The 230,686-nt window shown below is 50.9% G+C and carries 208 protein-coding genes and 1 tRNA gene (1 of these 209 cut by a window edge); 113 read left to right on the top strand and 96 right to left on the bottom strand.

What is annotated here, in order from left to right; all coding sequences use genetic code 11:
• From ACO0LK_RS13440 to rmuC, 6 genes are all read left to right on the top strand, one after another.
• Nucleotides 1–430: the end of an alpha/beta fold hydrolase gene (locus tag ACO0LK_RS13440; protein ID WP_422975829.1), read on the top strand. It extends 467 nt beyond the left edge of the window; the window shows 430 of its 897 coding nt (coding positions 468–897); its start codon lies beyond the left edge, outside the window; its stop codon occupies nt 428–430.
• 100 nt (nt 431–530) lie between these two features.
• Nucleotides 531–1,772 carry a cystathionine gamma-synthase family protein gene (locus ACO0LK_RS13435; RefSeq protein ID WP_422975827.1) on the top strand — a complete coding sequence of 414 codons (1,242 nt, stop codon included), beginning with the start codon at nt 531–533 and terminating at the stop codon, nt 1,770–1,772.
• A 204-nt stretch (nt 1,773–1,976) separates the two neighbouring features.
• The gene (locus ACO0LK_RS13430; RefSeq protein WP_422975825.1) at nt 1,977–4,499 is read left to right on the top strand and encodes an ABC transporter permease; all 2,523 of its coding nucleotides are present in this window, start codon (nt 1,977–1,979) and stop codon (nt 4,497–4,499) included.
• A 74-nt stretch (nt 4,500–4,573) separates the two neighbouring features.
• Nucleotides 4,574–5,212, top strand: a complete 639-nt coding sequence (gene yfcF, locus ACO0LK_RS13425; protein ID WP_422975823.1) for a glutathione transferase — start codon at nt 4,574–4,576, stop codon at nt 5,210–5,212.
• A gap of 43 nt (nt 5,213–5,255) precedes the next feature.
• A complete protein-coding gene (locus ACO0LK_RS13420; RefSeq protein ID WP_422975821.1) occupies nt 5,256–5,669 on the top strand; it encodes a group II truncated hemoglobin in 414 nt (137 codons plus the stop codon).
• A gap of 42 nt (nt 5,670–5,711) precedes the next feature.
• On the top strand, nt 5,712–7,181 hold the full coding sequence (rmuC, locus tag ACO0LK_RS13415) for a DNA recombination protein RmuC (protein ID WP_422975819.1): 1,470 nt from the start codon (nt 5,712–5,714) through the stop codon (nt 7,179–7,181).
• Between the two features lie 10 nt (nt 7,182–7,191).
• Here the strand turns inward: rmuC and soxR are convergent, their stop codons facing one another.
• Nucleotides 7,192–7,671, bottom strand: coding sequence for a redox-sensitive transcriptional activator SoxR (gene soxR / locus ACO0LK_RS13410; protein ID WP_422975817.1), 480 nt, complete (start codon nt 7,669–7,671; stop codon nt 7,192–7,194).
• An 84-nt stretch (nt 7,672–7,755) separates the two neighbouring features.
• Between soxR and ACO0LK_RS13405 the strand changes: the two genes are divergently transcribed.
• On the top strand, nt 7,756–8,805 hold the full coding sequence (locus tag ACO0LK_RS13405) for a questin oxidase family protein (protein ID WP_422975815.1): 1,050 nt from the start codon (nt 7,756–7,758) through the stop codon (nt 8,803–8,805).
• Here the strand turns inward: ACO0LK_RS13405 and ACO0LK_RS13400 are convergent.
• The 9 genes from ACO0LK_RS13400 to ACO0LK_RS13360 form a co-directional block, all read right to left on the bottom strand.
• Nucleotides 8,798–10,444, bottom strand: a complete 1,647-nt coding sequence (locus ACO0LK_RS13400; RefSeq protein WP_422975813.1) for a diguanylate cyclase domain-containing protein — start codon at nt 10,442–10,444, stop codon at nt 8,798–8,800. The two genes, ACO0LK_RS13405 and ACO0LK_RS13400, sit on opposite strands and share 8 nt — an antisense overlap.
• A 7-nt stretch (nt 10,445–10,451) precedes the next feature.
• The gene (locus tag ACO0LK_RS13395; RefSeq protein ID WP_422975811.1) at nt 10,452–10,886 is read right to left on the bottom strand and encodes a hypothetical protein; all 435 of its coding nucleotides are present in this window, start codon (nt 10,884–10,886) and stop codon (nt 10,452–10,454) included.
• A gap of 9 nt (nt 10,887–10,895) precedes the next feature.
• On the bottom strand, nt 10,896–12,143 hold the full coding sequence (locus tag ACO0LK_RS13390; RefSeq protein ID WP_422975809.1) for a hypothetical protein: 1,248 nt from the start codon (nt 12,141–12,143) through the stop codon (nt 10,896–10,898).
• Between the two features lie 154 nt (nt 12,144–12,297).
• Nucleotides 12,298–12,648, bottom strand: a complete 351-nt coding sequence (locus ACO0LK_RS13385) for a ComEA family DNA-binding protein (RefSeq protein ID WP_422975807.1) — start codon at nt 12,646–12,648, stop codon at nt 12,298–12,300.
• A 90-nt stretch (nt 12,649–12,738) separates the two neighbouring features.
• Nucleotides 12,739–13,290 carry a peptidylprolyl isomerase gene (locus tag ACO0LK_RS13380; protein ID WP_422975888.1) on the bottom strand — a complete coding sequence of 184 codons (552 nt, stop codon included), beginning with the start codon at nt 13,288–13,290 and terminating at the stop codon, nt 12,739–12,741.
• A 485-nt stretch (nt 13,291–13,775) separates the two neighbouring features.
• Entirely contained in the window at nt 13,776–15,077 is a 1,302-nt protein-coding gene (gene glp / locus ACO0LK_RS13375) for a gephyrin-like molybdotransferase Glp (protein ID WP_422975805.1), read from the bottom strand.
• 1 nt (nt 15,078) lies between these two features.
• Nucleotides 15,079–15,699 (bottom strand): molybdenum cofactor guanylyltransferase MobA, encoded by a 621-nt coding sequence (gene mobA / locus ACO0LK_RS13370; protein WP_422975803.1) that lies wholly within the window; start codon nt 15,697–15,699, stop codon nt 15,079–15,081.
• 143 nt (nt 15,700–15,842) lie between these two features.
• Nucleotides 15,843–16,991 carry a GTP 3',8-cyclase MoaA gene (gene moaA / locus ACO0LK_RS13365; protein WP_422975801.1) on the bottom strand — a complete coding sequence of 383 codons (1,149 nt, stop codon included), beginning with the start codon at nt 16,989–16,991 and terminating at the stop codon, nt 15,843–15,845.
• A gap of 181 nt (nt 16,992–17,172) precedes the next feature.
• Nucleotides 17,173–20,208 (bottom strand): Rne/Rng family ribonuclease, encoded by a 3,036-nt coding sequence (locus ACO0LK_RS13360; protein ID WP_422975800.1) that lies wholly within the window; start codon nt 20,206–20,208, stop codon nt 17,173–17,175.
• 628 nt (nt 20,209–20,836) lie between these two features.
• On the opposite strand from ACO0LK_RS13360, the gene ACO0LK_RS13355 reads away from it, so the two are divergent.
• The 7 genes from ACO0LK_RS13355 (at nt 20,837) to ccoS (ending at nt 27,092) form a co-directional block, all read left to right on the top strand.
• Nucleotides 20,837–21,850, top strand: a complete 1,014-nt coding sequence (locus tag ACO0LK_RS13355; protein WP_422975798.1) for an RluA family pseudouridine synthase — start codon at nt 20,837–20,839, stop codon at nt 21,848–21,850.
• A gap of 88 nt (nt 21,851–21,938) precedes the next feature.
• Nucleotides 21,939–22,598, top strand: a complete 660-nt coding sequence (locus ACO0LK_RS13350) for an HAD-IA family hydrolase (protein WP_422975796.1) — start codon at nt 21,939–21,941, stop codon at nt 22,596–22,598.
• 16 nt (nt 22,599–22,614) lie between these two features.
• Nucleotides 22,615–22,980 carry a Rieske (2Fe-2S) protein gene (locus tag ACO0LK_RS13345; protein ID WP_186945522.1) on the top strand — a complete coding sequence of 122 codons (366 nt, stop codon included), beginning with the start codon at nt 22,615–22,617 and terminating at the stop codon, nt 22,978–22,980.
• A 14-nt stretch (nt 22,981–22,994) separates the two neighbouring features.
• Complete coding sequence (locus ACO0LK_RS13340; protein ID WP_422975794.1) at nt 22,995–23,978, top strand: S49 family peptidase; 984 nt, start codon at nt 22,995–22,997, stop codon at nt 23,976–23,978.
• A 440-nt stretch (nt 23,979–24,418) separates the two neighbouring features.
• Nucleotides 24,419–24,661, top strand: a complete 243-nt coding sequence (locus ACO0LK_RS13335) for a heavy metal translocating P-type ATPase metal-binding domain-containing protein (protein WP_422975792.1) — start codon at nt 24,419–24,421, stop codon at nt 24,659–24,661.
• A 4-nt stretch (nt 24,662–24,665) separates the two neighbouring features.
• On the top strand, nt 24,666–26,945 hold the full coding sequence (locus ACO0LK_RS13330) for a heavy metal translocating P-type ATPase (protein WP_422975790.1): 2,280 nt from the start codon (nt 24,666–24,668) through the stop codon (nt 26,943–26,945).
• Between the two features lie 3 nt (nt 26,946–26,948).
• The gene (gene ccoS, locus ACO0LK_RS13325; protein WP_422975788.1) at nt 26,949–27,092 is read left to right on the top strand and encodes a cbb3-type cytochrome oxidase assembly protein CcoS; all 144 of its coding nucleotides are present in this window, start codon (nt 26,949–26,951) and stop codon (nt 27,090–27,092) included.
• Between the two features lie 207 nt (nt 27,093–27,299).
• Here ccoS and mnmH read toward each other — a convergent pair whose 3' ends face one another.
• Both mnmH and ACO0LK_RS13315 read right to left on the bottom strand, forming a co-directional pair.
• Nucleotides 27,300–28,364 carry a tRNA 2-selenouridine(34) synthase MnmH gene (mnmH, locus tag ACO0LK_RS13320; protein WP_422975786.1) on the bottom strand — a complete coding sequence of 355 codons (1,065 nt, stop codon included), beginning with the start codon at nt 28,362–28,364 and terminating at the stop codon, nt 27,300–27,302.
• A gap of 3 nt (nt 28,365–28,367) precedes the next feature.
• Nucleotides 28,368–28,964 (bottom strand): arylesterase, encoded by a 597-nt coding sequence (locus ACO0LK_RS13315; RefSeq protein ID WP_422975784.1) that lies wholly within the window; start codon nt 28,962–28,964, stop codon nt 28,368–28,370.
• A gap of 71 nt (nt 28,965–29,035) precedes the next feature.
• Between ACO0LK_RS13315 and ACO0LK_RS13310 the strand changes: the two genes are divergently transcribed.
• Nucleotides 29,036–29,728: an ABC transporter ATP-binding protein gene (locus ACO0LK_RS13310; RefSeq protein WP_422975782.1), complete on the top strand. Its 693-nt coding sequence runs from the start codon at nt 29,036–29,038 to the stop codon at nt 29,726–29,728.
• Here ACO0LK_RS13310 and ACO0LK_RS13305 read toward each other — a convergent pair.
• From ACO0LK_RS13305 to ACO0LK_RS13285, 5 genes are all read right to left on the bottom strand, one after another.
• Nucleotides 29,718–30,524 carry a UDP-2,3-diacylglucosamine diphosphatase gene (locus ACO0LK_RS13305; protein WP_422975780.1) on the bottom strand — a complete coding sequence of 269 codons (807 nt, stop codon included), beginning with the start codon at nt 30,522–30,524 and terminating at the stop codon, nt 29,718–29,720. The genes ACO0LK_RS13310 and ACO0LK_RS13305 overlap by 11 nt on opposite strands.
• A gap of 27 nt (nt 30,525–30,551) precedes the next feature.
• The gene (locus ACO0LK_RS13300; RefSeq protein ID WP_422975778.1) at nt 30,552–31,040 is read right to left on the bottom strand and encodes a peptidylprolyl isomerase; all 489 of its coding nucleotides are present in this window, start codon (nt 31,038–31,040) and stop codon (nt 30,552–30,554) included.
• 257 nt (nt 31,041–31,297) lie between these two features.
• On the bottom strand, nt 31,298–31,909 hold the full coding sequence (locus ACO0LK_RS13295) for a peptidylprolyl isomerase (RefSeq protein ID WP_422975776.1): 612 nt from the start codon (nt 31,907–31,909) through the stop codon (nt 31,298–31,300).
• 153 nt (nt 31,910–32,062) lie between these two features.
• On the bottom strand, nt 32,063–33,217 hold the full coding sequence (locus ACO0LK_RS13290; RefSeq protein ID WP_422975774.1) for a L,D-transpeptidase family protein: 1,155 nt from the start codon (nt 33,215–33,217) through the stop codon (nt 32,063–32,065).
• A 113-nt stretch (nt 33,218–33,330) separates the two neighbouring features.
• Nucleotides 33,331–34,344, bottom strand: coding sequence for a L,D-transpeptidase Cds6 family protein (locus ACO0LK_RS13285; RefSeq protein WP_422975772.1), 1,014 nt, complete (start codon nt 34,342–34,344; stop codon nt 33,331–33,333).
• A 547-nt stretch (nt 34,345–34,891) separates the two neighbouring features.
• Between ACO0LK_RS13285 and ACO0LK_RS13280 the strand changes: the two genes are divergently transcribed.
• The 22 genes from ACO0LK_RS13280 to ACO0LK_RS13175 all read left to right on the top strand — a co-directional run bounded on the left by ACO0LK_RS13280 (nt 34,892) and on the right by ACO0LK_RS13175 (nt 60,328).
• Nucleotides 34,892–35,866, top strand: a complete 975-nt coding sequence (locus ACO0LK_RS13280) for an acetyl-CoA carboxylase carboxyltransferase subunit alpha (RefSeq protein WP_186945510.1) — start codon at nt 34,892–34,894, stop codon at nt 35,864–35,866.
• Nucleotides 35,863–37,263 carry a tRNA lysidine(34) synthetase TilS gene (gene tilS / locus ACO0LK_RS13275; RefSeq protein ID WP_422975770.1) on the top strand — a complete coding sequence of 467 codons (1,401 nt, stop codon included), beginning with the start codon at nt 35,863–35,865 and terminating at the stop codon, nt 37,261–37,263. The genes ACO0LK_RS13280 and tilS overlap by 4 nt, the downstream gene beginning before the upstream one ends.
• 394 nt (nt 37,264–37,657) lie before the next feature.
• Nucleotides 37,658–38,365, top strand: a complete 708-nt coding sequence (gene dnaQ / locus ACO0LK_RS13270; RefSeq protein ID WP_422975768.1) for a DNA polymerase III subunit epsilon — start codon at nt 37,658–37,660, stop codon at nt 38,363–38,365.
• 546 nt (nt 38,366–38,911) lie between these two features.
• Complete coding sequence (gene flhD, locus ACO0LK_RS13265; protein WP_186945507.1) at nt 38,912–39,229, top strand: flagellar transcriptional regulator FlhD; 318 nt, start codon at nt 38,912–38,914, stop codon at nt 39,227–39,229.
• Nucleotides 39,230–39,269: 40 nt separating this feature from the next.
• Entirely contained in the window at nt 39,270–39,824 is a 555-nt protein-coding gene (gene flhC / locus ACO0LK_RS13260) for a flagellar transcriptional regulator FlhC (RefSeq protein ID WP_422975766.1), read from the top strand.
• Nucleotides 39,825–40,052: 228 nt separating this feature from the next.
• Complete coding sequence (locus ACO0LK_RS13255; protein WP_422975764.1) at nt 40,053–40,646, top strand: class I SAM-dependent methyltransferase; 594 nt, start codon at nt 40,053–40,055, stop codon at nt 40,644–40,646.
• Nucleotides 40,647–40,763: 117 nt separating this feature from the next.
• Nucleotides 40,764–41,624, top strand: coding sequence for a flagellar motor stator protein MotA (motA, locus tag ACO0LK_RS13250; RefSeq protein ID WP_422975762.1), 861 nt, complete (start codon nt 40,764–40,766; stop codon nt 41,622–41,624).
• A 17-nt stretch (nt 41,625–41,641) separates the two neighbouring features.
• Nucleotides 41,642–42,565, top strand: a complete 924-nt coding sequence (gene motB, locus ACO0LK_RS13245) for a flagellar motor protein MotB (RefSeq protein WP_422975760.1) — start codon at nt 41,642–41,644, stop codon at nt 42,563–42,565.
• 54 nt (nt 42,566–42,619) lie between these two features.
• Nucleotides 42,620–43,168, top strand: a complete 549-nt coding sequence (locus ACO0LK_RS13240; RefSeq protein ID WP_422975758.1) for a chemotaxis protein — start codon at nt 42,620–42,622, stop codon at nt 43,166–43,168.
• Nucleotides 43,169–43,219: 51 nt separating this feature from the next.
• Nucleotides 43,220–43,585: a response regulator gene (locus tag ACO0LK_RS13235; RefSeq protein ID WP_422975756.1), complete on the top strand. Its 366-nt coding sequence runs from the start codon at nt 43,220–43,222 to the stop codon at nt 43,583–43,585.
• A gap of 51 nt (nt 43,586–43,636) precedes the next feature.
• A complete protein-coding gene (gene cheA, locus ACO0LK_RS13230) occupies nt 43,637–45,691 on the top strand; it encodes a chemotaxis protein CheA (protein ID WP_422975754.1) in 2,055 nt (684 codons plus the stop codon).
• A gap of 35 nt (nt 45,692–45,726) precedes the next feature.
• Nucleotides 45,727–46,245, top strand: coding sequence for a chemotaxis protein CheW (locus tag ACO0LK_RS13225; RefSeq protein WP_422975752.1), 519 nt, complete (start codon nt 45,727–45,729; stop codon nt 46,243–46,245).
• Nucleotides 46,246–46,327: 82 nt separating this feature from the next.
• A complete protein-coding gene (locus ACO0LK_RS13220) occupies nt 46,328–48,058 on the top strand; it encodes a methyl-accepting chemotaxis protein (RefSeq protein ID WP_422975750.1) in 1,731 nt (576 codons plus the stop codon).
• A 200-nt stretch (nt 48,059–48,258) separates the two neighbouring features.
• The gene (locus ACO0LK_RS13215) at nt 48,259–49,158 is read left to right on the top strand and encodes a CheR family methyltransferase (RefSeq protein ID WP_422975748.1); all 900 of its coding nucleotides are present in this window, start codon (nt 48,259–48,261) and stop codon (nt 49,156–49,158) included.
• Complete coding sequence (gene cheD, locus ACO0LK_RS13210) at nt 49,155–49,763, top strand: chemoreceptor glutamine deamidase CheD (protein ID WP_422975746.1); 609 nt, start codon at nt 49,155–49,157, stop codon at nt 49,761–49,763. The genes ACO0LK_RS13215 and cheD overlap by 4 nt, the downstream gene beginning before the upstream one ends.
• A 58-nt stretch (nt 49,764–49,821) precedes the next feature.
• Entirely contained in the window at nt 49,822–50,898 is a 1,077-nt protein-coding gene (locus ACO0LK_RS13205; RefSeq protein WP_422975744.1) for a protein-glutamate methylesterase/protein-glutamine glutaminase, read from the top strand.
• Nucleotides 50,899–51,003: 105 nt separating this feature from the next.
• A complete protein-coding gene (gene cheY / locus ACO0LK_RS13200; protein ID WP_110253727.1) occupies nt 51,004–51,393 on the top strand; it encodes a chemotaxis response regulator CheY in 390 nt (129 codons plus the stop codon).
• Nucleotides 51,394–51,423: 30 nt separating this feature from the next.
• Nucleotides 51,424–52,056: a protein phosphatase CheZ gene (gene cheZ, locus ACO0LK_RS13195; protein WP_422975741.1), complete on the top strand. Its 633-nt coding sequence runs from the start codon at nt 51,424–51,426 to the stop codon at nt 52,054–52,056.
• 40 nt (nt 52,057–52,096) lie between these two features.
• Nucleotides 52,097–53,314, top strand: coding sequence for an EAL and HDOD domain-containing protein (locus ACO0LK_RS13190; protein ID WP_422975739.1), 1,218 nt, complete (start codon nt 52,097–52,099; stop codon nt 53,312–53,314).
• 149 nt (nt 53,315–53,463) lie between these two features.
• Nucleotides 53,464–55,149: an ArnT family glycosyltransferase gene (locus ACO0LK_RS13185; RefSeq protein WP_422975737.1), complete on the top strand. Its 1,686-nt coding sequence runs from the start codon at nt 53,464–53,466 to the stop codon at nt 55,147–55,149.
• Nucleotides 55,150–55,298: 149 nt separating this feature from the next.
• Entirely contained in the window at nt 55,299–59,294 is a 3,996-nt protein-coding gene (gene purL, locus ACO0LK_RS13180; protein ID WP_422975735.1) for a phosphoribosylformylglycinamidine synthase, read from the top strand.
• Nucleotides 59,295–59,587: 293 nt separating this feature from the next.
• Nucleotides 59,588–60,328 carry a substrate-binding periplasmic protein gene (locus ACO0LK_RS13175; protein WP_422975733.1) on the top strand — a complete coding sequence of 247 codons (741 nt, stop codon included), beginning with the start codon at nt 59,588–59,590 and terminating at the stop codon, nt 60,326–60,328.
• Between the two features lie 109 nt (nt 60,329–60,437).
• Here ACO0LK_RS13175 and ACO0LK_RS13170 read toward each other — a convergent pair whose 3' ends face one another.
• The 8 genes from ACO0LK_RS13170 to ACO0LK_RS13135 all read right to left on the bottom strand — a co-directional run bounded on the left by ACO0LK_RS13170 (nt 60,438) and on the right by ACO0LK_RS13135 (nt 67,578).
• Nucleotides 60,438–61,211, bottom strand: coding sequence for a peptidyl-prolyl cis-trans isomerase (locus ACO0LK_RS13170; protein WP_422975731.1), 774 nt, complete (start codon nt 61,209–61,211; stop codon nt 60,438–60,440).
• A gap of 51 nt (nt 61,212–61,262) precedes the next feature.
• Complete coding sequence (locus ACO0LK_RS13165) at nt 61,263–61,535, bottom strand: BolA family protein (protein ID WP_422975729.1); 273 nt, start codon at nt 61,533–61,535, stop codon at nt 61,263–61,265.
• Nucleotides 61,532–62,155: a septation protein A gene (locus ACO0LK_RS13160; protein WP_422975727.1), complete on the bottom strand. Its 624-nt coding sequence runs from the start codon at nt 62,153–62,155 to the stop codon at nt 61,532–61,534. Before ACO0LK_RS13160 ends, ACO0LK_RS13165 begins: the two co-directional genes overlap by 4 nt.
• Before the next feature lie 11 nt (nt 62,156–62,166).
• On the bottom strand, nt 62,167–62,565 hold the full coding sequence (gene msrB, locus ACO0LK_RS13155; protein ID WP_422975886.1) for a peptide-methionine (R)-S-oxide reductase MsrB: 399 nt from the start codon (nt 62,563–62,565) through the stop codon (nt 62,167–62,169).
• A gap of 12 nt (nt 62,566–62,577) precedes the next feature.
• Complete coding sequence (locus ACO0LK_RS13150; protein ID WP_422975725.1) at nt 62,578–64,062, bottom strand: protein adenylyltransferase SelO; 1,485 nt, start codon at nt 64,060–64,062, stop codon at nt 62,578–62,580.
• 152 nt (nt 64,063–64,214) lie between these two features.
• Complete coding sequence (locus ACO0LK_RS13145) at nt 64,215–66,059, bottom strand: chemotaxis protein CheA (protein WP_422975724.1); 1,845 nt, start codon at nt 66,057–66,059, stop codon at nt 64,215–64,217.
• Entirely contained in the window at nt 66,059–66,823 is a 765-nt protein-coding gene (locus tag ACO0LK_RS13140; RefSeq protein WP_422975722.1) for a protein phosphatase CheZ, read from the bottom strand. The genes ACO0LK_RS13145 and ACO0LK_RS13140 overlap by 1 nt, the downstream gene beginning before the upstream one ends.
• Nucleotides 66,824–67,095: 272 nt before the next feature.
• The gene (locus ACO0LK_RS13135) at nt 67,096–67,578 is read right to left on the bottom strand and encodes a putative toxin-antitoxin system toxin component, PIN family (protein ID WP_422975720.1); all 483 of its coding nucleotides are present in this window, start codon (nt 67,576–67,578) and stop codon (nt 67,096–67,098) included.
• A 21-nt stretch (nt 67,579–67,599) separates the two neighbouring features.
• Here ACO0LK_RS13135 and yaaA point away from each other — a divergent pair, with 21 nt between their 5' ends.
• Entirely contained in the window at nt 67,600–68,376 is a 777-nt protein-coding gene (gene yaaA / locus ACO0LK_RS13130; protein WP_422975718.1) for a peroxide stress protein YaaA, read from the top strand.
• A 134-nt stretch (nt 68,377–68,510) separates the two neighbouring features.
• Here yaaA and ACO0LK_RS13125 read toward each other — a convergent pair whose 3' ends face one another.
• Nucleotides 68,511–69,314, bottom strand: coding sequence for an outer membrane protein assembly factor BamD (locus ACO0LK_RS13125; RefSeq protein WP_422975716.1), 804 nt, complete (start codon nt 69,312–69,314; stop codon nt 68,511–68,513).
• A gap of 43 nt (nt 69,315–69,357) precedes the next feature.
• Here ACO0LK_RS13125 and ACO0LK_RS13120 point away from each other — a divergent pair, with 43 nt between their 5' ends.
• Together ACO0LK_RS13120 and pgeF are read left to right on the top strand one after the other, a co-directional pair.
• Complete coding sequence (locus ACO0LK_RS13120) at nt 69,358–70,398, top strand: RluA family pseudouridine synthase (protein WP_422975714.1); 1,041 nt, start codon at nt 69,358–69,360, stop codon at nt 70,396–70,398.
• Complete coding sequence (pgeF, locus tag ACO0LK_RS13115; protein WP_422975712.1) at nt 70,395–71,213, top strand: peptidoglycan editing factor PgeF; 819 nt, start codon at nt 70,395–70,397, stop codon at nt 71,211–71,213. Before ACO0LK_RS13120 ends, pgeF begins: the two co-directional genes overlap by 4 nt.
• 5 nt (nt 71,214–71,218) lie before the next feature.
• Here pgeF and ACO0LK_RS13110 read toward each other — a convergent pair whose 3' ends face one another.
• Complete coding sequence (locus ACO0LK_RS13110) at nt 71,219–71,560, bottom strand: hypothetical protein (protein ID WP_422975710.1); 342 nt, start codon at nt 71,558–71,560, stop codon at nt 71,219–71,221.
• An 82-nt stretch (nt 71,561–71,642) separates the two neighbouring features.
• On the opposite strand from ACO0LK_RS13110, the gene phaC reads away from it, so the two are divergent.
• From phaC to ACO0LK_RS13085, 5 genes are all read left to right on the top strand, one after another.
• The gene (phaC, locus tag ACO0LK_RS13105) at nt 71,643–73,367 is read left to right on the top strand and encodes a class I poly(R)-hydroxyalkanoic acid synthase (RefSeq protein ID WP_422975708.1); all 1,725 of its coding nucleotides are present in this window, start codon (nt 71,643–71,645) and stop codon (nt 73,365–73,367) included.
• 45 nt (nt 73,368–73,412) lie between these two features.
• On the top strand, nt 73,413–74,153 hold the full coding sequence (locus ACO0LK_RS13100; protein ID WP_186945477.1) for a 3-ketoacyl-ACP reductase: 741 nt from the start codon (nt 73,413–73,415) through the stop codon (nt 74,151–74,153).
• Between the two features lie 314 nt (nt 74,154–74,467).
• Complete coding sequence (gene phaR / locus ACO0LK_RS13095; RefSeq protein ID WP_186945476.1) at nt 74,468–75,025, top strand: polyhydroxyalkanoate synthesis repressor PhaR; 558 nt, start codon at nt 74,468–74,470, stop codon at nt 75,023–75,025.
• Nucleotides 75,026–75,180: 155 nt separating this feature from the next.
• Nucleotides 75,181–76,563 (top strand): 30S ribosomal protein S12 methylthiotransferase RimO, encoded by a 1,383-nt coding sequence (gene rimO, locus ACO0LK_RS13090; protein WP_422975705.1) that lies wholly within the window; start codon nt 75,181–75,183, stop codon nt 76,561–76,563.
• Entirely contained in the window at nt 76,563–77,033 is a 471-nt protein-coding gene (locus ACO0LK_RS13085; RefSeq protein WP_422975703.1) for a hypothetical protein, read from the top strand. Before rimO ends, ACO0LK_RS13085 begins: the two co-directional genes overlap by 1 nt.
• 54 nt (nt 77,034–77,087) lie before the next feature.
• On the opposite strand, the gene ACO0LK_RS13080 is transcribed toward ACO0LK_RS13085, so the two are convergent.
• On the bottom strand, nt 77,088–77,813 hold the full coding sequence (locus ACO0LK_RS13080) for a carbon-nitrogen hydrolase family protein (protein ID WP_422975701.1): 726 nt from the start codon (nt 77,811–77,813) through the stop codon (nt 77,088–77,090).
• A gap of 53 nt (nt 77,814–77,866) precedes the next feature.
• Nucleotides 77,867–78,751: a hypothetical protein gene (locus ACO0LK_RS13075; protein WP_422975699.1), complete on the bottom strand. Its 885-nt coding sequence runs from the start codon at nt 78,749–78,751 to the stop codon at nt 77,867–77,869.
• A gap of 485 nt (nt 78,752–79,236) precedes the next feature.
• Here ACO0LK_RS13075 and ACO0LK_RS13070 point away from each other — a divergent pair, with 485 nt between their 5' ends.
• Nucleotides 79,237–80,418, top strand: a complete 1,182-nt coding sequence (locus tag ACO0LK_RS13070; RefSeq protein WP_422975697.1) for a cystathionine beta-lyase — start codon at nt 79,237–79,239, stop codon at nt 80,416–80,418.
• Between the two features lie 102 nt (nt 80,419–80,520).
• Here ACO0LK_RS13070 and ACO0LK_RS13065 read toward each other — a convergent pair whose 3' ends face one another.
• The 5 genes from ACO0LK_RS13065 to ACO0LK_RS13045 form a co-directional block, all read right to left on the bottom strand.
• Nucleotides 80,521–80,781, bottom strand: a complete 261-nt coding sequence (locus ACO0LK_RS13065; RefSeq protein WP_422975695.1) for a hypothetical protein — start codon at nt 80,779–80,781, stop codon at nt 80,521–80,523.
• A gap of 193 nt (nt 80,782–80,974) precedes the next feature.
• A complete protein-coding gene (gene acnA, locus ACO0LK_RS13060; RefSeq protein WP_422975693.1) occupies nt 80,975–83,710 on the bottom strand; it encodes an aconitate hydratase AcnA in 2,736 nt (911 codons plus the stop codon).
• Nucleotides 83,711–83,807: 97 nt separating this feature from the next.
• Nucleotides 83,808–84,287, bottom strand: a complete 480-nt coding sequence (locus ACO0LK_RS13055; RefSeq protein ID WP_422975691.1) for a hypothetical protein — start codon at nt 84,285–84,287, stop codon at nt 83,808–83,810.
• 10 nt (nt 84,288–84,297) lie between these two features.
• A complete protein-coding gene (locus ACO0LK_RS13050) occupies nt 84,298–85,269 on the bottom strand; it encodes an HpcH/HpaI aldolase/citrate lyase family protein (protein ID WP_422975884.1) in 972 nt (323 codons plus the stop codon).
• 63 nt (nt 85,270–85,332) lie between these two features.
• Nucleotides 85,333–86,322 carry a malate dehydrogenase gene (locus tag ACO0LK_RS13045; RefSeq protein WP_422975689.1) on the bottom strand — a complete coding sequence of 330 codons (990 nt, stop codon included), beginning with the start codon at nt 86,320–86,322 and terminating at the stop codon, nt 85,333–85,335.
• Between the two features lie 355 nt (nt 86,323–86,677).
• Here ACO0LK_RS13045 and ACO0LK_RS13040 point away from each other — a divergent pair, with 355 nt between their 5' ends.
• From ACO0LK_RS13040 to ACO0LK_RS12970, 15 genes are all read left to right on the top strand, one after another.
• The gene (locus ACO0LK_RS13040) at nt 86,678–87,481 is read left to right on the top strand and encodes a GntR family transcriptional regulator (RefSeq protein WP_422975688.1); all 804 of its coding nucleotides are present in this window, start codon (nt 86,678–86,680) and stop codon (nt 87,479–87,481) included.
• A gap of 212 nt (nt 87,482–87,693) precedes the next feature.
• On the top strand, nt 87,694–88,101 hold the full coding sequence (gene sdhC / locus ACO0LK_RS13035; protein WP_422975686.1) for a succinate dehydrogenase, cytochrome b556 subunit: 408 nt from the start codon (nt 87,694–87,696) through the stop codon (nt 88,099–88,101).
• Nucleotides 88,102–88,470, top strand: coding sequence for a succinate dehydrogenase, hydrophobic membrane anchor protein (sdhD, locus tag ACO0LK_RS13030; protein WP_422975684.1), 369 nt, complete (start codon nt 88,102–88,104; stop codon nt 88,468–88,470). It begins immediately after the preceding gene.
• A gap of 2 nt (nt 88,471–88,472) precedes the next feature.
• Nucleotides 88,473–90,248 (top strand): succinate dehydrogenase flavoprotein subunit, encoded by a 1,776-nt coding sequence (gene sdhA, locus ACO0LK_RS13025; protein ID WP_422975682.1) that lies wholly within the window; start codon nt 88,473–88,475, stop codon nt 90,246–90,248.
• Nucleotides 90,249–90,260: 12 nt separating this feature from the next.
• Entirely contained in the window at nt 90,261–90,971 is a 711-nt protein-coding gene (locus ACO0LK_RS13020; protein ID WP_186945462.1) for a succinate dehydrogenase iron-sulfur subunit, read from the top strand.
• Nucleotides 90,972–91,078: 107 nt separating this feature from the next.
• Nucleotides 91,079–91,360: a succinate dehydrogenase assembly factor 2 gene (locus ACO0LK_RS13015; RefSeq protein WP_422975680.1), complete on the top strand. Its 282-nt coding sequence runs from the start codon at nt 91,079–91,081 to the stop codon at nt 91,358–91,360.
• A gap of 60 nt (nt 91,361–91,420) precedes the next feature.
• On the top strand, nt 91,421–92,725 hold the full coding sequence (gltA, locus tag ACO0LK_RS13010) for a citrate synthase (RefSeq protein ID WP_422975678.1): 1,305 nt from the start codon (nt 91,421–91,423) through the stop codon (nt 92,723–92,725).
• Between the two features lie 295 nt (nt 92,726–93,020).
• Complete coding sequence (locus ACO0LK_RS13005) at nt 93,021–95,876, top strand: 2-oxoglutarate dehydrogenase E1 component (protein WP_422975676.1); 2,856 nt, start codon at nt 93,021–93,023, stop codon at nt 95,874–95,876.
• Between the two features lie 61 nt (nt 95,877–95,937).
• Nucleotides 95,938–97,200 carry a 2-oxoglutarate dehydrogenase complex dihydrolipoyllysine-residue succinyltransferase gene (odhB, locus tag ACO0LK_RS13000; RefSeq protein WP_422975674.1) on the top strand — a complete coding sequence of 421 codons (1,263 nt, stop codon included), beginning with the start codon at nt 95,938–95,940 and terminating at the stop codon, nt 97,198–97,200.
• Nucleotides 97,201–97,231: 31 nt separating this feature from the next.
• Nucleotides 97,232–97,564: a PspC domain-containing protein gene (locus ACO0LK_RS12995; RefSeq protein WP_422975672.1), complete on the top strand. Its 333-nt coding sequence runs from the start codon at nt 97,232–97,234 to the stop codon at nt 97,562–97,564.
• Nucleotides 97,565–97,634: 70 nt separating this feature from the next.
• Nucleotides 97,635–99,062 carry a dihydrolipoyl dehydrogenase gene (gene lpdA / locus ACO0LK_RS12990; RefSeq protein ID WP_422975670.1) on the top strand — a complete coding sequence of 476 codons (1,428 nt, stop codon included), beginning with the start codon at nt 97,635–97,637 and terminating at the stop codon, nt 99,060–99,062.
• A 151-nt stretch (nt 99,063–99,213) separates the two neighbouring features.
• A complete protein-coding gene (gene zapE / locus ACO0LK_RS12985) occupies nt 99,214–100,311 on the top strand; it encodes a cell division protein ZapE (protein WP_422975668.1) in 1,098 nt (365 codons plus the stop codon).
• Nucleotides 100,308–100,715: a hypothetical protein gene (locus ACO0LK_RS12980; RefSeq protein ID WP_422975666.1), complete on the top strand. Its 408-nt coding sequence runs from the start codon at nt 100,308–100,310 to the stop codon at nt 100,713–100,715. Before zapE ends, ACO0LK_RS12980 begins: the two co-directional genes overlap by 4 nt.
• Before the next feature lie 379 nt (nt 100,716–101,094).
• Complete coding sequence (locus ACO0LK_RS12975; RefSeq protein ID WP_422975664.1) at nt 101,095–105,117, top strand: DUF2339 domain-containing protein; 4,023 nt, start codon at nt 101,095–101,097, stop codon at nt 105,115–105,117.
• A 14-nt stretch (nt 105,118–105,131) separates the two neighbouring features.
• Entirely contained in the window at nt 105,132–106,619 is a 1,488-nt protein-coding gene (locus ACO0LK_RS12970; protein WP_422975662.1) for a DUF3999 family protein, read from the top strand.
• A 237-nt stretch (nt 106,620–106,856) separates the two neighbouring features.
• On the opposite strand, the gene ACO0LK_RS12965 is transcribed toward ACO0LK_RS12970, so the two are convergent.
• Together ACO0LK_RS12965 and upp are read right to left on the bottom strand one after the other, a co-directional pair.
• Nucleotides 106,857–108,023, bottom strand: coding sequence for a pyridoxal phosphate-dependent aminotransferase (locus ACO0LK_RS12965; protein ID WP_422975660.1), 1,167 nt, complete (start codon nt 108,021–108,023; stop codon nt 106,857–106,859).
• Nucleotides 108,024–108,055: 32 nt separating this feature from the next.
• The gene (gene upp / locus ACO0LK_RS12960) at nt 108,056–108,688 is read right to left on the bottom strand and encodes a uracil phosphoribosyltransferase (RefSeq protein ID WP_186945450.1); all 633 of its coding nucleotides are present in this window, start codon (nt 108,686–108,688) and stop codon (nt 108,056–108,058) included.
• A 203-nt stretch (nt 108,689–108,891) separates the two neighbouring features.
• On the opposite strand from upp, the gene ACO0LK_RS12955 reads away from it, so the two are divergent.
• Nucleotides 108,892–114,492 (top strand): hypothetical protein, encoded by a 5,601-nt coding sequence (locus tag ACO0LK_RS12955; protein WP_422975658.1) that lies wholly within the window; start codon nt 108,892–108,894, stop codon nt 114,490–114,492.
• Nucleotides 114,493–114,778: 286 nt separating this feature from the next.
• Nucleotides 114,779–115,213 carry a hypothetical protein gene (locus ACO0LK_RS12950; RefSeq protein WP_422975656.1) on the top strand — a complete coding sequence of 145 codons (435 nt, stop codon included), beginning with the start codon at nt 114,779–114,781 and terminating at the stop codon, nt 115,211–115,213.
• Nucleotides 115,214–115,321: 108 nt separating this feature from the next.
• Here the strand turns inward: ACO0LK_RS12950 and ACO0LK_RS12945 are convergent, their stop codons facing one another.
• Together ACO0LK_RS12945 and ompR are read right to left on the bottom strand one after the other, a co-directional pair.
• A complete protein-coding gene (locus ACO0LK_RS12945; protein ID WP_422975654.1) occupies nt 115,322–116,620 on the bottom strand; it encodes an ATP-binding protein in 1,299 nt (432 codons plus the stop codon).
• Between the two features lie 118 nt (nt 116,621–116,738).
• Nucleotides 116,739–117,506, bottom strand: coding sequence for a two-component system response regulator OmpR (gene ompR / locus ACO0LK_RS12940; RefSeq protein ID WP_422975652.1), 768 nt, complete (start codon nt 117,504–117,506; stop codon nt 116,739–116,741).
• 270 nt (nt 117,507–117,776) lie between these two features.
• On the opposite strand from ompR, the gene ACO0LK_RS12935 reads away from it, so the two are divergent.
• Entirely contained in the window at nt 117,777–118,151 is a 375-nt protein-coding gene (locus ACO0LK_RS12935) for a hypothetical protein (RefSeq protein ID WP_422975650.1), read from the top strand.
• Between the two features lie 72 nt (nt 118,152–118,223).
• Here ACO0LK_RS12935 and smpB read toward each other — a convergent pair whose 3' ends face one another.
• Nucleotides 118,224–118,673: an SsrA-binding protein SmpB gene (smpB, locus tag ACO0LK_RS12930; RefSeq protein ID WP_422975648.1), complete on the bottom strand. Its 450-nt coding sequence runs from the start codon at nt 118,671–118,673 to the stop codon at nt 118,224–118,226.
• Between the two features lie 111 nt (nt 118,674–118,784).
• Here smpB and ACO0LK_RS12925 point away from each other — a divergent pair, with 111 nt between their 5' ends.
• The gene (locus ACO0LK_RS12925) at nt 118,785–119,216 is read left to right on the top strand and encodes a type II toxin-antitoxin system RatA family toxin (protein WP_422975882.1); all 432 of its coding nucleotides are present in this window, start codon (nt 118,785–118,787) and stop codon (nt 119,214–119,216) included.
• Nucleotides 119,209–119,505: an RnfH family protein gene (locus ACO0LK_RS12920; protein ID WP_422975646.1), complete on the top strand. Its 297-nt coding sequence runs from the start codon at nt 119,209–119,211 to the stop codon at nt 119,503–119,505. Before ACO0LK_RS12925 ends, ACO0LK_RS12920 begins: the two co-directional genes overlap by 8 nt.
• Before the next feature lie 31 nt (nt 119,506–119,536).
• Here the strand turns inward: ACO0LK_RS12920 and ACO0LK_RS12915 are convergent, their stop codons facing one another.
• Nucleotides 119,537–120,037: a DUF4124 domain-containing protein gene (locus ACO0LK_RS12915; RefSeq protein WP_422975644.1), complete on the bottom strand. Its 501-nt coding sequence runs from the start codon at nt 120,035–120,037 to the stop codon at nt 119,537–119,539.
• A 105-nt stretch (nt 120,038–120,142) separates the two neighbouring features.
• Here ACO0LK_RS12915 and guaB point away from each other — a divergent pair, with 105 nt between their 5' ends.
• From guaB to ACO0LK_RS12860, 11 genes are all read left to right on the top strand, one after another.
• A complete protein-coding gene (gene guaB / locus ACO0LK_RS12910) occupies nt 120,143–121,603 on the top strand; it encodes an IMP dehydrogenase (protein WP_422975642.1) in 1,461 nt (486 codons plus the stop codon).
• Nucleotides 121,604–121,640: 37 nt separating this feature from the next.
• Nucleotides 121,641–122,690, top strand: a complete 1,050-nt coding sequence (locus tag ACO0LK_RS12905; protein ID WP_422975640.1) for a GGDEF domain-containing protein — start codon at nt 121,641–121,643, stop codon at nt 122,688–122,690.
• Between the two features lie 3 nt (nt 122,691–122,693).
• Complete coding sequence (guaA, locus tag ACO0LK_RS12900; protein ID WP_422975638.1) at nt 122,694–124,286, top strand: glutamine-hydrolyzing GMP synthase; 1,593 nt, start codon at nt 122,694–122,696, stop codon at nt 124,284–124,286.
• 480 nt (nt 124,287–124,766) lie between these two features.
• Nucleotides 124,767–125,363: a hypothetical protein gene (locus ACO0LK_RS12895; protein WP_422975636.1), complete on the top strand. Its 597-nt coding sequence runs from the start codon at nt 124,767–124,769 to the stop codon at nt 125,361–125,363.
• 633 nt (nt 125,364–125,996) lie between these two features.
• Nucleotides 125,997–128,573, top strand: a complete 2,577-nt coding sequence (locus ACO0LK_RS12890; RefSeq protein ID WP_422975635.1) for a hypothetical protein — start codon at nt 125,997–125,999, stop codon at nt 128,571–128,573.
• 121 nt (nt 128,574–128,694) lie between these two features.
• Nucleotides 128,695–129,723, top strand: a complete 1,029-nt coding sequence (locus tag ACO0LK_RS12885) for a hypothetical protein (protein WP_422975633.1) — start codon at nt 128,695–128,697, stop codon at nt 129,721–129,723.
• 11 nt (nt 129,724–129,734) lie between these two features.
• A complete protein-coding gene (locus tag ACO0LK_RS12880) occupies nt 129,735–131,300 on the top strand; it encodes a hypothetical protein (protein WP_422975631.1) in 1,566 nt (521 codons plus the stop codon).
• A gap of 321 nt (nt 131,301–131,621) precedes the next feature.
• Entirely contained in the window at nt 131,622–132,257 is a 636-nt protein-coding gene (gene queE, locus ACO0LK_RS12875) for a 7-carboxy-7-deazaguanine synthase (protein WP_422975629.1), read from the top strand.
• A gap of 6 nt (nt 132,258–132,263) precedes the next feature.
• Entirely contained in the window at nt 132,264–132,707 is a 444-nt protein-coding gene (gene queD / locus ACO0LK_RS12870) for a 6-carboxytetrahydropterin synthase QueD (RefSeq protein ID WP_186945430.1), read from the top strand.
• Nucleotides 132,707–133,240: a tRNA adenosine(34) deaminase TadA gene (gene tadA, locus ACO0LK_RS12865; protein ID WP_422975627.1), complete on the top strand. Its 534-nt coding sequence runs from the start codon at nt 132,707–132,709 to the stop codon at nt 133,238–133,240. The genes queD and tadA overlap by 1 nt, the downstream gene beginning before the upstream one ends.
• 94 nt (nt 133,241–133,334) lie before the next feature.
• The gene (locus ACO0LK_RS12860; RefSeq protein ID WP_422975625.1) at nt 133,335–134,237 is read left to right on the top strand and encodes an LD-carboxypeptidase; all 903 of its coding nucleotides are present in this window, start codon (nt 133,335–133,337) and stop codon (nt 134,235–134,237) included.
• 93 nt (nt 134,238–134,330) lie between these two features.
• On the opposite strand, the gene ACO0LK_RS12855 is transcribed toward ACO0LK_RS12860, so the two are convergent.
• Nucleotides 134,331–135,995, bottom strand: coding sequence for an MFS transporter (locus tag ACO0LK_RS12855; RefSeq protein ID WP_422975623.1), 1,665 nt, complete (start codon nt 135,993–135,995; stop codon nt 134,331–134,333).
• Between the two features lie 447 nt (nt 135,996–136,442).
• Here ACO0LK_RS12855 and ACO0LK_RS12850 point away from each other — a divergent pair, with 447 nt between their 5' ends.
• From ACO0LK_RS12850 to ACO0LK_RS12800, 11 genes are all read left to right on the top strand, one after another.
• Nucleotides 136,443–137,621, top strand: a complete 1,179-nt coding sequence (locus ACO0LK_RS12850; protein WP_422975621.1) for an acetyl-CoA C-acyltransferase — start codon at nt 136,443–136,445, stop codon at nt 137,619–137,621.
• Between the two features lie 92 nt (nt 137,622–137,713).
• Nucleotides 137,714–139,531 carry an acyl-CoA dehydrogenase gene (locus ACO0LK_RS12845; protein ID WP_422975619.1) on the top strand — a complete coding sequence of 606 codons (1,818 nt, stop codon included), beginning with the start codon at nt 137,714–137,716 and terminating at the stop codon, nt 139,529–139,531.
• Nucleotides 139,532–139,659: 128 nt separating this feature from the next.
• Complete coding sequence (locus ACO0LK_RS12840) at nt 139,660–140,454, top strand: SDR family oxidoreductase (RefSeq protein WP_186945424.1); 795 nt, start codon at nt 139,660–139,662, stop codon at nt 140,452–140,454.
• A gap of 11 nt (nt 140,455–140,465) precedes the next feature.
• The gene (locus tag ACO0LK_RS12835; protein WP_422975617.1) at nt 140,466–140,939 is read left to right on the top strand and encodes a PaaI family thioesterase; all 474 of its coding nucleotides are present in this window, start codon (nt 140,466–140,468) and stop codon (nt 140,937–140,939) included.
• 114 nt (nt 140,940–141,053) lie between these two features.
• A complete protein-coding gene (locus tag ACO0LK_RS12830) occupies nt 141,054–142,313 on the top strand; it encodes a serine hydrolase domain-containing protein (protein WP_422975615.1) in 1,260 nt (419 codons plus the stop codon).
• A gap of 7 nt (nt 142,314–142,320) precedes the next feature.
• Nucleotides 142,321–143,331, top strand: coding sequence for an NADP-dependent oxidoreductase (locus ACO0LK_RS12825; protein WP_422975613.1), 1,011 nt, complete (start codon nt 142,321–142,323; stop codon nt 143,329–143,331).
• A 34-nt stretch (nt 143,332–143,365) separates the two neighbouring features.
• Nucleotides 143,366–144,298, top strand: coding sequence for a glutathione S-transferase family protein (locus ACO0LK_RS12820; protein WP_422975611.1), 933 nt, complete (start codon nt 143,366–143,368; stop codon nt 144,296–144,298).
• 57 nt (nt 144,299–144,355) lie between these two features.
• The gene (locus tag ACO0LK_RS12815) at nt 144,356–145,255 is read left to right on the top strand and encodes an SDR family oxidoreductase (protein ID WP_422975609.1); all 900 of its coding nucleotides are present in this window, start codon (nt 144,356–144,358) and stop codon (nt 145,253–145,255) included.
• A 33-nt stretch (nt 145,256–145,288) separates the two neighbouring features.
• On the top strand, nt 145,289–146,185 hold the full coding sequence (locus ACO0LK_RS12810) for an alpha/beta fold hydrolase (protein ID WP_186945418.1): 897 nt from the start codon (nt 145,289–145,291) through the stop codon (nt 146,183–146,185).
• Nucleotides 146,186–146,190: 5 nt separating this feature from the next.
• Nucleotides 146,191–146,634 carry an acyl-CoA thioesterase gene (locus ACO0LK_RS12805; protein ID WP_422975607.1) on the top strand — a complete coding sequence of 148 codons (444 nt, stop codon included), beginning with the start codon at nt 146,191–146,193 and terminating at the stop codon, nt 146,632–146,634.
• The gene (locus ACO0LK_RS12800; protein WP_422975605.1) at nt 146,631–147,065 is read left to right on the top strand and encodes a GNAT family N-acetyltransferase; all 435 of its coding nucleotides are present in this window, start codon (nt 146,631–146,633) and stop codon (nt 147,063–147,065) included. Before ACO0LK_RS12805 ends, ACO0LK_RS12800 begins: the two co-directional genes overlap by 4 nt.
• 71 nt (nt 147,066–147,136) lie before the next feature.
• Here ACO0LK_RS12800 and ACO0LK_RS12795 read toward each other — a convergent pair whose 3' ends face one another.
• Nucleotides 147,137–147,469 (bottom strand): Mpo1-like protein, encoded by a 333-nt coding sequence (locus ACO0LK_RS12795; RefSeq protein WP_422975603.1) that lies wholly within the window; start codon nt 147,467–147,469, stop codon nt 147,137–147,139.
• Between the two features lie 475 nt (nt 147,470–147,944).
• Here ACO0LK_RS12795 and ACO0LK_RS12790 point away from each other — a divergent pair, with 475 nt between their 5' ends.
• From ACO0LK_RS12790 to ACO0LK_RS12775, 4 genes are all read left to right on the top strand, one after another.
• The gene (locus ACO0LK_RS12790; protein ID WP_422975601.1) at nt 147,945–149,696 is read left to right on the top strand and encodes a methyl-accepting chemotaxis protein; all 1,752 of its coding nucleotides are present in this window, start codon (nt 147,945–147,947) and stop codon (nt 149,694–149,696) included.
• Between the two features lie 178 nt (nt 149,697–149,874).
• Nucleotides 149,875–150,429 carry an adenylyl-sulfate kinase gene (gene cysC / locus ACO0LK_RS12785; RefSeq protein WP_422975880.1) on the top strand — a complete coding sequence of 185 codons (555 nt, stop codon included), beginning with the start codon at nt 149,875–149,877 and terminating at the stop codon, nt 150,427–150,429.
• Nucleotides 150,430–150,440: 11 nt separating this feature from the next.
• Nucleotides 150,441–151,451 carry a hypothetical protein gene (locus tag ACO0LK_RS12780; RefSeq protein WP_422975599.1) on the top strand — a complete coding sequence of 337 codons (1,011 nt, stop codon included), beginning with the start codon at nt 150,441–150,443 and terminating at the stop codon, nt 151,449–151,451.
• A 59-nt stretch (nt 151,452–151,510) separates the two neighbouring features.
• Nucleotides 151,511–152,581, top strand: coding sequence for a sulfotransferase family protein (locus ACO0LK_RS12775; RefSeq protein ID WP_422975597.1), 1,071 nt, complete (start codon nt 151,511–151,513; stop codon nt 152,579–152,581).
• Nucleotides 152,582–152,600: 19 nt separating this feature from the next.
• Here the strand turns inward: ACO0LK_RS12775 and ACO0LK_RS12770 are convergent, their stop codons facing one another.
• Genes ACO0LK_RS12770 through ACO0LK_RS12760 form a run of 3 tightly spaced genes read right to left on the bottom strand, consistent with a single transcriptional unit; the run spans nt 152,601 to nt 155,354 of the window.
• Nucleotides 152,601–153,218 (bottom strand): LysE family translocator, encoded by a 618-nt coding sequence (locus tag ACO0LK_RS12770; protein WP_422975595.1) that lies wholly within the window; start codon nt 153,216–153,218, stop codon nt 152,601–152,603.
• A gap of 17 nt (nt 153,219–153,235) precedes the next feature.
• Nucleotides 153,236–154,042 carry an alpha/beta fold hydrolase gene (locus tag ACO0LK_RS12765; RefSeq protein WP_422975593.1) on the bottom strand — a complete coding sequence of 269 codons (807 nt, stop codon included), beginning with the start codon at nt 154,040–154,042 and terminating at the stop codon, nt 153,236–153,238.
• Between the two features lies 1 nt (nt 154,043).
• A complete protein-coding gene (locus tag ACO0LK_RS12760) occupies nt 154,044–155,354 on the bottom strand; it encodes an O-acetylhomoserine aminocarboxypropyltransferase (protein ID WP_422975591.1) in 1,311 nt (436 codons plus the stop codon).
• A 164-nt stretch (nt 155,355–155,518) separates the two neighbouring features.
• Between ACO0LK_RS12760 and ACO0LK_RS12755 the strand changes: the two genes are divergently transcribed.
• Together ACO0LK_RS12755 and ACO0LK_RS12750 are read left to right on the top strand one after the other, a co-directional pair.
• Nucleotides 155,519–155,968, top strand: coding sequence for a CBS domain-containing protein (locus ACO0LK_RS12755; protein ID WP_422975589.1), 450 nt, complete (start codon nt 155,519–155,521; stop codon nt 155,966–155,968).
• An 85-nt stretch (nt 155,969–156,053) separates the two neighbouring features.
• Nucleotides 156,054–157,055 carry an NAD(P)/FAD-dependent oxidoreductase gene (locus ACO0LK_RS12750; protein WP_422975587.1) on the top strand — a complete coding sequence of 334 codons (1,002 nt, stop codon included), beginning with the start codon at nt 156,054–156,056 and terminating at the stop codon, nt 157,053–157,055.
• A gap of 97 nt (nt 157,056–157,152) precedes the next feature.
• Here the strand turns inward: ACO0LK_RS12750 and ACO0LK_RS12745 are convergent, their stop codons facing one another.
• The 6 genes from ACO0LK_RS12745 to ACO0LK_RS12720 form a co-directional block, all read right to left on the bottom strand.
• Nucleotides 157,153–157,626 carry a cupin domain-containing protein gene (locus tag ACO0LK_RS12745; RefSeq protein ID WP_422975585.1) on the bottom strand — a complete coding sequence of 158 codons (474 nt, stop codon included), beginning with the start codon at nt 157,624–157,626 and terminating at the stop codon, nt 157,153–157,155.
• A 115-nt stretch (nt 157,627–157,741) separates the two neighbouring features.
• Nucleotides 157,742–159,529: an ABC transporter ATP-binding protein gene (locus ACO0LK_RS12740; protein WP_422975583.1), complete on the bottom strand. Its 1,788-nt coding sequence runs from the start codon at nt 159,527–159,529 to the stop codon at nt 157,742–157,744.
• A gap of 94 nt (nt 159,530–159,623) precedes the next feature.
• Nucleotides 159,624–161,162 carry a lysine--tRNA ligase gene (gene lysS / locus ACO0LK_RS12735; protein WP_422975581.1) on the bottom strand — a complete coding sequence of 513 codons (1,539 nt, stop codon included), beginning with the start codon at nt 161,160–161,162 and terminating at the stop codon, nt 159,624–159,626.
• A 92-nt stretch (nt 161,163–161,254) separates the two neighbouring features.
• Nucleotides 161,255–162,359, bottom strand: a protein-coding gene (prfB, locus tag ACO0LK_RS12730; protein ID WP_186945403.1) for a peptide chain release factor 2 whose coding sequence is annotated in 2 segments (ribosomal slippage) — nt 161,255–162,277 and nt 162,279–162,359 — 1,104 coding nt in all. Because the reading frame shifts where the segments join, the coding sequence is not laid out codon by codon here.
• A 235-nt stretch (nt 162,360–162,594) separates the two neighbouring features.
• On the bottom strand, nt 162,595–162,885 hold the full coding sequence (locus tag ACO0LK_RS12725; protein ID WP_422975579.1) for a hypothetical protein: 291 nt from the start codon (nt 162,883–162,885) through the stop codon (nt 162,595–162,597).
• A 159-nt stretch (nt 162,886–163,044) separates the two neighbouring features.
• Entirely contained in the window at nt 163,045–165,423 is a 2,379-nt protein-coding gene (locus tag ACO0LK_RS12720) for a YgiQ family radical SAM protein (RefSeq protein ID WP_422975577.1), read from the bottom strand.
• A gap of 357 nt (nt 165,424–165,780) precedes the next feature.
• Here ACO0LK_RS12720 and dcd point away from each other — a divergent pair, with 357 nt between their 5' ends.
• Nucleotides 165,781–166,347, top strand: coding sequence for a dCTP deaminase (dcd, locus tag ACO0LK_RS12715; protein WP_186945400.1), 567 nt, complete (start codon nt 165,781–165,783; stop codon nt 166,345–166,347).
• Nucleotides 166,347–167,267, top strand: coding sequence for a glutaminase (locus tag ACO0LK_RS12710; protein ID WP_422975575.1), 921 nt, complete (start codon nt 166,347–166,349; stop codon nt 167,265–167,267). Before dcd ends, ACO0LK_RS12710 begins: the two co-directional genes overlap by 1 nt.
• 104 nt (nt 167,268–167,371) lie before the next feature.
• Here the strand turns inward: ACO0LK_RS12710 and ACO0LK_RS12705 are convergent, their stop codons facing one another.
• From ACO0LK_RS12705 to ACO0LK_RS12610, 20 genes are all read right to left on the bottom strand, one after another.
• Nucleotides 167,372–168,823 (bottom strand): DUF1501 domain-containing protein, encoded by a 1,452-nt coding sequence (locus ACO0LK_RS12705; RefSeq protein WP_422975573.1) that lies wholly within the window; start codon nt 168,821–168,823, stop codon nt 167,372–167,374.
• 12 nt (nt 168,824–168,835) lie between these two features.
• Nucleotides 168,836–171,328 carry a DUF1800 family protein gene (locus ACO0LK_RS12700; RefSeq protein ID WP_422975571.1) on the bottom strand — a complete coding sequence of 831 codons (2,493 nt, stop codon included), beginning with the start codon at nt 171,326–171,328 and terminating at the stop codon, nt 168,836–168,838.
• Nucleotides 171,329–171,684: 356 nt separating this feature from the next.
• Complete coding sequence (locus ACO0LK_RS12695; protein ID WP_422975569.1) at nt 171,685–172,614, bottom strand: flagellar brake protein; 930 nt, start codon at nt 172,612–172,614, stop codon at nt 171,685–171,687.
• A gap of 161 nt (nt 172,615–172,775) precedes the next feature.
• Nucleotides 172,776–175,046 carry an Orn/Lys/Arg decarboxylase N-terminal domain-containing protein gene (locus tag ACO0LK_RS12690; protein WP_422975567.1) on the bottom strand — a complete coding sequence of 757 codons (2,271 nt, stop codon included), beginning with the start codon at nt 175,044–175,046 and terminating at the stop codon, nt 172,776–172,778.
• A gap of 363 nt (nt 175,047–175,409) precedes the next feature.
• Nucleotides 175,410–176,198: a MipA/OmpV family protein gene (locus tag ACO0LK_RS12685; RefSeq protein WP_422975565.1), complete on the bottom strand. Its 789-nt coding sequence runs from the start codon at nt 176,196–176,198 to the stop codon at nt 175,410–175,412.
• Between the two features lie 16 nt (nt 176,199–176,214).
• A complete protein-coding gene (locus ACO0LK_RS12680; protein WP_422975563.1) occupies nt 176,215–176,784 on the bottom strand; it encodes a DUF4337 domain-containing protein in 570 nt (189 codons plus the stop codon).
• A gap of 7 nt (nt 176,785–176,791) precedes the next feature.
• Nucleotides 176,792–177,274 carry a dihydrofolate reductase gene (locus ACO0LK_RS12675; protein WP_422975561.1) on the bottom strand — a complete coding sequence of 161 codons (483 nt, stop codon included), beginning with the start codon at nt 177,272–177,274 and terminating at the stop codon, nt 176,792–176,794.
• Nucleotides 177,275–177,316: 42 nt separating this feature from the next.
• A complete protein-coding gene (locus ACO0LK_RS12670; protein ID WP_422975559.1) occupies nt 177,317–178,111 on the bottom strand; it encodes a thymidylate synthase in 795 nt (264 codons plus the stop codon).
• 150 nt (nt 178,112–178,261) lie between these two features.
• Nucleotides 178,262–179,794, bottom strand: coding sequence for a sensor histidine kinase (locus ACO0LK_RS12665; RefSeq protein WP_422975557.1), 1,533 nt, complete (start codon nt 179,792–179,794; stop codon nt 178,262–178,264).
• Between the two features lie 420 nt (nt 179,795–180,214).
• Nucleotides 180,215–180,406: a Fe-S cluster assembly protein IscX gene (gene iscX, locus ACO0LK_RS12660; protein WP_422975555.1), complete on the bottom strand. Its 192-nt coding sequence runs from the start codon at nt 180,404–180,406 to the stop codon at nt 180,215–180,217.
• A gap of 86 nt (nt 180,407–180,492) precedes the next feature.
• On the bottom strand, nt 180,493–180,831 hold the full coding sequence (gene fdx, locus ACO0LK_RS12655; protein WP_422952628.1) for an ISC system 2Fe-2S type ferredoxin: 339 nt from the start codon (nt 180,829–180,831) through the stop codon (nt 180,493–180,495).
• A 48-nt stretch (nt 180,832–180,879) separates the two neighbouring features.
• A complete protein-coding gene (hscA, locus tag ACO0LK_RS12650; RefSeq protein ID WP_422975553.1) occupies nt 180,880–182,745 on the bottom strand; it encodes a Fe-S protein assembly chaperone HscA in 1,866 nt (621 codons plus the stop codon).
• A gap of 73 nt (nt 182,746–182,818) precedes the next feature.
• A complete protein-coding gene (gene hscB, locus ACO0LK_RS12645; protein ID WP_422975551.1) occupies nt 182,819–183,322 on the bottom strand; it encodes a Fe-S protein assembly co-chaperone HscB in 504 nt (167 codons plus the stop codon).
• A gap of 11 nt (nt 183,323–183,333) precedes the next feature.
• On the bottom strand, nt 183,334–183,657 hold the full coding sequence (gene iscA, locus ACO0LK_RS12640) for an iron-sulfur cluster assembly protein IscA (RefSeq protein ID WP_186945385.1): 324 nt from the start codon (nt 183,655–183,657) through the stop codon (nt 183,334–183,336).
• Between the two features lie 61 nt (nt 183,658–183,718).
• On the bottom strand, nt 183,719–184,120 hold the full coding sequence (iscU, locus tag ACO0LK_RS12635; RefSeq protein ID WP_422975549.1) for a Fe-S cluster assembly scaffold IscU: 402 nt from the start codon (nt 184,118–184,120) through the stop codon (nt 183,719–183,721).
• Nucleotides 184,121–184,205: 85 nt separating this feature from the next.
• Complete coding sequence (locus ACO0LK_RS12630; protein ID WP_422975547.1) at nt 184,206–185,459, bottom strand: IscS subfamily cysteine desulfurase; 1,254 nt, start codon at nt 185,457–185,459, stop codon at nt 184,206–184,208.
• Between the two features lie 16 nt (nt 185,460–185,475).
• On the bottom strand, nt 185,476–185,958 hold the full coding sequence (gene iscR / locus ACO0LK_RS12625) for a Fe-S cluster assembly transcriptional regulator IscR (RefSeq protein ID WP_186945382.1): 483 nt from the start codon (nt 185,956–185,958) through the stop codon (nt 185,476–185,478).
• Between the two features lie 103 nt (nt 185,959–186,061).
• Entirely contained in the window at nt 186,062–186,358 is a 297-nt protein-coding gene (locus ACO0LK_RS12620) for a helix-hairpin-helix domain-containing protein (protein ID WP_422975545.1), read from the bottom strand.
• 133 nt (nt 186,359–186,491) lie between these two features.
• A complete protein-coding gene (locus ACO0LK_RS12615) occupies nt 186,492–188,003 on the bottom strand; it encodes an aldehyde dehydrogenase family protein (protein ID WP_422975543.1) in 1,512 nt (503 codons plus the stop codon).
• 137 nt (nt 188,004–188,140) lie between these two features.
• Nucleotides 188,141–189,232 (bottom strand): saccharopine dehydrogenase family protein, encoded by a 1,092-nt coding sequence (locus tag ACO0LK_RS12610; protein WP_186945379.1) that lies wholly within the window; start codon nt 189,230–189,232, stop codon nt 188,141–188,143.
• Between the two features lie 170 nt (nt 189,233–189,402).
• Between ACO0LK_RS12610 and ACO0LK_RS12605 the strand changes: the two genes are divergently transcribed.
• Nucleotides 189,403–189,849, top strand: a complete 447-nt coding sequence (locus tag ACO0LK_RS12605) for an Lrp/AsnC family transcriptional regulator (protein WP_422975541.1) — start codon at nt 189,403–189,405, stop codon at nt 189,847–189,849.
• Between the two features lie 108 nt (nt 189,850–189,957).
• Here ACO0LK_RS12605 and ACO0LK_RS12600 read toward each other — a convergent pair whose 3' ends face one another.
• Entirely contained in the window at nt 189,958–190,305 is a 348-nt protein-coding gene (locus ACO0LK_RS12600) for a hypothetical protein (protein WP_422975539.1), read from the bottom strand.
• A 78-nt stretch (nt 190,306–190,383) separates the two neighbouring features.
• Nucleotides 190,384–190,698, bottom strand: a complete 315-nt coding sequence (locus ACO0LK_RS12595) for a hypothetical protein (RefSeq protein ID WP_422975537.1) — start codon at nt 190,696–190,698, stop codon at nt 190,384–190,386.
• A 214-nt stretch (nt 190,699–190,912) separates the two neighbouring features.
• On the opposite strand from ACO0LK_RS12595, the gene ACO0LK_RS12590 reads away from it, so the two are divergent.
• Nucleotides 190,913–193,021: a hypothetical protein gene (locus ACO0LK_RS12590; protein ID WP_422975535.1), complete on the top strand. Its 2,109-nt coding sequence runs from the start codon at nt 190,913–190,915 to the stop codon at nt 193,019–193,021.
• A gap of 116 nt (nt 193,022–193,137) precedes the next feature.
• Here ACO0LK_RS12590 and ACO0LK_RS12585 read toward each other — a convergent pair whose 3' ends face one another.
• The 3 genes from ACO0LK_RS12585 to kbl are packed head-to-tail and all read right to left on the bottom strand — an operon-like array spanning nt 193,138 to nt 196,754.
• The gene (locus ACO0LK_RS12585; protein ID WP_186945375.1) at nt 193,138–194,520 is read right to left on the bottom strand and encodes an L-serine ammonia-lyase; all 1,383 of its coding nucleotides are present in this window, start codon (nt 194,518–194,520) and stop codon (nt 193,138–193,140) included.
• A 36-nt stretch (nt 194,521–194,556) separates the two neighbouring features.
• Nucleotides 194,557–195,540 carry an NAD-dependent epimerase/dehydratase family protein gene (locus tag ACO0LK_RS12580; protein ID WP_422975532.1) on the bottom strand — a complete coding sequence of 328 codons (984 nt, stop codon included), beginning with the start codon at nt 195,538–195,540 and terminating at the stop codon, nt 194,557–194,559.
• A gap of 8 nt (nt 195,541–195,548) precedes the next feature.
• Nucleotides 195,549–196,754 carry a glycine C-acetyltransferase gene (gene kbl, locus ACO0LK_RS12575; RefSeq protein WP_422975530.1) on the bottom strand — a complete coding sequence of 402 codons (1,206 nt, stop codon included), beginning with the start codon at nt 196,752–196,754 and terminating at the stop codon, nt 195,549–195,551.
• A 172-nt stretch (nt 196,755–196,926) separates the two neighbouring features.
• On the opposite strand from kbl, the gene ACO0LK_RS12570 reads away from it, so the two are divergent.
• The 5 genes from ACO0LK_RS12570 to thrC all read left to right on the top strand — a co-directional run bounded on the left by ACO0LK_RS12570 (nt 196,927) and on the right by thrC (nt 202,764).
• Nucleotides 196,927–197,499 (top strand): helix-turn-helix domain-containing protein, encoded by a 573-nt coding sequence (locus ACO0LK_RS12570; RefSeq protein ID WP_186945372.1) that lies wholly within the window; start codon nt 196,927–196,929, stop codon nt 197,497–197,499.
• A 171-nt stretch (nt 197,500–197,670) separates the two neighbouring features.
• Entirely contained in the window at nt 197,671–200,001 is a 2,331-nt protein-coding gene (locus ACO0LK_RS12565) for an FdhF/YdeP family oxidoreductase (protein WP_422975528.1), read from the top strand.
• The gene (locus tag ACO0LK_RS12560) at nt 199,994–200,341 is read left to right on the top strand and encodes a hypothetical protein (RefSeq protein WP_422975526.1); all 348 of its coding nucleotides are present in this window, start codon (nt 199,994–199,996) and stop codon (nt 200,339–200,341) included. The genes ACO0LK_RS12565 and ACO0LK_RS12560 overlap by 8 nt, the downstream gene beginning before the upstream one ends.
• Complete coding sequence (fdhD, locus tag ACO0LK_RS12555) at nt 200,328–201,194, top strand: formate dehydrogenase accessory sulfurtransferase FdhD (RefSeq protein ID WP_422975524.1); 867 nt, start codon at nt 200,328–200,330, stop codon at nt 201,192–201,194. The genes ACO0LK_RS12560 and fdhD overlap by 14 nt, the downstream gene beginning before the upstream one ends.
• Nucleotides 201,195–201,303: 109 nt before the next feature.
• Nucleotides 201,304–202,764, top strand: a complete 1,461-nt coding sequence (gene thrC, locus ACO0LK_RS12550) for a threonine synthase (RefSeq protein WP_422975522.1) — start codon at nt 201,304–201,306, stop codon at nt 202,762–202,764.
• A gap of 104 nt (nt 202,765–202,868) precedes the next feature.
• On the opposite strand, the gene ACO0LK_RS12545 is transcribed toward thrC, so the two are convergent.
• From ACO0LK_RS12545 to ACO0LK_RS12525, 5 genes are all read right to left on the bottom strand, one after another.
• A complete protein-coding gene (locus ACO0LK_RS12545; RefSeq protein ID WP_422975520.1) occupies nt 202,869–203,372 on the bottom strand; it encodes a DUF6265 family protein in 504 nt (167 codons plus the stop codon).
• Nucleotides 203,373–203,398: 26 nt separating this feature from the next.
• The gene (locus ACO0LK_RS12540) at nt 203,399–203,944 is read right to left on the bottom strand and encodes a glutaredoxin family protein (protein WP_422975518.1); all 546 of its coding nucleotides are present in this window, start codon (nt 203,942–203,944) and stop codon (nt 203,399–203,401) included.
• A gap of 105 nt (nt 203,945–204,049) precedes the next feature.
• On the bottom strand, nt 204,050–205,009 hold the full coding sequence (locus ACO0LK_RS12535; protein WP_422975516.1) for a GlxA family transcriptional regulator: 960 nt from the start codon (nt 205,007–205,009) through the stop codon (nt 204,050–204,052).
• A gap of 14 nt (nt 205,010–205,023) precedes the next feature.
• The gene (locus ACO0LK_RS12530) at nt 205,024–205,935 is read right to left on the bottom strand and encodes an EamA family transporter (protein ID WP_422975514.1); all 912 of its coding nucleotides are present in this window, start codon (nt 205,933–205,935) and stop codon (nt 205,024–205,026) included.
• A gap of 78 nt (nt 205,936–206,013) precedes the next feature.
• Nucleotides 206,014–206,241: a DUF1272 domain-containing protein gene (locus tag ACO0LK_RS12525; RefSeq protein WP_422975512.1), complete on the bottom strand. Its 228-nt coding sequence runs from the start codon at nt 206,239–206,241 to the stop codon at nt 206,014–206,016.
• Between the two features lie 235 nt (nt 206,242–206,476).
• Here ACO0LK_RS12525 and ACO0LK_RS12520 point away from each other — a divergent pair, with 235 nt between their 5' ends.
• From ACO0LK_RS12520 to ACO0LK_RS12510, 3 genes are read left to right on the top strand one after another with little or no spacing between them, the layout of a single operon-like run.
• A complete protein-coding gene (locus tag ACO0LK_RS12520; protein ID WP_422975510.1) occupies nt 206,477–207,154 on the top strand; it encodes a ribonuclease HI family protein in 678 nt (225 codons plus the stop codon).
• 55 nt (nt 207,155–207,209) lie between these two features.
• A complete protein-coding gene (locus tag ACO0LK_RS12515) occupies nt 207,210–207,623 on the top strand; it encodes a VOC family protein (protein ID WP_422975508.1) in 414 nt (137 codons plus the stop codon).
• Complete coding sequence (locus ACO0LK_RS12510; RefSeq protein WP_422975506.1) at nt 207,620–208,597, top strand: 2-hydroxyacid dehydrogenase; 978 nt, start codon at nt 207,620–207,622, stop codon at nt 208,595–208,597. Before ACO0LK_RS12515 ends, ACO0LK_RS12510 begins: the two co-directional genes overlap by 4 nt.
• A 101-nt stretch (nt 208,598–208,698) precedes the next feature.
• Here the strand turns inward: ACO0LK_RS12510 and ACO0LK_RS12505 are convergent, their stop codons facing one another.
• The 4 genes from ACO0LK_RS12505 to ACO0LK_RS12490 form a co-directional block, all read right to left on the bottom strand.
• On the bottom strand, nt 208,699–210,090 hold the full coding sequence (locus tag ACO0LK_RS12505) for a hypothetical protein (protein ID WP_422975504.1): 1,392 nt from the start codon (nt 210,088–210,090) through the stop codon (nt 208,699–208,701).
• 196 nt (nt 210,091–210,286) lie between these two features.
• A complete protein-coding gene (locus ACO0LK_RS12500) occupies nt 210,287–212,170 on the bottom strand; it encodes a DUF4253 domain-containing protein (RefSeq protein ID WP_422975502.1) in 1,884 nt (627 codons plus the stop codon).
• 161 nt (nt 212,171–212,331) lie between these two features.
• The gene (locus ACO0LK_RS12495; RefSeq protein WP_422975500.1) at nt 212,332–213,012 is read right to left on the bottom strand and encodes a hypothetical protein; all 681 of its coding nucleotides are present in this window, start codon (nt 213,010–213,012) and stop codon (nt 212,332–212,334) included.
• Between the two features lie 118 nt (nt 213,013–213,130).
• Nucleotides 213,131–213,592 carry a cupin domain-containing protein gene (locus ACO0LK_RS12490; protein ID WP_422975498.1) on the bottom strand — a complete coding sequence of 154 codons (462 nt, stop codon included), beginning with the start codon at nt 213,590–213,592 and terminating at the stop codon, nt 213,131–213,133.
• A 165-nt stretch (nt 213,593–213,757) separates the two neighbouring features.
• Between ACO0LK_RS12490 and ACO0LK_RS12485 the strand changes: the two genes are divergently transcribed.
• A complete protein-coding gene (locus tag ACO0LK_RS12485; RefSeq protein WP_422975496.1) occupies nt 213,758–214,459 on the top strand; it encodes a hypothetical protein in 702 nt (233 codons plus the stop codon).
• 61 nt (nt 214,460–214,520) lie between these two features.
• On the opposite strand, the gene ACO0LK_RS12480 is transcribed toward ACO0LK_RS12485, so the two are convergent.
• Together ACO0LK_RS12480 and ACO0LK_RS12475 are read right to left on the bottom strand one after the other, a co-directional pair.
• On the bottom strand, nt 214,521–215,222 hold the full coding sequence (locus ACO0LK_RS12480) for a hypothetical protein (protein WP_422975494.1): 702 nt from the start codon (nt 215,220–215,222) through the stop codon (nt 214,521–214,523).
• Nucleotides 215,223–215,312: 90 nt separating this feature from the next.
• Nucleotides 215,313–215,389 (bottom strand) — tRNA-Pro (locus ACO0LK_RS12475).
• A 212-nt stretch (nt 215,390–215,601) separates the two neighbouring features.
• Here ACO0LK_RS12475 and ACO0LK_RS12470 point away from each other — a divergent pair.
• The 5 genes from ACO0LK_RS12470 to ACO0LK_RS12450 all read left to right on the top strand — a co-directional run bounded on the left by ACO0LK_RS12470 (nt 215,602) and on the right by ACO0LK_RS12450 (nt 220,701).
• The gene (locus ACO0LK_RS12470) at nt 215,602–216,726 is read left to right on the top strand and encodes a M14 family metallopeptidase (RefSeq protein ID WP_422975493.1); all 1,125 of its coding nucleotides are present in this window, start codon (nt 215,602–215,604) and stop codon (nt 216,724–216,726) included.
• Between the two features lie 27 nt (nt 216,727–216,753).
• A complete protein-coding gene (locus ACO0LK_RS12465; protein ID WP_422975491.1) occupies nt 216,754–217,230 on the top strand; it encodes a CYTH domain-containing protein in 477 nt (158 codons plus the stop codon).
• A complete protein-coding gene (locus tag ACO0LK_RS12460) occupies nt 217,181–217,492 on the top strand; it encodes a MoaD/ThiS family protein (protein WP_422975489.1) in 312 nt (103 codons plus the stop codon). Before ACO0LK_RS12465 ends, ACO0LK_RS12460 begins: the two co-directional genes overlap by 50 nt.
• A gap of 2 nt (nt 217,493–217,494) precedes the next feature.
• Nucleotides 217,495–218,577 carry a WD40/YVTN/BNR-like repeat-containing protein gene (locus ACO0LK_RS12455; protein WP_422975487.1) on the top strand — a complete coding sequence of 361 codons (1,083 nt, stop codon included), beginning with the start codon at nt 217,495–217,497 and terminating at the stop codon, nt 218,575–218,577.
• A gap of 210 nt (nt 218,578–218,787) precedes the next feature.
• A complete protein-coding gene (locus ACO0LK_RS12450) occupies nt 218,788–220,701 on the top strand; it encodes an ABC transporter substrate-binding protein (RefSeq protein WP_422975485.1) in 1,914 nt (637 codons plus the stop codon).
• A gap of 14 nt (nt 220,702–220,715) precedes the next feature.
• On the opposite strand, the gene ACO0LK_RS12445 is transcribed toward ACO0LK_RS12450, so the two are convergent.
• The 9 genes from ACO0LK_RS12445 to ACO0LK_RS12405 all read right to left on the bottom strand — a co-directional run bounded on the left by ACO0LK_RS12445 (nt 220,716) and on the right by ACO0LK_RS12405 (nt 229,350).
• Nucleotides 220,716–221,087 (bottom strand): nuclear transport factor 2 family protein, encoded by a 372-nt coding sequence (locus tag ACO0LK_RS12445; RefSeq protein WP_422975483.1) that lies wholly within the window; start codon nt 221,085–221,087, stop codon nt 220,716–220,718.
• Nucleotides 221,088–221,144: 57 nt separating this feature from the next.
• Nucleotides 221,145–221,597 carry a MaoC family dehydratase gene (locus ACO0LK_RS12440; RefSeq protein WP_422975481.1) on the bottom strand — a complete coding sequence of 151 codons (453 nt, stop codon included), beginning with the start codon at nt 221,595–221,597 and terminating at the stop codon, nt 221,145–221,147.
• Nucleotides 221,598–221,634: 37 nt separating this feature from the next.
• Nucleotides 221,635–222,096 (bottom strand): MaoC family dehydratase, encoded by a 462-nt coding sequence (locus tag ACO0LK_RS12435; RefSeq protein ID WP_186945346.1) that lies wholly within the window; start codon nt 222,094–222,096, stop codon nt 221,635–221,637.
• Between the two features lie 102 nt (nt 222,097–222,198).
• Nucleotides 222,199–223,338, bottom strand: a complete 1,140-nt coding sequence (locus ACO0LK_RS12430) for an acyl-CoA dehydrogenase family protein (protein ID WP_422975479.1) — start codon at nt 223,336–223,338, stop codon at nt 222,199–222,201.
• A 10-nt stretch (nt 223,339–223,348) separates the two neighbouring features.
• The gene (locus ACO0LK_RS12425; RefSeq protein ID WP_186945344.1) at nt 223,349–224,539 is read right to left on the bottom strand and encodes an acyl-CoA dehydrogenase family protein; all 1,191 of its coding nucleotides are present in this window, start codon (nt 224,537–224,539) and stop codon (nt 223,349–223,351) included.
• 278 nt (nt 224,540–224,817) lie between these two features.
• Nucleotides 224,818–226,671 (bottom strand): DUF3857 domain-containing transglutaminase family protein, encoded by a 1,854-nt coding sequence (locus tag ACO0LK_RS12420; protein ID WP_422975476.1) that lies wholly within the window; start codon nt 226,669–226,671, stop codon nt 224,818–224,820.
• Between the two features lie 123 nt (nt 226,672–226,794).
• On the bottom strand, nt 226,795–227,319 hold the full coding sequence (locus ACO0LK_RS12415; RefSeq protein WP_422975474.1) for a GNAT family N-acetyltransferase: 525 nt from the start codon (nt 227,317–227,319) through the stop codon (nt 226,795–226,797).
• Between the two features lie 44 nt (nt 227,320–227,363).
• Nucleotides 227,364–228,590 carry a DUF2863 family protein gene (locus ACO0LK_RS12410; RefSeq protein ID WP_422975473.1) on the bottom strand — a complete coding sequence of 409 codons (1,227 nt, stop codon included), beginning with the start codon at nt 228,588–228,590 and terminating at the stop codon, nt 227,364–227,366.
• Nucleotides 228,591–228,657: 67 nt separating this feature from the next.
• Nucleotides 228,658–229,350 carry a glutathione binding-like protein gene (locus ACO0LK_RS12405; protein ID WP_422975471.1) on the bottom strand — a complete coding sequence of 231 codons (693 nt, stop codon included), beginning with the start codon at nt 229,348–229,350 and terminating at the stop codon, nt 228,658–228,660.
• 221 nt (nt 229,351–229,571) lie between these two features.
• On the opposite strand from ACO0LK_RS12405, the gene ACO0LK_RS12400 reads away from it, so the two are divergent.
• Nucleotides 229,572–230,429, top strand: a complete 858-nt coding sequence (locus tag ACO0LK_RS12400; protein ID WP_422975469.1) for a DMT family transporter — start codon at nt 229,572–229,574, stop codon at nt 230,427–230,429.
• Nucleotides 230,430–230,686 lie beyond the last annotated feature (257 nt).

The following is a 230,686-nucleotide window of genomic DNA, read 5'->3' as shown; positions in this document are numbered from 1 at the left end:
GGATCAACCACAATTACGCACTTATGCATCCCAGGCGGAAGTAGCGGCCCGTTTGCAGAAAACCAACCCCCGGCTGTCGGATGAGCGGGCGGCCTTCCTGTCCGGTCACTGGGCACAGGAAACCAGTGCCGGTTGCTGGGAAATACTGGGTGACCCGGCGCATAAACAAACCAGCCCGCTGTTGTATCGGGTAGAGGAGGTGATGGCATGCTGGCAAAAGATAACTGCGCCGGTATTATGGATGGAGGCGGATGACACCAATGTCTGGCACTGGATGGGCCCGAAAGAAGAGGCGCGCATAGAAATCGACCGCCGCCTTGCACACATTCCGCATTTACAAAAAGAAATGATCTTCGATGCTGGGCATATGTTGCATCACGATCAGCCGGAGAAACTGGCTGAACTGATAGAGGCATTTTTAGCCGGATAGCCACCATTTTTTTGCAGATTGCAGGGCTGGAGAGTGAAAAGCGGGCTTATGGGTTACACTCTGGGAACCCGATTTACTTTCCTACTTTCAGTCCAGCATCATGAGCGAATTAGCGACCTACGGCTTTACCACCACCATCCTGCACAGTGATCGTCAAAAAGAAATAGAGCATGGCTCTGTCCATAAGCCCATCCATAGTTCCGTCATGTACGGTTACAAGGATGCGCGTGATCTTGCAGCCGTATTCCAGAACAAGCAATCCGGCTATCGTTATGGCCGCCAGGGCAACCCTACGGTGTCTGCACTGGAAGAAAAAATCACCGGTATGGAAGGTGGTTACGCCAGTATCGCATTTGCCACCGGCATGGCGGCTATAGGCGCGGTGTTTCAGGCTTTATTGCGTCAGGGCGATCACCTGGTTTCTTCATCTTTTTTATTTGGCAATACCAATAGCCTGTGGCAAACCATTGATGCCCAAGGCGTTGACGTCGCCATGGTGGATGCTACCAGTGTAGAACATATCGCAGTCGCACTGACGCCGACAACCCGCATGGTGTTTGTTGAAACCATCGCCAATCCGCGTACCCAGATTGCCGATCTGAAGCGTATCGGTGATCTGTGTCGTGAAAAGGGTATTTTGTTTGTGGTCGATAACACCATGACATCACCTTACCTGTTCCAGCCTAAAGCTGTCGGTGCCGGCCTGGTCATCAATTCCCTGACAAAATCCATTGCTGGTCATGGCAATGTACTGGGGGGGGCGCTGACGGACACAGGCCTGTTTGATTGGGCTGCTTATCCGAATATTGCGGTTAATTTCCGCAAGCAGGCAGCAAAGATGCAGGGCATGTCACAGGTCAGGGCCAAGGCTTTGCGTGATTTTGGCGCTTCACTGTCACCCGATGCGGCACATCAGATTGCCGTGGGCGCAGAAACGATTGCCTTGCGCATGGATAGAGAATGCGCGAATGCCATGGCGCTGGCCAGCATGCTGGAAGCGGATCCCCGGGTGGCTGCGGTACATTACCCTGGTTTGCCTTCTCATCCCCAGCATCAATTGGCGACGGATTTGTTTCGTGCCTATGGTGCCTTGTTCAGTTTTGAACTGAAGCCCGAGATTGACTGTTTCGATTACCTGAATCGCCTGAAGCTGGCCATCAATGCCACGCACCTGGGTGATACACGTACTTTGGTGATTCCGGTTGCGCATACCATTTTCTTTGAAATGGGTGCGGAACGTCGTGCCGGCATGGGTATCGCTGATTCGCTGATCCGGGTTTCTGTTGGTATCGAAGATACCCAGGACTTGCTGACTGATTTTGCACAGGCGCTGATAGCCTGATCGACCATATTCGTTCATATCATGGACAAGTCGCTGGCAGCACCTTGTGTTTGGGCACCCGCATCACCACTTTTGAACTTAAATGCTTACCCGTGGCCTGATGGTCAGGTTATCTGGAAATTAAATCAGTCTGTCGGTTTTTAAAAAACTGTGGTTTTGTGCGTGATACAGGGTAAGACTACAGGATAAGACTACAAGGTAAATATGTTCCGACTTTCTTTCAGTATGACGATGCGCGACTGGCGTGCCGGTGAATTGCGCTTTTTGCTGATAGCGCTGATGGTTGCCGTTGGTTCTCTGGCTTCGGTCGGGTTTTTTACTGATCGCATGCGCAGCGGACTGAACCGTGATGCGCATCAGTTGCTGGGGGCGGATTTGCTGGTGGGGGCAGATCAGCCTATCAATCCCGAATGGCGCGTCGAGGCAGAAAAGCGCGGTTTCAAGATTGCTGAAACCCTGGTTTTCCCCAGCATGGCGCTGGCAGGCAAAGGCGACGATGCCATATCCAAGCTGGTGTCCCTGAAAGCGGTCAGCAACGATTACCCCTTGCGCGGCAATTTGAAACTGAATAAGGGTGAGGCAGAAGTTGCCACCAGCGAGGTGCCGCAATCCGGCACGGCATGGGTGGATCCCGCCTTGATGTCGGCATTGAATCTCAAGCTGGGTGACAAAATCAAACTGGGTGAGTTGCAATTGACGGTTACCCAGACGATAGCGTCGGAACCCGATCGCGGTGCCGGCTTTATGAATTTTGCGCCACGTGCCATGATATCGCTGAAAGATATTCCGGCCAGCAACCTGATACAGAATGGCTCGCGCGTTACTTACCGCTTGTTGATCGCGGGTGAATCCAAAGCCATCGCCAGCTACCAGAAAGAATTGCAAGGCCGTATAGAAACCGAAAAACTGAAAGGCGTGCGTCTGGAGTCGCTGGAATCAGGGCGGCCGGAAATGCGTGCCACCCTGGACAGGGCAGATCAGTTTTTGTCGCTGGTGAGCCTGTTGTCAGCCATGCTGGCGGCGGTTGCCATTGCCATGGCGGCACGGCGTTTCATGCTGCGGCACCTGGATGCCTGTGCCATGTTGCGTTGCCTGGGGCTGACGCAAAACCAGGTTACCAGCATGTATCTGATAGAGTTTTTCATGCTGGGTCTGCTGGGTAGCGCCGCCGGTGTCGCGCTGGGCTTTGCCGGACACTATGTATTGCTTGAATGGCTGGGTAAACTGGTGGCCAAGGATTTGCCACCGGCTAACTTTTTGCCAGCTTTCCAGGGCATTGCCACCGGCTTGCTGCTATTGGTAGGTTTTGCCTTGCCCCCCATACTGCAACTGCGCAATGTGCCGCATAACCGCGTCATACGGCGCGAGCAGGATGCGCCCAAGGCCATGACCTTGGTCAGCTATGTACTGGGTTTAAGCATGTTCATCGGTTTGCTGCTGTGGCAGACAGCAGATGTCAAACTGGGCTTGATGACAGCCGCCGGGTTCTTGACAGGCCTGCTGGTTTTTGCCCTGGTTGCCTGGCTGGGCATGTCGTCGCTGAAGCGCCTGCGTCCCGTGTTCAACCATTCTGCCTGGCGTTTTGCCATTACGGCCCTGCAAAGACGGCCAGGCACCAGTATCATACAGGTAGTGTCACTGGCACTGGGCCTGATGGCCCTGCTATTACTCACCGTAGTGCGGGCTGATTTGATCACTGCATGGAAAAAAGCGACACCGGCGGATGCTCCCAACCAGTTCGTCATCAATATCCAGCCTGATCAGAAAAACGAGATCAATGCCAGACTGCAAAACTTTGGCAAGCCACTCATGTACCCCATGATACGTGGTCGCCTGATACAGGTGAACGACCGCGCCATCGGTGGCAACAGCTACGCCGAAGATCAGGCCAAACGCATGGTGGAACGTGAATTCAATCTGTCTACCATGAATGAATTGCCGGCCCTGAACAAGATCACGGCGGGTGCCTGGTTTGATGAGAACAAGAATGATGGCAAGGGCGATGCAAATGCCGTTCAGGCAGAAGCCTCGGTTGAGGAGGGCATAGCCAAAACCCTGAAGTTGAAATTGGGTGACAAGCTTGTATTTGACGTCGCCGGACAAAAAGTAAGCGCCGCCGTTACCAGTTTGCGCAAGCTGGACTGGGGTTCCATGCGGGTGAATTTCTTCGTCATCATCAACCCCAGGGCGATGGCGGATACGCCGCAGACCTGGATCACGGCTTTCCGCCTGCCGGAATCCGACAAGACTTTTGTCAATCGCCTCATGCTGGATTTTCCCAATCTTACGGTGGTGGATGTCGGGAGCATGATCAAGCAATTGCAGGATGTACTGGATCAGGTAATTACAGCGGTTGAATTTTTGTTCCTGTTCACGCTGGCATCGGGTGTGCTGGTCTTGTACGCAGCCCTGGCCGGCTCGCAGGATGTACGCATGCGTGAGGCAGCTTTGCTGCGTGCACTGGGGGCCACGCGCAAGCAATTGTCGCAGGCGCAGTGGATAGAATTCTTGCTGATAGGGGGCTTGTCCGGTGCGCTGGCGGCTTCTGGCGCTTCTGCCATCGGGTGGGCGCTGGCACGTTTCAGCTTCAATTTTGAATGGACTTTCTCGCCCGTCGTCTGGCTGGCCGGTTTGTTGATAGGTGCAGCCTGTGCCGCGATAGGTGGCTGGCTGGGCTTGCGCAATGTACTGAATCAACCACCATTGCTTAGCTTGCGTGAGAGCTGATTGATGTTGGAGGGTGTTGGAGGATGCTGGATGGTACTGAATGGCGCAATTAAAATAAAATTTTAGGATTTGCAATGGAAAAACAAGCTTTGCAGCTATACGTGGATGCACAATTTACCAGCCCTTATGCCATGTCGGTTTTTGTGACTCTGCATGAAAAAGGACTGGAATTTGATGTGCACACCGTAGACTTGGATGCCAACGCACAGCATGCCGGTGAGTATGCTGCGAAATCCCTGACGCAGCGTGTACCCACCCTGGTGCACAATGGCTTTGCCTTGTCCGAGTCATCCGCCATTACCGAATATCTGGATGATGTTTTTCCCGGTATTTCGGTGTACCCCAAGGACGTCAGGGACAGGGCAAGAGCGAGGCAAATACAGGCCTGGTTACGCAGCGCACTGATGCCAATACGGGTTGAACGCAATACCCAGGTCATTTTTTATGGCAGTCGTCTGGCACCCTTGTCAGATGCTGCTAAAGAGGCAGCTCAGCAATTATTCCTGGTTGGTGAATCGCTGTTGCAAGACGGCGCAGAAAATCTGTTTGGCACATGGTGTATTGCCGATCTTGACCTGGCATTGATGATCAACAGGCTGGCCATGCATGGCGACGATGTACCAGAAAAGCTGGGCAATTTTGCGCATAAGCAATGGCAAAGGCCAGCCGTGCAATTGTGGATGCAGCAGCAAAGACCCGCCTTGCAGGCATGATTGGCATGATTGGCAGGAATAGCAGGAATAGCAGGAAGTGTTAATGAGTACTGATACTGAAAATAATGAAGAAGCACAGGTCAATTTATATAAATTGATTGGCGGGGCCGATAAGCTGCGGGCACTGGTTGACCGTTTTTATGACTTGATGGAACTGGAGCCAGAATTTGCTGGCATACGGGCTCTGCATCCGTCACCGATGGATGGTTCACGCGATAAGCTGTATTGGTTTTTGTCGGGATGGATGGGGGGCCCCAATCTGTATATTGAACAGTTCGGTCATCCGCGTTTGCGCGCCCGTCATTTGCCGTATGCGATTGCCAGCAGTGAGCGCGATCAATGGTTGCGTTGCATGGCCTGGGCCATGGAAGATCAGGGCGTGGACGAAGACTTGAAACTGCATTTGATGCAGTCGTTTTACCAGACCGCAGACTGGATGCGAAATCATCCAGGCTAGCCATTTCATCTTTACTATCTTTTTCCCGGCACGAAAATTTTTATGAGCATGTTTGAAACAATTATTCTCCTTGCACTGTTAGTGTTGATGGTGCTGGTCATCCTGTTGTTGACGCGCAGCAAAGCTGGTAATGATGCCGCTGGGCTGAAAACCATTTTCGACCAGTTGCAGCAAACGCAGCAGCAGGCACAGTTGACGCAAGAACGGAGCGAACGTTCCTTGCGGGAGCAGATGCAACTGACTGCACAGACCAGCCGTCAGGAACTGGGCAGTAACTTCACCCAGTTACAGCAGGGTTTGGCTGCACAGCTGACCAGTGTTGCTACCTTGCAGAACAATCAGATCGATGCTTTTTCTCAGCAATTGGTAAAGCTTAACGAAACCAATGCATTGCAGCTGGAACAGATACGACATGCCTTTACCTTGCAGGGGCAGGCTGGACGGGAAGAGCAGGCGCAAAGCCTGAAACGCTTTGGTGACAGCCTGAACCAGGCTTTGCTGAACCTGACGGAATCCAATGCGCAACGCCTGAATGAAATCCGTACCACGCTGGAACAAAAAATACAGCAACTACAGGCAGACAATGCAGGCAAGCTCGAAGAGATGCGCAAGACCGTGGATGAAAAACTGCATGCCACACTGGAGCAACGTCTGGGCGAATCATTCAAGCTGGTATCTGATCGCCTGGACAAGGTACATCAGGGCCTGGGTGAGATGCAGCAACTGGCTATTGGTGTCGGTGACCTCAAGCGGGTGCTGACGAATGTCAAAACCCGTGGTACCTGGGGTGAAGTGCAACTGGAAATGGTGCTGGAACAGATGCTGACGCCAGACCAGTATGCAAAAAATGTGGAAACCGTGCCAGGCACAGGGGAGAGAGTGGAGTTCGCCATCAAGCTGCCCGGCAAGGAAGATAACAAGGCACCGGTATGGCTGCCGATTGATGCCAAGTTCCCCAAAGAACAGTATGAGCGTCTGCTGGATGCTGCTGAACGGGCAGATGCAGAAGGGGTAGCTCAGTTTGGCAAGGAACTGGAACGTGCCATACGCAGCGAAGCCAAAACGATTGCTGAAAAATATCTGTCACCACCATTGACGACAGATTTTGCCATCCTGTTCCTACCCACCGAAGGCCTGTATGCCGAAGTCATGCGTCGGCCTGGGCTGGCAGATGATCTGCAGCGTACCTGTCGCGTATCGATTTCCGGGCCGTCGACCTTGTCGGCCTTGCTGAACAGCCTGCAAATGGGCTTCCGCAGCCTGGTGCTGGAACAGCGCTCATCCGAAGTCTGGCAAGTGCTGGGGGCAGTCAAAACAGAATTCGGCAAATTTGCAGATGTATTGACCGCGACCAAGATGGCATTGGAAAAAGCTGCCAGGAATATCGACCAGGCAGAAGTCAGAACCCGCCAGATGACACGTAAATTGAAAAGTGTGGAAGCCTTGCCGTCCGATACTGCGCAAAGCCTGCTGGGTACCAGTACGGATATGGCGGACACTGATACGGAGTAAAAGCCGGAATTTATTTCGGATTTTTCTGCTTGCCCGGTTTGTCACCCAGCAGATAACGGGCGCCATTACCTCTGGTTTTGGCGATGTCTTCAGGGTTGTACAGCGCGCAGGACTTCAGTGACAGACAACCGCAGCCTATGCAGGATGTCAACTGATCGCGCAAGGCGGTCAGATCATCTATGCGCTTCTGTATCAAATCCTGCCATGAACGTGAGAGCTTTTCCCAATCCTGTTTGGTCGGTGTTCTTTGATCCGGCAGGCTGGCGAGGGTGTTCTCTATTTCTTCCAGTGTCAGCCCGGCTGTTTGTGCTGCCTTGATGAAGGCGACGCGGCGCAGTACTTCCCGGGCGAAATGACGGCGCTGACTGCCGTTGCGTACACTGCTGATCAGGCCACGCGATTCGTAAAAGCGCAAGGCGCTGGCAGCCATGCCGGAGCGTATCGCCAACTCACCTATGCTGATCAGATTGTTATTTTCCTTGATAGTCATTTTTTCTTCAGAAGAAACTTCTTGACTTAAAGTTTACTTTAACTTGCATACTGTTTTCACACAATCATTTTATGGTGACCCTGTATGAAAACTTTAGCGACCTATCCTGTACTGCGCCACCTTCTTGATGAAAACCGTCAATTTGCCCTGGGCGGACGGGGAACCACCAATCATTGCCCCATGGCCCTGACGGCATTGGCTGCCATGGGCGCCAGTGCGGAACGGCTGGAGGAATTTTTTGACCATTGGCACACGCATTATTCGCTGCCTGCGGAGGTGTCGCCACATGAAGTCAACTATGCCGATTTTGCATCTTGTCTGGGGGAACGCCCCATGTATGCGGGTTTGCAAAACTGTTTTCAGCAAAGAATTATGGAGCGTGGCAGTAGTGAAGTAGTGCGGGAAGTGCTTGCGACTATCCCGGTGGCACCGGCAACTTCGGCATTTCATGCGCTGATACGCCTGTCATATGGCCTGCAGTCCGGGCATGACGCTGAAATTGCTGCCGGGCTGGCGGCATTGGTGGTCGCCAATTTTGCCATTGACATACCAACGTTTGCAATATCTGATCGCTTGCCTGCAAGCTCAGTTGCAGATGGTTTCAGACAGATTGCCGATGGCATGGGTGGCAAGAAATTTGAAGGACGCATGATTACCGAAAAAATGGCAGCCGTCATCAGGGATCGCCGCTTTATACAGGTGTTGCCTGCGATGCCTGTTACTTCGCAACTGCTGGATGAACTGGCGCGCTGGGCAATCGCTGCCTACTGGCAAACCGGTGATTTTACGATTTTGCATATGGTGACCGGTGTGCATGCGATCAGGCAGTTGATTCCTTATCTGCACCCTTTGCGCAGGCAGGCTTTATGTAGCGATGCATGGCTGGCGCTGTGTGTGGCTTATGCTTCAGTCGGCGCACCTGCGCTACTCCCGGAACAGGAATGTCTGGATAGTCTGAAGCAGGCCAACTTCAGGGCGCCGTCATGGGACTACTTGTTCAACCAAGCGATTTTGAACAATGATGATCATGCCATCAAATTTACCTATACCTGTTCCCGTGAATATGGTTTGCATGCTCACCCTTTTCATTCTTTGTATCAGGCTGCGGCCATGCGCATGCTGGACATTAAATAATATGTCTGGTGGTATCAATTCCATCCAGGCTTACTACCCGGTAGGCATTGCGACCACTGCGTTTGACGTCATACATGGCGGTATCGGCCCGGCGTAGCAATTCATTGGGGTCAAAAGCCTGTGGGCCGGTATAACTGATACCTATACTGGCACCTATCTGTACCGAAACACCATCGGTAATCACGATGTTCTGACTGGTCTGGTGAATGATTTTTTGCGCGATTTCTTCTGCCTTGCCTTGATGCGTCAGGTTTTGCAGCAGGATAATGAATTCGTCCCCGCCCAACCTGGCAACAAAATCAGATTTCCTGACCGTGCTGGTGACGATATGGGCGAAATGGTACAATACCTGATCACCTATGGTATGCCCGTACGTATCATTCACTTGCTTGAATTTATCCAGGTCGATCATGAGCAGGAAGAAGCCTTGTGCATAACCGTTTTCATGTTCCGTGGACAGGCGGGCAATTTCTTTTTCAAATCCCAGTCGATTGTTAACCCCTGTCAGGTGGTCGGTGACGGCAAGCTGATTGGCGTTTTCTTCTTTCAGCTTGCGTTCAGTAATATCATTCGCCAGCCCCTGCAATATGCCATCCTCAGCAGGACTGATGACGAGGTTGATCCATTTCTTTTGCGAGCTGCTGCCAAGCTGTATATAGAAGTCATCAGACATGACTTTGCCCTCATTGATTGCAGCATCTATCATCAGGTGCAGGCGTAATTCCTGCCCCTCCAGCATCAAGGTCAGTACCTGGGACAGATTGCCACGCTGATGCGCACCGGTGAGGTTGAACATGCGCAGGAAGGCCGGGTTGTAAGATAATAATTCAGCAGAAAAATTCAGCTGAAAAATGCCGGTTTCTGCGTTTTCAAAGATCGTCTGGAATTTATTTTCGCCTATGGCATGCCGTATGCGCAGAGACCTTTCTTCATTCAGTGTTTTTAGCAAATTGGCGATGAGCATATTGACATCACGTACCAGTTGCCCGATTTCGTCTTTTTCATTGCCGTCTGGCAGGCTCAGTTTGTCACCGGATTCAGGCGACAGGGTATGCAGTCTGTCAGAGATGTTTTTGATAGGACGGGTGATCATGGTTAGTACGACATACACAACTGCAGATGCCATGACCAGGGCTTGCATCAGCAACAGGTAGACGATGAACCGTGCTTTAGATGAGCTTTGTTCACGAATGAAATCCATGTTTGGATCAAGCCTGATATTGCATACTTTTTCTTTGGCATTGAAGGGGGAGAATATTTCCTGCTCCAGTTGATTGGCAGCCTTGATGTCGGGCGGTATCGTGAGAGGGGTATTGGCCGGATTTTGCGCTGCTTGTTTGGATGCGTCTGCCAGGATATTGTCGCCAGAAAAAATCAGTACGCGGCTGATGTCGCCATTCTTCAGCAAACCACGCGCCAGTTCTGAAGCCAGATTCTGGTCCAGCAAAAAACAGGCGATGCTCGCTGTGTTTTCAACTGTGCTCAGCGATGCTTTCATGCGCTGGTTGGCTTGTTCCTGCTCGGATTGCGCCGAAAACTGATAACTGAACAAGGCAAAAAAACTACCTACGAGCAGCGCTATACCCAGCACAATGAATGCGCTGCGGTAGACGATGCTGGTGCGTAGCAATCTGAACATTCCTGTATTAATTATTTATGTTGGGGTCATAAATCAACTTCACCCGTTTATCGAGTTTTTTTCTTTCTATGTAACCTATGGCTCCCTTGTTGCTGCTGACTATATCCATGACCTCATCTGCGGTATCGGCCTGGTGTGGTGGCGTACCCTGTCCGGAAAACATCAGTCTGGCCCAATAGGAATTAATTTCAGGCAAATTCTTGTTGACCAGCATGGAGTAAAACCTGGCTTTTTCTACATTCGGAGTTGCCAAATCCACTGGCAAGGCATTGATGCCGGAAGCCAGTTTACGATTTCTGCCCATGTACAGATTGATGACTTCATCCTTGCTCAATTTTTCTATCCCGCTTTGCGGATTGGCAATCACTACCAGATCGGCAATGGCATTCCCGTGGCATATCGCCAGCACAATACAGACAGTCAGGTAATGGACTATTTTCATCGCTCGCCTTTAAAAGATAAAATTGAAGGCGAGGCTGAACAGTCTGGCTTTGCCATTCCATCCCGGCTGATTGTTACGGACTAAAAAAAGCTCATCGGCCTTTATCTGGTCGAATTGCAGTTTCAGGTTGGATTTTTCTGTCAGGTCATACCGTACGCCCAGAGATAGCGTCGTCTGGTGATTGAACTGATTATTGATGGACTGGTTAAATCCCGCGACCAGCATGTCTATGCCTGGGCTGATGCCGGTTGGCAGGCTGGCAGGTATTTTGCGATTCTCTGGTCTGGCGGCTGATACCGTTACATAGGGTGTCCAGCGATCAATGCGATAACCCAGTGTAAGGTAAGCGGCATGGTTGGCTGGAAACAGTAAAGATTCTGAACTCAGCCGGTTCACCATCAATTGCGCCTGCAAAGGGCCGTCATCGTAAGCGATGCCGGCAGACAGGTATTTGAATCTCTTGTTTTCCATGGACAGCGCATTGCCTACACCGGCAGCATAAGGGAGCAGGGCGTTCAATGCCGGTGAGCGAAAGCCATCTAGCAAGCCCTGTAAGGGTGGAAATTCATTCTTGAATTTCAATTCTGAATAACCGGCCCGATACAGCCAGTTTTGCGATTGGTATTCTATGTAGCCACCGGCCAGGCGTGAACCATTCAGGGACAGGTAATCATCCATACTGCCGGTGGATGTTTTTTCTCTTGCCAGGCCAGCAAAAAATTTGGCGCGGACTATGCCATCGCCCACGGGTTTAGATAGGATCAGATCGGCACCGTCGAAATACGAAATGATCAGGCCACCAAAGAAATCGATGGGTGGACGCACCCATTGGTAGGAATATGCAACATTGCGCGAATCGGCCAACAGATAGACATCAAAACCCAGGCGTCCTGCGCGCAACTGGACGGTATCGTTCGGAAGGTAGCGTCCGTATGCCCAGGTCAGTTGCGGTTGATAGCCTTCGGAAGAACGGTGGCTGACAAATTGCAGTGCCGTATCAAAACTGTCATTGGCGCGGTAATTGATTTGCAGGCCAAGATTGGAATCAAGGCCGAAATCTGTCTGGCGGGTATACCCAACGCCGTATGGTTGGGTCAGGTCGCGGACGATATCAACATCTCTGGTATTGCTGTGCGCAACACCGAGGGTGCCAAAGCCGCTGATGGAATAGGATTTGTCCTCTTCTGCCGCGTGTACAAACGCCACGTATGCCAGAAAACCGGCGAGCAGACTGATGCGTGAAAACCTGCTTGACATAGAACCTCACTGTCATTGCAAAGCGCTACACAATCAAAACAAGCCAAGCTAATTTGCCCGGCATCGGTGACTGGCTTACCAGCATGCCACCGGGTGCCGGGCGGGTAATCCGGTATTGCGCGGGTATTACGAGAGTATTACGGCGGTATTGCGATTATTTCTTTACTGCTGGTTTTTGTTTGGCGATGACCAGATCCTTGATGCCGTTATACACATCTTCGGGGATGATTTTTTTCGTTAGCAGCTCGTCCTTGCCTTTGTAAGGACGTCCCTTGATGATGGCGTCAGAGCGCACATCGCCAATCTTGGGCAGGCTGGACAGCTCTTTCTTGCTGGCGCTGTTCAGATCCATTAATTCTGCTTTGGTGGAAGCAGATGCCGCAGCAGAAGCGCTGGACGAGGCAGAAGCGGATGCTTTTTTTGCATCATCCTTGGCGTACGCCCCGGACTGTGTCAAAAATACCAGTGTTGTCGCCAACAATATTGATTGCCACTGCTTTTTCATTTTTACCTCGTCTGTAAAAGTAAAACAGGAGCGCAAACGGCTCCTGTTTTATACAACATTCATGAGAGCTGCTTTATGCAGCATAGCATGTTATTGTGTTTGTACCACTGAATTAATCAGCACAGGTGTGACTGGCACGTCAGACATGCCTGACACAGTGGTCGTTGCCACGGCTTTGATTTTATCCATCACATCCAGACCGGTAACGACTTTGCCGAATACAGCATAACCGTTACCCGCGACCAGACCGTCAAGGCCAGTGTTGTCCACGACGTTGATAAAGAATTGCGAGGTTGCAGAATCAGCCGCACTGGTGCGGGCCATCGCGATGGTACCGCGCAGATTGCTGAGGCCATTTGGTGTTTCCAGCTTGATCGCAGCCAGAGTTGTCGGCTGTTGCAGATCAGTTGTGAAGCCACCACCCTGAATCACGAAATTGCTGATGACGCGGTGGAAAATCTTGTTCACGTAAAAACCGTTTTCCACGTACTGGAGGAAATTATCAACTGTAATCGGGGCTTTGGCCGGATTCAGCTCAATCACCATCGTTCCCAGGCTGGTCACCATGGTGACTTGTGGTTGCAGAGCCAGTGGCACTGTCAGAGAACCGGTATACAGGGAAGAGCCATCGGCTGCCGTGATGGAAACGTTGAATGCGCCTGCGGCGATGATCTTGCACGACAAAACTTTTTGAGTCGATGTGCTGCCAGCCAGTTCTGTCGGTTTGAGGCAACCACCGATGGTTGCATTGATGCCTTTGTCCAGATTTTGTCCGGTAATCGTAAAATTGGTGATTTTGCGATATACCAATTGGTCGGTGCTGACTTTACTGACGCTGACGGCAGTCGTTGTAGGAGTTGTCGTAGTGGGAGTTGTCGTTGTGGGAGTAGTTGTCGTGCTGGAAGAGCCGCCACCGCCGCAACCCGCAAGCAATGCGAGGGATGCGCATGCACCCGTGATCCATGTTAAAGCTTTCAAACCGTTCTCCAGTAATGTTTAAATCAATAATTGTACTTTGCTGGCGAGTAATGTCACCAGAATGTAAGCGTCTGTTACTTTTTTATACTTGGTATTTACATCTTCCGGCGCTGGACTCGTGTAATACAAGCCCAAACCGCTTAACTTGTCTAAAGAAGCCCGTCAAATAACAAGACTTGGACTTTTTCGCCAGATAAAACTGTGTTTTGATCGTGTCGCAATACAATTATGCAATTGGCTTCTGACATGGAGCGCAATATACCTGAACCTTGCGAGCCAGTCACGCTGACACGCAGTTCACCATTGTCTGTGTTGGTCAGGATGCCGCGCTGGAATTCTGTGCGGCCGGGACGCTTGCGTATTGTTTCTACTGTAGTAGCTGGTATCAGTGGCAGGGACGGCGCTTCTGCCCCCATCAGTTGATACAGCGCCTTGCGGGCAAAAAAGTAAAAACTCACCATAACAGCGACAGGATTGCCGGGCAGGCCAAACAGAAAGGCGCTTTTGTTATTTGATGCAATCTGCCCAAATGCCAGAGGACGGCCCGGTCGCATGGCAACGCTCCAGAACGCCACTTGCCCTAGTTTTGACATGATTTCCTTGGTGTAATCAGCCGCGCCGACAGATACACCACCAGAAGTGATGATGGCATCTGCATTTTCACAAGCCTGGCACAGAGCTGCTTCCAGCGCATCTGGATTGTCTTTTACCACGCCCATGTCGATTGCTTCGCAACCCAGTCTGGTCAGCATCCCATACAAGGTATAGCGGTTACTGTCATACACGCAGCCTTCATCCAGCGGTTCACCGAGCGAGCGTAATTCATCGCCTGTAGAAAAGAAGGCGACCCGCAGGCGTCTTTGGACTGATGCTTCGGCAATGCCCAGTGACGCCAGCAAGCCAAGATCAGCCGGTTGCAGTATTTTGCCTTTTCTGATTACCGTTTTGCCTGCGGCCAGGTCTTCCCCTGTCAGGCGACGGTTGTCGCCTGCCCGCAGTTTGCCAGCAGGGATAGTGATATGGGTGTCGCTGCTGGCAACAACCAGCTCTTGTGGGATGACCGTATCACAATCGGCAGGCATGACGGCGCCAGTAGTTATGCGTATGCATTCATCCCTGGCAGTCTGACCCGGATAGGCACGGCCAGCAAGGGCGGTGCCGACTATGCGCAGTTGTTTGTCTTGTATCGCAGGTAAATCGTCGCCGCGAAAGGCAAAACCATCCATGGCAGAATTGTCATGGGCCGGTACATTCATGGCTGAGACGATATCTTCAGCCAGTACCCGCCCCAGGCTTTGGCGCAAGGGTAGTTGTTCGGTGATATGCAGGGGCTGGATAAATTGCCCGATGATGTCTTGCGCCTGTTCTACGCTGACTGCATGTGGGTCATATCCCGGCATGGCAGTAAAGATGTCTTGCAGCCTTGAATGTATGGGTTTGGTAGAAGACATGTCAGCGTTCCAATTCCTGTAATTCTTTGAGTGTATTGATGTTACGGAAGGCCACATTGTCCTCAAACAATACTTCACTCCTGTTCAAACTGCCGTGCCATGCATTGACACGGCGGCCGCCACCTTGCATGTAAGCTGTCAGTTGTACCGATACGTCGGTTTTCATCAGGGCAAAAACAGGATGGATCTGCTTGACTGGCTTGCCGTCCATATTTTCCATTGTGAACGCTACTGCAACATCGCTGCACTCAGCAAGGAGCGCCCTGGCAAGGCGGTTAACCAGGTCAGCAGGTAGCAGTGGGGAGTCGCAGGGGGTGCAAACGAGATAAGGGGTGGTGCATGCCTGTAGGCCAGCCTGCAAACCGGCCAGCGGCCCGGGAAAGCCTGTCAGCAGGTCAGATGCCACTGGCATGCCAAAGCGCTGATACACATCCAGATTCTGATTGGCATTGATGATGACCCTGTCGGTTTGTGCCGACAGGGTGCTTAATACGTGCTGTATCAGTGGCTGCCCGCGAAAATCCTGTAAGCCCTTGTCTACCGTCCCCATGCGCGTGCCGCGGCCACCGGCAAGTATCAGTCCGGTAATCAGGCTTTTATCGATGCTTGTCATTTCGGGCATGGCAAAACGAGTATGGCAAAGTCTTCATGCCAATATTATCCACCATCATCCACCATCATCCACCATCAGGAGATGCTTTTAGCCGGCTATTTCAGTTGCTTGCGATTTTGGAAGACTCTGGATGATTTCAGAGATGCAGTATTTCAGCCACCAATATAGGACATCTCTATCTTCTTGCGCGCTATGTTGCCAGTTCCGGTGCCAGTTCCGGTATCAGCGCCGGTTTGCTGACTGCGCAGTTCCGAGTAACGGTCGTCGCGCTTGTGCCAGATGCTGGCGATGACATTCGCAATGGCCAGGTCGGAATGTTGATCTGATGCGCGCAGCAGGGCTCGCAGATCATGTCCCCGTGTCGCGAACAGACAGGTGTAAAGCTTGCCTTCGGTCGACAGTCTGGCGCGTGTGCAATCTCTGCAAAATGCCTGGGTGACGCTGGAAATCAAACCGAGTTCAGCGCCGCCATCGGCGTGACGCCAGCGCTTTGCAGTTTCGCTTTTGTAATTGGCTTCTATCGGGGTAAGTGGCATGCCGGCAGCCTGGATGCGCCTGATGATTTCGGCAGAAGGAATGACTTCATCCATTTGCCAGCCGTTCGAAGCGCCCACATCCATGTATTCGATGAAACGCAAAATTTGCCCGCTGCGCTGGAAATAGCGGGCCATGGGTACAATTTCCTGATCATTCACACCGGCTTTGACCACCATATTCACTTTGACCGGACCCAGCCCCACTTTTTCTGCAACGCTGATACCTTCCAGTACTTCTGAAACAGAAAAATCCACGTCATTCATGTGTTTGAAAACACCATCATCCAGCGCATCCAGCGACACGCTGACCCTGGTCAGACCGGCATCTTTCAGGCTCTGGGCCTTGCGCGCCAGTAAAGAACCATTGGTGGTCAGGGTCAGGTCAAGCTGCTTGCCATCGGGTGTGCGCAAGCCTGCCAGCAAGGCAATGAGTTTTTCTATATTTTTGCGCAGTAGCGGTTCACCGCCTGTCAGACGGATTTTGTTGACGCCATGGGCGACAAAAATGCTGGCGATGCGATGAATTTCTTCAAAACTCAGCAAGTCCTGATGTGGCAGGTACTGATAATCCTTGTCAAATACCGCTTTGGGCATGCAATACACGCAACGGAAATTGCAACGGTCTGTTACAGAAATACGCAAATCACGCAGGGGACGGGCAAGCGTATCCTGCAACTGACCATCGGGGGCCTGCAATTGATCGGGTATCGCGAGACTGGATGTAAATTGCCTGAAATCTGTCAGCGGAATGAATTTTTCCGTCATGGTGGTGTTATCTGGTGAGTGTTGCGAGCATAAACGAGTGTAGCACTCAACAATAACACGACTGGCAAAGTCTTGCGTTTTGCTGCTGATGGCAAGGGGAAAGCGGTGACTTAATCCCGGACACAATAAAAAAACCGGCAATGCAGATGCATTGCCGGTTTTTTCAGTCTCTTGCTATGGTCTAGTGACGTGTTTCCACCATGACCAGTGGCTCATCATTGCTGACTGGCAGAGGCTTGCGTTCACGTGGAACACGTGGGGTCTGCACCAGCTTCTGTGCACTTTCCTGGGCCGCCTTCAGCTTGACCGGGTCGGTACTTGCCAGTTCCAGTCCGGCGTCTTTCAGCATGGAATGCAAGCTTTCCAAAGGCATGGTTGCGGCGACTGGTGCCTTGCTGGAATAGCTGGCCGGCGCTGGCGCTTCATCGGCAACAACTGGTGCAGCGATAGGCGCAACTGGAGTTGCCACAGTCGTTACTAAGGCATCAGCAGGTTGCACATTGACAGCGACCGGTGCAGCTTCGACAACTTCCACTGCGGCTACTGGTGCTGCCGGTGCTGGTTCTGCAACGGGGGCAGTTACTACTGCCGGAGTCGCATCCAGAGTGTCATTGCTGACGCCGGAACCAACTACGGTTGCAGCAGTGGCAACTACCTCAGCGATGACCACAGGTTCTGGTGTGCTGACTACCTGAACTGTCTGAACTGCCTGAGCCGGGATGGTGGCTGCCGGGGCGGGTGCAGGGGTTTCAATGGTAGCAGCAACAGCGGTAACTGGCGCAATGTCTGCAACTACTGGAGCAGTTGTGGCGACAATGGCTGGGGCATGAACCTCAGTGTGTACGGGAGTTGCAACGGGAGCTGCATAGGGAGTCGCCACTGCTTCCACTACCAGAGCAGGTTCAACTGCTTTAGCTGGCTGCGCATCGTCCAGTTGTGTGGATTCTGCTGCTTCACCTGTTGCATCAATCGGCAATTCGCCTTGCTCATTGACTTGCTCATTACCATCACGGTCGCGGCGATTGCGGTTGCGGCCACCACGACGACGACGGCGACGGCGTTCTTCACCTTGCTCGCTGGTTTCATTTTCAGCGCCTGATTCCAGGGCTTCCAGCTGCGCATTGGCAGGCATGACTTCGACAGGAATCGGGTCAGCATGTTTCTGGATGGCTTCTTCGGCCTTGGCTTCCTGTGGCTGGCTTTCTTTGCGTTCGTCGCGCTGACGTTGCTGGCGTTCACGGCGGCTTTCTTGCGGTTCACGTTCTTCACGTGGTGGCTTGGCTGCTTTAGGTGGACGCGCATTTTCAACTGCGGCCGGTTTGGCTGCCTCCTGCTCAGGCTTTTCAGCACGTGCAGGGCGGTCTTCGCGCTCTTCACGATCGCGGTTGCGGCGGCTATTGCGATTACGCGGGTTATTGCGCGGATTGCGGGCATTGCGGTCGCGGCTGTTGGTTTTGTCTTCCGCCTGCTCTGGCGCTTCTACAACGGCAGGTGCTTCGGATTTGCCAAACAGGAAGCCAAACAGTTTGCTGAAGAAACCAGGTGCCGCGGGTGCGCTGACCGGTGCTGCAAGTACAGGGGCTGGCACTTCCTTGCGTTCGACGGTAGGCGCTGTGTCAGGAGTGATACTCTTGACCATGGCTTCCTGGCGTGGCTTGACATCTTCTTTCTGACGTTTGCTGTAGCCGATATCGGTATCAGCCTGCTCTGCCATGGCATAGCTGGCGTGGTGGTCTTCAAGGCGTGGATCGTCATTTTTCAGGCGATCAAGCTTGTAATGCGGGGTTTCCAGATGCTTGTTAGGGATCAGAATGACAGTCACGCGATGGCGCGTTTCTATCTTCAGGATTTCACCCCGTTTTTCATTCAGCAGGAAAGCAGCAACATCGACAGGTACCTGGACGTGGATCGCTGCCGAGTTTTCCTTCATTGCTTCTTCCTGGATGATGCGCAGGACTTGCAGGGCAGAAGATTCAGTATCACGGATGTGACCAGTGCCGTTACAGCGCGGGCAAGTCACATGGCTGCCTTCGGACAGGGAAGGGCGCAGGCGCTGGCGTGACAATTCCATCAGGCCAAAGCGGGAAATTTTGCCCATTTGCACACGTGCGCGGTCATAGCGCAGTGCATCTTTCAGGCGGGTTTCTACTTCGCGCTGATTCTTGGCGTTTTCCATGTCGATAAAATCGATCACGATCAAACCACCCAAGTCACGCAGACGCAATTGACGGGCTACTTCTTCAGCTGCTTCCAGATTGGTATTGAATGCCGTCGTTTCGATATCGCCACCACGGGTTGAGCGCGCCGAGTTAACGTCCACCGACACCAGAGCTTCAGTGTGATCGATAACGATCGCGCCGCCGGAAGGCAATGGTACGGTACGGGAATAGGCAGTTTCGATCTGGTGTTCGATCTGGAAACGTGAGAACAGCGGTACATCATCGCTATAACGTTTGACACGATGCACCATGTCGGGCATTACATGGCTCATGAACTGCTGAGCCTGTTCGTAAATTTCATCGGTATCGATGAGTATTTCACCGATGTCAGGCTGGAAATAATCGCGGATGGCGCGGATCACCAGCGAAGATTCCTGATAAATCAGGAAAGCGCCTGGAGAGGATTTGCCTGCGCCTTCAATTGCACGCCAGAGTTGCATCAGGTAATTCAAATCCCATTGCAATTCGTCAACGTTGCGGCCTATACCTGCTGTGCGGGCAATCACGGACATGCCACCGGGCAAGTCCAGTTTGTCCATGGTTTCACGCAATTCCTGACGGTCTTCACCTTCGACGCGGCGGGAAACACCACCACCACGCGGGTTGTTAGGCATCAAAACCAGATAGCGGCCAGCCAGGGAGATGAACGAGGTCAGGGCTGCGCCCTTGTTGCCACGTTCTTCTTTTTCGACCTGAACCATGATTTCCTGGCCTTCGCGCAGTGCTTCTTTAATGGAAGCATTGCGTACGTCCACACCTTCTTTAAAATAGGTGCGGGCAACTTCTTTGAAGGGGAGGAAGCCGTGACGTTCTTCGCCGTAGTTGACGAAACAGGCTTCAAGGGAAGGCTCGATACGAGTGATCACGCCTTTGTAGATATTGGACTTGCGCAGTTCGCGACCGGCAGTCTCGATATCAATGTCGATGAGCTTTTGCCCATTGACAATGGCAACGCGCAACTCTTCTTGCTGCGTCGCATTGAACAGCATACGTTTCATGTTTTACTCCGTGACCTGGTGGTCATCTTGTGCTGTCATCTTTTAAAGATGACAGCTGTGCTGATACGGGATGTACGCGGGAACGGAGTGTCTGAGGGGGCGGGAAATGCCTGAGGCAAAGCAGGGCGGAACCAGCGACGGCAAGATTATTGCCATGCTGAATAAAACCGGGCATCTGTTTTGCGCTGGGCGCGGACAGTCAGGGTAAAGCAGCACGAGTGCACATGTCCCCCGCGTTGTATGACTTGGTCGCTGTGTACAGCAACCAGTGACAACGCCAGGCGATGAGCAACTTTGATGTCAGACCATCTTATTTTGTTGTGTCTGACGGAATCGCCCCGATTACCATCACTGTCAACTGGCAAGCATGCTGTTTCATAATTAAACCAGCATCTCTTGTCAGACTTATCCTTACAATTCAAACTCTCTGATCCAACCTCGTTGGTCCATGCCCGATAACAACAATTGGCTGTTACCCTGACAGTCAAACGACGCTGCATACACATCTTTTCCATCAAATTTGCAAACAGGCGAGGCCGATGGACATGCCCCTGTGTAAAATAGTCGTTTATTCCTCTTACACTGCTAAAAGCATAAATGCTTAAGCGAAAACAATTATATATTCAAAATGAAGGACTTAGCGACAATTAATAGGGGAGCACATCAAATTCAGATGGAAAAGCCTTCCCCTCAGCAGCCTTCGGCGTCTCAACCCAAAGTACAACTGCTTACGATCTCTGAAGAAGAGGCGGGGCAACGCATTGATAATTTCTTATTGCGCATCTGTAAAGGCGTGCCAAAAAGTCATGTTTATCGTGTATTGCGGTCAGGTGAAGTGCGTGTCAACAAAGGGCGTATCGACCAGCTCTACCGTCTGGTGGAGGGGGATGTTGTCCGTATTCCGCCTATACGCATGGCAGAAGCCACCGAGCAGACCGCCCCCAAACATGAATTCCCCATCCTGTTTGAAGATAATTTTTTGCTCATTATCGACAAACCTGCCGGTGTGGCCGTGCATGGTGGCTCGGGCGTCAGCTATGGCGTGATTGAGCAATTGCGTGCTTCCAGGCCTGATGCCAAATTCCTGGAGCTGGTCCATAGGCTGGACAGAGAAACCTCGGGCATACTCCTGCTGGCAAAAAAACGCACGGCATTAACAAATTTGCATGAGCAAATGCGTGATGGTGTTACTGACAAGCGTTATCTGACCCTGGTCAGTGGCGACTGGAAGAATGCGCGTCAGCATGTCAAACTGGCATTGCACAAGTATACGACTGCTGATGGTGAGCGTCGCGTGCGGGTGCAGGCCGATGGTATGCCTTCACACACGGTGTTTTCCCTGCAAAAGAAATACCGCGATTTTGCATTGCTGGAAGCCGAACTGAAGACCGGGCGCACCCATCAGATTCGTGTGCATCTGTCTGCCAGTGGCTTTGCCATTGCTGGGGATGATAAATACGGTGATTTTGCCCTCAATCGTGCCTTGCTCAAGGCTGGAGAGGGGCGGGGTGTCTTGAAAAGGATGTTCCTGCATGCGCATCAGATCAGTTTTGTCCATCCGGAGTCGGGAAAGACCCAGACGGTGAATGCGCCTTTGCCTCCTGAATGTCTTAATTTTCTGAAAACACTGGCACTGGCTTGAAAAGTCTTAATGGTTTAATAATGGTAATATGCCGTTATTGATGAGAAACATGTTACGGATTCAGCAATGAATTCGTTTTATTGAAAATATGGCAAAAAAGCAATTCGATTTAATTGTATTTGACTGGGACGGTACCTTGATGGACAGCACTGCCGTCATCGTCAAATGCATACAGGCAGCAGCACGTGATTTAGGATTGCCGATACCCAAGGAAGATGTCGCATCATTTGTGATTGGCCTGGCTTTGCCGCAGGCCATACAGGTTGCCATGCCGGATGTAGATCCGAAATTCTATCCACGGGCGGTGGAACGCTTCCGTTACCACTTCCTGGCCAAAGACCATGAACTGCCCTTGTTTGATGGTGTCAGGGAAATGCTGGCCGAACTTTCGCAGGATGGCTATTTTCTGGCGGTGGCTACCGGTGCCAGTCGGGTCGGCTTGAGCCGCGCTCTGCACACGGCGAAGTTAACATCCGTATTTGATGCCACACGTTGTTCCGACGAGACATTTTCCAAGCCCCATCCTGCCATGCTACAAGAATTGACACGTGAACTGGGGCAGGATATGCGCCGCACTGTCATGATAGGTGATACCACGCATGATTTGCAGATGGCCAGCAATGCTGGCGCAGCAGCGATTGCCGTCGAGTACGGTGCCCATGATCCAGCCGCTTTACTGGACATGAATCCGCTGTTCTCGGCGAAAAATGTGACGCAATTGCGTGACTGGTTACGCGACAATGCATGAGTGAGGTAAAAGTCAGATGACAGCAATATCTATATGTGTATCTGGTGATTTGATCGAAGGCGGCAAAGGCGTGCGCTTTCCCCTGACTGCGGGTAGTGATGATGCAGTCGGTTTTGTCATTCGCTATGGCGGTACGGTACATGCTTACCTGAACCGATGCGCCCATGTGCCGGTAGAGCTGGACTGGAATCCGGGTGAATTCCTGGAATCGAGCGGCCTTTACATCATGTGTGCCACCCACGGCGCAATTTATCAGCCGGATACCGGTTATTGTACCGGCGGCCCCTGTCGCGGAGGACGTCTGCGAAAAATCCATGTCACTGAAGTGGATGGGCAAATCTATTGGCATCCGGATGACTATATTCAGCCTGTCATTGCCTGAAACTGGAAATACATATGAATGATCAAATATTGAACCCACCCAGCGCCGAGGCTGACAAGAAAAACCCAAACTGGGAGCGGGAATTGCTGGAAAAACTGGCGACAGATGCCTTGCGTGAACAGAGACTGCGCCGGCGCTGGGGCATTTTCTTCAAATTCGTGCTGCTGTTTGTGGTGATGTTCGGTTTTTATTATTTCAGTGATTATGCGACCGGGGAAATGGAAAACCTCGGCCATCATACTGCCCTGATAGAAATTGATGGCAGCATAGAGTCAGAGGGTAGCGGCAGCGCCCAGACCGTCATTCCGGCATTGAATAGGGCCTTTGCTGACCCTGGTTCGGTGGCAGTGGTGGTGCGTATCAATAGCCCTGGCGGCAGTCCGGTACAGGCTGGCATGATCAATGATGAAATGGGCCGTTTGCGTAAAGAGTACCCTGAGAAGAAGTTGTATGTCGTGGTCGACGAAATCTGTGCATCCGGTGGTTATTACATCGCTGTGGCCGCAGATAAAATCTACGTAAACAAAGCCAGTATTGTTGGTTCTATCGGTGTGTTGATGGATGGTTTTGGTTTTACCGGCATCATGGATAAACTGGGTGTGGAACGTCGCCTGATGACAGCTGGTGAAAACAAGGGTTTCATGGATCCGTTTTCACCGCAGACAGAAAAACAGAAAGCCTTTTCCCAGGGGATGCTGAATGAAATCCATCAACAGTTTATTGATGCCGTGCGTACTGGTCGTGGTCAGCGTCTGAAAGAAACGCCAGAGATGTTTTCTGGTTTGTTCTGGATCGGTACCAAGGCGGTGCAAATGGGCCTGGCAGATGATTTTGGATCTGTGGATTCAGTTGCGCGGGATGTGATCAAGGTCGAAAATATCGTTGATTACACGCAAAAAGAAGGTTTGCCTGAACGTGTGCTGAAGAAATTTGGTGCTTCGATCGGCGCTAGCGCTGCAACGACGATTCTGAAGGGAAATGTTCCCAATATACGCTAATGGCCGGGTGAAATCAGCTATTTAGTTTGGTTGATTTCTTTAATCTCTGACGCTGCTTGCATAGTTATTTTTTTCTTCCTCTTGTTTCCAGCTTGGCCTATAGTAGGGGCGTAACTGGTTCAAAAGAAGGAGGTCGATATACAAAAATCTTTTTTGTATCCTAGGCGGATTAAATTTGAGCTCCGGTAATGTCTTGTGTGCCGGTTATTAATGAAGTGGAATGACATACAATTTGTGCAGGACACATCCGTGTAGTTGACGGACCAGAGGTTTCTCAGACTCCTCGCTATGTAGCATCCATGATGTAAAAAGGACGGCAGTGCAACGCTGCCGTTTTTTTTCGCCCTCGTTTTTGCGAAGGTGTTTCTTGAAATAGATCAAGCTCGCAGTTTTTTTTTCTTATAGAATCTCAACTATTCTGTCCCATTTTTCGGGGAATCATGGCATTTGCTTTCTTATCGCTGCTAGAGACTGGCTTTTTGCCCTTCAGGTTGGGGGGCAAGCTGAGCTGTTTTCATTGCGGTGAAAAAATGCGTGAACGTAATGCTTTATCAGTCAACTTCAATGGTGCCACGCAACAAGTGTGTTGCCACGGATGTCTGGCGGTATTGCGGACCATAGAGCAAAACCACCTGGTTGATGAGTACATCAAAAATAAAGCCGGCCTGATCGGTGCAGAATAGCCCCATGAACACTTTGGGAAATGCTGCGACCACCGCAAGTGTCAGTGAGGCGAAACTTGCAATTGAGAATGAGAAATTACATTTGTCTGGCATGCGCTGTGCCGCCTGTGTGCAATTGATCGAATTTCGCGTGCGTCAGCTGCCCGGAGTTTCTTCCTTCAAAATCAATTCGGCCAGCCATAGAGCAGACGTTTCCTGGAATCCTGGTCTGATTTCCCTGAAACGTATTTTGTCAGCCATTATGGATCTCGGTTACGGGGCCTTGCCTGCGAGCCAGTCACCCGATGCATTTGAGAAAAAAGAAAACCGGCTGGCATTGTGGCGGCTGTTTGTCGCCGGTTTTGCCATGATGCAAGTAATGATGTATGCCTTTCCGGCTTACCTGGTACCGGTACCGCAGATAGATGGTGATTTGACGCCCGATCTGGATCGTCTGTTGAAGATAGCCAGCATGATCATCACCATACCGGTGATAGGTTTTTCTGCCATGCCCTTCTTTCGTTCAGCCTGGCGTGACCTGAGAAACCGGCATATAGGCATGGATGTCCCGGTGTCGCTGGGGATCTTGTGTACTTTCCTGGCCAGCGTATGGGCGACATTTGCTGGTGGCGCCGTGTATTTTGATTCTGCGATCATGTTTGTGTTTCTGTTGCTGGGTGCGCGTTTGATCGAGGCTAAAGTGCAGAAAAAAACCAGTGCCGCGCTGCGTATACTGACGCAGTTGACGCCTGGTATGGCACAGCGTTTTATCGATTATCCGCGACAGTCGCAAACAGAGCAGGTCGATATCAGTGCTTTGCATGTTGACGATTTGGTGCTGGTGGCTGCCGGCGAGCATATTCCTGCCGACGGCATCGTGATTGCAGGTGACAGTGCTTGCGACGAAGCCCTGATGACGGGCGAATCATTGCCAGTACCCAAAACCGCGGGCAGCAAGCTGATCGCCGGTGCCATCAATATCAGTGGCGCCCTGGTCATGCAGACGCAAGAGGTGGGGGGCGCAACACAGTTGTCCCAACTGATTGCGATGATGGAAGCTGCCGCATCGGAAAAACCACCGCTGGTGTTGCTGGCAGACAAACATGCCAGCCGTTTCCTGGTGATCATTTTGCTGCTGTCAGTCATCAGCGGGATAGTCTGGTGGCAAATTGACAGTGCTCGCGCGCTCTGGATTGCCATCAGCATTATTGTCGTCACCTGTCCCTGTGCCTTGTCGCTGGCGACACCGGGTGTCATGTCAGCGGCTATCGGCATACTGGCAAAAAATGGCGTGCTGCTGACCAAGTCGCGCGCAATACAGGCAATGGCATCGGCCACGCATATCGTATTTGATAAAACCGGAACCTTGACCCTGGGTAAATTACAGGTTGACCAGATGCTGGCGCTGCAACAGCCGGACGCGCGTAAACATGATCCTCAAGTTGCCAGGCAGATTGCCTTCGCACTTGCATCCCGTTCCACTCATCCAGTATCCCGTGCGATAGCTGATTATCTGGCACCACGCGCGGCGGACAAGGCATCTGCGATGCAGCCTGATCTAGCTGGTCTGCATGAAGTGCCTGGGGCTGGACTGGAGGCTGTGGTGGACGGTGTACGCTACCGGCTGGGCAATCCTGATTTTGCGCTTGATGGTATGCATCTGGATATTCCTGAAGCGCTGAGGCAGCAAACACTGGCAGTGCTGGCGATGGAGCAGGGGGCGCTGTTCTTGTTTGCTCTTGATGATGTCTTGCGTGACGACACCATCGCCGCCATTCGTCAATTAAAAAACAAGGAAAAAAAGATTCTGCTATTGTCTGGTGACAGAGCAGAAGTCGTCGCCCGGGTCGCTGCCCAATGTGATATACAGGATGCGCGTGCCGGCCTGAGTCCATCGGGGAAGTATGAGGCAGTGCGACAACTACAGGCGGCTGGTCATACCGTTGTCATGGTCGGGGATGGCATGAATGATGGCCCGGTGCTGGGGTTGGCGAATGTTTCGGTTGCCATGGGGCAGGGTGCAGCCATTTCACAATCCCGCAGTGATATGTTGTTGATGTCGAATCGTTTGCTGGATCTTGATTTTGGACTGACACTTGCTAGCAAAGCCTATGCACTGATACGTGAAAACCTGGCGTGGGCGGTATTTTATAATCTGATTGCGATTCCCGCCGCAGTCAGTGGTTTGCTGGAACCCTGGCACGCTGCTCTGGGCATGTCCTTGAGTTCCCTGGTCGTGGTATTGAACGCCTTGCGGCTGTACCGTGTACCGCAACCCCAACATATATTGCAGGAGCAGGCTTAATTTATGGATATTTTGTATTTGCTGGTTCCGCTCAGCCTGATACTTGTCTTTGCGATAGGGGCCGTGTTCTGGTGGGCAATCAGCCACAATCAGTTTGATGAACTTGATCAGGAAGGTCAGCGTATCGTCGATGATGTGGACGGCTGATATATGGCAACACATGTTTACCAGGACTTGCGCAAAACTGTCCCGGCAAGGCTATCGCTTTTAGGAAACCTCCCTTGCAGGGGAGGTTCGTTTCGTCGGCAGGTAACATGTTGCCTGAAACCCCAACTTCACCGTAGCGACGAAGACAGTACTAACAGTACGGTTAGGAGCTACAACGCAGCTGGGGCGGTTTTGCGTAAGTCCTATTTACGCAATGCCATGCAGTATCTGTCGAGCAGAGCGGCTGAAATCCGATTCTGCAATATTGTCCTGCTGTATCACCGTCGCCGTGGCAGCACCGGCAAAGTTGCGGTTGACTGATTTTGTATACGCCGGATCATAATGCTGTTCCAGTAGGTTTTTTACCAGCAAACCAAGCTCGCCGGTATTGGCTAATTGACGCCAGGCAGCGATTTTTTCCTTGCCGTACAGGCTGGTCAGGAAATCCAGCTGTTGATTCAGGCTGGTGGGTGACAGAATGAAATGGGCATATTCCTGCATCAGCAAATCCACCCGTTTTTCCATTGGCATGTGTACAGCGATACATGGCGCTTTGCGTATGGTGTCCATTAATACTTCTGGTACCCTGATGTTGCCGATTTTTTTACTTTCAGCTTCCACATAAATCACTTGCTCGTGATTGAAACCTTGCAGTTGCCAGAAAATCCGGCTTTCAAACTGCTTTTGCGCAGGTTGCGGACAATCGGGGATGCTGCCCAGCACAGAGCCACGATGGGCTGCCATATCTTCCAGGTCCAGCACCTGTGCGCCGGCTGCCGCCAGGCTGCGCAACAGGTGGCTTTTTCCGCTACCTGTGGGGCCGCACAAGACGCGCCACTGGAAATGTGCAATCTCGTTCATCAGGCTGTGGTTGACATACTGCCGATAGGCTTTATAACCGCCATTCAATTGTGCTACCGGCCAGCCTATTCTGGCAAAGATATGCGCCATGGCACCACTACGATTACCACCACGCCAGCAATAAATCAGGGGTTTCCAGTCACGCGGTTTATCAAGAAAATGTGTCTCTATGTGCTGCGCAATATTCTTGGCTACCAGCGCAGCACCCAGGCGCTTGGCTTCAAATGAGCCGGTTTGCTTGTACATGGTACCGACGACGATGCGTTGCTGGTTATCCAGTACCGGGCAATTGATGGCACCTGCAATATGGTCTTCTGCAAATTCTGCTTCGCTGCGCACATCAATGATGGCATCGAATTCGGCGCGACGCTGAAGGACATCTGTAAATTCCACTATCTCAGGATATTTCATGCGTCATTTACCCAGCAAAGGCAGCAGATGTGGCCAGACATTGTTCAATATCTGCGGGTGCGCTTCAGCTACCGGATGGATTCTGTCGGCCTGAAATAATTCAATCTTTTCAGCTACCCCTTCGAGCAGGAAAGGAACGAGGGCCAGCTTCATGCTTTTCGCCAATTTGGCATACAGTGAAAAGAAGCGTTCGGAATAATCTGGTCCGTAATTGGGAGGGATACGCATGCCTACCAGCAGGACTTTTGTGTGTTTGGCTGTGGCCATTTCTATCATGGACTTGAAATTTGCTTCAGAGGCATTAAGTGATAAACCACGCAGGGCATCATTACCGCCTAGTTCTATGATGACGATGTCGGGATGGTATTTGTCCAGCAATTGCCCCAGTCTGGCCTTGCCGCCGCTGGTGGTGTCACCGCTGATACTGGCATTGATGACGGTGGCTGTTATATTTTTTTGCTGTAATCTTTGCTCCAGCAGGGCAACCCAGCCCTTGCCGCGTGTCAGTCCATACTCTGCGGACAGGCTGTCACCGAGCACAACAATTGTTTTTGATGCAGAATAAGCAGGCAAGGCCGAAACTGCAAAAGCCAGGAGCACAATGACTCGTTGTACATGTCTTGTCGCATGACGTAATAAAAACCGTAAAAGTAGCATACAAAGAAAACCTTATGGAATCAAATAAAGCGGCAATCGAAGTGAAGCATTTAGTGAAGCGCGTAGCTGATGCAACGGGCGAACTAAGCATACTCAATGGTATTGATTTTACCGCGCAAGCTGGACAAACGCTTGCAATTGTTGGCGCTTCGGGTTCTGGTAAATCGACGCTGCTGGGTATACTGGCCGGCCTGGATACGCCTACGGAAGGTAGTGTCGTGCTTGATGGCGTGGATATTTTTGCTTTGGATGAAGACGGCAGGGCACAGTTTCGCAAGGAAAAACTGGGTTTTGTTTTCCAGTCATTTCAATTGCTGATGCATCTCACCGCTTTGGAAAATGTCATGCTGCCGCTGGAATTGCGGGGCGAAAAACAGGCGCGTGCCAAGGCAGAAGAAATGCTGGAGCAGGTCGGCCTGGCATCACGCCTGCGACATTATCCCAAGTTTTTATCCGGTGGTGAGCAGCAAAGGGTGGCGCTGGCCAGGGCATTTGTGACAGAACCGCCGCTGCTGTTTGCAGATGAGCCAACCGGCAGTCTGGATGCGGCCACCGGTGATGCCATCATCAATCTGATGTTTAAATTGAATCGTGAACGTGGTTCAACCCTGGTGCTGGTAACACATGATTTGTCGATTGCGGCACGTTGTGGCCGGGTGTTGACGATCAGTGCCGGCCATTTACGCGGGGATGAAATCAATCATTGATGGCGGTTTCGGTGACGGGCTTGCCATCATGATGGTAAGCCTGGATGCTGGCATCGCTGTATAGTGCCAGCCAGCCACCACGGGTGGGCGTGGTATCGCATTCCCAGTCTGCCAGCACGTGTCGTGCATGACCGTCATGAATATGAATGGCGGGTCTGTGGGTGTGTCCATGTATCAGCGTCGTGGCGCGGGTCTGCGCAAACAGGTCTGCGATGGCCGTGTTGTTGACATCCATGATTTCTGCGGATTTTTGCTTCTGCTCCATCTTGCTTTCTGTGCGAAAGCCTTCGATGATACTTTTGCGTTGTGCCAGTGGCATGGCAAGAAAAGCCTGTTGCCATTCAGGCTGCCTGACTTTTTGCCGGAACTCCATATACCCAAGGTCATCCGTACATTGCGCGTCGCCATGGGTCATGGCGATTCTTTGACCGGCGACCTCGATCACATGCGGATCGTCTAATAACATCGCACCGGTAGCCCTGGCGAAGCCTTCGCCTATGAGGAAGTCGCGGTTTCCACCTATCCAGTACAGCTTTACGCCATGGTCGTAAAGTGCACGCAGGGCCTGCACGATCATCTGGTTATAGGGATCGGCCATATTGTCGTCACCGACCCAGTATTCAAACAGATCACCCAGCAGGTAAAGGGCGGGTGCGTGACGTGCATGTTGCAGCAGGAAATCCAGGAAAATTTCTGTGGTTTTGGGTAAGGCCGGATTCAAATGTGTGTCGGAAGCAAAAAGCGCAACCAGTTCTGGTTGCGCTTTTTGCTGATGCGCGGTGGTGTCAGCGATCATGAGAAGAAATGCAGGAAAATGCTGGTCTTAAACGATTTCAGCTTTTTCGATGATGACATTTTCAACCGGTACGTCCTGGAACATGCCTGTACGTGTCGTTTTTACGCCTTTGATTTTGTCGACGATGTCAGTACCTTCAACCACTTTGCCAAAGACGCAGTAGCCCCAGCCATCCTGGCCAGGAAAGTCGAGGAAGCTGTTGTTTGCTGTATTGATGAAAAATTGAGCGGAAGCAGAGTGCGGGTCACCGGTACGTGCCATAGCCAGGGTATAGCGCTCGTTTTTCAAACCATTTTTGGCTTCATTTTCGATAGGCGCATTGGTGGATTTTTGATTCATGCCAGGTTCGAAACCGCCACCCTGGATCATGAAGCCGTCAATGACGCGATGGAAAATGGTGCCGCTATAGTGACCAGATTCTACATAGGCCAGAAAGTTGGCAACAGTTTTTGGTGCTTTTTCTTCGTTCAGTTCAATCTTGATAGCGCCGAAGTTAGTGGTCAGAATAACAGCCATGGTAGTCTTTCATTTCAAAAAGGTTGAAGATATATTGACAGGACTTACGCAAAACCGCCCCAAAGCCTTGCAGCGTCCCATTTAGCAAGATTCGGTACTAAAGTACTGTCTTCGTCGCTGTCGGTGTAGTTGGAGTTTCAGGCAACATATTGTCTGCCAACCTAACGAACTACCCCTGCAAGGGTGGTTTCCTAAAAGCGATAGCCTTGTTGGAACAATTTTGCGTAAGTCCTGATTTAAAAAGCCTGAAGTTTTACCTATTTTAACAAGGTCGCAGCTTGAATGATAACTGGTTTGTTTGGCACATCCTGCATCATCTTCGCTTCGCCTGTTTCTACGACTTGAATTTTTTCGACGACTTCCATGCCTTGTATGACCTTGCCAAACGGGGTGTAGCCTGCCGTCATACGCAATGCCTTGGCACGGGGTTCTTTCATGCTCTGACCGAAGAACTGGAATTCAACTGTGCTGCCTTCGGGCAGAATCTGGTGATTCAGGGCATCATTGTTTCTGGTATTGATAAAAAACTGAGAGGTCGCCGAGTTGGGATCTTCGGTTCTTGCCATCGCAACAGTCCCCAGATCATTCTTGAGTCCATGATCAAGCGCCAGTCTGGCTTCATTGGCGACGGTTTTATTCGTTGGTTTCTCTTTTAAGTCCTTGTCGTATCCACCGGCCTGTATCATGAAATTATTGATTACACGGTGAAATACGGTGCCTTTGTAATGACCATTCTTGACATACTTGATGAAATTTTCTACCGTTTTTGGTGCGGCTTCAGGGTAAAGTTCAATCACAATCTCACCCATGTTGGTTTTCAACGATACCTTGGGATGGTCCTGGGCAGAGGCTACAGCTGCTGCCATCATCAGACAGCCACTGAGGATTACACTAGCGAATCGCATTACTGGTATTTTCATATTCAATCCGGATGAGAACAAAATCAAGCCACGGCAGGTTAAAGCCGGAGGTTGTTATTTAAAATCCTGGCCTGTGCTTATGGGCACCTTTATGGCCGCCTGTCAGACAGTTGTTTCATATACTATGCGCCATCTTGCTGCTTCTTTCAGCCAGTACTGCCGTTTGCGTACAGCGTTGCGGCCTTTTCCATTACTGGTTTCCTGGGTAAAGGTGCTGACGATGAGCTCGTCTTTGCCCGGATAACGAAAGTGCGTGACATCTTTCAGGCGTATGCTGGGATTATGCCAGTTATCCCAGCTTTGCTGCTGTTTCGGAAACCAGGTATTCAGATTGTCGCCCTGCAAGGTTTTGAAGTTGCGTGAATAATTGCCCAATATGCGGTTGGCATTCACGCTTTCCATGTCCTGGCGCCAGTCATCCAGCAATTTTATGGCAAAATTCCGGTCTGCCAGCCATTTCGTACGATTGACGAATTCCACATGCTCGCTGATGATCACCGGCGTTTTGCCGATATCTACCATGGCGGCAATTTTCAAAAAATCAGGATTGGTCAGTACCACGCAGCCATCTGATGCCATAGGCGGGCGGCTAAAACTTTCTGGTGGCATGCCGTGCAGCCAGATGCCAGAACCATTACGGCCATTGATCTTGTCCCATTCGTTCGGGTAGTTCAGGGGGAGGGCACCGGGGCCGTAAAAGCTGGGTAATTTGGAGCCGGCCAGCCGGCTGGTGATGTAATACACGCCGATAGGCGTCTTTTGGTCGCCTTCCTTGAGCTTGTTGATACCGAATTTACCCTGGCTGATATAAAAATCCCCGGTCAGTTTGGGCTGGCCTGCATTGTTTTCATACACATACAGACGGGATTTCTGGGCGTCCACGACGATGGCCTGCTTCTGGTCGTCGCGTAATTGCAAAATTACCCGCGGGACCAGGTTTGGGTCAGGACGTTCGCGGTAAGAGCGTATTCTCGCTGCGGCTTCGTCCCTGAGGTCTTTCAGTTTGTCTGGCTGGGCAGCTGCTCCGGCACCAAAACTGGCCACCGGCCGGGTGTGCATGAGCAAGAGATCACCTTGTATCAGGTGCGCCAGCTGGAAATGCGGATAGGCCTCAACCAGCGCATCAATCTTGCTCTGCGCTTTTTGCAGATTGTTGGCTGCCAGACTTTTATAGACTTCAATCAGCAATCCATCCGGGTCTGGTGCATTGGGACTGATTTCGACAGGTGCTACTTTGGTGGGACGTGATTTTGCCATGGCAGTGGCTGGCGAAATCAGGTTCGCCACCGTTGCCATCGCAAAAAATGTAAAAATGAGAAGCTTTCCGAGTCTGCCTGTAGTCGGAGCATCAGAGGTGACAGCGAAAAACATTAGCTACCCGCACGCTCCTGTTTGATCTGCCATTTGCCATCCTGCTTGACCATATTCAGGGTCTTGCGGCTATTGGCGGTCAACTGATCAGAAGTATAGATCTGGCGGAATTTTGCCGTTGCTGTATTGCCATCAACACTGATTTTGGCGGCTTCAATTTTGACATTGATGCGGCCTTTGCCTTCAATCCGCAGGCGACGTTCTTCTGCCCAGGCTTTATGGCTTTCGCCTTTTGGTGTCTGGAAATCTTTGGCGTAATAACCGAGGTAAGCGCTGGTGTCTTTGCTGCTCCAGGCTTTGGCCCAGTTTTCGACTGCTTTCAGTACGTCTTCTTCGTCGCGGTCAGCTACTTGTGCTGGTGCTACTTTGGCTGCAGGTTTTTCAGCTTTTGGTGTTTCTGCTTCAGGCTTTGCCGTCGCTATAGTCGCCGGTTTTGTCGCGGCTGCCTGTGGGGCAGCAGTGGCCGGTGCCGCCGCAATCTTCGGATTGGTACCACCAGTCGTATTGCCAACCAGATTACGTACCAGTGTCAGTTTCAACTTGGCTGTGCTGTTGCCAGAATCCAGTTGCAATGCCTTGTCGTAGGCCTGACTGGCCAGCTTGGCGTACACGTCACCCAGGTTTTCATGTGCCGTGCCATAGGTAGGATTGGTGCGTATCGCCATTTCCAGTGCAGCGCGCGCCTTGTCATATTGGCCTGAAGAAGCATATAAAACAGCTAAATTATTATAAGGTTCCGGCAGTTCGGGATAATCATCCGTCAGTTTTGTAAATACAGTAATGGCTTCTGCCGATTTACCTTGCTCTGTCAGTATCAGACCTTTGAGAAAGCGCATTTGCGCATCCTTGGGGCGCTGCGCCAGTGCGGCATCCACTTTCTGCATTGCTTCATTGATTTGTCCGGCTCTTAATAATTTTCCAACGTCTGCTGCATCATCTGCATACACGGTGGCAGACATCAGCACTAATGTCAGAGTGGATAAAGTAAGGACATTTTTCAAAATGTGGCGCATGGTGTTCGGTCTTGGATTTATAGGAGTTTGGCAGAACATGTAAGCAGCAATGATATACTGGGCAAATGCGCCATCTTATCAAATAAGTGCTGTGCTTGGGCATTTGAGACTTAGTTTGAGGCTTAAACAGCATGGTGCCAGTTACTTTATGTTGATTTTCACCAGACTGCGACCTGTATTGCAGAGCCTGATCATCAGAAAAAAGTGCTGACGACTTGCTTGCAGAGACAAAATGGCTGTTGAAAAGAGCTGATCTGCCTGGTGATGGCCCGGTTTCTTCCGCCGCATTCCATCGCAATGCTGGACAGCGAAGCTGTTTTTGATATCTAATCTGTTCCGTCGGAATAATATGTCACCGTTTGGTCAAAATTGCATTGATAAAAAGATATTTTTATATCAATGATTTGTGCGTGCCACTGGGCGTGCAGACAATAGCGCTATCTATCATCCAGACCGTTGCTCTGCTATATGCGCATGGATCAAGCGCAGATGGGGCAGACGCAACTTTGGATAATTTTATAAACTCGTGTGATGTTAAGGAGGCACGATGACTAAGACAACATTTTTGAATTTTGAGCAATCTATTGCTGAACTGGAAACAAAAATAGAAGAACTGCGTTTTGTTCAGGACGACTCGGCTGTTGATATTTCGGAAGAAATTGATCGTCTGTCCAAAAAAAGCCAGATGTTGACTAAGGATATCTATGCCAAGTTGACCCCATGGCAGGTTTCCCAAATTTCCCGTCATCCGCAGCGCCCTTATACCCTCGATTATATTAACCAGATGTTTACGGATTTCCATGAGTTGCATGGAGACCGCAGTTTTTCTGATGATTTGTCCATCGTTGGCGGGCTGGCAAGGTTCAATGGCCAGGCTTGTATGGTCATGGGGCATCAAAAAGGCCGGGACACCAAAGAACGTGCCTTGCGCAACTTTGGCATGCCAAGACCTGAAGGTTATCGCAAGGCCATGCGTCTGATGAAGCTGGCAGAAAAATTTGATATTCCGGTATTCACTTTTGTGGATACCACCGGTGCCTGGCCTGGTATCGACGCTGAAGAGCGCGGTCAGTCCGAGGCCATAGGCCACAACCTGTACGTCATGGCTGAACTGAAAGTACCTCTGATCACCACCATCATTGGCGAGGGTGGTTCGGGCGGTGCCCTGGCGCTGGCCGTCGGTGATGCTGTGCTGATGCTGCAATATGCGACATATTCCGTGATTTCACCCGAAGGTTGTGCGTCTATTCTGTGGAAAACCTCTGACCGTGCTTCTGATGCGGCAGAAGCGCTGGGCCTGACGGCGCACAGACTCAAGGCTATGGGGCTGATCGACAAGATCGTCAATGAACCATTGGGTGGCGCGCATCGCGACCCCAAGCAGATGTGTGCCCTGGTGAAACGTGCACTGGCCGATACCTTGCGTCAGTTCCAGGGCGTAAAAACCAAGGATCTGCTCGCTGCCCGCCATGAAAAACTCATGAGCTATGGCAAATTTAAGGAAACGAAACCGGCTGAATGAAGGCGGAACACAGTAGCCTGGCCCTTGAACAGCGATTTTTCGAGAAGCTTGGCCGTATCATCAAAGGCAACTGCCAAGGCGGAGTAGCAAACGGTCTTGCAGTTGCTTTCAGCGGTGGACTGGATTCCACCGTATTGCTTGATCTGGCAGTGCGGTATTGCCGCCACTTCAGGCATCCTCTTTTTGCCTTCCATGTACATCACGGCTTAAGCCCGAATGCAGATGCGTGGCTGCAGCATTGCCAGTTGATCTGTGATGGCTGTGGCGTGAGTTTGCTGGCAGAAAAAATTACGGTTTCGATGACTGGTGGAGAAGGTGTGGAAGCATCTGCCAGGGCAGGGCGTTATCGCGCTCTGGGGGAACTTGCGCAAAGAGTGCGGGTTGGTCTGATCCTGTCGGCACATCACCAGGATGACCAGGCGGAAACCTTGTTATTGCAACTGCTGCGAGGTAGTGGCGTTGCAGGTATGTCCGGCATGGATGAATGTCATCGCGCGCAAAGTCTGTTTGGCATTGACGAGTTATTGCTGGCGCGTCCCTTGCTCGCTGAAAAAAGGAAGGTGCTGGATGAATATGCCTATGCCAGAAACCTGTCACATATAGAGGACGAGTCAAACGCCGATCCCCGCTACTTGCGCAATGCAATCCGCCATCAGGTGATGCCGGTCCTTGAAAAACTGTCTGCCGGTTATTCTGAACGGCTGGCCAGGTCTGCCATTCATTTTCAGTCTGCCCAGGAAGTATTGATCGAGGTGGCGGCACAGGATCTGGCTGCATGCTCCATAGAAGGCGGTCTGAGCCTGTCTGCCATGCAAGCTTTAAGCGAGGCGCGCCGCGACAATCTGTTCCGTTACTGGTTTGCCCAGGCGGGCATACGCATGCCGACCACATCCCGGCTGAAAGAAATGCAAAGCCAGTTATTTGATGGTCGTGATGATGCAAAAATTACCGTGCATCATGACAACCGGGCTATTCATCGTTATAGCGATGGCGTATATCTGGAGCATGTGTACGATAAGGATGCCGTGCAAGACCTGGAACTGCGTGTTGAATGGCGCGGCCAGGCAGTCATGCATTTTCCTGAATTTGGCGGTACCCTGTATTTTGAGCCTGGTGATGTAGGCATTGCAGCCACATGGTTGCAGCAACAGGTATTGTCATTGCATTTGCGGCGTGGAGGTGAGCGCCTTAAACTGGCAGAAAACCGCCCCACCCGTGATATGAAGAGTCATTTCCAGTCTTTGCGCATTCCATTCTGGCAACGTGAAAAACTGCCGTATCTGTCTTTGGGCAAGGATGTGGTGTTTGCGGCCGGGGTCGGCATGCAAAGCAGGTTTTGCACCAGTGAAGTGGGGCAGTGCATACGTTTGTCCTGGTCATTTGATACAGGCAAGTAAGAAGGACTTACGCAAAACCGGCCCAAAGCGTTGCAGCTCCCGCATTTGGCAAGTTCGGTACTAAAGTACTGTCTTCGTCGCTACGGTGAAGTCGGGGTTTCAGGCAACATGTTGCCTGCCGACGAAACGAACCTCCCCCTGCAAGGGAGGTTTCCTAAAAGCGATAGGTGCAGTCGGGGTTTCAGGCAACATGTTGCCTGCCGACGAAACGAACCTCCCCTGCAAGGGAGGTTTCCTAAAAGCGATAGGTGCAGTCGGGGTTTCAGGCAACATGTTGCCTGCCGACGAAACGAACCTCCCCTGCAAGGGAGGTTTCCTAAAAGCGATAGCCTTGCTGGGGCAATTTTGCGTAAGTCCTGGTTATAAACTTTATTTCGATTGATAGGATGTAAAAATGCGACGACAGATCGTCTTGGATACCGAAACAACGGGCCTGAATGCCCGAAACGGTGACCGCATTATTGAGATTGGTGCGGTAGAGCTGGTTAATCGCAAATTAACTGGTAATAATTTCCATATGTACATCAATCCTGAGCGTGATTCAGAAGAAGGCGCTTTGGCAGTGCATGGATTGACGACCGAGTTCCTGAGTGACAAGCCGAAGTTTGCTGAAATTGCAGAGGCTTTTTGCACTTATGTCAAAGATGCAGAAATCATCATCCATAACGCCCCCTTTGACGTTGGCTTCCTGAATGCCGAACTGGCCAGGATGAATTTGCCGTCATTTTCTGATCAGTGCCCGTCCATCACCGATACCCTGGTTCTAGCAAAGGAATTGCATCCGGGGAAGCGAAATTCGCTGGATGCGCTGTGCGGGCGTTATGAAATATCTAATTCACATCGTAAATTGCATGGCGCCTTGCTGGATGCCGAATTGCTGGCGGATGTTTTTTTGGCCATGTCGCGAGGTCAAAACAGTTTTGAAATCGATATGGCAGACGACGATTCGCCCAAGGTGCAGGAATTTGTCGCTTCAGATCAGCCAGTGGGCGAAATTACTGTATTGGCAGCGGCGGATGATGAGCTCAATGAACATGAAACCTTGTTGAATGGACTGGACAAGCAGATACGCGACAAATGCATCTGGCACACCACGGCGTAGGTGAAACAGTATTTTTATGCGCTCAACTATTTTTAATGAGAAATTTAATTTCTTTTTTGACCATTAAATAAGCGCGGTTTCAGTCAATTTGTAGTGAAAAATGAATCACCTGTTGTAAGCAGGTGATTTTTTTTCGAAAAAATTTATTAAAAATCCTAAAGTTTTTGTTGTTAGGGGCCGTTAAGAAGACATGGAAAGAATTTAAAAATATTTTTAAATATTCCCTAAAGTTTCTGAATTTGCTGCCGTTAATAATTATAAGAGGATGAGCGAAAAACGCTTTTCTTTCCCAAGTCATTGTTTTTAATGGCAATTTTTAGATCGATGCTTTTTAAGGTCTAAAAAAATAAAATCTGCTTTTTCGTAAAATTTTTATTTTGCGAATGTCAAAATGTGCCTGTAGGATATTTTCCTACGGCATGTCTTCGTTTTTTTCTGCATTTAAATACGTACTTCCGCTGATACAGCGTCTATTTCCTTGCCTGCACAATGTATCTCACTGGCAACGCAATTGATGCCGCTGATTACCAACTGGAGGGTAGGACAATGACTCAGAACGATATGATGGCCGAAATTCGGGACGCTAATTTAAGCTACTTGATGCTGGCGCAACAAATGATCCGTGCTGATAAGGCAACTGCTATTTTCCGTTTGGGCATAGGCAAGGAAATTGCGGACCTGATCGAAGGTTTGAATAATGCGCAGATTTTGAAACTGGCTGGCTCCAATATGATGCTGGCGCGCTTCAGGTTCGAAGATAGCTCCATTTTGTGCATGTTGACAAATTACAACAAGGAAAGAGCCTTGGCCCATTCGCACGCCGCGATTCTGATGGCTGGCCAGGCTGTAGAAGAAATCCATTAATTCGTCAATATAGTAATCATCCCGGTAAATGGAGAGAATCATGGCAGGCAAAAGCGTAGTGAACGAAGCCCACGAAATTCAATTGGCGATTGAACTGGTTAACCTGGGTGCCCGGCTGCAATTGCTGGAATCCGAAACCTCTTTGTCACGTGAGCGTCTGCTGAAGATTTACAAGGAATTGAAGGGCGTGTCTCCACCTAAGGGCATGCTGCCATTTTCTACCGACTGGTTTACTACCTGGCAGCCGAATATCCATTCTTCCCTGTTTATGAATATTCATAAATATCTGCGCGAGCACGCCGGGGTAGATGGTATTGACGCCGTGATCAAGGCGTACAAGTTGTACCTGGAGCAGATTGCTGTGCCGGTCGGCGAAGAACCTGTACTGTCTTTGACACGTGCATGGACCCTGGTGCGCTTTTTTGAAGGAAAAATGCTCAGTTTTGCAAAATGTTGCAAATGCGGTGGGCATTTTGTTGCACATAGCCTGGATTTGCATGATGATTATGCATGTGGGCTCTGCCATGTTCCGTCAAGGGCAGGAAAAACAAAAAAAGCAAAAGATGCAGAAACCGCAATGGAGCTGGTTGCATAAAAAACAGGGGGAGCCTTGGAACTAGCGTCATCGAAAAGTCCCAAAGGCAAAATTTCTCCTGATGGCAGTACCTTGTCATCTCCAGCGATGCGTGCATTATGCGTCCAGTGTATTGCGCTATTGCTGTCCTATCTTCTGTACAGCCTGGATAAGCGGTTTTTTACAGCAAGCCTGTCGCCTTATCTTATTCTGGTTGCGCATTCCCTCTTTGCTGTCCTGATCAGTATCATGCTACGCCTGAAGTGGTGGTGGTGGCTGATCGAATTCATTTTCCCTTATGCGGTTGTGGCTTCACTGGTCTATCAGTTGAGCCCTGGCTACAGCCTGCTCATTTTTGTGCTCATGGTATTGTTGTTTTGGTCTACCTACCGCACCCAGGTGCCATATTTTCCTTCCAAATCCAGTTTGTTGCCGTGTATTCTTGAGCAAATGCCAACAACGCCTGCATTGCGTTTCATTGATATCGGCAGTGGCTTTGGTGGCTTGTCCCTGAATTTGTCGCGCGCCCGGCCAGGTCAACAATTTTATGGTGTGGAGATTGCACCATTTCCATGGCTGGTCAGTTGGATCAGGGCGCGATTTTCCAGGGGTAATGCCCAGTTTTTTTTGCGTAATTACCTGGCACTGGACTTTGCCGAATTTGATCTGATTTTTGCCTATCTGTCACCGGCAGTCATGCCTGCCCTGTGGGAAAAAGCGCAGGCCGAAATGAAGAAGGGTACTTTGCTGATGAGTTATGAGTTCCCGATACCAGGCGTTGAGGCGGATTTGCTTATAAAAAGCGGCGTGAATGACCCCGTTCTATATGTCTGGCGCATATAATGTTCATATTGAAATGTATTCCTGAAGCAATATTTAACTTTCGTTTCTGGTTTTTCTGGGCTGGACTGAGTTAGTGTAGGCTATATTGTGAATTCCATCTGTTAGGAGTAAGCGCTCGTGTTAGTTATCGTCGGCTATATTGTCGTATTAGGCTCCGTGTTTGGTGGCTTCGTCATGTCTGGCGGGCATATTGCCGTATTGTTCCAGCCGCTGGAACTGTTGATGATTGGCGGCGCTGCTGCCGGTGCTTCTCTGGTCGGTAACAATGCAAAAACACTGAAGGCCACACTGAAAGCACTGCCAGGTGTATTGAAGGGTTCTAAATACACCAAGGCTCTGTACATGGAATTGATGACCATGTTGTTTGATGTCCTGACCAAGGTCAGGAAAGAAGGTCTGATGTCGATTGAAGGTGATATTGAAAAGCCGGAAGAAAGTCCGCTATTCAGTAAATATCCGGCCATCGTGCATGATCATCACATGATGGAGTTTATTGGTGACTATCTGCGTCTGATGGTATCCGGGAATATGGATGCTTTCCAGATCGAGAATCTGATGGACAATGAATTGGAAACGCATCACCACGAAGGGGCTGTGCCTGCACATTTTATTGCCAAGCTGGGTGATGGTTTGCCGGCATTCGGTATCGTGGCGGCGGTGATGGGTGTGGTACACACCATGGAATCCGTGGGCATCCCTCCATCTGAACTGGGTATCCTGATTGCGCATGCGCTGGTCGGTACTTTCCTCGGTATTTTGCTCGCATATGGTTTTGTCGGTCCTTTGTCGAGCCTGATGGAGCAGCAACTGGATGAATCATCTAAGACTTTCCAATGCATCAAAGTGACTTTGTTGGCAAGTCTGAATGGTTATGCACCTGCACTGGCTGTCGAGTTTGGCAGGAAGGTGTTGTATTCCACCGAAAGGCCAACGTTCAGTGAGTTGGAAGATCATATCAAGCAATCTAAATCTAAATAACAACAACTGGATTGGTGATGGCAAGCGAAGAATTACGACCGATTATCGTCAAGCGCATTAAAAAGGTGGCGGGTGGCCATCACGGCGGTGCGTGGAAAATTGCCTATGCCGACTTTGTGACGGCCATGATGGCGTTTTTCCTGTTGATGTGGTTGCTTGGCTCTACCGCCAAAGGTAATTTGAATGGTATTGCCGAGTATTTTCAGACACCTCTGAAAGTGGCGATGGCTGGCGGCGATGGTAGTGGAGATAGTTCCAGTGTCATCAAAGGTGGCGGCAAGGATCTCAGTGCACGTGAGGGGCAGAATCGCAAGGGTGAGATAGATTCGCAAAAGAAAACCTACAACCTGCAAGCCGCTGAAGCGGCCTTGGCGAAAGTGGAAGCCGACAGACTGAAGGGCTTGAAGGCCAAGATCGAGGCAGTCATTGAGTCGAATCCCACGCTGAAGCAATACAAAAAGCAGTTGTTGCTTGATATCACGACTGAAGGTTTGCGCATACAGATGGTGGATGAGCAGAATCGCCCCATGTTTGCGCTGGCAAAAGCGGATTTACAGCCTTATACCCGTGAAATATTGCACGAAATCGGCAAGGCGCTGAATGATGTGCCCAACCGTATCAGCCTGTCCGGACATACTGATGCTGCGGCATATGGCAGTGGTGAAAAAGGATACAGTAACTGGGAGTTGTCGGCTGACCGGGCCAATGCGTCGAGAAGGGAGCTGATTTATGGTGGCATGGACGAGACCAAGGTACTGCGGGTAGTTGGTCTTTCCTCCTCCGTTTTGTTTGATAAAGAAGATCCTTTGAATCCTATTAATCGTCGCATAAGTATTATCGTCATGAACAAGAAAGCCGAGCAGTCTGCTTCTCAGGATGGCGGTTCTATTGAAGTTGCAAATCAATCCGATTCAAGCGCTGAAATATCGGTGAAGCCTTGAGGGCAGTACTGGCGCAGCATCATTAAGTCAAAATGTAAAGATAGGATACTTATGATGTCCAAAAAGAAAATGTTGGGTTCCGAGGTCAAGCAGCTTTTGTCAGGCGTGTCTGATCATGGCAACGCCCATCTGCTGGAAGTAGAAACGGACCTCGCGCAAACAGCCATACTCCTTGGGGAAGCGATAGAAAAGTTGGGCGTCAGCTTCATGGCCTTGCACGCGGCGATTTCGAGCGAGCAGGAAGAAATCAACCTGATCATCGGTTCTGGTGCGGTGACTGATGACAGTATCAATCGCCTGAAAGTGATACAGGGCGATATCTCGACGCATATCAATGCAGCCGTGACCAGCCTGCAGTTTCAGGATTTGACCAGTCAGTTGATTTCAAGAACTTTGCAGCGTTGCGAGGGCCTGCGGGAAGTGTTGGGTACGCTTGGTGTAGTGGGCAATGATCTTGAGCACGATGGTGAGACCGATGATTTGCCTGCCTTGTTGCGGGAAACTACAATGCGCCTGGAAAAGCAAAGTGTGGACCTGAAGAATTTGCTGCGAAAAGCCGTGCATCAAAAGCATTTGGATAGCGGTGACATAGAGTTATTTTAAATCAAGAAGCAGTGCATTGAAGCTGCTTACAATTCGTATAACGGAGTAAATATGGCCAAGACAATTTTAGCTGTGGATGATTCTGGCTCTTTGAGGCAGATGGTGGCGTTTAGCTTGAAAGCAGCTGGATATCTGGTAATTGAAGCGGTTGACGGTCAGGATGGGCTGGAAAAGGCGCGCAATCAGGTTGTAGATCTGGTGCTGACTGATCAAAACATGCCAAGAATGGATGGCTTGACCCTGATTAAATCATTGCGTGGATTGCCTTCATATCAGCGTGTACCGATCTTGATGCTGACGACAGAATCCAGTGATGATATGAAAGCGAAGGGGCGTGCTGCCGGTGCAAATGGCTGGCTGGTAAAGCCATTTGATCCACAAAAGTTGACTGAAGTAGTTAAAAAAGTGATTGGCTAAAAAAATGTCCCAGTTCCCAGGGCAAATAAATGTAAATCACGGAGTGAGATAATGACGATTGACATGAGTCAGTTTTTCCAGGTTTTTTTCGACGAGGCAGAAGAGCTTCTTGCCGAGAAGGAAAAATTGTTGCTTGCCGTCGATATCGCTTCCCCGGATCCCGAAGATCTGAATGCCATATTCAGGGCCGCCCATTCAATCAAAGGTGGTGCTTCGACCTTTGGTCTGACTGATATGACCGAGGTCACGCACATTCTTGAATCTTTGCTGGATAAAATTCGCAAAGGTGAAATGGCGCTGACGGCGGAGCATGTTGACGCTTTTTTGATTGCAAAAGATATCCTGAAAATGCAACTGGATGGCCACAGGCTGGGAACGCCGGTGGACCAGGATGCCGTTGCCGATGTCAGAATGCTATTGCAGTCTCTGTCGCAGGATGTGGTGCCGGTGTCCGCGCCGGTAGCCAGCTTTGCCAGCAAGAACACGGACAGTGATATGCACAATGCGGTGTATAACACTTGTTTCCGTATTGAGTTGCCCAAAGTGACGCCGGAAGATGCCGCTGCACTGATGTCTGAGCTGGGATTGCTGGGAGCGATTTCGCGTGATGAAAATACGGGTGACAAGGTAGTTCTTAGCCTTCGTACGAATGAAGGTAAGGATGACATTATTTCCATCTGTTCTTTCATCCTGAATCCTGATAGCCTGAATATTTCCGAGCAGGCCATGAGCAATGTGCCTGCCGCGAAGACGGTGCCTACAGATGACGATCTTGGTTATGGTTTCTTTGAGCCGCTGGATGCAATGTTTCCGCCAGAAGATGCCAAGACTGAGGCGCATGCTGAAAATCGCCTTGCCGAGCCCGTGGCTCAGGACAAGCTGGTTACCGCGAACGATAAAAAACCGGCAGCAAAAAAAGAAACAGAAAAAGTCGCCAGTTCGCAAGAATCATCCACCATACGTGTGGGCATAGAAAAGGTTGATCAGTTGATCAACCTCATCGGGGAACTGGTAATCACCCAGGCCATGCTGGAACAGCGCACCCAGGATCTGGACCCGATCGCCAATGAGCGCCTGCTGAGCAGCGTTGCGCATTTGACGAGAAATACCCGCGACCTGCAAGAGGCAGTCATGTCTATCCGCATGATGCCTATGGATTATGTATTTTCACGCTTCCCGCGCATGGTGCGTGACCTGGCTACCAAGCTGGGCAAGAAAGTGGAACTGATTACCTACGGTGCTTCAACCGAGCTCGATAAAGGGCTGATCGAGAGGATCGTTGATCCCTTGACGCACTTGGTCAGGAATAGTATTGACCATGGCATAGAAATGCCGGCAACCAGAGCACAGACGGGCAAAAACGAGACTGGTAAATTATCGCTGTCAGCAGTACATCAGGGTGGCAACATCGTGATTGAAGTCAGCGACGATGGCGGTGGTTTGCATAGGGATAAAATCCTGGCGAAGGCGAAGCAGAATGGATTGACCGTATCAGATTCCATGAGTGATCCGGAAGTCTGGCAACTGATTTTTGCACCAGGTTTTTCTACCGCAGAGATGGTTACCGATGTGTCCGGGCGCGGTGTCGGTATGGATGTCGTCAAGCGTAATATCACTGCCATGGGTGGCGTGGTGGATATACGTTCTGCGAAAGGCTTTGGTACCACGATCACGATTTCGTTGCCGTTGACGCTGGCGATTCTGGATGGCATGTCGATCAAGTTTGGTAACGAGATTTATATCCTGCCTTTGGGTTTTGTGATGGAGTCGCTGCAACCTGCCAAGGCGGATATCAAGGAAGTCAATGGCAAGGGGCGTGTGGTCAAGGTGCGCGATGAGTATTTGCCGCTGGTACCCTTGTACCAATTCTTTGATATTGAACCTAAATATACAGATCCATCGGATGGCATTGTCGTCATCGTTGAAGTGGACGGAAAAAAAGCAGCCTTGTTTGTTGATGATCTGGTTGGACAGCAGCAGGTGGTGGTGAAGAATATCGAATCAAATTACAAGAAGGTCCCGGGAATTTCCGGTGCGACTATTCTTGGTGATGGCGGCGTGGCACTCATTCTTGATGTTGCCGCTGTTTTGCGCACGGCGCGATAACCAATAAGTTGTAAATTTAAGACGAGGAAAAAGAAATGACGCAATTTTCGCAAGCAGGCAGTGATGGCAGTTCACATGGTGACGGTAATAAATCCGACATTGCCGGACATGAATTCCTTGCTTTTACCCTCGGTAACGAGGAGTACGGCATTGACATCCTCAAGGTTCAGGAAATTCGCGGTTATGAAGCAGTAACACGCATCGCGAACGCACCAGAATTTTTAAAGGGTGTAATCAATTTGCGCGGCATTATTGTTCCCGTTGTCGATATGCGCATCAAGTTCAATCTGGGTACGCCTACCTATGATCAATTCACGGTCGTCATTATCCTGAATATTGAAGGCCGCATTGTTGGCATGGTAGTCGACAGCGTGTCCGACGTGACGACCTTGTTACCAGAGCAGGTAAGACCAGCGCCAGAAATGGGAACTACTTTTAGCACCGATTTCCTGATCGGGCTGGGTACTCTGGATGACAGGATGTTGATATTGGTTGATATTGACAAGCTCATGTCCAGTCCAGAAATGGGTCTGGTGGATACGGCGGTAGCGTGATGTACCGGTAGTCGTTTTCTGTGATGGCATCGGATAGATAAATAACAATACAGAAGCCAATTAGGAAGGAAGAGGAGACACTATGAACCTGAGGAATTTTAAGATCGGAACTCGACTGGGGATAGGTTTTGCCATTATTTTAGCGGGTTTGATTACCGTTATCTTATTTGTCAATGCCCTCAGCGGGAATAACCGCAAGGCGATGGTGGACGGCCTGAATCTCGCCAGCCAAAAGCAGGTCCTGGCAAATAATATGAAAAGTGCCTTGCTGGAGGGCGGTATTGCGATGCGCAATATCGGCATTCAGTCAGATGTCGGTGAAATGCAGAAAGAAGAAGCCAAGGTCAAGTCGCAGCGAAAAAAATACGACGATGCCAAGGAAAAGCTGTCGTCGCTTGGCTTGAATGAGGAAGAAAAGAAAATCGTTGGCGACATTGCAAAAATCGACAAGGATATAGAGAAACCTTTTAAAGATGCAGTTGGCCAGGCTTTGGCCTTCAATGCAGAAGGTGCGGTGAAAATCATTTCTTCTGTGATTGATCCGCTGAGTTCCAAATCCATTGTTGAAATGAACAAACTGGTCGATTTGCAGGATGTCGCCGCCAAGCAGGTATTCGATACTGCTGCCATCGCTGGTGCCAGGCTGACGATGTGGCTGTACATCATCCTTGTATCTGCGCTGGCAATCGGCGCCTTGTTCGCCTGGGCCATTACGCGCAGTATTACCCAGCCCTTGCAGGAAGCACTGGGCCTGGCTGAAACTGTTGCCGAAGGTGATTTACGTAGTCAGGTCGTTGTATCCGGCACGGATGAAGTGGCCTTGCTGTTACAGGCCCTGAAAAACATGAATGACAACCTGGCTGCAACGGTAGGGCAGGTGAGGATCGGCACTGAAACCATTACCGTTGCCTCGCAAGAAATTGCATCGGGTAATGCAGACCTGTCCAGCCGTACAGAGTCGCAAGCCAGCTCGCTGGAAGAAACGGCCAGTTCCATGGAAGAACTGACCAGCACCGTCAGGCAAAATGCCGATAATGCGCGGCAGGCCAATCAACTGGTGGTATCGGCATCAGGCGTAGCGGTTAAAGGTGGCGCGGTGGTAGGCCAGGTGGTCAGTACCATGGGTTCCATCAAGGAAAGTTCACGCAAGATCGTAGACATCATCGGCGTCATTGACGGGATTGCCTTCCAGACCAATATCCTGGCCCTGAATGCAGCGGTGGAAGCCGCCAGGGCAGGTGAGCAGGGCCGGGGTTTTGCCGTGGTAGCGGCCGAAGTACGCAACCTTGCACAACGCAGTGCCAGTGCAGCCAAAGAAATCAAGTCGCTCATCAGTGATTCGGTGGATAAGGTAGACCAGGGTAGCAAGCTGGTGGATGAAGCTGGCAAGACCATGGATGAAATTGTCACCAGCGTTCAGCATGTGGCAGACATCATGAGCGAGATTACGGCGGCGAGCCAGGAACAGAGTTCAGGTATAGAACAGGTGAACCTGGCGATTACGCAAATGGATGAAATGACGCAACAGAATGCAGCCCTGGTAGAACAGGCAGCAGCGGCGGCAGAAAGCATGGAAGAGCAGGCCGTGGCACTGGCGGAGGCGGTAAGCGTCTTTAAATTGCTGGCAACAGCAAGCCAGACTGTTAAACCTACCGTCAGCAAAGCGCCGCCGGCCAAGGCCGCACCGGCCGCCCGTCAGGAAGTCAAGGCCTTACCAAGGGCTTCCGCAGATTCAGGCAAGCCGACATCCGGCCCTGGCCGTCAGGCGGCAGAAGCAAGCAAACGTAATGAAGATGATTGGGAAGAATTTTGAAAGGCAGTTGGTTTTTGATTGAAGGAAGCGTTGATCTGCTCCAGTCTCGCTGGAGCAGACAATAGACAAACAATTTTTGATGTCGCAGCCTGTTTTTAGCGCGGAACTAATTCTTCATGGTGTATTGTGTTAATTAGATTTCGTGCAGAAATGGTGTATACGCTTCTGAAGATGATGGTAAAAGTTAGGGAAGGTATTGAATGACGAAATCCATCGACAAAAACAGGTCTGACAGTTCAAAAGAATTTTCGTTCAATGCACGTGATTTTGACCGTGTCAGAGACCTGATATATAAAAGAGCCGGTATTTCTTTGGCTGACAGCAAACAGGAAATGGTGTACAGCCGCCTGGCACGTCGCTTGCGCGCAACAGGAATCCATTCATTTTCAGAATATCTGGATAGTCTCGAAAATCAGGAAATTGATTCGGAGTGGGAAGCATTTACCAATGCACTTACCACCAATCTGACCTCGTTTTTCAGGGAGGAGCATCATTTCCCCATACTCGCCGAGCATGTTGCTGGAAAAAAAGAATCGGTCAGTATCTGGTGTTCGGCTAGCTCCACTGGTGAAGAGCCTTACTCCATCGCCATGACCTTGTGCGAAGCATTTGGCACGCTGCGGCCGCCGGCCCATATTATTGCAACCGATATCGATACCAATGTATTGGAGACAGCTTCGCGCGGGGTCTATAACCTGGACCGTATAGAAAAGCTGTCAGCAGAAAGAACCAGAAAGTTTTTTTTAAAAGGCAAGGGCGCGCAGGAAGGGCTGGTGCGTGTCAGGCCTGAATTGCGAGATTTGATTACTTTCAAACAATTGAATTTATTGGAAGAGAGTTGGCCTTTAAGTGGTGAGTTCGATGCAATTTTTTGCCGGAATGTCATGATCTATTTTGACAAGCCTACCCAAAGCAAAATTTTGAAAAAATTTGTCCCCTTGATGAAGCCAGATGGACTGTTGTTTGCCGGCCATTCGGAGAATTTTCTATACGTGTCAGATGATTTCAAGCTCAGAGGCAAGACGGTATACGAGTTGGCCAAATCCCTTGCTTCAGGTACCAGAACGGCATCGCGTCATCTGCAAAAGGGTAATCCATGAGCCAGTTAAGTGAAGAGCATTTTGCCACGAACGTCTATTATGACCGGACGTTTGATTGTGATGCCGCCAAAATCCTGCCTGGTGAATTTTACTTCACCAACAAGGACATGCTGATTGTCACGGTGTTGGGTTCCTGCGTTTCTGCGTGCATACGTGATCGCGTTTCTGGAGTTGGGGGCATGAACCATTTCATGTTGCCGGACAGTGGCGGTGATGCTGAAAACCCGGTATCTGCATCGATGCGTTACGGCACCTATGCAATGGAAGTGTTGATCAATGAGCTCCTGAAAGCCGGAGCGAAACGTGAAAACATGGAAGCCAAGGTGTTCGGCGGCGGCAACGTCCTGCGCGGTTTTACCGCTATCAATGTCGGTGAACGGAATGCCAGGTTCGTGCTTGACTATCTGCGCGCCGAAAGAATGCGTGTAATTGCCGAAGATCTCAATGATATTTACCCACGTAAAGTCTATTTCTTCCCCAGGACTGGCAAAGTTCTGGTGAAGAAATTGAAAGTAGAACATAACGATACCCTCAGAAGGCGTGAACAGGATTATGCAAGCAGGCTCAAGACCACCTCGGTTGGTGGTGAAGTGGATCTGTTCTAGTCACTGTATCGATGCCTGGCTTTAACGGTCGGCACCTCTGATTGCGGAGTATTTTGTAATGAAAATAAAAGTATTGATTGTTGACGACTCGGCGCTGATACGCAGTGTCATGAGCGAAATTATCGGCAGCCAGCCCGACATGGAAGTGGTCGGCGTGGCTCCTGACCCTCTGGTGGCACGCGAGTTGATCAAACAGACCAACCCGGATGTGCTCACGCTGGATGTGGAAATGCCCAAAATGGATGGACTGGATTTTCTGGAGCGCCTCATGCGTTTGCGCCCCATGCCGGTCATCATGGTGTCATCGCTGACAGAACGGGGCTCGGAAATTACCATGCGTGCTCTGGAATTGGGGGCGGTTGATTTTGTCACCAAGCCGAAATTATCCATCCAGAGCGGCATGCTGGAATATACCGAACTGATCACCGATAAAATCCGGATTGCATCCAAGGCCAGAATCCGTCCGCGCAGCCTGCCGCCAACAAGTGGCACACAAGCCACAGGCGGTGTGTTGCCAGCAGTTAAAAATCCGCTGACAAGTAGTGAAAAGCTGATTATTATCGGTGCCTCAACGGGCGGCACTGAAGCGATCAAGAACTTCCTGGTGCAAATGCCGTCAGATTGTCCGGGTATTTTGATTACCCAGCATATGCCTGAAGGGTTTACCCGGTCGTTTGCAAAACGTCTTGATGGTTTGTGCAAAATTTCAGTTTCCGAAGCCAGTGGTGGTGAACGTGTGTTGCCAGGGCATGCTTATATCGCGCCTGGTCATTCACATTTGTTATTGGGGCGCAGTGGTGCCAACTATGTCACTCAGCTTGATCAGGGACCGCCGGTGAACCGGCACAGGCCTTCTGTCGATGTGTTGTTTAAATCTGCTGCGACGTATGCCGGTAAAAATGCCGTTGGCGTTATTTTGACTGGTATGGGTAAGGATGGCGCGGTCGGCATGCTGGAGATGAAAAATGCCGGCGCGTACAATTTTGCCCAAGATGAAGCAAGTTGTGTAGTATTTGGTATGCCGCGTGAAGCAATCGCAATTGGGGCCACCCATGAGGTTGGTCCCTTGAATGAATTGCCCACCAAGGTCCTGCATTACCTGGCAACTCATGGCAGCAGAGCCTTGAGGGTTTGATGCATTAAGATAGAATTTAATGCTTTACTGCAATTTCAGCACCGTTTTATGTAAATTTGTCCGATAATGCTAATAACTGTCCTTAAAGAAATAGTGGAGTAATTCATGGCCGATCAAAATCTCAAATTTTTAGTAGTTGATGACTTTTCTACTATGCGTCGCATTGTGCGGAATTTGCTTAAAGAATTGGGATATTCCAATGTCGATGAAGCAGAAGATGGTGCAATGGGATTGGCAAAGTTGAAGAATGGCGATTTCGATTTCGTCATCTCAGACTGGAATATGCCTAACATGGATGGCTTGACCATGTTGCAGCATATTCGTGCTGACCCAGCCTTATCGAAAATGCCGGTACTGATGGTAACGGCAGAAGCGAAGAAAGAAAACATCATCGCTGCTGCACAGGCGGGCGCCAACGGTTATGTCGTGAAACCATTCACGGCTGCCACCCTGGACGAAAAACTGACCAAAATTTTTGAAAAACTGGGGAAATAGTCAGGCCATCAGTTTTCAATCGGGGGGAACATGAGTCAGAACATCAGTCAAAATACTCAACAAGATGACCTCCTGCACAGAGTAGGGCACATGACCAGATTGTTGCATGATAGCTTGCGTGGTCTGGGCCTGGATAAATTGTTGGAACGTGCGGCAGAAGGTATTCCTGATGCACGTGACCGGCTGGACTATGTTGCAAAAATGTCTGAAAAAGCGGCGCAGCGTGTGTTGAATGCAACGGATGCTGCCATCCCCTTGCAGGAAACACTGGATTCAGAAGCCAAAACGCTGAGTGTGGCTTTGGCCGCGCTGCAGTCTGGTTCAGCCTCACCTGAGCAGTATCAGGAAATGGCGCAGCAAATGCAGGTTTACCTCAAAATGGCCAGTGAAAACAGCGTGGAAACCAAGTCTCATCTGATGGATATCATGATGGCGCAAGATTTTCAGGATCTGACTGGCCAGGTCATCAAAAAAGTAACTGAACTGGCTCAGAGTCTGGAACAGCAACTCGTGCAGTTGCTGATTGACTATTCGCCTGATGAGGTCAAGCGGGACATTTCAGATGGACTCTTGAATGGTCCGCAAATCAATCCGGAAGGAAATGCCGAGGTGGTGGCAAATCAGGGGCAGGTAGATGATTTGCTTGATAGCCTTGGATTCTGACTGTTTCATTCATACCTAATTAACATACATACTAGATAACATGATCGAAGCGAGCTTCATTGTCAGGGAACCATTACTTGATCCCAAACAGCGGGTAATCGGATTTCAATTTTCCTGGCAGCAGCCTAATCAGGATATTGAATCAAGTACAGAAAGCCTGAGCGAACTGATGGAGTTCGTCGCTGAGGAACTGCATGATGATGACGAGGGATTTTTGCTTGGTGACAGCCTGCTGTTCCTGGAAGCCGTACCAGAGTTGTTGCACGCACCTGGTTTAAAGTTGCTGCCAGCAAAAAACACTGTCCTGATTTTACATAAAAAGTATTTCGCTGATCCTGCAACGCTGGCAGCGGTGACAGAGTTGCGCCAGCTCGGTTACGGGCTGTGCCTGCGTGGAGCGGAGGTAACGACACTGGAGCGATCCTACTTCGCCCTGATCACCCACCTGGAAGTGCAATTGAATGCTGCCAATTTTGCATCCCAGGCCAAAGTTTATGCCGCACTGAAGCAATCCACGGTGCGTATGGTGGCCCGCAACATTATGACCTGGCAGGATTTTGATGCCTGTTCCGCATTGGGGCTCGATAGTTTTGTCGGTAAACTGCATTTGACGCCACGTCCAAGCAGTGCACCAAAAACCTTGAACACCGCACAAACCACCATTTTGCAATTGATGGAAATGGTCAGGAAAAATGCCGACATCCAGCAACTGGAAGCTGTCGTCAAACGTGATGCCACACTGGCGTATAAATTACTGCGTTATATCAATTCCGCAGGTTTCGGTCTGAGATCAGAAGTGCAGTCCCTGAAGCATGCTGTACAGATGCTGGGATATAGCCCTTTGTATCGTTGGCTGACCGTGTTGTTGGCAACTGCCAGTTCCAGTGGTTATTCCCCCGTATTGCTGGAAACGGCGATTGTCCGTGGCCGCCTGGCAGAAGCGCTGGGGCAGGGTAAAATGTCCAAAAGTGAGGCTGAAAATCTGTTCGTTGCGGGTATGTTTTCCCTGCTGGACAGGTTGTTGGGAATCCCGATGGAAGAAGTCCTGTCTACCGTGCAATTGCCTGAAGTTGTGACCGAGGCTCTGATTTCTCGCGGCGGCACCTATGGCCCCTTCCTTGCCCTGGCCGAAGCATGTGAGCTCAATAGCATGCTGGTTGGTTCGTTGGCCGAATCACTGAAAATTACCCCTCCAGATTTGAATGCCGCGCACATGGCGTCGCTGGTTTGGGCTAAGAATGTTGCTTCGGCAGCCTGATTATTTTCCTGAGTGCAATAAAAAGACAAGCATCTAGCTTGTCTTTTTTTTGTTTTGTCTCAAGTGTTTGAATAATCGTTACTTTTCCAAAAAACAATTTTGAAGATGCGTAGAATACGCTCGCACCGATAAATGAGTTTATTGTCTTTATGAGTTTTGTTCAGTCTAGTCAGAAAGCACAACTGCCGGATATTCCTGCCTGGCTGGTATGGCTATTAGCCTTTTTCTTTCTTGCCTATGGCCTCGGTGCTTACCCTATTCTGGATAATAACGAAGGGCTGTATGCCGAAATTCCCAGAGAAATGCTGGCGGCTGGTGATTGGCACAACTGGATTATTCCGCATCTGAATGGCCTGGCTTATATGGAAAAGCCGCCGTTGCTGTATTGGCTGACGGCTTTCTCATTTGCCCTGTTTGGTGAACATGAATGGGCGGCGCGCATGGTGCCTGCCTTGTCAGCCCTGGGGTGTGTCGGTTTGATGATATGGTTTGGACGGCAGATAGCACGTCCGAATGCGGCAAAGCTCGCTGCGCTGATGTTTATCAGCGGTCTGGGCGTGATCGCCATGTCGCGCACGCTGATGTTTGACATGTTGCTGACCGTGATGCTGACCGGGGCATTGATGTCAGGTTACCTGTACAGTATTTCAGGCGACAAGAAGCGGTTGTACTGGTCCATGGCGTTTCTCGCGCTGGCCTTGCTGGCCAAGGGCTTTGTGGCGATTATTTTGTTTGGTACGGTAACGTTCACCTATACCATCTTGCTGGCAAGCTCGGTACGGGATTTTTTTAGCCGTCTGGCTGGCTGGCTGAACTGGCGCGGACTTGCTTTGTTTTTCCTGATTGCGGCCCCCTGGCATATCGCTGCCATCATGGCCGAACCCATCTTTGCCTGGTTCTATTTTATTAATGAGCACGTACTGCGGTTTTTGGGTAAGCGCGAGCCTCATGATTACTATGCCGGTGCCTGGTGGTATTACCTGCCCAGGATGATCATTTATCTGTTCCCCTGGTCCTTTTTCCTGCCGCTGTTACTGTTCGTGAAAGCTGTGCAACAGACGCCCGGATCTTTGCGCAGTTTCATGAGTTGTGCCTGGATTATCCCGGTCTTGTTTTTTTCTCTTTCCAGTGCCAAGGCCAATTACTACCTGGTGGTGGTGATGCCGCTGGCGGCCTTGCAACTGGCGATTGCGCTGGAAAACAGAGCCATGGGCAGTGCCTGGGCGCGCGGCCTGGTGGCTCTGGTACTTGCCGGGATTTTTGCCGCACTGGCATGGTGGGCTGATGGTGGCAAGGGGGCGTGGCTGGCAACGCTCAGCATCTATGGCATGGGTGGCATGCATTTTGTTCACGTATGTCTGATAGTGATGGCTGTACTTAGTGCTGTCATAGGTGTGCTGGTGTGGCGTTACCCACGTACTGGTCTGCTGCCTTTTGTGGCATTGCCGGCAATGATATTGTTCACCGCCATTGGTGTTTTGCAAGCGTCTTCCGGTTGGACATCAACCCAGCCTATGGCTCTGGAATTGCAAAATAATAAGAGTGGGCGCGAGGTATTTTTATACCGGGTCTTTGAAAACCAGTCATCCCTGCCGTTCTACCTGAAGAAGCCAGTGCGCATCATAGATAGTCGCAGCAGCGATCTGTTTTGGGGCAACAAGCTGCATAAAAATGCAATTGTTATCACAGATGCCATGTTTGACAGGATTTCTGATGATAAAAAAGTCAGTATCATCGTCCTGGATGAGGATTTGCCGCATTTTAATGAAAAGAACTATGCGTTCAAGTTCGTCAACAGTAAAAAAATCGGTCATAGCACTTTGTTTGTGAATTGAGTTTGGCATGGTGTTTGGTATTGAGGGCGCATTCTTGTCGCCTGCGTTTGGAATCAGCTTGGTCATCAAGGTATAATCTCGCTTTCTGATCCAACCAGCATATGTGCACCGCAGTTTTTGTGTACATTGCCTCAACTACCTCGCTCACCATGTTGATATTGCCAGGCTCCAACGCCCTGTCTGCTTTTCGTACCTCCGGTCTTCTCTCTCGTTTGCAAGCTGTCGATGCCAGTATTGTCGGCGTCAGCGGACGCTATGTTCATTTTGTCGATACGGCATCTGAACTGAGCAAAGAAGACGCTGATCGCCTGAATGCTCTCTTGGTCTATGGCGATGCCTTTGCCGCCAGTGGTGAAGGGGATGTGTTCGTCGCGATCCCGCGCTTCGGCACGATTTCACCCTGGGCCAGCAAAGCGACAGATATTGTTCACAATTGTGGCATGACGCATATCCATCGTCTGGAACGTGGCATTATTTACTACGTGCAGGTAAAAACTGGTTTGTTGGGCGGTGCCAAAAAGCTTGCTGATGGCAGCCGTGAACAGGTCGCAGCACTTCTGCATGACCGCATGACAGAAATGGTATTGGCTGACGCGCAGCAAGCCCAGGCGCTGTTCTCTGAACTGGTTGCCAAGGAGCTGGAGCATGTCGACGTACTGCAAGGTGGTAAGGCAGCCCTGTTGCATGCGAATAGCGAACTTGGTCTGGCCTTGTCAGATGATGAGATTGATTACCTGGTCGATGCCTTTACCGCAGCCAAACGCAATCCGACTGACGTTGAGCTGATGATGTTTGCGCAGGCGAACAGCGAACATTGCCGACACAAAATTTTCAATGCAGACTGGACAATCGATGGTCAGAAACAGGACAAGTCCCTGTTCCAGATGATCAAAAATACCCACGAGTTGCAACCCAAGGGTACCATCGTTGCCTACAGTGATAACTCTTCCATCATGGAAGGTGCAGTCGTCAATCGTTTCTTCCCGTCCGGTAAAGACCAGGTGTATCAGGTCACAGAAGAACTGACACATACCCTGATGAAGGTGGAAACGCATAATCACCCGACAGCCATTTCCCCGTTCCCGGGCGCTTCTACCGGCGCTGGCGGTGAAATTCGTGATGAAGGTGCAACAGGTCGCGGTGCCCGTCCAAAAGCTGGCCTGACCGGCTTTACCGTATCCAATCTGATGTTGCCGGGCGCGCGCCAGGCTTGGGAAAATGCGGGTGACAGTTTGACTGCTAAAGTCGATGCGAATGCCTACGGCAAGCCAGACCGCATTGCTTCACCATTGCAGATCATGATAGAAGGCCCTTTGGGTGGTGCGGCTTTCAATAATGAATTTGGTCGTCCTGTTCTGGGTGGTTATTTCCGTACCTTTGAACAAAACGTCGGTGGTACTGTATACGGTTATCACAAGCCCATCATGATCGCTGGTGGTATCGGCAATATCTCGGACAGGCACACCAAAAAGAATGACCTGCCGGTAGGTACGCTGTTGATACAACTCGGTGGCCCGGGCATGCGCATAGGCATGGGTGGCAGTGCGGCTTCTTCGATGGCGACAGGTACCAATACGGCGGATCTGGATTTTGATTCTGTACAGCGTGGCAACCCTGAAATGGAACGTCGTGCGCAAGAGGTCATCAATTCCTGCTGGCAGTTGGGCGACGATAATCCCGTCCTGTCCATCCATGACGTAGGCGCCGGTGGTTTGTCGAATGCCTTCCCCGAAATCACGAATGATGCCAAGCGTGGTGCCCTGTTTGATTTGCGTAAAGTACCGCTGGAAGAAAGCGGCATGGCACCGAAAGAAATCTGGAGTAATGAATCGCAGGAGCGTTATGTGCTGGGCATTGCACCAGAAAGCCTGGAACTGTTCCGTCATTTCTGCGAACGTGAGCGTTGCCCGTTTGCCGTGGTGGGTACCGCGACTGAAGAACGTCAATTACGCGTGATCGATCCGCTGAATGACACTTCACCAGTCGATATGCCCATGAATGTCTTGCTGGGCAAACCACCAAAAATGCACAGGGATGTTAGCCATGTCAGCAATGATTTTCCAAAAATTGATTTGACGGGCATCGATCTGCAAGTCGCCGCAGAACGCGTATTGAGCCTGCCTACGGTGGCTGACAAATCATTCCTGATCACCATTGGTGACCGCACGGTTGGCGCTACATCAGTGCGTGACCAGATGGTTGGTCCATGGCAGGTGCCGGTAGCTGATTGCGCCGTGACCACCATGAGTTTGGAAGGCTACCTGGGTGAAGCCATGTCCATGGGCGAACGTACACCGTTGGCCGTGATTGATGCCGCTGCATCGGGCCGTATGGCCGTGGGTGAAGCCATCACCAATATTGCTGCTGCACCGATCAGGGATATTTCGGATATCAAACTGTCAGCCAACTGGATGGCTGCCTGTGGCCAGCCTGGCCAGGATGCTGCCTTGTTTGATACGGTAAAGGCAGTCGGCATGGACTTGTGTCCTGCACTGGGTATCAGTATCCCGGTGGGTAAAGATTCTTTGTCCATGCGTACAACCTGGAAGGATGAAGGTCAAAGCAAGGCGGTAACTTCACCAGTATCACTGATTATTTCTGCCTTCTCGCCTGTCTATGATGTGCGTAAATCGCTGACGCCGCAGATACGCCTGGACCAGGGCGATACGAGCCTGATTCTGATCGACCTTGGTCGTGGCAAGAATCGCCTGGGCGCTTCCTGCTTTGCGCAAGTCATGCAGCAACTCGGCAACGATGCGCCGGACGTCGATAGTGCAGAAGACCTGAAAGCTTTCTTTGCTGCTATCCAGCAGTTGAATGGCGAAAACAAATTGCTGGCTTACCACGACCGCTCTGACGGTGGTCTGTACGCCAGCCTGTGTGAAATGGCCTTCGCCGGTCGTGCGGGTTTGTCCGTCAATCTCGATATCCTGACCATGGATAGCGAGCATGCGGCAGACCAGGGTGATGCCAAGAACTGGGCCAGCCAGGTATCTGAGCGTCGTAATGACATGACTTTGCGCGCCTTGTTCAATGAAGAGCTGGGTGCAGTGATACAGGTCCGCACTGAACAGCGTTCAGAAGTCATGGATGTCTTGCGCAGCTTTAATCTGGGTGCCTGTAGTCATATCATCGGCAAGCCAAACAATAGCGGCATCATCGAATTTACTCGCGACGCCAAACAAATCTATTCTCAGCCTAGAACTGCATTGCATCAGTTGTGGAGCAAAACCAGCTGGCAAATCGCCCGTCTGCGTGATAACCCGGCTGGTGCTGATGCTGAATATGCACGCATCGTTGATGCGAATGATCCAGGCATGCAACCCAAACTGAGTTTCGATCCGCAGCAAGACGTGGCGGCACCATTCATCGCGACTGGCGCGCGTCCCAAGGTCGCCATCTTGCGCGAGCAGGGTGTGAACTCGCATATAGAAACTGCCTACGTCATGCATAAGTCCGGCTTTGAAGCAGTGGACGTACACATGAGCGACCTCATCGCTGGACGTGCAAAACTGGCTGACTTCAAGGGCTTGATCGCTGTTGGTGGTTTCTCTTATGGCGACGTATTGGGGGCAGGTGAGGGCTGGGCCAAAACCATTTTGTTCAACGCCATGATGTCTGAGCAGTTCTCGCAATTCTTCCATCGTGATGACACCTTTGGTCTTGGTATCTGCAATGGTTGTCAGATGATGAGTAACCTGAAATCCATTATTCCGGGTGCACAGGCCTGGCCTAAATTTACCAAAAACAAATCCGAGCAATTCGAAGGCCGTTTTGCCATGGTGGAAGTGGCTGACTCGGCTTCCATTTTCTTCCAGGGCATGGCCGGCACACAAACACCTATCGCTATTGCGCATGGTGAAGGTTTTGCTGACTTCTCAACTACAGGTGATATTGCCAAGGCACAGGTTGCCATGCGCTTTGTCAACAATGCTGGTCAGGCGACTGAAGCTTACCCTTACAATCCAAATGGTTCACCACAGGGGATTACCTCAGTCACCAATGAAGATGGTCGCTTTACGGTATTGATGCCGCATGCAGAGCGCGTATTCCGTTCAGTCCTGCATTCCTGGCATCCAGACGGATGGGGAGAAGATTCGCCTTGGATGCGCATGTTCCGCAATGCACGCGTCTGGGTGGGCTGATAAGCAGCTCGGTCGACGCATAGTTTGTGGTGAGCCCCTTGTCCGGAGTCGTCAGGCTCAAGATGAGGGGCATGCAATCATGGTCAGATGCTCATCGCAGATGCATTTCATCGGTAATACGTGAAATGCCTGACTGATATGTTCAAAATCATTATCAGCGTGGCAAATCAAGCGACATCAAGTACTTGAATCTTGCTGCGAGACACAAGTTGCAACAGTTGATGGCACGATTCATGTTGTGCCGGACAGGGGTTTCCTTATAATGAAACGTCATTGTATGTTTCTTTCAACTGATGCGACACCTATTCTTTCTTGTACTGGTTTTTGCGTTCAATACAGCGGGTGCTGCGGAGCGTTTGCGTGCCTGTGGCGGTGAGAGTAACTGGCCGCCAATGTCGTACGTAAAAGCCCCGGGTGCCATGGTCGAGGGCCTGTCTGCGGATATATTGCGATCCATATCAAGCGATCTCAGGATTGAATTGCGCCCCTGGGCCCGTTGTTTGCTGGAAGTACAGGCGCGTGAGGGCTTTGATATTGTCATGTCTGTTTTCCGGACACCAGAGCGCGAGAAAGTCTTCCTCTTCTCACGCAGTTATCATAGTCTGACTCCCTCCTATCTATATGCTACTGCACGTTTTCAATCCCCACCAATACAGTTGTTGAGTGACCTGGAAAAATTCCGGATTTGTTCACTGCATGGCTCGTCCACGTTTTACACAAAATTGCCGGCGTCGGCGATTGAAAGCGGTGCCACCAGCTATGTCAGCCTGCTACGCAAGATAGAGCGCGGCCATTGCGATATCGTGGTCGATATGCAGGAAGTATTATGGGGTTTTGCCAGGCTGGGTTTGTTGCCGCTGGATATGAATGCCTACAGGATAGTGAATTTGCCACAGACAGAAAAATACGCTTTGCATTTTGGTGTCAGCAGGTCGCACCCGCAGGCCTTGCTGCTGATAGACCAACTGGACAAGGGATTGGCTGAATTGCAGCGTAGCGGCAGGCTGGCAGCCATCATCAGCAAGTATCAGTGATGTGGTGACAGCGCAGGCAGAGATAGGGTAAGGTCACACACGCTGAAATGCGGACCAAAAAAAGAGGTGCATCGCACCTCTTTTTTATTCAGACAAAATTCAGACGAAATTACTGAACTTTTGCCTTTTTAACCAGCGCTTGCTGATAAGCCTGTACACGTTGTTGCTGCAGACCGTCAACAATTTGTGGTTTCACTTCTTCCAGTGTAGGGAACTTTGCTGCACGCACATCATCCAGTTTGATGATGTGGAAGCCAAATTGTGTCTTCACTGGTGTTTCTGTGAACTGACCTTTTTGCAGGGCAGTCATGGCTTGCGAGAAAGCTGGATCCCAGGCAGCAGGAGATGCCCAGTCAAGATCGCCGCCTTTGGAGGCAGAGCCGGCATCTTTAGACTGTTTTGCCAGTTCTTCAAACTTGGCACCAGCCTTCAGTTTGGAGATGATGGCTTTGGCTTCATCTTCCTTGTCAACCAGGATATGGTAAGCATGGTATTCCTTGTCGCCTGCCTGTGCTTTTGCCTTGTCGTACTCAGCCTGTATTTCTGCATCAGTGACAGGGTTTTTCTTGACATGTTCAATCATCAGGGCGCGAATCAACAAAGATTGGCGTGCTATTTCCAGCTGGTTCTTGACCTCTGGGTTTGCGGCTACTCCGGATTTCTCAGCTTCCTGCATCAATACTTCACGATTGATCAGTTCTTGCTTCACCATTGCGCGCAATTGCGGGCTGTCTTGCTGTCCTTGTGCAGTCAATTGCTTGACCATGGCATCAACACGGCTGGATGGGATGGCTTTGCCGTTAACAACAGCCAGGTTCTGTGCCAGAGCAGGCAGGGCAGTTGCAAGAAGTACTACCAGCAAATGAGCAGGTTTAAAAGTCATTGTCTGTTCCTAAATAACAAAATTAAATAAAACGGATTATAAGTAAACTGCCTAGGTCGGTATCTCTGACGGACTTAATGCCACTATATTCAGTGCATGAATTTCCGTTTGCATCATATCGCCAACGGCATCATACACCAGTCGATGGCGAGTAATACGGTTTAAGCCCTCAAATTGCTGACAAACTATTCTTACACGGTAATGACCAGCGCCACCAGCTGCGCCGGCATGCCCCCGATGTGCTTCCGAATCGTCTGTTAGTTGACAGTCGGAAGGCTGCAAGGTTTCCGAAAGCCGCTGCAATATTTTCTCGTCGCGTGTCATTGTGCCGGTTCTTCCAGATATTTTGCTAAAAACAGGCTTTGTACCACAACAAATGCAGGCATTATTGCAACAACGGCAATTAATTTGAAATTTGCCCAAGTATCTGTGGAAAAATTATAGGCAACGTAGAGATTAATGATGCCCATCAGCGTGAAATACAGTATCCACGCGACACTCAAACGCCCCCAAATCGCTTCTGGCAGTTTGATTTGCGAGCCCATGGCTACCTGGATCAGGTTGGATTTGAAGACGAATTGCCCCAAGGCAAATGCGCCGCCATAACACCAATACAAGACCGTGGGTTTCCATTTAATGAAGGCTTCGCTCTGGAAGTACATGGTGGCGCCGCCAAAAATCATGATGATGATGAAGGAAATCAGCAGCATCGCATCTACTTTTTTCCTGCGCACCAGCAAATAGCCGATCTGGATGATGGACGCTATAAGGGCAACGGCTGTTGCCAGCATGATGGGTGCCAGCTCGGTAGTGGTAGTGCCACCCGAGATGATGCCAGAAAGGTATTCTGTAACCAGTGACTGTGCCTTTTCTGCGTTTCCTTCGCCCCATTTGAAGGCGCCAAAAAACAATAGAACCGGGAATAAATCAAAAAGAAATTTCATGTGCGGACAGCTTAAGTTTCTGGTTCAAATTTCATGGATGCGGAATTGATGCAATAACGCAACCTGGTAGGTGGCGGCCCATCAGGAAACACGTGTCCCAGGTGAGCGTCGCAGATATTACACAATATCTCGGTGCGCGTCATGCCATGAGATGTATCAATTATTTCACGGACATTCGCCGGGTCCAGCGCCTTGAAATAGCTGGGCCAGCCGCAGCCGGAATCAAACTTGGCATCAGACGTAAACAAGGGCGTGTTGCAGCACACACAGGTATAGATGCCAGCCTCATGGTGATCCCAGAATTTGCCGGTAAACGCACGTTCGGTGGCGGCATGCCGCGTGACTTCATATTCCATGGAGTCTAACTGGGCTTTCCATTCGGCATCGGATTTGACAACTTTTTTCATGATTTCCTCATTTTCTCAGGAAGAACAACTGACTTCTATATGCCTGGCCCAATCGGGGGGCAGGGCGGCGTAGTCTTCGTTTTCCTCTTGTTCGTCATACGGGTTTTCCAGAATGCGCAGCAGTTTCTCTACCTCTGAAAAATCCTTGTTTTGCGCCTTTTCTATTGCCACCTGCGCCAGATAGTTCCTCAATATGTACTTGGGATTGCTGGCCAGCATGCCGGTGTGGCGTTCGGCTTCGTTGCTGCCTTCTATGACCAATCGTGCCCGGTAGCGGACCAGCCAGTCATCCAGACCTTGTCTGTCGAGAAATAAATCGCGCAGGGGCTCATCTTTAGTCGAAATCTGGTTCGAAAGCTTACTTAAATTGCGGAAACTCAGGGTAAAGTCGGCCTGATTACTTTGTAACAGTTTGAAAAAATCGGCAAATAGGTCCAGGTCGCTGTCCTGCACCGTGTTTAGCCCAAATTTGCGGTGCATCAACTCACTCCATTTATTGCGGTAGCTTGCAGGGTAGTGGGCCAATGCGGCATTGGTGTCTTCCACGCTGCCGATCAGGGGTGACAATGCCTGTGCCAGGGCCTGGCAATTCCAGTTGCCGATGGCTGGCTGCATACGATATGAATAACGGCCCTGTTGGTCGGTGTGGTTGCAGATATGTTTTTCGTCATAGGCTTCCATGAATCCAAACGGGCCATAATCGAGTGTCAGGCCAAGTATCGACATATTGTCGGTATTCATTACGCCATGCATGAAGCCTACTGCTTGCCAATGCGCCATCAGTTCAGCAGTACGTCTGGTAACTTCTGCCAGCAAGGCCTGGTATTTATTGGCGTGATCCAGTAGCTCAGGGAAGGATTGCTCAATGACAAAATCGGCCAGCAGCCGCAGGTCATCCATCCTGTCATTGTAGTACCAGTGTTCAAATGAGCCAAAGCGCACGAAGCTGGGGGCGATACGTGCTACCACGGCGCTGGTTTCCGGTGTTTCGCGAAATACCATCTGGTCCGAGCCGATGACGCACAAGGCACGTGAAGTCGGTATGCCAAGGCCAGCCATGGCTTCAGAGCATAAAAATTCCCGTATCGACGAACGCAATACGGCGCGCCCATCACCCATGCGGGAATAGGGGGTCATGCCGGAACCTTTGAGCTGGATTTCCAGATGCTGATCTGCATGGCTCAGTCCACCTAACAGCAAGGCCCTGCCATCGCCGAGTTGACCGGCCCACACACCAAATTGATGGCCGGAATAGACAGCGGCAAGTGGTTTACTGCCAGGAATGCCCTGATTGCCTGAAAAATAGGAAACAAATTCCGGCGTGTTCAGGCAAGCCTGATCCAGATGCAGATAGTCAGCCGCCGCCTTGCTGGCAGCAACCAGATATGGCTGGCTGATGGGGCTGGCGGGCAGATGGGTAAAGAAATGCGCGGGCAGGTTTGCAAACTGATTTTCCAGCGCCAGATCGTGTAGCGTGAAAGGTGCGGTGGCAGATGTCATGGGGTGCCAGATGGCTGTAAAAAGAATAAACGCATTTTGACAGATTTGGTCAAAATGCGTTTATCGGGGTAGGGCGGGCACGTATCTGAAGTCTGGCCAGATTCAACATCTGGCCAGGGGGCGTCAGCGATCAATAGTCATTATGCCGAATTTCAGGCAGTAATACGCTCCCGTGTTTTGCAGCCATCGATCAGGAAGGACAGACTGATCACCAGTACCAACTCACCTTCGGCAGAGCGGGCCGTACCCGTAATGCCTGGTGTGCTGATGCAGGTCAGCGGTTTGATCACCAGATCAGCCGTGCCATCCACCGCATCCACAGACAGGATGTAAGGGCTTGGTGCTGCAATGACAATACCAACACGCTCTGATGCTGGGGTATAGCCCAGTATCTTGCCCAGTGATTTTACCGGTAATGGGCGACCCAGGTCGCGCAATACAGGCTGGCCACCGACACTTTCAAAAGTCTCGGGCAATTCAACCACGCGTTGTACGGTTGCCATTGGCAGGGCCAGTGAAGCACCGTCTGTACGTACCAGCATGGTAGGTACAATGGACAATTCAATCGGCAGGCGAATCAGGAAGGTCGTACCTGTACCCAACTGGGAAGCAATGCGTATGGCACCACGATGACGTTCAACAGCAGTTTTCACCACGTCCATGCCGACGCCACGTCCGGAAACGCTGGATGCGACTTCCTTGGTAGAGAAGCCCGGCAGGAAAACCAGCTGGAATGCTTCATCGTCGGTGCGGGCATCATGTGCATTGATGAGCCCTTTGGATATTGCCTTGTCACGCAGTCTTTGCGCATCCATACCCTTGCCGTCATCGGTCACTTCTATCATGACGCTGCTGGCTTCTTGCCAGGCTTTGAGAGAAATGGTGGAACGTGGCGACTTGTTGGCGTTGATGCGTTCTTCAGACGTTTCTATGCCGTGATCGAGGGCATTGCGCAACATGTGGACCAGCGGGTCATACAGGCTATCAACGACGACACGATCGACCTCGGTTTCGGCACCGGCAATGTTCAGATCCACTTCCTTGCCCAGATCACGTGCCAGTTCACGAACCAGACGCGGGAATTTCTGGAACAGGCGGCCAACTGGCTGCATGCGGGTGGCCAGGGTGGCGCGCTGCAATTCGGTAGAGTAGCGCGATGCACGGGTCAGGGTTTCTGTCAGTGCTGACATCAGTGGCGCTGCCTGGCCATCAAATTTGAATTGCGATAATTTTTCCAGCAAAACAGCAGCCTGATTGGCAGCCTGCACGGATTCGCCAGCAACTTCCAGCAAGACATTCAGCTTTACCGCATCAATACGGATGCTTTCTTCCTTGGCTGGCGCGTTTTGCTTGATCTCAGCATTTGATAGCGAGGATTTGACCGCTTCGTGTTCTTCTTTTTGGGTACCGGCTTTGTCTTCGACTTCTTCCGCTTCTGCCACTGTTTCAGCGGCTTCCGGCAAAGTACCCGGTGGCGTCACTGCACGGAAATAAGCTTCCCAGTCAAGTTCGCCATTGCTTACCTTGCTGACGGCTTCGACTTTTTTCTCGACAGGCTTGGGGGCAGCTTCCGCCTTGGGTTTGGCAGCAGCAGGGGCTTTTTTGCTCGCGCCTTTCATTTCGATGGCGTCGGTCAGCATCTTTTCGAGCGACTTCGGCATCGTCGAAAGACTGTCCGGCTCGGTGCCGTTGTTCAGTGCAGTCAGCTGATCTGCCACAAAGCCGCTGGCTTCCAGCGCTGCTTCAATGGCTTCCGGTGTGACCGGTACCTGGCCCGTACGCAGCGCATCGAACAGGTTTTCTGTTAGATGGCAGGCCGATACCATGGCGCTCAAATTCATGAAGCCGGCGCCACCTTTAATCGTATGGAAAGACCTGAACACTGCATTGAGCGTGTTCATGTCACCTGGATTGCGCTCGAGCGAGAGCAGGTGTTCTTCTACATTTGTCGCCAGATCGAGCGCTTCGACGACAAATTCTTTGAGCATGTCATCCATTAGAAACCCAGACTATCAAGTAGATTATCTACATCGTCCTGTTCCAGTGCTGCGTTCGGGACAGATGGGCCTTCCATCAATACCACAGCCTTTTCTTTCAGGTCAGAAGGCGCATTGTCCAGCAGTATCTGCGCCAGCTCATGTTCCACTGTCTTGTTGATTGCAACCACTTTTTTAATCAACTGACCGGTTAGGTCCTGGAAGTCCTGCGCCATCATGATGTCGAGCAAACGTGCTTTTTCAGCATCGGTTGCCGTCAGCACTGCATTGGCAAAGCTTTTGGAGTCCGTCGCCAGCGATTTGAATTCGTCAACGCTGAGCTTGCCTTCAAACAGGTCAGTCCAGCGCGCATCCATGACCTTGGCTTTCTTTGCCAGTTCATCCTGCTCCGGCAGCCCCAGGTCGGTGGCATTCAAGACTTTATTGGCAGCCTGTTCTGTCAGCGAGGCGACATATTCCAGCCGGTCCTGCGCATCAGCGATTTGTACGGCAACATCTGACAGTGAGCGGTCGTAGCCGAGCTCACGCATGGAGTCGTGCAGCATCCGGACCAGCCCACCGAGGCGGTCAAACATCGGCTTGGCTGCTTCTTCATCGGTATTGTGGAAATTGAATTTTGCGGGAGCGCTGTCTTGCTGCGACGCCTGCGTGTTTTGCTCTGCTGGAGAAGGCGAGCCGGGAGGCGTAGGTGCAGCACCTGTTTCCACCCGCTGATTGGCCATTTCTTCAAACAATGCGTCCAGATCATCTGCTGAGTCGGTCATAGTCCTTTATTCTCCATAATCGCATTGAGTATTGTGTCGTTTTTCACAAATATCATGGTGTGTCAGCGAGAGTATGCAGAAATGATTCTGAGTGTCATTGCCATTCAGATGATAATTTTCCGCATGGACTCCGGTAAGTTCCCTGAATTGTTCGATGATTAGCCCAATTCAGATCTTGTAGATCTTGTTTTTATGCTCTGGCAATACTTCTTTCTCGGTGTCATCATAGTAGCAGGACATTACCGAAGGATAACCCAGAGTAACAAAAGTTGTCATGCTTTTGTTAGGTGCGATGCAGTTTTGTCACATTCTTTTACGTAGCTGAGCAAAAATTGTTCTGGCGTCTGAATAAGGAACATGCCTGCGTTTTTCATTTTCCTTGCCAACTTCAATAATGCCTTGTCCTTGGTGATCAATACTTGCGCTTGCGCATCGCGTGCGATTTCCAGAAATTTCTGATCATCCTTGTCACTGCAGACGGGCAATTTATATGTTGATTGTTCCGTAGGTGTGACGCATGGAATATAGGTATCAAACCAGCCGGTAATTTGTTCAAGCTCTTCGGGTACGACCGGCAGGTGAGGATATTTTAATACGGCCAGCCATTCATCCCTGCAATCATGTCTGGTGACAGCCTGGATGTCGTTATTTTGCAGAGCTGACAGTAAAACCGACCAGCGGGGGTCTTTGAAAACGAACAGATCGAGACAGACATTGGTGTCAATCACGACGCGCTTAGGTATGATGTGGGTCATTTTGAAATCTGAAATTTATTTATGCTCATTGTAATATCGCCAGCCAAAAGTCTGGATTTTGACAGTCGTGTAAAAACCAGAACTTCCAGTACACCGCATTTTCTGGATGAAGCTGAAGAGTTGATTGCCATCGCTTCGCGTTATTCGCCCGAACAACTGGGTGAGCTGATGGATATTTCCCCGGCACTGGCACAACTCAACGTTGACAGGTTTGCCAGTTGGCAGCGTGATCCTGTTGCTGGGCAGGGCAAACAGGCTGTTTTTGCTTTTAATGGCGATGTCTACGAGGGGCTGGATGTGCACAGCCTGGAGGCCAACCATGTCAAGTATTTGCAAAATCGTCTGTATATCCTGTCTGGACTGTATGGGGCGTTGCGTCCTTTGGATGTATTGCAGCCATATCGGCTGGAAATGGGAACGTCCCTGACAAATCCGTATGGCAAGAACCTGTATGCGTTCTGGGGTGACAAGGTAAGCCTGTTGCTAAATGAGGCAATCCGGCAACAAAAATCCAAAACCTTGCTGAATCTGGCTTCCGACGAGTATTTCAAGGTCGTCAGACCCGCAGTCCTGGGGGCAAATATTATTTCACCCGTGTTTCAGGATTGGAAAAATGGCCAGTACAAGATTATTTCTTTTTATGCCAAGCGTGCCAGAGGCTTGATGGCCCGGTATTGCGCGCAGCATGGCATACGACGCGTGCAGGATATCAAAGCTTTCAATGAAGAAGGCTATGCTTACTGTGAAGAAGAGTCGACGGCCAGCAATTGGGTGTTTCGTCGGCAGGTCGCCGATTAATTTACTTTATTTGCCTGATTTGCGAGTAAGTCAGCAATAAGCAAGTCAGCAATTAGCTTGCAATAAGCCGGTAAATAAAATAGCCTCCACAGCCCGCAAGGGCTGACAGAGGCTGTTTTACTCAGGTAATCAGCTTACCAGAATTTCCACCATGCATCGCGACCACGGCCTTTACCTGCCAAAAAGTCACTTTTCGGGAAGTTTTGTGTAAATACGCGATTGGCATCATTGCGAAGTTCAACCAGACCCATGGCATCGTAAGAGCGGATCAGGATGAACATTGCTTCTTCAATCGCTGGTGCGTCCGGATATTCCTTGATGGCTGCCTGGGCGCGGTTGGCTGCAGCCAGGTAAGCGCCGCGACGCAAGTAGTAGCGGGCGACGTGCACGTCATACTGGGCCAGGGCATTCACCAGATATTTCATGCGCAGGATGGCATCAGGCGTATATTTGCTGTCTGGGAATTGAATGGCCAACTGCTTGAAGGCGTCGAAAGAGTCGCGTGATGCTTTCGGATCGCGTTCAGTAATGTCCTGATTGGCAAGGAAATTGAACAAACCAACCTGATCATTGAAGTTGATCACGCCGCGCAAATAGTACATGTAGTCAACATGACTATGATTCGGGTGGAGTTTGATGAAGCGTTCCACAGCGGCCAGGGCCTGCGCCTGGTCACCCTGTTTGTAGTAAGCATAGGCTGTTTCAATTTGAGCCTGTTGCGCATAAGTACCAAAAGGAAAGCGCGATTCCAGTTTTTCAAAGTACTGAATTGCTTTTTCGTAGCCCCCACTGGACATTTCGTCTTTTGCTTCAGCGTATAATTTTGATGCTGACCAGGTTCTGGTCTCATCGCCTTTTTCACCGAACACCCCGCAGCCGCTTAAACTTAAGGACGCGGCCACAGCCAGAACAAGCAATTTCAAAGATTTAATGTGCATAAATTTGTGCGTGAGCATGAAAACAATTTACGGATTATAGCCGATGGCAAAAAATGTGAAACCAACTACTACAGTGATTTTGTCAGATTCCGATCTGGATACAGAATTTGAAGAGCTGAACGATACCACCGAAGTGGACGAAGATTTTTCGCCAACAGTCGAAAATATAGAATTAAAGCTCACATCGGACGTTTGTGGTGAGCGTTTGGACAAGACTTTGTCCAAACTGGTTCCACAATATTCCCGCAGCCGCATTTCTCAGTGGATAGAAAACGGCTTTGTCAGCGTCGATGGCAAGCCCGGACGTGGAAAAATGACCATGCTGGGCGATGAACGCATCGTCATCCAGCCCCAGGCCGCGCCGGATGAAGGCGCTTATGCGCCCGAAGATATCCCGCTGAACCTTGTTTTTGAAGACGACCACTTGTTGGTTATTAACAAACCGGCGGGCCTGGTGGTGCATCCGGCGGCCGGAAACTGGTCTGGTACCTTGCTGAATGGCCTGCTGTTCCGCTGGCCAGCTCTGTTGGGCGTGCCGCGTGCAGGTATCGTCCATAGACTGGACAAGGATACATCGGGCCTGATGGTGGTGGCTAAAACCCTGGTTGCCCATACCGAACTGGTCAGGCAGTTGCAAGACCGTACCGTCAAGCGTGAATACAATGCGCTGGTCTGGGGTACGCCAAATCTGTCCGGCACCGTGGATGCACCTATGGCCAGGCATCCGCGTGACCGCATCAAAATGGCGGTTTCGCAAAGCATCATTGCCAAACCTGCTGTCACGCATTTCCAGCGTATCGCTGCCGGCATGCTGGAAAAATTCCCGGTTAGTCTGGTGGCCTGCCAACTGGAAACTGGTCGTACCCATCAGATTCGTGTGCATATGCAATCCCTGGGCTTTCCTCTGGTGGGGGATACCCTGTACGGCAAGCAGCATCTGGCAAGGTTTTTCCCACGCCAGGCCCTGCAGGCCAGAAAACTTGGGTTGATCCACCCCAAAACCGGCAAGCATGTCGAATGGGAAGTCAGTCTGGCAGATGACTTTGTCGATTTGTTGAAACAGGCGGGCATTCAACTTACATGAGTGGCGATGCAGGAAGATGGGCGCATAACTTGCCATTTCCGGTCTTGCTGCCGGACTGGCAGGGCGCGCCTGCCCATGTACGTGCCATGACCACCCTACGTCAGGGTGGCAGCAGTTGCGGGGCCTATGGCGATGCTGAGGGTAATTCCGGATTAAATCTCGGTGATCATGTTGGTGACGATTTGCTGGCCGTCAAACAAAATCGGGATAAATTAAACCGCCAATTACCATCTGATGTCATATTCTTATCACAAGTACATGGCAATATCGTGGTTGACGCTGCCATGTTGTGCAATCAGCAGCATGCTGCCGTCAGCGCCGATGCCGTATTTTCTTCCCAGGCTGGCTTGGTGTGTGCCGTACTGACGGCGGATTGCCTGCCCGTGCTGTTTACCGATGTGGATGGCACCGTGGTTGCTGCTGCCCATGCTGGCTGGCGTGGCCTGGCCAATGGTGTTTTGCAAAATACTGTGCGCAGCATGCGTGAAGCCGGGGCAGGGGAGATACTGGCCTGGTTGGGGCCAGCCATCGGTCCGGGTGAATTTGAAGTGGGTAGCGATGTATTGCGGGCTTTTTTGCCGCAAGTGGACGACGCTGGTCTTTATTTTCAGGCCAAGGCAGCAGTGAATGGCCAGGATAAATATCTCGCGGATATATACGGATTGGCAAGAAAATTGCTAACTGATGTGGGCGTGACACGCATCAGTGGTGGTCAATATTGCACGGTGCGTGAAAAGCAGCAGTTTTATTCTTACCGGCGTGATGGTGTCAGTGGTCGTATGGCCAGTCTGATCTGGATAGAAGGTAGTGTTTGAGCCCGTCAATCTGACTTGTCTGCGGACTTGTCAGCCGGATTATCTGACTGACTGATGCCCTGATTACTGGTGCTTGCAGTGCTTTGTTTTTGCAGTGCAGCTTGTTTTTCCATTCGCTCACGCTTGCGTTGTGGTGTGCGCATCAGGTATAAAACTATTGTTAAAGGAAAAACGCAGTACAACAGAAAAGTCATGACGCCGGCGATGACGGAATGCTCCGTTATGGACATCATGAGAACGACGTAAATCCAGGCGATGGCGACGATATACATACAAACCTTAATGCAAAAATAGGGGAGGGTCGGGCAAGCAAGTATGGATTGGGGGGAGTATTCCGCAGCACTCACCTGAATTCACCGCAACTCATCGCAGGCAGAACGGAAAGCTTAAAATTATTTCGAAACGATACGCGAAAAACAGGAGGCACGCATGAAGACTTTCGATCCTCAAGCTATGTACTCCGACTGGATGTCACAGCTAGTGAATCAAAAAATTTGGCAGGACTGGATGTTGCCGTCCTCGCCGCTGAATCAAATGCAGATGCCCTCAGGGGATATGCTCAAGGAACTGGGTACGCTGATTGAGCCGGCTACCATGACCCGCCTGCAAAGCGAGTATATGCAAGAGCTGGGACAGTTATGGCAAGATTTTTCCGTGTCCAAATTGCCCGATCTGAAGGACCGACGTTTTGCCGCACCGGACTGGCATAACCATGCGATGCATTCTTACAGTGCAGCGTCTTATCTGTTGAATGCACGGTTTTTAATGGCATTGGCAGAGGCTGTGCAGGCTCCCGCCAAGACAAAACAAAAAATCGGTTTTGCAGTGCAGCAAATGATTGATGCCATGTCACCCGCCAATTTCCTGGTGACCAATCCCGAAGCCCAAAGCAAGCTGATCGAGAGTAAGGGCGAAAGCCTGGCGAAAGGCATCAGCCAGATGCTGGCGGACATGCAAAAGGGCCGAATTTCACAGACAGACGAATCTGCCTTTGAAGTTGGCAAGAATGTGGCTACATCCGCTGGTACGGTGGTGTTTGAAAACAGACTATTCCAGCTTATACAATACCAGCCAGCTACCAAGACCGTGCATCAGCGCCCCTTGCTGATGGTGCCGCCCTGCATCAACAAATTCTATATCCTCGATCTGCAACCAGAAAATTCCGTCGTTCATTATGCGGTTGAGCAAGGGCATACCGTATTCCTGGTGTCCTGGGCTAATCCGGATGAAAGCATGGCAGACGTCACCTGGGATGATTACATCGAAGACGGCGCCATCAAGGCTATCAGTGTGGTGCAGGAAATCAGCAAGCAGGACAAAATCAATGCATTTGGTTTTTGCGTCGGTGGTACCATCATTTCCACTGCCTTGTCGGTACTTGCCGACAGGGGGGAGCATCCGGCTGCCAGTCTGACATTGCTGACGACCTTGCTGGATTTCTCGCAAACTGGTGTGCTGGACGTGTTTGTCGATGAAATGCAGGTCAAGATGCGTGAGCAGACCATAGGGCAGCGCGGGCTGTTGCCCGGGCGCGACCTGGCCAGCACTTTTTCTGCACTGCGTGCGAATGATCTGGTCTGGAATTACGTACAGTCGAATTACCTCAAGGGCGAGGCTCCGCCTCCTTTTGATCTCTTGTACTGGAATGCCGACAGCACCAATTTGCCTGGCCCGATGTTTTGCTGGTATCTGCGCAATACCTACCTCGAAAACAAACTCAAGCAGCCTGGCGCACTGACCGTGGCCGGAAGCAAGGTTGATCTGGGCAAGATTGATGCGCCATGCTTTGTCTATGGCTCACGCGAAGATCATATCGTTCCGTGGCAGGCAGCTTACGCATCAACCAGTCTGCTGAATCCACGTCATAAAAGCAGAAATCGCTTTTTGCTGGGTGCGTCAGGACATATTGCCGGTGTGGTCAACCCTCCGGCGAAAAAGAAAAGAAGTTACTGGACCAATACCCAGACCGGTCTGGATGCCGATAAATGGTTCGCCGGCGCGACCGAGCATCCCGGTAGCTGGTGGCCAGAATGGGCTGATTTCCTTAAAGAGCATGGTGGAAAAATGGTCAAGGCGCCAGCCAAACCTGGCAGCCCGGACTTCCCGGCGATAGAAGTGGCACCGGGACGTTATGTCAAAGTAAGAGCGGATTGATCGTTTTTGTTGTTATTAATATAAAATTTTAATCAGGAGAACAGTATGTCAAAACGTGTTGCATATGTAACTGGTGGTATGGGTGGTATCGGGACTCCAATTTGCCGTCGTCTGTGTAAAGAAGGTTATATCGTAGTGGCCGGTTGCGGCCCGAATTCTGCCCGTAAGGACAAATGGCTGGCGGATATGCGTGCCGAAGGCCTGGATATTCATGCGTCGGAAGGCAATGTGTCTGACTGGGAATCCACCAAGGCTGCTTTTGACAAGGTCAAGGCAGAAATTGGTGAAATCGATGTACTGGTCAACAATGCCGGCATTACCCGCGATGGCCAGTTCCGCAAGATGAGCAAGGCCGATTGGGACGCCGTTATGGATACCAATCTGAATTCCCTGTTCAATGTCACCAAGCAAGTCATTGAAGGCATGGTAGACCGTGGTTGGGGGCGTATCATCAATATTTCTTCCGTCAACGGCCAAAAGGGTCAGTTTGGTCAAACCAATTATTCGACGGCCAAGGCGGGTATCCATGGCTTCAGTATGGCGCTGGCGCAAGAAGTAGCGACCAAGGGCGTGACGGTCAATACCGTATCACCTGGTTATGTTGGTACCGATATGGTCAAGGCCATACGCCCTGACGTGCTGGAAAAGATTGTTGCCGGCATTCCCGTCAAACGTCTGGCTGAGCCTGAAGAAATTGCTTCCATCGTTGCGTGGATCGCTTCGGATGAAGGTGGCTATGCCACTGGTTCCGACTTCTCCATCAACGGTGGCTTGCACATGGGCTGATGCACTATCGTGCCGGACATGGGGAATTATTTAGAGTAAACAATTTTAAATTGGCTTTTTAGTTCTCTTATTGCTGTCTTTCTGCCGCAGTGCGGTAAAATATGCCCATCAGGTCGCAAGATTTCGATGGGCATATCTTTTGCAAGTCGCAATTTAAAAGATGCAATAATAAAGGGGACAAACATGGTTTCGGATAGCAGCCACCTGGTGGCTGCCAGCAGTCTGAAGCCTTGTTTGCGTGAATTAGTCTGCGCCACGCATGTGAAAACCTTACATGATGTGGCTGGATATCGAAGTGATTAACTGAGATTTCAATGAATAGCGCAAAAAAATCAACACAGCATCTGATCAAAAAATACCCGAATCGCCGTCTGTACGACACTCAGACCAGTAGCTACATCACACTGGTTGACGTGAAGCAGTTCGTACTCGAAAACGACGATTTCGCAGTGGTCGATGCCAAATCCGGCGAAGATTTGACACGCAGCATTCTGTTGCAAATCATTCTGGAAGAGGAAGCGGGCGGAACCCCGATGTTTTCCAGTGTCGTCCTGTCACAGATCATCCGTTATTACGGACATGCCATGCAGGGGATGATGGGTAATTATCTGGAGAAAAACGTCCAGGCTTTTATCGATATCCAGAACAAGCTGGCAGAAAACTCAAAAGGCATCTACGAAGGCAAGCCCTTCAGCCCTGAAATGTGGACCCAGTTCATGAATGTGCAGGGGCCTATGATGCAGGGTATGATGGGCAACTACATAGAACAGAGCAAGAATCTGTTTGTGCAAATGCAAGAGCAAATGCAAAGCCAGGCCAAAAATATGTTCAATGTCTTCCCGTTCAATCCGGAAGATGTGAATAAAAAGTAAATAAGAAATAAATAAAATACAGCTTTGACAGGTTCGTATTCTGACTTAAGCCCCTGATTCTTCAGGAAATTATCGCAGATGCGGCAAGTTGGGCTGGCAAAAAGGGTACAATAGCGGATTCGCTTTTGTACCCTTTTTGCTATTTATTATCGCTTATGTCTATCTCAGAAATTCGCCGTCAAGAAATGCCTGCTACCCACAAGGTGGGATTTGTGTCCCTGGGCTGCCCGAAGGCGCTTGTCGATTCCGAACAAATCCTGACTCAATTACGTGCCGAAGGTTATGACACCGCCAAATCCTATGATGGCGCTGATCTGGTAATCGTCAATACCTGCGGCTTCATTGATGCCGCTGTGCAGGAATCCCTGGATGCGATAGGCGAGGCGCTGGCTGAAAATGGCAGAGTCATCGTGACCGGTTGCCTGGGTGCTAAAAAGGGTGCCGACGGCAAGGACATGATACAGTCCATCCACCCCAAGGTATTGGAAGTGACTGGTCCGCATGCAGTGGGTGAAGTCATGGCTGCTGTGCATAAGCATTTGCCTAAGCCGCACGAGCCGTTCATGGACCTGGTGCCGCCCCAGGGCGTGAAATTGACGCCCAAGCATTTCGCTTACCTCAAAATCTCTGAAGGTTGTAACCACCGCTGTAGTTTTTGCATCATCCCATCCATGCGGGGTGACCTGGTATCGCGCCCGATTGCCGATGTCATGATGGAAGCAGAAAATCTGTTCAAAGCCGGCGTCAAGGAATTGCTGGTGATTTCCCAGGACACCAGCGCCTATGGGGTGGATATCAAGTTCCGCATGGGCTTCTGGAATGGCAAGCCTGTCAAAACCCATATGACGCAACTGGTCGAAGCACTGGGCGAACTGGCTAAGCAATATGACGCCTGGGTGCGACTGCACTATGTGTATCCTTACCCGCATGTCGATCAGATCATCCCCTTCATGAACAATGGCCATGTGCTGCCGTATCTGGACGTGCCTTTGCAGCATGCCCATCCGGACGTGCTGAAGCGCATGAAGCGTCCAGCCAGCGGCGAGAAAAATATTGAACGTATTAAGGCCTGGCGTGAGATGTGCCCGGAGATCACCATACGCTCCACCTTCATCGCCGGTTTCCCTGGTGAGACCGAAGAAGAATTCGAATACCTGCTGGATTTCCTGAAAGAAGCACAGATTGACCGTTTGGGCTGTTTTGCCTATTCGCCAGTTGAAGGTGCGACTGCGAATGAAATCGCCAATCAATTGCCGGATGAAGTGCGCGAAGATCGCCGCCGCCGTGTCATGGAATTGCAGGAAGGTATATCCAAAAAGCGCCTGCAGGCAAAAGTTGGTAAAACCATGCGCGTGTTGATTGATTCCCTCGATCGCAGTGGTGGTGTTGGCCGCAGTTCTGCCGATGCGCCAGAAATTGATGGTGTTGTCTACGTCAAGCCACCGTTCGAACCACATCGCAAACTTAAGGTGGGTGAATTTGTTGATGTCACCATCACCGCCGCCGATGCGCATGACTTGTGGGGCGAGGCTGTCTGATGCGCGTCATGTCAGTGTTGAAAGCGCTATTGCCGCTTGTATTGATGAGTGGTCTGGGTTTGCCGGTGCAGGCCCAGCCATTTGCGCCTATGTCTAACCCGCAGTTTGCCAAGCCGGTGGAACTGCGCGGCAAGCTGGGTGATGACAAAGTGACGATGCATATACAGCCCAAGCAAGAAGACAGGGATAGTGTCGAAGGTAACTATGTCGTAGCTGGCGGCAAGCGCAATCACGGCAACAAGATTTTGCTTGCCGGTGAAATCAGCGGCAATAAACTCAGTATGGAAGAATCCGAAGATGGTACGGATGTGTCCGGTCAGTGGGATGGTGAGCTGAAGGACAATGTCATACGTGGCGTCTGGCAATCGGACGATGGCAAAGTCAGCAAGGATTTTGTGCTGGAGCTGATCCCGCCTGCAAAAGCCAGGAAAAATAAAACGGCACAGCCACAAAGCAAGCCAGTCAAGTAAATCATCGGGCCAGGGCCATGACCATAGCCATAACCGTGGCCTGATTGACCAGCTTTATCCTACGTCAAAAACCACTACACCCTCAACCCCTTCAGTCACGCGGGCGACTATGTCGCCTTGCGGGTTGACTATGCATGTGCAGCCATGGCTAAGCTTGTCGCCCGATATACCTACAACGTCAGAAGAAACGACCCAGCAGGCTGTTTCCGTGGCTCTTTGGCGTAGATTCTCTACACTTTTGTGCCGCCATTTGTCGGCAGTGGCGACAGCAAGCATATTATTGAGCGGGTAACAGATCAGACGGGCAGCTTGTGCACTGAGCCGTTTTGCGCAATCCGGAAAGTTTGCATCAAAGCAGATATTGATGCCAAACAAAAAGCCTGATTTTTGAAAAACCGGCATGTCACGGCCTGGTAAAAAAGCCTGTTCCTGCGGGTGATTTTTGGCGTAAATGCCGCGCAGCTTACCCTTGCTGATCAAGGCCGCAGAGTTATAGAAACCATCCATATCCTGCTCAACAAAACCAATAATCACATCGCTTGAAAAAGGGGATAACTTCGTCAGTATGTTATTGAACGAAGGGCTGTCAACAGCGATGGCCCGACGCGCAATGATTTGCTGATCGCTGGTGTATCCCTGCAAATAACACTCAGGAAATACAGCCAGTTCCACACCCTGTTTGTCACACCAGGCCAGATCATCTTGCAGGCGAACCAGGGTGCCGGCAATGTCATCAAATAAGGGCTGACGCTGGAATGTGGCTACGCGGATTTTTTGCATGCAGGTACTGATTTACCTTCGTCTTGTATGGCGTTAACATTCATTTACGCAATCTAACTCCCTTTCAGAGCATCTTTTCTTGCCAGATATTGAGAAAACTCTTTACGCAGAACCTCACTATTTTTCCCATATGAGACTTCGAGCGCCTTAGGAAACTCAGTTCCGGATAGTAAAAGCTGCATTAGTTTTCCGAAATTTTCAGGTTGGGAATCGTGCATATAATGTACAAACGATGCGCCAACTCTGTATAGAAGCCAGTTTGCGGCCCCGCTCTTAACGGCGTCAGCGGGATTCGTACTCGTGAACCAAAAGTCAATATTTCCAGACAAATAGGCCTCTTTTTCCTCGTTGCTCATTAATGCAGACACATCTTTGTATTTGGTGTAAGCCGGACCGCCGTCTGCGACATAAACAGCAATTCCCTCTCTGAACCAAATAGGGATATTCTTAATATGCGCTTTTTCTCCGAGGTGGGTATAAAAAAGATAGTGCGTGAGCTCATGCGTAGTTAACTCAGCGAGAGATTCTTCACCGCGGCCAAAAGCACCGGGAGATAAAAATAATTTTCCCCAATACACAGCACCTCTGACATTTTTTGATAAAAATACGTATTCATTGAACGTGTCCTGAGACGCGCAAACATAAATTTCTATCGGTTTTGCAAAATGTGCATTCAGAGCAACTTCCACTTTACGTTGACTGGCTTTTAGAATTTCCCTCAATGCAATTGCATTTTCCTTCGCATTTTTTTCGTACCTTATCCGCGAATCTTCGGCCATGGTTATAAAGTGATCTGTCGACTTATATTTCGCTATTACTGACTTTAAAAATACGGGATTGCTAAATAAAATGCCGATAGCAAGTAGAAATATGATGCAAGCTACTGAAATTATAAATTTCCGAAGATTCAATTTAGCTGTTTTTTCTAATTTAACCATTAATATTCATTCAGGCGATTTCCGGACGCGATTTATGATGGCGTGGCATAGCAGACGTTCCGTTTAGCTCAGTGGTTCAGTGGTTCAGTGGTTCAGTGGCAAGTGGTTCAGTGGTAAGTGGCTGCTTGGCCGAAAGCGGGCAAGTGTTTGGCGACAGATCGACATGCAGCACCAGAAGCTTACACGTGAAGACATGTAAAAGCATGAAAAAAGTGCGGGGAACTATGTCTTCATGGTGTCTCATACTTCGACCACAATGAACAGATTTTCCGGGCGAGATGCGTTTGCTTCCTACGTGGACTTGCCACGGCGCCAGCCTTAGCGGCAAGTGCTACCCTTGCGCCTTGTGTTACATCCCGAATCGCCTTGCCCGCACTCACTCCCATTGATGAAATGAGTTCTGGTGTATTCATGAAGCATAAAGCCCCGGTTCTGCGTTAACATTGCCATTCGTCGCTTGATATCCTCATCAAAGAAAAGTAGCCATGCCGGAAAATTCAAATTCTCAACGCGGATTCAATACCCGCGTCATTCATAGCGATTACGAAGCACCAGACGGTTTTGGCGCTTTCCCTGTAGCGATACATCATGCTTCCACCGTGTTGTTCACGGATGTGGCGTCCATGCGTTCCCGAAGTTGGCAAGACAAATCTGCTTATACCTATGGCCTGCATGGCACGCCAACCAGTTTCACGCTGGAAGCCAGGCTGGCCGAGATAGAGCAGGGCAAGCATTGCCTGCTGACACCGAGCGGCTTGGCCGCCATTACTCTGGTGAATATGGCCTTCCTGGCAAGCGGTGATCATGTGCTGATCCCCGACAACGTGTATAGCCCGAATCGCGAACTGGCAGACTGGTTTTCGCGTAGTTTTGGTGTCCATGTCAGTTATTACGACCCCCTGATCGGGGCGGACATTGCTGCGCTGATACGTGACAATACCAAATTGATCTGGGCCGAGGCCCCCGGTTCTGTTTCTATGGAGGTGCCGGACGTGCCGGCGATATGTGCCGCAGCGCATGAACGTGGGGTATTGGTGGCGCTGGACAATACCTGGTCTGGTGGGATTGCCTTCCCGGCGTTTGCACATGGTGTCGATATCATCATGCAGGCACTGACCAAATACCAGAGTGGTGGTTCTGACGTCCTGATGGGGGCTGTGATTACCAGTGACCGTGCATTGAATGCTCACCTCCAGACGGCGCATATGCGTCTGGGCTTTGGCGTTGGCATGGATGATGTCTACCTCGTCCTGCGGAATTTACCTACGCTGCAATTGCGCTTCCAGGCGCATGATCAAAGTGCGCGCAAGGTCGCTGCATGGCTAAAAACACGGCCGGAAATCAGCCAGGTATTGCATCCGGCATTGCCGGGCAGTCCGGGTCATGAAATCTGGCAACGTGACTTTACCGGGGCTGGCGGCCTGTTCTCGGTTTTGTTTGATGAGAAATATACAGAGCAACAGACCGATCGTTTTGTCGATAGCCTGAAGCTGTTCAAGATCGGTTTTAGTTGGGGTGGGGCGCATAGTTTGTGTGTTCCTTATCGCATCGAACAAATGCGTCAGCACTGGCCACACAAAGGCATACTGGTGCGTTTCAATATAGGACTGGAAGATAGCGCAGACCTGATTGCTGATATCGAGCAGGCATTGGCGCGGATGGTCTGAACTATACTGCCTTGATTCATGGTGCAGAAATAAAAATGGGCGGGCCGCAAGCGGTCGCCCATAGTCATTGGAACTCATCCCTATGGATGAAATGAGTTCTGATTATTTGCTTGCGCTGCTGGCTGTCGCGTCAGATGCAGGTGCGGGTGTTGATGCGGTCGCAGTCGCAGCCGCAGTTGAGGCTGTAGCTGCAGCAGGTGCAGCCGGTGGTGTTGGTTCAGATGCGCTTGCCGAAGCTGAATGGACTTCTGTCGGATTATGACCGGCTGCTTCGCCTTGCATATCGACCTTGTCACCTGCCTTGAAAATAATGAACAGGGCAGCAGCTGCAAAAATAATAAAGCCGACGAGAATTTTCCACATAGTTGTCTCCAGATTTGTACTTGTAAGATGTGACAAGCTTAAATGTCCTTGCTTACATCATTCTTGCATCACGGCAGCACCAAAGAAAAAAGGTGAATTTCAAAAGAAATTCACCTTTTTGTCTGAATCCCCGTGATGGGGATTCATGTGTCACTTATGTGTACTAATGATTTGTACTAATGGTTGGTACCAGTTAAGCGGCCAGCAATTGACGCAATACGAATGGCAGAATGCCGCCATGTTTGTAGTAGTCAACTTCGATCGGTGTATCGATGCGCAACAGGACTTTGACTTCCTGTTTGTCGCCATTGGCACGATTGATAACCAGAGTCACTTCTTGCTGTGGCTTGATTTCATCTTCTATGCCTTTCAGGTCGTAAGACTCTGTACCTGTGATGCCCAGACTGTCAACACTGTCGCTACCAAGGAATTGCAGTGGCAATACGCCCATGCCGACCAGGTTGGAACGGTGGATACGTTCAAAAGAACGGGCGATGACAGCTTTGACGCCCAGCAATTGCGTACCTTTTGCTGCCCAGTCACGGGAAGAGCCTGTACCGTATTCTTCGCCGCCGAAAATCATGGTAGGTACGCCGTCAGCAATGTATTTCATCGCTGCATCGTAAATTGCCATAGGTTCGCCGGTAGGCTGGAACAGGGTTTCGCCGCCTTCAACGCGGGAGCCATCTTCTTTCGCAGGGATCATCAGGTTTTTGATGCGTACGTTGGCAAATGTGCCGCGCATCATGATTTCGTGGTTGCCACGACGTGAGCCGTAGGAATTGAAATCTGCCTTCAGAACGCCGTTTTCTTTCAGCCATTTACCTGCCGGGCTGGATTCTTTGATGGAGCCAGCGGGAGAAATATGGTCGGTTGTAATGGAGTCGCCAAACACGCCCAGGGCGCGCGCGCCACTGATGCCAGTCGCCGCTGCTTTTGGTTCCATCGTGAAATCAGCAAAGAATGGTGGTTCAGCGATGTAGGTGGAGGTAGGCCAGTTGTAGACTTCACCTTCAGCGACGCCCTGGATGTTTTCCCACAGCTTGCCTGGCGCACCTTTGACGTCTGCGTAGTTTTCCTTGAAAGTCTTGGAATTCATTGCAAACTTCATCAGCTTGTTGATTTCAGCACTGGTAGGCCAGATGTCGCCCAGGAAAATGTCCTTGCCTTTGACGCGGCCAACTGGCTCGGTCATCAGGTCGCGGGTCATGTTGCCAGCGATAGCGTAGGCAACGACCAAAGGAGGGGACGCCAGGAAGTTGGAACGGATATTCGGGTGAATACGTGCTTCAAAGTTACGGTTGCCGGACAGAACAGCAGATGCCACGATGTCGTTGGCAACGATCGCTTCATTCATTGCAGGTGTCAGGTCACCGGCATTGCCGATACAGGTTGTGCAGCCGTAAGCGGTGACGCCGAAGCCGAGTTTTTCCAGGTAAGGCAGCAAGCCTGCTGCTTCCAGGTATTTGGTCACAACGCGCGAGCCAGGTGCCAGCGACGTCTTGATGTGTGGTGCCACTTTCAAGCCAGCTTCTACGGCTTTCTTGGCCAGCAAGCCAGCTGCCAGCAAGACGCTAGGGTTGGATGTGTTGGTGCAGGAAGTAATTGCAGCGATCAATACATCGCCGTTTTTGACTTTGACGCCATCAGTATTGGTGTAAACCGCATCCAGATCTTCTGCCTTCTTGTTGAAGCCATTTTCGGACGTTGGTTTGGCGAACAGGTCGGCGAAAGTGGATTTGACGTTGCCGATTTCGATACGATCCTGTGGGCGTTTAGGGCCAGCCAGGGATGGGGCAACGGTAGACAGATCCAGAGAGATTTCTGTGGTGTAGTCGATGTCGCCAGCCGCAGGTATGCCGAACATTTTCTGGGCTTTGAAATAGCCTTCGAATGCATCGATTTCTGCCTTGGTGCGGCCTGTACCTTTGAAGTAGTCGATAGTCGCTTCATCAACCGGGAAGAAGCCCATGGTCGCGCCGTATTCCGGTGCCATGTTGGCGATGGTGGCGCGGTCTGTCAGTGACAGGGAACGTGTACCTTCACCGAAGAATTCAACAAACTTGCCAACGACCTTGGCTTTACGCAGCAATTCTGTGATGGTCAATACCAGATCCGTTGCAGTACAGCCTTCGCGCAATGCGCCAGTCAGGTTGACGCCGACGACGTCAGGTGTCAGGAAGTAGACCGGTTGACCCAGCATGCCGGCTTCGGCTTCAATACCGCCCACGCCCCAGCCGACGACGCCGATACCGTTGATCATGGTGGTGTGAGAATCAGTGCCTACCAGTGTGTCTGGGTAGTAGATTTCGTTTTTCTTGGCATCTTTGATCTTGTGTACGCCACGTGCCAGGTATTCCAGGTTAACCTGGTGGACAATACCAAAGCCTGGAGGAACCACGCCAAAAGTATCAAATGCCTGCATGCCCCATTTCATGAACTGGTAACGCTCGTTATTGCGTTGGAATTCCAGTTTCATGTTCAGGTCCAGCGCTTTCTTTTCGCGGAAATGATCGATCTGTACCGAGTGATCAACCACCAGATCAACTGGAACCAGCGGTTCGATATTCTTTGGATTTTTGCCTTGTTTGGCTGCAACGTTACGCATGGCGGCCAGATCGGCCAGCAATGGTACGCCGGTAAAATCTTGCAGAACAACGCGGGACACGACGAAAGGAATTTCATCGGTGCGGGCAGCAGTTGCGCTCCAGTTTGCCAATTGCTTGACATGTTCTTCAGTAACTTTTTTGCCGTCGCAGTTACGCAATACCGATTCCAGTACCACGCGAATGGAAACTGGCAGACGGGAGATTTTTACACCGAGATTTTTTTCCAGTGCGGGCAAAGAAAAGAACTTGCCTTTCTTGGTGTCTGAAATTTTGAAATCTTTCAGGGTTTTGAATGCATCTTTGTACGCATTTTGGCTCATGGCTGTTCCTTATTTACAAAAATCAACGATCAGAAAATTTACTTGCTACTACTTTTTTATTTGATGAATCTTATTGATGAATCTAATTTTATGAATGCTATTTGATAAGTGTCGGTGCTGCTTTGGTGCTGTCCACTTCTGCCAGTGCAGGCGTTGCTGTCTTGCATTCATTGGCCAGTTGCTGACCCTTGAGTGAATCGAGCAATAGGCCTTTGGCGGGAATACCGATCCAGATCAGACCGGATTTACGGTTTTCAAAACGTACTGCACCAGTCGTGGTATCTATCTTGGACAGACGATACAGGCGTTTTTTCCAGCGCATGGCAACGTGTTCGGTATCTTCAGGATTGATATACATCGTCAATGAATTACCCAGTTCGCATTTGTATTCGAAACTGTTGTGTTGTTGGATGTCTGGTTCTGGCTCATCGCTTTCTTTACTGGCCGGGGCCGCAGCCGGTTTCGCTGTTTTGGCGCTGGCCTTGGTTTTGCTGTGCGGTGCTTCCACTGCGTTGGCGTTGGCAGTGAGCATGGCGCATGCGGCAAATGCCAGGCTGATAAAAGAAAGTAATTTCATGAGTGTCTCCCTAGAGTAATTCTCGTGCTGCTTCTGGTAATACAACTTGCCCAAACTGGGCCTTCTTTAAAACTGTCCAATAGTAGCGGTAACTGGCGCGGTCGTGTAGCTGTCCTTGCCATTGTATTGGCCCCCATTGATGCTTTTTGGCTGATGAGAGGATGGATACGGCTTCATCGACTTCCTGGTCAGGGGGTGTCAGCGCACTCACTATGGCTTTAATCTGGTCTGGATGAATGCTCCACATACGGGTATAACCACATTCCAGGGCGGCACGGCGCGCATCGCTGGCGACAACGTCCTTGTCCCGGATTTCTGTGGTGACATTATGCGAGGCAATTTTTCCATGATGATGACAGGCGGCAGCTATTTCCAGTTTGGCGCGCATTACCAGAGGATGCTCAAACTGCCCGGGCGATCGCATGGCGCTGGCTGGAATTGCGCCGTAATGGGCGGATACAAAATCCATCAGGCCAAATGACAGACATTGCACCTGGGGCAGGGCAGCAATTTGCCTTGCCTCAGCCAGTGCTCCATGTGTTTCTATTAATACATGGACTGGAATCAGGCTGCCATCTGCCTTGCGGGCATGGTGATTGATGCGGCTTAGGGCGGACGTCACCTCGGCTGCACTATCTACTTTAGGCAAAACCACATAGGCCATTTTGGCGGCAGCAGTTGGCAGGATGAGGGATAGATCCTGCTCGAAAGCAGGGTGATGCACGTCGTGCACACGCACGCCTATGCGTTGAAACAGATTGTCTGCGCTAGAAACCAAAGTGGCGACCAGCCCGGCATGGGCTTTTTCATTGCCAGCGGCTGCGCCGTCTTCGCAGTCAAGCGTGATATCGAAAATAGGGCCAAGTTCCTGCTGTAAGGCGATGGACTTGCGCATGAGCTTTTCAGAACCGGCATAGTGATCACAGACCGGTAAAAACACGGGTGGCAACTGATCCTGAAAAAGCACAGAGGAGGGATGCATCTTGAATATGGCGTCTTGATTGAAGCGGTTTGTGGTTGTGACCACAAACCGCTTCAGACTTGATTAACCTACCAGGTGTTTCACGCCATCACGCTCTTCTTGCAATTCTTTGAGAGTGATGTTGATGCGTTCACGGGAGAATTCGTCGATTTCCAGACCTTGAACAATCTTGTATTCGCCATTTTCTGTTGTGACAGGGAAGCCAAACATGGTGCCTTCAGGGATGCCATAAGAGCCATCAGAAGCGATGCCCATGGTTGTCCACTTGCCGTTTGTGCCCAGAACCCAGTCACGTACGTGGTCAATGGCTGCATTTGCTGCGGATGCAGCAGAAGACAAGCCACGTGCTTCAATGATGGCTGCGCCACGTTTGCCAACGGTTGGCAGGAACACATCTTTGTTCCAGACCTGGTCGTTGATCAGGTCTTTGACGGATGCGCCATCTACTGTCGCGAAGCGATAGTCAGCGTACATGGTTGGGGAGTGATTGCCCCAGACGCACAGTTTTTCAATTGCAGCGACTGGCTTGCCAACTTTGGCTGCCACTTGGGACAGGGCGCGGTTGTGATCCAGACGCAGCATTGCTGTGAAGTTTTTGGATGGCAGGGAAGGGGCTGATTTCATTGCAATGTAAGCATTGGTGTTGGCTGGATTGCCAACCACCAGGACTTTAACGTTGCGGGAAGCAACTGCGTCCAGTGCCTTGCCTTGTACAGTGAAAATCTGTGCATTGGCTTCCAGCAGGTCTTTGCGTTCCATGCCTGGGCCGCGTGGGCGTGCGCCAACCAGCAGGGCGACATCGATGTCTTTGAATGCTGTCAGCGGATCGCTGTGGGCGGACATGCCGGCCAGCAGTGGGAAAGCGCAGTCATCGATTTCCATCATGACGCCTTTCAGCGCTTTTTGTGCTTTTTCGTCAGGAATTTCCAGCAATTGCAGAATCACTGGCTGGTCTTTGCCCAGCATGTCGCCATTGGCGATACGGAACAGAAGGGAATAGCCGATTTGGCCTGCGGCGCCGGTAACAGCTACGCGCATAGGGGATTTCGCCATGATGCATCTCCGAAGTGGTGTAAAAACGAATTTCAATCAAATGCCGTGCCCACGGGGTGTTGCGAATGCTGCGGTAGTGCGGGCACTGTGTAAAACGCTTAATGATACCGTTGAAAACCATGCCAGTCAGCCAAAATCAGCGCTGAAGCCGTTTTTCTTCCTTTACATTAAGGACGTTCGAACTATATTGCACTGGTGTGGCAGAGATGCATTGGGCAGGCTGCCAGCCATTTTTCCCAAGAGTTTAGGTGCTGCGGGCTGAAGTGTCAATGAATATCTTATGTCTTATATAAGACATATTACTTGATAGTTTGTTCTGGACGGGATGGGTGGTTTTGTGTTGAAATTGCAGTCTATGAACTCAATCATACCTATCGCAAGCAATCAGCCTGTCAGCCCGGTCACGCCCGGTGCTGGTGGTGTTGCTTCTTCCTTGAGTGCTTCGCCTACATTCAGCCCATTATATCAACAGATAAAAGCCCTGATTACCCAGAGCCTGCAATCGGGTGAGTGGAAGCCAGGTGAGCTGATCCCCAGCGAGATGGAATTGGCCAGTCGCTTCAAGGTCAGTCAGGGCACTGTGCGTAAGGCGATTGATGAGTTGTCGGCAGAAAACCTGGTGGTGCGCCGGCAGGGGAAGGGGACTTTTGTGGCGACGCATCATGAGGCGCGCTCACAGTTTCGTTTCTTGCGCCTGGCACCAGACGAAGGTGCGCCGCATTATCCTGAAAATAAAATTATTGAAGTTAAACGTATGCGGGCACCTGCTGAGGTGGCGCGTTTGCTGGACATTAAATCCGGGGATTCTGTTGTATTCATCCGTCGGGTGCAGTCGTTTACTGGTGTGCCTACCATTCTGGATGACTTGTGGTTGCCGGGTTCCATCTTCAAGGGCCTGACTGCCGAACGTTTAAATGAATACAAGGGCCCGATGTATGGCCTGTTCGAAACTGAATTTGGCACACACATGATCCGTGCTTCAGAGCAGATTCGTGCCGTCTGTGCGGATGAGCAGGTTGCTTCCTTGCTGAATGTGAGTGTTGGTATGCCTTTGCTCAATGTGGAACGGGTTTCTTTCACGTATGGTGATAAGCCGGTTGAGTTGCGTCGTGGTTTGTACCTGACAGTTAATCATCACTACCGAAATGAATTGAGTTGATGTTGGCCATATTGCGACGTTGGCGGCTGCATTGGCGGTTGAATTTTAGGGGATTACCTGGTTTCGCTTTGATCCGTGCTCAGCGAGAATGTTGGGTTTGGGTTTAAGATAGCGATATTTTGTAAATTGGGCTGATTTTTGTTGGTGCAATGCACCAAAATGAGCGAAAATTGCAAGGTTTATGTACAGACTAGTTAATGGGGAGATTATTTATGTCTGAAGTAGTAAAAACCAGACCGCGCTTTGGTGTAATGCGCCTGATAGATGCGACTGGCTACAGGCTGCCACTGGCGGGCTTTGTTTCCATCTTGCATCGTGGCAGTGGAATGTTGATGTTCTTGTTGTTGCCCTTCATTTTGTATTTGCTCGATAAAAGCCTCACTTCAGAATTGACGTTCGCTGAATTGCAGGGTTTTACATCTCACGTCTTTGTCAAGTTGGTCATCCTTGCTCTGGTCTGGGCGTATCTGCATCATTTCTGTGCGGGTATCCGTCATTTGTTTATGGATATTCACTTCGGTCTGAATAAAGAATCTGCACGTCAGTCGGCTGTCAGCGTTCTGGTGATCAGTCTGGGGTTGGCTGCATTGACTGGCCTGAAATTGTTCGGAGTATTTTAAATGGCAAATAACAATATTGGTCCAAAACGCCTGGTCGTAGGTGCAAGCTATGGTTTGCGCGACTGGTTGGCACAACGTGTCACCGCAATCGTGATGGCTGCGTACACAGTGATTTTGCTGGGTCTGTTTTTGACTGGCAAAAATTTCAGTTATGAAGCATGGGCGGGCATATTTGCCATGCAATGGTTCAAACTGGCGACATTCTCTGTCGTCGTCTGCCTGTTGTATCACGCCTGGGTAGGTATGCGTGATGTCTGGATGGATTATGTGACACACAACGTATTTGTGCGTCTGGTATTTCAGGTTGCCACTATTCTGTGGCTGATTGCCTGTGCTGGCTATGCTGCACAGATTTTGTGGAGAGTATAAAAGTGGCTGCAATTAAATCCACAATTCCTAGCCGCCGTTTTGATGCGGTCATCGTTGGTGCTGGCGGTTCCGGCATGCGTGCCTCGCTGCAATTGGCTGAGGCTGGCCTGAATGTCGCGGTACTATCTAAAGTTTTCCCTACCCGTTCGCACACTGTTGCTGCGCAGGGTGGTATTGGTGCTTCTTTGGGCAACATGTCGGAAGATGGCTGGCTCTGGCATATGTTTGATACCGTTAAAGGTTCGGACTATCTGGGCGACCAGGATGCGATCGAGTTCATGTGCCGCGAAGCACCAAAGGTGGTGTATGAGCTTGAGCATTTCGGTATGCCATTTGACCGCAATGCCGACGGCACGATTTATCAGCGTCCATTCGGTGGTCATACTGCCAACTACGGTGAAAAACCTGTACAGCGTGCCTGTGCTGCTGCTGACCGTACTGGTCATGCTTTGTTGCATACTTTGTATCAACGTAACGTCCGCGCCCGTACCCATTTCTTTGTTGAGTGGATGGCGATTGATCTGATCCGCGATGCGGACGGTGATGTGCTGGGTGTTGTTGCGCTGGAAATGGAAACTGGCGAAGTCATGATGCTGGAAGCCAAGACCACTATTTTTGCTACAGGTGGTGCTGGCCGCATCTGGCAAGCTTCTACCAATGCCTTTATCAATACTGGTGACGGTATGGGTATGGCGGCACGTGTGGGCTTGCCGCTGGAAGACATGGAATTCTGGCAGTTCCACCCAACTGGTGTTGCCGGTGCGGGTGTCTTGATTACTGAAGGTGTACGTGGTGAAGGCGGTATTCTGGTGAATAGCCAGGGCGAACGCTTCATGGAACGTTATGCGCCTACGCTGAAAGATTTGGCACCGCGTGATTTCGTTTCCCGCTCCATGGATCAGGAAATCAAGGAAGGCCGTGGTTGTGGTCCGAACAAAGATCACGTCATGCTGGATCTGCGTCACATCGGTGCTGAAACAATTCAAAAGCGTTTGCCATCGATTCTGGAAATCGCGCACAAGTTTGCCAACGTTGATGCAACCAAGGAACCGATTCCTGTCGTTCCTACGATTCACTATCAGATGGGTGGTATCCCGACCAATATTCACGGTCAGGTTGTGGCACCTAAAAACGGTAGCAGTGAAATCGTCAATGGTCTGTATGCAATTGGCGAGTGCGCCTGCGTATCCGTGCATGGTGCAAACCGTCTGGGTACCAACTCTCTGCTCGATTTGCTGGTGTTTGGCCGTGCCGCCGGTAATCACGTGGTGGCCAGCAAGCTGAAAGAACGTAGCAATAAGGATTTGCCTGCTGATGCGGCTGATCTGGCGCTGTCACGTTTGGCCAAGCTGGAAACCAGTACCGGTTCCGAGCGCGTACAGGACGTTGCCAATGCCATTCGCGGCACGATGCAGCAATATTGTGGCGTGTTCCGTACGGATGAATTGCTGCAAACCGGCTACAAGAAAATTATGGAGCTTGATGAGCGTCGCAAGCATGTTTCTTTCAAAGATAAATCCAAAGTCTTCAATACTGCCCGTGTAGAAGCGCTGGAACTGGATAATCTGATCGAAACAGCCAAGGCAACGATTACATCTGCCGCCGCCCGTAAAGAATCCCGTGGTGCGCATGCCCACCGTGATTATGAAAAACGTGACGACGAAAACTGGATGAAGCATACCTTGTGGTATTCCGAGGGCAATCGCCTCGACTACAAGCCAGTCGTGACCAAGCCACTGACTGTAGAAACCTTCAAACCAAAACCACGTACATTCTAAAGAGATACCGATATGGCACGTACACTGAAATTTAAAATCTATCGCTACGATCCGGACAAGGATGCCAAGCCTTACATGCAAGACTTGACGGTCGAGCTGCAAGACACGGACAAGATGTTGCTGGATGCATTGCAACGTATCAAGTCTGACGTGGATGACTCTCTGGCGCTGCGCCGCTCATGCCGTGAAGGTGTGTGTGGTTCTGACGCCATGAACATCAATGGCAAGAATGGTCTGGCCTGCACCACCAACCTGAATGAATTGAGCGAGCCTATTGTCTTGCGCCCTTTGCCTGGCTTGCCAGTGATCCGCGATCTGATCGTGGACATGACGCAATTCTTCAAGCAATACAATTCGATCAAGCCTTACCTGATGAATGATTCCATTCCACCAGAAAAAGAACGTCTGCAGTCGCCTGCTGAACGTGAAGAGCTGGATGGTCTGTATGAATGCATCCTGTGCGCCTGCTGTTCGACTTCCTGCCCGTCTTTCTGGTGGAATCCGGACAAATTCGTTGGTCCGGCAGGTTTGTTGCAGGCTTACCGCTTCATTGCTGATTCCCGTGATGAAGCAACTGGTGCGCGTCTGGACAATCTGGAAGATCCGTATCGCCTGTTCCGTTGCCACACGATCATGAACTGTGTGGATGTATGCCCTAAAGGTCTGAATCCTACCCGTGCTATCGGTAAGATTAAAGAACTGATGGTGCGTCGCGCGGTCTAAGTTTTTGTTGTTGCAAGCGATGCCCCTGGGCATCGCTGCTATTTCATGCGGTTTTTACGGGCGACCTGAGAATCGCATGAAATAGTCAGTATGGAAGAGAATTAATTATGTCTGAGTCACAAGCGGTACCCCATCAAAGCGATCCGGTCAAGCGGGCACGTTTGCGGTGGCGGGCGAGGCGCGGTTTGCTGGAAAACGATTTGATCTTGACCCGTTTTCTGGATGCTCACGAAGAATCCCTGACAGACGAGGAAGTGGATGCCTTCAGTCGTCTGATGGAGTTGCCGGACAATACATTAATGGATCTGATCATGGCTAAAAAGCAGCCAGAAGCCGAGGTCGATCTGCCTCACGTCCATGCTTTATTGCTGCGCCTGCAAACGGCGTAAGTCAATTTGATTTTTGTGTTTTTTTGATTAACGACTCACCTCTTATCTGAAGGAAGAGCCATGACAAATTCTGAAACAAAAGCCACCCTATCTTTTTCTGATGGCTCGCCAGCACTGGAAATGCCGATTTACAAGGGCTCTATTGGCCCAGATGTAATTGACATCCGTAAACTGTACGGCTCTACTGGCATGTTCACATACGACCCGGGTTTCATGTCCACGGCCGCCTGTAATTCTTCCATCACCTACATTGATGGTGACAAGGGTGAGCTGCTGTATCGCGGTTACCCGATCGAGCAACTGGCAGTGAATGGCGGCGATTTCCTGGAAACCTGCTACCTGTTGCTGAATGGCGAACTGCCAAATGCAGATCAAAAGAAAGAATTTGTAGCGACTGTCACCAATCACACCATGGTGCACGAGCAGATGCAATTCTTCTTCCGTGGTTTCCGTCGTGATGCCCATCCCATGTCAGTATTGGTAGGTACAGTCGGCGCGCTGGCTTCGTTCTACCATGATTCCCTGGACATCAATGATCCGCATCACCGTGAAGTATCGGCGATTCGTCTGATCGCCAAGATGCCTACACTGGTTGCCATGGCGTACAAATATTCCATCGGCCAGCCTTTTGTGTATCCACGCAATGATCTGTCCTACAGTGCCAACTTCATGCACATGATGTTCTCCACACCATGTGAGCCATACAAAACCAATGAAGTACTGGTACGTGCACTGGATCGTATCCTGATCCTGCACGCAGATCACGAGCAAAATGCATCCACATCAACAGTGCGTCTGGCTGGTTCCTCTGGAGCAAATCCATTTGCCTGTATCGCTGCCGGTATCGCATGTCTGTGGGGTCCTGCCCACGGTGGCGCGAACGAAGCGGCATTGAGCATGCTGGAAGAAATCGGTAGCGTTGACAATATTCCTAACTTCATCGCACAGGTGAAAGACAAGAATTCTGGCGTCAAGCTGATGGGCTTCGGTCACCGTGTCTACAAGAACTATGACCCACGCGCCAAGCTGATGCGTGAAACCTGCTATGAAGTCTTGCAAGAGCTGGGTCTGCAAGACGATCCTTTGTTCAAGCTGGCGATGGCGCTGGAAAAAATTGCGCTGGAAGACGAATACTTCGTCAGCCGCAAGCTGTATCCTAACGTCGACTTCTACTCTGGTATCGTACAGCGCGCGCTGGGTATCCCAACCGCCTTGTTCACCGGTATCTTCGCCCTGGCACGTACAGTAGGCTGGATCGCTCAGTGGAAAGAAATGATTTCTGATCCAGAGCAAAAAATCGGCCGTCCTCGTCAGTTGTTTGTAGGTGCCGCCAAGCGCGATGTGCCACCGATCGATAAGCGTTGATTGATAAGCGTTAATTCTTTAATCAGTTTTAATGTTGTAAAAAGCGAGTCTTTAAGACTCGCTTTTTTTTCCATTAAATATGCTATGCTTCGGCACGAAAGTGATTTTTACATATAACTTTCGCGATTAAATCAAAAGTCATATAAAAAGAGCATGATTTTTGATTGGATCACGAGGATAGTTTGAATAAGCCCTTCCCCACAACTTGATGTGCAATCCGCTAACCGGTCAGGCCGTGTCGCGGAAGGTTAGATTAACCCGCTAATCTCGCGAAACGCGAAGAAAGGTGAGCAAGATGATGCAACAATATAACGCTAACTCGTACTTGTTCGGCGGCAATGCGCCGTACGTAGAAGAACTGTATGAAGCGTATCTGAATAATCCCGGTTCTGTTCCTGAAAATTGGCGCGCATACTTTGACGCCATGCAAAATGTGCCTGCGGTCGATGGCTCTTCGAAGCCCGACGTTGCGCATGCTCCCGTCATTGCTTCCTTTGCTGAACGCGCCAAACAAGGCCCGATACGCACCGTCAATGCCACAGCCGATGCTGAAATGGGGCGCAAACGCGTCGCTGCCCAGCAACTGCTCGCGGCATATCGCTTCCTTGGCAGTCACTGGGCCAATCTGGACCCGCTGCAACGTCAGGAACGTCCTAGCATTCCGGAACTGGAGCCGAGCTTTTACGGCTTTACTGATGCGGACATGGATATCCAGTTCAACATCAGCAATACCTATTTCGGACCAGAAACTGCATCATTGCGCGACCTGTTGAATGCCTTGCGTGATACGTATTGCCGTTCTATCGGTGCCGAGTTCATGTACATCAGCGACCCGACTGAAAAGCGCTGGTTGCAACAAAAGCTCGAAGCCATTCGTTCTACACCATCCTTTTCTCTGGAAAAGAAAAAACACATCCTCGACCGCCTGACGGCAGCCGAAGGCCTAGAACGTTATCTGCACACAAAATACGTGGGTCAGAAGCGTTTCTCCCTGGAAGGTGGCGAGAGCTTCATTGCTTCCATGGATGAAACCATCCAGCGCGCCGGTGAACGCGGTGTGGAAGAAATCGTTATCGGTATGGCCCACCGTGGTCGTCTGAACGTACTGGTCAATACCCTGGGCAAAATGCCTCAGGATTTGTTTGCCGAATTTGAAGGCAAACACGGTGACGACTTGCCAGCAGGTGACGTTAAATACCATCAGGGTTTCTCATCTGATATTTCCACTCCAGGCGGTCCGGTGCATTTGTCCCTGGCGTTCAATCCTTCCCATCTGGAAATCGTCAATCCTGTGGTTGAAGGTTCTGTCAAGGCACGTATGGACCGTCGCGGTGACAAAGATGGTTCACAGGTTTTGCCTATCCTGGTACACGGCGATGCCGCGTTTGCAGGGCAGGGCGTGGTCATGGAAACCCTGAACCTGGCGCAGACGCGCGGCTATGGTACAGGTGGTACCGTGCATATCGTCATTAATAACCAGATCGGTTTCACGACTTCCGATCCACGCGATTCCCGTTCTACCCTGTATTGCTCCGACGTTGTCAAAATGATCGAAGCGCCGGTATTGCACGTCAATGCAGATGATCCTGAAGCTGTAGTCCTGGCGACCCAGATCGCTCTGGATTACCGCATGGAATTCAAGAAAGATGTCGTTGTCGATATCATCTGCTATCGCAAACTGGGCCACAATGAGCAAGATACGCCTGCACTGACCCAGCCTTTGATGTACAAAAAGATCGGTCAGCATCCTGGCACACGCAAGATGTATGCAGACAAGCTGGCAGCGCAAGGCACTATTCCTGCGGATGGTGGCGATCAGATGGTCAAGGCTTACCGTGATGCTATGGACGCGGGCAAGCATACCCATGATCCTGTCATCTCCAACTTCAAAAATAAATACGCAGTTGACTGGATTCCTTTCCTCAACCGCAAATGGACAGATGCAGCTGACACGGCAGTACCGTCCACTGAACTGAAGCGTCTGGCCGAGCGTATTACTACTGTGCCTGCTGGCTTCAAACCACATAGCCTGGTAGAAAAAGTTTTGGGCGACCGCGCTACCATGGGTCGTGGCGAAATGAACCTGGACTGGGGTATGGGCGAGCATCTGGCCTACGCATCCCTGGTATCTTCAGGTTATGCAATTCGTCTGACAGGTCAGGATGCGGGCCGTGGTACTTTCGTTCACCGCCATGCAGTCTTGCATGATCAAAACCGTGAACGTTGGGATGCTGGTACTTATATCCCTCTGCAAAACATTTCTGACAAACAGGCACCGTTCACAGTGATCGATTCCGTCTTGTCTGAAGAAGCGGTACTGGGCTTTGAATACGGCTATTCCACTGCTGAACCAAACACACTGACCATCTGGGAAGCGCAATTCGGTGACTTCGCCAACGGCGCACAAGTCGTTATCGATCAGTTCATCAGTTCTGGTGAAGTGAAATGGGGTCGTGCATCCGGTCTGGTCATGATGCTGCCGCATGGTTACGAAGGTCAGGGTCCGGAGCACTCATCCGCACGTCCTGAGCGTTTCCTGCAACTGTGTGCTGACAATAATATGCAAGTGGTACAGCCAACGACAGCAGCACAGATTTTCCATCTGTTGCGTCGTCAAATGATACGCATGTTCCGTAAGCCACTGGTCATCATGACACCGAAATCCCTGTTGCGTAACAAGGATGCAGGTTCACCATTGTCCGATCTGGCCAAAGGCAGCTTCCACACCGTCATCGGCGAAGTGGATGAAAAAATCGATGCGAAAAAAGTCAAGCGCGTGGTCGCCTGCTCAGGCAAAGTGTATTACGACCTGGTTAACTCCCGTAAAGAGCGCGGCCAGACAGACACGGCAATTATCCGTGTTGAGCAGTTGTATCCTTTCCCGCACAAGAGCTTTGTTGCCGAACTGAAAAAATTCCCGAACATGGCGGAATTGGTCTGGGCACAAGATGAGCCGCAAAATCAGGGACCATGGTTCCAGATCCAGCACAATATTTTTGAAAGTCTGGAAGAAGGTCAAAAGCTTGCTTACGCAGGTCGTCCAGCCAGTGCATCGCCAGCTGTCGGTTACTACGACAAGCACTATGCACAACAAAAAGCATTGCTGGAAACGGCATTTTCCAAACTCAAAGGCTTTGTCCTGACCAAATAATGACGCGATGCGACATCAGAAGCTGATGTCGCATATGGCTACCCGAATCGGAGAGTAAAAAATGGCAATTATCGAAGTAAAAGTTCCTCAGTTATCTGAATCAGTCGCAGAAGCAACGCTGTTGTCCTGGCATAAAAAAGTTGGTGAAGCAGTTGGCCGTGACGAAAACCTGATTGACGTGGAAACTGACAAAGTTGTATTGGAATTACCTGCGCCAGACGCAGGCGTGATTACACAAATCATCAAGGGTGATGGCAGTACAGTTGTTGCTGGCGAAATCATCGCGATTATCGATACTGATGCTTCTGCAAAAGTAAGCCCGATGGAAGTATCTGCTGCTCCAGTAACAGTTGCAGCTGCCGCTGTTGCCGCACCTGCTGCTGATGCCAAGTCTTCTGCTGGCGTAGCAATGCCGGCAGCAGCAAAAATCCTGTCGGAAAACAATCTGACTGCAGCACAGGTTGACGGCTCCGGCAAAGATGGTCGCGTTACCAAGGGTGATGCACTGGCAGCAGTTGCCGCCAAACCTGCCGCAGCACCAGTTGTTGCACCTCTGGCCGCACCTGCAGCAGGCAAACCAGCGCTGCAACAAGTTGCCGCACCAACGATCGCTAGCCTGGGTGACCGTCCGGAAGAACGCGTGCCAATGAGCCGTCTGCGTGCACGTATCGCTGAACGTCTGGTGCAATCGCAATCCACCAACGCGATTCTGACGACTTTCAACGAAGTCAACATGGCACCTGTCATGGACTTGCGTAACAAGTACAAAGACAAGTTTGAAAAAGAACATGGCGTGAAGCTGGGTTTCATGTCCTTCTTCGTCAAGGCTGCTGTTGCTGCATTGAAAAAATACCCTATCATCAACGCATCTGTTGATGGCAATGACATCGTCTACCACGGTTACTTCGACATCGGTATCGCAGTTGGTTCTCCACGTGGTCTGGTCGTACCTATCCTGCGTAATGCGGATCAGATGACGATTGCTGAAATCGAGAAGAAAATCGGCGAATTCGGCGCCAAGGCCAAAGACGGTAAACTGACTCTGGACGATCTGTCTGGTGGTACTTTCTCCATCTCGAATGGTGGTACTTTCGGTTCCATGTTGTCTACACCTATCATCAACCCACCACAATCCGCAATTTTGGGCGTGCATGCTACCAAGGACCGTGCCGTGGTTGAAAATGGCCAGATCGTTATCCGTCCTATGAATTACCTGGCAATGTCTTATGACCATCGTATCATTGACGGTCGTGAAGCTGTTCTGGGTCTGGTGGCAATGAAAGACGCGCTGGAAGATCCAGCCCGCCTGTTGCTCGATCTGTAATTCAGATTCAAAGCAAAGCGAGAATCATTCCGTGAATATCGCTGACGAAATCAAACGTCTGCATGAACTGCATCAGGCAGGAGCCCTGTCTGATGCAGAATTTGCCCAAGCCAAAGCCAGATTGCTGGCTACTGGCGACACTTCCGCTTCCGGTCCTCATCAAAACCTGGGTTTCAACCAGCTGAATCAATTCCGCCGGTCAAAAACTGACCAGTGGCTGGGTGGACTTTGCGGTGGGCTCGGCAAGTTTACCGGGATGGAATCCTGGATCTGGCGTTTGATGTTTGTCTTTTTCAGTCTTTATTTTGGTGCAGGCGTGGTCGCGTATTTGCTGGCCTGGATTTTTGTGCCGGAAGAAGAGTGACAGCACGATATTTCACGCTATTTTTCGATATCTCGCGATTTAGTCAATCCTTACCTATCAGGATATTTTCATGAGCAAACAATTTGATGTTGTCGTTATCGGCGGCGGCCCTGGCGGCTATATTGCAGCTATCCGTGCTGCACAACTGGGGTTTTCCACGGCCTGTATCGACGCCTGGAGCAATGACAAAGGCGGCCCGGCACCTGGCGGCACGTGCACCAACGTAGGTTGCATTCCATCCAAGGCGCTGTTGCAGTCTTCCGAACATTATGAACACGCTGGCCATGCTTTTGCTGACCACGGTATTCAGGTGCAGGGCCTGGGCCTGGATGTTGCCAAGATGCTGGGTCGTAAAAACACTATCGTCAAACAAAACAACGACGGTATCCTGTTCCTGTTTAAAAAGAACAAAGTCACTTTCTTCCATGGTCACGGCTCTTTCGTTAAAGCCGATGCCGGCGTTTATGAAATCAAGGTCGCTGGCAAGACAGAAGAAACGATCACCGGCAAGCACATCATCGTGGCTACTGGTTCTAACGCACGTGCCTTGCCAGGCGCAGCGTTTGATGAAGCGACTATCTTATCGAATGACGGTGCACTGAATATCGCTGAAGTGCCGAAAAAACTCGGCGTTATCGGTGCCGGTGTTATCGGCCTGGAAATGGGTAGCGTCTGGCGTCGTCTGGGTGCAGAAGTGACAGTACTCGAAGCATTGCCGACCTTCTTGGGTGCAGTGGATGAGCAAATTGCCAAAGAAGCCCATAAGCTTTTTGTGAAACAAGGCCTGTCCATCAATCTGGGCGTCAAGATTGGCGAAATCGTCAATGGTGGCAAAGATGTGACTGTCAACTACACGGATGACAAGGGCGCTGAGCACAAAGCCGTGTTCGACAAGCTCATCATTTCCATCGGTCGCACACCTAACACCAATGGCCTGAACGCAGAAGCAGTTGGCTTGCAACTCGATGAGCGTGGTTTCGTCGCGGTTGATGGTGATTGCAAAACCAATCTGGCAAATGTCTGGGCCGTGGGCGACGTGGTACGTGGCCCTATGCTGGCACACAAGGCAGAGGAAGAGGGCGTTGCCGTGGCTGAACGTATCGCCGGTCAGCATGGTCATGTCAACTTCAATACTATCCCCTGGGTAATCTACACATCTCCGGAAATCGCATGGGTAGGTCGTACCGAACAGCAACTGAAGGCCGATGGTGTGGCTTACAAAGCAGGTACTTTCCCATTCATGGCGAATGGCCGTGCCCGTGCCCTGGGTGATACTTCAGGTATGGTCAAGTTCCTGGCGGATGCAACGACAGATGAAATTCTGGGCGTGCATATCGTTGGCCCTATGGCTTCCGAATTGATCGCTGAAGCCGTTGTGGCGATGGAATTCAAGGCATCGGCAGAAGACATCGCCCGTATTTGCCATGCTCATCCTTCTTTGTCTGAAGCGACTAAAGAAGCAGCGCTGGCAGTGGACAAACGTTCATTGAACTTCTGATCGTTCCTCGTCTGTCATCAGAAATGCTGTCTGGCACCTATGATGACAGCGCGCTGCCAGCACGCCCGGGTCCGGTTTGATAGGGCAGGGCGTGTGGCAGTTTACCAGCTTGTCAGATGGCAGCTAACGCAGCAAAGACCTATTTTCCCTCATGAATGTCATAGAGTTTTATCAGGATGCATTAAGTCAGCGTGGTTTTCAGGCTGATGAAGCACAAAGACGCGCAGTTGACCGCCTGCAGACTGCCTATGATGAATGGGTGGAGTACAAAGGCAAGCGCGCAAATAAATTTACCCGCCTCATCACCCGTCCAGAAGTGCCGCGTGGCGTCTATATGTGGGGTGGCGTTGGTCGCGGTAAATCGTTTTTGATGGACAGTTTTTTTTCGGTTGTGCCAGTGGTGCGCAAAACCCGTCTGCATTTCCATGAATTCATGCGCGGCGTGCACCGCCAGCTGGATGAAATGAAAGGCGTGGCCGACCCTCTGGATGAGGTGGCGCGCAGGATCGCCAAGAAATACCGGCTGATTTGTTTTGACGAATTTCATGTGTCCGATGTTGCCGATGCCATGTTGCTGTACAACCTGCTGAAAGCCCTGTTTGACAATGGCGTATCATTTGTCATGACCTCCAATTACCAGCCGGATACCCTGTACCCTGATGGCTTGCACCGGGACCGCATGTTGCCGACCATCGCCTTGCTGAAAGAAAAACTGGATATCCTGAATGTGGATTCCGGCAATGATTACCGCAAGCGCGCCATGGAACAGGTGCAGGCTTACCTGACGCCGCTGAACGCTACAACTGACCGTTCCTTGCGTGATGCGTTTGCCCGTATTGCAGAAACCAATGATGAAGATCCACGTGTTGATATTGAGGGGCGCAATCTGAAATCGCTACGACGTGCCGGCAGCGTGATCTGGTTTGATTTTGCTACCCTGTGTGGCGGACCACGGTCACAGAATGATTATCTTGAAATCGCCAGCCGCTTTCATACGGTCATCTTGTCTTCCATCCCGCGCATGTCGGCTGCCATGTCGTCCGAGGCGCGTCGTTTTACCTGGCTGATCGACGTGTTTTACGACAACAAAGTGAAGCTCATCATGTCGGCAGAAGTGATACCCGAGGAACTTTATACCAACGGTACCCTGTCTAATGAATTTCATAGAACCGTTTCACGTATCATAGAGATGCAGTCCAAAGAATACATGGATGCAGATCAGCGCCAACTTGCGGAGAGTATCACTTGATTAAAAACATCCTTACTGTCTGTGTTGCCGTATTGTTCCAACTGGCAATCACCAGCCCTGCAATGGCTGCCCCGGACAGCAATGAATTGTCTGCGATTGTCGGAATGACGACCGCCCTGGACCAAAAATATCCCCCAGGCAGTATTACTACTGGTGATACGGCTGATGCTGCCCTGAAAGAAGCCACTGCTGCACAGCAGCGTTTGCAAAGTTGGTATGAGCAGGCCGACAAAGTCTGTCACGACAAGTTTTTTGTGAATGACTGCCTGGATGATACCAAGCAGCAGCGTCGGCAATATATCGTTGTTCTGCAAAGAATCTCGCTGGAAGCCAAGGCCCTGCAACGTAAATTGCACATCGAGCAACTGGATAAGGAATTGCTGCAAAAGCAGGCAAAGCCTTGAAGCCATAAGTATACGCGCTGCTAGATCGCAGCCTGCCTGGCTTCTTGAAATGTAATCAGCCCCGACATGTTTGGGGCTGATGCACATTAGGCATGCAAGTGCCCTTCAGTAGGAATTCAGTGTGAATTCAGTGGAAATCAGATGAATTTACCCTGGAATTTTGTAAGTAGTTGTAATGCATTTTATTCACTTTCTCCAATTGTACAGTCGCCGTCAGGCATCCATTCTTCAGGTGTTTTGCTATTGAAATCACCAATTGCATGCTCAAAATAAATCGTGGCACCACGATTGCACCTGAAGTGCAAGTATTGCAAGTTTTTTGAATTTTCCTTACAGTCTGGCGATGGCGCTAAAAGCGCAGAAGAATTAAGGGAATACTATGTGGTTTGTCGGTGGAATCATCGGTTTCATCATCGGCGTGGCAACGGGGTCTGGCCCCGCCATGCTGCTGTTTGCTGTATTGGGTGGCTTTGTCGGCCAGATGCTGGGCAGTTCCCGCACAAAAACACCCAAACCCTGGGGTGCAAATGGCAATGCGCAGGCGAAACCGGGACAAGCCAAACCTGAAGACCCTCTGACAGAGATGCGCAGGAAAATGGCAGCGATGGAAAATCGCCTGCAAAATCTGGAACGTGAACTTGCTAGCCTGAAAGCCGGTACTTCAGGTGCAATTACAGCGGGCAGCGAGCCTGCTGCGACTGCGGAAATGCCGGAAAAAGCGTCCACAATCGCAGCGGCAGCCATCCGTCCCACAGAGACCGGTATGGCGATAACGCAGCCAGCAGTTACCGCCATGCCGCCACCCTTACCTGTGGCTGAAGACAGCTTATCCATCGACGAGGGCCTGACATTTGAACCGGCACCGGCAATGGCTGCGACCATCACCGGCAAAGATGCCAGTACTGCCGTGCCAGTCAGCAATGACAAGAGTGAGGTTGCAGCAAACTCTGACGGGCAAGTGCCCGCAATGTCTGTGCCGCTTGCTCCCGCCACGCCGGCAGCGATTGCGTCGGCACCAGTTGTGCCGCCTGTGCTGCATGTGTCACCCGTCCCGCCAGTGCCATCAGATCCACCAGTTCCACCAGTTCCACCAGCTCCAGTCAAGCCTGCGGTGGCAAAACGACCTCCGCCGCCGCCACCCAAAAGCTTTCGAGAAAGTTTGCCTGCACCGGTTGCCAATCTGATTTTCGGTGGCAATACCCTGGTCAAGGCCGGTGTGCTTATCCTGTTCCTGGGCCTGGCTTTCTTGCTGCGTTATACGGCAGAGCGGGTCACAGTCCCGGTTGAATTGCGTTATGCCGGCGTAGCGCTGGTTGGCGTGGTTTTGTTGAGCCTTGGCTGGCTGCTGCGTAACAAGCGGCGCGATTATGCGCTGATATTGCAGGGTATGGCGATAGGGGTATTTTATCTGACGACCCTGTCTGCGATGAAAATGCATGCGCTGGTAAGCCCGGAAGCAGGCTTTGGCTTCATGTTTGCGGTGTCGGTATTAAGTGCTGCTCTGGCCGTTTTGCAAAAGGCACCTATGCTGGCCATCGTCGCCGCGCTGGAAGGTTTCGTGACACCTGTGCTGACCTCAACCGGCGAAAACCGGCCGCTGGGCTTGTTCACCTATCTGGCGGTGCTGGATATGGGTATTTTCCTGGTGGCCTGGTTCAATGCCTGGCGCATCCTTAACCTGATCGGTTTTGTCGGTACCTTTACCCTGGCGCTGGGCTGGGCAGACAAGTTCTATACAGACAGTCAATATGGGCTGGTGCAGCCTTTCCTGGTGTTCTTCTTTGTTTTGTTTGCCCTGATAGGCTTGCGGTTTGCACGGCGCACGCTGAAGGAAGCAGAAAACCAGGAAGGACCACTGGCAACCCTGAAGCGGGTGGGGCGTGTCGACAGTGCGCTGGTGTTTGGTAACCCGGTCACGGCATTCGGGATGCAATACATGCTGGTCAAGCATACCGAATACGGCGCCGCATTTTCTGCGTTGGTCGTGGGCTTCTTTTATCTGTTGCTGGCCAGATTTGTGTTTTCCAGACAGAAGCAGGGCCTGGCCTTGCTGGCTGAGGCCTATGTCATTGTGGCGGCCATTTTTGGCACTCTGGCGATTCCGCTGGGGCTGGAAGGTACCTGGACTGGTGCTGCCTGGGCGGTAGAGGGGGCCGGCATGTACTGGCTGGGCTTGCGTCAGCAAAGACCCTATGCCCGGGCATTTGCCTATGTGGTGCTGGCTGGTGCCAGCTACAAGCTGTTGAATGGCATTTACCTGAATCCTGATCTGACCGGGCCTTTGTGGCAGGGGCCATGGCTGGGGCCGGTGTTGCTCGCCGTCAGCGTGTTCGTGGTCTGGAATCTGCACAGGCGTGCCGACAGCAAGGCTGTTTCAAGCTGGGAAGACGTACCAAACCGATTCTTGCCCTGGCTGGGTGTGGCGGCAATTGCCCTGTTGCCGTGGATGTTGCTGGTGCCGCAGTATGCAGCGGCAGCACTGGCAGTGCTGGCCTTGCTGGTATCGGCAGTGGCGCGACGTTTTGGCTTGCAAATTTTTGCGCCAGTGGCGGCTGCCTTGCAGGCGACGGCGCTGGTGACTTTCCTGTTCACGCTGCATGCGGCAACGGCAGCCAATGTTACCAATGCTGCCAATGTCACCAATAGCAAGGCAGCGCTGGCTGATGGCTGGCATGGCATGCTGGCAGCCCTGATCATTGCGGCCAGTATTCTGTTTACCGCCGGACGTGCGATGCGCGAAACCAGGCAAAAAGCGCAAGAGCAGGGCAAGCCGCCAGCCTGGTCGTATGTAAATAATCTGGCGGTTGTCAGTGGCTGCGCCTTGCTGCATCTGGCGATGTTGTTTGCGCTGGACCTGCAACAGGCTGCTCTGATCTGGCCACTGACATCTTGCCTGCTGCTATGGGCAGGCTTGCGCATGTCGCATACAGCGCTGGCTGGTCTGGCTGCGGCTCTGCAAGTGATTTCTGCTTTGCTGTATGTTATCGAGATAGATCATTATCATGGCAATGCATTTGCCCATCTGGGTTTCCTGATTCCTTTGTCGCTGGCTGTCGCTGCCTGGGTCAGTGCTGATCGCATACGTGCCGAAGCAGCCAGGATGCGTCAGGTCTTGCTTGAATTGGGGAATGTCAGTGCCAGTGCTAACAATGGCGCAGCGGCCCGTCCGGTGGCTGCAATCTGGCTGAATCCCTGGTGTAGCGGCAAGCTGGCAACCGTGTTGCCGGTTGTCTGGGGGCTGGGATGGTGGCTGTCGGCATGGTTCCCCGAAAGCCTGGATGTACTGCAACATAATGGGCATACAGCTTTTGCTGCGACGGTGGCCGTGACTATTTCCATCTTCAGTTCTGTGTTGATGATAGCGCTTGCCAAATGGCGGCGCTGGGCCGCCATGGGTGGTGCGGCTATCGTTTTCCTGCCTTTGCTGATCTTCAGCGCCCTGATCGGTATCTCAGGCTCGCAAACAGCCTATCTGCCATCGGCGCATTTTGGCTGGCTGCTGTGGTCGCTAGCCCTGGCCTGGCATTTGCGTGCGCTCAAGTGGCAGCAGGTGTGGCTGGCAGGCTGGCCGCGTTTGCTGAGTGTGACGCATATTGTGGGCTTCTGGTTCTTCCTGCTGCTGGCAGCAAGGGAAGGGCAGTTGCGCTTTGAGCCGCTGGCAGATGCCTGGTCGAGCTGGCCTTTGCTAGGCTGGATACTGGTGCCTGCCCTGGTTTTCTGGTTTATTGGTTCACGTACGCTGGCTATCATCTGGCCGCTGAATACCTACCGTCGCGCCTATCTGGAACTGGCTTGCGCGCCGGTTGCGCTGTATTTGCTGGGCTGGTGCTGGCTGACCAATGCCTTCAGTGCCGGTAATGCCAGCCCCTTGCCTTACCTGCCTTTGCTGAATCCGCTGGAACTGGGGCAGTGGCTGGTATTGCTGGCCTTGCTGCACTGGTGGCGTGCTTTACCGTCGGCATCGGTTAAAACCGGTGGCTTGCAGATATCCAGCGTAGTGGCAGCAGCAACTGCGCTGGCCTTGTTGACGGGCATGGTCTTGCGTAGCTGTCACCATTTTGCCGGTGTCGCCTGGGATGCGGATGCCCTGTTTGCATCCCGCCTGAGCCAGGCGGCCGTATCAATTACCTGGGCCGTGTGTGGTGTGGCGGTCATGCTGTTTGGCAATCGTCGCATGTCACGTGGTATCTGGATAGCGGGCGCGAGCTTGCTGGGCGTGGTGGTGGTCAAACTGTTCCTGATCGAACTGGCAGACCGTGGCGGCCTGTATCGCATCGTGTCCTTTATCGGTGTGGGTATCCTGTTGCTGGTGGTCGGGTATTTTGCGCCAGTGCCTGTCAAACCAAAAACTGTCGTGATTGGTGCTGAGGATGAAGCCGAATCCCATCAGGAGCAGAAATGAACAATGGGCGCTCAATGAAGATAAAAACGGCACTGCTTGCAAGCTGTCTGTTGCTGTCCATGTTGCCAGGTTTTGCCGCGACGCTTGGTGTGCAGCAAACGGTCATTACTACTCAGGGTAATGGCCCTTACTATCGATTGAATTTGCCTGTGGGTATTTACCCCGGTAGCGTGCACCCGGATTTGCATGATGTGCGGGTACGTAATGCGGCAGGGGATTTACTGTCTTTTGCATGGGTCGATACTGAAACCGAAACTGCAGAATTGCGTAGTACCAAGGTGGCACTGTTTCCGCTGCCGGCCGAACAAAGTCTTACTGTCAACACTGCTGGCAGCTTCCGGCAAAATCCGGATGGTTCACTGACACAATTGTCTGAGTGGAAGACGGACAAGAAAAAAACGGTCCCCGCCTGGATTCTTGATGTCAGCCAAAGCAAGGGGCAATTGCTGCAAGCCAGACTGGAACTGGCTACACAAGTAAATGGCCTGTTTGGTTTCAGTCTTGAAGCCAGTGATGATTTGAAGAACTGGCGTTTGATCAGTGCCGATGAGCAGGTCATACAGTTACAGCACCAAAATGCCTCGGTGCAGAAACTGGAAATCAGCCTGCACCATGCAACTGCACGTTATTTGCGCCTGCGCTGGCGTGATGCCGACCAGGCGCCCGAATTGCTTGGCGTTACAGTGGATAGTCAGCAGCAAAGCTATACACCGCCGCCTTTGCAATGGAGTGCACTGATACAGCCCAAAGCCTGCAGCAATACCTATTGTGATTACCCCTTGCCGGAAAAAACACCCATAGACAGTTTGCGTTTGCAATTGAGTGAGCCAAATACCCTGGCAACGGTGAGCGTACTGGGGCAGCTACCGCCAGCCCAGAACACGGTTTCGTATCGGCACCACCATAATCCACTCTACCCCTTGCATGTGTTGCGGCATCATAAGCAGGTGACGGCGCAGCAGACGGATCGTGAGGTCTGGCTCAACGAAACCCTGGCGTACCGCCTGAGTCTGCCAAATGGGGAAGCAAAATCGCCAGATCTGTTGCTGGATGGCGCAAGTTATAAAGGCTTGCGATTGCAGACTACAGGCCCGGTCAGTTCTTTGGGTAAGCCACCGCCTGGAATACAGATCGCCGGCCTGCCGCGCAGCCTGGTATTTTTGGCACGGGGCAAGGGCCCTTACATACTTGAATGGGGTGTGGAAGCAAAAGACGGCGCAGCCTTGCCCCTGCGTACCTTGATGCCAAACCTGAAAACAGCTGAATTGATCAAGGCAGACGACGCCAGCGTAGAAATCGCCAGCCCACCCATCCTTGCTGAAACTGAAAAATCTGCACCGGCACCAGCTACAGCCACAGCACCCACCAAAGAGCACAAACCCTGGCTATGGGCAGCACTGGCTGCTGGCCTTGCGATTTTGGGAGCGATGGTCTGGTCCCTGCTAAAAAGCATGTCTGTCAAAAAGGACGAAATGACAGATGATAAGCAACAAGACAAGTAAAGCAAGTGCGTAGCCCCTGATCACAATGGGGCTGTCTTGTCCGGTTTCCATTTCTCTGCATTGATTTAGAACCTGTTCACGATCTGTAGCGAGCCCGCGTGAACGGGATCAGCGGGGTAAGGGTAACTAAGCGCAGCGCAAAAAGCGGAATGTACGCTAGTACATGAGCATTTTGAGCAGCGCATGAGCCCCGCGTCGTCTCTGATTGCGCCCGCGCAGTAAGATCGTGAGCAGGTTTTAGAGCTTTTGCAGGCGTTGCAGGGCATCTTGCAGGGTGGAGTCCTGCTTGGCGAAGCAAAAACGCACGATGCCGGATTCCTTGCTCTGCTGATAAAACGCTGAGACCGGGATGGCAGCTACACCGATTTCGGTAGTCAGCCAGCGGGCAAAGTCCAGTTCCGGCATGTCCGATACAGCCGAATAATCGACACTTTGGAAATAAGTGCCCGCACAAGGCAGCAGGCGCAAGCTGCTGTTTGCCAGGCCGGCACGAAACAGGTCACGTTTTTTCTGGTAGAACGCCGACAGTTCCAGATACGGGGCAGGGTTGCCCATGTACTGCGCCAGACCTACCTGCATCGGTGTATTCACGCTGAATACATTGTACTGGTGTACCTTGCGAAATTCTGCCATCAACGCAGCCGGCGCGGCGACATAGCCTATCTTCCAGCCCGTCACATGATAGGTCTTGCCAAAGCTGGAAATGATATAACTGCGGGCCGCCAGTTCAGGGTAGCGTGACAGGGATTCATGACGCTGCCCGTCATACACCATGTGTTCATACACTTCATCTGAAGCAATCAAAACATTGGTATCGCGCACGATGTCTGTCAATGCAGCGATATCGCCAGCATTGAGCACGCTGCCGGTTGGGTTGTGCGGTGAATTCAGCATGATGAGGCGGGTTTTAATGCTGATCGCCGCTTTCACCTTGTCCCAGGGGATGCTGTAACCATTTTCATCCAGTTCCATGCTGACAAAAACCGGAATGCCGCCAGCCAGCCTGATCGAGGGCACATAGCTGTCGTAGGCTGGTTCGATGACAATGACTTCGTCACCGGCATGTACGCTGGCCAGCAATATCGTCAAAATACCCTGGGTGGCACCTGCTGTGACAGTGATTTCGCTGTTTGCATCATAGTCGTGCCCGTATACATCCAGAATCTTGCGGGCAATCTGTTCGCGCAACTGCGGCATGCCCGTCATTGGCGGGTACTGGTTAAAGTCTGCTGCCATGGCGGCGGCTACTGTTGCCGGCAATGCCGGGTCGCAGGCAAAGTCAGGGAAGCCCTGGCCCAGATTGACTGCCTTTTTTTCAGCGGCCAGCGCAGACATCACGGTGAAGATGGTGGTGCCCACTTCGGGCAGTTTGGATTCGGGAACGAAGCGGGCAATAGTCGTCATCAGTGAAAACAGTCAAAAACAGAAAGAGTCAATTACTTGGTACCGAACAGGCGATCACCTGCATCACCCAGACCAGGGACGATATAGCCATGTTCATTCAGGCAGTCATCTATCGATGCCGTGACAATGGCGACATCAGGATGGGCAGCCTGCATCACCTTGATACCTTCGGGGGCGGCCAGCAGACAGACGAATTTGATGCTGGTCGCGCCACGCAGCTTCAGGCGTGCAATGGCAGCAGCGGCAGAATTGCCAGTCGCCAGCATGGGGTCAACCACGATGACCAGGCGTTCTGCGATGTCTTCCGGCACTTTAAAGTAGTACTCGACCGGTTCCAGGGTTTCCGGGTCACGGTACAGGCCGATATGGCCAACGCGCGCATTTGGTAGCAAATCCAGCATGCCATCCAGGATACCGTTGCCGGCACGCAGTACCGAAATCACGCACAGCTTCTTGCCGCTGATGGTGGGGGCGTCAATGGTGGTGATAGGTGTTTCTATCTTGACCAGCTCGATAGGCAGGTCGCGTGTTACCTCATAGGCCAGCATCTGGCTGATTTCACGCAACAGGCGGCGGAAGTTATCCGTCGGCGTGTCTTTGCTGCGCATCAGTGACAATTTGTGTTGCACCAGCGGGTGTCTGATTTCGGTAACGTTTTCGTTCAAGATAATTCTCCGGCAATGTTAGGTTACCCGCTATTTTACGTCCCTCCAGCCTTAAGGGAAACGGATAAAACAAGAATTGAGGCGTTTTTCTACTTCTGCTCCGGTCATCATCAGTTTTTTCTTCATTGATAATTCAGGATAAGAAGTTCCGGCATGGCAGGGCCCGCGATGACGGCGAACGACTATCAAATCAGGAGTGCAGAATGGACAGCAATCAAGCCTTGTTAAATAAATTATCTTTGGGAGACTACTCCCTCGATCGCCATGGCGACCGTAAAGACGATTATTTGCCACCGGAAGAGGCCATCGAGTCCAATGTCCGCATTGACGTGAAAGGTATTCGTGAAGCCATTGCGCGGGTAGAAGCGGAGGCGCGTGCCACCGTTGCTGCCGAAACCAGACTGAAAGCAGAAACCCAGGCCCGGGCACTGGCAGAAACCAGGGCGCAGGCCGAAGCCGAAGCCGCTGAACTTGCGCAGCGCAAACTGGCACTGGAGCAGGAAGCCGCTGTCGGTACCCAGGCAAAACTGATGGCAGAGCGTCAATCGAATGCGGCCAGCCAGGCGCGTATCGCCGCCACCGCAGAAGAAACCAGGAACTTGCAGGAAAGGGCACAGATGGAAGCCCGTGCCCGTGAACAATCCGAACTGCGCACAAAAATGGAACAGCAGGCCATCGAAAAGGCCGAGAAACAATACAAGGCAGAATCCGAACTGGCTTCGCAGGCCCATGCCGAAGCACAAAAACTGGCAACACAAACCACGAATGCCAGGAACTGGGCAGCCGAACGTTTTGCCGCATCCCAATCTGCCCGCCAGCAGGCCGAAGAACGCGCCCGTGCCGATGCACGCATTACTGAACTGGCACGTGAGCGTGAAAAACAGGAAAGAGAAGCCCGTGAAACCTCGGAAATGCTGGCCAAGGTACGTAGCGAATCCCTGCAAGTCAGCAAGGAACGTGATCAGGCAGAAGCCATGGCGTTGGAATATGCCATCAATCGCGCTCCGGTCGAAGTGCGTGCCCGTGAAGATGCACTGACTCGTGTTGCGTTGGAGCAAGAGCAAGAAGCCATAGCCCATGCCCGCCTGGAATCTGAAAAAAGAGCGGCTGAAGCGATACAACTGCGCATGCAATCGGAAGAGGAGTTGCGTATCGCCGCAGCCCGTCGTGAACAGGCTGAAATGATTGCCGCAACCACAGCGCAAGCCCGACGCGATGCTGAAGACAGAATCCGTATGGTGACCGAATCCCGCATTCGTGCCGAGCGTGATCTGCAATCCACCGCCATGAGTCGTATAGAAAACGAGCAACAGGCTGCATTGCAAGCCCGTGCCCGCCAGGAAGCAGAAGCTGCCTTGTCCGAAGATGCGCGTCAGCGTCGCCTGGCAGAGAAAGAAGCGACAGAGATTGCCCGTCAGCGCGCAATTGAAGAGCAGCGTGCTTTCAATCTTGCCAAAGAAAGGGTGGAAATAGAACGTGTTGCCGTGCAGGAGGCCCGCGAGCAGGCGGATTCCGAGCAACAAGCCCTGAGTGCCAGTGCCTTCCAGGCAGAACTCTTGAAAAGAGCCAATCTGGCATCGGCAGAAAAAGCCAAAAAAGCCAAGGAATTGATGCTGGCTGAAAAAATGCGAGTAGACGCAGAGCAAAAAGCTGCGGCAGCCTTGCAGGAAAAACTTGATGCTGAACGTAAAAAGACGGAAGAAGCCGAAGCACTGGCAAAGGCCGATCAATCGCATGCCGAACTGCTGCGCTTGCAAGAGCAGGCAGAACATGCACGTCGTATAGCCCAGGAATCAGAATGTGTTGCAGAAAAACTGAGCCTGGAAAAAACCATGGAGCAGGTGGAATTGCAGCAAAAAATGGCGGCTGCTGCTGCCAGGAAAAATCACGATGCGACTGAGTGTCTGCGCGTCCAACAGCAACGCACTAATGATGAGGTGAAAGCGATGGAACTTCAGGAAGAAAAATTACAGGCAGAACGTCGCCGTGCCCAGGCAGTGCAGCAAGTGCTGAAAGCGACCCAGGAAAAACTGCTGCTGGAACAGGCAGCCGAGCAGGAAGCCGAAGCAAGGCTGCGCACCGAAGAAGAAGCCATGACAATCGCCATTGCCAAAGAGCAGGCAGAGCGCGAAGAAAGGCTGGCACTGGAAGCAACGCTGGAAGCAGAAAAATCTGCCTTGGAACAGACAGAATTGCAAAAAGAAACACAATGCAAGGCAGCCAAGGTCGCCTTGCTGAAAAGCCATCAGGCCACAGAAATGGCACGCGCCGAGCAAATGCATCTGGAAGCTGAAAAGCAGGCAGCAAGGGCTGCACAGGAAAAACTGGAAGCAGAAAAGTCCGCCGCCGAACAAGTTTTTGCCCGCGCCCATGCCGACCGTGAACACGTCAATGTCTTGAATGCTCGTCAGCAACAAGAAGCCGAAGCACGTGCCGCACGTCAGACCATGATTGCCGCAGAGCAAATTCGCCTGCAAAAAATGCAAGAGCATGCGGAGCTGCAAAAGCAATCTGCCGCCCTGGCGCAAAGCAAGGCTGTAGAAGCAGAAGAACTGGGCAAGACACTGAAACTGCGTGCCGAATCTGAACAAAAAGCCCTGACTCTGGTGCAAGAAAAACTGGAAGCAGAAAAACGCCTGACCCTGGAATTGCAAGCCAAGGCCGCCGTTGAGCAAGAACAGCGCGACCAGCATCTGGCCAGACTGCAATCCGAACAAGCCCTGCGTACTGCCATGGAAGCCAAGGTCGCAGAAGAGAAAAAGCTGCTGGAACAAAATAATGAACAGGCGAGGGCAGAGCAACAAGCTGCCACCGCAGCCGGTGCGCGAGTAAAGGCAGCCACGCAACTGGCAAAGCTGGAACAGGAAAAAGCCAAGTCCCAACAGCAGGCAGCACAGGCGCTGGAAGAACAAGCCCGGCTGGAAAAACAAAAGGCGGACGCTGCGCTGTCTGAAGCACAGGCAGCCACAGAAAAACTGGAATCAGAAAAAATCGCCGCTGCCGCAGCAACTGCCAGAGCAACCGCAGAGCAGCAACATGCCCAGGCCGCCGCTGTTCGTGCCAGGGCCGAGCAAGAAGCCAAAGAAATGGCTGCCGCCAAACTACAGGCTGAACAGGCATTGCAAGTGCAGGCACAAGCTTATGCCGCCAGCCAGCATCGTGCACATGAACTGGTGGTAGAAAAGAATCGTAAAGTTGCCGAACTGGATCAGGTATTGCAACAACGCCTGGCAGATGACCAGTCCTTGCTGGAAAACACAGAAGCAAAACTGCTGGCTGAGCAGGATGCACATCAGCAAGTGCAAAGCCGTCTGGCCAGCGAAACCGAAGCGCGCCAGTTTGCCGAAGCACGTGCCCGCGCAGAACAGATCATCCGTGCTGCAACTGAAGCGACACTGGCATCAGAAAAAGCCCTGTTCCAGGAACTGGCCGCCCATGCTGACGCACAAAAACTGGTGGCAGAATTACTGGCGCAACGTCTGCAACAAGAACAGGAATTATTGGCCACCCAGCAATTGCGTGCAGATGCCGAGCAAGCCGTACTTGCCAGCCTGACAGCCAAACAACAGGCAGAACTGGCCGCCGCTACCGAAGCACAAGCCCGTCTGGCCGCCGAACAGGAACAATGCAAACTGTTAGAAGCACGCAAGGCAGCCGAAGCGGAAGCCCGCCAACTGGCAGAAAAATTCAATGAAACAGAAAAACAATGGCTGGCACAATCGGCTGAAGAAGCGCTGATCAAACGCCAGGCTGCCGCTGCACTGGAAGAAAAATCTGCCCTGTTGCTGGAACTGAGCCGCGCCGGTCAAGAAAAAATCGCGACTGAACAAAAAATCAGCGCTGAATTGCAAGCCAAACTGGAACAGGAAGAAATCGCAGAAGTTGCCCTGCAAGCCAAGCTCGATACAGAACGTCAACTGGCAGAAGCCGCCGCAGCGCGTGCAACCAAAGAGCAAAAGGCGCTGGAAGCTGCATTGCGTATTGCGAACGCTGAACAGGCATTGCTGTCTCGCTCTATAGAACACGCCGAAGCCCAGCGCATGGCTGCCGAAGCCACAGAAACCAGATTGCGCGAAGCAGAAGCACTGACTGTTACTGAAAATCACCGCGCTGCCTGCGAGCTCGAAGCTCTGAGCCTGGTTCAGCAAAAACTGGCAACCGAACAAAAAGCAGCGCAAGAAGCTGAACAACGAAAACTGGCAGAACAGGAATATCTGAGCCTGTGCGAAATCCGCGCTAATGCTGAACAAGATGCGAATGTCGCCATCCAGGCCAGATTGCAAAGCGAAAAAGAAGCAGCGGAGCTGGCCAATGCACTGGCCGTGTCTGAACAGCAGGCAACTGAACTGGCACAGGCCCGTGCCATCGAGTTGTTTGAATTGCAGCAGGCAGAGCAGCAACGTGCCGCGCTGGAACAGCGTGAAATTATCACCATCCAGCAACAGAAACAGATAGAAATGGATAGCCTGCAACTGAAGCAGGAAGCCCTGCGCCTGATCGAAGACAAAATGGAAGCTGAACGTCTGATCATGATGGCGTCGGAAGAGCGCGTGCAACTGGAATCTGCGCTTGCAGAGCAAAGCGCACAAAGAGCCGAACAACTGATCATCGCCAACGCCATCGAACAGGAAAGACTGGCGCTGGAACGCGAAGTGGCTGCTGCCACCGCATTGCAAATCGCCGCTGATGAAGAAACACTCCCTGCATTGCGTGCAAAATTACTGGAAGAAAGCCAGATAGAAGCACTGGAAGCCCAAAGACTGGAACAAGAGCAGGCATTGGTAGCGGCCATTGCCGAACGTGTAGCGCAAGAACAGGCTTTGCAAGCGCAACTGGAACAACAACTGGCAGCGGAAGCAGCATTGCAGGAAGAGTTCCAGCGTCAGGTAGAAGCTGCACAGGCACAAACCCAGGCAAAAGAACAGGAATTGGCCGCCGCCAAAACCACACGCCTGGAGCAAGAACAAGCCTTGCAAGCGCAATTGGAACAACAACTGGCAGCGGAAGCTGAATTGCAACTGACATTGCAGGCAGAACTGCAACGTCAGGTAGAAACAGCACAGGCACAAACCCGGGCAAAAGAGCAAGCGCTGGCAATAGCGATGGCAAAACGCCTGGAAGAAGAGCAAGCCTTGCAGGCGCAACTGGATCTGCAAGTTGCAGCAGAACATGAGCTGCAAGCCATGTTGCAAGCCCGTGGTCAGGAAGAAGCACAGGCACAGGCATTGATCGCCCAGGCACTGGCATCTGCCAAAGCATGGCAAGAACAAAATGCTTTGCAAATCCAGCAGCATCAGGATGAATTGCAGGCAGAAGCAGAATTGGCCAAACAGACTCTGGAAGCGGAACATCAGGAGGCGGAACAACTTGCACAGGCATTGATCAGCAAACTGCTCAACAACAGACACCAGTCAGAAGAATGGCGTCAGCAAGTCGAGCAAATTCTGGCGACTGCACCAATTGACGTGGCATATGATGCACAGGCACAGCAACAGGAAGAAGTGCAAAAACGCTTCCGCCTGCGTCCATCAGTAATCGCTGGCCTGATACTGTGTGCCGGTATTGCCGGGTTTGCCGGTTTCAGCAATATCGGTATCGCTGGTACTGCTGCCAAAGCGGTAACACAGGCAGTGACGCAAAAGACTGCTGCTCTTGAACAGGTCGCTCCGGCAGCAAGTCAAAAACTGGAACCAGGCATGCACATGAGTTATGAACTGAGTACACCACAAACCGAAACACCGGCGCAGGCTGAAGAAAAAAGCAAGCCTGCTACCCAACTGGCTATGGTGACTGGTCGCATGTAATAAGCATGCAATAAACATATAAAGCGAAGATTAGTAAATCGATTCAGTAGTAATGAAAATCCCGGGCAACCGGGATTTTTTACATTCAGGGCAATGTGTTTTTAGTGTTCAGGGCATAGCCTGTCAGGATATTCGCAACAAGCAATTATTCTTTTGTGTCATTGGCTTTATGGCAATAAATTGCTCTACAATTGGTGATGTACAAAGTACACAAAAAAAAGAGAATTGCTGCCTTAAAAAACGCTACAACACGAATAAATCCCAATAAAAACATCTGCCCTTACCTATGAAACTCATCACGATTGCCATCGCTACCGCGATCTACTTCATTTCCCCTGCAGGTCATGCCTCGGCGCAACAAAAATGGAAAGCATGCATTGAACGACAACTAAAAACACCACGTGGCAAACTCCTGCAAAAGGAATTCGGACGAAACGACGTGGAACAATTTGTTCTTATGCATTGTGGCACCGCTCCCCTGAAAAAAACCAAGAATAACAAGAAGACGCTGAGGACCAAGGAGTGCGATGAAGTCTATCGGAATGCAAAGGAAAATACCTGCGAGCACCCGCTGGAAATGACTGGTGCTTCTTTCAGATTTTTTATGACATTAAATGGGGACGTGTTTAACGGAGATACTTATCTCAAAGTTTGTAAAGAGATGGAGGAGTCCGGAAACTACGACAGAGTCAAGTTCGGCAAGCAGTTATGTGGTGAGTAGGAGGTCTTCTTTGCACCCGTCATTAGCATCGTGTTAGCTATACAGGCAATACAATACGGCCTGGGGCTAACATGAAACGAATGTGCTTGCCTGCATGTGGGATGTATATCAGGTGTCTTTAGCTTCCTGTAAGGCAATCACGATGACAAAACCACCTTCCTGATGGTTGTAGATGCGTAACTTGCCACTGTGGCGTTTGATGATGCGGTCAACAATGGCGAGGCCCAGGCCAGAGCCATTGGCCTGGCTGCGTGAAGCATCACCACGGGTAAAAGGCTTCAGCAGGCGTACCAGGTCCTGTTCATCGACACCGGCTCCGTGGTCACGAAAACTGATCAGGATGCCGTGTTTGCGATCTTTACTTTTGCGTGAACACTGGATGTCCAGCGTGGTGATTGGTGTGTTTGTGGTCTTGCCATAGCGGCAGGCATTTTCTATCAGGTTATTGAATAGCCGCCTGATTTCTATCATGTTGCCACTGATGAACAGGTCTGGCGTGATGGCGGTACGCAGGCGCAGATACTGAAAGCGCGAGGCTTCATCGATGATCTGTTGCAAGACCTCGCTGAGGTTGATGGTTTCCAGCTCGACTTTATCCAGCGGTTTGGCGTAATCAAGAAACTGACCAATGATGGCATCCATCTGCTGTAGGTCAGACTGCATGCCATGCCTGGATTCTGAGCTCAGGTTGGCCATTTCGACTTCAAGTTGCATACGCGCCAGCGGCGTGCGCAAGTCGTGCGAGATACCCGCCAGAATGATGGTGCGGTCAGCTTCTATCCTGGCCAGATCTTCCATCATGGTGTTGAAGCTCTGATTGGTTTCGCGTATTTCTTTCGGGCCTTTTTGCGGCAAGGGTGGCGGCTGCTTACCCTTGGCGATGGCGCGTGCCGCATTGCTGAGACGCGACAGCGGGTCATTGATCAGTTTGGAAATGACAGCGGCACCCAGTAGCGTTAGAAACAGGGTTGCCATCGCCCAACTGAACAATTGCAGGCCGATAGGCGGGTCCAGCCGGTCTTGTTCCAGACGCAGCCAGTAGTGGTCGTCGTCGATATCAAAACTGATCCAGAAGCCACTGACGCCGTTCAGCTTGCTGGCAAAGCGCGTGTCTGGCCCCAGGCCTCTGAGCATGATGGCTTTGGATTCCAGGAAGAAGTTGGTGGCATCGGGTTCTTCGATGCGGTCATTGTCTTCCAGCAGGTAAATTTGCACGCCTTCCTTGTTGGCCAGGTCGGACAGCAATTGGTGTCGTTTCTCTGGCGCTGAGTGGGTCAGCGCTGCACGGGTAATGGTAACGATGGAAACAATCTGCGCTGCCATCTGCTGCGCCCTGGGCGTGGTTTCCAGGATGCGGAAATTGGTCATCCACGCCGTCATACTGGCGGTGACAAGCAGCGCCAGCATGAAGAAGGTGCGCCAAAACAATCCGCTCTTAAGCCACTCCAGGCTGTTCAAATAAGAGTGCATTCAGTTTTGGCTTAAAAACAACAGTAAAGAGTCAAATGAAAAAGAGATTTGTAGCTTAATGTGACTGACCATCCGGTATGAATACATAGCCCAGTCCCCATACGGTTTGTATGTAGAGGGGATTGCCCGGGTCGGGTTCGATCAGTTTGCGCAGACGCGAAATCTGGACATCCAGGCTACGGTCAAAGACTTCATACTCGCGACCTCTGGCCAGTTCCATCAGCTTTTCGCGCGATAGTGGTTGGCGTGCATGGCGTGCGAATACTTTCAATACCGAAAACTCACCAGTGGTGAGGGCGATGTTTTCATTCTGTTTTTTCAGGGTGCGGGTTCCCAGGTCCAGCACAAAATCACCAAAGGCGAAACTTTGCGGACCTTCGGAAGGTGCGCCTGGTAATTCATCCGGCGTTTTGCGGCGCAACACGGCATTGATGCGGGCGACCAGTTCACGCGGGCTAAAAGGCTTGGGCAGGTAATCATCCGCACCCATTTCCAGGCCGATGATGCGATCGACTTCTTCGCCCTTGGCGGTCAACATGATAATCGGTGTCTTGTCGCCTGCGCCGCGCAGGCGGCGGCAGATGGCCAGGCCATCTTCACCAGGCAACATCAGATCAAGTACCAGCATATCGTAACGCTCGCGTATCCACAATTTATTCATGGCCTGGGCGTTCTCTGCGCTGACCACCTGGAAGCCTTGTTCGGTCAGGTAGCGGCGCAATAAATCACGTAAGCGGAGATCATCGTCAACCACCAGAATTTTTGCTTTTGGGCTACTGGAGTTGGTATTTGTGGAGTCTGGTGTGGGTGTCGTATTGTTCATGTGAATATAGTACTGTCATCGAGTAGGCTTGCAAACACAGATACTTGTCTGGATTACAAACTGTTACATACTTTACGGAATACCACAGCGGAATTCTTGCAGCTATCGTAAACTGAATTCAGACAAATTGACTAGCATCAGATGCAAGTTTGGGAATAAAATTAGCATCCTTTTCTCTGGTGCTTTTTCCTGTTCCTTGTTGTGCATCAATTTTCTGTATTTTTAGTCGTTCAATTATTGGGCAATCGCTCTTGGTAAGCAAGCTAGGCAATGAATATACCGTACTTGAAAATTTCTGTCTTATTGTTGTCGCTGTCATTGACGGCGGGAGCTATGGCGGACAATGGCCGGGCCAACAATGGCGGTGGATTCTGGACGCGCTTTAATGCGGGTGATGCCCAGCGCAAAGATGAGCTTGCCCGCAAGGAAGAATTGCTCAACAAACAGCGCGAACGCCAGTTGAACAAGCAGCTTCACCAGAATCGTTTACTCGATAATTGCAGTGATGCGCAGCGTGATGGTGAGCATGCCTGTGGCCGCGCTGACAGTGCTCAAAAGGGCAATCGCCTGACCCCGGATGAGCGACGCGCCTTGCGTCGCCAGATACAGGATGCAGGGCATGAACTGTATGCCCCCATTCGTTGATTTAGCCAAATCATCCAGCCAAATCAACAGGTCAGTCAAACCAGATAAATCATCTAAATCAGCTAAATAATTTTAGCGACGATTCTGCTTCATGATTTTTTGTTGTTCGCGCTGCCAGTCTTTTTCTTTCTCTGTATCGCGTTTGTCATGCTGCTTTTTACCTTTGGCCAGGCCGATCTGACATTTGATGCGCCCCTTGCTGAAATGCAGGTTCAGCGGCACCATGGTGTAGCCAGAACGCTCAACTTTGCCTATCAGTTTGCTGATTTCCGCCGCATTTAACAATAATTTACGTGTTCGGACAGAATCAGGATGTATGTGGGTAGACGCCGTCGGCAGGGCACCAATATGGGCACCGAACAGAAAGATTTCGCCATTCTTGACGATGACATAGGCTTCTTTCAGCTGCGCGCGTCCGGCGCGTATGGCCTTGACTTCCCAGCCTTGCAGGACGACACCGGCTTCGTATTGTTCCTCGATAAAATAATCGTGGAATGCTTTTTTATTATCAGCAATGCTCATGTGGGATGAAAATAGGTGATTTCAGGATAAAGAAACAGTGGAATGCGTTTCGATCCCTGCAATGACTCGGTTAAAATGCGAACCTGTGATTCTACCAAATGGTTCTTCTTGATGGCAGTCGTGCATAAAACAGTTTTTGTGGCTTACAGTGCGGAGCAAATGTTTGCTCTGGTTGATGATGTCGAAAAATATCCGCAATTCCTGCCCTGGTGCGGCGAGGTGCGTGTCGTTGAACGTACTGATAATGAGCTGGTTGCCACCCTTGCCATTAATTATCATGGTATTAAGCAGCAGTTTACAACGAAAAACAATAATCAGCGTCCCCACCTGATGCAAATGAACCTGGTAGAGGGGCCTTTCAGGCAATTATCCGGTTGCTGGAAGTTCACTGAACTAAGGGTAGATGCCTGCAAAATCGAATTTGATCTCAATTATGAGTTTTCCAGCAAATTGCTGGAACATCTGATTGGCCCTGTATTTTCCAAGATTGCCAATAGCTTCGTCGATTCTTTCTGCACCCGTGCCGAGGCCTTGTATGGCTGACCAGGCGAACATGACGGTGCAGGTCTGCTATGCCAGCCCATCTACAGTCAGCCTGCTCGATGTGCAGGTAGATACCCAAGCCACCCTGATGCAGGTCATACAGCAAAGCGGCATCATCCAATTACATCCCGAGATGGATGTCAGTACCTTGAAAGTCGGCGTCTTTGGCAAACTGAAAACCATGGACGCCCATTTGCATCCAGGTGACAGGGTAGAAATTTACCGCCCCCTGGTTGCAGACCCTATGGAAGCACGACGCCGCCGCGCGAAAAAACAGACGAAGGTTTAAGCCCGCGTCTGGTATTTTGCGGATTGATAGCTTATTTGCAATCTGCCAGGGTTTTCTTGACGTCAGCCAATTCCTGATTGCGCTGGGTATCATCCATGAAATTGCGCTCACCATTCTTGTCTACATTAGCAACGCGAGCGCCAGATTCCAGGTTTTGCTGATAGGTGCGTGCACGTTCACAGTTTTTGGCCTTGGCGGCGGCAGACTGCTTTTCATCCTCTGCTTTTTTATCTTTTTCTGCCTGCTCGGCTTTGCGCTTGTTGTAATCTTCATTCTTGCTGGCGGTAGTCACCGGCTTTGTCAGCTTGCTTGCATCATCCGCGGCAGCAGACGCAGGCGCTGCATCGGCAGCCGGTGCCGGCTTGCCGCTCATATTCGGTGCTTTGATGATTTTATTCTTTGGCACTGAAATCGGAGGTGGTTTATCCGAGAATTGTTTGTTGCCTTTTTCATCCAGCCACACGTATTGTGCGTGAGCGGCGGCGCAGGCAAAAGCGAGAACGAAGGGTAGGGCAATACGTGAAATTGACATAAGCAGCTTTCTTAAAAAACACTTGATTATCCAAGAGTTTTACACGTAGCAAGACGATTCCGCAAGTTTTCTGTATAATTCGCTTTTGCGCCTATAGGAAATGCTATGCGTTTACTTCAAAAAGCACTCACGTTCGATGACGTGCTACTCGTCCCTGCATATTCGGACATACTCCCTAAAGATACCTCTCTTGCGACCAGATTGACGCGCAATATCAAGCTGAATATACCTCTGGTATCGGCTGCGATGGACACCGTCACAGAAGCGCGCCTGGCTATAGCCATGGCACAGGAAGGTGGTATCGGTATTATCCACAAGAACCTGACTGCCAAAGAGCAGGCTCGCGAAGTGGCCAAGGTGAAACGTTTTGAATCTGGTGTGTTGCGTGATCCCATCACCATCCCGCCCACTACCAGGATTCGTGATGTCATCGCCTTGTCCCAGCAGCATGGCATCAGCGGTTTTCCGGTCGTCGAAGGCAAAGTCGTGGTCGGTATTATCACTAACCGCGATTTGCGCTTTGAAGAAGAACTGGATGCCGAAGCACGTGCCAAAATGACACCGCGTGACAAGCTGGTGTTCGTCAAGGAAGGCGCCGATCTGGCAGAAGCCAAGCGCCTGATGAACAAACACAGACTGGAACGTGTCTTGGTTGTCAATGATGCATTTGAGCTGCGCGGACTGATCACCGTAAAAGATATTCAAAAGTCAACGGAGCATCCTTTTGCCTCCAAAGATGAACATGGCAAGCTGCGTGTTGGTGCTGCCGTCGGTGTAGGTGTCGATAATGAAGAGCGGATCGACCTGTTGGCCAAGGCTGGTGTGGACGTTATCGTGGTTGATACGGCACATGGCCATTCCAAAGGCGTGCTGGATCGCGTACGCTGGGTTAAAACCAATTACCCGCATATTGAAGTCATCGGCGGCAATATCGCCACGGCAGCCGCTGCGCTGGCGCTGGTAGAGCATGGCGCGGATGCGGTCAAGGTCGGCATCGGCCCAGGTTCTATTTGCACCACGCGTATCGTTGCCGGTGTTGGTGTGCCGCAGATTTCTGCCATTTCCAATGTAGCCAATGCACTCAAGGGTACCGGGGTTCCATGTATCGCTGACGGTGGTGTGCGTTTCTCTGGTGACGTGTCCAAGGCATTGGCTGCTGGCGCATCCACAGTAATGATGGGCAGCATGTTTGCCGGTACCGAAGAAGCGCCGGGCGAAGTCATCCTGTTCCAGGGCCGCAGCTATAAATCGTATCGTGGCATGGGTAGTCTGGGTGCAATGGCCGATGGCTCTGCTGACCGTTACTTCCAGGATGCAGCAAATAATGCTGACAAATTGGTGCCAGAAGGCATAGAAGGCCGTGTGCCTTATAAAGGCAGCGTGCTGGCTATTCTGTATCAACTGGTGGGCGGTGTGCGTTCTTCCATGGGATATTGTGGTTGTGCATCGATAGACGATTTGCATACCAAATCCGAATTCGTCGAAATCACATCAGCCGGTATGCGTGAATCGCATGTCCATGATGTGCAGATCACGAAAGAAGCGCCTAACTACCGGGCTGACTGATGCATATTCCCCGAATTGACGGAGCCAGGAGACGAGTATGTCATCGCCCCTAGATCGATCCAGTCCAACGACATCGGCGCGTGTCAATTCGGGATTCGAGCGTCTGGTATCTGAAAAAATTGATGTCCGTCTTGCACGCTTCGAGCGTCTGGGCATCAACATGTTCGGGGTTGCAAACTGTTTTGTCAGTTTAGGTAATCTGTCAAAGCGCTTTGATTTTGCCGAACGTTCCATCACCAGTGTCGAAGCCATGTTTTGTGATGCTTTCAACTTCACCGATGATTTGCTGGAAATTCATGACCTGCGTCTGCATGAAGAACTGGGCAAGCATGGGCTGGTGGTAGGTGCGCCATTTCTGCGGTTTTTTGCGGCCCATCCCATTTATGACTATACCGGCCATCTGATCGGTAGCATCATGCTGGTGGATTATGAGCCGCATACGCTGGGCGACGAAGAGCGACAGATTTTCAGCGACATCGCCGCTATGGTAGAGCGTGAACTGGCCTTTGATGCCCTGTACCTGAATCAACTGGAAGTCATCAAACAAAACCGCAGCCTCAAGCGCGATTCCCTGATCGACCCCTTGCTGGGAACCTGGAATAAAACTGCCATCATCCGTTCGCTCAAGATAGAAATGGAGCGCTGTGCCAAGGCAGAAAAACCCCTGGCCCTGCTGATCGCCAGACTGGATCAGATGGAAGATCTGCGCGAATCAGAAGGCATTGCCGTTACCGACATGATGCTGGTCAAGACTGTTAGCCGTGTCCGTTCCTGCGTGCGCCCGTTTGATGCCATGGGGCGTTTTGGCACTGACTTGCTGCTGGTGGTATTGCCCGGTGCATCGCATCTGGTGGTTACTGCCGTTGCAGAAAGAATTCGTTCTTCAGTCATGATGCACCCCGAAGTTGTGAATCACAAAGAAACCTCGCTGACCATCAGTGCAGGCACCGCCTGTACCGATTTATTTCCGGATGCAGAACCGGAAGCATTAATCAGCCTTGCAGAAAAAGCCCTGCTTTCAGCCAGAAATGCAGGAAACAATTGTGTTGTTCAGGCCAGGCCTGAACAACCTGACATGATAATTTGAGTTATGCATTCTAAAATTCTTATCCTTGATTTTGGTTCCCAGGTCACGCAACTGATCGCCCGTCGCGTACGTGATGCAGGTGTTTTTTCTGAAGTGCATCCGTATGACGTCAGCGATGAATTCATTCGCAACTATGGCGCTGCCGGCATCATCCTGTCTGGCGGCCCTAGCAGCGTGACAGAAGGCGATACCCCGCGCGCGCCTATGGCCGTGTTTGATGCCGGTGTGCCGGTACTGGGTATTTGTTACGGCATGCAGACCATGGCCGAACAACTGGGCGGCAAGGTTGAAAACGGTCATGTGCGTGAATTCGGTTACGCCGAAGTCCGTGCCCGTGGCCATACAGCCCTGTTCAAAGACATCAATGATTTTGTCACACCAGAAGGCCACGGCATGCTCAAGGTATGGATGAGCCATGGCGACAAGGTCAATGACATGCCGCCAGGCTTCAAACTGATGGCATCCACAGACAATTGCCCGATCGCGGCAATGGCAGATGAAGACCGTCGTTTTTACGCCGTACAATTCCATCCCGAAGTTACGCATACCCTGCAAGGCGAAGCCATACTTGGCCGTTTCGTGCACGAAATTTGCGGCTGCAAATCCGACTGGAACATGCCTGACTACATCTCCGAAGCAGTCGCTTCAATACGCGCCCAGGTGGGCGACGACGAAGTTATTCTTGGCCTGTCCGGCGGTGTCGACAGCAGCGTTGCCGCAGCCCTGATCCATCGCGCCATTGGCGACAAACTGACCTGTGTATTTGTTGATCACGGTCTGCTGCGCCTGGATGAAGGCAAGATGGTCATGGAAATGTTTGCCAACAACCTGGGTGTCAAAGTCATCCATGTTGATGCAACTGCCCAATTCATGGGCCACATGGCCGGCGTTACTGATCCGGAAGCCAAACGCAAGATCATAGGCCGCGAATTTGTCGAAGTCTTCCAGGTAGAATCCGGCAAACTGAGCAATGCCAAATGGCTGGCCCAGGGCACGATTTATCCTGACGTCATCGAAAGTGCCGGCAAAGGCAAAAAAGGCTCGCACACCATCAAGAGTCATCACAACGTTGGCGGCTTGCCAGATACCCTGAATCTGAAACTGCTGGAACCCCTGCGCGAATTGTTCAAGGACGAAGTACGCAAACTGGGCGTTGCCCTTGGCCTGCCGCACAGCATGGTATACCGTCATCCTTTCCCTGGCCCTGGCCTGGGCGTGCGTATTCTGGGTGAAGTGAAGAAAGAATTTGCCGACCTGCTGCGCCGTGCCGACGCCATCTTCATCGAAGAATTGCGTAGCAACTTCGTTGACCCGCATGCAGAAAAACCGCAAAGCTGGTACGACGCCACCAGCCAGGCCTTTGCCGTATTTTTGCCAGTCAAATCCGTCGGCGTGATGGGCGATGGCCGCACCTACGAATACGTCGTCGCCCTGCGCGCCGTACAAACCCAGGACTTCATGACCGCCCACTGGGCACACCTGCCGCATGAACTGCTGGGCAAAGTTTCCAACCGCATCATCAACGAAGTACGCGGCATCAACCGCGTCGTGTACGACATCTCAGGCAAACCGCCTGCGACGATTGAGTGGGAATGAGTTTGGGGCTGGCAGCAGCAGGCAACTGACAGCACGAAACACCCTGGAAGCCCGCGTTATTGCGGGCTTTTTGCGTTTTTGTCTAACGAGATTCAGTATCGAAATTGTGGTTAATGTTTTTACAATTAATAATATTTTGATATAATTTATATGCTATGTAGGACTTGCGTGAAAATGTACTAATCAGGCGCATGGTCGTAGTAAGTACGAATCTCTGACAAGCTAGCTCAATACTCCCGGGCAGTTTGCGTCGACCTTGCCGTATCTTAAATTCATGTGCTTTTTAACTTTACACATAATCATATGGCCTTATTTCGTAAATTCAGCTTGTCAATCCTCATTTGCTGCACATTCGCTTCTTGTGGAGGTGGCCAGGGTAGTGCGCCTATTGAGCCGGTGATCATAAAGGAACTGAATTCCAGTAATATCGATCGGGTTTTTGCAACTTACCTGCTGTAGCAATATCGCACGGTGAAGGAAATGCAGCTGCTTATTGATTTTCGTTTACTTGCGGACTGGTCGACACGGGCAACGAAAGCTTGTCCAAACGGCGGCACAATCAAAAATTATGCCTCCTTTCAATTCGAGTTTGATCAATGTGTGACCCCAAAGGGCATTATCTTTTCTGGCATGTTCGACAGTGACACCATTGGGATTATGTTCCAAAACAGTTTGATTTTTCAAAAGCTGAAATACCGCATGGCTGATGATACGCAGGATCAGGAATTAAACGGCAGCTACCTCAGTGGGCCTCGCGGCTTGGATAATTTCTCCTATACCTATCTCGGAAATGGGGTCACAAATACCTATTCGCGTACTTCGAATCAAACTCCCGGCACAGTTAAAATCGTGACGACCGAATTTAATCTTGAATTAACCGATGTCGATCAGCAAGGACTTGCTGTTCCTCATGTTATAGCAGCAAAGGATGGTTCAAACATCACAGTTACCCGCCTTGGAGACGGAAGTGCGCGGCTCGATTTGCGAAATAATGCCGGTGCGGCAATTGTCAGTACAAAGCAATACAGTGCCAATGAAGTCGCGAGTATTTTAGCCTCGGAACGCAAGTCCAAGTAAATATAAGGTTGAGCAAGGTGACTCACTCTGCACTGCCTCACAGGCAGCGCTCAGGGTAACGCCAACTCATGCTTTGGTTACAGTAAACAGGCGGCATGATTTGAAGAAAAATTAAAGCTCGTATCAGGATAAATTTTGTTGAACTACAAATTGTAAAGGTGTGGTGAGAATCTACTAGCCTCGCCATTAGTGGTATCTCATACAGGTAACAGCCAAAACAGATTTCTGGCTTTTGCTGAATCAATATAACGAATAACTTGACTTTACCTTTGTGGAAAAAGGTGAGTTTAATTTTGGTTTTGGCAAGATGGTGGATGGACTGGTGAATTTAGATCTGTTTCTGGTCGCCTTGAGTTATCCATTCATACGTCTGACACTTAAATTTAATCTTGCCATAATTAAATGCAAATTTAGTAATTTAATTCTTGTTTTATGATTAACTATCTCCTATGATGGTTTTTTAGACAAGGATGGTGAAAAATGAGCACTCCAACAACGTCGAATGTCCCTGGGTCGCCGGTAAACACTAGCGCAACGACCACACTGTTTAACTTCGTCACAATACGCGGGGTGCAGCGACGGTTGCCATCAGCGCACATCTACACGACAGTAAGTGCGCCGAAGAACTTTGTCATGGATAGCACCATCTCCTTGAAGTCGGTTTCAAGTGCGGCATCTGCCTTATCTGCATCCACTACGAAAACAGCCCGTTCAGCATCCAAAAGTGCGACGGATTTTGAAAAAAAATCCATCTACCTTCCCAATTTCGACAGTATTCAAACCGAGTATGGTCAATTTATTGAAATTGGCTTTGCACTCAAGCAATTGAGAACCAGCGCTCAGGCGTCCGAGTTGATGCAGCAAATATCGAAGATCAAGCCACTGGCAGAGAGGCTTTCCAGTCGGCTTTGGAATAATCTGATTTATCACGCGTTGAATGGTGGCGATGGGATGGTATATGACGCCCTTACTTCGGTTGCATTGGCCAACTATACCGTTGACTTGATGAGTGCCAGTAAAGAGCCACTACAATCCAGGAATGTATTGCGCTTGTCGACGGCGCGGATCGCCTTGCCTTCAAGCGTAATTGAGAATTTGCAAATCGCCATAAAAGAAAAAGCGGACGCGGCACAACAGATGGACATGGTCGATACAGGTATTAAAGGCGTGCGTGACACAACGCAGTTTGATCGGGTTGAGAAATCAAAAACAGCAGTGTTGATATCTAATGGATCCATTTGGTCATCCGGTGTTCCGCATGGCCCTTTGCCCACGAAACCGGATTGGGGCGTAGAAATTGCGATACGAGATAATCCCTTTCCAAACTTGCCTTGTTGCATGCAAATTCTTAACGTGGCGGAATACCGGCGGGCAGAACAAACTTTACTGCGCTATGAAGCGGGTGAAATCGCAGCAATTGTGAATGTTCTGCAAGGCGAGTATCAAGAGAGGGCTACTCGACGCTTGATACGGACCGAGGACTCTTTCTTGACGCATACCGAAAGCGAAACTACTCATGAGACGGATAATCAAAGCACCGATCGCTTTGAGATGGAGTCTGCAACAAAGAGAGAAACCGAGTCATCACTTGATGTCAAGTATAGCGGCAAGGTGTCTGGAAATTATGGGACGGTGAGCTTTGAGGTGGAAACTGGTGTTACGTCGCATAATGCGATTCATCAAGCGGATGAACAAGCAGTTAAAAAAACGAAGGAAATCACATCGCGTGCTTTGGATCGGGTAATCAATAAGGTCATTCAAGAGCAGCAAAGTAAGCGGACCGAAGAATTTGAAGACAGGTATACGCATGGGTACGACAATCGGGCCGGGAACGGTCACGTTGTTGGCAGTTATCGCTGGGTGAACAAAATATATAGTGCACAGGTATGGACGTATGGCCAACGTCTTTCTGTCAGCTTTGATGTGGATGAGCCTGCGCGCTTCTATAAATTCTCGCAAACGCAATCTCCCGGTTTGACTGAACTGATAAAACCGAATAAACCAACTGTGGCATCGCCATCCGATTTGACCGACAGCAATTATCTTTCAGCGGGGGCGTTGTACGGCCTTGAAATTTCTGCCCCACCCGCTGAATTCATTTATTTGTCGGAGTCTTACCACGACACCAATACCGATAACAATGCAGATTATGCTGCCCTTGATTTTTCTGGTGCGAGTAAGCCGATCGCGATTCCTGAAGGGTATACCGCGACGAAAGCAACTGTTATCGGGCCAGCTGGCAGCGGCGAAACGACTAACTTCTACTTTTCCCTGGCGATCGCTGGACAGTATCTGTCAGGTAGCAGTGGAAACATCACTTTTAATCCAGGTATTTCTAGCAATTTAACGGTATCTTATATTGTGCGTTCGCATAACTATTTTGTATCGGTTAAGGTGGAATGCAAGCGCACTGCAGAGGCGTTTAAAAATTGGCAGGCGAAGACTTTCTCCACCATCATGATGGCCTACCAAGCGCAACTGGATGACTACAACGCCAGGCTCGCAGAGGCAAAAGCGCAGGCTGGCAGTATTGTATACAGCGCGGACGATTACACTATTCGAAAAATCATTACCGATGAAATAAAAAAAGCCTGTCTGCGAATTTTAGGACCTGATGCAGACCTGCCACTCACCGGACAAGACGCCTTTCACCTGTGCCGCGAGCAGAAAATACCATTGAACCGGATAGAGTGCCCATTTTGCAAGGATGCACAACGCGCCATCTTGATGGACTCATATCTGGATTGGGATCTGATGATTACCAAATTCTATGAGTATTTTTATGCGGATACCTGCCGGTGGGCAGAATTGAGTGCTGCAAAAGGGAGCGATGCCGCAATGACGGCTTTCTTGCAGGCAGGATTTGCCAAAGTTACTGTGCCTATCGCAGAAGGAAAAGAGGCTGCATTTTTATACTATATGGTGACCGGGCACCTTTGGACAAGTGCTGCTGCTCCCACATTTAGCGACCCCACCATTCTGGATATGCTGGCTGAAATTCAGCCGTTGGACGCACCTATCAAGGTGGGCGCCCCATGGGAATTGAGTGTTCCAACGACATTGACCGTACTTGAGTGTGGTTCGAAATGCGTGGAAGATGTCAAGCTGCCGTTAATAGGTACCACCTGTCCAACTGTAAATGCGATGAATGGAAAAGATATAGTCTTGCCGACATCAGGAGTTGCCCCGACGGCGACTACATCACCATAATATGAGTCTGCCGCAGCCCCGGGCAGGTAAAGCATAGGCAAACGTCGGGAATGAGCTCAACAAACTCGCTCCGATGTTTGTTTTTCGTGTACTACGGTGCGCTTCAAACAAGGTGACACGCATGACGCAGGTAAAAGCACAGGTAAAAGCATATAAACTTGCAACAACTGGGGCATTGAACGAGTTTCATAAAGTGTTGACATCTGTATTTCAAGCTGCAATGGGTGTCGCACCCGGAGAGGGATTTCGACTGACTATCGATAGCAATAATCACTGTCATGCGATTTCTACGCAATTGCTGTTCAGTGAGCAATCCATTCCCTGTCTGATGACTTCAGACCAGGCTAAAGATGCGGCGGTAAAATTTCTGGCTTCACTTGATACCCAGCTTCGTCGTGTATTGCCGCCGCGCCTGACACTTTTTATTCCAACAAGCCCGAGATCAATGACATCCGCCAAAATACCGGCAACGTTGGGTGTCATGCCTGAACACTGGCTGGTGAAATTTGGGATTGATATTCCAATCTCAGAGAGGTCGCAACAACTGGGTGACGCGAGTCATCTTGCACCACTGTTGGGTGCCTATGTGGACGTACGTTTGTGCAGTGTCGGTGACATTGGAATTGGCAAGGGCTGCAGCGTCTTGTCGGTAAGCCTGCAAGTTCCGGTGTTCACTGGGGCTATCATGCCTTGCGAGCTTCTGGCATTCAAGGATACGTCTGGTGAGGTCAGTCAAAAAAGTATTCTCGTCTATTCGCTGGACGATGCGCATCAAACAGTGCTCGCCCCCAACTATGCTATTCCGGATGAGGACGAACTGGTGCTGATTCCGGCAACGCGCTTTTCTTTGGCTGCGAGCATTGATGTTATGCCGGTTGACGGGCAAGCCAGGATCGACGCGGCCGTGTTTGGTGGAAGTGGTTCATTTCGCTGCGAATGGAACATCCTGAATTTGTCAGCAAATACAGAAGCAAGTGTCTCAAGCAATGTCTTGGGCAGTAGTGTAAGACTTGGTCCAGGATATTTTCATGTACTGTTGTCCGTTGTTGATACCGTCCTTGAGCTTACTGCGCACACCGGACAAATAGTGATTGTTCCGTTTGCGTCAGAAAGCGGACAAGTCCATAGCACTTCACAAGCGCACGCATAAGGGTAGAAATGATGCCGGATGACACTATACATAAAATCAAAGTATTGATGGGGCGTTGGTTGATGGAGCTTGATGTGGCAGACGACATGTTGCCTCCATCAGGCGGACTCAAGCTTCGACATGTTACCCATGATCTTTATGGATTGGCTTCGTTGGTCGTGGCTGACCATGTTTTTGTTAAAACAGCACCATCAGCATCCGAGGTGAGTTATCCCCCCAGCGACCCGGAGTGGAAGCCATTGAGCTTGGGCGCACCAGAATTCAAGCTCTGCTATTTTAGTATTGGGGGCACTCACACTAAGCCCGCGAACATAAGAGGAAAACAAGAGTTGCATGAACCTGCCGTGTATTACAACTCGGTAGAAAATTTAAATCTGCCATCTAAGGTAAAAGAAAAAATATCCAGGCCTTCAAATGCAGCATTTCCGTATTATGAAACTGCGGTGTGCGGGCATGTTAGCGCCGCATATATACTTGTAGGACCGACCAGTGCTCTGAGTGCATTGAAAGAGAATGAGTACCTCGTTGTTATTCAAAAGTATTTGTTTACCAATTACGGCAAAAACCCTCCGCATGAACCTTCAGGAACATTGGCGGCAGCGAGATTTTTTCCATTGATTGAGTTTCATACCAACTGTAAAGCGATAGAGCAAATTCGTGTTGATTATCAACTGGATGTTGGTGTTGATTTCGTCAATGACGGATCGGCGTCAACCCCATTAGAAAATGTCATTTCTCGCCGGAAAAATACTACCAAACCAACATCGGCTGGTATTTTTCGTGATGAAGAAGTGGGTTACGGCTTCAGCATAGACGCATTGTTTGCTGGATATGAAAAACCTGTAATATATGAAATATGCAGTTATGGCCTTGTAAATGGCATGCCTGGTACGCTTACTGAGGATTCTCCGCCGAAGATTGCACCTACTACCTGGGATAATATCCATTTCTGGAATTCGTATGATCGTCTGCCTTCAACTCCGGGAGCGCCACATGCACTTCACAGTCACTGGCGATGGCCCGTTGCTGCCCAGGAAGGACGCTCACCCTTGGTTAGTCTTATCGGTATGATTAAAAGATTTCCATCGAATAAAGAGCAATTTACTGGTAGCGTTGCGCTGCCTGGAGCACCTCTGCTTGGATGGCCCTTAATTGATCCGTGCCTACCTAACCAGACAATTCAATTTGCGATAACAAATCGAGATTTCGTATGTAATCCCAAAGCGCTTTCATTCGAAGATAAATTCATGAAGGAGGCACTCCAAAAACCGGTCGAGTCCCAGATTGATAGGTCGCCAAGTGAAATTTTGAAGAAAAATGCAATCATCTTTTGGATGTCCTATCAGGCAAGTGACAGCGATCGGCCAAAAGTGGGTGGCGGCATTATAAAAAAACCAGCCAGAGGTAAGAATACACCATGGAGCGGAGCCTTTTTTATTCAGGGGTTTTATCTGGCGCACTCGAATGAAAGCGCAGATAACCTCTTTATTGGCACCATGGGAGTAGGTGGGCAAAAATACGACGGTAAAGAGTTGAAAGGTGCACCGAAATGGAAGCGAACACCGCTTGGACAGTAGACAGCACTAACACATGAGAAAATCAGTTAAGCAACCATTGTTTTACGCGATTCTTATTGAGTGAAACTATTTTTTGTTGAATGAGTTCAATGTTTTTTAGGTAACAAAATACAAAAACCTCGCCTGATTACACAAGCGCTACGTAGAAGTCAGCAGGCCAATAAGCTGCTCCGTGGTATCATGTGTCCCTTTTGCGTTCCAAAAACGCGATAAAATTTCATATATTGCATTTTTCATGCAATGTAAAAGAGAGCGGCTTTGTCAAAAGCCTTGCCTGTGCAGCCTTCAAAGTCGCTGCTGACAATCATGCGGGAATAAGACGTGACTTATAGCGTCAAAGAAATTTTTTATACTCTACAGGGCGAGGGCAATCATGCCGGGCGCCCGGCGGTGTTTTGCCGTTTTTCTGGCTGCAATTTATGGTCGGGGCGGGACGAGGACAGATCGATGGCGGTTTGCCAGTTCTGTGATACCGATTTTGTTGGTACAAACGGCGAGGGCGGCGGTAAGTTCAAGCAGGCCACAGAGTTGGCTGCGACCATCAACGCTTTGTGGCCAGTATCCTATACTGCCAGTAAGTATGTGGTGTTTACCGGCGGCGAGCCCTTGTTGCAACTGGATGCAGCTTTAATTGATGCCATGCATGCAGTTGGTTTTGAAATTGCCATAGAAACCAATGGGACCCTGCCGGTGCCAGCGGGGGTGGACTGGATTTGCGTCAGCCCCAAAATGGGTTCAGAGTTGGTAGTACGACAGGGTAGTGAGTTAAAAGTCGTGATCCCGCAGTTTGGGCAGGACATGGCTGCATATGCAAATCTTGATTTTGAACATTACTTTGTACAAGCCATGGATGGCCCTTTAAGAGACGATAATTTGCGTCTTGCAATTGAATTCTGCAAACAGCATCCGCATTGGAAGCTGAGTTTGCAAACCCATAAACTATTACAGATTCCTTGAGTTTTCATGTTAACGATTACCAGAAAATTGGAATTCGATGCAGGTCATCGCATTCCTGATCATGGCAGCCAGTGTCGCAATTTGCACGGTCACCGCTATACCCTGCAAATTACGCTGACCGGTGAGGTTGTTGAGAAAGATGGCGAGTCGGATAACGGCATGATCATGGATTTTGGCGACATCAAGGCATTGGCCAACGAACATCTGGTCAATCTATGGGACCATTCCTTCATCGTCTACGAGAAGGATTACATCATCAAGAATTTCCTGGAAAAGCTGCCTGGCCATAAAACCGTGGTCATTGATCGCGTGCCTACGGTGGAAAACCTGGCGAAGATCGCCTTTGATATCTTGAAAGTCGTGTACCACGGCAGGTTTGGCCGTACCTTGGAGCTGACCAAGGTAACACTCTACGAAACACCAAATTGCTGGGCCGAGATAGACGGATAATGGTCGGCGAACCCCAACCCGCCGCGCCGGATGCGCAGCAATTGCGTGATCTGGAGATGATGCAGCTTGCCTTGCAGCAGGCCAGGCTGGCCTGGGGTGAAGCTGAGGTGCCGGTAGGGGCGGTCGTGGTCAGGGATGGCCAGGTGATTGCCACCGGCTATAACCGGCCCATAGGCAAACACGATCCTACGGCGCACGCAGAAATCATGGCGTTGCGCGCTGCGGCTGAAGTGATGGGCAATTACCGGCTACCCGGATGCGAGCTGTATGTCACGCTGGAACCCTGCATGATGTGTGCCGGTGCCATGATGCATGCACGCCTGGCGCGTGTCATTTTTGGTGCCAGTGATCCTAAAACCGGTGTCGCCGGTTCTCTTCTGAATGTATTTGATCTCGATCAATTGAATCATCACACCAAGGTAACGCCGGGTGTCATGGCGGAAGAGTGCGGCACCTTGCTCAAGGAATTTTTTGCCCACAGGCGTGCCGTGGCGGCGCAAAAGAAAATAGCGGCAGGTGGTGCTGGTACATGAGTACACGAATACGTACACAAATAAGTACACAAATAAGTACACAAATAAGCAGACTCATGCCGCACAGATATTCAATCACAATGACAGTATCCCTATGCAAGAGATAAAAGAACAGCCCGGCATTGCCGTTGTCGCACCCAGTGGTGCTCCTCTGGATGATGTGGCAGTAGAGCGCGGGCTGGCATTGCTGGCACAACAGGGTTTTAAGGTGCATAGCTATTACCAGCCGGCGCAAAAATTCCAGCGCTTTGGTGCCACCGATGTTGAACGCGTGCAGCAGATGCATGAAGCTGCCCAAAACCCGGATGTGCAGATCGTCATGGCTCTGCGTGGCAGTTATGGCATGTCCCGGCTGATGCCGCATCTTGATCTGGATTTGCTGGCGCATAGTGGTAAATGCTTTGTCGGGTATAGCGATTTCACTCTCATTCATCTGGCGATGCTGGCGCGTAAGCGTATCAGTCTTGCTGGGCCCATGTTATGCGATGATTTTACCCGCGAGGAACCGTGCGACTATACGCTGGCGCAATTCAAGGCGAGCGTCAGCAATACAGCCCATGCCGTGGAGTTTCAGACTACCCATGCAGATACGGAATTGAGCGGGCGCTTATGGGGCGGCAATCTTGCCATGCTGGCCCATGCGGTGGGTACACCTTATTGGGCTGAGGTGCAGGATGGTATTTTGTTCCTGGAAGATATCGGTGAACACCCTTATCGTATTGAACGCATGCTGTTGCAATTGCATTTTGCCGGTGTGCTGAGCAAGCAGAAAGCCATTATCCTGGGTAATTTTTCTGCTTACAAGCTGGCCCCGCATGACAATGGCTATGATTTTGATGCGATGCTGGTGTATCTGCGCAGCATCATTGATATACCAGTCATTACCTGCTTGCCCTTTGGGCATATACGTACCAGAGCCAGTCTGGTGGTGGGCAGTGATGCAGAATTGAAGATTACGGCAGGCGCGGCACGCCTGGATATGCGGTATAGCTGGTAATAATCTGGTTTGTGACTAAATGCGAAAAAGCCCGGCAAACATGAAGTTTGCCGGGCTTTTTATTTGACTGACTGTGGTGCAGGTCAGTGCAGTTTAATCCGCTGCATAGATATCGTTGTCTTTGGTTTCCTTGACGAACAGCATGCCGATGATGAAGGTTGCTGCTGCGATCACGATAGGGTACCAGAGGCCGTAGTAAATATCGCCCTTGAATGCCACCAGTGCAAATGCTGTAGTTGGCAGCAAGCCACCAAACCAGCCGTTACCAATATGGTAGGGCAGGGACATGGATGTGTAGCGGATACGGGTTGGGAACATTTCAACCAACATGGCTGCGATAGGGCCATATACCATGGTCACATACAGCACCAGGATGAACAGCAACAACAACACCATAGGCTTGTTGATTTGTGCAGGGTCTGCCTTTGGTGGGTAGCCAGCGGCCTTAATTGCATCACCCAGCTCTTTGGAGAAAGCCTTGTCTTTGGCAGCAGCTTCGTCTTTTGGCAAACCTTTGGCATTGTACGAAGTAATGACTTTGTCGCCAACTTTGACGGAAGCGATGGTGCCTGCCGCTGCAACTTCATTCGAGTAGTTGACCGACGCAGCAGCCAGTTTTGCTTTAACGATATCGCATGAAGAGGTGAATTTCTTCGTGCCGGTAGGGTTGAACTGGAACTGGCAATCATCAGGATCAGCGGTAACAACAACTGGTGCGTTTTTCAGAGCTGCTTCCAGCGCTGGATTGGCATAGTGTGTCAGGGCGCTGAAAATCGGGAAGTAGGTGAGTGCAGCAATCAGGCAGCCTGCCAGGATGATGGGTTTGCGACCGATTTTGTCAGAAAGTGAACCGAATACCAGGAAGAACGGTGTACCGATGACCAAGGATGCCGCGATCAGGATATTGGCTGTTGCACCATCGACTTTCAGGGTTTGTTGCAGGAAGAACAGCGCATAGAACTGACCTGTATACCAGACCACGGCCTGACCTGCGGTTAAGCCCAGCAATGCCAGGATAACGATTTTCAGGTTTTTCCATTGACCGAAAGATTCTGTCAGAGGCGCTTTGGAGGTTTTGCCTTCGGCCTTCATTTTGGCGAAAGCAGGGGATTCATTCATGGACAAACGGATCCAGACAGAAATTGCCAGCAGGAAAACCGATACCAGGAAAGGAACACGCCAGCCCCAGGCGCTGAATTCTTCTTCGCCGATGGCAGTACGTGTACCCAGAATCACCATCAGGGACAAGAACAGACCCAGTGTCGCTGTAGTTTGTATCCATGCAGTGAAGGAGCCGCGCTTGCCGTGTGGCGCATGTTCTGCCACATAAGTTGCTGCACCACCATATTCACCACCCAGTGCCAGACCTTGCAGAATACGCAGAGAAATCAGGATAACCGGTGCGGCAAGGCCTATGCTTTCATAGTTGGGCAACAAGCCTACGCAGAAAGTGGAGCCACCCATGATCAGAATGGTGACCAGGAAGGTGTATTTACGACCTATCATGTCTCCAAGGCGGCCAAACACCAGGGCGCCGAAAGGACGGACAATGAAACCGGCGGCAAATGCCAGCAGTGCGAAAATGAATGCGGTATTGGGGTCAGTGCCAGCAAAGAACTGTTTGGCAATAATGGATGCGAGTGAGCCGTACAGGTAAAAATCGTACCATTCAAAAACGGTGCCCAGCGAAGACGCAAAGATAACCTTGCGTTCTTCTGCCGTCATGCTGCCTGACGTTGCGATAGGTGCTGTCGCCATGCTTGTCTCCTGTTTTAAGTATAGTTAAGTGTGCTTAATAAAAATGCGCTGGAAAACGGATCGGAAAAATTCGATGATTATTTCAACATTTTTTTATTGCAAGCAAAGTGTGCAAGTTGAAACTTACGGCATGCTTGCTCGAAACTTACAGAAACTTACGAATGATATTAATAAGGTGTTCAATAAATAACGGTATTGGGCGTAAAATGGAATTCAATAAATTTACGAACGGTCGTACTAAATTGTGATATTCTAGTTTTTGAGCTTGAGTTTGCTTCGTGGATAAGGAGTAATGTCGAGCAAAGATGCTGAAATATGCTTATGAATGGTTTCGCAGGGTTTCGGCGGGCAGGCTTGCAACAGGAATATATACCCTGAGTCATGCCGGCAAGTAACTTCTGCACTATAACGCTGCACAATAAAATACTTACACCATAGGAGATCTACATGTCTGATGCAGTTATCGTATCCACCGCACGTACCGGCTTGGCAAAATCCTGGAAGGGCGCTTTCAATATGACACATGGCGCCACGATGGGCGGACATGTACTAGACGCAGCCATTCAGCGCGCCAAGATCGATGCGGCAGAAGTGGAAGATGTCATCATGGGTTGTGCCACGCCAGAAGGCGCGACCGGCAGCAATATTGCCCGTCAGATCGCCCTGCGTGGTGGTTGCCCGGTTACTACAGCCGGTATGACGGTGAACCGTTTTTGCTCATCCGGCTTGCAGACGATAGCGCTGGCAGCACAACGTATTATTGCCGGTGAAGGCGATATCTATGCAGCAGGCGGTGTTGAATCCATTTCTTGCGTACAAAACGAAGCCAATAGCCACATGATCGTGGAAACCTGGTTGAAGCAACACAAGCCAGAAGTGTATTGGCCTATGTTGCAAACCGCAGAGACTGTTGCCAAACGCTATGGCATTCCACGTGAACGTCAGGATGAATACGGCGTACAAAGCCAATTGCGCGCTGCTGCTGCACAGGCTGCTGGTTTGTTTGATGCCGAAATCGTGCCGATGACTACGGTCATGGGTGTGGCAGACAAGGCCACTGGCATGCTGATTACCAAAGAAGTCACCATTTCTGCGGATGAAGGCATACGTGCTGATACGACACTCGAAGGCGTATCCAAAATCCGTACTGCCGTACCAGGTGGTGTTATTACTGCTGGTAATGCCAGCCAGTTTTCTGATGGCGCATCGGTCGCTATTTTGATGAACAGCAAACTGGCCGAAGCAAAGGGCTTGCAACCACTGGGCATTTTCCGTGGCTTTGCGATCGCTGGCTGTGAACCGGATGAAATGGGTATAGGCCCGGTATTTGCGATTCCAAAATTATTAAAAAAAGCCGGCTTGAAAGTCGAAGATATCGGCTTGTGGGAACTGAATGAAGCCTTTGCGGTACAGGTATTGTATTGCGCAGACAAACTCGGCATTCCTATGGACAAGCTGAACGTCAACGGCGGCGCGATTGCAGTTGGTCATCCTTACGGCGTGTCAGGTGCGCGTCTGACAGGCCATGCCCTGATCGAAGGCAAGCGCCGTGGCGCGAAATATGTGGTGGTGACCATGTGTATTGGCGGTGGTCAGGGTGCAGCGGGATTGTTTGAAGTGGTTTAAGCTGGATAGCATGTTGGGTGCTCATACTGCCTTGTGTTTGCAAGGTGGTGTGAGCAAGATTGGTATTTCATTTTTTCATCCAAAAAAACATCATGCAATCTAAAATTATTCCTCGCCGCGACCTCGATTTTTTGCTGTATGAATGGCTGAACGTAGAGTCGCTGAATCAAAGGCCCCGTTTCGCCGACCATAATCGCGAAACCTTCAATGCGGCGCTGGATACCTGCGAGCAAATTGCCACGGATTTATTTGCCACCCATAATAAAAAGAATGACCAGAACGAGCCACATTTCGATGGAGAAACTGTACACATCATTCCTGAAGTAAAAATCGCACTGAAAGCGTTTTGCGAAGCGGGCCTGATGGCAGCAGGGCAGGATTTTGATGTCGGCGGCATGCAACTGCCCTGCGTGGTCGAAAAAGCTGGTTTTGCCTATTTCAAAGGTGCGAATGTCGGTACTTCGTCTTACCCTTTCCTGACCATAGGCAATGCCAATACCCTGCTCAAATGTGGCACGCCTGAGCAGATTGAAACCTTTGTCAAGCCCATGCTGGATGGACGTTTCTTTGGCACCATGTGCCTGTCTGAACCGCAGGCGGGTTCCAGTCTGTCGGACATCGTCACCCGGGCAGAACCGCAGGAAGATGGTAGCTATCGCCTCACGGGCAACAAGATGTGGATATCTGCCGGTGAGCATGAATTGGCCGAAAATATCGTCCATCTGGTGTTGGCCAAGGTGCCAGATGAAAACGGCAAGCTGATACCTGGCGTCAAAGGTATCTCACTTTTCATCGTACCCAAAAAACTGGTCAATTCCGATGGTAGTCTGGGCGAGCGCAATGATGTGGTACTGGCCGGGTTGAACCATAAAATGGGGTATCGTGGCACCACCAATTGCCTGCTCAATTTTGGTGAGGGCAAGTTCAAACCGCAAGGCAAGGCAGGCGCAATTGGCTATCTGGTCGGTACACTGCACCGTGGTATGGCCAATATGTTCCACATGATGAATGAGGCGCGCATTGGTGTTGGCCTGGGTGCTGTCATGCTGGGGTACACTGGTTATCTGCATGCGCTGGATTATGCGCGCAATCGTCCGCAAGGCCGTGCCCCGCTGAACAAAGACCCCGTCGCGCCGCAAATCCCTATCATCCAGCATACCGATGTCAAGCGCATGCTGCTGGCACAAAAAACCTATGTGGAAGGTGGCCTGGCACTGAACTTGTTCTGTGCCCGTCTGGTCGATGAAGAACGTACCGGCACAACACCGGAAGCACGCATCCATGCGGCGCAGATGCTGGAAATATTGACGCCTATTGCCAAATCCTGGCCCTCACAATGGTGCCTGGAAGCGAATAACCTGGCAATACAGGTGCACGGCGGCTATGGCTATACGCGCGAATACAATGTCGAGCAATTTTATCGTGACAACCGTCTGAACCCCATCCATGAAGGCACGCACGGCATACAGGGGCTGGATTTGCTGGGCCGCAAAGTCGTCATGCACGACGGCGCAGCACTGGAAGCACTGGGCGAAGTCATGCACAAAACCTTAACGCGGGCTACCCATCATCCTGAACTGCTGGATTACACCAAATCACTGGCGCGGGTACTGCAAAGGCTGGCAACGACAACTCAGAAACTGCATGGCTGCGGTGACACCAACAAGACACTCGCAAATGCCTCGTTGTATCTGGAAGTGTTCGGGCATGCCGTGGTGGCCTGGATCTGGCTGGAGCAGGCTCTGCTTTGCCTGGGCAAGGAACATCATCACGATGCTGATTTTTATGCAGGCAAGCTGCAGGCCTGCAAATATTTCTTCCATTGGGAATTGCCACGTGTACATCCGCAACTGGATCTGCTTTCCAATATTGATGTGACCACCTATGAAATGCAGGATGCCTGGTTCTGAGGCACACCTCATCCACTCTCATCCACTGACATTTTTATCTAATCATTCCCTATCAAGAGACAGTGATGCATGTGTGCCGGTATCAGTACACATGACATCCTGCCAAACCAAAAAAACAGGAGACTAGCATGACGACAGCGACACGTTCAGTACAACAGTTATTTGATCTGCGCGGCAAGACCGCACTGGTGACCGGCGGATCACGCGGCCTTGGCCTGCAAATGGCAGAAGCTTTGGGTGAGCAGGGTGCCAAAGTGGTGCTGTCCTCACGCAAGCAATCTGACCTGGATGAAGCCGTTGCGCATCTGAAAAGCCGTGGCATCGATGCCAGCGCAATTGCTGCCGACCTGTCGAAAGATGCGGCAGTGCAGCCACTGGTGGATGAAGCGCTGGCCCGTCTTGGGCATATCGACATCCTCATCAATAATGCTGGTGCTACCTGGGGGGCACCAGCGGAAGATTATCCGGTCGATGCCTGGGACAAGGTGATGAACCTGAATATCCGCAGCATCTTCCTGATCTCGCAGGCAGTCGGCAAGCGTTCCATGATACCGCGTAAATATGGCCGCATCATCAATATCGCCTCGATTGCGGGGCTGGCTGGCAATGCGCCTGGCACCATGCAGACTATCGCATATAACACCTCAAAGGCGGCTGTCATCAACTTCACCCGCACTTTAGCTGGTGAATGGGGTGTGCATGGCATCACCGTCAACGCGATTGCGCCAGGATTTTTTCCATCCAAGATGACCAAGGGCATACTCGAACATCTGGGTGAAGAAAAACTCGCCCAGGAAGCACCCTTGCAGCGCATTGGTGATGATGAAGACCTGAAAGGCGTAGCCATGCTGTTCGCCAGCGATGCCGGCAAACACATTACTGGCCAGACCCTGGCCGTGGACGGCGGTGTGTCTGCTGTATGACGGGGACAGACATGTCGCTTCCTGAAACTCAAGCGCCTTCCGCGCTTCCAATTTCCCAGCCGACACCGGTATTGAATCCCTTTCTGCATGATCTGGGAGTGGAGTTTCTGGAGATGGAAAATGGCCATGCACGTCTGGCACTGGATCTGAGCGAACGGCATATGAACAGCTGGCAAATCGCCCATGGCGGCGTCACCATGACCATGCTGGATGTGGTCATGGCAATGGCAGGACGTTCCCTCAGCAGCGATCTGAAGGGCGTGGTGACGGTAGAGATGAAGACCACCTTCCTGCAACCCGGTGGTGTGCCGGGTGGCCGTATGGAAGCACGTGGCAAGGCTTTTCATCGATCCACCACCATGTGCTTTTGCGAAGGCGAAGTCTGGAATGGTGACAAACTGATCGCCAAGGCCATGGGTACGTTCAAGTATCTGCGACGCCTTAAATCTGGCGAGAATATGAAAAAGCTGTACGGTAGTGATTAAAGTCAAAAAGTAGTGCCTGCAAGTCCAATAAAAAAATATATGGAGACCAACATGCAGCAGAACCGCTTTGCCGTTCTTTTCGTTCTTGTCATCGCATTACTCGGTGGATCATTCATGAATATGTCTTTGGCACAAACTGTCTTGCCAGATGCTGAGGCAAGCGACCCGCAAAAAATGGGCTGGATGCAGGGTTTTCCACCAGCACCGGACAAGATCATCAAATTTGCCAATGGTAGTAATTATCAGTTTCCACGCACGCGCTGGTCGTTTTCGCACGGACGTGAACTGGGGCCAACCAGCAATGTATGGCATGGGGCAGGGCCGGTATCGGCTTTGCCTGTGGCCTTAGGTAAACCAGATGAGCTTGATCAGTTACGTTTTGCAGATGAAAAGGGTACCGACATCAGTTGGGCCGACATGCAGGCCCGTACCTACACCGACAGCATACTGGTGCTGCATAAAGGTAAAATCGTCTACGAGCGCTACCTGGGTATTACCAAGCCACATTTACCGCATATTGCGATGTCGGTCACCAAATCCTTTGTCGGCACGCTGGCGGCTAGCCTGGCAGCAGAGGGTAAACTTGATCCTGGGGCACCTGTCACGCAATATATTCCTGAACTGAAAGATACTGCCTATGGCGATGCTACGGTGCGCCAGGTCATGGATATGACGATAGGTGTACAGTATTCTGAAGTTTATGCTGACCCCAAGGCAGAAATCTGGGATTACGCCCGATCAGGTGGTTTGCTGCCGACAGCGCCAACTTACGATGGCCCCAAAACTTTTTACGATTTCCTGGTGAAATTAAAAAAAGAGGGCAAGCATGATGAAGCCTTTGCCTACAAAACCGTGAATGCGGAGGTGCTGGCCTGGATACTCCGGCGGGCGAGCGGACAAAATCTGTCCGATCTATTGTCTGAGCGCATCTGGCAAAAACTGGGTACCGAGAATGATGCCTATTTTGCGGTAGACAGTGTAGGCACCGAGCAGGGCGGTGGTGGTTTGAACCTGACGCTGCGTGATATGGCACGCTTTGGCGAAATGATGCGTCTGAATGGCAAATTCAATGGGCAGCAAATCATTCCTGCCGCTGCAGTAGAAGACATACGCAAAGGTGCTGACCCGGCCAAATTTGCCAAGGCAGGCTATGCCACCTTGCCCGGTTATTCCTACCGCAATATGTGGTGGGTAGGGCATAACAGCCACCAGACATTTGAAGCCCGTGGCATACATGGGCAGCGTATTTATATCGATCCGGTGGCCGAAATGGTCATCGTTAAATTTTCTTCCCATCCCGTCGCTGCCAATGGCGCGACTGACCCTGTCACTTACCGCGCCTTTCAGGCGATGGCAAATCACTTGATGAAATGAGTAAACCATGACGACTAATTCTCAACTTGCGTATCAACGTATCGTGCTGGCTTCCCGTCCCCAAGGGCAGGTTGTGCCAGAAAATTTCCGGCTTGAATCCCTGCCTGTGCCAGAACTGAAAGATGGCGAGTTACTGGTACGCAATCACTACATGTCGTTGGACCCTTACATGCGCGGCCGCATGGAAGATGCCAAAAGTTATGCCGCCCCGCAAGTCATCGGTGAAACCATGATAGGTGGTACGGTCGGTGAAGTGGTCGCCAGCAAGAATGCCAAATTCAATGTCGGCGACAAGGTCATCGGCATGCTGGGCTGGTCAGAAATGGGCGTGTCTGATGGCTTGTTGTTGCGTAAGGTCGATACAACCCATATTCCCTTGTCAGCTTACCTGGGCTCAGTCGGCATGCCTGGCCTGACAGCCTGGTATGGCCTGACCCAGATCATGCAACCCAAGGCTGGTGAGACCGTCGTGGTATCGGCTGCCAGTGGTGCTGTGGGCAGCGTGGTCGGTCAGTTGGCCAAACAGATGGGATGCCGCGTGGTTGGTATTGCTGGTGGTGTGGATAAATGTGCTTATGTCGTCAATGAACTGGGCTTTGATGCCTGCATCGATTACAAGGCAGGCAATCTGGAAGCTGATCTGGCAGCAGCAACGCCAGACGGCATTGATGCCGTTTTTGAAAACGTCGGTGGTGATATTTTTGATGCCAGCCTGGCCCGTATGAATGCCTTTGGTCGTATTGCCCTGTGCGGTTTGATCGCGGGTTATAACGGCGAACAGATGAGTATCAAGAATGCCCGCATATTTCTGACCATGCGTTTGACCATGCGCGGCTTTATCGTTTCCGAACACATGGATTTATGGCCGCAGGGTTTGAAAGAACTGGGTGGCCTGGTCGCGACGGGTAAATTGAAATTCCGTGAATCGGTCGCTGAAGGAATTGCCGCTGCGCCGGAGGCATTTATCGGTCTGTTGAAAGGCAAGAATTTCGGCAAGCAACTGGTGAAATTAATCTAACGTAACTGTTTAAGCTTGAGAGAATAGTGCAACCATGTCCGATTTAATTCTTCACAATTTTGCAGTTTCTCCGTTTTCTGAAAAAATCCGTTTGATTTTCGGCTTTAAACAATTGAACTGGAAATCAGTCACGGTGCCCACCATCATGCCCAAGCCGGATGTGACGGCATTGACCGGCGGTTATCGACGTACGCCCCTGTTACAAATTGGCGCGGATATTTATTGCGATACTTCGCTGATTGCCGAAGTGCTGGAGAAGCGTGTACCTGCACCTTCGTTATATCCCGCTGCCATCAATGGCCTGGCGCGCAACCTGGCGCAATGGGCGGACAGTACCTTGTTCTGGACGGCAATTCCGTACGCATTTCAACCAGCAGCCATCCCTTCACTATTCGGCAATATCAGTGCGGAAGAAATGCAGGCCTTTAGCGCTGATCGCACTGCCATGCGCGGCAACATGCCGCGTACCAGTCTGGGAGAAGCCAAAGGACAGCTATCTGAATATTTAAGGCGCCTTGAAAATATGCTCAGTGGTGATGCGCCATTTCTATTCGGGGCGCAAGCCAGCATTGCGGATTTTTCTGTCTATCAGGCGCTGTGGCTGATACGTATCGCTCCTGCAATCAATACTATCTTTAATGACTACCCAAAATTATTGAAATGGATGGATCTGGTTGCCGCTTTCGGGCATCACCAGTCTGAACCCTTGACTAGTACAGAGGCACTGAACATCGCTAGGAATGCGCAAAGCTTTGATGTAGATGGACGCAACTTTGTTGATACCCATGGCATACCTTTGGGTGAGCAGGTGGTCATCATGCCGACTGACTACGCGCTGGACCCGGTCGTGGGTGAGTTGGTGATTGCCAGTGACAATGAATTGGCCGTGCGTCGTCAAGATGAACGGGCTGGAGCAGTGGTCGTTCATTTCCCACGCGTAGGCTTCCAGATGAAACGTGCAAAATAAATTCAGGCAAAGTGCGCAATTTAAAAATTATTAAATAAACTAATTACAGGAGACAACATGAAAGTATTTAAAGACAGAGTAGCCGTTATCACCGGTGGTGCCAGCGGTTTTGGCCGTGAATTTGCTATTATCGGTGCACGTCTGGGTATGAAGCTGGTGCTGGCCGATGTGCAGCAAGATGCCCTGGATAAAACCAGAGCAGAGCTGGAAGCACAAGGTGCACAGGTACTGGCCATGCGTTGCGATGTACGCCACGCAGAAGAAGTACAGGCCCTGGCTGATGCCACCATGGAAAAATTTGGTGCCGTGCATCTGGTATTCAACAATGCCGGTGTTGGCTCTGGCGGCCTGATCTGGGAAAACACCCAGGCTGACTGGGATTGGGTGATAGGCGTCAATCTTTGGGGTGTGATTCATGGCGTGCGTATCTTCACTAACCTGATGCTGGAATGTGCAAAGAAAGACCCGCAATTTGAAGGCCATATCGTGAATACGGCTTCCATGGCAGGCTTGCTGAATGCACCGACCATGGGTGTGTATAACGTCTCCAAACATGCTGTCGTGTCTTTGTCAGAATCCCTGTATCAGGATTTGAAACTGGTGGAAGCACCAATCGGCGCTTCTGTGTTGTGTCCGTATTTTGTACCTACCGGCATTTCACAATCACATAGAAATCGTCCGGAAGACGTGCCAGGTTCTGCACCCACTGCCAGCCAAAGGGCGGCACAGGCCATGTCAGACAAGGCTGTGAATTCTGGCAAGGTGACCGCTGAAGAAGTGGCTGAAAATACCTTCAAGGCGATTGCTGACGAACAGTTCTATATCTTCTCGCATCCCGGTGCTTTGGGTAATGTGCAGGAACGTATGGAAGACATTGTCCTGCAATGCAATCCAGGTGACCCTTACAAGGCAGCGCCGCATATCCGTGACATGCTCAGAGCCAAGTTGAAGGCTTAATCATCACTTTGCAGGCATCAGGGAGAAGCATCAATGACAGCAGAAATAATAAGCAATCAGTTTGCCACACTGGACAATGGAACCCGCCTGCATTTTGCCAGTGCCGGTGAAAGGGGGCGGCCACTGATCCTGTTCGTGCATGGCTTTCCAGAGTTCTGGTATGAATGGTCGGCCCAGTTGGCCGAATTTGGACAAGACTATTTTGCGGTAGCGCCCGATTTGCGCGGTTTCAATCTGTCCGACATGCCTGCCGATGTTGCCGCCTATAAGGCCAGGCATATCGTCGATGACTTGCGGTTGCTGATTGCCCATCTGGGTTACCAGCAAGCCACGGTCGTCGCCCATGACTGGGGCGGGGCAGTATGCTGGAATATGGCGATTGCCCTGCCTGCCTTGTTTGAAAAACTGATTATCATCAATTCACCACATCCTTATCTGTTCATGCAGGCGCTGGCGACTGATCCTGCGCAAAAGACTTCCAGTGAATACATGAACTGGTTGCGCAATCCGGGTTCTGAGGACGCTCTGGCCAAGGATGATTTTGCTCTCATGGATGGTTTCTTTAATGGCATGGGGCAGGGCGATGCTGCCTGGTTTGATGCAGATACCCAGGCGGCTTACCATGCCTGCTGGGCACGTGGTTTGAGTGGCGGGGTGAATTACTATCGTGCTTCTCCACTGCATCCACCTACAGAAACCAATCCGGGGCCACTGAAATTGAATTTGAACCCTGCTGATTTCCAGGTGAAGGTACCAACCCGTGTTATCTGGGGTGAAAACGACAAGGCGCTGCCCAAAACCTTGCTGGACGGTCTGGAGAATTTTGTTGACGATATCCAGATACAGCGCATTCCTGAAGGTTCACACTGGGTTATCCATGAACAGCCGGAACGCGTCAACCGGCTTATCCGTCAATTTTTGCAGAGTTAGGATTTATGGCCAAAGCAGATTTTGCTTTCTTTCATCGCTTGCGGGTGCGCTGGTCAGAAGTCGATATGCAGGCGATTGTCTTCAATGGCAATTATCTCAATTATTTTGACGTGGCGTTTACCGAATACTGGCGTGCCGCCGGTTTGCCGAATGTGATCACCCAGGCAGCTGAGGGCAAGGAACTGTTTGCCCGCAAATCCACGGTTGAATATATGGCACCCGCCAGGTTTGATGATGAACTCGATATCGGTGTGCGTTGCGCCAGTATCGGTCGTTCTTCCATGCAATTCATCCTCGAAATTTATCTTGGTGAAAACCATTTGATATCTGGCGAACTGGTGTATGTCTATGCCGATACCGAAAAACGCAAGGCAGTTGCCGTTAGCGATACATGGCGTGCGATAATTTCATCCTTTGAAACGCACCTGCCAGCGGATACCCGAACATGAATACTGAAAACCTGCGCCTCGTCATTGCCGACTGGGCTACCCTGCAAACAGATGCGCAAGGCGTACGCTATGCCGTCTTTGTCATTGAGCAAAAGATTCCGGTTGAACTGGAATGGGATGCCGCCGATGCGCAGTGCGTACATGCAGTTGCCTATGATGCGGATGGTAAGGCAGTTGGAACAGGCCGCCTCTTGCCGGATGCACATATTGGCCGCATGGCTGTACTGGCAGAAGCACGCGGCCAGGGCGTCGGGGCTAAGATTTTGCGTGCCCTGATGAAAGAGGCGCAGGCTAGGGGGGATCAGGCTGTGTGCCTGAATGCACAGCAGTCAGCAGAAAATTTCTATCTTAAGGAAGGTTTTGTGCGCGACGGTGAGCTGTTTGAAGAAGCTGGCATTCCCCATGTAAGCATGGTGTATCTGTTTGCCTGATTACTTTCTGTTCTGATGCCAATGCCGCTCTGGCAGTAATGGCAGGACGATGGCAGAGCGGTATTGTCATTTCAAGTCTTGCGCACTGCATCTTGCTGACCAAAACTGACTTTTCCAGTCAGTAGTTGCCAGTACATGACCCAATCCCCCATGAAGGAAAACACGGGCTGCTTGAAAGAGGCGGGTCGATTTTTCTCAAACATGAAATGCCCTATCCAGGCGAAACCATAGCCGCAGACAGGCGCACCCAGTAGAAACTGGCCATTACCGGTGTACGCAAACAGCGCAATGCAAAGCAGCACCAGACTGGACCCCAGAAAGTGCAATTGCCGGCAGGTCCGGTTGCTGTGCTCTGTCAGGTAAAACGCATAAAACGCTGAAAAGTTCGTATATTTTTCTGCCATCGCCTTGTCTCTTCACCATCTTCTTTTATTTGCTGATCTGGATTTAGCTGCTTCCCGGCTTCGCCTCAAGGGCTAAACCATGCAGATTTTCATTATGGATTAATCAGGCCATTTTTTAAACTGGTCTTATGCATGTATGTAATTCGCAACGTCTACATAAGGTAAGTAAGTCATAAATTCAATTGGTAAAAATACTAAATTGCAATATTGACATTATAAAAATATACACTAACATGTAGTCTGATATATATTAAACAAATATGGTTATTCGGTTTTTGCTACTAAGGATTTGATGGTGATAGTAATAATTAATATCTTTAAGTATTTGATATTAAACGGAAATATAAAAGTTTACAATATTTAATAATTTCCTTGTGGCATCAAAATCTATGTGGCAATATAAGCTTATGCATTAAATGCAGCAAGCCCGGACCCAGTCAAACTTTTTAGCTGACTCACGTTTTTGGGGGAAATCATGAAGATTGAAAACTTGAAAGTCTCAACCAGGCTCGTCACTGGTTTTGGACTGGTGTTGGGTTTGTTGCTGGTGGTTTTGCTGTTGGGAACCACGTATATGGCAAAGATGCATCAGCGCATGGAAGAAATTGCCAACGTCAATAATGTGCAATCCAAGCTGGCCTCCACCATGTACCTGACGGTGACCGAGCGAGCCCTGGCTTTGCGCAATCTCATCCTTTTGTCCGATGCCGCAGAAATTCAGATAGAAGTCAATCGCATCAAGGCGCAGGCAGTCAAATATGCTGATGCCGAAGAAAAACTCACCAAGATGCTCAAGGGTGATCCCAATGCATCCTCCGAAGAGCTGGCCTTGTTGGGCCGTATTCGTGATCAGGCCAAACTGTCCGAACCTTTCATCGCCAAGGCAGCTGAATTAGGTGTCAACAAGCAAGGCGATGAAGCATACAAGATGCTGCGTTTTGAATTCCGCCCCATACAGAAAAAATGGTGGGAATTGCTGAACGACATGATTACTTTGGAAGAGAAACAGAACACAGAAGCCATCGCGCAGGCAGAGCTTGATTACGCCAGTGCCAATAAGCTCATGTATATATTTGGTGCGGTTGCCCTGTTTGTCGGTGTGCTGGCTGCTTTGCTCATTGTCAGAAGCCTGCTGAAACAACTGGGCGGCGAGCCGCGTTATGCCGTCACGATTGCTGAAAGAATCGCGGCAGGTGATTTGTCTGTGCCCATACGTCTGGCTGACAAAGATACGCATAGCCTCATGCATGCCATGCAGGAAATGCAAAATGGCCTGGCCAGCATCGTCGGCCAGGTGCGTTCTGGTACCGATACGATAGCAACTGCATCCAGGCAGATAGCATCTGGCAATATGGATCTGTCTTCACGCACTGAACAGCAGGCCGGCTCACTCGAAGAAACCGCTTCATCGATGGAAGAACTGACGTCGACTGTCAAACAGAATGCAGACAGTGCAAGACAGGCTAATGTGCTGGCGCAATCTGCGTCGGATGTGGCTGTCAAGGGCGGTACCGTTGTGTCCGAGGTGGTGCAGACTATGGGTTCCATCAATACATCTTCACGCAAGATTGTCGATATTATCGGCGTCATTGACGGCATTGCGTTTCAAACCAATATCCTGGCGCTGAACGCTGCAGTAGAAGCTGCACGTGCGGGTGAGCAGGGGCGCGGCTTTGCCGTGGTAGCAACCGAAGTACGTAACCTGGCACAACGGTCGGCCGAGGCTGCGCGTGAAATCAAGTTCCTGATCGATGATTCGGTCACCAAGGTGGATATCGGTGCAAAACTGGTCGATCAGGCCGGTGTCACTATGGAAGAAATTGTGGCCAGCATCAAACGCGTGACCAGCATCATGACTGAAATCATGATGGCCAGCCAGGAACAGACTGCGGGTATAGAGCAGATCAATGAAGCCATCGTGCAGATGGATGATGTGACCCAGCAAAATGCTGCGCTGGTGGAAGAAGCCGCCGCTGCCGCCAGTGCGCTGCAAAATCAGGCAGACGATTTGTCGTCCCTGGTCAGCACCTTCCAGCTTGCTTCAGAGAAATTTTCAGAACCTGGCTGGCGTGAACCTGTGATCACAGACAAAAAAGTCATACCGCTGATAAAAAAAGCGACGCTGGAAAAAAATAAAGCACCTGCCAAACAGATCAAGCGGGTTACCAGCGCAGGAAGTGCCAGTGCCGTCCGCAAAACGGACACACAGGATTGGGAAGAATTCTGAAAGTAAACATCGTCTTTGTTGAACCGGGAGTCGGAAAATGCAAGCAACCACGAGAGTACTGGACGAAGCACCCGAAGAAAACGTGCCAGTTGAGCGCAGAACCAAATTTGGTCGTTTCGTGCACAACCCACAGTCGCGTGGAGGAGACATTAACTGGCATTATGGCACTGTGACATCGATGGCACGCGAGCGATTGCTGCGCCAGAGCCCAGCCACCTTATGGTTGACTGGTTTGAGTGGTGCTGGCAAATCGACGCTTGCCTACGCATTGGAAAAACTCTTGCTGGAGCGCGGCCATTGCTGCTTTGTGGTGGATGGCGACAACCTGCGGCATCACCTCAACAGTGATCTGGGTTTTTCACCGCATGACAGGCGCGAAAATATCCGCCGGGCTGCAGAGGTTGCGCACCTGCTTAATGAAGCTGGCATGATCGTCATCACTGCTTTCATTTCTCCATTCCAGGCGGACCGGGCCATGGCGAAAGAAATCATCAGCGAAGAACGTTTCATTGAAGTACATGTCAGCACGCCCGGTGTGGTTTGTGAAAGACGTGACCCCAAAGGCTTGTACGCAAAAGCCCGCAGGGGCGAGATACCGGAATTTACAGGCATCTCAGCACCTTATGAAGCGCCGCTGGATCCTGATCTGGAAATCAATTCTGAAATGCACACGATAGAAGAGGCCGCAGAAAAACTGTACAGACACCTGATAGGATTGTGTTATATCAAATAGCGGGAAAATCCATGTCTGCCGATACCAACAATTCTGTACATGCCTATGATGTCTTCAATGGTGATGCCGATGGCATTTGTGCCTTGCATCAACTCAGGCTGGCAGAACCGCGTCAGGCGAAATTAATCACCGGTGCCAAGCGGGATATCGATTTGTTGGGTCGTTTTGAATCACAAGCAGGTGATTTACTGACCGTGCTGGATATCTCTCTGGACAGTAATATCGCGGCCCTGCGTCAGCATCTTGCTGGCGGTGCAGATATTACTTATTTCGATCACCATGCTGCGACACAGGCTTTTACGCATGAACGTCTGCACTTGCATTGCGATATGGCGGCTAATGTTTGCAGCAGTCTATTGGTCAATCAGCATTTAAATGGCAAACATTGGAAGTGGGCGGTAGTTGCTGCTTATGGTGATAATTTACCGGAAGTGGCTCATGCCATAGCCAGCCAGGCTGGCCTCGATGCATTGCAATGCAGCCAATTGCAAGAACTTGGCATACTACTCAATTACAACGCCTACGGTGAATCGGTGGATGACTTGCATTTTCATCCCGCAGTTTTGTACGGGGCCATACATGCCTATGTCGATCCTTTTGATTTTGTAAATAATGCCGTGCCATTTTCTGTGCTGCGTGATGCCTATGCCAGTGACATGGCTGCCATGCAGGGCGTGCGTGCCTATAAGCAAAGTGAATTGTCTGCCATTTATGTCTTGCCCACTCAAGCCTGGGCCAGGCGGGTTTCAGGCATTTTGGCGAATCAGTTAACGCAAGAGCAATGCGGAAAATCCTTTGCCGTGCTGACGGCAAAGCCGGATGGCAGTTATGTCGTCAGTGTGCGTTCAGGTGATGTGGACAATTGCCCGGCAAATCAATTCTGTTCTGCGTTTGTCAGCGGTGGTGGGCGACGCGGCGCAGGTGGCATCAACAATTTACCAGCATCAGAAGTGGATGGTTTTATAGAAACCTTTATTGGTTATTTCGAGAAAATGGAAAAACCGCAGTTCAGCCTGCCATAAGCAGACAGTAAAGCAAGGCGGTCTTCCGGATTCATACCTTCAAGCATGGGGAGAGCATCATGGCAGAATCAGATAGTGTTAGCAGCGTACAAAAAGTGGCGACCGTCCATAAGCGACCAACTCCCGTGCTGATGATACCCTTGCGACGCTGTGGTAGCCATGCCCTGCGTTTGCGTCTGAACAATAGCGAAGAATTTTATTCGCCTTACCCTTTGCATATTGTCGACTTCATGCCTCTGGTGCCACGCTATGGCAATCTGGACGATGATGAAAACTATTTCCGTCTGGTGGTCGATGTGGTCGGCTTGCAGGCAGCCAGCATGGTGAAATGGAAAGACATGGTATTTGATCCCGTGGATGTCTTTGAATCGATCCGGAATGACAAACGTAGTGTGCACAGGATATTGTGGGAGCTGCTGTTACGCACGGGCGAACATCACCATGCCAGCATCGTCATGGATAAATCGCTGGACAGCGTGCATTATGCAGAAGAACTTTTGCAGATATTCCCGAATATGCTGTTCCTGAATGTGGTGCGCGATCCAAGAGCTCAGGTTGCGTCCATGAACAAGGCTATCATTCATGATTATGACTCTACCCTGAACGCCATGGCCTGGCTGGAAGCGCATCAACTTTCGCGCGACATCATGCAAAGGCATCCTGATCAGGTATTGACCATACGTTATGAAGATTTTTTAAGTAACCAGGAAACCGTCTTGCGGGCGATTTGCACATTTTTTGGCATCACATTTTTGCCAGAAATGCTGGATGTCAGCCATTCTGCCGAGGCTCAGCAAATATCTCATATGTCAGCCTTGTGGGAAACAAATCGCTTCCCACCGGTGATGGCGAACAAGGATAAATTCAAGCAGCAGTTGAGCATGCGCGAAATCGAAGTCATAGAAAGCCTGACCAAGGAATTCATGCAACTGTACGGCTATGAATTGATGACCGATGCCAACCTGGAACTGAGCCAGGAAGTCCTGGCCGCCGCCAAGGAAAAATCTTGCAAGGGCAGGGAAGTGGCCTGGGACACACTGAAACATGACAATTACAAGGACTATGTCCTACGCCGTTTCAGGGCAGATTATCTGGCAGGCCTGAACCAGCGCCTGCCCGCCCACGCATAAGAAAGCCAGACATACGCAGTTAAACCAGTGCGACCATGATGCCGGCCCCTGTTACCAGGGTGCCGGCGATTCTTTCTGTAATGACCGCATACCTTTCCTGCGTTGCCCAATGGCTGGCTTTGCTGGCCAGCATGCCATATCCCAGCAAGATGAAAAATTCGGGAATGATGGAACAGGCTGCCAGTATCAGCATCTGCACACCTACCGGTTCTTTGGGATCGATAAATTGCGGCAATATCGCCACGAACATCAGCAGGGTTTTGGGATTGGTCAATTGCAGCATCAATGCGCTGCTGAATATCCTTCTGCCGCTGAGCGCCACTCCATCCAGTTTGGATATGGTCAGCGGTGATGGTTTGCCAAAAATGGCCGAAAAACCCAGATAGACCAGATAAGCCGCACCCAGATACTTGATCGCCATGAATACTTTGGGTGAAGCCAGTATCAGCGAACCTATGCCGGTCGCCGATATGGCGAAATAAATGGCATTGCCCGTCAAGATACCTAGCGTGACAAACAGTGATGTACGCCATCCCCTGGCTATGCCGTACGCCACCACCATCATCACTGCCGGGCCGGGCGATAGCGACAGGGCCGCTTCGGTGGCGGTGAATAATGCCCAGCTTTCCAGCGTCATTGCCATCACCATCACTATCAAGCCCTGGCAAAGTCGAGTAAGGCTGTCAAAACCTGATCGGCCTGTTCTGCCATCAGCGAATGACCGCAGTTTTCTATGATGACTTGCCCGCTGTGGGCGATGGCCTTACTCAGGACAAGACTGGCCTTGACAGGTGTCATCATGTCTTTCTTGCCGAGAATGAACAGGCTTGGGCAAGCTACCGACTGCGCTGCCACTTCACCATTGGCATAGGCGTTGCAGGCAGAAAAGTCGGTATGGAATACTTTATCCGGATTGATGGCCGAGATGCGCTGCATCAAACGCTGGCTGACACCCATGACATAAAACCCCGGGCCCGGACAGGATGGTTTGTGGGCAATCGAAGTGTGTGACCAGATATTTACCATATCAATGGCCGTCTGTTCTTCGTCACGTGCTGCATTCAACAGCGTATCCGATACTCGCATGGGGTAGGCGGTACCAACCATGACCAGCTTGCCGACACGTGCTGGTGCCCTGTAGCAGGCTTCCAGTGCGATCAGTGAACCCATGCTGTGTCCAACCAGCATGGCTTGTTCTACGCCTGCCACATCCAGCAAGGCAAGCAGCCAGTCAGCCATCTGTTCCACACTGCTCAGTGCTGCCCCTTTGCTGCGTCCATGGCCTGGCAAGTCAACTGCCAGCACATTAAAACCGTGATGGGCAAAATAGCGTGTCTGTAAGCCCCACACTGAATGATCATTCTGGGCGCCGTGAATGAATACTACCGTCGTCTGCGCCGGATTGAAGTTTTTACCGCCGGTATAGCAATAGGCTGCCTGGCCGTTTACCTGGAAAATCATTTCAGGCTCCTTTCTGGGCCGCTTTCAGGCCGCGTGTCAGGTCGTCAATCAAGTCATCTGCATCTTCCAGCCCTATGGACAGGCGCATGGTGCCTTCGCTGATGCCGGATGCCAGCAATTGTTCTGCTGGTACCCGGAAATGGGTGGTGGATGCCGGATGGATCACGAGAGACTTCGCATCGCCTACATTGGCAAGATGAGAGAAGATGTTGAGTGCTTCGACAAAACGCTGACCCGCAGCGCGATCGCCCTTGAGATTGAATGAAAATACTGCGCCGCAACCTTTGGGTAGCAAGGTTTTTGCCAGCGCATGGTCAGGATGGGATGCCAGTTCAGGGTAAGAGACCGACGCCACTGCCGGATGTGCCACCAGAAATTCGACGACCTTGCGCGTATTGGCGACATGTCTGTCCATGCGCAAGCCCAGGGTTTCTATGCCCTGCAATATGTTAAAGGCATTGTGCGGACTCATACAGGCACCGAAATCACGCAAGCCTTCGCGTCTGGCACGTAGCGAGAATGCCGCAACGGTAGATTCTTCCGAAAAAACCATGCCATGGAAGCCGTCATAGGGTTCACACAACTCAGCAAAACGGCCCGTTTTTTCATAGGCAGCCTGCCAGTCAAATGTACCGCCATCCACCAGCAAGCCGCCGATAGCCGTACCATGACCGCACAGGAATTTGGTGGCAGAGTGAAACACCAGGTCGGCACCATGTTCAAATGGTTTCAGCAGATAGGGGGTGGTAAAGGTGGCATCCACCATTAGTGGTAAATGATTTTCATGGGCAATGGCGGCTACCGCCGGAATATTCAATACATCCAAACCAGGGTTGCCCAGGGTCTCGGCAAACAATACCTTGGTATTCGGGCGTATGGCAGCGCGCCAGGCGTCCAGGTCGCGTGGATCAACAAAGCTCGTTTCTATGCCAAACCGCTTCATGGTGTAAGCCAGCAGGTTTTGCGAGCCGCCATACAGCGCACGTGAAGCCACCACATGGGAGCCGGCGCCGGCGATGGTACATAGACCCAGATGCATGGCAGCTTGCCCGCTGGCAACGGCGATACCGGCAACGCCACCTTCCAGTGCGGCAATTCTTTCTTCCAACACGGCATTGGTTGGATTCGATATGCGCGAATAAACATGGCCAGCACGTTCCATATTGAAAAGTGAGGCTGCGTGGTCAGAATCCTTGAAAACAAAAGAAGAGGTAAGATAGATGGGTGTGGCGCGCGCCCCGGTGGTTGGGTCAGGTGCAGCACCGGCATGCAGGGATAAGGTGTCAAAGCCGTGGTATTTAGGTCCGCTCATGGGGGAGACTCTCCATATGTGAGGCAGCAATGCTACCATCGCTGCTATGCTGCTTGCAAAATCCGCGTGTTTTTGGCAGGAAATATATTTTACGTGCTGGATTTTTTGCAAGGCTTGCGATACATTGCAAATAACGACCACAAAAACACAAACGGAGGGGCATCATGAAAGTCTCAGAGATACTTCAAGTGAAGGGCAACATACTTTTCACGATCACGCCTGATATCCCTATTACCGAAGCCGTCAGCGTCATGGAAGAGAAAGATATCGGTTCTCTGGTCGTGATGGAGTACGGTGATCTGGTTGGCATACTGACCTTTCGTGAGGTGATACGTGCGATTCATAAAAACCAGGGCTCCCTGGGCGCAGGCACTGTGCGCAAATACATGGATGACCACCCGCTGACGGTGACTCCGGAAACCGAAGTCAATGAAGTGCGTCGCATGATGCTGGAAAAACACTCGCGCTACCTGCCTGTGATGAATGCGAAAACCCTGCTTGGGGTGATTTCATTCTATGACGTGGCGAGAGCCGTGCTCGAAGCGCAAAGCTTCGAAAACAAGATGCTGAAGGCATATATCCGCGACTGGCCAGTTGAAGAAAACGAGCAGTGATCCCGGATGCCTGACCGAATTTAAATTGACGCCCGCAAGCACGCTAAGCGGGCGTTTTTTATTGTCTCAAATAAAGGGAAATACTATGCATATCGCTGTTGTTGGTGCAGGATTATCGGGTTTGACCGTTGCGCGGCAATTGCAATCGCAAGGCCATCATGTCACCGTGTATGAAAAAAGCATGGGTGTCAGCGGCCGCATGAGTACCAGGCATACTGAACTGGGTGGCTTTGATCACGGCGCGCAATATTTCACCGCAACATCTGATCGTTTCAAGAAGGAAATTGCAGACTGGAAAAAATTTGGCTGGGTAGTACCATGGACCGCCAAGCTGGCGACACTGGATGCCGGTATCAGCAAGGCAGCTGGTCGTAGTGGCACACGGTATGTGCCGGTGCCGGGCATGAATGCCTTGTGTAAACAGCTTGCACATGGGCTGGATATCCGTACCGAGCAGCAGGTCACTGCGCTGGAAAGCCAGGGCAAGCAGTGGCTGCTGTCGGTGCAATCCAGTACGGTTCCGATTGCGGCTACGGCTGGCCCCTTCGACGGTGTTATTCTTGCGATACCCGCAGACCAGGCAGAAGTCTTGCTGTCAGTCGCACCTGCCATGGCAAAGCAGGCCAAACAAGCCAGACTGGCACCATGCTGGACGTTGATGCTGGGTTTTCAAAGCTCGCTTGATTTGCCGTATGACGGTGCCTGGGTCAATCAGTCACGTCTGGGCTGGATTGCGCGTGACAATGCAAAACCGCTGCATCGTGCGGGTGAGCGCTGGGTCTGCCATGCAACACCCGCCTGGAGCCTTGAGCATCTGGAAGACGACGCAGAGCGTGTCAAAGAAAAATTGACCAAGGCTTTCCATGAGGCTACGGGTTCCCGCATACAACCTATACACGCAGTCGCCCATCGCTGGCGATATGCGCAGGCAGAAAAGCCTCTGGCTGTGGATTGCCTGTGGAATGACAAACAAGGACTTGGCGTTTGTGGTGACTGGTTTGCTGCCAGTCTGGAGGGAGCGGGCAGGGTAGAAAATGCTTTCCTGAGTGCCCTTGCGCTGGCCAGGGCAGTGACCTGGAAGGCTTAAGTCAGTTAGGCTTAAGTCAGTGTAAGCGAAGAAGCTTGCCTGGATTGGGTGAGCTTCTTCTGTTGAGGAAAATGCTGGATCAACTGAATTGGCTGGATCAGCCCAGCAATTTGGCCAGGCCACGGGCTGGTTTGCCTGCATCATGCAGGGTCCAGGTTTTGCGTATGCCTTTGGGGACATGCCAGAGGGCGGTAGTGCCTGCGCGGAAAAATGCAGTTTCACCCGGTTTCAGTGAGAAGCGCTTGCCCTGATACTCGATATCTACGCCACCGTCGAGTACATAGATGGTTTCATCAAGCTGGTAATGCCATTCAAAAGTGGAGGGACCATCGCACTCAAAAATGCCGGAACTGGTCTTACCGTCATGGGATTTGAAAAATTCCGTCGCCCTGAAGTTAGGGGTGCCTTCCTTGATCCAGGTCGGATCAACTTCAAAAGCCTTGACCGGCATGCTGACTGCCGCGCTGCTGGCAGGCGCAACCTGGGTCACGTAGGCGATAGCCTGGTATGAGGTGATGCCCAGCAAGGTCATCAAGCCAGCCGCCACGCCTATGGTAAGAGACTTCTTCATTCGATATACACTCCTTGGCGCGAGATTAACATTATCTTCTTGCGAATGATGAAAAATATCGTCAAATCGTCAAATCGTGACTGGCATAGTCTGATGGCTGGCATGCCCCCGTGGATCAGGCAGGGTTTCTCTCACCCGTCTGCAAACGCCACAGGGCAGCATAACCGCCATCCAGACTTAATAATTCTTCATGGGTGCCGCTTTCCATTATTTTGCCAGCTTCCAGCAGATGAATGCAATCAGCCTGACGTACGGTAGACAGGCGATGGGCAATCACGATGGTGCTGCGGTTGCGGCTGACCACGTCCAGGCTGCGCTGTATGGCGGCTTCGGTTTCATTGTCGACTGCGCTGGTGGCTTCATCCAGAATCAGGATGGGCGGATTCTTCAGGATAGCCCTGGCCAATGCCAGGCGCTGGCGCTGGCCGCCTGACAATTTTTGCCCGCGTTCACCAATGCGGGTGGCAAAACCCAGTGGCAATCTGGAAATGAATTCTGTGGCTTCGGCAGCTTGCGCGGCTTCGGCAATGGCTGCATCACTGGCACCGTGCACGCCGTAGGCAATATTTTCGGCAATCGTACCATCGGTCAGGAAGCTGTCTTGCGCCACATAGCCGATCGTGCGGCGTAAATCCTGCAAATTCAGTTCGCTGATTTCATTCCCGTCCAGGGTAATGCGTCCAGATGTGGGTGAGTAGAAGCGCAACAGCAGTTTGACCAGCGTGGATTTGCCGGAGCCGGTAGAGCCGACAAATGCAACGGTTTTGCCTGCCGGGATGTGCAGGTTGATTGCCTGCAGGGTTTTTTGTTCACCGTAGGCAAATTCAACGTTATTGAAATGCAATTCCCCTTTGACCTGGTCTGGCGATACATGCTTGCCTTCATAGGTGATATTGATTTTGGTATCCAGCAAGCCCATGGCTCGGTCTATTGCCGACATGGAGCGTTGATACATGTCGGCAACCTCTGCCAGGCCTGTCATGGGCCATAGCAGGCGCTGGGTCAGGTACACCAGCACAGAATAGGCACCCACCGCCAGTTCGCCCTGCAAGGTCAACCAGCCGCCATATACCAGAGTGGCAGTAAAGCCAGCCAGAATCGCCATACGGATGACAGGTGTGATGGCGGAACTGATGGCAATGGCGCGCGTATTTGCCTGCCTGTAGGCGTCACTGGCTTCGGCGATGTGGTTTTTTTCAAAGCTTTCGGTAGCGAAGGCCTTGATGGTAGCCAGGCCCAGCAAATTATTATTCAACCTGGCGCTGACATCGCCGGCTGCTTCGCGTACTTCCGAATAGCGAGGTGCCAGACGTTTTTGAAACCAGAACGCACCGATGAGAATAGCCGGTACCGGCAACAGCGAAATGACTGCCAGCGAAGGTTGCAATGTAAAGAATACCGCGCTGACCATGATGGATGAGCAGATGACCTGGATGATCTGATTGGCACCGCCATTCAGGAAGCGTTCCATCTGGTTGATATCTTCATTCAGGATGGACATCAGGTTACCGGTGCGCTGGTTTTCGAAATAGGCCATTTCCAGTTTTTGCACATGGTCATAGGCATCCAGTCGCAAGTCATGTTGCAGATTCTGTGCGAGCTTTCGCCATTTAAGTGACAGCAGGTATTCAAACCAGGATTCGCCACCCCAGATGATGGCATTCACTATGCCAAGAAACATCAGTTGATGCCAGGTGTCGGTAATGCCAAAGCCGCCCAGAACCCGTTTTGCCAGAAAACTCTTGTCGCCATTGATGACGATATCGACAGCGACGCCAATCAATACTTCCGGCAAGACATCAAAGAATTTGTTCAATATTGAATAAATGGTTGCCAGGCGAAAATCTGTTTTATAGGCCTTGGCATAATTCAGGAGTTTTTTAAGCGGGTGGACTGGTGGCATGGCAGGATTTACTTGATGGCAGAAGATGGCAGAAAACAAAAGGGACTGCAAATTCTACAGTCCCTTCGTCATTTATGCTTGACTATGTCAATTATTAATCTTCCCGGCGCAAATGCGGGAACAGGATCACGTCACGGATGTTTGGTGAATCGGTAATCAGCATCATCAAACGGTCTATGCCTATGCCGCAGCCACCGGTCGGTGGCAGGCCGTATTCGAGGGCGCGGATGTAATCAGCGTCGTAGTACATGGCTTCTTCGTCACCGGCATCCTTGGCTGCTACCTGTGCCTGGAAGCGTGCTGCCTGGTCTTCGGCGTCATTCAATTCCGAGAAGCCATTGGCAATTTCACGACCGGTCATGAACAGCTCGAAACGTTCTGTGATACCTGCAACGGTGTCAGATGCACGTGCCAGTGGTGAGACTTCGACCGGGTAATCAATGATATAGGTCGGGTCCCACAGTTGTGCTTCGGCGGTTTCTTCAAACAGGGCCAGTTGCAATGCGCCCAGACCGGCTGTAGCGAAAGGCTTGACACCAAATTTCAGCAATTCTGCCTTGATGAATTCAGCATCATGCAATTGTTCATTGGTGTAATTTGGCGCATATTTATTGATGGCGCCAACGATGGTCAGACGCTGGAAAGGCTTGCTCAAATCCAGTTCACGGCCCTGATAGGTCAGTACGGCTGTGCCATGTGCATCTTCAGCCGCCTTGCGGATGACTTGCTCGGTGAAATCCATGAGCCATTTGTAATCGACATAGGCTGCATAGAATTCCATCATCGTGAATTCTGGATTGTGACGTGGTGATACACCTTCGTTACGGAAGTTGCGGTTGACTTCAAACACGCGATCGAAGCCGCCGACTACCAGGCGTTTCAGATACAGTTCAGGCGCGATACGCAAATACATCTGCATGTCCAGCGCATTGTGATGCGTGATGAAAGGCTTGGCAGCAGCGCCGCCAGGTATCACGTGCAGCATTGGTGTTTCCACTTCCATGAAATCATTGCTGTTCATGAATGTGCGTATGGAGTTCATGGCTGCCGTGCGTGCCTTGAAGGTGCGGCGCGTGTCTTCGCTCATGATCAGGTCGACGTAGCGCTGACGATACTTGGTTTCCTGATTGGCCAGGCCGTGGAATTTATTGGGCAAGGGGCGCAGGGACTTGGTCAGCATGCGCAGAGTCGTGACCTTGACTGTCAATTCGTCGGTTTTAGTTTTGAACAGTACACCTTCTATACCCAAGATATCGCCCAGGTCATAGTGACGGAAAGCTTCCATTTCAGCCTCGCCAGTTTTGTCGGTGGTGACATACAACTGTATGCGGCCATCGGCCTTGATGCCAGAAGCATCTTGCAAAGTTGCGAACGCAGCTTTTTTACCGGCTTCACGTTTCAACATCATGCGACCGGCTACACTGACTTCAACATTCAGTGCTTCCAGTTCTTCACGACTCATCGCGCCGTATTTTTCTGCCAGTTCGGCCGCTTTGTGTTGCGGGCGGAAGTCATTCGGAAAAGCAACGCCTTTGGCGCGGATAGCATCCAGTTTGGCGCGGCGTTCGGCGATGATAGAATTTTCGTCAACTGCTACTTCTTCGGCGGGTGCCGCATTATTGATATCAGACATAATTTTCCCTAAGGGAGGGCAGGCATCTGGCCTGCGGGTTTTGATTCTTTAAGGCTGCGCAGGCGGATCGCCTGCGCAATGTACACGCTGTATTACACGCCTTGCTTTAAGGATGCCGCGATGAATTCATCCAGGTCACCATCCAGAATTGCTTTGGTGTTGCCAGATTCAAAATTCGTGCGTAAATCCTTAATGCGGGATTGATCCAGTACATAAGAGCGGATCTGGTGACCCCAGCCGACATCGGTCTTGGAGTCTTCCAGATTCTGTTTTTCGCTCATGCGCTTGCGCAGCTCAAGTTCAAACAGTTTGGCTTTCAACATTTCCCATGCTTCAGCACGGTTTCTGTGCTGGCTGCGGTCATTCTGGCATTGGACCACGATGCCGGAAGGACCATGCGTCAAACGGACAGCGGAATCGGTTTTATTAATATGCTGACCACCGGCACCGGATGCGCGGTAAGTATCGGTACGTACATCTGCCGGGTTGATGTCGATTTCAAACGAGTCATCTACTTCAGGGTAAACAAACAGGCTGGAGAAGGATGTATGGCGGCCATTGTTGGAATCGAATGGTGATTTGCGTACCAGGCGGTGTACTCCAGTTTCCGTGCGCAGGAAACCATAGGCGTATTCGCCTTCAACCTTCAATGTAGCGGTCTTGATGCCAGCGATGTCGCCGTCAGACTGTTCCATGATTTCGACTTTGAAGCCCTTGCGCTCGCAATAGCGCAAATATTGACGCAATAGCATCGATGCCCAATCCTGTGCTTCAGTACCACCAGCACCCGCCTGGATATCGATAAAGCAATTGTTCGGGTCCATGGGGTTGTTGAACATGCGACGGAATTCCATGCCCTCGACCAGTTCACGCAAACCTTGTGCGTCAACTTCTATGGCTTCCAGCGTATCGTCATCGTTCTCTTCGCGCGCCATGGCAAACAGGTCATTGGCGTCGCGCAGGCCGCTGTCTGCTTTGACAAGCGTGTTGACGACGTTTTCCAGGGATTTTTTTTCTTTGCCTAGTTCCTGGGCGCGTTTGGGATCATTCCAGACGGCAGGATCTTCCAGTTCGGCATTAACTTGTTCGAGTTTCTCTGACTTGATATCGAAGTCAAAGATACCTCCGGAGTTCGGCTTCGCGGACTGTCAGGTCGGCGAGCAGGGCGGACAGGCTATTGAGGCGTTCAGCTTCCATGATAGGTATTCTTTTCTAATGCAATCAAACCTTGCATTATACCTTGGCATGCGACTGCATGAGCGAATTAGGCTGTGAACATATGTATAAACTGCAAGAATATGAATTTCAGCGCTGGCCTTGGTCGTATTTCAGAAGAGTGAGTTGCACTTCTTGAAACAACTTACATAAGCAATTTATCTGGTATACCTGAGTATTGGTGATGTCGTCACTGCCAGGTGCCAGTGCTGATTTATCACCAGACTGATTTGCTCACTGTTGGCGCGCTATTCCTGTGACTTTCCATCCATTTGCTCAGATGGTTTTTGAAACAAGGTGGGCAGATATGGTATTGCGTCAGGGTGGATTGACCGCCATTCGGGAAGGATTCTTCCTCTTCCAGGCTCAGCGTGGTGATGATTTTTTCATGTTCCTTGCTGCCCCAGTTTTCATCCCAGTGGGATTCAGCGCCGCATACATCACAAGTGAGCTTGTCGAACACTTCTTCAGTATGCTCGAGTATCAGGACTGTTTTCATGTGCTTCATACTATCTCCTTGTTAAGGGGGGCTGAAGTTGCTGCAAGCGATGAATTGATTCTACATCAGCGGTAATGAATGAGCGGAAAATGCTGAAAAAAAAGCCGCGTTTTTCAACGCGGCTTTGATTTTTATCGAACACTTATTTTGAAAAATTGTGAAATCAAGCTAGCGTCGCCCGGATTTGCTGCCGATAGCCGCTTTGGATTTGCCTGATTTGTAGGCAAGGGCTGGGCGGCCTGTAGCGGGGGCTGCTGTGGTTGCCGTGGTCCTTGCTGTTGTTTTTGGCGCTGTTTTCATGGCAGTCTTTATACCGGTCCCCATAGGTGGGCGTGTCGTAGGTTTTTTGCCAAAAGTATCGATTTTGGGTGCTGCGATCCGTCGGCCATTGGCAACACCACTTTCATCAATTGTGATGGGGATATGCGGCTGACGAGACGGGATCAAATGGCGTGGTCCGCTACCTATCAGATCGCGCCTGCCCATGCGTTGCAGGGCTTCGTGGATGATTTCCCAGTTTTCTGGTGCGTGATAGCGTAACAGTGCCTTGTGCAGTTTGCGCACCTTGCCTGAACGGGCTGTTTCTACCACTTCGGAATCTGCCGTTACTTTCTTCAACGGGTTCTTGCGGGTATGGTACATGGTCGTAGCCAGTGCCATTGGTGTAGGCATGAAGGTCTGTACCTGATCCAGCTTGAAGTCATTTTTCTTGAGCCAGATTGCCAGGTTGATCATGTCTTCATCCGTCGAACCCGGATGGGCGGCGATAAAGTACGGTATCAGGTATTGTTCCTTGCCCGCTTCTTTCGAATACTTCTGGAACATGGCCTTGAACTCGTCATAGCTGCCTATGCCGGGCTTCATCATTTTCGACAGGGTATCGGCTTCGGTATGTTCGGGCGCAATCTTCAGCAGGCCGCCGACGTGATGGGTTACCAGTTCTTTCACATATTCAGGTGAGCGTACCGCCAGGTCATAACGCAGACCCGAGCTGACCAGTACCTTCTTGATACCGGGCAGGGCGCGTGCCTTGCGGTAAATCGAAATCAGCTTGCTGTGATCGGTGCCCAGATTAGAGCAGATGCTTGGGTACACGCAGGACAGACGACGGCAGGATTCTTCTATCTTTTTGTCCTTGCAAGCCAGACGGTACATATTGGCAGTTGGTCCACCCAGATCGGAAATCGTGCCGGTGAAACCTTTCACTTTGTCGCGGATTTCTTCTATCTCACGCAAAATCGACGGCTCGGAACGGCTTTGTATGATGCGGCCTTCATGTTCGGTAATTGAACAGAAGGTGCAGCCGCCAAAGCAGCCGCGCATGATATTCACCGAGAAGCGTATCATTTCCCAGGCGGGTATGCGTGACTTGCCGTAGGCAGGGTGCGGTGCCCGTGCATAGGCGCGGTCATACACACCATCCATCTCATCCATGGCCAGTGGTAGCGGTGGCGGATTCAGCCACACATCGCGGTCGCCATGGCCCTGCACCAGTGCCTTGGCGTTGCCAGGATTGGCTTCCAGATGGAATACGCGTGAAGCATGCGCATACAGTACGGCATCGTCCTTAACTTCATCAAATGACGGCAGGCGTATTACGGATTTGTGCTGTTTATTGCGCAACATGAGCTGGCGCTCTTCGCGGCTCATGATGCGTATGGCTTGCAGTTGCACAACATCAGCCTTGGCTTCGGCTTTGACTGCGGGCTTTGCTTCTGCGGATTCAGCCGCAGCAGGCGCATCGCCAGTAGCGCATTTCGCTTCTTTCTCTGGCACCATTGCATACGGGTCGGTATGCGCTTCTATCTTGCCTGGGGTGTCGATTTTGACAGAGTTGATTTCTGTCCAGTCTTCATCTGGCAACCAGCCACGTGGCGTCATGAAGGCGGTGCCGCGTAAGTCACGTATATCCTTGATAGCTTCGCCCTGCGCCAGCCTGTGCGTCAGGTCGATTAATGCGCGTTCCGCATTGCCAAACAGCAGGATGTCTGCCTTGGAGTCAGGCAATACCGAGCGTCTTACCTTGTCAGACCAGTAATCATAATGCGCAATACGGCGCAGGCTGGCTTCTATGCTGCCGGCAACGACGTTTGCATCAGGGTAGGCTTCGCGGGCACGCTGCGCATAGACCACCAGCGCACGATCGGGGCGCTTGGTACGGTCGCCATCGGGCGTATAGGCATCTTCAGAGCGTATCTTGCGGTCAGCCGTGTAACGATTCACCATGGAATCCATATTGCCAGCAGTCACGCCAAAGTACAAATTCGGTTTGCCCAGCGCACGGAAGGCATCGGCTGACTGCCAGTCAGGCTGGCTGATAATGCCGACGCGAAAGCCATGATGTTCCAGCAGGCGGCCAATCAGGGCCATGCCAAAACTGGGGTGGTCGATATAGGCATCGCCCGTTACGAGGATGACATCGCAACTATCCCAGCCCAGTACATCCATTTCGGCACGCGACATGGGTAAAAAGGGTGCGGTATTTTTTCCACCAACTTCGGGACGGAAACGTGGGAATGAGAATAGATTTTTAGGCTGAGCGTTCATGGGCAGAATTGTACCGGAAACCCGTTTGTTTTGCGCGCATGGAAGGAAATTCTGCTGAAAAATCAAAAGCTTGCATGTGGCCGATGTGATTTTTTGTTAATTTTTCGTTGCTTGATTACCTTTGCTGCTTGACGGACTGTCCGTGTGATTGATCACGCCAGGGGCTCCTGGATTTTTACCTTGTTTTCAGAGGATATCGCGCTGTTACCGTAAAAATAGATATGTGCGCCATGTATAGTCAGCCTGGCCGACGTCAATTTTCTCGAATTTGTTTGTGCTTTTAAGGCGTAATTCCATATTAGATATAGCTGTTTTCGCGTAAAATCGCTGCCAATATCAATTGGGCAGGAGAAGTAAATGAGCATCAAATCAGACAAGTGGATACGTCGTATGGCTGAGCAAACCGGCATGATAGAGCCGTTTGAACCTGGTCAGGTGCGTGAGCGTGATGGCAACCGCATCGTCAGTTATGGTACGTCTTCTTATGGCTACGATATTCGCTGTGCCGATGAATTCAAGATTTTTACCAATATCAACAGCACTATCGTTGATCCGAAAAACTTCGATGAAAAGTCTTTCGTGGATTTCAAGGGAGATGTCTGCATCATCCCCCCGAATTCTTTCGCGCTGGCCCGCACCATGGAATATTTCCGCATACCGCGCAGCGTATTGACGATCTGCCTGGGCAAATCAACCTACGCCCGTTGCGGCATCATCGTCAATGTCACACCATTCGAGCCAGAATGGGAAGGCTATGTCACGCTGGAATTTTCCAACACCACACCATTGCCAGCCAAGATTTACGCTGGCGAAGGTTGCGCCCAGGTATTGTTCTTTGAGAGTGATGAAGTGTGTGAAACCTCATACAAGGACCGTGGCGGTAAATACCAGGGACAAGTTGGTGTGACGTTGCCAAAAACCTGATGCAGCCTGATTACACCGCAATCCTCGCGACGATTTTTGCGGAAGTTCAACCCCTGTTGTCACAAGGCAAGGTTGCTTCGTATATCCCGGAATTGTCTAAAGTCTCTGCCCAACATTTTGGCATGGCAGTGTATTGCCTCGACGGCAGTACGTATTCGATAGGTGACGGCGAACAAAAATTTTCGCTGCAAAGCGTTACCAAGCTGTTTGCCCTGGCGCTGGCATTTGCCCGTGAAGGCGATGCCATCTGGGAAAGAGTGGGGCGTGAACCATCAGGTAATCCTTTCAATTCCCTGGTGCAGCTTGAGTATGAAAAAGGCAAGCCGCGCAATCCCTTCATCAATGCCGGTGCGCTGGTGATGACGGATATCCTGTCGGGGCGTTTTGTGCAGTCAGATATTGCGGTGCTGCAGTTTGCCCGCACCATCGCCGGTGAAAACAGTGTGGACTTTGACATGGCAGTTGCGCAGTCTGAACGGATGACGGCGCATCGTAATTACGCCATCGCCCATCTGATGAAAGACTTTGGCAATCTGCATAATCCGGTCAAGGCCGTTATCGACAGTTATTGCCGTCAATGCTCCATTACCATGACCTGTGCTGAGCTGGCCAAGGCGGGCAGCTTTTTGGCCAATCACGGCACGATACCCTGGAGTGGTTTGCAGATACTGGATCCCAGTTCCGCCAAACGCCTGAATGCACTGATGCTGACCTGCGGCACCTATGATGCGGCAGGTGATTTCGCCTACCGTGTGGGACTGCCAGCCAAGAGCGGTGTCGGCGGCGGCATACTGGCCCTGGTGCCGGGTGAGCTGGCCGTGGCTGTCTGGTCACCGGGTCTGGATGCTACCGGTAATTCACTGGCTGGCACCTATGCGCTGGAGCGCTTTACGACGCTGACTGCCAGATCGATTTTCTGATTTTTCTGATTTTTCAAATTCTTGCTGCTGGCTTGTTTGCTAGCTTGAAAGCAAAAACCCCTGTTGCCTTGTCAGGAAACAGGGGTTTTTTGTTTGTTGGAATTTTAACCCAGGAAGCCCAGATTACGATTGGAGAAATTCACGATATTCGGGAAAACATCATTGATCTGCGATGTGCTGAGGCCAAACCAGTTTGCCAGTGTGGCGCCATACTGGTCGACTGAAATTTGCGGTATCAGGTTGCCAGATCCCACATCCAGTGCATGCTTCAGGCCCGTGACCGGGAACTCGCCATAAATGTTCTTGCCCTTGACTGCTCCACCGATGACAAAGTGATGCGAACCCCAGCCGTGATCAGTACCATCGCCATTGCTGGTAAAGGTTCTGCCAAAATCAGAAGCGGTGAACATGGTGACCTGATTACGCATATCCGTGCCTTGCAGGTTGCCCAGAACACCATCGAAATAAGTGATGGCATGCGCCAGTTTTGCCATCAGATCGGCATGTGCTGTACGCTGAAAATCATGGGTATCAAAACCACCCATACTGACAAAAAACACCTGGCGCTGGGCGCCAAGGGCGCTACGGCCAGCGATAATGCGGGCCACGGTTTGCAATTGTGAAGCCAGGCCATTGTTCGCCAGAGCGCCGGTATTGGGATTGGTATATTGCGTAGGATTGGGTACCCCGGTTGCACCCGCTGGTGCCATTGCCGGACTGAGCAGGCTTTGCGCATTGATCGAGCGGTTGGTGACGTTGGCGTGTTCTTTCTGGAACAGGTTGCTGCTGTCTGTCGTGATGATGGACTTTAACGGATTGCCGGCCGTGGTCGAGCCAAACAGCGCACCGCTGAGTGCGCCTATAGGGACCGCACCCGAGGCGCTGACCTGGTATTGATTGACGGTACGGCCAGACAGGAATACCGCATTGCCCGAGGCAGAAATCGCCGTAAATACCGGATAGGCATTACTGGCTGCCAGCAGATCACCCATACGTCCACCCCAGCCATAAGCCGCACCTTCCGGCGCATAGGCCTGCCACAGGGATTGCTGGTCATTATGGGAAAACAGTTTGGGTGGCAGTGGCACGCTGACAGCCTTGTATTGCTGTAGCGTGGTGGGCACGATCAAAGGGCCGACATTGCTGACGATGGCCACACGGCCACTGTCAAACAGTGTCTTCAGCGAGCCCAGTGAAGGGTGCAGGGCAAAACTGCGGCCTGCCTGCGTCGTATTAGGCGTAATTGGCAAGACGCCGCCGTTACTGCCCACTGGGGGCAGGGCAATCGACCCGGCTTCGTTGGTGGTGCGTACGGTGGTGTATTGGGTCCATGAGGTGCTGTCGGTTGCCAGCACGGTATTCGCATGGTCATTGGCTCCATACATGAACAGGCAGATCAGCGCCTTGTAACCGCCGGTAGATGTCTGTGCCGCAGCTGAACCCATGGTGGCCAGATTCAGGGCAAATGGCAGGCTGGCGCTGCCGATAGTGCCGGCAGCACCCAGGGCGGACGAATAGCGCAAAAACTGTCGGCGTGAAGCATTAACTTTAGTCATGATGGATCCCCTTTATTTTTGGACCAGATATTCAGGTGATGCCATAGTCAGGAACGTCGCCAGATAAACACGGTTCTTTTTCGCTGCATCTGCATTGGCAGTGTTATTGGTGGGAATAGTGACGGAATTCACAGCAGTCAATATCTGGCTGCGCAGGCCGCTACTCATCTGGTTTGCCATCAGCAGTAAATTCAATTGATCCATCATTTGATCCGGTGTGGCTGCCAGTGCAATCATGCTGGTGTAATCGGCCTTGACATCACGTGAAGAGCCTGTGCCGTTTGGAATGATATCGCGCATGAAATTCAGATAACCGACCACCGAAGTTTCGCCGGTAATCTGCATCTCTGGCGATACCAGACCGGCTGATGCAATGCCGGAATTGGGCGGCACATAACCAGGGCGATAGAAATTAAATACGGTGGGTGAGCGCATCGGTGTCTCGGACAGGCCACTCAGCGGATCATCCATATTGGTCATCAGGAAGCGACCAGAAGTCGAGTTGACACTGAAAGTGCGCATCCAGTTCGCCAGACGCAATACCGGTTCACGCAATTTGCCTGTATTGGCATAGGCCAGTGTGGCATCGTTGCGTGCTTCATTGTCCAGCAAGATGGCTTTGATGACGGCGCGCATGTCACCCCGCACACCCTGGCCGTTGTTGTTGAAGGCAGCTGCAACACGCGACACATATTGTGGGCTTGGATTGCTGGTCACCAGACGCTGTATCAACTGCTTGCCAACGAAAGGACCGACATTCGGGTGATTGAACAGCGTATCCAGTGCAATTTTCAGGTCGGCTTCCGGAGTGGCTGCAGATTGTGCAGGTATGGTCGTGCCGAGGAAGGTCTTGGCTGAAATCGAATGGTATTTCGGGTAGCTCTGCATCGGCAGCCAATCCCGGTTGGGATCGGCATTGCCGCCAAAGAAGCGGGTATCGCTCTTGTCCGGGCCAGCCCAACTCCAGCCGGTGAAGACCTTAGCCAGACCGCTGATGTCGACGCTGGAATAAGTTTCCACTGGTTTGCCGGCATTCAGTACATAAGTGCCGTCCTGATTCAACTGATACAGGCCGATGGTGAACAACTGCATGACCTCACGGGCATAGTTTTCATCCGGGACCTGGGTGCCGGATTCTTTCTGATTGCGCAGGGAAGTCAGGTAGGTGCCCATTATGGGATGCAGGGTCACCGATTCCAGCAGGTTGCGGAAATTGCCGAATGCATTCGCACCCAGCGTATCGTAGTAAGAGGCAACACCACGTGGATAGTTGGCCACGGTGCTGTCCTGGAAAGAGACCACAAAAATTTGCGATAGGGCAAAGGTGGTGCGTTGACGTAACTGATCATCCCCCTTGATGGCTTGCTGCCAGAAGGACTCAAAGAAATTGTTTTGACTCAGATCGCTCAAGCCATTGATGAAGCCTGCCGCCTGTGCATCCATGTAGCTGCGGTGCAGTTTTTGCGGCATGGCAAACTGCTTTTCTATCCAGGCATCATAGCTGCTGCTGGTCAAACTATTGATGTCATTGTTGGTGGCGCCAAAACTGGTTTGCGCCAGGAAACGCGATGCCTGCGCCGGTGTTGGTGCATTGCTGCTGGCCGTCTGAAAGCCCACCAGTGACTGTATGAGGCCATTGGCAACACTGGTATCGTTGGCCGAGATGGTCGCCGCCAGTGTCATGCCCTTGCTGATGGAATCTTCGGTTTTGATGTAACTTAAACCTTGCTGAATGGAGAAGTTTTTGGCAACGCTGTCCTTGTTGTCCAGCAGACTGCTGATCCAGCCATACACCGGGTCACCGGCATAGCCATGTGCCGCAATCAGCATAGAACGCACTACATTGCCACGGCTTACCGTGCCATTGGCCAGACCGTTGGTCCAGTAGTCCAGCCCGGCTTTATCAGGTGGGGAACGGCTCAATACATTTTTGTACACGACGGTGACAAAATCGGCATTGGTCATATTAGGCAGATAGCCGGTCAGCGCCGCATCCTGTATGGCCGCGATATAAAAAGATTCACCGATCTTTTCTATACTCACACCGCTCTTGAACTGATTGATCCAGTAAGCCAGTCCATTGGCATCAGGAATGCGGTTGAAGTAGGCAATGTAAAGTTCAATAATCGCGTTCAGGTCTGTCGCCGAGATTGTTGTCGACAGGTCGGCAATAATCAGGTTGACGGATACATCCTTGAACAGCAATTGTTGAATGCCTGCTGCAATGCTTGTGGTCCCGTCGCTGCCTACGTTGTCTTTGACCGTGTAGCCACCAGTGACTTTGGTAACCGTGTAATTGGAACGGTTGCCGCTGAAGCTGACCGTTGTACTCGATACCACAGGTGCAGGTGCAAACAGGCGTTCCAGTGCGCTTGGCGCAGCAGGGGGCGGATTATTTGCCGTGTTGGTGTCGCTGGTTTTTTTGTCGCCCCCGCAGGCGCTGAGGGCCAGAACGAACAGAGCAACAAGGTAGTGTTTGCGTGCAGTTAGCCGGATAGGTGGCATGGTGACTCCTGATTATCCATTCCGGAGAATTTCATTTGGGAAAACCAATTCTAATGCAAGGGTCTTTACGTGATCGCCATAAAGTGTAACAAACAGTGAAGTTTCACTTAAACTTTGGGCGAGTGTAACAAGGCGTAAGATGATGTGGCGCGCTGGCTGATGTTCTTGCGGTGACGAGAGGCTTTGATGGTCTGCTTGTCAAGGTGTATGCCAGCTACAACAAGGCATGCCATAAGTATCAGCTTTGAATCTAAGCTTTGAATTTCAGCTTTAAATCGCAGCTTTAATGCGTGCTGCCTGTAACGCGATGTAGCCTCGACAATTATTTGCGGTGTTTATTGCCAGGTTTTGCGGACTTAATCCATTTCCGCCAGGGTCTGATGGACAAAGGCAGAGAGTATCAGTTTCGATTGTGCTGATACATCGACGAATTCAAAACCGTGTCTGAATTCCAGGCCATTCTCTGTCGGGGCTTGCGAACGCAGGATGAAGTTCAGCGTCAGGTATTCGTCATTGCCAGCGGCGCTGACCTTGAATTTGATGATGCCCACATCGCCTTTTTTACCGAGTGCTTTTTTAATCACGCCCGATGCCCCACCCATGCTCAGATCGCCCAGTGTTGCTGCTGCCGTTTGTTCCGGATCACCTATGGTGACAGAGGCAATGATTTTGACCGAAGCACGTGAGCCCTGACGGATGGTCGAGCAGCGCACTTGCTTGGGGTAGGTAATGTGCAGATAGGCGTGCGGGGTGTAGACCGATTTGATGGCAGACGCCGAAAACGCGTAGGCTCTTTTGCCAGGAAAGGCGCGGACGATGAAAGTCTGGCCGTCTCTGACGATAACGGACCTGCCATCAATTGTTGGTGCAGTAACAAGAATCGACATGTTTTTGACAAAGCCGATCAATTTGACTGTGTATCGGGTGGCAACATTGTCATGGACTTGCAGGTACAGGGTTTCGCCAACATTCCAGCGTACGCTGTCGAGTTCCATGAGCGTGTCTTTATTGGACTCTTGTGCTGGTGCAGGCGTGCTGGCAGCGGGGCTGGATTGTGCCGATACGGGGCGTGATACCGGCGTCAGTTTGGATGGGATGGTGTCCCACATGGCATCCGGATTGCAATAGCCGTGCTCTAACAGACTGTTCAGCTGATTCTGAGTTTCTACCCTGACACCGGAGGCCATCAATAAGTGCCCCTGCTCATCATAGACAGGCCAGGGTACAGTCTCGCCTACACTGATTTCAGCATGCTTGATTGGCATTAATCCTATCGTGCTACCCATGTCCTGTTTCCGTAATCTTGATTATCGGACTGATTGTATCTCGAAAACGATTGTAATTTAATTGTCGTGTTGTTGCTCTGCATAATAAAAAAGCACTTATCACTTTAATCTTGTGACAAGTGCTTTTTTTGCAAAATAGCCTGCATGAATCAATGCAAGTCTTATTTGGCGATTTCGGCGCTAGATTTGACACAATCAACAAAATACCCACGCTTGCCATCGATTTCAGCCTTCACCAAGCCATGGCAATCGGTTTCAAAGCCAGGGAATCGTTCATTGAAATCACGTACAAAACGCAGATAATCAACAATAGTGCGATTGAAACGCTCACCCGGAATCAACAGCGGAATACCGGGTGGGTATGGGGTCAGCAAAATAGCGGTGACGCGGCCCTCAAGCTCATCGATGGAAACCCTTTCGGTTTCGCGGTGCGCCATCATGGCAAAGGCATCAGACGGCTTCATCGCCGGTTGCATATCGGACAGGTACATTTCTGTCGTCAGACGTGCTACGTCATGGCCTTTGTAAGCCTCATGTATACCCTGACACAGGTCTTTCAGACCTACGCCTTCATAGCGAGGATTGGCCGTCGCAAATTCTGGCAAGATGCGCCACATAGGCTGGTTCTTGTCGTAATCATCCTTGAACTGTTGCAAGGCAGTCAGCAGGGTATTCCAGCGGCCCTTGGTGATGCCGATGGTGAACATGATGAAGAAGGAATACAGGCCGCACTTTTCAACAATAACGCCATGTTCCGCCAGGTATTTGGTGACAATGGAAGCCGGGATGCCGGTCTCTCCAAATTTGCCCTCCAGTGACAGGCCCGGTGTTACGATAGTGGCCTTGATCGGGTCAAGCATGTTGAAGCCGGATGCCAGTTTGCCAAAGCCATGCCAGTCATCTTCGGCACGTATCATCCAGTCTTCGCGTGAACCTATGCCGTCTGCGGCAAATTCTTCCGGTCCCCAGACCTGGAACCACCAGTCCTTGCCCCATTCCTGATCGACCTTGCGCATGGCGCGACGGAAGTCCAATGCTTCGAGAATGGATTCTTCCACCAGGGCAGTACCGCCTGGTGCTTCCATCATCGCCGCCGCGATATCGCAAGACGCAATAATTGAATATTGCGGCGAAGTCGAGGTATGCATCAGGTAGGCTTCATTGAAGCTGTCGCGATCCAGTTTGCGCGTTTCGGATTCGCGCACCAGAATTTGCGAAGCCTGTGAGATACCGGCCAGCAGTTTATGGGTGGATTGCGTCGAGAAAATCATTGATTTTTTTGCGCGCGGCCTGTCTTTGCCGATGGCATGCATGTCTTTATAAAAGTCATGGAAGGTTGCATGCGGCAACCAGGCTTCATCGAAGTGCAGGGTATCAATCTCACCATCGAGCAAATCTTTCAATACTTCGACGTTGTACAGCACGCCGTCGTAAGTCGATTGGGTGATGGTCAGGATGCGCGGTTTCTTGTTCTTGGCTTCGCGTGCAAAAGGATTGGCTTCAATCTTCTTCTGTATGCTTTCCATGCTGAATTCTTCCAGCGGGATAGGGCCGATAATGCCGAGGTGATTCCGTGTCGGCATCAGGAAAACAGGGATCGCACCACACATAATAATGGAATGCAAAATGGATTTATGGCAATTGCGGTCCACTACGACGATATCGCCGGGGGCCACGGTAGAATGCCAGACCATCTTGTTGGATGTAGAGGTGCCGTTGGTCACGAAATAGCAGTGGTCGGCATTGAAAATACGTGCCGCATTGCGTTCGGATGCAGCAACCGGGCCGGTATGATCAAGCAACTGGCCCAGTTCTTCCACGGCGTTACACACGTCGGCACGCAACATGTTTTCACCAAAAAACTGGTGAAACATCTGGCCTATCGGTGATTTCAGGAAAGCTACGCCACCCGAGTGACCAGGGCAATGCCAGGAGTAAGAGCCATCATTTGCATAGTGCACCAGCGCGCGGAAAAACGGTGGTGCCAGGCCATCCAGGTAAGAACGGGCTTCGCGGATAATATGGCGCGCCACGAATTCTGGCGTGTCTTCAAACATGTGAATGAAGCCGTGCAATTCGCGCAGGATGTCGTTCGGGATATGACGCGAAGTACGGGTCTCGCCATACAGGTAAATCGGGATGTCCGCATTCTTGTAGCGGATTTCTTCGACGAAGGCGCGCAGGGATTTCAGTGCGTAGTCGGTTTCTTCATCGGTGCCATCACCAAATTCTTCATCGTCAATCGACAGGATGAAGGCAGAAGCGCGGGATTGTTGCTGGGCAAACTGAGACAGGTCACCATAGCTGGTGACGCCCAATACTTCCATGCCTTCTGATTCGATGGCATCAGCCAGGGCGCGTATGCCCAGACCAGAGGTATTCTCGGAACGGAAATCTTCATCGATGATGACGATGGGGAAGCGGAATTTCATGGAGGTCTCCAAAAAAGCTTGTGACAAGGGAGACGCCTGGGCAAGTTAAATCAACCGCTTGCGCGCCGAAAAATTCAAAGAAACGAATTCTCTCAGATATGTGGGGGCGAATGTGAAAAAATACGCAGGATTGAGGTAGGAAAAGCAAAATTTCATCTGATTGTCATCAAAACCCGATCCGAGCTATATCTTGCTTTGTCAAACCGGGGCAGACGTGAATATTATTTAAAAATCCATGCTGACTTTCCTGTGCTTGTGTCACTGATTATGTTAATAATTGCATCAATAATTGTGTCAATAAAAAAGAGTGTCTGCTTGCAGACACTCTTTTTGAGAAACACGCGAAGCCATCAACAGCAATGATCAGAAGCGATAAGTCGCCGCAGAGAATATGGTGACGGGTGTTTTCTGGAAAATGAACGGGCTCTTGCCTGCGTCGCCACTCAGACGGCTGACAGAAGCACCGGTGATCAGGGACCAGTTGCCATCAATATTCCAGTGCCAGGTCGCGCCCAGTTTGATGTCAGAAATGCCAGATGAAGGTGTATATTGTGCATAGCCACTGATAGCAGATTGCGAAGGCGTGACACCAAAATACGACTGCATATAGGCAGTATTAGCCCAGTTGGCCGTCAGGCTGGCTGACAGGCGGTTTTGTGAATTCAGTGCAGTTGTGGCGCGGCCACCAAAACTGATTTGCAGGCCATTGTGATCAACGCCGGAGCCATAACGGATGGAAGAGGCCAACGAATAATTCTGGTCTATATTGTAATTGACAAAAGCACCAGTTTCGATGGCAGTGTTGACATCGCCAAGACCGCGCAATTTGGATGAACGTGATTCATCACGCGCAGCTTCCAGTGACAGGCGCAGGCCGTATTGCAGGCTGGGGTCTTTGGAAAAGTTATACCCAAGACCATTTACAGCGCTAAAAAATGCACCATTCTTCCATTGCGCATCAAACATCGGATAGGCTGCCAGGCGGCGCTCATTGGAGCCCGTGTATTTAGGCATATAGAGTGCAACTGCACCCAAAGAAAAATTCACATCCTTGGGCAGGTACGGATAAGGCACCAGTTGCACCGTTTGTGAGGTCTGGGCCTGCGCTGTACAGGCTGCCGCCAGTAATGCAATCCCGAGTATTTTTTTCATCTTTTTCTCACTCATATTAAATATGAAGCCAGGCAAGTCCTGCCAGAATAGCACCTACACCGGCCACGCCATAAGAGACATATTGCAACCACTTCTTTTTAGTCAATAAAGTGATTGCTGCCAGCGAAATCGCGATCTGTACTGCCGTCATTGCCTGCGCCCAGCGATGATGCTGGTGCAATGCTGCTTCAGACCGGTGTTCCCATTCTTTGCTGTCTTCTTCCAGTGCTTCTGCTTTTTTCTTGATTTCTTCTTTTTCAGACTTATAGCGGCTCACTTCGCCGCGGTATTTTTCTGCATCAGCGCCAGGCAATACCATTGCTAATTCAGCCAGATTTTGCTTGTTGGACTTCGACTGATAAAAATTCCATTGGTTCGACGCTTCGGTTTTTTTAATTGCCGATTCATTCTTGAACATGGCAGCATCATTCTGAGTTGCGCCACCTTCATAGCCAAACAGGGCACCAACTGTTGCCATAATGGCAGTCATGACAGCAATCCTGCTGGCAAAATCGTCATTGCCGTGTGCCGCATGTTCCAATTCATGGTCATGCGGGCCATGTACGTGAAAACCGTGTCCTGACATAGTAATCCTAAATCTTTTCGTAAGTCACAAATGCGAAGTGTAAATTAATTTCTTTTGAGTAACATTTTTCTCTTGCTGTCTCTTTCCATAGTAATGGATCAATGACAGGGAAAAAAGCATCACATTCAAATTCCTGTTGTATTTCTGTAACGATCAGCGTATCTGCAAGTTGCAGGCTTTGCTGATAAATTTCTGCACCACCGATAATGAAGGCATGATCATCGTCTGTCAGTACCAGTGCTTCGTCTAATGAGCCGACGCTTTCCGTGCCGGCATGATGCCAGTCAGGGTTTCGCGTCACGACAATATTGCGCCTCTGTGGCAGCGGCCGGCCTATGGACTCGAAAGTCTTTCTGCCCATGATGATGCTATGGCCGCTGGTTGTGCGTTTGAAATGGGCCAGATCTTCGAGAAGGCGCCAGGGCAGCGTATTGTTGATACCAATACCCCGTTTTTTATCAGTCGCAACGATAATCGTTAATGATGACATGCTGATGAATCCTTGTTTTCAGACTGTGTTTTAGACTATGTTTCAGACCGCGACCGGTGCTTTGATGGCAGGGTGGAACTGGTAGTTTTCAAACGCAAAATCATCATACTGGTAGTCAAACAAAGTATCTGGTTGCTGTTTTATGATTAATTGGGGCAAGGGGAAGCTGGTGCGTGACAATTGCTCATTTACCTGATCCATGTGATTGGAGTACAGATGGCAATCGCCACCGGTCCATACAAAATCACCTACGCCAAGACCGGCCTGTTGCGCCATCATGTGAGTAAGTAGGGCATAAGAGGCGATATTAAAAGGTACACCCAGGAAAATATCTGCACTGCGCTGATACAACTGGCAAGACAATTTTCCATCCGCGACATAAAACTGGAACAGGGCGTGGCAAGGTGGCAGCTTCATCTGAGGAATGTCAGCTACGTTCCAGGCTGACACGATCATGCGGCGTGAATCAGGGTTATTCCTGATTTGCTCCAGCACCTGTTTGATCTGGTCGATATGTTCACCAGCAGGTGTTGGCCAGTTACGCCATTGTGAGCCATACACCGGGCCAAGATCACCATTCTCATCAGCCCACTCATCCCAGATGGAGACGCCGTTGTCTTTGAGGTACTTGATATTGGTAGAGCCGGCCAGAAACCAGATCAGTTCATGGACGATGGATTTCAGGTGCAGCTTTTTGGTTGTCACCAGAGGAAACCCCTCATTCAAGTCAAAACGCATCTGGTAACCGAAAACGGACAGGGTGCCGGTGCCGGTACGGTCAGTTTTGCGTGTGCCATGGTCTTTCACATGACGCATGAAGTCTAGGTATTGATGCATGAGGGATGTAAGTTGCTATGTTGTTCAGGGCTGGCGGACTGAAATGCAAGTGTTTTTATTGTATAAAAAACCACATGATTTCAATTTTTACAGTGCGCCAGTATACCTTAGTGGTGCTCAAATTGGCTTGAGCAGGCGAAGTTAACTTTTTTAGCGCTTGCTCAGCAGAGGATTGGCTGGTTCTGGTTCGCCAGGGGCAATGAGGGGCAATTTGATTTCAAAACAGGTACCAACGCCGACCACGCTGGATGCATGAATGCTGCCGCCGAGTACATTGGTGATGATATTGAAGGTGATGCTGAGTCCGAGACCACTGCCACCCTGACCGAATTTAGTCGTGAAAAATGGCTCGAAAATGCGGTTAATGATATCGGCTGGTATGCCCTTGCCGTTATCTTCAAAGACGATCGCGACTTGCTCACCCTGCTTTTCGGCAGTGCAGCGCATATGGCCTTCTTCCCGGCCTTCGAGACCATGGGCCACGGCGTTATTGACCAGATTGGTGAAGACCTGGCCGAGCAGGCCAGGATAGCTGTCCAGTTGTATGTCGGCAGGTATATCCAGTTCCAGCGTGTACGGTGTTTTTCTGAGGCTGGAGTGCAGCAGCGCTGTCAGTTCCTGTAGCATGATCAGCAAGGCAAACTGGCGGCGCTGGGCACTGGACTGGTCTACCGCAACCTGTTTGAAATCACCCACCAGATGGGCAGATTGCTGCAAGCCACGCAACAAGAGCTTGGTAGAGTCAAGAGCGGTGGTGGCGTAGCGTGTGAGGTCAGAACGGCGCATTTTGCCTTCTTCCACCATTTTTACCAGGGAGCGGGTTTCTTCTTCCAGCGTGCTGGCAACCAGCAGGCAGTTGCCCAGTGGGGTGTTGAGTTCATGAGCGACACCGGCAACCATGGAGCCCAGAGCAGCCATACGTTCTACCCTGGCCAGTTCGGCCTGGGCTGAATTGACGTTGCTCAGTGCGGCTTCCAGGTTTTGATTAACGGTTTCCAGCTCCTGCGTCCTTAATCTGACCTTGGATTCCAGCGTGCCCGAGTATTCAAGTAATTGCTGGTTCTTGACTTCGAGTTCGCTGAATGAGCGTTGCAGTGCCTGACGGGTGGCCTCCAGGCTGGTGGCCAGATGGCCCAGTTCATCTTCACGGTTCAGTGCGATAGGGTCATTCAATTCTCCATTCGCCAGCCTGTCCGATTCGCCCATCAGAATTCTGACAGGTTGCACCAGACGCCATTGCAGTACCACCAGAATAAAAATGATGGCCAGTATCAGGGATAAGACTGCGGTCGTGACGTAGCGACGAAAATCAGATGCCAGGCTCTCCTGCAATAAATCTTCAGCCAGCGTTAGCCTGACCTGGCCAATCACTTGTCCGCCATGCTTGATTTCCCTTTCCATGCTGGTAAAGGGACCTTTCTGGGTTTGCTTGCGGGTATCGTTCTTGATGAATTCTTTGCGGTCGGGCAGGGTAATGACTTCGATAGTCGCGACCCGGGGGTCGGAATACACCACTTCGCTGGATATGTTGGCAATTTCAGGGGTGATCTGCCACAGCGGTTCACTCAGGATGACGGACAGAATTTCAACCAGACGATTATGATCTTCTGCATTGCGTACCTGGGCTGCGGTTTCTATCGTATGCAGATGATAGGGAATCAGGATGGCAGCAGGGACGGTCAACCCGAATACGACGGCTAGAATGATCGCAAGTCTGAGCGTAATTCTGCTGCGTAGTGCGGATAAGAGATGTCTAAACTGCATTCCAAGATCCTTGTGCAACACTTCCCGGGAAGGTATAGCCAGGTCGAGCATATGACCATGCTCAACTGACATTCATTTATTGATCAGTGACAGACAAACTCATTGAAAGCCGGGAACGCATCCCTCTGTTATTTATGAAATCAGTTCTAAAATACTAAAAGGTTTTTTGCGTTTCAGCAAGATATCATTCTCATGACGAAAATATATTTTCAAATGCTGTGGGCTGGCAGGCACAAGACTGCGCAAGGATTGCATTGGGGTAAGTGATTTAACGCCTGAGAACAAGGCAATTCAATTGAAGCGGGACTTAAGCGGAACCTAAGCGGAACTTGTTTGCCGCTATCTTTCTTCTATCCAGGCCATTTGTATGGCTTCCAGGATTTTTTCACCGCCACGCAGGTGGTCGTCATCGAACTCTTCCAGTTCCACGATCCAGTTGTGCAAGTCGGTGAAGCGCACCGTCAGAGGATCAATGCCTGGAAATTTATCGCTCAAGGCTTCAGCGATTCTGTAAGTGTCTGTCCATTTCATGGCGGGCTCCGGCATGTTCGGGTAAGGTGATTCTTACCCGGTAGCGCATTGCTTGCTTGATTCTGCTTAATCCTGCTTGATCATGCTTAATGGTTTTCGCGTGCGTGGTTGATGGTGTACTTTGGTATTTCTATGGTGATGTCCTGTTTGCCGAGTTTGACCTGGCAAGACAGGCGTGAGGTGGCTTCCAGACCCCAGGCGGCATCCAGCAAATCTTCTTCATCATCGGTGGATTCATTCAATGAATTAAAGCCTTCGCGCACTACCACATGACAAGTGGTGCAGGCACAAGACATTTCGCAGGCATGTTCAATTTCGACATCGCTTTCAACCAGGGCTTCGCACAGAGATTTGCCTTCGGGTGCATCAATGACTGTGCCTTCCGGGCAAAGCTGGGGGTGGGGCAGGACTATGATTTGTGGCATGTTGTTCTCGTCAATTCAGTATTTTGGTATTGGATGCTGGCTGCAATGTCAGGCAATCTCATCCAGTTTTTTGCCGGCCAGTGCACTGCGCACGCTTTTGTCCATGCGGCGCGCTGCAAATTCTTCCGTGCCCTGTGCCAGCTTGTCGATGGCCTCATGCAATAACTGGTGATCCTTGCCATCCTTCAGGCTGACTACATGGGCCATCAATGCTTTGATTTGTACCTGTTCGGCATCATCCAGCAGTGATGCATCCGCATTCAAGGCGGATTGGGTGGCCAGCAGGATGCGCTCGGCTTCCACAGCTTCTTCGCGCAAGGCACGTTCCTGCATGTCGGCATCTGCTGATGTAAAGGAATCTTGCAGCATGCGCGTGATGTCATCATCGGCCAGGCCATACGATGGTTTGACGGTAATTGCCGCTTCTACACCAGAACGTAATTCGCGTGCCGATACTGACAGCAGTCCATCTGCATCTACCTGATAAGTGATGCGTATGCGTGCTGCACCAGCAGCCATAGGAGGGATGCCGCGTAACTCAAAGCGTGCCAGTGAGCGGCATTCGCTGATCAGTTCACGTTCGCCCTGTACCACATGGATGGCCATGGCGGTTTGTCCATCCTTGAAGGTGGTAAATTCCTGCGCGCGTGCGCAAGGGATGGTTGAATTGCGCGGGATGACCTTCTCAGCCAGTCCACCCATGGTTTCCACGCCCAGTGACAGTGGGATCACATCCAGCAGCAACCAGTCATCGCCAGGGGCGCGATTACCTGCCAGCAGATTCGCCTGTATTGCTGCACCCAACGCCACTACCTTGTCAGGATCAATGTTTGCTAGCGGAGTGGTCTGGAAAAAATCACCGACGGCCTTGCGTACGTGCGGCATGCGTGTTGCGCCGCCAACCAGTACCACACCGTCGATATCATCGACTGTCAGGCTGGCATCGCGCAGGGCTTTGCGACAGGGGGTGGTGGTTTTTACCACGAGGTTTTGTGTCATTTCGGCGAATGCCGCTGCGCTGATCTGCAAATGTACGGATTCGCCAGAATTCAGTTTCGCATCGATAAAGGTGCTCGGCTTGCTGGATAAAATCTCTTTGGCCTCGCGTGCCTTGACCATCAGGGCACTGGTATCTTCGTCGGACAGCGGTGCCAGTTTGGATTCTTGCAGGATCCAGCAAAACAGGCGGTGATCAAAATCATCTCCGCCCAGGGCAGAATCGCCACCGGTAGCCAGGACTTCGAATATACCCTTGCTCATTCTTAAAATGGAGATGTCGAACGTACCGCCGCCAAGGTCGTACACGGCATACACACCTTCGGATGCATTGTCGAGACCATAAGCAATCGCTGCAGCCGTAGGTTCGTTCAGCAGACGCAAGACATTCAGCCCGGCCAGTTTGGCAGCATCCTTGGTTGCCTGTCTCTGGGCATCGTCGAAATAGGCAGGCACCGTAATCACGGCACCGACCAGGTCGTCGCCCAGGGCATCTTCGGCAGTTTGACGCAGGGTCGCCAGGATTTGCGCTGATACTTCTACCGGGCTCTTGATGCCGGCCACGGTTTTAAGCTGCACCATGCCAGGTTCATCATGGAAATCGTAAGGCAGATTTTCTGCGTAGGCGATGTCTTTCAAGCCGCGACCCATAAAGCGCTTGACCGAAGCGATGGTATTCCTGGGGTCATTGCTTTGCTCGGCCAGGGCTTTAAAGCCGATGTGCGCATGGCCATTGGGCAGGTAGCGTACGACTGATGGCAGCAGAGGGCGACCCTCTTCGTCATTCAATACTTCAGGGATGCTGTTGCGTACGGTTGCAACCAGAGAATTGGTGGTGCCCAGATCGATGCCTACTGCCAGCCTGTGCTGGTGTGGGGCGGTGGACATGCCAGGTTCTGAAATCTGCAGTAATGCCATGGTGAAATGGGGGATGACAATGCATCCAAAAAGGGCAAACCGATGGTATCCGGATTCGCCAGGTTATTCGAAATTACTCGTCAAGAGCAGCGATGTCGGCGATAAACTTTTCCAGAAACATGCAGGCGCGGATTTGTTGCGCGGCTTCCTGAAACTGGCTCTGGTCAAGTGCGTTACCAACGGCATGCAATTGCGTTCTTAATGCGCTGTTCAATTCGCGCTCCAGGCGCAGCAGGGCTGCCTGGTTATTGTCGCGTCGCGCGTCATCAAAGCTTTCTCGCCATTCCATTTGCTGCATCAGGAAGGCACCGGGCATGGATGTATTGGATTCTGTCTGCAAATCCACACCTTGCAATTCGCATAGATAGCGTGCGCGCTTTAGCGGTTTTTTCAGTGTCTGGTATGCTTCATTGGCACGTGTTGCCCATTGCATGGCGACCCGTTTTTCCGCTTCACTGGCCTGTACAAACTTGTCCGGATGCACCTTGTTCTGCACTTCACGGTAAGCTGCATCCAGTTGTCCCTGATCAAGCGCAAACCGCTGCGGCAACTGAAACAGCTCGAAATGATTCTGCATCTGCACCGGCCTTAAATTCTGAAGCTTTCGCCACAACCACATTCGTCCTTGACGTTGGGGTTGTAGAATTTAAAACCTTCGTTCAAACCTTCGCGTGCAAAGTCCAGTTCGGTACCATCGATATACGGCAGGCTTTTGGGATCAACAAATACCTTGACGCCGTGTGATTCAAAAATCTGATCATCGTTGCCAATTTCATCCACATATTCCAGTTTGTACGCCATGCCTGAGCATCCGGTAGTACGTACGCCAAAGCGCAGGCCTATGCCTTTGCCCCGGCGTTCCATATAACGGGTGACGTGTTTTGCCGCTTTTTCTGTGAGTGTGATAGCCATGTTGATTCCAGTTCTTGCTGCCGAATTGCTTTTTTGATGCTTGTCAGGATACCTGTTGCGCTCAGGCGGCCTGTTCTTGTTCTCTACTGTGCTTGTTTTTGTAATCCAGCACAGCGGCCTTGATCGCGTCTTCTGCCAGGATGGAGCAGTGAATCTTCACTGGTGGCAGTGCCAGTTCTTCAGCGATCGCCGTGTTTTTGATTTCCAGTGCCTGATCCAGCGTCTTGCCCTTGACCCATTCAGTCACGAGAGAAGAGGAGGCGATGGCCGAGCCGCAGCCATAGGTCTTGAATTTGGCATCCTGGATGACGCCGTCAGCGCCAACCTTGATTTGCAATTTCATGACATCGCCGCAAGCAGGTGCGCCGACCATGCCGGTACCTACTGTGTCATCACCTTTTTCAAAGGCGCCGACATTGCGTGGATTTTCGTAGTGATCCAGAACTTTTTCAGAGTAAGCCATTTTGATGCTCCTTAATATTACTTAAATTCGGTTACTTAAATTCGGTTTCTTCAATGCGTTTTTTTAAATACACAATGAATATGAATTAATGCGCAGCCCACTGGATGGTGGAGATGTCAATGCCATCCTTGTACATATCCCAGAGAGGCGACAATTCGCGCAGCTTGGCGACCTTGGTCTTGAGCAGGTCGATGGTAAAGTCGATATCTTCTTCTGTCGTAAAACGGCCAATCGTGAAACGGATGGAACTGTGCGCCAGTTCATCACTGCGACCCAGTGCGCGCAGAACATAGGACGGTTCCAGACTGGCAGAGGTACAGGCAGAGCCGGACGATACAGCAATATCCTTGATCGCCATGATCAGGGATTCACCCTCAACATAGTTGAAGCTGACATTCAGATTATGTGGCACGCGATGTTCCATGTCGCCATTGACATAGGTTTCTTCAATTTCCTGCAAGCCTTTTGCCAGGCGGTCGCGCATGGCGCGTACATGGGCCAGTTCGCTTTCCATTTCTTCCTTGGCGATACGGAAGGCTTCGCCCATACCGGCGATCTGGTGCGGTGCCAGTGTGCCAGAGCGGAAACCGCGCTCATGGCCACCACCGTGCATCTGGGCTTCCAGACGTACACGTGGTTTGCGGCGGATATACAGCGCGCCTATGCCTTTGGGGCCATAGGTTTTATGCGCAGAGAAAGAGACCAGATCAACCTTGGTGTTTTCCAGATCGATATGGACCTTGCCTGTGGCCTGGGCTGCATCGGAATGGAATACGATGCCTTTTTCGCGGCACAGTTCGCCAATTTCAGCGATAGGCTGGATCACGCCGATTTCATTGTTGACCCACATCACGGATACCAGAATGGTATCAGGACGTATGGCTGCCTTCAATTGTTCTACTGTGATCAGGCCATCGTCGCCTGGTTGCAGATAAGTTGCTTCAAAGCCCTGGCGTTCCAGTTCACGTACGGTATCAAGCACAGCCTTGTGCTCGGTTTTAACCGTGATGATGTGCTTGCCCTTGGATTTGTAGAAATTGGCTGCACCCTTGAGCGCCAGGTTATTGCTTTCCGTCGCGCCGGAAGTCCAGACGATTTCACGCGGATCGGCATTCACCAGATCGGCCACCTGTGCACGTGCATCTTCTACAGCTTTTTCTGCTTCCCAGCCATACATATGGCTGCGTGAGGCAGGGTTACCATACTGAGCACGCAGGAAAGGGATCATCTTGTCGGCAACACGTGGGTCGACCGGCGTCGTCGCCGAATAATCCATGTAAATAGGGAAATGCGGTGACTTCAAGGTATCCAGCAGGCTTTTTTCCAAAGGGGCGTTCATTCAAAACTCCAAATATTCAAGATGCAATGTGGCTGGCATGCGAGTGATGCATGACGACAACATGGTTTTCCGAGGCTTTCTGTCTTTGCTGATTGACCAGATCCTGGAGCGAAACGGAATCCAGGTAATCGACCATTTTGGCGTTCAGCGTCGCCCATAAGTCATGCGTCATGCAGTGCAGGCCGCTTTCGTGGTCGCTGCCATGGCAATTGCCCTTGCCGCCGCACTGAGTGGCATCAAGAGGTTCATCAACCGCGATGATGATATCGGCAACAGTCACATTTTGTGCCTTGCGGGCAAGATTGTAGCCGCCGCCGGGTCCGCGCACGGATTCAACGATTTCATGGCGGCGCAGTTTGCCAAACAATTGCTCGAGATAGGACAGGGAAATGTCCTGGCGCTGGCTGATGCCAGCCAGGGTCACAGGTCCCTTATCCTGGCGCAGGGCCAGGTCTATCATTGCAGTGACGGCGAAACGTCCTTTGGTGGTCAGGCGCATATATTACTCCGGGGTACTCCACGCAAGAAAAAGCTGAATGCCCTGAATTGTTGAGCATTTTGATCAAGTATAGCAAACTTGAGTAATTTTGTCAGGAATAGGCTTAGAGTGAGGAGGGGGATGCGAGATGAGCTTTGCGCTCTGCGGTGTAGTGCCACCAGGCCAGCGGTGGATCGCCAGCCATGAATTTTACTATGGAAATGAAAACGTCGTAAACGCAGGGGTCATGCCTGGTGTTTGTCAGACTGCATAATTCATCGTACATCTGGTAAGGATCTCGTCCTTTCAGCTGCCCGGGTTCGGTGATGCCCAGCAGATGCAGGTCGGCAACGGCTGCCTTGCCTACATTGGGCAGTTGTTCCAGATGGCTGATGGATGCGCAGGAAAGTGCTTTTTTCATAAGCTATATGATATGTACGAGCTGGTTTTGGTCTTCGCTGCCGGATTGTAATATTGTAAGATTGTTTTCTTTTCTTATAAAGCAAAAGACCGCCTGCGTGGCGGTCTTTTACAGTCATTGACTTTGATCTGAATCAAATATCAAAGCTGATGCCCTGTGCTAGCGGCAGGGAATTGCTGTAATTAAAGGTGTTTGTGGTGCGGCGCATATAGGCTTTCCATGCATCAGAGCCAGACTCCCGGCCGCCACCTGTTTCTTTTTCGCCGCCAAAAGCACCGCCAATTTCTGCGCCAGAAGGGCCGATGTTGACATTGGCAATGCCGCAATCACTGCCGGCAGCCGATACAAAAGTCTCGGCTTCACGCAGGTCAGTCGTGAATATTGAAGATGACAGGCCTTGCGGCACTTCATTGTTCAGGCTGATGGCTTGCTGCAAATCGCTGTAACGCACGATGTACATGATGGGTGCAAAGGTTTCATGGTGCATGGACGCAGTCTGGCCTGGCATTTCTACCAGGGCGGGGCTAACGTAATAGCCATTTTCATTGCCGGCAACGATAGTACGGTCACCGCCAAATACCTTGCCCTGTTCTGATCTGGCAATCGCCAGTGCGCTTTGCATGGCATCGAAGGACGCGGCATCGATCAGCGGGCCGACCAGGGTGGTCTTGTCCAGCGGATTGCCGACCGGCAGGCCGGCATAGATTTTCTTCAGGCGTGGTACCAGCGTGTCATAGATACTGTCATGCACGAACAGGCGGCGCAGGGTAGTGCAGCGTTGACCAGCAGTGCCGACGGCAGAAAAAGTGATGGCGCGAACTGCCATTTCAAGATCGGCACTGGGTGCGACGATCATGGCGTTATTGCCACCCAGTTCAAGGATCGTGCGTGTCAAACGTTTGGCGCAGACTTCGGCAACCTGGCGACCCATGCGGGTGCTGCCAGTGGCGCTGACCAAAGCCACACGTTTGTCTTCCACCATTTGTGCGCCGGTATCGCGCGCACCTATGATCAGCTCAGCCAATCCTGCTGGAGCGTCACTGCCAAAACGGGCCACTGCCTTCATGAACAGGGCATGGGTGGCGATGGCTGTCAGTGGTGTTTTTTCTGAGGGTTTCCAGGTCACGCTATTGCCACAGACAAAGGCCAGCGCTGCATTCCAGGCCCAGACGGCAACCGGGAAATTAAAAGCGGAAATCACACCTACCACACCTATAGGGTGCCATTGTTCCATCATGCGATGGCCGGGGCGTTCGGAGGCGATGGTCAGGCCATATAACTGGCGTGACAAACCAACGGCGAAATCACAGATATCGATCATTTCCTGTACTTCACCCAGACCTTCTTGCAGGATTTTGCCGGCTTCCAGTGTTACAAGTTGGCCCAGTGCCTGCTTGTGTGTCCGCAATTCTTCGCCAAACAGACGCACCAACTCGCCGCGCCGTGGGGCTGGGATATTGCGCCATTGTAAAAATGCGGCATGCGCACGGTCTATGCGCTGTTTGACTTCTGCTGCGGTGTCGCTGCGCAGGCCAGCGAGAACCTGGCCATCGATGGGGGAAATGCTGTGGATGTCGCTACCCTGATAGTCACTCAACTGGATGTCGAGTTCGGTCAGTATGGTGTGCAGAGTCGTGTTATTCATCTTGTATGCCTCGGTACTTTGCCAGGCACATGAGCTTTGCTTGTGGAAAACCTCATGTGCTTAATTTATAGGGGATAGGCTAGACGCCAGAACCGACATTGTAGCGCCGGTGCTTCTGTTGTGCCTTGGTCTCTTGCCTACGCCGCGTAATATTGACCAAAGCGATTGCCCAAAAAGTCGGACAGATCAGTTTGCTCCTGACGCACCAGGCCATGCTGCGGCAATTTGCCGGTAACCACCAGATCCACCATGCTGCAGATGCCGGACGCTGTGGTCAGCTGTATCGCTGACAATAACTGACCATTGACTTGCTGAGCATAGATTTTCTTGGCATAGGATTCCTGCTCCAGGCGGCCATCACGCATACCGACCACGCTGACGAAGACCAGTACTACGTCCTGTTTTGTCATGGGAATAGCGGTTTCCATGACTTCCTTCAAAATCGGACGGCGTTCTAGTTTGCCCAGTTGCAGGTCGCGTATCAATACTTTGACGATATCGCGATGACCAGGGTAGCGCACGGTTTTGTAGTTCAGGTTCTGGACCTTGCCTTGCAGGCTTTCGCACAAGGTGCCCAGACCACCAGAGGTGTTGAAGGCTTCGTAATCGATGCCGTCCAGCGAAAAATGTTCAATTTCTTCCAGCGCGGCAGTTTCGCGCAATTCACCATCAACGATGGCTTCGCATGGATTGCAATACTCGTTGATCAGGCCGTCGGTACTCCAGGTCAGGTTGTATTTGAGTGCGTTATTGGGAAAGGTGGGCAGGGCGCCGACGCGCATGCTGACATCGCGCAGGGTTTCAAAGCGTTTGGCAACATCATTGGCAACGATGGAGATAAAGCCAGGTGCCAGGCCGCATTGCGGTACAAAGGCACAATCTGCACCTTCAGCCAGTTGCTTGACGATGCGTGTGCTTTCCACGTCTTCAGTCAGATCAAAGTAATGGGAATTGGCTTCACGCGCTGCGCCAGCGATGATGGGTGTCAAAAAGTAAGGGCAGGCCGACATGGTTACCTTGTGTCCGCGAATCAGTTCCGTGACAGCAGCTTTGTCACCCAGATCAGCCTGAACGATGCGGGTATTGGGAAAACCCGCCTGTTCCACATATTTCAGGCGCTCAGGGTCGCGGTCAGCCACCGTGATTTGATAATCACCGGTATGGGATAGCAAATTGAGAATTGCATCACCAATCTTGCCTGCGCCTAAAAGTATCAATTTCGTTGCCATGTCTGTCTCCAAAGCCTGATGTGAGAGTGTTGTGAGAATGTTCCTAGGGTGTAGTAAAACAGTTCACATTGAAGTCTAGGCCTTAGTTTTGTCAGATAATAGCGTCTAACTTATCGTCAATATGCATGGTCGTACGATAATATGTAGCATAAATAAAGCGAAATGACGAAATGAAACCTGATCTTGATGACATCGACCATAAAATCCTGGCTTTGCTGATGGATAACGCAAGGTTGCCGGTGACCAGTATCGCCAAGGCGGTTGGTATTGCCCGTACCACCGTCATCGCCAGGATCGCTGCGCTGGAAAAACGGGATGTGATTGCCGGTTATGGCCTGAAGCTCAACCAAAAGCTGGCGCAGCCTGCGGTCAGGGCTTATGTCGGCCTGTCGGTGGAGGCACGCTATGCGCCGGCATTAATCAGGTATCTGCAACAATTGCCAGAGACAGAAACTTTATGCGCCGTCAGTGGGGCCATCGACTATATGCTGACCTTGCGTTGCCCTAGTACCGAAATCCTCGATAAATTGCTGGATCAGATCGGCGCGCTGGATGGTGTCAGGCAAACCTCAACCTCGATTATTTTGAGTAAGCGTATAGACAGAGGGGCTTTGTAGCGCAAAAGTAGAAAGGTGGGCGCTGAAAATACAAATGCCGCATACAGGAATGCGGCATTTCATAGCGAAGATCAGACAGATGCATTTGCACCCGTGTCTAAGGTGAAATCAGGTACTGCTGGCAGACTTAGCCTGGGCTTTTTTATCTTCAGCGACAGTTTTCTTGGGTTGTGGCGCAGTAGCTGCAGGCTGCACATTGTCAGAAAAATGCATATTGGTCTGTTGCAGGATTTGCAAATGTACTGAAGCACGGTCAACACCGCTTCTATCCAGTTGCACCGGTGCCTGTGGTGCGGTTGCGCTTGGTGCTTCCTGCATGATTTCTGAACTTGCAGATTTGTCCTGCTGATCGTATTGGCTGGGCACAGAAGCCATGAACATCAGCTCCTGGCTATAAGCAAGGCTACCCAGCAGGGCAGTAGAAAGCATGCAGAAGACGATGGATTTTTTTAACATGATTGCCTGCTAGAAAATAAGTGCTGCGACAAACCGGAATAATTGCTTAAATGAAATAAAATTATTTCATTATATATATTAAACGAGCAATTGCGGTTTTTTGTATGTACGCACTTTTGCTTGCTGAATTTGTCTGTCTTGCTGATCGAAGGCAAGTTTCTCTTCATTGCTCAGGTGTTTCGCCGCGATGAAGACGGTATGCACTTTGTTTCCAGCCTGGTCGAGATCAAATGCGATTTTTTGTTGTTCAGTCAGTCTTGGTGCTGAGATTGTAACTGTTGCAATATGGTTGCTTGCATTCAGTTTATTAATATATTTTGCTACTGGCACTATGGTAGCAGCAAATACAGCAATGGTTAATACAGTTAAATTGGTTTTCTTGACGATATTCATGTTATTTCTCCTTTTGACCTTCAGTGATCTTGCTATGCTTGCACTGTAATGGCCGGCGGCGATGGCTTCCAGGCGTTTGCGACGAAATGCAGAAAGTCTGGGATGAAATTCAAGAAATGAAACATGAACGGTATGGCCGTCTTTGCAAGAAAAGACATTTTTTACAGTGCAAGGCACAGTAAATAGCCTGCCAATCTTCAAATTTGGAGCCGCTATGGCAGTAAAACGAAAGATAAGACTAAGTACAATTTTATTGGCAGGACTGGCGGTGCTGCCATTGCTGGCACAGGCCCAGTTGCAGCCCTGGGGCGACTATCCGGCTTTGCCCAAACCGCTTTCTCCTGGCTTTGCTCCCGCTGCCAGTGATGCAGGTGGTACAGGTAATACTGGCGATGCATTGCGCTTTCTTGAATCCTTGAGCGATGCTCAGGTACGTGCGTGGATGAAGCGGCAAACCGATTTCAGTCAGGCGGTTATTTCCCGTATCAACGGCAGGGATGCCTTGCTGACGAGGCTCAAAAACTTGCAGGCACAAGACTATAGTGCTGGCAATCTGACAGAAGTACATGGCAGGCAGTTCTTTGTTAAACCTGCGGGTGATGGTAAGCCTGGCCTGTTCATGCGGAATGCCAGTACGGCGGGCGAAAAAATACTGATATTGGCTGAAGCAGGGCGGGTGATCAGTTTTTTCAGCCCTTCACCGGATGGCAGTCATGTCGCGGTTGGCATGCTGTCAACCGATGGTCGCCGGCAGCACAGTCTGCGCATCATCAAGACCGCCGATGCCTCTTTACTGAAAGATGAGTTGGGTGCTATCCCTGCCAATGCCAGGGAAGTTGCCTGGAAGGCAGATGGCAGTGCGCTGTTCTTTCCCAAAAGCGCAGGCAAGGCCGATGCCAACAATGGCGTCGTGTGGCAGCATGTTCTGGCAACAAAGACCAGGGAAGACCAGGCCCTGATCGGTTCCGGAGTCAGCAAGAGCCGGAAATTTGCTGCGACTGATGCCATCACGCTCAAGACTGCAGCCAATTCCAGCTTTGTACTGGCCGAGGTGCGCCATGGAAATACGCCGGACCGCAGCCTGTATTTGATCAAACAGGAGCAGTTGAAAGGTGCGGCCACTGCCTGGCAACGTCTGGCGAGCCCGACTGACAAGATTAAAAACGCCTGGTTGTCGGGCGAAAGCCTGTATCTGGTCTCGACTAAAAAGAAGGCTGCCGGGGCCATTTTGAAGCTGGATCTGAAAACACCGCAATTGAGTGCGGCCAAGGAATTGTTTGTCGCCAGCGATGAAGAAGTCCTGGAATTGGCAGTCGCCAAAAATGCGCTATACGCCCATGTGGCAGAGGCAGGTTTCAGTAAGTTGATGAAAATTGATCTGGCCAGCAATAAAAAGGAAGAAATCAATTTGCCTTATCCAGGCAAGATCAGCCAACTGACTGCTGATGCAGAAAACGAAGGGGCACTCTTTGTATTGGAAGCAGCCAATGTGGCTCCCTTGTCTTACCGTGCGCTGCCAGCCGGTGAAGTAAAAAATGTCGAAGTTTTCCGTTCCCCACAAATAGGCTTTCATCGTATTGCCACCAAACATTTGACGCTGACCAGACCGGGCACGGACAAGCAACTGTCAATGACTTTGCTGTACCCGCAAGGTATGGAGCTTGATGGTAGCCACGCCTGTCTGCTGAGCATGGAAACCGGCACCGGCATTGCTGCCCTGGCGAGTTATGACGCAAAACGCCTGGCATGGCTGGAGCAGGATGCCGTGATGGCCATCATCTATGTACCTGATAATGCCGATGTCAAAAAACCTTCCAGCAATGATGGCCTGGATGAGTTCTTGTTTGCCGCAGATTATCTGGTCAGTGAGGGATATACGAGCGCCAAAAAACTGGTGGCGCAAGAGTCTCGCGCAGGTCAGCGTTATCTGGCGCTGGCCATCAGTCAGCGACCACAGTTATTGGCCGCGGTACAAAGTGCCGGGCTATTGTCCGAGCCGCTGGTGGCAGATAAAAACAAAAAAGCGGCACAGCGTGGCAAGAATGCAATTGCTGTTACTAATCCGTATCAGCAATTGCGCGAGGCCACGTCCTATCCTGCCATGTTATTGACAGCACGGTTTGGTGCCGGTGTCGCACCGGTGTGGATGACGGGCAAATTTGCAGCACGTGTACAAATGCTGAATACGGACAAGTCACGCCCGGTTCTGTTTCGCACGGATTTTGCAAATTCCTGGAAAACAGACGCCATGGCAGACCAGGCAGATGCATGGTCATTTTTCTTGTGGCAAACAGGACGCAAGGGATTTTCGCTCAGACCTTAAGCTGATCTTAAGCTGCTTTTAAGCTGATATTCATACATCCTGATAAAACAAACGGCCACATGATGGCCGTTTGTTTTTGATGCAGGCAGGATATGTTGGCAGGTGTCGGTAGGTATTTAGCAGGCAGCGTAATTTACGCTGACCACATGTACTGCCAGACCTCCCAGTGAAGTTTCCTTGTATTTGGCCTGCATGTCGGCACCGGTCTGGCGCATGGTTTCAATTACATCGTCAAGGCTGACATGGTGGCTGCCGTCACTGCGCAGGGATAGTGAGGCTGCGGTAATGGCCTTTACTGCACCCATGCCATTGCGTTCTATGCAGGGGATCTGTACCAGGCCGCCGATGGGGTCACAAGTCATGCCCAGGTGATGTTCTATACCGATTTCTGCTGCCGACTCGACCTGTTCATTACTGCCGCCCAGCGCAGCAGTGAGGCCGGCAGCTGCCATTGCACATGCCACGCCAACTTCACCCTGGCAACCGATTTCTGCGCCGGAAATGGAGGCGTTTTTCTTGCACAGCATGCCTATTGCGGATGCTGCCAGCATGAAGTTGCGTATACCCTGCTCAGGGTCGCTGGGTTTGCAATCTTCTGCGTAATAGCGCAACACTGCCGGTATGATGCCTGCTGCGCCATTGGTTGGTGCCGTCACTACGCGACCACCGGCCGCATTTTCTTCATTCACGGCCATGGCATACAGGCTGACCCTGTGCATGCCATCGTGGGGCAATACATCGGCTGTTTCATTGGCGGTACGCCATAGCTTGGCAGCGCGACGTTTGACGTGCAGGCCACCCGGCAATTCGCCTGATATTTGCAGGCCGCGTGATATGCAGCCCTTCATCACAGCCCAGATTTTATCGATGCCGGCATCCAGTTCCTGGTCGCTGCAATACACGTTTTCATTCGCACGCAACATGCTGGAAATCGACAGGCCGCTGCGTTTGCCATGGGCCAGCAATTCTGCCATGGTGGCAAACGGGTAGGGCAAGGGTTTCCTGTTGCCGCTTTCGTCAGCGCCGGGATTGGCCAATTCTTCAGCAGAATAGATAAAGCCGCCGCCAGTGGAATAATAGATTTTTTCAAAGCTGCTGCCATCATTGCGCGTCAGCATGAACTTCATGCCATTCGGATGGCCGGGCAGCACTTCCTGTTTGTGCCACAGCAGGTCAGTGGCGATGTCGAACTTGACCGGGTATTCACCCAGTAAATTCATTTTGCCTGAATTGGCGAGCGCAGCCAGTTTTTCGTCCACGCTTTCAGGGATGATGTCTTGCGGTGTTTCGCCCATCAGGCCCAGCAAGACTGCCTTGTCGGTGGCATGGCCATGGCCTGTCAATGCCAGTGATCCATACAGGGCAATTTGTATCTTGCTGGTTTTATACAAGTCACTGGCATCAAGCAAAAAACGACGGGCGGCCAGCATCGGGCCTACCGTATGGGAACTGGAAGGACCCACGCCTATTTTAAATAATTCGAATACACGCATGTCCATCGTTTGCCTCTTTGACTTGTCTCAATTAATTTTTATTTATGCAGCCTTGCTCAACTCCTTACTTAACTCCTTGCGATCGACACGAATATTCTTGAGCATGTCTTCCACCAGTTGTTGCAGGCTTACTTGTGCTTGCCAGCCCCAGTCTGTATGCGCTACCGAGTCGTCCAGGCTCTGTGGCCACGAGGCAGCGATAGCCTGGCGGCTGTCTGGCGCGTAGTGTATGTCAAACGCGGGCAAATTTTGTTTGATTGCAAACGCTAATTCCCGTGGATTAAAGCTTAATCCGGCGACATTGTAAGAAGAACGTATAGAAAGTTTGGTGGCCGGTGCATCCATCAGTGAAATGGTGGCGCGTATGGCATCTGGCATGTAAATCATGGGCAGCGTGGTTTCTGCTTCCAGGAAACATTCATAGCTTTCGCCACGCAATGCGGAATGGAAAATCGCAATCGCATAGTCAGTCGTGCCACCACCTGGAGGAGATTTATAGCTGATGATGCCCGGGTAGCGAATACTGCGTACGTCTACGCCATATTTCTGGAAGTAATATTCGCACAGTCGTTCGCCTGCCAGTTTGCTGATCCCATAAATCGTGCTGGGGTCCATCACCGTATATTGCGGCGTATTGACTGGTGGCGTGTTTGGGCCAAAGGCGGCAATGGAAGATGGCCAGAAGACTTTCAGTGGTTTGCCGGCTTCGCCGCGCAGGCGTGCCAGTTCAAGGATATTCAGCAAGCCATCCATGTTCAGGGTCCAGGCTTTCAAGGGGGCCTGTTCGCCAGTTGCAGACAGCATCGCAGCCAACTGGTACACCTGGGTGATCTGATATTGCTCAACGACCTGTGCCAGCCTGTCGGTATTGAGGACGTCAATGATTTCATAGATTTTTGCGCCATACAGGCTGGTGGGCCTGATGTCGGCGGCGATCACATTATCGGCACCATGCTGTATGGCCAGCGCTTCTACCAGTTCGCTGCCGATCTGGCCGTTGGCACCAATCACTAAAATGCGTTCCATGACTTTCCTTATTGAATGATGTTTAATTCACGACCAGCCTGGGCAAACGCGGCCAGTGCTGTATTAAGTTGATCTGTTGTGTGTGCTGCCGACAACTGTACCCGAACCCGGGCTTGACCCATCGGCACCACAGGATAAAAGAAACCTGTGACCAGCACGCCCAGTTCGTACAGGCGGGCAGCAAATTTCTGGGCAACCGGGGCATCAAACAGCATGACGGGTACGACCGGATGGGTGCCGGGTTTGATGGTAAAGCCCAATGCGGCAATTTCACGGCGGAAATGTGCTGTATTTTCATGCAGGCGGTCACGCAGGGCTGTGGATGTCGACAGGCGTTCCAATACCGACAGCGATGCACCAGCAATTGAGGGTGCCAGTGTGTTGGAGAATAAATACGGACGTGATTTCTGGCGCAGGGTGTCAATCACTTCCTTGCGTGCGGCGGTAAAACCACCCATGGCACCGCCCAGCGCCTTGCCCAGTGTGCCTGTAATAATGTCGATGCGACCCAGTACGCCGTGATGTTCATGGGTGCCGCGACCGGTCTTGCCCATGAAGCCGGACGCATGGCATTCATCAATCATCACCAGGGCATCATATTTGTCGGCCAGGTCGCAAATCTTGTCCAGTTGTGCAATGGTGCCATCCATTGAAAATACGCCATCCGTCACGATGATGCGATGACGTTTGTCGGCTGCGGCTATCAGTTGCGCTTCCAGGTCGGCCATGTCGTTATGTGCATAGCGGAACCGTGCTGCCTTGCACAAGCGGATGCCGTCAATAATTGAGGCATGATTCAGTGCATCGGAAATGATGGCATCGTTTTCATCAAACAGGGGTTCGAATACGCCGCCATTGGCGTCGAATGCAGCTGCATACAGTATGCAGTCTTCAGTACCCAAAAATTCGGACAATGCTTTTTCCAGTTGTTTGTGCACGGTCTGTGTACCGCAGATAAAGCGCACGGATGACAGGCCGTAACCATATTGTTCGGTCGCAGCAATCGAAGCTTGCACCATGGATTCGTCGCCGGACAAACCCAGGTAATTGTTGGCGCACAGATTGATTAATTGCCTGCCATCATCGCAAGTCACCTGCGCACCCTGACGCGAAGCAATGACGCGCTCCGGTTTGTACAGGCCTTGTTCACGCAAAGTGCCGAGATTACTTGCCAAACTGCTCAAGAAATGTTGTCTGGACTGGTTCTGGCTCATAGGGGTCTCCAAGTTTGTTTGCCTGTTTTGCTTGCGAAAGTGTCACTGCTTGTGGCCGCGCACTGTTACACTATTGTAATAATTCCCGAATTAATTGAATAATTCGATATCTAGAACTAAAGTTCGATATATCGAATATTAATCCAGCTTTTTTAGTGATGCAAGAGCCTCTATGAAAAAAGTTTTACCTAATACACCGCCAGAAGTGGGCGCAACCTTGCAAAAAATGCGTCTTGAACGCGGCCTGACGCTCGAGGATTTGTCGCGGACGGCAGGGGTATCCAAATCCATGCTGTCGCAGATAGAACGGGAAAAGGCCAATCCCACGATTGCAGTTGCCTGGCGACTGGCCAATGCACTCGGTGTTGGCATAGCAGAATTATTGTCATCCGAATCACCAAAACTGGACCCGATACGGGTACTTGAGGCGCATGAAACCCCGACACTGCCAGGTGAACATGCCGGTTATGTCCTGCGCATCCTGGGGCCGATGGAGCTGGCTGGTAAATATGAATGGTATGAGTTGACGCTTTCACCTGGTGGCGCTTTGGTATCAAATTCACATGATCCGGGCGCCTCTGAGCATCTGACGCTATTGCATGGCAGTGTGGAAGTGGAAGTGGAAGGCAGTCGCAAGAAACTGAAACTGGGGGCGACGGCAAGGTATGAGGCTGACAAAAATCACGCCATACGCAATATCGGCAAGACTGAAGCCAAGGCCTTGCTGGTGGTGATACATCGTTAAAACGCTAAACTTGTCACCAGTGCCGCCAGGCTTTGTTAACGCATAGCGGCAGGGGCAGAATTCTTTCATGACAACAGATTCTGGTAGTATCCTTATACTGAAACTGAACATGGTTTGCTTCGCAGTAGGGAAGCGGATTGTGCGATTCTTGAATATGAATACAAGGTTGGTATGAGTAATAAAAAAGTAGTCCGGGTATATGACAGACCTGCCGGCGGCTGGGGTGCGTTGAAAAGTGTGGCACAGCAGATCATTGAGCAGGGGATACCCAAAAAAGGTGCGCTGACACTTTTGTCTGCCAATCAGCCGGATGGCTTTGATTGCCCTGGTTGTGCCTGGCCCGATGCCGACCATACTTCCACCTTCGAGTTTTGCGAAAACGGTGCCAAGGCCGTGGCGGCTGAATCGACTGCCCGCCGGGCTGGTCCGGAACTGATTTCCTCTCTGACTGTGCAGGAATTGTCGGCCAGGTCCGATCACTGGCTGGAAGCGCAGGGGCGCCTGACGCACCCTATGCGTTATGACAGGGCCACGGACAGATACGAGGTCATAGAATGGGACCAGGCTTTTGAATTGATTGCTACGCACCTGAATGCCTTGCCAAGTCCGGACGATGGTATTTTTTATACATCTGGCCGCACCAGTAATGAAGCTGCTTTCCTGTATCAGTTGTTTGTGCGGGAATTCGGCACGAATAATTTCCCCGACTGTTCCAACATGTGTCATGAGCCATCCGGCTTTGCCATGCGTGAAGCGATAGGAGTAGGCAAGGGTACGGTCTTGTTGTCTGATTTTCAACAGGCTGACGCCATCCTGATTTTTGGGCAAAACCCTGGCACCAACCATCCGCGCATGCTGGGTGAATTGCGCGCTGCGTCCAAACGCGGTGCTGCCATCGTGTCATTCAATCCTTTGCGTGAGCGCGGGCTGGAAAAATTCCAGAACCCGCAAAATGCACTGGATATGCTGGCAGACCAGTCGACCAATATTTCATCCGATTATTTTCAGTTGAAAATAGGTGGTGATCTGGCAAGCGTCAAAGGCATGATCAAATGTGTGCTGGAGGCAGATGCGCAGGCTCAGGCAGAAGGCAAGCCCCACATTATTGATGTGGAATTCATTGCGCAGCACACGGCCAATTTTGAACAATTTGCGACAGATGTGATAGCAGAACAATGGGATGTCATCGTCCGTGAATCCGGTCTGGAACTTGCGCAGATACAGCGTGCTGCCGATATCTATATGCAGGCCGGCAAGGTGATTGCCTGCTGGGGCATGGGCATTACCCAGCACAAACATTCCGTTGCCACCATACAGATGATCGTCAATCTCTTGCTCTTGCGCGGCAATATTGGCCGGCCTGGTGCTGGCCCCTGTCCGGTGCGTGGCCATAGCAATGTGCAGGGTGACCGCACCATGGGTATCGTGGAAAAACCAAAACCAGCATTTCTTGACCGTCTGGGGCAGGTGTTTGATTTCACGCCACCACGCGAGCATGGCCATGATACCGTTGGTGCCATTGAAGCCATGTTGAATGAAAGCGGCAAGGTGTTTTTTGGCATGGGCGGCAATTTTGCCACGGCCACGCCAGATACTGAGCTGACACATCGTGCCCTGCGCAACTGCGCGCTGACCGTGCATGTCACCACCAAGCTAAACCGCAGTCACTTGATCTGCGGCCAGGAAGCCTTGATCCTGCCTTGCCTGGGACGCACAGAAATCGATATGCAGGAAACCGGACCGCAGGCGGTAACGGTAGAAGATTCCATGAGTATGGTGCATCTGTCTTCCGGCATCAATCCGCCTGCTGCGCCAGACTTGCTGTCTGAACCCATGATCGTTGCCCGGCTGGCGCAGGCGACACTGAAAGACCGCAGCAAAACCCCGTGGGCCTGGCTGGTGGCGGACTACAGCCGCATACGCGACAAGATTGCTGCGGTGTTTGATGATTTTGCCGATTTCAATACCCGCGTCAGCGTACCCGGCGGTTTTCATTTGCGCAATACTGCGGCGGAACGGGTCTGGGTGACTGGCAGTGGCAAGGCGAATTTCAATGCCCACGCAGTGCCGGTTGATTTGCCCATCCATCAGGCGCGCAAGAATCAGCAGTCGCCAGTGTTCAACCTGGCGACCATGCGTTCGCACGACCAGTACAACACGACCATCTATGGTATGAATGACCGTTACCGTGGCGTGTTTGGTGAGCGCCGCGTTTTGTTCATCAATAAGGAAGACATACAGGAACTGGGCATGCAGGCCGGTGACTGGGTAGACCTGGAAAGTCTGTGCGATGACAAGACAAGGCGGCAGGCAAAACGCTTCATGCTGGTGGAATACAATATTCCACGTGCCTGCCTGGCAGCATATTTCCCGGAAACCAATGGCCTGGTGCCCTTGTCGAGTTTTGCTGATCACGCAAGGACGCCGACTTCGAAATCCATACCTGTGATGATTACTGCACATGATGGCAATAACCTGCAAGCTGCCGTGGCCAATGAATGAAGAGATACCTCAGGCGCTAACCCGGCCTGAACCGCAGGCCGCAGAAGCAATGGCAGTGCTGAAGCAGGATGAACTTGCTTTTGCATTGATGGCAGAACTGGCGAACCATGTCGGGGCAGTGTCATTGGCGCGCCTCAGCAAACGTTTGCAGGTACGGCAAAGTACACTGCTGCGTTGCATCGCTTATCTGGGCGAACAGCAACTGGGCCAGCATCAAGGTGCCGGTTGGGTAAGCCTGCAACAGGACGGCGAACGCAGCCTGGTGGTGCTGACAGAAGAAGGGCGTGCAGTGGCGGCTCGATTGACGACAAGATTTGCGACACAAGATGCGACGCGATAAAGTAAATGAAAGCTTAAGTGACAACGCGCTGGAACGCGCCATTCGTGTGCGTCAGGTGCAGAGACATGTCTATGCCAGCCCGCAACAGCAGGACATCAGTGATCAACTGGCAGAAGAAATGCCCGTGGCCATGGTATTCAATGGTATTTCGCATGCGGTCATGTTGGCGACACCGGTGGATCTGGAAGATTTTGCCATCGGCTTTAGCCTGTCCGAACAGATTATTGATGACCTCAGCGATATCTACGATATCGAATGCAGGGAAACTCCAGGTACGCTGGGGGTGGAAGTGCATCTGCATATCGCTGCCAGTTGCTTTGCGCGATTAAAGGAAAGGCGTCGTAGCCTGGCTGGTAACACCGGTTGTGGTCTGTGCGGTATAGAAAGCCTGCAAGCCCTGCCGGCACAAGTGCCGCCGGTATCTTATGGCGGACGTGCCGTCCCCATGCTGCACAAGTCCAGCCTGCTGAAAGCCATACAGGCGCTTGGCATGCAACAGCCATTCAATATCCTGACCGGGGCCATGCATGCCGCTGCCTGGGTGGACCTGGAAGGCGATATTCGCCTGCTGCGCGAAGATGTCGGACGCCACAATGCGCTGGACAAACTGATTGGTGCCATGAGTGATGGCGACCATACAGGAAATGAGGGTTTTGTACTGATGAGCAGCCGTATCAGCTATGAACTGGTGCAAAAGATGGCGCATGCCAATATTGCCATTCTGGCTGCCATCTCTGCACCAACGGCACTGGCGATTGATATTGCCGAGCGTAGCGGCATCTGCCTGATCGGCTTTGTGCGTGAGCACGGATTCGTGGTTTACTCGCATCCGGAAATGCTGGTGGCCGAATGAAGTATGCATGAAAATGGATTTTCACCAAATTTACAGAGGTTTAAAGGGCTTAAGAAAGCTATAATAGGAAGAATATTTGCTCAATTTCCTTTCTCTTCTCTGACGACTTATGCAATACGCTTCAACACGCGGGCATGCCGCAGCTCAAAATTTCTCTGAAATCCTGTTAGGTGGTCTGGCTCCCGATGGTGGCTTGTATCTGCCGACTTCTTATCCGCAAATCACTGGTGCCGAACTCGATGCATGGCGCAAGCTGTCTTATGCCGGCTTGGCATTTGAGGTACTGAAAAAATTTGCCACCGATATCCCTGAAGCAGACCTGAAAGCGCTGACGGACAAAACCTATACAGCCGATGTGTATAAAAATGCACGTGCAGATGAATCTGCTGTGCAAATAACCCCTTTGCGCGTATTGCAGGACAAAGGCGGTCGCAAACTGGTTTTGCAGGCCTTGTCTAATGGCCCTACGCTGGCGTTCAAGGATATGGCCATGCAGTTGCTGGGCAATCTGTTTGAATACACACTGGCAAAAAACCAGGCTGAATTAAATATATTTGGTGCAACATCTGGCGATACCGGCAGTGCTGCCGAATATGCAATGCGTGGCAAGAAGGGCATACGTGTGTTCATGCTGTCGCCACACAAGAAGATGAGTGCCTTCCAGACTGCGCAAATGTTCAGCCTGCAAGACCCGAACATTTTCAACATCGCCGTAGAAGGTGTGTTTGATGACTGCCAGGACATGGTCAAGGCAGTATCGAATGATCTGGAATACAAAAATCGCCAGAAGATTGGCACCGTCAATTCCATCAACTGGGCACGTGTGGTTGCGCAGGTAGTGTATTACTTCCGTGGTTATCTGAGCGCTACCAGCAGCAATGATCAAAAGGTGTCGTTCACGGTGCCGTCCGGTAATTTTGGCAATATCTGTGCCGGCCATATCGCCCGCATGATGGGTTTGCCGATTGACAAGCTGGTCGTGGCCACCAATGAAAACGACGTGCTGGATGAGTTTTTCCGTACGGGTGTCTACCGTGTACGCAAATCGGCAGAAACCTGGCATACCACCAGCCCATCGATGGATATTTCCAAGGCATCCAATTTTGAACGTTTTGTGTTTGACTTGCTGGATGGTGATGCCAAACGGGTAGCTGCACTGTTCAAAAAAGTGGAAACCGAAGGCGGTTTTGATCTGTCGGGCCAGCCAGGCAGCGATGGTGATGAATTCAAAAAAATCGCTGCATTTGGTTTTGAGTCTGGCAAATCAGTCCATGCAGATCGGCTGCAGACCATACGCCAGGTAGAAAAAGAGTTTGGCATCACTATCGATACCCATACGGCAGATGGCATCAAGGTCGCGCTGGAACATATCGCAGAAGGTGTGCCCATGATCGTGCTGGAAACCGCATTGCCAGCCAAGTTCAATGAAACCATACGTGAAGCGCTGGACCGCGATGCAGAACGTCCAGCCGGGTTTGAGAATATCGAAAGCCTGCCGCAGCGTTTTGAAGTCATGGCTGCCGATGTACAGGCGATGAAAGCGTTTATCGCCAAACACACTGGACTATAATTCAATACAATCCGGGCAAAAACAGAGAAGGGGCGTGAGCCCCTTTTTTCATGTTTCCCGAATTTTTCTAAAAACCGTTGAATCAGGTCCAGGTCCTGCGGCCTCTATTTTGTGCAAGCTATTTTTTGCATGGGGAAATCGATGCCTTTCAACTGGTCTTTGATCATGCCCTCGATACGACCCAGCAAGCTGCCGTCGGCATTGAACTGGTAAATGACCCTTTGTGGAAATTCAGGCCTTGGATTTTCAAAAACAACTTTTTGCTTTTCCAGTGTTTGCAGTTGAAAACTGGCTTCCGGTTTACCGGATGGCATGGCGGTGAAGACCAGAGTATCTGCGTTTTCTTGTATGCGCATGAATTCCCAGGCGACCATCTTGCCTTTGCGTACTGTCCTGCCCATGCCCAGCATGCCACCGCCAGCGGGTGCCAGCCAGTGTTCTTCTGATCCTGCTTCTACTGCGCCACTGGCTTGCCAGCATCCGCTAAGCCATTGCAGGTCCTGTACGCTGTTACCAGCCTGGCTGGTCTGCGCACAGAATAGTCCCAGTCCCAAAGCAAGGGCTGGAGTGAATCCACGTATTGAGGGTATTGCAGTCATTGCTTTCATACAGCCTCCGTCAGGGAATTTAGGGTTCAGCTTTTACGTAACCAGGGTTCCAGTTTTTTACGTACTCTGCCTTCATCAAAACCTTCTATCAAATCGTTGCCAATGACGATGGCCGGGATGCCTTGTACGCCCAGAGTTTTATAGGCTTGATAGCCTTCATTGGATTTCTCGACATCCAGGTCTTTGTAGGCAATGCCATTGGCATTGAAAAATTCACGGGCGGCGGCGCAATAGCCGCACCAGGTGGTGCCGTATAAAACAATCACTGGCTGTGATGTTGCTGCCTGCTGGCTCATTTCGGCTCTATGGGTCCGGGTTTTCTTCCAGCTCGAATAACTTTGCAGGCTGACACCGGCCAGGATGAAGACAAGCGCTACCCATTTCCATGCACTGGAAGAAGTGTTGGCAGATGTATTGACATGGCGACGTGGGTTGCCTGCCGCAGCATGGTAGTTGCCAGCCCCTTGCAAATCGGCCGCCTTGTTATAGGCAACCTGACAGGACGGACATTGCCAATCAGGGCAATTGTCGGTTTCTTTGCGAATGTAGTTGCATTTGGGACAGGTACGCATAAAGGCAGAATAAATTGAATATTGCTTATCTTAACGCAATTGTAGTAGTGTCGATACTGTCAGTTATACACGTGTTCAGTTAATCAATTTAATACTGACAGACATTCATCTTTGCTGGAAGGCTGAAGGTGGCGAAGCAAAATGCTGATGCCAGACACGTCTGAATTGCCGTGCAGAGCCAAACCCCGATGCTTCTGCAATTCTTTCTATAGACCAGTCGGTATCACTGAGAAACTTGCCTGCCAGCGACAGGCGCAATGAAGTCAGATAAGTTTGGACTGATATAGCCGTGTGTAGCTTGAACAGGCGCGTCACATGACGTGTGCTGGTGCAGGCGACGCTGGCCAGTTCTTGCAGGGTCCATGCATGAGATGGGTCTTTGGTGATAGCATCCTGTACCTTGTGGACGGCTGGGTGCAGGTGATTGCGGTATTTCAGCCAGGGCGACAACTGTGGATCATTGCCAGAGCGGCGCATATACACCACCAGGTTGCGTGCAACGGCACTGGCCGCCAGAGGGCCCGCCAGTTCACTGATGGTATGCAGGGCCAGGTCAATACCGGCCGTGACACCTGCACTGGTGCTGACCGTGCCATCTTCCACAAAAATACGGTTCTCTTCAACGCGGATGGAACTGTCTATGCTTGCCAGGTCCTGGTAGTGGCTGTGATGCGTAGTGACTTTTCGCCCGTTTAACAGGCCAGCATAGGCCGCCAGCAGGGCGCCTGAACAGATACATATCAATTTGTGCCGGGCATGTACATGCTGATGCAGCCATTGTATGGCAATCTGTGCTTCACCTTTGGTATGTTGCACCTTGTCACCACTGAGACCCGGCAAAACCAGGATGGCATTGTCTTCCAGTACATCTGGCAATGGCAGCAGGGAGCTTAATTGCAGGCCGATGGAGCAGTTGATACTGTCAGTGGGGCTGATAAATATCAGTTCAAAACGAATATCCTGCTGATAGCGATTGGCAAACAGAAAGGCGTCTGCCGGCCCCGCCAGATCCAGCAAGAGTGTATCGGGCAATAATAAAAAATAAACAGGCTGGCGGCGTATCATTGTTCAATCAGTATTCAGGAAAATGCCAGGCGCAGGCGATCAGTCAGCTTTTGGCCAAACACATTGATCAGCAAACCCGCCATGACGATGGCTGCACCTGCTATCTGCTTCTGGCTTAGTGCTTCATCCACCAGGAGCCAGGCAGCAGTCAAACCAACTACCGGTACCATCAGCGTCAGCGGCGCCACCAGGTGTGTCGGCAGGCTGGACAGCAATTTGCCCCACAAGGTATAGCCTACCAGTGTTGCTGCTACTGCCAGATAGACAATGGTAAGACCGGATGACCAGCTCATGTTGACAAGACTGTGCAGCATGACATCGCCGCCTTCAAACAGGTAAGACAGTAACAAAAACGGCAGGATGGGGACCAGCGCACTCCATGACACCAGACTCAGCACGTTGGTCACGCCGATTTTTTTATTGATGACATTACCACTGGCCCACGACAATGCTGCACACAAGGTCAGCACAAAGCCGGCAACGCTGACCTGGCTGCCAGTATTGCCAAGGCTGGCACTACCCAGCAAGATCAGGCCCATACTGGCCACCAGCATGCCAGTCAGATTGCTGGCACGCAGCTTGTCGCCAAATACCATGGCAGACAAACCCACTGTAAAAAAAGCCTGGGCTTGCAGAACCAGTGACGCCAGGCCCGCAGGCATGCCAACAGCCATGGCAGAAAACAAAAAGGCAAATTGCCCCAGGCTGATAAACATGGCATAGGCAAGCAATAACTTGAACGACACCTTAGGTCGCGGCAAAAACAAGATCGCCGGAAAGGCAACCAGCATGAAACGCAAAGCCCCCAGCAGAAATGGCGGTATGCCCTTGAGCCCGATCTTGATCACCACAAAATTCATGCCCCATAACAGAATGACGGTAGCAGCAATCAGGATGTGGCGCGGGCTGAGGGCAGAGTTGCTCATGGTATCGGGATAAAGTAGTCGACAGTGCGTTAAGCTAAATTAAGTTGATGCTTTCAATTTATATCAGGGTGCTGTTCTTTATTTTGCTCTGATACGTACCGTAGACGGTGGATTTTTCTCCAGCTTGTTGGCTGGTCGTATTGGCCGGGGCGCAAAATTGCCACCGCAATTGGGGCAGACACCCAGCAAATGATGTTCTACGCAATCAGCACAGAATGTACACTCAAATGTGCAAATGCGTGCATCAGGTGACGCTGGTGGTAAATCGCAGTCGCAACGTTCACAGTTGGGTCTGAGTTCTAGCATGGTGTGGCTCCTGTATGGTGGAATGATAATCACAATCAGGATAACAGTTTGCCCTGCATTTGCCAGTCGCCAAAGCGACCAAAGGCGGACATATCAGGACATGCCATGACATTGAAAAGCAGGCAAGCAGAACCTGACCTGGCCTGGTACAAATAGAGCAGCCTCAGATGGTCTCAGATAGTCTCAGACAGTCCAGGCCATCAATGGCATACTCTTGTTATTTTTCAGATTTAGCATGATAGATACCCCTTTCACCTATGCGCAGCTTGTTGGAATTGCCACCCGCGCAGAGCGTAAATTCGCTCTGCGGCAGGCAAAGCGACAGCAGATATCTGCCTTGCAGGCGCTGGAAGGCATATTGCAATTGGGCGCGACGAAGGCAGATGTTGGCAATATAGCCCAACTTGCAGTCTTACGTCAGCAACAGGCGAATGAGCAACAGGTTTTGCATGCAGCCAGGCAGACAGAAAAAGCCGCAGACAGAAAAAACGGACGTATCAAGACAGCGCCGAATGTCAGCGAACATGCTTGGCTGGCCTGGTTTGACGGCTCTGCCGTACCCAATCCGGGCAAATGTCGTTTTGCCTGCATATTGCAGGCGCCGCATGGACAGGTATTTGAATATGCAGAGCATCTGGAATATGGCGATAGTTGCGATGCCGAATTCAGTGGCCTGATACTGACATTGAAACAGGCGCACAAGCATGCAGTAAGCCAACTGCTGATACATGGTGACAGTCAGGTTGTGATTGATGAAGTCAATCAACGTAAAAAAAGCAGCTTGCCGCGCATGATTGAATACCGGCAGCAGGTACAGGCGCTGTGCCAGTTTTTTGAGACTATTCAAATAAAATGGATACCCCGCCATAAGAATAGCCGTGCCGATGCACTGACGCAGCACACTACAAGCTGATAACACGTTAACATGTGGTGATTGAGCATGCAGTGCATCAACACAGAGGATGACAATGAAGACCTTTTTTCACATGGCTTACCATGTACACGATCTGGATCAGGCAAGGCAATTTTACAGCGGCGTGCTGGGTTGCAGGGAAGGGCGCAGCACTGACACCTGGGTGGATTTTGATTTTTTCGGTCATCAAATTTCCGTGCATCTGGGACAACCGTTCGCCACCACCAATACCGGCAAAGTTGGCAAACACTTGGTACCCATGCCCCACCTTGGTTTGATCATGGCGATGTCGGACTGGCAGGCGCTGGCAGATCGTTTGATCGAACAAAAAGTGGATTTTGTACTGCCACCCAGCCTGCGTTTTGCAGGGGAACCTGGCGAGCAGGCCATCATGTTTTTTGTTGACCCATCAGGCAACCCCATAGAAATCAAGGGTTTTAACAACCTGGATAATGTGTACGATAAATGAAACCAAGCAATAGCGCAGTTACTTCTGGTATTTCTACTCCCATCCCATTCATTGCCGCCGCCAATTATGCGCAGGCCGGTGCCTGGGTCAACGCTTTGCAGGCTGCCATGCCGGCAGAGCGCATCGTTGCCTTTGACGCCATGAGTGACGAAGACAAGGCGGCCTGCCAGGTCGCCATCGTTGCCAACCCCAATCCGGCTGATCTGCAACAACTGCCGCAACTGCAATGGATACACAGCGTCTGGGCCGGGGTTGAGCGCCTGGTGGCGGATCTGGGCGATACCCATTTAAAAATCGTGCGTCTGGTCGATCCGCAACTGGCCAATACCATGGCAGAAGCAGTACTGGCCTGGACGCTGTACCTGCATCGCGATATGCCTGTATATGCAAAGCAGCAGGCGCAGCAAATCTGGCAAGCTCTTGATTATGTACGCCCCCAGCAAAGACGCATAAGTTTGCTGGGCCTGGGTGCTTTGGGCGAAGCTGCCGCCGTCAGCCTGTTGCGTGCCGGTTTTCAGGTAGCAGGCTGGAGCCGCCATCGCAAAGCGGTAGACGGCGTCAACTGCTTTGCCGGTGCAGATGAATTGCCTGCCATGCTGGCACAGACCGACATCCTGGTGTGTCTGTTGCCACTGACCGCGGACACCAGGGGCTTGTTAAACGCCAGCACGCTGGCAGCCTTGCCCAAAGGCGCATCGCTAATCAATTTTGCCCGTGGTGCCATCATCAATGACGCTGATTTGCATGCAGCGCTAGATAGCGGCCATCTGGCCCATGCCGTGCTGGATGTGTTTGAAGTGGAGCCTTTACCTGTGTCGCAATGGCAGTGGCAGCACTCCAGCGTCACATTGCTGCCGCATTGTTCTGCACCTACCGACAGACAGACAGCATCACAGATTGTGGCTGGCAACATCCTGCGTTATCGGCAAAGTGGCGTCTTGCCATTGACTATTGATGTACAAAGAGGGTACTGATGCACCCTGATGTATTTATGTTGCAGGCATAAAAAAGGCGGGCACATCCTGTGTCCGCCTGTCTTGATATTGATTCTGATTCTGATTCTGATCAGAATTTTCTAGAAACCCAGCAAGCCTTTCAAGACATCTGTTGGCTTGATTTTAGGTTCTTCTTTTTGCTCTGGTTTTTGTTGCTGTGGTGATTGTGAAGATTGCTGTGAACGTCTGCCGCCCATATCACCCATGCCACCCAGTATCGAACTGAACGTGGATTTTACCCTTACCTTGGTTTGCCAGTCTGGTTCCCATGCTACTTTAGGATCAGCAGGGCGGGGTGGATACGCAAAGAATGTATCCGAACCATAGGCAATCATACGCAGCATACCTGCACCCTGTTCCCCAAAAATACCTTTGGGAACATCACACTTGGTTGCCGAGGAAGGCAAAATGACTTTTTCATTGATCCACTTGTCGATGTCTGCATTTGCCTGGTAATCCACCAGGCCAAAACCGAAATCAGGCAGTTCGCTGGATGTCCAGACAATGACTTCTGCACTGTCGCTATTGCCAGACTGCTGCCCGCCCATGACGCTGATGAAATAGCCACGTGCATTGGCGATTGACTTCCATTCCAGATTAACGCCACCATCCTTCTTGGTTTGTGCCAGTTCTATCGGTGCCATCAAGTCTTGCGCCGAACCCAGGCTGACCTTGAAGCTGTCTGGTATGCCATTACCGACAAACTGATGCTGGCCAACCAGTGATGCCGTATCAGGTACCTTGCGGTCATCCACCTTGTTGGGCCACGATGGATTGCCTGGTTGCGAACGTGCACCCTTGGTCACCTTGCCACGCATGACAAAAAACTTGGCATAATCTTCTGGCGAAGACTTGGCAACATCCAGAGTTCTGGGCTGGCCGGGGCGCACGGTTTCACCGCAACCCCAGTAAATCGAAATTTTGCCCTTGGGCTTTTCATAAGTTGGTTCTGAAGGAGTTTCTTCAGAGGGTGTGTAAGTCACAGGTTTGTCCGGTACCGGCGCGACCAGCTTCAGGCTCTCACCCAGATTCATTCCTGCAGGTATTGCCTGCGTGGATTCGCCAAGCGAAGGGTTTTTGCTGGTATACACCGACACATCCACATACTTGCCGCTGCTAAAACCCATGGAATGGGTATTACCAAACACATTACCTCTGTCATTGCCACCTGTCGCCCCACGTGCCATGCCACCCAGTGCACCAAAGAACCCACCAGATTGCGCACCCTGCGCAGCACCACTCATCATGCTGGGCATATCGCTGGCACTGGTCGCCACATCAATAAACGCCAGCGCAACCGGCGCCTTGACCACCTGCGCGCCACCCTTGGCGGGCGTCACAGCCTTACCCTGCGTACCAGTCGCCGGCTTGGTCTGCGCCGTCGTCAACAACGGTACCGCCAACAAGCCACAAGTAATCAGCGCACCTTGCATCAAAGGTGTCAGGCGTTTGCGAGCAACAAAAGTTTTCATGGGAGAAATTCCTTGTATTAATTAACAACATAACAGCGCGGAAATAACAAACTTGAATTGTTGGAGGATAGGTGCGGGGCCGAGGGTGTGACATTTAGCCAATTATCCCGAACGGGCTTTATCTTAGCGTAAAATAGTGACAAAGATTAAAGAAATTAAGGCTTGTTTTAGTATACCTTCAGATGAAGTAAACCGATTAGGGCCTCCGGTGTAAAAACCATTGGTCGTGATTAACTAATCCAGCCGCATACTGCCTTAGTTCAATACCAGCAGGTGCAAGTGTGCTGGTTCCTGCCAAGTCATGTTGTAGTGCCAATGGCCATGCATCTTCCACATTATTTGGTGGGCGTTCAACAATGCATTCGATTATGGTGCCGAAATGTGCAAAAATTTCTGCGCCAAATTGTTCTTGCCATTGTTTGCCTAATGCAACGTACTTTTCTGCACCTTTAAGAGATATGTCAAACCACTCCATATAGGCAAGTGCATCCCATGAATCAGGTGTTGGCATAAACATTAAATAAACTGATTCTGGTTCATACCAGGGGAATCTTGCATCCTCTGGATTGCCTGAACCACCGTTTCTTTGTTCCCAATCAAGTAGCCAGCGATCGAGCTGAAAATGACTTACTACTGGAAGTCCATTGATGTGCATTTCTTCCATTTCAGCGGGCGTTGGAATTGAGCCACACCTATGCAATGTGTTTTCAAGTTCATCTTTCAGGGTCTCTTCGAGACTGGAATATGTTGCATGCTGAGTTTCGCTGTCTATGATCAACTGCTGAACAAAAGCTTCGACGTCTACGGATTTAGCACGATCCAAAATTGCAGCTGGTGATACGTCGTCCGTATTGGGGCTGTTTTCGTAAGGGGCGCGCGAGAAAAAATCTTGTTCTAGTAAGGTTTCTTTGAGGTTTGAAGACTGTTGCCTCCACGTGGTCGTGATGACAGGCCAGCGACCTGTTTTTGATACCAGTGAACGAGCGGTTTTCCAGTGATGTTCCATCTCCTCAATAGACGTTTCGAGCGCGTAGACGTTTTCTGATGTGCCAGGTACATTCAATGAAACGATTTCTTTACTCTCAAGCACTGTTCCACTTAGAATTTTTTTTAATGACGGCAAACTGTCAAATTTAACTTTACTGTTTATTGAAATGACTTGGGCGGTAGTGCTTTTACGTTGAGATAGGGCATTGAAATATTCTGCTGTGCTAATGTCATCGATGCCGAGGCGATTGGCACAAACACCTGATGCGAAAAAATTTTTAACTTTATTTATGGTGGCGATGCTGATGAGGTAGTCAATCTCAGTATCGCTTTGCGCTAAGATATTGGTCGCTTGAATTGCAGTGTGAAAATTTTCCTCTTCGATGCATAAAAGAATTAAAGCTTGCAACAAGAACGAGGTTTGATAATTTAATCCTTTCGCATGCGAGGAAATGAATGGCAATATGGCATTCGCTATATCGGTATTGGACATTTTCTTGGCCTGTTCCGCTATTCTGATTTGCGCAATTTGGCCAAAAACGGTTTTCAAAATCCAGCTAGCATCAGGTTCGCTGACTTCATCTGCATTTTTGCAAATACCCTGTGATGTTGCCGTTGATGTGTTGGAGAAAATTTTACTCAGTCTGTCTTTTAAGATAAATTCGGCATCAATAGAAAATTCGCCAAAAAATTCAACGATTGTGGCTTCTGCTATGTCGCTCAAATATGCTTTGGACCACTTTTGTCCCGCGGGTTTCGACTGAAACCGAACTGGCATTTGAAGGAAATTCATCGTGCGTTGCGCCTCGCTGGATACGAGGTCGTAAATTTCCTCTTTGGATTTTGCCTGTATTTTTCCAAATTCTGGAGATGCCGTTTCGCACAAGAAGCAGATCTGCGGTAGCAACCTTTCTATTGTTTGTACTACTAACCCATGCTTCGATAATTGCCATGGGCCTGGTTCTATAAACAAGTTTAATGCTTTGAATGCATCATGAAACCTCCCTGCAACGATCAGTCGTTTGACGTTTAGTAGTACTTCGTTAGCAGCCTTATTGATATCTGTATTTAGAGCGTGGGTTGTAGTAAGCATTTGATGATGTATGGATGTATGGATGTATCGATGTATCGATGTATGGATGTGCAATACGATGGAGGTGATTTTATTGCTGTGTCAGTTTTCAGGTGGTAATCCACCCGGCATTGATCGTTACAAATCAGATGTGCCTAATAGTGCAATCATCATGCCCAGACTTACTGATTAGCAACCGCATCTTCCAGCAGAGTCGTGGTTTTGGCGGTTTTGCTTTTCTTGGAGCTGAGTACAACTTTGCGGTCGCGGTTTTGGTCGTATTGATAGGTTTCGTTGATTTGTTGGCCGGTTAGCAAGTTGGTGCTGACGGTGGAGCCTTTGCCTACCATGCCGTCGGTATCTTCTTCATCGATTCCTATCATTTGCAGGCGCTGGCTGGCTGCGTCCAGACGGAAGCGCCATGTGTAAATCGAATATTCACGTGAGCCGCTGTACTGGCTGACGATCAGCACGCCGTTTTTGATGGTGACGTTGACGCCGTCCTTGACGCCGCCGCAACCCAGGCATTGCAAGAGCTTGTCGTTGCTGCCCAGTAAGCTGTACCCTTTGGCACCTGCCAGCACCACGATCAGGCCGCGCTGCCTGTCATTGAAAGTGTTATTGGCATCCGCCGCAGCTTTGTTTTCCACCACCACGGCGGCAATATCGGCCTGGCCGTCACCGTTGAGGTCGCCGCTGACCTGGCTTTCGACTGTCCAGCCGCGTGGTACAAAATCACGCAATGCTGGTGCCGTGGCTGGCAGTTTTTTGCCGAAGGGTGGCGTTTGTTGCGCCTGGCTGCTGTTGTGCAGAACTATTGTCAGGAGCAGGGCGGCGAGTTGGGTAAGTTTGATAGGTTTCATAGGTTCAGGATTTTTCTGATTAGTCTTCATTCAGCAAACAACGCCACTGGGCTCCTGCCTGCGCAGGAGCGACGATTTTTGGGATGGTACTTGGAGTGGAGTGCGCCTGTTTTGTAGATCAATCCACAAACACGGTATCCGTCTTGCCCTGCGGTGGAATCTTGATGGCGATGGCCTTGACCGGGCCATTGCTGACTATGCTGCCAGCATGGGCGGTACCTTTGGGGATGATGATCAGACTGCCGGGTTTGAAGTCTTTGCGTTCGTTGCCCAGCCACATGCTGCCGCTGCCTTCTATGATGTACTGAATTTCATCTGTCTGCGGGTGGATGTGTTTGGCGACATTACCTGATTGTATGCCGACGGTGGCGTGGTCAGTAATAACCAGAGGTCGGGCATTGAGCTCAGCATTGGTGGTCTTGGGCAGGTCGTCATGTTTGATCGCCAACAAATCAATGATGGTGGCAGACAGGGCTGGGGCATCAGCACGGGCTTCGCTGACTGCATGCTGTATCAGAGGCGATGCAAGCAGGCCGGCACAAAAGGTCATTGCAAAGGCAGAGGTTTTATTGATGCGCATGATGTCTCCAGTTCTACAGTTTTGGTTTGGCAGGATAGATGTAAAGTGTGCAATACAAAGCGATGATCGGCAAGGTATTTCAACATTGGTGGGTGTATGCAGGGTATTGCGCCACGGTAGACGGCCATGCTTTAATCTGGTGAATAGAAATAGCTCACTGATCCCATGCCATCTACCCTTATTAATAGCCGCCGTGCGCTGCTGCTGTCCCCAGCCTTGCTTTTATTCGCGCAATTACCATTGCATGCAGCCAATACTTACCAAAAAATGCAGGTCAATGGCTGGACTTTGATGTTTGATCAGGGGTTGCAAGCGGCAGACGCCGCATCCAGGTCTGCCTTCATTGGCGTTTTGACTGATCAGTTAAACAAACTCAAGAAGTTGCCTGCGCATGCGCAGAGCAGTTTGCATGGCGTCAGTATTTACGTTTCCAGTGGCACTTACCGTGCCTTTGGTGCACAACATCATCCTTCGGCGCAATGGTTGCAGGAACATGGCTATCCCGTTGAATTTGCTGGCAACATAGAAATCTGTAACTGGAAAGAATTCGTGACCATGGTGCGCAGTCAGCCATATGCGCTGTTGCATGAAATGGCACATGCCTATCATTTTCAGCATCCGGAACTGGATGCCACCATCATGCGTGCCTATGGCAACGCAAAAGCTGACGGGCTTTATCGCCAGGTCACGCGTGATCACCGGTCAGAGCTGCAAGAGGCTTATGCCATCAGCAATCACCGCGAATATTTTGCTGAACTCAGCGAAGCCTATTTTGGAGAGAATGATTTTTATCCCTACCAGAATGCAGAGCTAAAACAATATGATGCACGTGGTTACGCGATGCTGGAAAGTGTGTGGAAGATTTAGGTTTTGCGTTCAGACAGGAGTGTAGTTAATCGACGAAAGCCTGAAAACTGAATGAACACCATCATGCCTTACCTGAATGTGCTGCCTTGATATATTTTCGCCAGCGATTACCTTTACCCCCAGAGAACATTTTTTCTTCTATTTGCTCTGGTTTGCGTTCAAGATCTGCGGCCAACTGTTCGACAAAGTCGCAATAAGCGGAATAATTGTCTGGGGTATTGCTTTTATTTACCCAAGTGCCACCTGTGAGTTTTATCAGTGGTGTGTCTGATTGCACAAGCAAATTCGTCGAGCGTGCGGTCCACTGATCGAGGATGTAACAGTTTTGCGACTTGCACATGAAGAACATGAGCTTGGTAAAGTAGGCCGGTCCCATGCCTGGCACGTTTGCGCTCAGAAACTGTGAAAACAATTGCTTTCGTTCTGTTAACTTGCCTGACCTCATTGCACGGATGAGCGGTAGCCATTTGTTCATCGCTGCCCATGCGCTGCGTCCGTGTATTCTGCGCATTCCGCCCCAGGCAACTACGGCTAAAAAACAGGCTTCATCCGAGTGACTTGCATCGGCGCAATAGTCGCGCAGTTGCGAACGAGTTGGTGGATCGACGGGAAGGCTGGCAATTATTTTTTCATCGGTAATTACTGTTTTAGCCCAGGCTCTTGGTGACGAGCCTATCCAGATCACGGCATCTTCCAGGTACTCTTTGAATGTATTAAGGGCAGTATCTTTCATTTTGAAAGATGAGTTTGCTGGTATCAACATGCGTCTTTCATGAAATGACTGCCTTCCACACTGAAAATGCTTATAAAAAAAGCCCACAGACCGAAATCTGTAAGCTTTTATTTATTTCTTTGGTCGGGGCGAGAGGATTCGAACCTCCGACCCCGTGCACCCCATGCACGTACGCTACCAGGCTGCGCTACGCCCCGACTCTGAGCGAAAGATTATAGTCGATGATGGCGATTTTTGCCATTATTTGCTGAAAACTTCCTTAATCATTGCCATGATGAAAATATTTGTACGATTTTGGAGATGAATTTGACTAAAATATTTTCATATTATGTAAAAAGCTGTGAAAATAACAGTCCTAAGGACACCGTATGGGATGCGGTGCTTAAAAACATTTCTGAACATATAAAACATGACAATTAAAATCAGTCAGAACTTCGACGCGGGAGCGATTGAAGTAGTCAATGCGGAGCAGGTGGGGGCCATAGAGTTGAAGTTGCGCAAGGATTCACATGCCGATATCTGGCAATGGTTTCACTTTCGCCTGCAAGGTGCCCGTGGGCAAGATGCAGTCATGCAAATACTTAACGCCGGCGAAGCTACTTACCCAAAGGGATGGGAAAACTATCGTGCGGTTGCCAGTTATGATCGCGCCAACTGGTTCCGGGTGGATACCGAGTTTGACGGCAAGGTGATGACCATACGCCATACGCCAGAACGTGACAGCGTCTATTACGCCTACTTTGAACCTTATACCTGGGAACGTCATCTGGCGCTGCTGGGCGGCGTAGAAAATTCATCCATTGCACGGGTCGAAGATCTGGGCAATACGGTGGATGGCCGTGACTTGAATATGATCGTGGTCGGTAACCCGGCTGCTGAGAAAAAAGTCTGGATTATTGCCCGTCAGCACCCTGGCGAAACCATGGCAGAGTGGCTGGTGGAAGGTAGCCTGAACGCCTTGCTGGATCCATCGAATCCAACTGCGCGCCGCATTCTGGAAAAAGCTGTTGTCTACATCGTGCCCAACATGAACCCGGATGGTTCCGTGCGTGGCAATTTGCGTACCAATGCAGCCGGTGCCAACCTGAATCGCGAATGGATGACGCCTTCGCTGGAAACCAGCCCGGAAGTGTATTACGTCAAAAACAAAATCCATGAAACGGGCTGCGACCTGTTCCTGGATATCCATGGCGACGAAGCTTTACCTTACATATTTGTGGCGGGTAGTGAGATGCTGGCTGGCTTTACTGAAACACAAAAGCAGGAGCAACAGGCTTTTGTTGATAGTTTCTGCCTGGCCAGCCCTGATTTTCAGACCAAATTTGGTTATGAAGCGTCGAAGTATAATGAAGATGTATTGAAGCTGGCGTCCAAGTATATTGGGCACACGTTCAAATGCGTATCGCTGACGCTGGAATTGCCTTTCAAGGACAATGCCAATCTGCCTGATGGTGATGTAGGCTGGGACGGCGCCCGCAGTATCAAGCTGGGTGAAGCAATGTTGCAACCGATTCTGACTTCATTGGGTGCATAATTCCGGTATTTAATCATCGGAGTAGTAATGGGCGTAGAAATTGAACGCAAATTCCTTGTTGTCAGTCAGGATTTTAAACAACAGGGGCAGGGTACATTTCTGCGCCAGGGCTATATTTGCTCTGACCCTGGTCGCATCGTGCGGGTACGTATAGAAGCAGAACGCGCGATGCTGACCATCAAGGGCATGTCAACTGGCATCAGTTGTGGTGAATGGGAATATCCCATTCCGCTGGCCGATGCAAAAGTCTTGCTGGATACAGTCTGCCAGCAACCCCTCATAGAAAAAACACGGTATCGCATTCCCTTCGCCGGCCTGATCTGGGAAGTGGATGAATTCATTGGTGACAATCTTGGCCTGATCGTGGCCGAGGTGGAACTGGAATCTGAACAGCAGCAGTTTGAACTTCCTGCCTGGCTGGGTGAAGAGGTCAGTCATGACCGGCGTTATGCAAATGCGAATTTGCTCAAACACCCTTATTCTGCCTGGGGGCAACCTGGCTAAGCTGACTTTTACCCAGCAACTCAGTCGTTTCACTGAGGTACCTGAGGTAGAAACCGCAGCTGACAATTTGCGCGATGCCCTGGAAACCGCGTTTCAGTTGAACCCGACCCTGCGAGCCTATATTCTGGATGAACAGGGCGATTTACGTTTTCATGTAGTGATTTTTATTGATGGCAAGCGCGTCATGCAGCGTAGCGGCTTGCGCGATGCTTTGGGTGTGAATAGCCAGGTCTACGTATTGCAGGCACTTTCCGGAGGTTGATGATGAAAGCATTGGTGGCAACCCGCAAGGGACTGTTTGAATTGATTCATACAGATAATCGCTGGCAGTTGGACCAGGTCAGCTTTTTGGGCGAGCCCGTCAGTATGTGCCTGCATGACAAGCGCGATGGTACGGTGTATGCAGCCCTGAACCTGGGGCACTTTGGGGTCAAGCTGCACCGCCGTGATGAAGACCGCTGCGACTGGACCGAGGTGGCCGCACCTGCCTACCCTGAACACGCAAAGACTGACGATGACGTGGAATGGAAGTTGAAGCTCGTCTGGTCCATGGAAACAGGTGGTAGCGAAGAGCCAGGTGCGCTGTGGGCAGGTACTTTGCCAGGTGGCTTGTTCCGCTCACCAGATCGTGGCAATAGCTGGGAACTGATACGCTCATTATGGGATAGGGAAGAGCGCAAGCAATGGATGGGTGGCGGTTATGATGTGCCAGGCATACATTCGATATGCGTCAACCCACGCAATCCACAGCATATCTTGTTGGGCATATCCTGTGGCGGTGCCTGGAAAACTGAAGATGGCGGGCAGAACTGGGCTCTGGCCGCAGCGGGTATGCGTGCTGCCTATATGCCACCGGATATGGCAGACAATCAAAATATCCAGGACCCGCACCTGATCGCCCGCAGCAAGTTTGCCAGCCATGTTTTGTGGTGCCAGCATCATAACGGTATCTGGCGCAGCGAAGACGAAGCCGCGAGCTGGCAGCAACTGCAATTGCCAGAGGGAATTCCCGATTTTGGTTTTACCGTTGCCGCCCATCCGCGTGACCCGGATACTGCCTGGTTTGTACCCGCCATCGCCGATCAAAAACGTATACCTTTGAATGGCGCGATGAGCGTCACACGCACACGTGACGGCGGCAAGACATTTGAATCTTTAAGAAATGGCCTGCCGCAGCAAGACTGCTATGACCTCGTGTATCGCCATGGCCTTGCCGTTTCCGAGAACGGCAAAAACCTCCTGATGGCATCCACCACCGGCCATTTGTGGGCAAGCGAAAATTCGGGGGATGACTGGTATCAGATCGCCACTAATTTGCCACCGGTTTATGCGGTCAGGTTTTATTGAGCGGAATTAGGATCAGGCGACTACCTTTTTTGTGTTTGGATAGCGCTGAAACCATTCTCACAGTCCTGAAATTGTCGACAAGGCGCTTGTCGCATTGCCTGATTTGCGCAATACTCTAGTCTGGTCTATCAGACAATACCTTCGCGTCGCCTTTAATAAAAAAACGAGAATATGTATTCACTTATTAAAAGTAGAGTAGTGGCGATTTGCATGCCTGTATTAAGCGCCATGGTGCTGTTCACGAGTAGCGACGTATGCGCCAGAGCTGGCGAATTTACTACATCTGGGACCGCATTTGCGATTACAAAAAATGGATATCTGGCGACAAATTTCCATGTGATTGACGGCCTGGATGAAATCAAGGCTTTTGATCAGAATAAAAAGGGATACACGGCGGAAGTCATCGCAGTGGATCCCAGTAATGATTTGGCGATATTAAGCATCAATCATCCGACGACACCATTGTTCCTGGAAAATAATGCCAGAGTTCGTAAAGGTTCCGAAGTATCCACATTGGGGTTTCCCAATATTGATTTTCAAGGTTATGAATCCAAGTTTACCAATGGTTCCATCACTGCAGAAAGCGGCCTTGGTGGCGATGTCAGGTTTTTTCAAATCAGTACCCCCATACAGCCAGGTAATTCTGGCGGCCCCTTGCTTGATAGCCGGGGGTCTGTCATCGGCATAGTCTCGGCCAAGCTCAACGACAAAATCACCCTGGTGAAGGGCGAGGTCGCCCAAAACGTCAATTATGCGGTCAAGGTCCAATATCTGTTAGCCATGATCGCCAGCACCAGGGCTGTCAGAGACCAGTTGCTGCAGTCAGCTTCAAAAACCGTTAAGTCCAGAGAAGATGTTGCCGAACTGGCTGACGGTGCGGTTTACCTGATTTATGGTAAGGGCAAGGAAGCAGTGAGGCCTGCAAAGACTCCGGCAGCAGCGCCAGCTCCTTCATCTGTTGCACCGCCAGTCCTGAACACACCTGAAAATGCACGTGCGGGTACTGTGCCGGCGATTACTCTGGTGAATCCGCAAGTAGTGACAAAACCTGGTATTAATCTGGTGCGTATTGGCCATGTTGGCCCACTTACAGGGCCTATCGCCCATTTGGGACGTGACAACGAAAATGGCGCGCGGCTGGCAATTCAAGATTTGAATGAATTAAATCTTGTTATCGGAGGGCAGCTTACCAAGTTTGAACTTATTGCTGAAGATGATGGTGCCGATCCAAGGCAGGCAATCAGTGCTGCACAACGCCTTGTCAATTCAGGGGTGAAGGGTGTTGTTGGACATTTGAATTCTGGTACGACGATACCAGCATCAAAGATATATTTTCAGGCCGGGATCCCGCAAATTTCACCGTCTGCAACCAATCCACGTTATACCAGTCAAGGGTATGGTACTACCTACCGCATGGTTGCAAATGATGAAGTCACTGCAGGTCTTATGGCAAAAATTCTCACAAAACATCTGGCAGCGAAAAGAATTGCGATTATTGATGATGGCACTGTTTTTGGTACAGGTGTTGCATACGCATTTAAACGCAAGGCCGAACAACTGGGCATTGCTATCGTCAATACCCAGTCTATAGGTAGTGGTATACGCTCTTTTAATGCCGAGATCATGGCAATCAAAAACAGCACTCCTGATATGATATTTTTTGGTGGTATGGATAACCAGGCTATCGCTTTGATTCAACAATTGTCTGTGCAGGGAGTGAATGCCAGGTTTGTTGGTAGTGATGGTATTTGCACTGCTGAATTAGCTCAGCAAACTAAGGGCGTAATACAGGATAATCAGGTGTTTTGCGCAGTATCAGGTGGTGTTGAAACCAATCGTGTCGCGAGACTGGATTCATTCAAACGCAGGTACAAGGATCGTTTTGGTTTGGATTTACAGATCTACGCACCTTATGCCTATGATGCTGTATACACCCTTTCCATGGCCATGAAACATGCTGATTCGGTCGAGCCGCAGCACTATCAACGGTACATGAAGAGCATTAAAGTTAATGGAGTTACGGGTGTCATTTCTTTTGATGTAAATGGCGATGTACAGCAACCTGCAATTACGTTTTATACTTTTAAAAATGGGCAGCGCGTCTCATATGGCGTCTCAAGATAAATCCATTGAGCCCCTCATTTTTTGGGAATACGTTGGGCAGGGTCATAGAAGAAGGTCTCTTCTGCAATGCATTCTCCTTCCCAGCGCTGATAGGCCAGCTCTTCCATTTGCGTGACGCTGCCATCCAGCCATTCGAACCTGAATATCCAGCGTATGACGACATGGTCACCGTTGACCAATACCGGATGTACGCAGGTGGATGACACGGATCTGGCGCGTGACATGACAGCATGTTCGGCGGCTACATGTGCCGCACGGCCTATCCTTGGCGTCCCCTGGTTTTCCTGCATGCTGGAATTCTCGGTATAGAATTCTTCACATGCAGCGGCATGGGCATTGGCTTCTACCCTGGCGATAAAACGTTGCAGTGTGTCGGGAGTGGGCATGAATTTATCACAAGGTTGATACGGCGTTAAGTGTTTATGTGCTATGTGCTTAAGGGATCAATAGCAGCGCGAAATGGATTCAGCCACACACACAGGTTTGTCCTGACCTTCGCGTTCTATCGTGACTTCCCAGCTCAGTTGCGCGCCGTCCTTGATATCTTCGATTTGCAGCAACTTCATTCGGGCCCGCAAGCGGCTGCCGACTGGAACCGGGGAGGGGAAGCGCACCTTGTTGAGTCCATAGTTCACACCCATCTTGACGTAGCTGAGATGGATGGCATTGGCTACCAGCATGGGTAGCAGTGACAGGGTCAGAAAGCCATGCGCTATCGGGCCGCCAAAGGGGGATTCACGTTTGGCTCTTTCCACGTCTAAGTGTATCCACTGGTGATCACCGGTCGCATCGGCAAAGGTGTTCACACGTTCTTGCGTGATTTCTACCCAGTCTGACTGGGCAACTTCCTGGCCTATCAAGTTTTTCAGTTCATCTATGCTGCTGAATTCTCTCATCATGTCTCCGTGTTTTTTAAGTGCGCGCAAAATTAGTTTACGCAGGGCGGCGACCAAACATGCCCATGCCGGTAATCGTACATACCAGCTTGCCATCCTGGTTGTGGGCTTTCCATAAAGTATTGATGACGCCACGGTCTGGTTTGGATGTGGACACTTTGCTGGCCAGGGTTTCGGCAGTGACTGTCAATGTGTCGCCGGGGCGTACTGGCAATATCCAGCGTATTTCATCCACGCCGGGTGAGCCCATGCTGCTTGAATTGGACAAAAAGCCATCCACCACCATGCGCATGATCATGCCGCAGGTATGCCAGCCACTGGCGATGACGCCGCCAAAAATGGAATGGCTGGCGGCTTCTTTGTCCACGTGAAAAGATTGCGGGTCGAATTGTCTGGCGAATGTGATGATTTCTTCTTCCGTTACTACGCGCTGTCCCAGTTCTATGACTGTACCGGGAACAAAGTCTTCAAAATACCAGCGATCTGTTTTGATGCTCATGATGTGTCCTTGTTTTCTTTAATCGGTAAATAATAGGCAAAATAAGGGGCAAAATAAGGGGTAAAAAAAATCCCGAACACAGTCGGGATTTTTTGACAGCAATCAGGCTGCGTTTTTAAAGCCGGGTTGTGCCACGAATCTGGCCAGGTGATGATCTGTATCACCCAGTGACAATTCGATGGTGGTCAGGCGTTTGAACATGTGGGCAACCGGCAATTCATTGGTCACACCCATGCCACCATGCAGTTGCACTGCTTGCTGGCCTATGTATTTGGCGGCCTGGCCTATCCTTGCCTTGGCGGCGGACACCGTGCGACGGCGCTCTTCCACATTGTCTGACGCGATTTTGACAGCTGCCAGCGTGGCCATGGAACGGGCTTGCTCCATTTCCATGAACATTTCTGCCATGCGATGTTGCAAGACCTGGAATTTGCCAATAGGCACACCAAACTGCTGGCGGGTTTTTAAATATTCCAGAGTTGCTGCTGTAATGGCTTCCATGATACCTATGGATTCGGCGCACAGCAGGGTGACGCCATAGTCAGCGACGGCATCCAGCAGTTCCCATCCGGCATCGACAGCACTCAATAAGGCATCCTGGCCGACTTGCACATTGTTCAAGGCAATATCGGCGGCACGATAACCATCGATGGTGCGATAGTCGCGGCGGCTGACGCCTGCTGCATTGGCATCAACTATAAACAGGCTGATGCCATTGGTATCGCGTTGCGCACCGCTACTGCGGGCTGAGACGATCAGTTTGTCTGCCTGGGCACCGTGCAGCACCACGGTCTTGCTGCCGTTGAGCACGTAGCCATCGGCAGTTTTGACGGCGGTGGTGGCAATGTCAAACAGGTCATGGCGTGACTGTCTTTCGCTCAGAGCATTCGCCAGTTTGATTTCGCCAGTGGCGACCTGTTCCAGCACATGGGCATGTTTGCCGGATTTCTTCAAGAATTCTGCACCCATGACAGTAGCAAAGTAGGGCTCGATAACGATACCGCGTCCCAGTTCCTGCATGATGACCAGCATGTCAATGGCTGAGCCATCAAAGCCACCCTGTTCTTCCGGAACGGGCAGGGCCAGCGCACCGAGTTCTGTCAGATCAGCCCAGGCTTTGGCGGACACTCCTTCGGCAGATTCGATGACGTGTTTGCGTTGTTCAAAGCCATAGTCTTTTTCTACCCAGCGACGTAGGGCATCGGCAAACTGTTTTTGTTCTTGCGTTAAGTTGAAATCCATTGTGCTCTCCTCACAGGCCCAGGATCATCTGGGTGATGATATTTTTTTGAATTTCGTTGGAACCGCCATAAATGGAAGTTTTGCGGAAATTGAAGTAATACGGTGCCAATGGTGCTGCATCGTCGTCGCCTACTACGCTATGTTCGGTTTCGCCTTCGAGGAAAGCCGGGTCAAACGGCAGACCATAGGGGCCGACTGCTTCTACCATCAGTTCTGTCAGTCTTTGCTGGATTTCTGTTCCCTTGATCTTGAGCAGGGATGCTTCCGGGCCAGGGCGACCGCTGTCTTGCGAAATGACACGCAGGACAGTGATTTCGAGGGCCATCAATTCCACTTCCAGGCTGGCGACCTTGTTGGCGTACACGGCATCATTGATCAGTGGTTGGCCATTCTTTTGATGTTTGGCAGCAATGCGCTTGAGGAATTGCAATTCGCGCTTGGCACGGCCAACGGCAGCAATATTCGTACGTTCATGGCCCAGCAGGTATTTGGCATACGTCCAGCCCTTGTTTTCTTCACCTATCAGGTTTTGTACCGGAACTTTGACGTTGTCGAAAAAGACTTCATTCACTTCATGTTCTTCATCCAGCATGATGATGGGGCGCACGGTAATACCCGGCGTTTTCATGTCGATGAGCAGGAAAGAAATGCCTTCCTGTTTGCGTACACCGGTGTCGGTGCGCACCAGGCAGAAAATCATGTCGGCATGCTGGGCCAGTGTGGTCCAGGTTTTTTGGCCGTTGACGATGTAATGGTCACCATCGCGTTCAGCGCGGGTTTTCAGGGAAGCAAGGTCAGAGCCCGAACCAGGTTCTGAATACCCCTGGCACCACCAGTCTTCGCAACTGAGTATGCGTGGCAGGTAATAATCTTTTTGCGCCTGATTGCCAAACGCCATGATGACAGGTGCCACCATATTGACGCCAAATGGCAGGATGGCAGGTGTACCAGCACGGGCGCATTCTTCTTCAAAGATATGACGCTGGGTCGGTGTCCAGCCTGTGCCGCCGTATTCGGCAGGCCAGCCTGTGGCTACCCAGCCCTGTTTTGCCAGTATCTTGTGCCAGCGCACAAAGTCTTCTCTGGACAGGCGTTTGTGGTTCAATACTTTTTGCTGCAGATCTTGTGGAAGATTGGCTTCCAGGTAGGCACGCACCTCATCCCGGAAGGCGAGGTCTTCTGCCGTATAGTTCAAATCCATGTTGTCTCCTGTTTTATGATGGCCGCAGCAAGCAATTAATGAAAAAAGCAAAAAAATCAGAAAAAAGCACGACCGTTCAAAACTAATTGTACAACGGATTTTGAAAATGGTGATAGTCGTGTTTTGTCGATAATTGATGGGCTGATTTTTATACTCACCTCGTTGCATAAACAATATCAGGCCAAACCAGAGAATGCAAAAAAAGCCAATGCTCAGAAGCATTGGCTTTTTGACCTGTTCAGGATTGATCCGGTTGGCTGGAAATAATCCAAAAAATTCTACTGCACCTGCACGATGAACTGGCTACGCAAGTCTTGCACCATTTTTTTGATGGTGGCTTGCATGGCCTGATGGTCCTTGGGTGTGCATACACGGCTGCCTTCCTTGCCGCTTTTGTAGGTGCGTTTGATGATGACCTGCTTGTTGTCGTGGGTGTATTTTGCCTGATATTCAAAAAAAGCAGTATGCACGTCGACATCCTTGGGGATATACAGGATTTTTGCTTGTGCCGGAAATTGATACACGGCTTCTTCGACGATATTGTTTTCCGGGCAGATGAAATCCTGGGTGCGCTCCACTTCAGACGTTAAACCATAAATGCTGTTGGCCATGCCTGCATACAGACTGCTATTGGCGGCTATGCCAACTGTGCCTGGCAGGTAGGTCCAGTTATCGACTTTGCCCTTGAGCTTGAATTCGTACTGGTCTTCGCTTCCCTTCAGATCACCCAGTTGTACCGTGCCGCTGCCGGTCATGCCATAACCCTTCAGGATATTTTCCACGGCAAGTTCCTGATCATTGATGCGCCAGTTACTTTGCTCGTAGCGTGTGGGTTCGGCCAACTGACCTGTATCCTTGCGTGCAAATTCAAACTGTGCCGCACCTTCGGTCGAGATATTGACTTTGTAATTGCTGCTGGTCTTGAAAAATTCTTTTGACGGCGTTTTGCCAATTTCACCTGTTTTGGTCAGGATGGTGGGCTTACCCCACACTGAAGCAGGCAAAAAGCCGTGATTGATGTTGGCGGCAGTTGAATCAAGATACAGGTTCAGGCTGGGAATATAGGTGATGGCATGGTTGAGTTGACCCAGGCTGGCAACTGGCGACAGTTTAAAAGAGTCACCAGAATTGATCAGCACAGGTGTGCTGTCTATGCCTACAGCGGCCAGCATGGCTTCCATCAGGCTGGTGTGGTCTTTGCAGTCGCCATACAGGTTATCCAGGATTTCATCTGCATTGTGCGGTATCAGCCCGCCATTGCCTATATACACGGCAACGTAGCGAATATTCTTTCTTACCCAGTCGTAAATGGCATAGGCTTTATCGCGCGGATTGCTCAGGCCTTGCGTAATTTCAGCAGTCTTCGCCTTGATCTTGGCATTGGGCTTGCCTGTCTGAGCCGCTGTCTGGTAGTAAGCTTTACCCAGGCTCGCGTAATCTGTGAAGGTTGAAACCACCAGTTGCTTTCCAAAATCGGCATAACTGACTGAAGATGTTTCTATGCGTGGATTGTCCGAAGGCTGATAATCCCATCGATATACCGTGCGGCCGTTTTGAGTGACAGGCGGCGTAGCGACAAAACCATCTGCCTGGCTAAGCAATGGCATGTCGGCAGGCATGTCGTAATTGATGGTCAGTTGTTTGACAGGCACATAACGACCAGGTGTGTAATCGCTGAACTGCCCCGGGAACATCGCCGTCTTGCGTGTCTTACTGTGTCTAGAATATATTTTGTCGCCGACCGCTACTTCGGGATATATCGCTACTTTGACCTGCATGTCCTGAAACATGGGCGCACCGCTGTAAGCAGGCTCTTGCTGCAACTTGATCTGTTCTGGTTTGACCTGGACTTTTCGGCCATCAGGCTTTTCTATATAGGCTTCCAGTAATTCCAGGGTTTCCAGGCTTTGATTGAAATGCCACTGGCGCTGTGATTCTGATGCCACTGCACGTTCTTCGTTGATTTGTATGAAGGATTCAACGGTTTCAGTATGGCTGCCATCCTTGTTGACGACAAAGGATTGTATCTCTTTGAGGATGGTGACTGACTTGTCTGTGCCATTGTCTTTGGCGATGACGGCGGTAGCAGCAAAAGTGAAAATGCAGAAAACAGTGATCAGATATTTTTTCATGTATGCGTCAGTTTTTTTCAGAGCGTATCTCTATTGATGAAATACGTTCCAGTAGTGGTTGTAGCCGTATTGTAGCTTGTTGCCTGCGATAACCTTATAGCAATTTTATGACAACTTTTTTGCTCATTTGTTCAATTGAAACTGCATGGGCAAAAAGGCGATGCCGTGCGTTTCTACGACCTGACCTGTGGCCCGGAAGCCAAAACGCTCATAAACCGGGATGGCGTTAAGGGAAGAGTTGACGGTGAAGCTGATGATATGACTTTGTAACCCCGCATTTTGACGGGCGCGTTGCCACAAGATTGTCGCTAGTCCTTGCCCCTGAAATGCAGGATGTACAAACAGGTGGAACAAATGACTGAGGTCACGCATCGATATGAAGCCAGCCAGCGTTTCACCCTGCGTGGCAAGTATGAACTGGTAGCGACTGTCTGCAAGGTAAGACTGCTCGGCGGTAGCGGACACTGATTGATGAAATAAATCAGCACCGCTACCGTCAGGGGCGATGCTGAAGTCTTTGGCAAACTGCATGATCAGATCGCTGATGGCCTGTGCATCTGTAATTAAACCAGCCCGGAAATGTAAATCAGTGCTGATTCCATTGCCGGGCTGTTTGTTTTGAGATGCTGGCGTATCTTTGCCTGTCATGCTGCACCATCAATCCGCGCACATCGCATCAGTGAAAATTCGCATCAGTGAAAATGCGTGGCACCCGGGGGCGGTGTGTCGTCCGGCATTTCTGTGTGGACCAGATCGCTTTCGCGATCGGCAAACAGGGGTGTGCCACAGTCATCACAAAATTCCATGGCAAAGATTTCTTCCAACTGAATAATGTCGGTAACACCGCATTCTTGCAGTATGCCGGGTATTTCTCCGGCCAGTTGTTCATTTTCATCCAGATTGACGGCGATGATCTGGTCTTCGGCCTGATACAGGGGCCAGACCACACCGTAGATGACTTCCGGCGCATCGCGCAGGCAGAAGCTGACGCGATACTCATCGATCTGCCCGGGGTTTTCCTGCTCACCAAAAGAGGCAATGATGATGCTGAACTGATCTGCCTCTTTGCCCAGGGTTTGGGTCAGGTAGAACATCGCTGAACGCAGGGTGGCGGGCCGTATCTTGATATCTGCTTCACGGCAGGCCGTGTAATAGGATTCCGGCAGCAAGACTTCAATACCGCAACCAGGCAGCAGGCGCTTGAAGGTGATTTCAGTCTCTTGTTGCCATTGCAGCAGGGCGTCACTCTTGGCCTGTACACAATCAAACGGCGCATCGATAGTTTGCCATTGGAACAGGGGCTTGCCAACAGGTACGGCCAGCACTCCCAGCACATAGCGTATGTCTGCCAGAAAGGGGATGGTCTTTGCACGCTCTGCTTCTACCGGGGCTGTCGCCTGTTTGAGCATTGCCACACTCTGCCGTTCCAGCAGGGCAAAGGTTTCCACATGATTGCGCGGCAATTGATCAATCGAATATAAACTGGGTAGCAAGCGCAACTGGGTATGTCCGGCCAGCAAGTGGGCAGACAATTGCGCACTGAGCAGGCTTAATGCCTCTGGCGGTATGCTGCCAGAAGCGATTTCAAAGCGCGTCCAGGCCAGTACTGGTGCTGCAATCAGCAGACAGGTATAGGGCTGGCCATCATGTTCGAAGGTGCCACAGGTGCTGGTGGATTCCAGCGTCTCGGTCAAGACTTCATAGCCATTCGGGTGTGACTGAAACAGATGTTCGGTAGCAGCATCGAGCATGTCCTGATGATGTTGCCTGAGATTTTTGGTCACCAGCGCATCCAGCCTGGCTTGCCAGTCCAGGTCTTCGACACGGCTGGCTGATTGCGCTACGGCCAGCGCAAGATTGACAACGCGTTGACTTTCAGCGGCCAGTTTGAAACGATTTCTTTTTATCGGACGACGCATACTGAAATAGAGTAGAGAGGAGTAAGCCCATTGTAACGGTAATTGACTACCCCTCAGGTGAATGAAGTTATTTCTTGGCGTATTGTGTTTTTCCGAACAGTACTTCTTTTGCCTTGTCGTTATCCAGCGGCTTGCGTAAATCGGCCAATACCTGAACGCCACGTTGTACGGCAGGGCGTTTGCTGATGGTATCGAACCAGCGTTTGGCATGTGGGAAATCTGCCCAGTCTATTCCCTGATTGGCGAAAGAGCGGGTCCAGGGAAAGGTAGCGATATCGGCAATCGTGTATTCATCGCCAGCCAGATAGGCAGTTTTTTCCAGCTGTTTATCAATTACGCCATAAATGCGTTTGGTTTCATTGGTATAACGATTGACGGCGTATTCGATCTGCGTTGGCGCATAAATGCGGAAATGATGTGCCTGACCCAGCATGGGGCCGACACTGCCCATCTGGAACATCAGCCATTGCAGTGCCTCATATTTTTCCCTGTCAGTTTTACCCAGGAACTGGCCGGTTTTCCCTGCCAGATACAATAAAATCGCACCGGACTCAAACAGGGAAATCGGTTTGCCGTCAGGACCATCAGCGTCAACTATGGCCGGGATTTTGTTATTGGGCGAAATCGCCAGGAAATCTGCCTTGAACTGGTCGCCAGCGCCGATATCTACCGGGATAGCGCGGTAGGGCAAGCCGCATTCTTCCAGCATGATGTGTACTTTGTGTCCGTTGGGGGTCGGCCAGGAATAAACGTCTATCATTGCTTTCCTCTTTGCATGGTTGATGAAAACAGCATGCATCCATTATGCATAGATTCCGGCATTTGTGCTTCAGTTGCTGGTAAATACTATTTTGTGTACTTTAGAACTGCACGCATACGTGTTGCGGCTGCGCTTTCGCAATGGCGACAGAAATGGCCTGTCGCAGCCCTATGATGCTATTGTTTAATTTTGCCCCTTTTGATCAATTGCCGCAGCATCTTATGAAAAATAACGTGTTTTCTTCCTTCCTGGCTCTGCATGTAGCGGTTTTCCTTTTCGGTGCGGCGGGGGTATTGGGCAAGCTGCTGGCAACGGGTGCACTGCTACTGGTGTTTGGTCGGACCTTGTTTGCTGCGCTGAGTTTGTTGCCGGTACTGGCCTTGCAGGGGCAACTGAATTTTCGAGGTATTCCCAAGACTGTCATTCTTTGCGGCGTATTGCTGGCCATTCACTGGTTGACGTTTTTTGCGTCCCTGAATTTTGCACCGGTTGCTTTTGGTCTCATGGGTTTTGCCAGTTTCCCTCTATTTGTCGCTTTGCTGGAACCCTGGTTTTTTAAAGAGGCAAGGCGCGCATCAGACGCCTGGGCTGCGTTGTTGGTGGTGATCGGCATGGTGGTGATGGTCAGTGATGCATCATGGAATGGTGGGACTGTCATTGCACTGGCGCTGGGGATTTTGTCCGGCCTTAGCTTTGCATTTCTGGCGCTGGCGAATCGCTGGCAGGGAGGGCATATACCGCCATTCAAACTGGCATTTTTACAAAATGGCGTGGCTGCCGTGGTGCTTTTGCCGTGGGTGCTGGGATCTGGTGCCATGTCTGGTGTTGCGCCGCAAACATGGTATGGCCTGGTGTTGCTGGGTGTGGTGTTTACCGCCTTGTCACATGGCCTGTTCATGTTCAGTCTGCGTCGTTTGTCTACCAGTTTTGCCAGCCTGATGACTTCGCTGGAACCTGTTTACGGCATGTTGCTGGCCTACTTTTTTCTGCATGAAATGCCAGGCATGCGCGAATTGACCGGTGCCACCATTGTGCTTGCAGCGACTGCGTATGCCAGTTACCAGCATGGGCGGCATTAGGCAGGATTTTTGTGTGGACGGTGGTTTTGGCAGCTATTGTCGGCCGCTGTTGTCTGCATACATTGCCAGCACATAGTATTGCCTGGCTTTGTAGTTGCGGTAGCAGCGGTAGTGAGGTTGCCTATCTGTCTTAGGGGCTGTTAACATTCAATAAAATGTGTTTACATTCGGTATTGGAAAAATAGGATACCGAAATGCAAAGCGACCGCAAGATGTTAAGAGATGATCAATGGAAGAAGATAGAAGCCTTGTTACCT

Source organism: Undibacterium sp. Ji49W (genome assembly GCF_049340205.1).
Taxonomy (GTDB): Bacteria; Pseudomonadota; Gammaproteobacteria; order Burkholderiales; family Burkholderiaceae_D; genus Undibacterium.
This window is presented reverse-complemented; position numbering and strand designations above follow the sequence as displayed.

Coding starts and splice junctions, on each gene's coding strand:
- ACO0LK_RS12610 (WP_186945379.1), bottom strand. CDS start 189,232: ATGGCAACGAAATTGATACTTTTAGGCGCAGGCAAGATTGGTGATGCA.
- fdhD (WP_422975524.1), top strand. CDS start 200,328: ATGCGACGCGATAAAGTAAATGAAAGCTTAAGTGACAACGCGCTGGAA.
- rmuC (WP_422975819.1), top strand. CDS start 5,712: ATGAGCATGTTTGAAACAATTATTCTCCTTGCACTGTTAGTGTTGATG.
- queD (WP_186945430.1), top strand. CDS start 132,264: ATGTTAACGATTACCAGAAAATTGGAATTCGATGCAGGTCATCGCATT.
- ACO0LK_RS13120 (WP_422975714.1), top strand. CDS start 69,358: ATGGCAAAAAATGTGAAACCAACTACTACAGTGATTTTGTCAGATTCC.
- ACO0LK_RS12920 (WP_422975646.1), top strand. CDS start 119,209: ATGGCTGACCAGGCGAACATGACGGTGCAGGTCTGCTATGCCAGCCCA.
- ACO0LK_RS13045 (WP_422975689.1), bottom strand. CDS start 86,322: ATGGCGAAATCCCCTATGCGCGTAGCTGTTACCGGCGCCGCAGGCCAA.
- cysC (WP_422975880.1), top strand. CDS start 149,875: ATGGCACGCGAGCGATTGCTGCGCCAGAGCCCAGCCACCTTATGGTTG.
- ACO0LK_RS13255 (WP_422975764.1), top strand. CDS start 40,053: ATGCTACGCCTGAAGTGGTGGTGGTGGCTGATCGAATTCATTTTCCCT.
- ACO0LK_RS12825 (WP_422975613.1), top strand. CDS start 142,321: ATGACGACTAATTCTCAACTTGCGTATCAACGTATCGTGCTGGCTTCC.
- ACO0LK_RS12600 (WP_422975539.1), bottom strand. CDS start 190,305: ATGTTAAAAAAATCCATCGTCTTCTGCATGCTTTCTACTGCCCTGCTG.
- ACO0LK_RS12950 (WP_422975656.1), top strand. CDS start 114,779: ATGAAACTCATCACGATTGCCATCGCTACCGCGATCTACTTCATTTCC.
- cheA (WP_422975754.1), top strand. CDS start 43,637: ATGACGATTGACATGAGTCAGTTTTTCCAGGTTTTTTTCGACGAGGCA.
- ACO0LK_RS12725 (WP_422975579.1), bottom strand. CDS start 162,885: ATGAAGCACATGAAAACAGTCCTGATACTCGAGCATACTGAAGAAGTG.
- ACO0LK_RS12720 (WP_422975577.1), bottom strand. CDS start 165,423: ATGAACGCTCAGCCTAAAAATCTATTCTCATTCCCACGTTTCCGTCCC.
- ACO0LK_RS13080 (WP_422975701.1), bottom strand. CDS start 77,813: ATGCAAAAAATCCGCGTAGCCACATTCCAGCGTCAGCCCTTATTTGAT.
- ACO0LK_RS13215 (WP_422975748.1), top strand. CDS start 48,259: ATGACGAAATCCATCGACAAAAACAGGTCTGACAGTTCAAAAGAATTT.
- ACO0LK_RS12740 (WP_422975583.1), bottom strand. CDS start 159,529: ATGCCACCAGTCCACCCGCTTAAAAAACTCCTGAATTATGCCAAGGCC.
- ACO0LK_RS12675 (WP_422975561.1), bottom strand. CDS start 177,274: ATGTCATCATTAACGATTATCGTTGCGACTGATAAAAAACGGGGTATT.
- ACO0LK_RS13285 (WP_422975772.1), bottom strand. CDS start 34,344: ATGCGCCACATTTTGAAAAATGTCCTTACTTTATCCACTCTGACATTA.
- ACO0LK_RS13360 (WP_422975800.1), bottom strand. CDS start 20,208: ATGAAACGTATGCTGTTCAATGCGACGCAGCAAGAAGAGTTGCGCGTT.
- ACO0LK_RS12425 (WP_186945344.1), bottom strand. CDS start 224,539: ATGGATTTGAACTATACGGCAGAAGACCTCGCCTTCCGGGATGAGGTG.
- ACO0LK_RS12545 (WP_422975520.1), bottom strand. CDS start 203,372: ATGAAAGCAATGACTGCAATACCCTCAATACGTGGATTCACTCCAGCC.
- ACO0LK_RS12760 (WP_422975591.1), bottom strand. CDS start 155,354: ATGAGCGGACCTAAATACCACGGCTTTGACACCTTATCCCTGCATGCC.
- ACO0LK_RS12430 (WP_422975479.1), bottom strand. CDS start 223,338: ATGGATTTCAACTTAACGCAAGAACAAAAACAGTTTGCCGATGCCCTA.
- ACO0LK_RS12590 (WP_422975535.1), top strand. CDS start 190,913: ATGGCAGTAAAACGAAAGATAAGACTAAGTACAATTTTATTGGCAGGA.
- ACO0LK_RS12615 (WP_422975543.1), bottom strand. CDS start 188,003: ATGAATAACACGACTCTGCACACCATACTGACCGAACTCGACATCCAG.
- iscA (WP_186945385.1), bottom strand. CDS start 183,657: ATGGCTATCACACTCACAGAAAAAGCGGCAAAACACGTCACCCGTTAT.
- ACO0LK_RS12470 (WP_422975493.1), top strand. CDS start 215,602: ATGACAATTAAAATCAGTCAGAACTTCGACGCGGGAGCGATTGAAGTA.
- ACO0LK_RS13330 (WP_422975790.1), top strand. CDS start 24,666: ATGAACACTTTGGGAAATGCTGCGACCACCGCAAGTGTCAGTGAGGCG.
- ACO0LK_RS12520 (WP_422975510.1), top strand. CDS start 206,477: ATGATAGATACCCCTTTCACCTATGCGCAGCTTGTTGGAATTGCCACC.
- phaC (WP_422975708.1), top strand. CDS start 71,643: ATGAAGACTTTCGATCCTCAAGCTATGTACTCCGACTGGATGTCACAG.
- phaR (WP_186945476.1), top strand. CDS start 74,468: ATGAATAGCGCAAAAAAATCAACACAGCATCTGATCAAAAAATACCCG.
- ACO0LK_RS12415 (WP_422975474.1), bottom strand. CDS start 227,319: ATGACAGGCAAAGATACGCCAGCATCTCAAAACAAACAGCCCGGCAAT.
- ACO0LK_RS12585 (WP_186945375.1), bottom strand. CDS start 194,520: ATGGACATGCGTGTATTCGAATTATTTAAAATAGGCGTGGGTCCTTCC.
- ACO0LK_RS12405 (WP_422975471.1), bottom strand. CDS start 229,350: ATGATAGACGTTTATTCCTGGCCGACCCCCAACGGACACAAAGTACAC.
- ACO0LK_RS12680 (WP_422975563.1), bottom strand. CDS start 176,784: ATGTCAGGACACGGTTTTCACGTACATGGCCCGCATGACCATGAATTG.
- ACO0LK_RS12705 (WP_422975573.1), bottom strand. CDS start 168,823: ATGACTAAAGTTAATGCTTCACGCCGACAGTTTTTGCGCTATTCGTCC.
- zapE (WP_422975668.1), top strand. CDS start 99,214: ATGAATGTCATAGAGTTTTATCAGGATGCATTAAGTCAGCGTGGTTTT.
- ACO0LK_RS12410 (WP_422975473.1), bottom strand. CDS start 228,590: ATGCGTCGTCCGATAAAAAGAAATCGTTTCAAACTGGCCGCTGAAAGT.
- cheZ (WP_422975741.1), top strand. CDS start 51,424: ATGAGTCAGAACATCAGTCAAAATACTCAACAAGATGACCTCCTGCAC.
- ACO0LK_RS13305 (WP_422975780.1), bottom strand. CDS start 30,524: ATGATCGCTGACACCACCGCGCATCAGCAAAAAGCGCAACCAGAACTG.
- ACO0LK_RS13165 (WP_422975729.1), bottom strand. CDS start 61,535: ATGACACGCGACGAGAAAATATTGCAGCGGCTTTCGGAAACCTTGCAG.
- ACO0LK_RS13170 (WP_422975731.1), bottom strand. CDS start 61,211: ATGACTTTTAAACCTGCTCATTTGCTGGTAGTACTTCTTGCAACTGCC.
- ACO0LK_RS12975 (WP_422975664.1), top strand. CDS start 101,095: ATGTGGTTTGTCGGTGGAATCATCGGTTTCATCATCGGCGTGGCAACG.
- ACO0LK_RS12450 (WP_422975485.1), top strand. CDS start 218,788: ATGCCTGTATTAAGCGCCATGGTGCTGTTCACGAGTAGCGACGTATGC.
- ACO0LK_RS12855 (WP_422975623.1), bottom strand. CDS start 135,995: ATGGCGACAGCACCTATCGCAACGTCAGGCAGCATGACGGCAGAAGAA.
- smpB (WP_422975648.1), bottom strand. CDS start 118,673: ATGAGCATTGCTGATAATAAAAAAGCATTCCACGATTATTTTATCGAG.
- ACO0LK_RS12850 (WP_422975621.1), top strand. CDS start 136,443: ATGTCTGATGCAGTTATCGTATCCACCGCACGTACCGGCTTGGCAAAA.
- ACO0LK_RS12620 (WP_422975545.1), bottom strand. CDS start 186,358: ATGAAAAAAGCACTTTCCTGCGCATCCATCAGCCATCTGGAACAACTG.
- ACO0LK_RS12400 (WP_422975469.1), top strand. CDS start 229,572: ATGAAAAATAACGTGTTTTCTTCCTTCCTGGCTCTGCATGTAGCGGTT.
- ACO0LK_RS13350 (WP_422975796.1), top strand. CDS start 21,939: ATGGCAAAAAAGCAATTCGATTTAATTGTATTTGACTGGGACGGTACC.
- ACO0LK_RS12605 (WP_422975541.1), top strand. CDS start 189,403: ATGAAACCTGATCTTGATGACATCGACCATAAAATCCTGGCTTTGCTG.
- mobA (WP_422975803.1), bottom strand. CDS start 15,699: ATGCCCGAAATGACAAGCATCGATAAAAGCCTGATTACCGGACTGATA.
- ACO0LK_RS13400 (WP_422975813.1), bottom strand. CDS start 10,444: ATGTTCAGATTGCTACGCACCAGCATCGTCTACCGCAGCGCATTCATT.
- ACO0LK_RS12795 (WP_422975603.1), bottom strand. CDS start 147,469: ATGGCAGAAAAATATACGAACTTTTCAGCGTTTTATGCGTTTTACCTG.
- glp (WP_422975805.1), bottom strand. CDS start 15,077: ATGTCTTCTACCAAACCCATACATTCAAGGCTGCAAGACATCTTTACT.
- ACO0LK_RS12440 (WP_422975481.1), bottom strand. CDS start 221,597: ATGAGAGAATTCAGCAGCATAGATGAACTGAAAAACTTGATAGGCCAG.
- iscR (WP_186945382.1), bottom strand. CDS start 185,958: ATGCGCCTGACCACCAAAGGACGTTTCGCCGTCACTGCAATGATAGAC.
- moaA (WP_422975801.1), bottom strand. CDS start 16,991: ATGACGGAAAAATTCATTCCGCTGACAGATTTCAGGCAATTTACATCC.
- tadA (WP_422975627.1), top strand. CDS start 132,707: ATGGTCGGCGAACCCCAACCCGCCGCGCCGGATGCGCAGCAATTGCGT.
- ACO0LK_RS12485 (WP_422975496.1), top strand. CDS start 213,758: ATGCCATCTACCCTTATTAATAGCCGCCGTGCGCTGCTGCTGTCCCCA.
- ACO0LK_RS12460 (WP_422975489.1), top strand. CDS start 217,181: ATGCGAATTTGCTCAAACACCCTTATTCTGCCTGGGGGCAACCTGGCT.
- ACO0LK_RS12915 (WP_422975644.1), bottom strand. CDS start 120,037: ATGTCAATTTCACGTATTGCCCTACCCTTCGTTCTCGCTTTTGCCTGC.
- thrC (WP_422975522.1), top strand. CDS start 201,304: ATGCAATACGCTTCAACACGCGGGCATGCCGCAGCTCAAAATTTCTCT.
- ACO0LK_RS12790 (WP_422975601.1), top strand. CDS start 147,945: ATGAAGATTGAAAACTTGAAAGTCTCAACCAGGCTCGTCACTGGTTTT.
- ACO0LK_RS12580 (WP_422975532.1), bottom strand. CDS start 195,540: ATGGAACGCATTTTAGTGATTGGTGCCAACGGCCAGATCGGCAGCGAA.
- ACO0LK_RS12570 (WP_186945372.1), top strand. CDS start 196,927: ATGAAAAAAGTTTTACCTAATACACCGCCAGAAGTGGGCGCAACCTTG.
- hscB (WP_422975551.1), bottom strand. CDS start 183,322: ATGCAGAATCATTTCGAGCTGTTTCAGTTGCCGCAGCGGTTTGCGCTT.
- soxR (WP_422975817.1), bottom strand. CDS start 7,671: ATGACTATCAAGGAAAATAACAATCTGATCAGCATAGGTGAGTTGGCG.
- odhB (WP_422975674.1), top strand. CDS start 95,938: ATGGCAATTATCGAAGTAAAAGTTCCTCAGTTATCTGAATCAGTCGCA.
- guaA (WP_422975638.1), top strand. CDS start 122,694: ATGCATTCTAAAATTCTTATCCTTGATTTTGGTTCCCAGGTCACGCAA.
- ccoS (WP_422975788.1), top strand. CDS start 26,949: ATGGATATTTTGTATTTGCTGGTTCCGCTCAGCCTGATACTTGTCTTT.
- ACO0LK_RS12780 (WP_422975599.1), top strand. CDS start 150,441: ATGTCTGCCGATACCAACAATTCTGTACATGCCTATGATGTCTTCAAT.
- dnaQ (WP_422975768.1), top strand. CDS start 37,658: ATGCGACGACAGATCGTCTTGGATACCGAAACAACGGGCCTGAATGCC.
- ACO0LK_RS12755 (WP_422975589.1), top strand. CDS start 155,519: ATGAAAGTCTCAGAGATACTTCAAGTGAAGGGCAACATACTTTTCACG.
- ACO0LK_RS12490 (WP_422975498.1), bottom strand. CDS start 213,592: ATGCGCATCAATAAAACCTCTGCCTTTGCAATGACCTTTTGTGCCGGC.
- ACO0LK_RS12510 (WP_422975506.1), top strand. CDS start 207,620: ATGAAACCAAGCAATAGCGCAGTTACTTCTGGTATTTCTACTCCCATC.
- ACO0LK_RS12480 (WP_422975494.1), bottom strand. CDS start 215,222: ATGTTGATACCAGCAAACTCATCTTTCAAAATGAAAGATACTGCCCTT.
- ompR (WP_422975652.1), bottom strand. CDS start 117,506: ATGAACAATACGACACCCACACCAGACTCCACAAATACCAACTCCAGT.
- ACO0LK_RS13385 (WP_422975807.1), bottom strand. CDS start 12,648: ATGAAAAAGCAGTGGCAATCAATATTGTTGGCGACAACACTGGTATTT.
- ACO0LK_RS13225 (WP_422975752.1), top strand. CDS start 45,727: ATGACGCAATTTTCGCAAGCAGGCAGTGATGGCAGTTCACATGGTGAC.
- ACO0LK_RS13290 (WP_422975774.1), bottom strand. CDS start 33,217: ATGGCAAAATCACGTCCCACCAAAGTAGCACCTGTCGAAATCAGTCCC.
- ACO0LK_RS13435 (WP_422975827.1), top strand. CDS start 531: ATGAGCGAATTAGCGACCTACGGCTTTACCACCACCATCCTGCACAGT.
- gltA (WP_422975678.1), top strand. CDS start 91,421: ATGACAAATTCTGAAACAAAAGCCACCCTATCTTTTTCTGATGGCTCG.
- ACO0LK_RS13085 (WP_422975703.1), top strand. CDS start 76,563: ATGCGCGTCATGTCAGTGTTGAAAGCGCTATTGCCGCTTGTATTGATG.
- ACO0LK_RS13420 (WP_422975821.1), top strand. CDS start 5,256: ATGAGTACTGATACTGAAAATAATGAAGAAGCACAGGTCAATTTATAT.
- ACO0LK_RS13100 (WP_186945477.1), top strand. CDS start 73,413: ATGTCAAAACGTGTTGCATATGTAACTGGTGGTATGGGTGGTATCGGG.
- flhC (WP_422975766.1), top strand. CDS start 39,270: ATGGCAGGCAAAAGCGTAGTGAACGAAGCCCACGAAATTCAATTGGCG.
- ACO0LK_RS13125 (WP_422975716.1), bottom strand. CDS start 69,314: ATGCACATTAAATCTTTGAAATTGCTTGTTCTGGCTGTGGCCGCGTCC.
- ACO0LK_RS12565 (WP_422975528.1), top strand. CDS start 197,671: ATGAGTAATAAAAAAGTAGTCCGGGTATATGACAGACCTGCCGGCGGC.
- ACO0LK_RS12905 (WP_422975640.1), top strand. CDS start 121,641: ATGTCATCGCCCCTAGATCGATCCAGTCCAACGACATCGGCGCGTGTC.
- ACO0LK_RS13355 (WP_422975798.1), top strand. CDS start 20,837: ATGAAGGACTTAGCGACAATTAATAGGGGAGCACATCAAATTCAGATG.
- ACO0LK_RS13310 (WP_422975782.1), top strand. CDS start 29,036: ATGGAATCAAATAAAGCGGCAATCGAAGTGAAGCATTTAGTGAAGCGC.
- ACO0LK_RS12505 (WP_422975504.1), bottom strand. CDS start 210,090: ATGAAAACTTTTGTTGCTCGCAAACGCCTGACACCTTTGATGCAAGGT.
- ACO0LK_RS12805 (WP_422975607.1), top strand. CDS start 146,191: ATGGCCAAAGCAGATTTTGCTTTCTTTCATCGCTTGCGGGTGCGCTGG.
- ACO0LK_RS12530 (WP_422975514.1), bottom strand. CDS start 205,935: ATGAGCAACTCTGCCCTCAGCCCGCGCCACATCCTGATTGCTGCTACC.
- flhD (WP_186945507.1), top strand. CDS start 38,912: ATGACTCAGAACGATATGATGGCCGAAATTCGGGACGCTAATTTAAGC.
- ACO0LK_RS12945 (WP_422975654.1), bottom strand. CDS start 116,620: ATGCTGGCGCTGCTTGTCACCGCCAGTATGACGGCGTGGATGACCAAT.
- ACO0LK_RS13015 (WP_422975680.1), top strand. CDS start 91,079: ATGTCTGAGTCACAAGCGGTACCCCATCAAAGCGATCCGGTCAAGCGG.
- ACO0LK_RS12540 (WP_422975518.1), bottom strand. CDS start 203,944: ATGCGTACCTGTCCCAAATGCAACTACATTCGCAAAGAAACCGACAAT.
- ACO0LK_RS13345 (WP_186945522.1), top strand. CDS start 22,615: ATGACAGCAATATCTATATGTGTATCTGGTGATTTGATCGAAGGCGGC.
- ACO0LK_RS13175 (WP_422975733.1), top strand. CDS start 59,588: ATGCGACACCTATTCTTTCTTGTACTGGTTTTTGCGTTCAATACAGCG.
- ACO0LK_RS12800 (WP_422975605.1), top strand. CDS start 146,631: ATGAATACTGAAAACCTGCGCCTCGTCATTGCCGACTGGGCTACCCTG.
- ACO0LK_RS12515 (WP_422975508.1), top strand. CDS start 207,210: ATGAAGACCTTTTTTCACATGGCTTACCATGTACACGATCTGGATCAG.
- ACO0LK_RS12845 (WP_422975619.1), top strand. CDS start 137,714: ATGCAATCTAAAATTATTCCTCGCCGCGACCTCGATTTTTTGCTGTAT.
- dcd (WP_186945400.1), top strand. CDS start 165,781: ATGAGCATCAAATCAGACAAGTGGATACGTCGTATGGCTGAGCAAACC.
- ACO0LK_RS12535 (WP_422975516.1), bottom strand. CDS start 205,009: ATGATACGCCGCCAGCCTGTTTATTTTTTATTATTGCCCGATACACTC.
- ACO0LK_RS13430 (WP_422975825.1), top strand. CDS start 1,977: ATGTTCCGACTTTCTTTCAGTATGACGATGCGCGACTGGCGTGCCGGT.
- ACO0LK_RS13205 (WP_422975744.1), top strand. CDS start 49,822: ATGAAAATAAAAGTATTGATTGTTGACGACTCGGCGCTGATACGCAGT.
- ACO0LK_RS13390 (WP_422975809.1), bottom strand. CDS start 12,143: ATGTCAAGCAGGTTTTCACGCATCAGTCTGCTCGCCGGTTTTCTGGCA.
- cheY (WP_110253727.1), top strand. CDS start 51,004: ATGGCCGATCAAAATCTCAAATTTTTAGTAGTTGATGACTTTTCTACT.
- ACO0LK_RS13135 (WP_422975720.1), bottom strand. CDS start 67,578: ATGACCCACATCATACCTAAGCGCGTCGTGATTGACACCAATGTCTGT.
- sdhC (WP_422975686.1), top strand. CDS start 87,694: ATGTCTGAAGTAGTAAAAACCAGACCGCGCTTTGGTGTAATGCGCCTG.
- ACO0LK_RS12690 (WP_422975567.1), bottom strand. CDS start 175,046: ATGAAATTCCGCTTCCCCATCGTCATCATCGATGAAGATTTCCGTTCC.
- ACO0LK_RS12885 (WP_422975633.1), top strand. CDS start 128,695: ATGACGCAGGTAAAAGCACAGGTAAAAGCATATAAACTTGCAACAACT.
- ACO0LK_RS13235 (WP_422975756.1), top strand. CDS start 43,220: ATGGCCAAGACAATTTTAGCTGTGGATGATTCTGGCTCTTTGAGGCAG.
- tilS (WP_422975770.1), top strand. CDS start 35,863: ATGAAGGCGGAACACAGTAGCCTGGCCCTTGAACAGCGATTTTTCGAG.
- ACO0LK_RS12420 (WP_422975476.1), bottom strand. CDS start 226,671: ATGAAAAAATATCTGATCACTGTTTTCTGCATTTTCACTTTTGCTGCT.
- ACO0LK_RS12970 (WP_422975662.1), top strand. CDS start 105,132: ATGAAGATAAAAACGGCACTGCTTGCAAGCTGTCTGTTGCTGTCCATG.
- ACO0LK_RS12820 (WP_422975611.1), top strand. CDS start 143,366: ATGTCCGATTTAATTCTTCACAATTTTGCAGTTTCTCCGTTTTCTGAA.
- ACO0LK_RS12670 (WP_422975559.1), bottom strand. CDS start 178,111: ATGCATCAATACCTAGACTTCATGCGTCATGTGAAAGACCATGGCACA.
- yaaA (WP_422975718.1), top strand. CDS start 67,600: ATGCTCATTGTAATATCGCCAGCCAAAAGTCTGGATTTTGACAGTCGT.
- ACO0LK_RS12835 (WP_422975617.1), top strand. CDS start 140,466: ATGTCGCTTCCTGAAACTCAAGCGCCTTCCGCGCTTCCAATTTCCCAG.
- kbl (WP_422975530.1), bottom strand. CDS start 196,754: ATGAGCCAGAACCAGTCCAGACAACATTTCTTGAGCAGTTTGGCAAGT.
- ACO0LK_RS12700 (WP_422975571.1), bottom strand. CDS start 171,328: ATGCCACCTATCCGGCTAACTGCACGCAAACACTACCTTGTTGCTCTG.
- rimO (WP_422975705.1), top strand. CDS start 75,181: ATGTCTATCTCAGAAATTCGCCGTCAAGAAATGCCTGCTACCCACAAG.
- ACO0LK_RS13185 (WP_422975737.1), top strand. CDS start 53,464: ATGAGTTTTGTTCAGTCTAGTCAGAAAGCACAACTGCCGGATATTCCT.
- ACO0LK_RS13220 (WP_422975750.1), top strand. CDS start 46,328: ATGAACCTGAGGAATTTTAAGATCGGAACTCGACTGGGGATAGGTTTT.
- ACO0LK_RS12890 (WP_422975635.1), top strand. CDS start 125,997: ATGGATAGCACCATCTCCTTGAAGTCGGTTTCAAGTGCGGCATCTGCC.
- ACO0LK_RS12595 (WP_422975537.1), bottom strand. CDS start 190,698: ATGAATATCGTCAAGAAAACCAATTTAACTGTATTAACCATTGCTGTA.
- fdx (WP_422952628.1), bottom strand. CDS start 180,831: ATGCCACAAATCATAGTCCTGCCCCACCCCCAGCTTTGCCCGGAAGGC.
- ACO0LK_RS12770 (WP_422975595.1), bottom strand. CDS start 153,218: ATGACGCTGGAAAGCTGGGCATTATTCACCGCCACCGAAGCGGCCCTG.
- ACO0LK_RS13405 (WP_422975815.1), top strand. CDS start 7,756: ATGAAAACTTTAGCGACCTATCCTGTACTGCGCCACCTTCTTGATGAA.
- ACO0LK_RS12935 (WP_422975650.1), top strand. CDS start 117,777: ATGAATATACCGTACTTGAAAATTTCTGTCTTATTGTTGTCGCTGTCA.
- motB (WP_422975760.1), top strand. CDS start 41,642: ATGGCAAGCGAAGAATTACGACCGATTATCGTCAAGCGCATTAAAAAG.
- ACO0LK_RS12810 (WP_186945418.1), top strand. CDS start 145,289: ATGACAGCAGAAATAATAAGCAATCAGTTTGCCACACTGGACAATGGA.
- ACO0LK_RS12465 (WP_422975491.1), top strand. CDS start 216,754: ATGGGCGTAGAAATTGAACGCAAATTCCTTGTTGTCAGTCAGGATTTT.
- lysS (WP_422975581.1), bottom strand. CDS start 161,162: ATGTCTGATATCAATAATGCGGCACCCGCCGAAGAAGTAGCAGTTGAC.
- ACO0LK_RS13300 (WP_422975778.1), bottom strand. CDS start 31,040: ATGGCTGTTATTCTGACCACTAACTTCGGCGCTATCAAGATTGAACTG.
- ACO0LK_RS12925 (WP_422975882.1), top strand. CDS start 118,785: ATGGCAGTCGTGCATAAAACAGTTTTTGTGGCTTACAGTGCGGAGCAA.
- ACO0LK_RS12860 (WP_422975625.1), top strand. CDS start 133,335: ATGCAAGAGATAAAAGAACAGCCCGGCATTGCCGTTGTCGCACCCAGT.
- ACO0LK_RS13075 (WP_422975699.1), bottom strand. CDS start 78,751: ATGGTTAAATTAGAAAAAACAGCTAAATTGAATCTTCGGAAATTTATA.
- purL (WP_422975735.1), top strand. CDS start 55,299: ATGTTGATATTGCCAGGCTCCAACGCCCTGTCTGCTTTTCGTACCTCC.
- ACO0LK_RS12525 (WP_422975512.1), bottom strand. CDS start 206,241: ATGCTAGAACTCAGACCCAACTGTGAACGTTGCGACTGCGATTTACCA.
- ACO0LK_RS13070 (WP_422975697.1), top strand. CDS start 79,237: ATGCCGGAAAATTCAAATTCTCAACGCGGATTCAATACCCGCGTCATT.
- ACO0LK_RS13055 (WP_422975691.1), bottom strand. CDS start 84,287: ATGAAATTACTTTCTTTTATCAGCCTGGCATTTGCCGCATGCGCCATG.
- ACO0LK_RS12630 (WP_422975547.1), bottom strand. CDS start 185,459: ATGAACGCCCCTTTGGAAAAAAGCCTGCTGGATACCTTGAAGTCACCG.
- ACO0LK_RS13280 (WP_186945510.1), top strand. CDS start 34,892: ATGACTAAGACAACATTTTTGAATTTTGAGCAATCTATTGCTGAACTG.
- ACO0LK_RS13190 (WP_422975739.1), top strand. CDS start 52,097: ATGATCGAAGCGAGCTTCATTGTCAGGGAACCATTACTTGATCCCAAA.
- ACO0LK_RS13040 (WP_422975688.1), top strand. CDS start 86,678: ATGAACTCAATCATACCTATCGCAAGCAATCAGCCTGTCAGCCCGGTC.
- ACO0LK_RS12495 (WP_422975500.1), bottom strand. CDS start 213,012: ATGAAACCTATCAAACTTACCCAACTCGCCGCCCTGCTCCTGACAATA.
- ACO0LK_RS12435 (WP_186945346.1), bottom strand. CDS start 222,096: ATGAGCATCAAAACAGATCGCTGGTATTTTGAAGACTTTGTTCCCGGT.
- ACO0LK_RS12750 (WP_422975587.1), top strand. CDS start 156,054: ATGCATATCGCTGTTGTTGGTGCAGGATTATCGGGTTTGACCGTTGCG.
- guaB (WP_422975642.1), top strand. CDS start 120,143: ATGCGTTTACTTCAAAAAGCACTCACGTTCGATGACGTGCTACTCGTC.
- ACO0LK_RS12445 (WP_422975483.1), bottom strand. CDS start 221,087: ATGCCCACTCCCGACACACTGCAACGTTTTATCGCCAGGGTAGAAGCC.
- ACO0LK_RS12685 (WP_422975565.1), bottom strand. CDS start 176,198: ATGAAAAAAATACTCGGGATTGCATTACTGGCGGCAGCCTGTACAGCG.
- cheD (WP_422975746.1), top strand. CDS start 49,155: ATGAGCCAGTTAAGTGAAGAGCATTTTGCCACGAACGTCTATTATGAC.
- ACO0LK_RS12695 (WP_422975569.1), bottom strand. CDS start 172,614: ATGGGTAGCACGATAGGATTAATGCCAATCAAGCATGCTGAAATCAGT.
- ACO0LK_RS12955 (WP_422975658.1), top strand. CDS start 108,892: ATGGACAGCAATCAAGCCTTGTTAAATAAATTATCTTTGGGAGACTAC.
- ACO0LK_RS13335 (WP_422975792.1), top strand. CDS start 24,419: ATGGCATTTGCTTTCTTATCGCTGCTAGAGACTGGCTTTTTGCCCTTC.
- ACO0LK_RS13065 (WP_422975695.1), bottom strand. CDS start 80,781: ATGTGGAAAATTCTCGTCGGCTTTATTATTTTTGCAGCTGCTGCCCTG.
- ACO0LK_RS13050 (WP_422975884.1), bottom strand. CDS start 85,269: ATGCATCCCTCCTCTGTGCTTTTTCAGGATCAGTTGCCACCCGTGTTT.
- ACO0LK_RS12840 (WP_186945424.1), top strand. CDS start 139,660: ATGACGACAGCGACACGTTCAGTACAACAGTTATTTGATCTGCGCGGC.
- ACO0LK_RS13295 (WP_422975776.1), bottom strand. CDS start 31,909: ATGATGGCAGCAGCTGTAGCCTCTGCCCAGGACCATCCCAAGGTATCG.
- ACO0LK_RS12765 (WP_422975593.1), bottom strand. CDS start 154,042: ATGATTTTCCAGGTAAACGGCCAGGCAGCCTATTGCTATACCGGCGGT.
- ACO0LK_RS13005 (WP_422975676.1), top strand. CDS start 93,021: ATGATGCAACAATATAACGCTAACTCGTACTTGTTCGGCGGCAATGCG.
- ACO0LK_RS12775 (WP_422975597.1), top strand. CDS start 151,511: ATGGCAGAATCAGATAGTGTTAGCAGCGTACAAAAAGTGGCGACCGTC.
- ACO0LK_RS12500 (WP_422975502.1), bottom strand. CDS start 212,170: ATGCTTACTACAACCCACGCTCTAAATACAGATATCAATAAGGCTGCT.
- pgeF (WP_422975712.1), top strand. CDS start 70,395: ATGAGTGGCGATGCAGGAAGATGGGCGCATAACTTGCCATTTCCGGTC.
- ACO0LK_RS12455 (WP_422975487.1), top strand. CDS start 217,495: ATGAAAGCATTGGTGGCAACCCGCAAGGGACTGTTTGAATTGATTCAT.
- ACO0LK_RS12745 (WP_422975585.1), bottom strand. CDS start 157,626: ATGAAGAAGTCTCTTACCATAGGCGTGGCGGCTGGCTTGATGACCTTG.
- acnA (WP_422975693.1), bottom strand. CDS start 83,710: ATGAGCCAAAATGCGTACAAAGATGCATTCAAAACCCTGAAAGATTTC.
- ACO0LK_RS12560 (WP_422975526.1), top strand. CDS start 199,994: ATGAATGAAGAGATACCTCAGGCGCTAACCCGGCCTGAACCGCAGGCC.
- ACO0LK_RS13340 (WP_422975794.1), top strand. CDS start 22,995: ATGAATGATCAAATATTGAACCCACCCAGCGCCGAGGCTGACAAGAAA.
- iscX (WP_422975555.1), bottom strand. CDS start 180,406: ATGAAATGGACAGACACTTACAGAATCGCTGAAGCCTTGAGCGATAAA.
- ACO0LK_RS12895 (WP_422975636.1), top strand. CDS start 124,767: ATGCAGCTGCTTATTGATTTTCGTTTACTTGCGGACTGGTCGACACGG.
- ACO0LK_RS13160 (WP_422975727.1), bottom strand. CDS start 62,155: ATGAAATTTCTTTTTGATTTATTCCCGGTTCTATTGTTTTTTGGCGCC.
- sdhD (WP_422975684.1), top strand. CDS start 88,102: ATGGCAAATAACAATATTGGTCCAAAACGCCTGGTCGTAGGTGCAAGC.
- ACO0LK_RS13145 (WP_422975724.1), bottom strand. CDS start 66,059: ATGGATGACATGCTCAAAGAATTTGTCGTCGAAGCGCTCGATCTGGCG.
- ACO0LK_RS13020 (WP_186945462.1), top strand. CDS start 90,261: ATGGCACGTACACTGAAATTTAAAATCTATCGCTACGATCCGGACAAG.
- ACO0LK_RS12710 (WP_422975575.1), top strand. CDS start 166,347: ATGCAGCCTGATTACACCGCAATCCTCGCGACGATTTTTGCGGAAGTT.
- hscA (WP_422975553.1), bottom strand. CDS start 182,745: ATGGCATTACTGCAGATTTCAGAACCTGGCATGTCCACCGCCCCACAC.
- ACO0LK_RS12815 (WP_422975609.1), top strand. CDS start 144,356: ATGAAAGTATTTAAAGACAGAGTAGCCGTTATCACCGGTGGTGCCAGC.
- ACO0LK_RS13395 (WP_422975811.1), bottom strand. CDS start 10,886: ATGAAAATAGTCCATTACCTGACTGTCTGTATTGTGCTGGCGATATGC.
- iscU (WP_422975549.1), bottom strand. CDS start 184,120: ATGGCTTACTCTGAAAAAGTTCTGGATCACTACGAAAATCCACGCAAT.
- ACO0LK_RS12830 (WP_422975615.1), top strand. CDS start 141,054: ATGAATATGTCTTTGGCACAAACTGTCTTGCCAGATGCTGAGGCAAGC.
- lpdA (WP_422975670.1), top strand. CDS start 97,635: ATGAGCAAACAATTTGATGTTGTCGTTATCGGCGGCGGCCCTGGCGGC.
- ACO0LK_RS13240 (WP_422975758.1), top strand. CDS start 42,620: ATGTCCAAAAAGAAAATGTTGGGTTCCGAGGTCAAGCAGCTTTTGTCA.
- ACO0LK_RS13140 (WP_422975722.1), bottom strand. CDS start 66,823: ATGACCGACTCAGCAGATGATCTGGACGCATTGTTTGAAGAAATGGCC.
- ACO0LK_RS12880 (WP_422975631.1), top strand. CDS start 129,735: ATGCCGGATGACACTATACATAAAATCAAAGTATTGATGGGGCGTTGG.
- mnmH (WP_422975786.1), bottom strand. CDS start 28,364: ATGAAATATCCTGAGATAGTGGAATTTACAGATGTCCTTCAGCGTCGC.
- ACO0LK_RS13150 (WP_422975725.1), bottom strand. CDS start 64,062: ATGACATCTGCCACCGCACCTTTCACGCTACACGATCTGGCGCTGGAA.
- yfcF (WP_422975823.1), top strand. CDS start 4,574: ATGGAAAAACAAGCTTTGCAGCTATACGTGGATGCACAATTTACCAGC.
- ACO0LK_RS12965 (WP_422975660.1), bottom strand. CDS start 108,023: ATGACGACTATTGCCCGCTTCGTTCCCGAATCCAAACTGCCCGAAGTG.